At 70.2% G+C, this 230,686-nt stretch carries 198 protein-coding genes, 2 tRNA genes and 5 pseudogenes (1 of these 205 cut by a window edge); 119 read left to right on the top strand and 86 right to left on the bottom strand.

Going from position 1 to position 230,686, the window contains the following annotated elements; all coding sequences use genetic code 11:
• The 5 genes from JIX56_RS15510 to JIX56_RS15490 all read left to right on the top strand — a co-directional run.
• A protein-coding gene (locus JIX56_RS15510) for a response regulator transcription factor (protein WP_257541118.1) crosses the window boundary here: on the top strand, window positions 1-339 show its end. The gene continues 432 nt to the left of window position 1, outside the view; 339 of the gene's 771 nt are visible here — the last part of the coding sequence; the start codon falls outside the window, past its left edge; its stop codon occupies window positions 337-339.
• Between the two features lie 105 nt (window positions 340-444).
• Window positions 445-654 (top strand): hypothetical protein, encoded by a 210-nt coding sequence (locus JIX56_RS15505; protein ID WP_257550885.1) that lies wholly within the window; start codon window positions 445-447, stop codon window positions 652-654.
• Window positions 651-1,265 carry a pilus assembly protein TadG-related protein gene (locus JIX56_RS15500; protein WP_257541116.1) on the top strand — a complete coding sequence of 205 codons (615 nt, stop codon included), beginning with the start codon at window positions 651-653 and terminating at the stop codon, window positions 1,263-1,265. The genes JIX56_RS15505 and JIX56_RS15500 overlap by 4 nt, the downstream gene beginning before the upstream one ends.
• A 15-nt stretch (window positions 1,266-1,280) precedes the next feature.
• Window positions 1,281-1,880, top strand: a complete 600-nt coding sequence (locus JIX56_RS15495) for a hypothetical protein (RefSeq protein ID WP_257541115.1) — start codon at window positions 1,281-1,283, stop codon at window positions 1,878-1,880.
• Window positions 1,881-1,887: 7 nt separating this feature from the next.
• On the top strand, window positions 1,888-2,559 hold the full coding sequence (locus JIX56_RS15490) for an OmpA family protein (protein WP_257541113.1): 672 nt from the start codon (window positions 1,888-1,890) through the stop codon (window positions 2,557-2,559).
• A 425-nt stretch (window positions 2,560-2,984) separates the two neighbouring features.
• Here JIX56_RS15490 and JIX56_RS15485 read toward each other — a convergent pair whose 3' ends face one another.
• The gene (locus tag JIX56_RS15485; RefSeq protein WP_257541111.1) at window positions 2,985-3,287 is read right to left on the bottom strand and encodes a winged helix-turn-helix domain-containing protein; all 303 of its coding nucleotides are present in this window, start codon (window positions 3,285-3,287) and stop codon (window positions 2,985-2,987) included.
• A 155-nt stretch (window positions 3,288-3,442) separates the two neighbouring features.
• Between JIX56_RS15485 and JIX56_RS15480 the strand changes: the two genes are divergently transcribed.
• Together JIX56_RS15480 and JIX56_RS15475 are read left to right on the top strand one after the other, a co-directional pair.
• Window positions 3,443-3,775, top strand: coding sequence for a hypothetical protein (locus JIX56_RS15480; RefSeq protein WP_257541109.1), 333 nt, complete (start codon window positions 3,443-3,445; stop codon window positions 3,773-3,775).
• A complete protein-coding gene (locus JIX56_RS15475) occupies window positions 3,772-4,158 on the top strand; it encodes a hypothetical protein (RefSeq protein ID WP_257541107.1) in 387 nt (128 codons plus the stop codon). Before JIX56_RS15480 ends, JIX56_RS15475 begins: the two co-directional genes overlap by 4 nt.
• Before the next feature lie 193 nt (window positions 4,159-4,351).
• On the opposite strand, the gene JIX56_RS15470 is transcribed toward JIX56_RS15475, so the two are convergent.
• Window positions 4,352-4,930 carry an endonuclease domain-containing protein gene (locus JIX56_RS15470; RefSeq protein ID WP_257541105.1) on the bottom strand — a complete coding sequence of 193 codons (579 nt, stop codon included), beginning with the start codon at window positions 4,928-4,930 and terminating at the stop codon, window positions 4,352-4,354.
• A gap of 836 nt (window positions 4,931-5,766) precedes the next feature.
• Here JIX56_RS15470 and JIX56_RS15465 point away from each other — a divergent pair.
• Window positions 5,767-6,339 (top strand): dihydrofolate reductase family protein, encoded by a 573-nt coding sequence (locus tag JIX56_RS15465; RefSeq protein ID WP_257541103.1) that lies wholly within the window; start codon window positions 5,767-5,769, stop codon window positions 6,337-6,339.
• A 77-nt stretch (window positions 6,340-6,416) separates the two neighbouring features.
• On the opposite strand, the gene JIX56_RS15460 is transcribed toward JIX56_RS15465, so the two are convergent.
• The gene (locus JIX56_RS15460) at window positions 6,417-6,830 is read right to left on the bottom strand and encodes a winged helix-turn-helix transcriptional regulator (protein ID WP_257541101.1); all 414 of its coding nucleotides are present in this window, start codon (window positions 6,828-6,830) and stop codon (window positions 6,417-6,419) included.
• 85 nt (window positions 6,831-6,915) lie between these two features.
• Between JIX56_RS15460 and JIX56_RS15455 the strand changes: the two genes are divergently transcribed.
• Entirely contained in the window at window positions 6,916-7,728 is an 813-nt protein-coding gene (locus JIX56_RS15455; protein ID WP_257541099.1) for an NAD(P)H-binding protein, read from the top strand.
• A 393-nt stretch (window positions 7,729-8,121) separates the two neighbouring features.
• Here JIX56_RS15455 and JIX56_RS15445 read toward each other — a convergent pair whose 3' ends face one another.
• The 4 genes from JIX56_RS15445 to JIX56_RS15430 all read right to left on the bottom strand — a co-directional run bounded on the left by JIX56_RS15445 (window position 8,122) and on the right by JIX56_RS15430 (window position 13,271).
• On the bottom strand, window positions 8,122-9,546 hold the full coding sequence (locus JIX56_RS15445; protein ID WP_257550883.1) for an AI-2E family transporter: 1,425 nt from the start codon (window positions 9,544-9,546) through the stop codon (window positions 8,122-8,124).
• A 165-nt stretch (window positions 9,547-9,711) separates the two neighbouring features.
• Window positions 9,712-10,407, bottom strand: a complete 696-nt coding sequence (locus tag JIX56_RS15440; protein ID WP_443031824.1) for a transglycosylase SLT domain-containing protein — start codon at window positions 10,405-10,407, stop codon at window positions 9,712-9,714.
• Window positions 10,408-10,853: 446 nt separating this feature from the next.
• Window positions 10,854-12,179 (bottom strand): PhoH family protein, encoded by a 1,326-nt coding sequence (locus JIX56_RS15435; RefSeq protein WP_257541096.1) that lies wholly within the window; start codon window positions 12,177-12,179, stop codon window positions 10,854-10,856.
• Window positions 12,180-12,497: 318 nt separating this feature from the next.
• On the bottom strand, window positions 12,498-13,271 hold the full coding sequence (locus JIX56_RS15430; protein ID WP_257541094.1) for an isoprenyl transferase: 774 nt from the start codon (window positions 13,269-13,271) through the stop codon (window positions 12,498-12,500).
• A gap of 735 nt (window positions 13,272-14,006) precedes the next feature.
• Between JIX56_RS15430 and JIX56_RS15425 the strand changes: the two genes are divergently transcribed.
• Window positions 14,007-15,197, top strand: coding sequence for a winged helix DNA-binding domain-containing protein (locus tag JIX56_RS15425; protein ID WP_257541092.1), 1,191 nt, complete (start codon window positions 14,007-14,009; stop codon window positions 15,195-15,197).
• A 5-nt stretch (window positions 15,198-15,202) separates the two neighbouring features.
• On the opposite strand, the gene JIX56_RS15420 is transcribed toward JIX56_RS15425, so the two are convergent.
• The 5 genes from JIX56_RS15420 to JIX56_RS15400 all read right to left on the bottom strand — a co-directional run bounded on the left by JIX56_RS15420 (window position 15,203) and on the right by JIX56_RS15400 (window position 20,387).
• Window positions 15,203-15,982, bottom strand: coding sequence for a class I SAM-dependent methyltransferase (locus JIX56_RS15420; RefSeq protein WP_257541090.1), 780 nt, complete (start codon window positions 15,980-15,982; stop codon window positions 15,203-15,205).
• A gap of 200 nt (window positions 15,983-16,182) precedes the next feature.
• Entirely contained in the window at window positions 16,183-16,722 is a 540-nt protein-coding gene (locus tag JIX56_RS15415) for a carboxymuconolactone decarboxylase family protein (RefSeq protein WP_257541088.1), read from the bottom strand.
• Window positions 16,723-16,825: 103 nt separating this feature from the next.
• A complete protein-coding gene (locus JIX56_RS15410; protein ID WP_257541086.1) occupies window positions 16,826-19,180 on the bottom strand; it encodes an ABC transporter permease in 2,355 nt (784 codons plus the stop codon).
• Window positions 19,177-19,866, bottom strand: coding sequence for an ABC transporter ATP-binding protein (locus JIX56_RS15405; RefSeq protein WP_257541084.1), 690 nt, complete (start codon window positions 19,864-19,866; stop codon window positions 19,177-19,179). The genes JIX56_RS15410 and JIX56_RS15405 overlap by 4 nt, the downstream gene beginning before the upstream one ends.
• Window positions 19,863-20,387 carry a PadR family transcriptional regulator gene (locus JIX56_RS15400; protein ID WP_257541082.1) on the bottom strand — a complete coding sequence of 175 codons (525 nt, stop codon included), beginning with the start codon at window positions 20,385-20,387 and terminating at the stop codon, window positions 19,863-19,865. Before JIX56_RS15400 ends, JIX56_RS15405 begins: the two co-directional genes overlap by 4 nt.
• 346 nt (window positions 20,388-20,733) lie before the next feature.
• Here JIX56_RS15400 and JIX56_RS15395 point away from each other — a divergent pair, with 346 nt between their 5' ends.
• A complete protein-coding gene (locus tag JIX56_RS15395; protein ID WP_257541080.1) occupies window positions 20,734-23,112 on the top strand; it encodes a transglycosylase domain-containing protein in 2,379 nt (792 codons plus the stop codon).
• A gap of 152 nt (window positions 23,113-23,264) precedes the next feature.
• Here JIX56_RS15395 and JIX56_RS15390 read toward each other — a convergent pair whose 3' ends face one another.
• From JIX56_RS15390 to JIX56_RS15375, 4 genes are all read right to left on the bottom strand, one after another.
• The gene (locus JIX56_RS15390; RefSeq protein ID WP_257541078.1) at window positions 23,265-25,376 is read right to left on the bottom strand and encodes an ATP-binding SpoIIE family protein phosphatase; all 2,112 of its coding nucleotides are present in this window, start codon (window positions 25,374-25,376) and stop codon (window positions 23,265-23,267) included.
• 343 nt (window positions 25,377-25,719) lie between these two features.
• Window positions 25,720-26,412 (bottom strand): cytidylyl-2-hydroxypropylphosphonate hydrolase, encoded by a 693-nt coding sequence (fomD, locus tag JIX56_RS15385; protein ID WP_257541077.1) that lies wholly within the window; start codon window positions 26,410-26,412, stop codon window positions 25,720-25,722.
• 114 nt (window positions 26,413-26,526) lie between these two features.
• Window positions 26,527-27,912, bottom strand: coding sequence for a class II fumarate hydratase (locus JIX56_RS15380; RefSeq protein WP_257541075.1), 1,386 nt, complete (start codon window positions 27,910-27,912; stop codon window positions 26,527-26,529).
• 94 nt (window positions 27,913-28,006) lie between these two features.
• On the bottom strand, window positions 28,007-29,674 hold the full coding sequence (locus JIX56_RS15375; protein ID WP_257541073.1) for a fumarate hydratase: 1,668 nt from the start codon (window positions 29,672-29,674) through the stop codon (window positions 28,007-28,009).
• A gap of 202 nt (window positions 29,675-29,876) precedes the next feature.
• Here JIX56_RS15375 and JIX56_RS15370 point away from each other — a divergent pair, with 202 nt between their 5' ends.
• Both JIX56_RS15370 and JIX56_RS15365 read left to right on the top strand, forming a co-directional pair.
• Window positions 29,877-30,599, top strand: coding sequence for a DUF1707 SHOCT-like domain-containing protein (locus tag JIX56_RS15370; protein WP_257541071.1), 723 nt, complete (start codon window positions 29,877-29,879; stop codon window positions 30,597-30,599).
• Window positions 30,600-30,773: 174 nt separating this feature from the next.
• Window positions 30,774-31,151, top strand: coding sequence for a WhiB family transcriptional regulator (locus JIX56_RS15365; RefSeq protein ID WP_257541069.1), 378 nt, complete (start codon window positions 30,774-30,776; stop codon window positions 31,149-31,151).
• 168 nt (window positions 31,152-31,319) lie between these two features.
• On the opposite strand, the gene glpX is transcribed toward JIX56_RS15365, so the two are convergent.
• Entirely contained in the window at window positions 31,320-32,354 is a 1,035-nt protein-coding gene (gene glpX / locus JIX56_RS15360) for a class II fructose-bisphosphatase (protein WP_257541067.1), read from the bottom strand.
• Between the two features lie 134 nt (window positions 32,355-32,488).
• Between glpX and JIX56_RS15355 the strand changes: the two genes are divergently transcribed.
• Entirely contained in the window at window positions 32,489-32,998 is a 510-nt protein-coding gene (locus JIX56_RS15355) for a DUF4245 domain-containing protein (RefSeq protein ID WP_257550882.1), read from the top strand.
• 91 nt (window positions 32,999-33,089) lie between these two features.
• On the opposite strand, the gene JIX56_RS15350 is transcribed toward JIX56_RS15355, so the two are convergent.
• From JIX56_RS15350 to xseA, 3 genes are all read right to left on the bottom strand, one after another.
• A complete protein-coding gene (locus JIX56_RS15350) occupies window positions 33,090-33,680 on the bottom strand; it encodes a malonic semialdehyde reductase (RefSeq protein ID WP_257541065.1) in 591 nt (196 codons plus the stop codon).
• Window positions 33,681-33,803: 123 nt separating this feature from the next.
• Window positions 33,804-34,082, bottom strand: coding sequence for an exodeoxyribonuclease VII small subunit (locus JIX56_RS15345; protein WP_257541063.1), 279 nt, complete (start codon window positions 34,080-34,082; stop codon window positions 33,804-33,806).
• Between the two features lie 10 nt (window positions 34,083-34,092).
• Entirely contained in the window at window positions 34,093-35,325 is a 1,233-nt protein-coding gene (gene xseA / locus JIX56_RS15340) for an exodeoxyribonuclease VII large subunit (protein WP_257541061.1), read from the bottom strand.
• A 281-nt stretch (window positions 35,326-35,606) separates the two neighbouring features.
• Here xseA and JIX56_RS15335 point away from each other — a divergent pair, with 281 nt between their 5' ends.
• Both JIX56_RS15335 and ppgK read left to right on the top strand, forming a co-directional pair.
• Window positions 35,607-36,626 carry a 4-hydroxy-3-methylbut-2-enyl diphosphate reductase gene (locus JIX56_RS15335; protein WP_257541060.1) on the top strand — a complete coding sequence of 340 codons (1,020 nt, stop codon included), beginning with the start codon at window positions 35,607-35,609 and terminating at the stop codon, window positions 36,624-36,626.
• Between the two features lie 140 nt (window positions 36,627-36,766).
• Complete coding sequence (gene ppgK, locus JIX56_RS15330; protein WP_257541058.1) at window positions 36,767-37,510, top strand: polyphosphate--glucose phosphotransferase; 744 nt, start codon at window positions 36,767-36,769, stop codon at window positions 37,508-37,510.
• Window positions 37,511-37,672: 162 nt separating this feature from the next.
• Here the strand turns inward: ppgK and JIX56_RS15325 are convergent, their stop codons facing one another.
• On the bottom strand, window positions 37,673-38,248 hold the full coding sequence (locus JIX56_RS15325) for a DUF6542 domain-containing protein (RefSeq protein WP_306819854.1): 576 nt from the start codon (window positions 38,246-38,248) through the stop codon (window positions 37,673-37,675).
• Window positions 38,249-38,664: 416 nt separating this feature from the next.
• On the opposite strand from JIX56_RS15325, the gene ychF reads away from it, so the two are divergent.
• Window positions 38,665-39,753 carry a redox-regulated ATPase YchF gene (gene ychF, locus JIX56_RS15320; protein ID WP_257541054.1) on the top strand — a complete coding sequence of 363 codons (1,089 nt, stop codon included), beginning with the start codon at window positions 38,665-38,667 and terminating at the stop codon, window positions 39,751-39,753.
• Window positions 39,754-40,097: 344 nt separating this feature from the next.
• Here ychF and JIX56_RS15315 read toward each other — a convergent pair whose 3' ends face one another.
• The gene (locus tag JIX56_RS15315) at window positions 40,098-40,946 is read right to left on the bottom strand and encodes a metal-dependent hydrolase (protein ID WP_257550881.1); all 849 of its coding nucleotides are present in this window, start codon (window positions 40,944-40,946) and stop codon (window positions 40,098-40,100) included.
• A gap of 8 nt (window positions 40,947-40,954) precedes the next feature.
• Here JIX56_RS15315 and JIX56_RS15310 point away from each other — a divergent pair.
• From JIX56_RS15310 to JIX56_RS15300, 3 genes and pseudogenes are all read left to right on the top strand, one after another.
• Window positions 40,955-41,323: pseudogene (locus JIX56_RS15310) on the top strand (transposase family protein); the annotation flags it as partial.
• Between the two features lie 193 nt (window positions 41,324-41,516).
• Window positions 41,517-41,990 carry a nuclear transport factor 2 family protein gene (locus tag JIX56_RS15305; RefSeq protein WP_257541052.1) on the top strand — a complete coding sequence of 158 codons (474 nt, stop codon included), beginning with the start codon at window positions 41,517-41,519 and terminating at the stop codon, window positions 41,988-41,990.
• A 25-nt stretch (window positions 41,991-42,015) separates the two neighbouring features.
• A complete protein-coding gene (locus JIX56_RS15300) occupies window positions 42,016-42,564 on the top strand; it encodes a TetR/AcrR family transcriptional regulator (protein ID WP_257541051.1) in 549 nt (182 codons plus the stop codon).
• A gap of 178 nt (window positions 42,565-42,742) precedes the next feature.
• Here JIX56_RS15300 and JIX56_RS15295 read toward each other — a convergent pair whose 3' ends face one another.
• Both JIX56_RS15295 and JIX56_RS48015 read right to left on the bottom strand, forming a co-directional pair.
• A complete protein-coding gene (locus JIX56_RS15295; RefSeq protein WP_257541049.1) occupies window positions 42,743-42,865 on the bottom strand; it encodes a hypothetical protein in 123 nt (40 codons plus the stop codon).
• A 188-nt stretch (window positions 42,866-43,053) separates the two neighbouring features.
• Window positions 43,054-43,281: a TetR family transcriptional regulator gene (locus tag JIX56_RS48015; RefSeq protein ID WP_443031823.1), complete on the bottom strand. Its 228-nt coding sequence runs from the start codon at window positions 43,279-43,281 to the stop codon at window positions 43,054-43,056.
• Window positions 43,282-43,501: 220 nt separating this feature from the next.
• On the opposite strand from JIX56_RS48015, the gene JIX56_RS15285 reads away from it, so the two are divergent.
• The 5 genes and pseudogenes from JIX56_RS15285 to JIX56_RS15265 form a co-directional block, all read left to right on the top strand.
• Window positions 43,502-44,314, top strand: coding sequence for an oxidoreductase (locus tag JIX56_RS15285; protein ID WP_257550879.1), 813 nt, complete (start codon window positions 43,502-43,504; stop codon window positions 44,312-44,314).
• 66 nt (window positions 44,315-44,380) lie between these two features.
• The gene (locus tag JIX56_RS15280) at window positions 44,381-44,899 is read left to right on the top strand and encodes a nuclear transport factor 2 family protein (RefSeq protein WP_257541047.1); all 519 of its coding nucleotides are present in this window, start codon (window positions 44,381-44,383) and stop codon (window positions 44,897-44,899) included.
• Window positions 44,900-45,193: 294 nt separating this feature from the next.
• A complete protein-coding gene (locus JIX56_RS15275) occupies window positions 45,194-46,345 on the top strand; it encodes a major royal jelly family protein (protein ID WP_257541046.1) in 1,152 nt (383 codons plus the stop codon).
• 451 nt (window positions 46,346-46,796) lie between these two features.
• Window positions 46,797-47,165, top strand: coding sequence for a DUF1330 domain-containing protein (locus tag JIX56_RS15270; protein WP_257541044.1), 369 nt, complete (start codon window positions 46,797-46,799; stop codon window positions 47,163-47,165).
• Window positions 47,166-47,428: 263 nt separating this feature from the next.
• Window positions 47,429-47,593 (top strand): annotated as a pseudogene (locus JIX56_RS15265) (IS701 family transposase); the annotation flags it as partial.
• A gap of 993 nt (window positions 47,594-48,586) precedes the next feature.
• Here the strand turns inward: JIX56_RS15265 and car are convergent.
• A complete protein-coding gene (gene car, locus JIX56_RS15260) occupies window positions 48,587-52,102 on the bottom strand; it encodes a carboxylic acid reductase (protein ID WP_257541042.1) in 3,516 nt (1,171 codons plus the stop codon).
• A 658-nt stretch (window positions 52,103-52,760) separates the two neighbouring features.
• Between car and JIX56_RS15255 the strand changes: the two genes are divergently transcribed.
• On the top strand, window positions 52,761-53,387 hold the full coding sequence (locus JIX56_RS15255; RefSeq protein ID WP_257541040.1) for a TetR/AcrR family transcriptional regulator: 627 nt from the start codon (window positions 52,761-52,763) through the stop codon (window positions 53,385-53,387).
• A gap of 134 nt (window positions 53,388-53,521) precedes the next feature.
• Here the strand turns inward: JIX56_RS15255 and JIX56_RS15250 are convergent.
• The 7 genes and pseudogenes from JIX56_RS15250 to JIX56_RS15220 all read right to left on the bottom strand — a co-directional run.
• Window positions 53,522-54,021: pseudogene (locus tag JIX56_RS15250) on the bottom strand (CoA transferase subunit A); the annotation flags it as partial.
• Window positions 54,021-54,307: pseudogene (locus tag JIX56_RS15245) on the bottom strand (acyl-CoA dehydrogenase family protein); the annotation flags it as partial. The pseudogenes JIX56_RS15245 and JIX56_RS15250, both read right to left, overlap by 1 nt.
• Window positions 54,308-54,541: 234 nt before the next feature.
• Entirely contained in the window at window positions 54,542-56,734 is a 2,193-nt protein-coding gene (locus tag JIX56_RS15240) for an ATP-binding SpoIIE family protein phosphatase (protein WP_257541038.1), read from the bottom strand.
• A gap of 269 nt (window positions 56,735-57,003) precedes the next feature.
• A complete protein-coding gene (locus tag JIX56_RS15235) occupies window positions 57,004-57,402 on the bottom strand; it encodes a hypothetical protein (protein WP_257541036.1) in 399 nt (132 codons plus the stop codon).
• A 593-nt stretch (window positions 57,403-57,995) separates the two neighbouring features.
• Window positions 57,996-59,471, bottom strand: a complete 1,476-nt coding sequence (locus JIX56_RS15230; RefSeq protein WP_257541034.1) for a carboxylesterase/lipase family protein — start codon at window positions 59,469-59,471, stop codon at window positions 57,996-57,998.
• A gap of 622 nt (window positions 59,472-60,093) precedes the next feature.
• Window positions 60,094-60,927, bottom strand: coding sequence for a PIG-L family deacetylase (locus JIX56_RS15225; protein ID WP_257550878.1), 834 nt, complete (start codon window positions 60,925-60,927; stop codon window positions 60,094-60,096).
• Between the two features lie 289 nt (window positions 60,928-61,216).
• Window positions 61,217-61,858 carry a TetR/AcrR family transcriptional regulator gene (locus JIX56_RS15220; RefSeq protein ID WP_257541032.1) on the bottom strand — a complete coding sequence of 214 codons (642 nt, stop codon included), beginning with the start codon at window positions 61,856-61,858 and terminating at the stop codon, window positions 61,217-61,219.
• 316 nt (window positions 61,859-62,174) lie between these two features.
• On the opposite strand from JIX56_RS15220, the gene JIX56_RS15215 reads away from it, so the two are divergent.
• On the top strand, window positions 62,175-64,289 hold the full coding sequence (locus tag JIX56_RS15215) for an MMPL family transporter (RefSeq protein ID WP_257541031.1): 2,115 nt from the start codon (window positions 62,175-62,177) through the stop codon (window positions 64,287-64,289).
• Between the two features lie 170 nt (window positions 64,290-64,459).
• Here JIX56_RS15215 and JIX56_RS15210 read toward each other — a convergent pair whose 3' ends face one another.
• Entirely contained in the window at window positions 64,460-65,170 is a 711-nt protein-coding gene (locus JIX56_RS15210; RefSeq protein WP_257541029.1) for a MerR family transcriptional regulator, read from the bottom strand.
• Between the two features lie 278 nt (window positions 65,171-65,448).
• On the opposite strand from JIX56_RS15210, the gene JIX56_RS15205 reads away from it, so the two are divergent.
• Both JIX56_RS15205 and JIX56_RS15200 read left to right on the top strand, forming a co-directional pair.
• Window positions 65,449-66,063 carry a DUF6230 family protein gene (locus JIX56_RS15205; protein WP_257541027.1) on the top strand — a complete coding sequence of 205 codons (615 nt, stop codon included), beginning with the start codon at window positions 65,449-65,451 and terminating at the stop codon, window positions 66,061-66,063.
• Between the two features lie 118 nt (window positions 66,064-66,181).
• A complete protein-coding gene (locus JIX56_RS15200) occupies window positions 66,182-66,667 on the top strand; it encodes a DUF6114 domain-containing protein (RefSeq protein ID WP_257541025.1) in 486 nt (161 codons plus the stop codon).
• 342 nt (window positions 66,668-67,009) lie between these two features.
• Here JIX56_RS15200 and JIX56_RS15195 read toward each other — a convergent pair whose 3' ends face one another.
• A complete protein-coding gene (locus JIX56_RS15195; protein ID WP_257541023.1) occupies window positions 67,010-67,141 on the bottom strand; it encodes a hypothetical protein in 132 nt (43 codons plus the stop codon).
• Window positions 67,142-67,433: 292 nt separating this feature from the next.
• Between JIX56_RS15195 and JIX56_RS15190 the strand changes: the two genes are divergently transcribed.
• The 4 genes from JIX56_RS15190 to JIX56_RS15175 all read left to right on the top strand — a co-directional run bounded on the left by JIX56_RS15190 (window position 67,434) and on the right by JIX56_RS15175 (window position 71,290).
• Entirely contained in the window at window positions 67,434-67,877 is a 444-nt protein-coding gene (locus JIX56_RS15190) for a hypothetical protein (RefSeq protein WP_257541021.1), read from the top strand.
• Between the two features lie 185 nt (window positions 67,878-68,062).
• Window positions 68,063-68,731, top strand: a complete 669-nt coding sequence (lipB, locus tag JIX56_RS15185) for a lipoyl(octanoyl) transferase LipB (protein ID WP_257541019.1) — start codon at window positions 68,063-68,065, stop codon at window positions 68,729-68,731.
• A 457-nt stretch (window positions 68,732-69,188) separates the two neighbouring features.
• Window positions 69,189-70,487 carry an SNG1 family protein gene (locus JIX56_RS15180; RefSeq protein WP_257541017.1) on the top strand — a complete coding sequence of 433 codons (1,299 nt, stop codon included), beginning with the start codon at window positions 69,189-69,191 and terminating at the stop codon, window positions 70,485-70,487.
• Window positions 70,488-70,720: 233 nt separating this feature from the next.
• On the top strand, window positions 70,721-71,290 hold the full coding sequence (locus JIX56_RS15175; protein WP_257541015.1) for a TetR/AcrR family transcriptional regulator: 570 nt from the start codon (window positions 70,721-70,723) through the stop codon (window positions 71,288-71,290).
• Between the two features lie 87 nt (window positions 71,291-71,377).
• On the opposite strand, the pseudogene JIX56_RS15170 reads toward JIX56_RS15175, so the two are convergent.
• A pseudogene (locus tag JIX56_RS15170) lies at window positions 71,378-71,911 on the bottom strand (TetR/AcrR family transcriptional regulator).
• Window positions 71,912-72,226: 315 nt separating this feature from the next.
• Between JIX56_RS15170 and JIX56_RS15165 the strand changes: the two are divergent.
• From JIX56_RS15165 to JIX56_RS15150, 4 genes are all read left to right on the top strand, one after another.
• Window positions 72,227-73,039, top strand: coding sequence for an oxidoreductase (locus tag JIX56_RS15165; RefSeq protein WP_257550877.1), 813 nt, complete (start codon window positions 72,227-72,229; stop codon window positions 73,037-73,039).
• 68 nt (window positions 73,040-73,107) lie between these two features.
• Window positions 73,108-73,809 (top strand): SDR family oxidoreductase, encoded by a 702-nt coding sequence (locus JIX56_RS15160; protein ID WP_257541013.1) that lies wholly within the window; start codon window positions 73,108-73,110, stop codon window positions 73,807-73,809.
• Window positions 73,810-74,103: 294 nt separating this feature from the next.
• Window positions 74,104-74,256, top strand: a complete 153-nt coding sequence (locus JIX56_RS15155; protein ID WP_257541011.1) for a hypothetical protein — start codon at window positions 74,104-74,106, stop codon at window positions 74,254-74,256.
• Window positions 74,257-74,507: 251 nt separating this feature from the next.
• Complete coding sequence (locus tag JIX56_RS15150; protein ID WP_257541009.1) at window positions 74,508-75,488, top strand: NmrA family NAD(P)-binding protein; 981 nt, start codon at window positions 74,508-74,510, stop codon at window positions 75,486-75,488.
• Between the two features lie 476 nt (window positions 75,489-75,964).
• Here the strand turns inward: JIX56_RS15150 and JIX56_RS15145 are convergent, their stop codons facing one another.
• The 8 genes from JIX56_RS15145 to JIX56_RS15110 form a co-directional block, all read right to left on the bottom strand.
• The gene (locus JIX56_RS15145; protein ID WP_257541007.1) at window positions 75,965-77,335 is read right to left on the bottom strand and encodes a cytochrome P450; all 1,371 of its coding nucleotides are present in this window, start codon (window positions 77,333-77,335) and stop codon (window positions 75,965-75,967) included.
• A gap of 52 nt (window positions 77,336-77,387) precedes the next feature.
• Entirely contained in the window at window positions 77,388-78,485 is a 1,098-nt protein-coding gene (locus JIX56_RS15140; protein ID WP_257541005.1) for a terpene synthase family protein, read from the bottom strand.
• A gap of 69 nt (window positions 78,486-78,554) precedes the next feature.
• Window positions 78,555-79,301 carry a hypothetical protein gene (locus tag JIX56_RS15135; protein WP_257541003.1) on the bottom strand — a complete coding sequence of 249 codons (747 nt, stop codon included), beginning with the start codon at window positions 79,299-79,301 and terminating at the stop codon, window positions 78,555-78,557.
• A 79-nt stretch (window positions 79,302-79,380) separates the two neighbouring features.
• Window positions 79,381-83,817, bottom strand: coding sequence for an amino acid adenylation domain-containing protein (locus JIX56_RS15130; RefSeq protein ID WP_257541001.1), 4,437 nt, complete (start codon window positions 83,815-83,817; stop codon window positions 79,381-79,383).
• A gap of 301 nt (window positions 83,818-84,118) precedes the next feature.
• The gene (locus JIX56_RS15125; protein WP_257540999.1) at window positions 84,119-84,667 is read right to left on the bottom strand and encodes an EF-hand domain-containing protein; all 549 of its coding nucleotides are present in this window, start codon (window positions 84,665-84,667) and stop codon (window positions 84,119-84,121) included.
• 665 nt (window positions 84,668-85,332) lie between these two features.
• Window positions 85,333-86,364: a LacI family DNA-binding transcriptional regulator gene (locus JIX56_RS15120; RefSeq protein ID WP_257540997.1), complete on the bottom strand. Its 1,032-nt coding sequence runs from the start codon at window positions 86,362-86,364 to the stop codon at window positions 85,333-85,335.
• Window positions 86,361-88,784 carry a glycoside hydrolase family 2 protein gene (locus JIX56_RS15115; protein ID WP_257540995.1) on the bottom strand — a complete coding sequence of 808 codons (2,424 nt, stop codon included), beginning with the start codon at window positions 88,782-88,784 and terminating at the stop codon, window positions 86,361-86,363. The genes JIX56_RS15120 and JIX56_RS15115 overlap by 4 nt, the downstream gene beginning before the upstream one ends.
• A gap of 190 nt (window positions 88,785-88,974) precedes the next feature.
• Window positions 88,975-90,087 (bottom strand): threonine synthase, encoded by a 1,113-nt coding sequence (locus JIX56_RS15110; RefSeq protein WP_257540993.1) that lies wholly within the window; start codon window positions 90,085-90,087, stop codon window positions 88,975-88,977.
• Window positions 90,088-90,419: 332 nt separating this feature from the next.
• Here JIX56_RS15110 and JIX56_RS15105 point away from each other — a divergent pair, with 332 nt between their 5' ends.
• From JIX56_RS15105 to JIX56_RS15080, 6 genes are all read left to right on the top strand, one after another.
• Window positions 90,420-91,640 carry a DUF4190 domain-containing protein gene (locus JIX56_RS15105; protein ID WP_257540992.1) on the top strand — a complete coding sequence of 407 codons (1,221 nt, stop codon included), beginning with the start codon at window positions 90,420-90,422 and terminating at the stop codon, window positions 91,638-91,640.
• A 147-nt stretch (window positions 91,641-91,787) separates the two neighbouring features.
• On the top strand, window positions 91,788-92,540 hold the full coding sequence (locus tag JIX56_RS15100) for a GntR family transcriptional regulator (protein ID WP_257540990.1): 753 nt from the start codon (window positions 91,788-91,790) through the stop codon (window positions 92,538-92,540).
• A 566-nt stretch (window positions 92,541-93,106) separates the two neighbouring features.
• A complete protein-coding gene (locus JIX56_RS15095) occupies window positions 93,107-93,307 on the top strand; it encodes an SPOR domain-containing protein (RefSeq protein ID WP_055713409.1) in 201 nt (66 codons plus the stop codon).
• Window positions 93,308-93,352: 45 nt separating this feature from the next.
• The gene (locus JIX56_RS15090) at window positions 93,353-93,760 is read left to right on the top strand and encodes a (deoxy)nucleoside triphosphate pyrophosphohydrolase (protein ID WP_257540988.1); all 408 of its coding nucleotides are present in this window, start codon (window positions 93,353-93,355) and stop codon (window positions 93,758-93,760) included.
• A 469-nt stretch (window positions 93,761-94,229) separates the two neighbouring features.
• Window positions 94,230-94,637, top strand: coding sequence for an ATP-binding protein (locus JIX56_RS15085; protein WP_257540986.1), 408 nt, complete (start codon window positions 94,230-94,232; stop codon window positions 94,635-94,637).
• Between the two features lie 316 nt (window positions 94,638-94,953).
• A complete protein-coding gene (locus tag JIX56_RS15080; RefSeq protein WP_443031822.1) occupies window positions 94,954-97,764 on the top strand; it encodes a SpoIIE family protein phosphatase in 2,811 nt (936 codons plus the stop codon).
• Window positions 97,765-97,949: 185 nt separating this feature from the next.
• Here JIX56_RS15080 and JIX56_RS15075 read toward each other — a convergent pair whose 3' ends face one another.
• Complete coding sequence (locus JIX56_RS15075; protein WP_257540984.1) at window positions 97,950-100,067, bottom strand: hypothetical protein; 2,118 nt, start codon at window positions 100,065-100,067, stop codon at window positions 97,950-97,952.
• Between the two features lie 125 nt (window positions 100,068-100,192).
• On the opposite strand from JIX56_RS15075, the gene JIX56_RS15070 reads away from it, so the two are divergent.
• The 3 genes from JIX56_RS15070 (at window position 100,193) to JIX56_RS47645 (ending at window position 101,491) form a co-directional block, all read left to right on the top strand.
• Window positions 100,193-100,486 carry a hypothetical protein gene (locus JIX56_RS15070; protein ID WP_257540982.1) on the top strand — a complete coding sequence of 98 codons (294 nt, stop codon included), beginning with the start codon at window positions 100,193-100,195 and terminating at the stop codon, window positions 100,484-100,486.
• Complete coding sequence (locus JIX56_RS15065; protein WP_306819853.1) at window positions 100,483-101,169, top strand: hypothetical protein; 687 nt, start codon at window positions 100,483-100,485, stop codon at window positions 101,167-101,169. Before JIX56_RS15070 ends, JIX56_RS15065 begins: the two co-directional genes overlap by 4 nt.
• 94 nt (window positions 101,170-101,263) lie before the next feature.
• The gene (locus tag JIX56_RS47645; RefSeq protein ID WP_306819852.1) at window positions 101,264-101,491 is read left to right on the top strand and encodes a hypothetical protein; all 228 of its coding nucleotides are present in this window, start codon (window positions 101,264-101,266) and stop codon (window positions 101,489-101,491) included.
• Here the strand turns inward: JIX56_RS47645 and JIX56_RS15060 are convergent.
• Genes JIX56_RS15060 through JIX56_RS15045 form a run of 4 tightly spaced genes read right to left on the bottom strand, consistent with a single transcriptional unit; the run spans window position 101,466 to window position 105,398 of the window.
• A complete protein-coding gene (locus JIX56_RS15060; RefSeq protein ID WP_257540980.1) occupies window positions 101,466-102,242 on the bottom strand; it encodes a succinate dehydrogenase/fumarate reductase iron-sulfur subunit in 777 nt (258 codons plus the stop codon). The two genes, JIX56_RS47645 and JIX56_RS15060, sit on opposite strands and share 26 nt — an antisense overlap.
• 22 nt (window positions 102,243-102,264) lie before the next feature.
• The gene (locus tag JIX56_RS15055) at window positions 102,265-104,217 is read right to left on the bottom strand and encodes a fumarate reductase/succinate dehydrogenase flavoprotein subunit (protein WP_257540978.1); all 1,953 of its coding nucleotides are present in this window, start codon (window positions 104,215-104,217) and stop codon (window positions 102,265-102,267) included.
• Window positions 104,217-105,053, bottom strand: a complete 837-nt coding sequence (locus JIX56_RS15050) for a hypothetical protein (protein WP_257540976.1) — start codon at window positions 105,051-105,053, stop codon at window positions 104,217-104,219. Before JIX56_RS15050 ends, JIX56_RS15055 begins: the two co-directional genes overlap by 1 nt.
• Before the next feature lie 54 nt (window positions 105,054-105,107).
• Window positions 105,108-105,398, bottom strand: a complete 291-nt coding sequence (locus tag JIX56_RS15045) for a hypothetical protein (protein ID WP_257540974.1) — start codon at window positions 105,396-105,398, stop codon at window positions 105,108-105,110.
• A gap of 338 nt (window positions 105,399-105,736) precedes the next feature.
• Between JIX56_RS15045 and JIX56_RS15040 the strand changes: the two genes are divergently transcribed.
• The 10 genes from JIX56_RS15040 to JIX56_RS14995 all read left to right on the top strand — a co-directional run bounded on the left by JIX56_RS15040 (window position 105,737) and on the right by JIX56_RS14995 (window position 118,807).
• Window positions 105,737-107,953: an ABC transporter family substrate-binding protein gene (locus JIX56_RS15040; RefSeq protein ID WP_257540972.1), complete on the top strand. Its 2,217-nt coding sequence runs from the start codon at window positions 105,737-105,739 to the stop codon at window positions 107,951-107,953.
• A gap of 284 nt (window positions 107,954-108,237) precedes the next feature.
• Complete coding sequence (gene typA / locus JIX56_RS15035) at window positions 108,238-110,145, top strand: translational GTPase TypA (protein WP_257540970.1); 1,908 nt, start codon at window positions 108,238-108,240, stop codon at window positions 110,143-110,145.
• A gap of 695 nt (window positions 110,146-110,840) precedes the next feature.
• Window positions 110,841-111,881, top strand: a complete 1,041-nt coding sequence (locus JIX56_RS15030; RefSeq protein ID WP_257540969.1) for an ABC transporter permease — start codon at window positions 110,841-110,843, stop codon at window positions 111,879-111,881.
• Window positions 111,882-111,984: 103 nt separating this feature from the next.
• On the top strand, window positions 111,985-113,787 hold the full coding sequence (locus JIX56_RS15025; protein WP_257540967.1) for an ABC transporter substrate-binding protein: 1,803 nt from the start codon (window positions 111,985-111,987) through the stop codon (window positions 113,785-113,787).
• 108 nt (window positions 113,788-113,895) lie between these two features.
• The gene (locus JIX56_RS15020; protein WP_257540965.1) at window positions 113,896-114,873 is read left to right on the top strand and encodes an ABC transporter permease; all 978 of its coding nucleotides are present in this window, start codon (window positions 113,896-113,898) and stop codon (window positions 114,871-114,873) included.
• Window positions 114,874-114,883: 10 nt separating this feature from the next.
• Window positions 114,884-115,945 (top strand): ABC transporter ATP-binding protein, encoded by a 1,062-nt coding sequence (locus JIX56_RS15015; RefSeq protein ID WP_257540963.1) that lies wholly within the window; start codon window positions 114,884-114,886, stop codon window positions 115,943-115,945.
• Window positions 115,946-115,959: 14 nt separating this feature from the next.
• The gene (locus tag JIX56_RS15010; RefSeq protein ID WP_257540961.1) at window positions 115,960-117,102 is read left to right on the top strand and encodes an ABC transporter ATP-binding protein; all 1,143 of its coding nucleotides are present in this window, start codon (window positions 115,960-115,962) and stop codon (window positions 117,100-117,102) included.
• A gap of 106 nt (window positions 117,103-117,208) precedes the next feature.
• Window positions 117,209-117,871 carry an HAD-IA family hydrolase gene (locus JIX56_RS15005; RefSeq protein ID WP_257540959.1) on the top strand — a complete coding sequence of 221 codons (663 nt, stop codon included), beginning with the start codon at window positions 117,209-117,211 and terminating at the stop codon, window positions 117,869-117,871.
• Between the two features lie 114 nt (window positions 117,872-117,985).
• Entirely contained in the window at window positions 117,986-118,285 is a 300-nt protein-coding gene (locus JIX56_RS15000; RefSeq protein ID WP_257540957.1) for a hypothetical protein, read from the top strand.
• A 138-nt stretch (window positions 118,286-118,423) separates the two neighbouring features.
• The gene (locus JIX56_RS14995) at window positions 118,424-118,807 is read left to right on the top strand and encodes a VOC family protein (protein ID WP_257540955.1); all 384 of its coding nucleotides are present in this window, start codon (window positions 118,424-118,426) and stop codon (window positions 118,805-118,807) included.
• Between the two features lie 29 nt (window positions 118,808-118,836).
• On the opposite strand, the gene JIX56_RS14990 is transcribed toward JIX56_RS14995, so the two are convergent.
• Together JIX56_RS14990 and JIX56_RS14985 are read right to left on the bottom strand one after the other, a co-directional pair.
• The gene (locus tag JIX56_RS14990) at window positions 118,837-119,421 is read right to left on the bottom strand and encodes a Uma2 family endonuclease (RefSeq protein ID WP_257550875.1); all 585 of its coding nucleotides are present in this window, start codon (window positions 119,419-119,421) and stop codon (window positions 118,837-118,839) included.
• Between the two features lie 62 nt (window positions 119,422-119,483).
• Window positions 119,484-119,831, bottom strand: coding sequence for an ATP-binding protein (locus JIX56_RS14985; protein WP_257540953.1), 348 nt, complete (start codon window positions 119,829-119,831; stop codon window positions 119,484-119,486).
• Window positions 119,832-120,035: 204 nt separating this feature from the next.
• Here JIX56_RS14985 and JIX56_RS14980 point away from each other — a divergent pair, with 204 nt between their 5' ends.
• The 7 genes from JIX56_RS14980 (at window position 120,036) to JIX56_RS14950 (ending at window position 127,210) form a co-directional block, all read left to right on the top strand.
• Entirely contained in the window at window positions 120,036-120,920 is an 885-nt protein-coding gene (locus tag JIX56_RS14980) for a helix-turn-helix domain-containing protein (protein ID WP_257540952.1), read from the top strand.
• Window positions 120,921-120,947: 27 nt separating this feature from the next.
• Window positions 120,948-121,160, top strand: a complete 213-nt coding sequence (locus JIX56_RS14975; RefSeq protein ID WP_257540950.1) for a DUF397 domain-containing protein — start codon at window positions 120,948-120,950, stop codon at window positions 121,158-121,160.
• A gap of 408 nt (window positions 121,161-121,568) precedes the next feature.
• Complete coding sequence (locus tag JIX56_RS14970) at window positions 121,569-123,200, top strand: peptide ABC transporter substrate-binding protein (protein ID WP_257540948.1); 1,632 nt, start codon at window positions 121,569-121,571, stop codon at window positions 123,198-123,200.
• A gap of 6 nt (window positions 123,201-123,206) precedes the next feature.
• Window positions 123,207-124,130, top strand: coding sequence for an ABC transporter permease (locus JIX56_RS14965; protein ID WP_257540946.1), 924 nt, complete (start codon window positions 123,207-123,209; stop codon window positions 124,128-124,130).
• Window positions 124,123-125,136, top strand: a complete 1,014-nt coding sequence (locus JIX56_RS14960) for an ABC transporter permease (protein ID WP_257540944.1) — start codon at window positions 124,123-124,125, stop codon at window positions 125,134-125,136. The genes JIX56_RS14965 and JIX56_RS14960 overlap by 8 nt, the downstream gene beginning before the upstream one ends.
• A gap of 9 nt (window positions 125,137-125,145) precedes the next feature.
• Window positions 125,146-126,138, top strand: coding sequence for an ABC transporter ATP-binding protein (locus tag JIX56_RS14955; RefSeq protein ID WP_257540942.1), 993 nt, complete (start codon window positions 125,146-125,148; stop codon window positions 126,136-126,138).
• Window positions 126,122-127,210 (top strand): ABC transporter ATP-binding protein, encoded by a 1,089-nt coding sequence (locus JIX56_RS14950; RefSeq protein ID WP_257540940.1) that lies wholly within the window; start codon window positions 126,122-126,124, stop codon window positions 127,208-127,210. The genes JIX56_RS14955 and JIX56_RS14950 overlap by 17 nt, the downstream gene beginning before the upstream one ends.
• Before the next feature lie 159 nt (window positions 127,211-127,369).
• On the opposite strand, the gene JIX56_RS14945 is transcribed toward JIX56_RS14950, so the two are convergent.
• The gene (locus tag JIX56_RS14945; RefSeq protein ID WP_257540938.1) at window positions 127,370-129,487 is read right to left on the bottom strand and encodes a S9 family peptidase; all 2,118 of its coding nucleotides are present in this window, start codon (window positions 129,485-129,487) and stop codon (window positions 127,370-127,372) included.
• 226 nt (window positions 129,488-129,713) lie between these two features.
• On the opposite strand from JIX56_RS14945, the gene JIX56_RS14940 reads away from it, so the two are divergent.
• From JIX56_RS14940 to JIX56_RS14925, 4 genes are all read left to right on the top strand, one after another.
• Window positions 129,714-129,908, top strand: a complete 195-nt coding sequence (locus JIX56_RS14940; protein WP_005480627.1) for a hypothetical protein — start codon at window positions 129,714-129,716, stop codon at window positions 129,906-129,908.
• A gap of 123 nt (window positions 129,909-130,031) precedes the next feature.
• Entirely contained in the window at window positions 130,032-130,964 is a 933-nt protein-coding gene (gene mshB, locus JIX56_RS14935) for an N-acetyl-1-D-myo-inositol-2-amino-2-deoxy-alpha-D-glucopyranoside deacetylase (RefSeq protein WP_257540937.1), read from the top strand.
• A gap of 64 nt (window positions 130,965-131,028) precedes the next feature.
• Window positions 131,029-131,460 (top strand): DUF6113 family protein, encoded by a 432-nt coding sequence (locus JIX56_RS14930; RefSeq protein ID WP_257540935.1) that lies wholly within the window; start codon window positions 131,029-131,031, stop codon window positions 131,458-131,460.
• A gap of 160 nt (window positions 131,461-131,620) precedes the next feature.
• Window positions 131,621-133,768 carry a hypothetical protein gene (locus JIX56_RS14925; protein WP_257540933.1) on the top strand — a complete coding sequence of 716 codons (2,148 nt, stop codon included), beginning with the start codon at window positions 131,621-131,623 and terminating at the stop codon, window positions 133,766-133,768.
• Window positions 133,769-133,918: 150 nt separating this feature from the next.
• Here the strand turns inward: JIX56_RS14925 and JIX56_RS14920 are convergent, their stop codons facing one another.
• Window positions 133,919-134,791, bottom strand: a complete 873-nt coding sequence (locus JIX56_RS14920; protein WP_257550873.1) for a transglutaminase-like domain-containing protein — start codon at window positions 134,789-134,791, stop codon at window positions 133,919-133,921.
• Window positions 134,788-135,888, bottom strand: a complete 1,101-nt coding sequence (locus JIX56_RS14915; RefSeq protein ID WP_257540931.1) for a GNAT family N-acetyltransferase — start codon at window positions 135,886-135,888, stop codon at window positions 134,788-134,790. Before JIX56_RS14915 ends, JIX56_RS14920 begins: the two co-directional genes overlap by 4 nt.
• Before the next feature lie 140 nt (window positions 135,889-136,028).
• Here JIX56_RS14915 and fdxA point away from each other — a divergent pair, with 140 nt between their 5' ends.
• Window positions 136,029-136,346 (top strand): ferredoxin, encoded by a 318-nt coding sequence (gene fdxA / locus JIX56_RS14910; protein WP_005480604.1) that lies wholly within the window; start codon window positions 136,029-136,031, stop codon window positions 136,344-136,346.
• Between the two features lie 177 nt (window positions 136,347-136,523).
• A complete protein-coding gene (locus JIX56_RS14905) occupies window positions 136,524-137,624 on the top strand; it encodes a bifunctional succinyldiaminopimelate transaminase/glutamate-prephenate aminotransferase (protein WP_257540929.1) in 1,101 nt (366 codons plus the stop codon).
• Window positions 137,625-137,711: 87 nt separating this feature from the next.
• Here the strand turns inward: JIX56_RS14905 and JIX56_RS14900 are convergent, their stop codons facing one another.
• Window positions 137,712-138,125, bottom strand: a complete 414-nt coding sequence (locus JIX56_RS14900) for an ATP-binding protein (protein WP_257540927.1) — start codon at window positions 138,123-138,125, stop codon at window positions 137,712-137,714.
• Between the two features lie 335 nt (window positions 138,126-138,460).
• Window positions 138,461-139,471: a heavy metal transporter gene (locus JIX56_RS14895; protein WP_443031821.1), complete on the bottom strand. Its 1,011-nt coding sequence runs from the start codon at window positions 139,469-139,471 to the stop codon at window positions 138,461-138,463.
• A gap of 118 nt (window positions 139,472-139,589) precedes the next feature.
• On the opposite strand from JIX56_RS14895, the gene dapE reads away from it, so the two are divergent.
• Complete coding sequence (dapE, locus tag JIX56_RS14890; RefSeq protein WP_257540923.1) at window positions 139,590-140,669, top strand: succinyl-diaminopimelate desuccinylase; 1,080 nt, start codon at window positions 139,590-139,592, stop codon at window positions 140,667-140,669.
• A 104-nt stretch (window positions 140,670-140,773) separates the two neighbouring features.
• Entirely contained in the window at window positions 140,774-141,532 is a 759-nt protein-coding gene (locus JIX56_RS14885) for a TIGR00730 family Rossman fold protein (protein ID WP_257540921.1), read from the top strand.
• A gap of 138 nt (window positions 141,533-141,670) precedes the next feature.
• Here JIX56_RS14885 and folP read toward each other — a convergent pair whose 3' ends face one another.
• Complete coding sequence (gene folP / locus JIX56_RS14880) at window positions 141,671-142,531, bottom strand: dihydropteroate synthase (protein WP_257540920.1); 861 nt, start codon at window positions 142,529-142,531, stop codon at window positions 141,671-141,673.
• Between the two features lie 119 nt (window positions 142,532-142,650).
• On the opposite strand from folP, the gene JIX56_RS14875 reads away from it, so the two are divergent.
• Complete coding sequence (locus JIX56_RS14875; protein ID WP_257540918.1) at window positions 142,651-143,001, top strand: DivIVA domain-containing protein; 351 nt, start codon at window positions 142,651-142,653, stop codon at window positions 142,999-143,001.
• A complete protein-coding gene (locus JIX56_RS14870) occupies window positions 142,998-143,588 on the top strand; it encodes a DNA-3-methyladenine glycosylase I (RefSeq protein WP_257540916.1) in 591 nt (196 codons plus the stop codon). Before JIX56_RS14875 ends, JIX56_RS14870 begins: the two co-directional genes overlap by 4 nt.
• 55 nt (window positions 143,589-143,643) lie before the next feature.
• On the opposite strand, the gene JIX56_RS14865 is transcribed toward JIX56_RS14870, so the two are convergent.
• The gene (locus JIX56_RS14865; protein WP_257540914.1) at window positions 143,644-144,435 is read right to left on the bottom strand and encodes an enoyl-CoA hydratase/isomerase family protein; all 792 of its coding nucleotides are present in this window, start codon (window positions 144,433-144,435) and stop codon (window positions 143,644-143,646) included.
• Window positions 144,436-144,807: 372 nt separating this feature from the next.
• Between JIX56_RS14865 and JIX56_RS14860 the strand changes: the two genes are divergently transcribed.
• Complete coding sequence (locus JIX56_RS14860; RefSeq protein WP_003966491.1) at window positions 144,808-144,975, top strand: DUF3117 domain-containing protein; 168 nt, start codon at window positions 144,808-144,810, stop codon at window positions 144,973-144,975.
• A gap of 105 nt (window positions 144,976-145,080) precedes the next feature.
• Here JIX56_RS14860 and JIX56_RS14855 read toward each other — a convergent pair whose 3' ends face one another.
• Complete coding sequence (locus tag JIX56_RS14855; protein WP_306819941.1) at window positions 145,081-145,782, bottom strand: O-methyltransferase; 702 nt, start codon at window positions 145,780-145,782, stop codon at window positions 145,081-145,083.
• 263 nt (window positions 145,783-146,045) lie between these two features.
• Between JIX56_RS14855 and sigE the strand changes: the two genes are divergently transcribed.
• The 5 genes from sigE to JIX56_RS14830 all read left to right on the top strand — a co-directional run bounded on the left by sigE (window position 146,046) and on the right by JIX56_RS14830 (window position 152,590).
• The gene (sigE, locus tag JIX56_RS14850) at window positions 146,046-146,747 is read left to right on the top strand and encodes an RNA polymerase sigma factor SigE (RefSeq protein WP_257550870.1); all 702 of its coding nucleotides are present in this window, start codon (window positions 146,046-146,048) and stop codon (window positions 146,745-146,747) included.
• Window positions 146,744-147,928 (top strand): zf-HC2 domain-containing protein, encoded by a 1,185-nt coding sequence (locus JIX56_RS14845; RefSeq protein ID WP_257540912.1) that lies wholly within the window; start codon window positions 146,744-146,746, stop codon window positions 147,926-147,928. The genes sigE and JIX56_RS14845 overlap by 4 nt, the downstream gene beginning before the upstream one ends.
• A 1,102-nt stretch (window positions 147,929-149,030) precedes the next feature.
• On the top strand, window positions 149,031-150,932 hold the full coding sequence (locus JIX56_RS14840; RefSeq protein ID WP_443032038.1) for a trypsin-like peptidase domain-containing protein: 1,902 nt from the start codon (window positions 149,031-149,033) through the stop codon (window positions 150,930-150,932).
• A gap of 235 nt (window positions 150,933-151,167) precedes the next feature.
• Window positions 151,168-151,617: a sec-independent translocase gene (locus JIX56_RS14835; protein ID WP_257540909.1), complete on the top strand. Its 450-nt coding sequence runs from the start codon at window positions 151,168-151,170 to the stop codon at window positions 151,615-151,617.
• Between the two features lie 301 nt (window positions 151,618-151,918).
• Window positions 151,919-152,590 (top strand): hypothetical protein, encoded by a 672-nt coding sequence (locus JIX56_RS14830; RefSeq protein ID WP_257540907.1) that lies wholly within the window; start codon window positions 151,919-151,921, stop codon window positions 152,588-152,590.
• A 164-nt stretch (window positions 152,591-152,754) separates the two neighbouring features.
• Here JIX56_RS14830 and JIX56_RS14825 read toward each other — a convergent pair whose 3' ends face one another.
• The 3 genes from JIX56_RS14825 to JIX56_RS14815 form a co-directional block, all read right to left on the bottom strand.
• A complete protein-coding gene (locus JIX56_RS14825; protein WP_257540906.1) occupies window positions 152,755-153,888 on the bottom strand; it encodes an Mrp/NBP35 family ATP-binding protein in 1,134 nt (377 codons plus the stop codon).
• 43 nt (window positions 153,889-153,931) lie between these two features.
• Window positions 153,932-154,504 (bottom strand): DUF1003 domain-containing protein, encoded by a 573-nt coding sequence (locus JIX56_RS14820; RefSeq protein ID WP_257540904.1) that lies wholly within the window; start codon window positions 154,502-154,504, stop codon window positions 153,932-153,934.
• A 94-nt stretch (window positions 154,505-154,598) separates the two neighbouring features.
• The gene (locus JIX56_RS14815; RefSeq protein ID WP_257540902.1) at window positions 154,599-155,900 is read right to left on the bottom strand and encodes a magnesium transporter MgtE N-terminal domain-containing protein; all 1,302 of its coding nucleotides are present in this window, start codon (window positions 155,898-155,900) and stop codon (window positions 154,599-154,601) included.
• Window positions 155,901-156,112: 212 nt separating this feature from the next.
• On the opposite strand from JIX56_RS14815, the gene JIX56_RS14810 reads away from it, so the two are divergent.
• Window positions 156,113-156,835, top strand: a complete 723-nt coding sequence (locus JIX56_RS14810) for a hypothetical protein (RefSeq protein WP_443031820.1) — start codon at window positions 156,113-156,115, stop codon at window positions 156,833-156,835.
• Window positions 156,836-157,100: 265 nt separating this feature from the next.
• On the opposite strand, the gene JIX56_RS14805 is transcribed toward JIX56_RS14810, so the two are convergent.
• Together JIX56_RS14805 and JIX56_RS14800 are read right to left on the bottom strand one after the other, a co-directional pair.
• On the bottom strand, window positions 157,101-157,664 hold the full coding sequence (locus JIX56_RS14805) for a hypothetical protein (RefSeq protein WP_257540898.1): 564 nt from the start codon (window positions 157,662-157,664) through the stop codon (window positions 157,101-157,103).
• An 86-nt stretch (window positions 157,665-157,750) separates the two neighbouring features.
• Window positions 157,751-158,875, bottom strand: coding sequence for a magnesium and cobalt transport protein CorA (locus JIX56_RS14800; RefSeq protein WP_257540896.1), 1,125 nt, complete (start codon window positions 158,873-158,875; stop codon window positions 157,751-157,753).
• A gap of 589 nt (window positions 158,876-159,464) precedes the next feature.
• On the opposite strand from JIX56_RS14800, the gene JIX56_RS14795 reads away from it, so the two are divergent.
• The 4 genes from JIX56_RS14795 (at window position 159,465) to JIX56_RS14780 (ending at window position 162,763) form a co-directional block, all read left to right on the top strand.
• Window positions 159,465-160,049, top strand: a complete 585-nt coding sequence (locus JIX56_RS14795) for a suppressor of fused domain protein (protein ID WP_257540895.1) — start codon at window positions 159,465-159,467, stop codon at window positions 160,047-160,049.
• Window positions 160,050-160,292: 243 nt separating this feature from the next.
• Window positions 160,293-160,934 (top strand): DUF6758 family protein, encoded by a 642-nt coding sequence (locus JIX56_RS14790; protein WP_257540894.1) that lies wholly within the window; start codon window positions 160,293-160,295, stop codon window positions 160,932-160,934.
• 228 nt (window positions 160,935-161,162) lie between these two features.
• Complete coding sequence (locus JIX56_RS14785; protein ID WP_257540893.1) at window positions 161,163-162,023, top strand: PHP domain-containing protein; 861 nt, start codon at window positions 161,163-161,165, stop codon at window positions 162,021-162,023.
• 134 nt (window positions 162,024-162,157) lie between these two features.
• Window positions 162,158-162,763: a MarC family protein gene (locus JIX56_RS14780; RefSeq protein ID WP_257540892.1), complete on the top strand. Its 606-nt coding sequence runs from the start codon at window positions 162,158-162,160 to the stop codon at window positions 162,761-162,763.
• A 93-nt stretch (window positions 162,764-162,856) separates the two neighbouring features.
• Here JIX56_RS14780 and JIX56_RS14775 read toward each other — a convergent pair whose 3' ends face one another.
• On the bottom strand, window positions 162,857-163,009 hold the full coding sequence (locus tag JIX56_RS14775; RefSeq protein ID WP_257540891.1) for a hypothetical protein: 153 nt from the start codon (window positions 163,007-163,009) through the stop codon (window positions 162,857-162,859).
• Between the two features lie 246 nt (window positions 163,010-163,255).
• Between JIX56_RS14775 and JIX56_RS14770 the strand changes: the two genes are divergently transcribed.
• On the top strand, window positions 163,256-164,152 hold the full coding sequence (locus tag JIX56_RS14770; protein ID WP_257540890.1) for an NYN domain-containing protein: 897 nt from the start codon (window positions 163,256-163,258) through the stop codon (window positions 164,150-164,152).
• 20 nt (window positions 164,153-164,172) lie between these two features.
• Here JIX56_RS14770 and JIX56_RS14765 read toward each other — a convergent pair whose 3' ends face one another.
• Window positions 164,173-165,048, bottom strand: a complete 876-nt coding sequence (locus JIX56_RS14765) for an alpha/beta fold hydrolase (protein ID WP_257540889.1) — start codon at window positions 165,046-165,048, stop codon at window positions 164,173-164,175.
• 256 nt (window positions 165,049-165,304) lie between these two features.
• A complete protein-coding gene (locus JIX56_RS14760) occupies window positions 165,305-167,668 on the bottom strand; it encodes a DEAD/DEAH box helicase (protein WP_257540888.1) in 2,364 nt (787 codons plus the stop codon).
• A 482-nt stretch (window positions 167,669-168,150) separates the two neighbouring features.
• On the opposite strand from JIX56_RS14760, the gene JIX56_RS14755 reads away from it, so the two are divergent.
• Window positions 168,151-168,927, top strand: coding sequence for a ferritin-like domain-containing protein (locus tag JIX56_RS14755; RefSeq protein ID WP_257540887.1), 777 nt, complete (start codon window positions 168,151-168,153; stop codon window positions 168,925-168,927).
• A 126-nt stretch (window positions 168,928-169,053) separates the two neighbouring features.
• Here JIX56_RS14755 and JIX56_RS14750 read toward each other — a convergent pair whose 3' ends face one another.
• From JIX56_RS14750 to JIX56_RS14735, 4 genes are all read right to left on the bottom strand, one after another.
• Entirely contained in the window at window positions 169,054-169,326 is a 273-nt protein-coding gene (locus JIX56_RS14750; protein WP_257540886.1) for a hypothetical protein, read from the bottom strand.
• 207 nt (window positions 169,327-169,533) lie between these two features.
• The gene (locus JIX56_RS14745; RefSeq protein WP_005480533.1) at window positions 169,534-169,761 is read right to left on the bottom strand and encodes a DUF3107 domain-containing protein; all 228 of its coding nucleotides are present in this window, start codon (window positions 169,759-169,761) and stop codon (window positions 169,534-169,536) included.
• Between the two features lie 177 nt (window positions 169,762-169,938).
• Window positions 169,939-170,580, bottom strand: a complete 642-nt coding sequence (locus JIX56_RS14740) for a TetR/AcrR family transcriptional regulator (RefSeq protein WP_257540885.1) — start codon at window positions 170,578-170,580, stop codon at window positions 169,939-169,941.
• Between the two features lie 222 nt (window positions 170,581-170,802).
• On the bottom strand, window positions 170,803-171,021 hold the full coding sequence (locus tag JIX56_RS14735) for a hypothetical protein (protein WP_257540884.1): 219 nt from the start codon (window positions 171,019-171,021) through the stop codon (window positions 170,803-170,805).
• Between the two features lie 245 nt (window positions 171,022-171,266).
• Here JIX56_RS14735 and JIX56_RS14730 point away from each other — a divergent pair, with 245 nt between their 5' ends.
• The 7 genes from JIX56_RS14730 to moeZ all read left to right on the top strand — a co-directional run bounded on the left by JIX56_RS14730 (window position 171,267) and on the right by moeZ (window position 181,230).
• A complete protein-coding gene (locus JIX56_RS14730; RefSeq protein WP_257540883.1) occupies window positions 171,267-172,478 on the top strand; it encodes an alpha/beta fold hydrolase in 1,212 nt (403 codons plus the stop codon).
• A gap of 647 nt (window positions 172,479-173,125) precedes the next feature.
• Entirely contained in the window at window positions 173,126-174,277 is a 1,152-nt protein-coding gene (locus JIX56_RS48010) for a DUF3152 domain-containing protein (protein ID WP_443031819.1), read from the top strand.
• Between the two features lie 213 nt (window positions 174,278-174,490).
• The gene (locus tag JIX56_RS14720; RefSeq protein WP_257540881.1) at window positions 174,491-176,473 is read left to right on the top strand and encodes a DUF3492 domain-containing protein; all 1,983 of its coding nucleotides are present in this window, start codon (window positions 174,491-174,493) and stop codon (window positions 176,471-176,473) included.
• 443 nt (window positions 176,474-176,916) lie between these two features.
• The gene (locus JIX56_RS14715; RefSeq protein ID WP_443031818.1) at window positions 176,917-178,092 is read left to right on the top strand and encodes a hypothetical protein; all 1,176 of its coding nucleotides are present in this window, start codon (window positions 176,917-176,919) and stop codon (window positions 178,090-178,092) included.
• 199 nt (window positions 178,093-178,291) lie between these two features.
• Window positions 178,292-179,251, top strand: a complete 960-nt coding sequence (locus JIX56_RS14710) for an NAD-dependent epimerase/dehydratase family protein (RefSeq protein ID WP_257540880.1) — start codon at window positions 178,292-178,294, stop codon at window positions 179,249-179,251.
• The gene (locus JIX56_RS14705; RefSeq protein WP_257540879.1) at window positions 179,239-179,988 is read left to right on the top strand and encodes a spherulation-specific family 4 protein; all 750 of its coding nucleotides are present in this window, start codon (window positions 179,239-179,241) and stop codon (window positions 179,986-179,988) included. The genes JIX56_RS14710 and JIX56_RS14705 overlap by 13 nt, the downstream gene beginning before the upstream one ends.
• Before the next feature lie 63 nt (window positions 179,989-180,051).
• Window positions 180,052-181,230 carry an adenylyltransferase/sulfurtransferase MoeZ gene (gene moeZ / locus JIX56_RS14700; RefSeq protein ID WP_257540878.1) on the top strand — a complete coding sequence of 393 codons (1,179 nt, stop codon included), beginning with the start codon at window positions 180,052-180,054 and terminating at the stop codon, window positions 181,228-181,230.
• A gap of 86 nt (window positions 181,231-181,316) precedes the next feature.
• Here moeZ and JIX56_RS14695 read toward each other — a convergent pair whose 3' ends face one another.
• The 3 genes from JIX56_RS14695 to JIX56_RS14685 all read right to left on the bottom strand — a co-directional run bounded on the left by JIX56_RS14695 (window position 181,317) and on the right by JIX56_RS14685 (window position 187,453).
• Window positions 181,317-182,813 (bottom strand): alpha/beta hydrolase, encoded by a 1,497-nt coding sequence (locus JIX56_RS14695; protein WP_257540877.1) that lies wholly within the window; start codon window positions 182,811-182,813, stop codon window positions 181,317-181,319.
• Window positions 182,814-182,932: 119 nt separating this feature from the next.
• Window positions 182,933-184,483 (bottom strand): alpha/beta hydrolase, encoded by a 1,551-nt coding sequence (locus JIX56_RS14690; protein WP_257540876.1) that lies wholly within the window; start codon window positions 184,481-184,483, stop codon window positions 182,933-182,935.
• 168 nt (window positions 184,484-184,651) lie between these two features.
• Window positions 184,652-187,453, bottom strand: a complete 2,802-nt coding sequence (locus JIX56_RS14685; RefSeq protein WP_257540874.1) for a lysylphosphatidylglycerol synthase domain-containing protein — start codon at window positions 187,451-187,453, stop codon at window positions 184,652-184,654.
• A gap of 185 nt (window positions 187,454-187,638) precedes the next feature.
• On the opposite strand from JIX56_RS14685, the gene JIX56_RS14680 reads away from it, so the two are divergent.
• From JIX56_RS14680 to nudC, 5 genes are all read left to right on the top strand, one after another.
• A complete protein-coding gene (locus JIX56_RS14680) occupies window positions 187,639-188,004 on the top strand; it encodes an MGMT family protein (protein ID WP_306819851.1) in 366 nt (121 codons plus the stop codon).
• Between the two features lie 311 nt (window positions 188,005-188,315).
• Window positions 188,316-191,687, top strand: a complete 3,372-nt coding sequence (locus JIX56_RS14675) for an ATP-dependent helicase (protein ID WP_257540870.1) — start codon at window positions 188,316-188,318, stop codon at window positions 191,685-191,687.
• Between the two features lie 125 nt (window positions 191,688-191,812).
• Window positions 191,813-195,430 carry an ATP-dependent DNA helicase gene (locus JIX56_RS14670; RefSeq protein ID WP_257540868.1) on the top strand — a complete coding sequence of 1,206 codons (3,618 nt, stop codon included), beginning with the start codon at window positions 191,813-191,815 and terminating at the stop codon, window positions 195,428-195,430.
• 10 nt (window positions 195,431-195,440) lie between these two features.
• Window positions 195,441-196,853 carry a dipeptidase gene (locus JIX56_RS14665; RefSeq protein WP_257540866.1) on the top strand — a complete coding sequence of 471 codons (1,413 nt, stop codon included), beginning with the start codon at window positions 195,441-195,443 and terminating at the stop codon, window positions 196,851-196,853.
• 95 nt (window positions 196,854-196,948) lie between these two features.
• Window positions 196,949-197,896, top strand: a complete 948-nt coding sequence (gene nudC / locus JIX56_RS14660) for an NAD(+) diphosphatase (RefSeq protein ID WP_257540864.1) — start codon at window positions 196,949-196,951, stop codon at window positions 197,894-197,896.
• 13 nt (window positions 197,897-197,909) lie between these two features.
• Here nudC and JIX56_RS14655 read toward each other — a convergent pair whose 3' ends face one another.
• Window positions 197,910-198,152, bottom strand: a complete 243-nt coding sequence (locus JIX56_RS14655) for a mycoredoxin (protein ID WP_257540862.1) — start codon at window positions 198,150-198,152, stop codon at window positions 197,910-197,912.
• Between the two features lie 218 nt (window positions 198,153-198,370).
• Here JIX56_RS14655 and JIX56_RS14650 point away from each other — a divergent pair, with 218 nt between their 5' ends.
• The 5 genes from JIX56_RS14650 (at window position 198,371) to JIX56_RS14630 (ending at window position 202,298) form a co-directional block, all read left to right on the top strand.
• A complete protein-coding gene (locus JIX56_RS14650; protein ID WP_257540860.1) occupies window positions 198,371-200,590 on the top strand; it encodes an ATP-dependent DNA helicase UvrD2 in 2,220 nt (739 codons plus the stop codon).
• 164 nt (window positions 200,591-200,754) lie between these two features.
• Window positions 200,755-201,078, top strand: coding sequence for a hypothetical protein (locus JIX56_RS14645; RefSeq protein ID WP_257540858.1), 324 nt, complete (start codon window positions 200,755-200,757; stop codon window positions 201,076-201,078).
• A 171-nt stretch (window positions 201,079-201,249) separates the two neighbouring features.
• On the top strand, window positions 201,250-201,618 hold the full coding sequence (locus JIX56_RS14640) for a WhiB family transcriptional regulator (protein WP_030038270.1): 369 nt from the start codon (window positions 201,250-201,252) through the stop codon (window positions 201,616-201,618).
• The gene (locus JIX56_RS14635) at window positions 201,615-201,938 is read left to right on the top strand and encodes a hypothetical protein (RefSeq protein WP_257540856.1); all 324 of its coding nucleotides are present in this window, start codon (window positions 201,615-201,617) and stop codon (window positions 201,936-201,938) included. Before JIX56_RS14640 ends, JIX56_RS14635 begins: the two co-directional genes overlap by 4 nt.
• Window positions 201,939-202,088: 150 nt before the next feature.
• On the top strand, window positions 202,089-202,298 hold the full coding sequence (locus JIX56_RS14630) for a hypothetical protein (RefSeq protein WP_257540854.1): 210 nt from the start codon (window positions 202,089-202,091) through the stop codon (window positions 202,296-202,298).
• Between the two features lie 64 nt (window positions 202,299-202,362).
• Here JIX56_RS14630 and JIX56_RS14625 read toward each other — a convergent pair whose 3' ends face one another.
• Together JIX56_RS14625 and JIX56_RS14620 are read right to left on the bottom strand one after the other, a co-directional pair.
• Complete coding sequence (locus JIX56_RS14625; protein ID WP_257540852.1) at window positions 202,363-203,718, bottom strand: ABC1 kinase family protein; 1,356 nt, start codon at window positions 203,716-203,718, stop codon at window positions 202,363-202,365.
• The gene (locus JIX56_RS14620; RefSeq protein WP_257540850.1) at window positions 203,711-204,973 is read right to left on the bottom strand and encodes a TOMM precursor leader peptide-binding protein; all 1,263 of its coding nucleotides are present in this window, start codon (window positions 204,971-204,973) and stop codon (window positions 203,711-203,713) included. The genes JIX56_RS14625 and JIX56_RS14620 overlap by 8 nt, the downstream gene beginning before the upstream one ends.
• A 219-nt stretch (window positions 204,974-205,192) precedes the next feature.
• On the opposite strand from JIX56_RS14620, the gene JIX56_RS14615 reads away from it, so the two are divergent.
• From JIX56_RS14615 to JIX56_RS14600, 4 genes are all read left to right on the top strand, one after another.
• Window positions 205,193-205,789: a M48 metallopeptidase family protein gene (locus tag JIX56_RS14615; RefSeq protein WP_257540848.1), complete on the top strand. Its 597-nt coding sequence runs from the start codon at window positions 205,193-205,195 to the stop codon at window positions 205,787-205,789.
• Between the two features lie 229 nt (window positions 205,790-206,018).
• Complete coding sequence (locus tag JIX56_RS14610; RefSeq protein ID WP_257540847.1) at window positions 206,019-207,587, top strand: TerD family protein; 1,569 nt, start codon at window positions 206,019-206,021, stop codon at window positions 207,585-207,587.
• Window positions 207,588-207,595: 8 nt separating this feature from the next.
• Window positions 207,596-208,273, top strand: coding sequence for an AIM24 family protein (locus JIX56_RS14605; RefSeq protein WP_257540846.1), 678 nt, complete (start codon window positions 207,596-207,598; stop codon window positions 208,271-208,273).
• Window positions 208,274-208,300: 27 nt separating this feature from the next.
• Entirely contained in the window at window positions 208,301-209,053 is a 753-nt protein-coding gene (locus JIX56_RS14600) for an AIM24 family protein (protein WP_257540845.1), read from the top strand.
• A 133-nt stretch (window positions 209,054-209,186) separates the two neighbouring features.
• Here the strand turns inward: JIX56_RS14600 and JIX56_RS14595 are convergent, their stop codons facing one another.
• Both JIX56_RS14595 and JIX56_RS14590 read right to left on the bottom strand, forming a co-directional pair.
• Window positions 209,187-209,702, bottom strand: coding sequence for an NUDIX hydrolase (locus JIX56_RS14595; protein ID WP_257540843.1), 516 nt, complete (start codon window positions 209,700-209,702; stop codon window positions 209,187-209,189).
• Entirely contained in the window at window positions 209,699-211,147 is a 1,449-nt protein-coding gene (locus JIX56_RS14590) for a zinc-dependent metalloprotease (protein WP_257540841.1), read from the bottom strand. Before JIX56_RS14590 ends, JIX56_RS14595 begins: the two co-directional genes overlap by 4 nt.
• A 190-nt stretch (window positions 211,148-211,337) precedes the next feature.
• Here JIX56_RS14590 and JIX56_RS14585 point away from each other — a divergent pair, with 190 nt between their 5' ends.
• The 3 genes from JIX56_RS14585 (at window position 211,338) to JIX56_RS14575 (ending at window position 214,563) form a co-directional block, all read left to right on the top strand.
• Window positions 211,338-212,450 (top strand): SDR family oxidoreductase, encoded by a 1,113-nt coding sequence (locus tag JIX56_RS14585; protein WP_257540839.1) that lies wholly within the window; start codon window positions 211,338-211,340, stop codon window positions 212,448-212,450.
• A 184-nt stretch (window positions 212,451-212,634) separates the two neighbouring features.
• Window positions 212,635-213,096 (top strand): molybdenum cofactor biosynthesis protein MoaE, encoded by a 462-nt coding sequence (locus tag JIX56_RS14580; protein ID WP_257540837.1) that lies wholly within the window; start codon window positions 212,635-212,637, stop codon window positions 213,094-213,096.
• 369 nt (window positions 213,097-213,465) lie between these two features.
• Window positions 213,466-214,563: a YlbL family protein gene (locus JIX56_RS14575; protein WP_257540836.1), complete on the top strand. Its 1,098-nt coding sequence runs from the start codon at window positions 213,466-213,468 to the stop codon at window positions 214,561-214,563.
• A gap of 93 nt (window positions 214,564-214,656) precedes the next feature.
• Here JIX56_RS14575 and JIX56_RS14570 read toward each other — a convergent pair whose 3' ends face one another.
• Entirely contained in the window at window positions 214,657-215,199 is a 543-nt protein-coding gene (locus tag JIX56_RS14570) for a PPA1309 family protein (protein WP_257540834.1), read from the bottom strand.
• A 163-nt stretch (window positions 215,200-215,362) separates the two neighbouring features.
• Between JIX56_RS14570 and JIX56_RS14565 the strand changes: the two genes are divergently transcribed.
• The 4 genes from JIX56_RS14565 to JIX56_RS14550 all read left to right on the top strand — a co-directional run bounded on the left by JIX56_RS14565 (window position 215,363) and on the right by JIX56_RS14550 (window position 220,874).
• A complete protein-coding gene (locus tag JIX56_RS14565; RefSeq protein WP_257550866.1) occupies window positions 215,363-218,335 on the top strand; it encodes a UPF0182 family membrane protein in 2,973 nt (990 codons plus the stop codon).
• 44 nt (window positions 218,336-218,379) lie between these two features.
• Window positions 218,380-218,453: transfer RNA gene (locus JIX56_RS14560), tRNA-Met, on the top strand.
• 171 nt (window positions 218,454-218,624) lie between these two features.
• A complete protein-coding gene (locus tag JIX56_RS14555; protein WP_257540832.1) occupies window positions 218,625-220,685 on the top strand; it encodes a tetratricopeptide repeat protein in 2,061 nt (686 codons plus the stop codon).
• Window positions 220,686-220,800: 115 nt separating this feature from the next.
• Window positions 220,801-220,874: transfer RNA gene (locus JIX56_RS14550), tRNA-Met, on the top strand.
• Between the two features lie 133 nt (window positions 220,875-221,007).
• Here JIX56_RS14550 and JIX56_RS14545 read toward each other — a convergent pair.
• The 3 genes from JIX56_RS14545 to hisN form a co-directional block, all read right to left on the bottom strand.
• The gene (locus tag JIX56_RS14545; RefSeq protein WP_257540830.1) at window positions 221,008-221,424 is read right to left on the bottom strand and encodes a Fur family transcriptional regulator; all 417 of its coding nucleotides are present in this window, start codon (window positions 221,422-221,424) and stop codon (window positions 221,008-221,010) included.
• Between the two features lie 151 nt (window positions 221,425-221,575).
• A complete protein-coding gene (locus tag JIX56_RS14540) occupies window positions 221,576-221,968 on the bottom strand; it encodes a CBS domain-containing protein (RefSeq protein WP_257540828.1) in 393 nt (130 codons plus the stop codon).
• Between the two features lie 200 nt (window positions 221,969-222,168).
• The gene (hisN, locus tag JIX56_RS14535) at window positions 222,169-222,969 is read right to left on the bottom strand and encodes a histidinol-phosphatase (RefSeq protein ID WP_257540826.1); all 801 of its coding nucleotides are present in this window, start codon (window positions 222,967-222,969) and stop codon (window positions 222,169-222,171) included.
• A 461-nt stretch (window positions 222,970-223,430) separates the two neighbouring features.
• On the opposite strand from hisN, the gene JIX56_RS14530 reads away from it, so the two are divergent.
• The gene (locus JIX56_RS14530) at window positions 223,431-224,051 is read left to right on the top strand and encodes a TetR/AcrR family transcriptional regulator (RefSeq protein WP_257550864.1); all 621 of its coding nucleotides are present in this window, start codon (window positions 223,431-223,433) and stop codon (window positions 224,049-224,051) included.
• A 13-nt stretch (window positions 224,052-224,064) separates the two neighbouring features.
• On the opposite strand, the gene JIX56_RS14525 is transcribed toward JIX56_RS14530, so the two are convergent.
• The 4 genes from JIX56_RS14525 to JIX56_RS14510 form a co-directional block, all read right to left on the bottom strand.
• On the bottom strand, window positions 224,065-224,388 hold the full coding sequence (locus JIX56_RS14525) for a DMT family transporter (RefSeq protein ID WP_220646625.1): 324 nt from the start codon (window positions 224,386-224,388) through the stop codon (window positions 224,065-224,067).
• Window positions 224,389-224,507: 119 nt separating this feature from the next.
• Complete coding sequence (gene rsgA, locus JIX56_RS14520; RefSeq protein WP_257540824.1) at window positions 224,508-225,521, bottom strand: ribosome small subunit-dependent GTPase A; 1,014 nt, start codon at window positions 225,519-225,521, stop codon at window positions 224,508-224,510.
• A 16-nt stretch (window positions 225,522-225,537) separates the two neighbouring features.
• The gene (gene aroA, locus JIX56_RS14515; RefSeq protein ID WP_257540822.1) at window positions 225,538-226,869 is read right to left on the bottom strand and encodes a 3-phosphoshikimate 1-carboxyvinyltransferase; all 1,332 of its coding nucleotides are present in this window, start codon (window positions 226,867-226,869) and stop codon (window positions 225,538-225,540) included.
• Window positions 226,870-227,038: 169 nt separating this feature from the next.
• Window positions 227,039-227,761 (bottom strand): M50 family metallopeptidase, encoded by a 723-nt coding sequence (locus tag JIX56_RS14510; RefSeq protein ID WP_257540821.1) that lies wholly within the window; start codon window positions 227,759-227,761, stop codon window positions 227,039-227,041.
• A gap of 50 nt (window positions 227,762-227,811) precedes the next feature.
• On the opposite strand from JIX56_RS14510, the gene JIX56_RS14505 reads away from it, so the two are divergent.
• From JIX56_RS14505 to rsrA, 4 genes are all read left to right on the top strand, one after another.
• The gene (locus JIX56_RS14505; RefSeq protein ID WP_257540819.1) at window positions 227,812-228,627 is read left to right on the top strand and encodes an SOS response-associated peptidase; all 816 of its coding nucleotides are present in this window, start codon (window positions 227,812-227,814) and stop codon (window positions 228,625-228,627) included.
• A gap of 1 nt (window position 228,628) precedes the next feature.
• Entirely contained in the window at window positions 228,629-229,300 is a 672-nt protein-coding gene (locus tag JIX56_RS14500) for an alpha/beta hydrolase family protein (protein ID WP_257540817.1), read from the top strand.
• A gap of 271 nt (window positions 229,301-229,571) precedes the next feature.
• On the top strand, window positions 229,572-230,243 hold the full coding sequence (gene sigR, locus JIX56_RS14495; protein ID WP_257550862.1) for an RNA polymerase sigma factor SigR: 672 nt from the start codon (window positions 229,572-229,574) through the stop codon (window positions 230,241-230,243).
• Window positions 230,240-230,551 carry a mycothiol system anti-sigma-R factor gene (rsrA, locus tag JIX56_RS14490; protein ID WP_257540816.1) on the top strand — a complete coding sequence of 104 codons (312 nt, stop codon included), beginning with the start codon at window positions 230,240-230,242 and terminating at the stop codon, window positions 230,549-230,551. Before sigR ends, rsrA begins: the two co-directional genes overlap by 4 nt.
• Window positions 230,552-230,686: the final 135 nt, after the last annotated feature.

Here is a 230,686-nt window from a genome sequence, read left to right as displayed (position 1 = left end):
TCCTACAAACCTTCACACGAAAGTCACGACCACCCTTCGCAGCTGCAACCAGTTGTGGCACAGTCGTCAAAGGCTCGACCGGCCTATGCGGCGCCGCTCCACCGCCGCATCCTCGACCGTTCCAACCGACCGTCCTACGGCCTGAGTTCAAGGGAGGTGGAGGTGATGGACCTCATCGCATCCGGCATGAACAACCGCCAGATCGCCGCCACCTGCTTCATCAGCGAGAAGACCGTCAAGAACCACATCAACAGCATCTTCGCGAAACTGCACACCTCAACCCGCAGCGAAGCCATAGCCCACTGGCTCGGCACGACCCACGGGGGGTGGCCCCGATGACCCCGCTCACGGGGGGAAGTTGGGCCCCTGGACCCACCCGCAGTACGTGGATTCTCACGTACGGTGATCCAGTCGGTGTCGGTATCACGCGGGAGGGCAAGCGCCATGAAGGTGAAGAGTCGGTTCGGGGCGTGGAAGAGGACCGTCGTCTCCCGGATGCGGGGGAAGGAGCGGGATCAGGGAGCGGGGTTCATCGAGTATGCCGGCATCATGATCATCGTTGCGGGAATCTTCGTGATGATCGACAGCCTGGGGCTCGACGGCCTGATCTCGCAGGCGATTCTGACCGCTGTGAACAACGTCATCGGCGGTTGATCCACCAACGGTTGAGGGGCGACCGGGGATCGACCCTCCCCATCTACATCTGGCTGACGACGATTCTGCTTTTCGCAGCGTTGGCCTTCTTCGCTTTCGCCCAGGCAGCGTCCGCCCGCAATGGTGCGCAATCCGCGGCGGACGCTGCGGCGTTGGCGGCGGCGCAGGAGGCGCGGGAAGAGCTGTTGTTGGATCTCGGGGACGCCATCGAGGCAGGCGACGACTGGCTGGACTGGCTGGACTTGCCCGATGGAGCGCTCCCCGCTGATGGGGCCACCGCCGCGGCTCAGGAGCTGGCTGCCCAGAACAACTCGGCTCTGCTGGGCGGTGCCGAGCCGACCGAGGTGAACGGTAATCCAGGATTCCGGGTCGGCATCGAGACGGAATACACCGTCGGCGACTCGGTCATTCCCGGCACCGAGGATCTGACGGCCACGGCGCAGGCGGTCGCCGTCATCCAACCGCGCTGCGATTTTGACGTGACCGCGGATCCCACGAAGCCTGTGGCACTGGTCTGCGACGGCCAACCCGTGGACATCGACCCCGGAAATTTCAATCCGAACGACCTTCCCGACGCGTCCGTGATGTTCTCTGTGCGTCTGGCCGAGTGAGAGGAAGCTGTGTCCATGAAACTCCGGTACACCACAAGGGGCCGAGCGGCTCTGACCACGGTGACGATCGCCACCGGGCTGGTCCTCACGGTGGCCGGCTGCGGCGGGGGAGGGGACGACGACAAGTCCTCCGACACTGGATCGTCATCGACACCGTCCGCCAAGGACGACGGAGGCGGCGACAAGCAGGAGTCCCAGGCGCCCTCCGCCGCCTCGGCTCTGGCGGAGGTGAAGGGCGAGAACGGTCTCACACTCGTGGTCACGTCCGCCCAGAGGGACGCGGGCGGGTTCGTCACGGTCGAGGGGACGGTCACGAACAACACGGGTGCCGCTTGGGTCGCGGCGAACTGGCGTGGTGACGAGAAGGAACTGGTCAAGAACGGTGCGTCCATCGCTGGCGCCAACCTCGTCGATCAAGTGGGTAAGAAGAGGTACCTCGTCCTGCGTGACACCTCGGGCCGATGCCTCTGCACACAGTTCACCGGCGGTGTCAACGAGGGCGACACCGCGCAGTGGTTCGCCCAATTCCCCGCCCCACCCGAAGGCACCACCTCCGTAGACTTCCAAGTCGGCTCCATGCCCCCCGCCACGATCGAACTCTCCGACGGCGAGTGACGCGACGATGACCGCCCCCACCCCACGAGCCGCCACGACGGCCACCGCGGCGCTGACCGTGACCGTCGCCGTCCTCGCCGCCCTCACCCTCGCGACGCCCGCACACGCCGCGGACGACCCCAGCGAACCCCCCGGCACGGTCACCACGTCCCCACCCCCGGAGGTCGACGCGAACAGCCCGGGCCTGAAGCTCGCCCAGGGATCCACGCTCGCCCCCGCCAAGGTCCTGGACATCAAGTCGGTCGTGGAGGACCTCGGCGGCGAGGAGCGCCGGGAGGACACGAACGAGAACGTGACGTTCGCGCTCCAGGCGGAGGTCCTCTTCCCGAAGGACAGCGCGAAACTCAACCCCCAGGCCCAGTCCCGGATCCAGGCCATCGCGGAGGAGATCAAGAAGCAGAGCGCGGGCACGGTCCGCGTCTTCGGCTTCACGGACAACCTCGGCTCGTACGCCCACGGCCTGACCCTCTCCAAGAAGCGCGCCGAGGCCGTCCACGACCTCCTCGCCGCCGACCTGGGCGGCAACGTCACCTTCGAGGTACGCGGCTACAGCGAGGACTACCCCATCGCCGACAACTCCTCGGAGGAGGGCCGCAAGAAGAACCGCCGAGTGGAGGTCTCGTTCCCGAGGACCGGTGGGACGTCGAGCGACGGCGGAACGGAGAGCGAGCAGAGCTGACGCGTTGTCAACCTGCCGACGGACGACTGCCCCTGCCCGTCACACTCCCACAACGCGAACTCTGTCCCCGCAGAGCTTGTTCAAGTCGTCCGCATCAGAGGTGACGATGATGCGGGGCCCGGAATAGCCCAGAGCCGTGGCGGCCACGACGGAGTCGATCGCGTACTTGTGCCCGTGCAGATTCGCGTTCCGCACGCGGTGGCGTTCGGAGAGCGGGCGGCGTAGCCGCGAGCAGCAGTTTCCTCACCACGGCGGGATCGGGGAGTTCGTACGGGTCGCGCCGCAGTTGTCGCTCCGCCGCGACGAGCCCGGCGGGCATGGCCGCGTTACCCGTCCGCGGCGGGCTGGCTCCCGTCTCCGCCGCGCTCCTCGGTGACGTCGATGCCGTCAGAGTAAGAGGAACACCCCAGGGAGCCCGCGATCGTTCAGGCCTCCGCCCCCGCATCCGGGCCGTCGTCGCCGGTCCCTTCGTCCTCCGGGTAGGCGACGAAGGTGCCCTTGGCGGGGAGCGTTACCACGAGACCGCGCTCGCGGAGCTCGCGGATGGCGCGACGGGCGGTCAGATACGCGACTCCGTACTCCGCCCCGAGATCCCGCTCGCCGGGCAGCCGCGCTCCCGGCCTCGGATCTCCCGAGGCGATCCGGGGGGCGATGTGGTCGGCCACCTGCATATAGACGTACGCGATCTTGTTCGGGTCGATGGGCGAGTCTCCTGGGTCCACTGCCATAGCAACCACCGTAAAACAGCCCTGAGCTGCACTGATGGACATGGAGCTACGTACTGCTATGCACTGACACGCGCAGCAATGTACCTGGAAGCGCCAAAACCCCGGCGACGAGGCAACGTCCCGGGGCGTGGTCAACGCTGAGAAGGAGCGTCAACATGCTGGACTTTACAGTCCGAGCCCTGGCGTGGGTGCTGAGCATTTGCATGCCGAACCCACGCGGCCGTCACCGCGCCGAAGGCCCGTCCGTATCCCATCCCATCTCAGGTGTCACCCCGACCCTCCTCACCGACCTGATCGACGGCAGCGCCTCCCCCCTCGTACGTCCCTATCTCCTCACCCCGGACGAACGCCACCTCCAACGCGAACGCCGCCGCGCCCTCTACCTGGCCACCCTCGGCATCGACACCGGCCAGGACCACATCCCCGGCATCCCCGGCATCCCCGGCATCCCCGCCATCCCCGCCATCCGCGTGGGAGCCGCCCGATGACCGTCCACGACCACGGCCACGGCCACGAGCACGACCACCGCACCCGCCGCCGCCCGGTCCGCATGTGCGTGCACTGTCAGCAGACAACCAGCACCCCAGTCGTGGTCCACGAGGAGCACGCGGCCACCGGCCCCGGCTTCACCGTCTACGCCGGCCCGCAGTGCGCCGCGCACTACCCACCGCCGGCCGATGCCCTGGAACTCCTCGCCCCGGTCCCGAAACCGTCCCGGATGACGATCCGCGTGTACAAGGTCACGGCAGACGGCTCGACGACGCAGGACCAAGCCGAGGTCCACACCTGGACCGGCAGCCACGTCGACGCCGCCCCGCACACGGCGGCCCTTCCGCCCCGCACATGCTGGAAGTGCCGAGCGGCCGGGTAGCCCTTACCACCCCATGGGCCCGGTGCCGTCCGGCGATCCGACGGCACCGGGTCTCAGGGGCTGAGGAAGGCCGAGGCCGAGCCCGGCGCGGCACGGCCCGGCCCGCGAGGACGCGTCCGGGGTGTCGGCGGACGAGGTCGATGGGGATGTTCGGAGAGTGGGCGGCGCCCCCGGTGGCGTTGTAGACGCCATGTCACTCAAGAGCCCGCCGGATCGTCGCGATCATTGTCTCGGGCGAGTGGAACACCTCCTCCGCCGTGAACCGCAGGACCGTCCGCACCTCGGCGGACTGCTGGAGGTCGTTGAAGCGGGTGACGTCCCGCCGGTGGTCCTCGCGACGACCGTGGTACGCATACCCCTCGATCTCGACGGCGACGCCCCGTGCCCGAAACAGGAAGTCGAGGCGCAGGACGCGTCCGGCGGCGGTGACCACCCTGGCCTGTGTCTCTGGGCGCAGACCGGCGTCGTACATGCGCAGCCGCGCCACCGTCTCCGCCGGTGAGCCGGACGCCGGATCGGCGAGCGCCAGCCACCGCAGGGCTCGGACGGCGCCGCGTGACCGCTCTCCCAGAGCGGCGGTGACCCTGTCGAGGTGGGTGAGCGGTGCTCGTCGGATCCGCCGGTCGCCCACGGTGATCGTGCGGTGGGTGAGCGCGGAGTCGACGGCCACGAGCGCCTCGTCGCGGGGACAGGACAGGAGTAGGTCGGCCAGAGTGCGGTCGACGCCGGTGACCCGCAGTCCGTCGCGTAGGACCACGTCTTCGGTACGCACCGCACTGCGGTGAACTCGCACGCTCTTCCGCTTCCGCACCCTTTCCGGATCGGTGAACTCCGCCTCCACGCGAAGGAGTTCGACACCCCACAGCCAGGCCGCCGCCCGGTGACTCACCACCAACTCGGGCGCCGCGAGCTGCGTCGCGCGAAGGCGTATCCGTAGATCCGGCCGTGACCCCGGCGCAGCCCAGGCACATTCGCCGAGCGCCGTCCACCCCTCTTCCCGCAGACGCCGGAAGAGAGAGGACCGAGGCCACCCCTCCGCCACGGCCCACGACGTCAACAACAGCCCCCCGAGGGCAACTTCCCGCAATTCCCGCACCCCCCAACCCTCCCGCACCGAACCCCCCTCACGCCGAAACCTGTGGACAACCCAACACGGGGCGCGGCTGGAAGAAGGGAAGTGTCTTGTGAGTCTCAAGGGCTCGCGGGCGTGAAGGCTCTGACCTCGATGTTTGCGACGAGAGGTGAGGGAGGGTGGGACTGGGCACCCAATTGGTAGCTAAAGCTGGGGGGAGCGTGACCGCGAGACCGCGCTCACGTAGTTCGCGGGTGGCGTGGCGGGCGGTCAGGTGCGTGGCTCCGTACTCTGCGGCTGGATCGGGCTCCCAGCAGTCTGGCGCCGGGCAGGAGCTTGGCACCGGCAACGGGTTCGGCGATGTGGTCGGCCATCTGCACTCGCGTCGGAAGGCCATATCCGTGCAGTCGAGGCGCACGCGCGCGATCCTCTCCCTGACAACCGAAATGCCGCCCGAGAACACACTGCCCGAGAACACATCGCCCGAGAACCGACACCGCCCGAGTACCGACACCGGAAGCACCGGGAGCCCCGCCATGCGAAAGATCGTCCTGATGATGTCCGTGTCCCTCGACGGCTACATGGAGGGCCCCGACCACGAGCTCGACTGGCAGCTGGTCGACGACGAACTGCACACGCACTTCAACGACGTGCTCAGGGACATGGGCGCCTTCCTCGAAGGCCGCGTCGTGCACGAGATGATGGCCGCCTATTGGCCCACGGCCGACCGGGACCCCGCCACCCCCCGCCCCGTCGCCGACTTCGCCGCGATCTGGCGGACCATGCCGAAGCTCGTCTTCTCCCGGACCCTCCAGCGCGCCGAGTGGCACACGACGATCGTCCGGGACGTCGTCGTGGAGGACATCAAGGCCCTCAAGGCACAGGAAGGCGGCGACCTCGCCCTGGGCGGCGCCGAACTGGCGGCCGAGTTCATGCGCCACGACCTGGTCGACGAGTACCGGCTCTACGTCCACCCCGTACTGCTGAGAGCGGGCAAGCGGCTCTTCCCGGCGGCCGACGTCGAGACCCCGACCGGCCTACGCCTGATCGAGACCCGCACCTTCGGCAACGGCGTGGTCCTTCTCCACCATGAGCGCCCCGCCCCCTAGTGCTGCTCCGCAGAGGTTCGTGGCGGGGGTTGATCAGGCCGTTCGGAAGGTGCTGGAGCCCATTCGGTCACATTCGGTCAGCGGATTCCGGAGTCGGGATGTACGGCATCCCATTCTTGGCGTGCTCGCGCGATGACATCGCGGTGGTCGGCTGACCAATCCGCGAGGGCTTTCACCAGATGTGTGAGGCTGTGGCCCATCGTCGTGAGCTCGTACTCGACTTGCGGAGGCACTGTCGGGTGCACGGTCCGGGTGACCAGCCCGTCGCGTTCCAGCCGACGCACAGTGAGCGTCAGCATCCGCTGCGAGATCCCGGGTATGGCGCGTTGCAGTTGTCGGAAACGACGTACGCCCTGGGCCAGTTCGACCACGACCAGGACCGACCATTTGTCCCCGATCCGGTCGAGCACCTCGCGGATCCCGCAGTCCTCGTGCTCGTCGCCGCAAGTGACTACGGGTTCGGTGGTTACCCCTGTGTGCCCTACTGACATGGAAGTGCCTCCTTACGCTTCGTGAAGCAAACCCGCAGGATGATCCCGGTTACCGAAGAGAACCTACCGGAATGGGAAGACCCTGATGATCCTGGCTACGGGAGCTGCCGGCGCCTTGGGCGCGCTGATTGCCGAGCGGCTGGCGGACCGTGACGACACGGTCCTTGGAACGCGCGATCCTCAGCAGCTCCCGGCTGTGCTGCCTGTCCGCCGCATCGACTTCGACGATCACAGCACCCTCATCAGGGGCTTCGACGGTGTGGATGTGCTGGTCCTGATCTCCGCGGGCTACGGCGAGGACGACACCGTCATAGCCCGGCACGGCGCCGCCATCGACGCCGCGGAGAAGGCCGGTGTGGGGCATGTCGTCTATACGAGCCTGACCGCCGACGGCGATCACCTCCCTTACGCGCTGCCGCACCGCTGGACCGAGAGGCGGCTCCGGGAGAGCACCATGGGCTGGACGATCCTGCGCAACGGTCTCTACGCGGAGTTGCTGGCCGGGCTCGCGGCGCCGTCGGAGGACGGGCGGATTACCGCCCCGCTCGGCGAGGGCCGTCTGGCAGCCGTTGCGCGGGCGGATCTGGCCGACGCCGCGGTACGGGTGTCGGTGGAGGCACCCGTTCATGCGGGACGCGTCTATGAACTCGTCGGCGAGCAGGCCATCGGCGGCGCCGACCTGGCCCGCGCACACGGACCGCACGTCACCTATGAGCCGGAGACACTCGGCCAGGCCCGCGCGCGCATTGCCGCCTCCGGCGCCGAACTGTTCCAGGTGCCGATGCTGGTGGGTACCTACTCCGCCATCGCTGCCGGATTCATGTCCCGCACCGGTGGTGACCTGCGTCAACTCCTGGGCCGCGAACCCAGATCCCCGCTCACGGCAGTCCTCGCATAGCCCCCGGAACACAGGCCTCGCGCAGCCAGGAAAGTCCTATGTCCTGCGCAACCAAGGCGATTCCGACGGCGGTTGTGGTGGAACTTGCCGAGCCGGGGCGAGCGCGCCTTGGGCGGCCGGCCGCGTCCGTGACCGGGCAGGTCCGGCAGGTCCGGCAGGTTCTGCGGGCGGAGATCGTCTCGCGGCGGCCGACGGGCCGGCCAACGTCGCCCTCGCATGCGAGTTGAAGGTCAGCGTCAACACCGTGCGCAAGTGGCGGGGCCGGTTCGCCGCCGGTGGCCCGGCAGCTCTGCCCGATGCGAAGCGGTCTGGTCGGCCTCGTGTCTACGGCCACAGCCGCGGGTCGCCGTGGTGGCCGCAGCCACCTTCCGCGGGGCGGCACCAGCGCCCTTCTCAGCCGCCGCCGGCCTTCATCCGTGCCCGCTGGACCTCGTCCGCGTACGCCCGCAACGACCCCACCACCGTGTTCGTGACCGCGACCAGCGGCACCGCCACCACCGCGCCCCCGATCCCCGCGACCATGCCGCCCGCGGCGACCGACAGGACGACGGCCAGGGGATGCACCCGTACGGCGCGCCCGAGGATGAACGGCTGGAGGATGTGCCCCTCGATCTGCTGGACCGCGAGCACGACGACCAGCGTCATGACGGCCGCGAAGACGCCCTGCGTCACCAGCGCCACGACCACGGCCAGCGCACCCGAGACGACCGCACCCACCAGGGGGATGAAGGCGAAGAGGAAGATGAAGACGGCGAGCGGGACGGCCATCGGCACGTCCAGGAAATAGATTCCCAGGCCGATGAAGATCGCGTCGATCAGCGCCACTATCACCGTGCCGCGCACATACGCCGTCAATGTCTGCCAGGCCCGCGGCCCGGCGCCCGCCACACCCGGCCGGGCCGCCGCCGGCACCAGCTTCAGGGTCCACTGCCAGATCCGCTTGCCGTCGTACAACAGGAAGAGCGTGGAGAACATCGTCAGCAGGATGCCGGTGAGCGCCTCGACGATGACGGTCACGCCCTCCAGGCCCGCCGTGGTGATCGTGTCCGTGTTGTCGCTGATCGCCTCGCGGAGGTTCTGGGCGATGTCGTTGATCTGGTTCTCGGTGACGTGGAACGGGCTGTCGAGCAGCCAGCGCCGCAACTCGTCGATACCGTCCTGGACCTGGCCGGAGAGGTCGTCGATGTTCTCCATGACCTGCCAGGTGACGAACCAGCCGATCAGCCCCATGACGACGAAGCCGAGGACGGCGGTCAGAGCCGTGGCGAGGCCGCGCGGTACGCCGATCCGGGTCAGCCGTGCCACGGTCGGCTGGAGCAGCGCGGTGACGAGCAGCGCGGTGGTGAACGACAGCACCAGCAGCTGTACGGAGCTGATGATCCGCATCAACACCCAGACGGTGCCCGCGAGGACGAGCAGCCGCCACCCGGCCTCGGCCGCGACCCGCATGCCCCAGGGCACCGCGGACGCGGGGTCGGGGCGGGAGTAGAGCACAGGGGCGGACGTCTGGCGCCGGCCGCCTACGGGGGAGCCCGGAGAGCCGCCCCCAGCCTCGCGCCCGCTTTCGCCCCCGGTCCCGGTCCCGGTCCCGGCTTCGGGCCCAGTGGCACCCTCGGAGCCACCTGAGCCACCTGCGCCACCGGAGTCCCCTGAGCCGGCGGCGCCGTTGTCGGCGTCACGGCCGCTCCCGGCGGCGTCCCGGTCGTCGGCGGAGCGCTCGGACTCCGACTCGATCTCCGCCCGGCGGCGCTCCAACCGCTCGCCCCACCCGCTGAGTCCGGCGCCGAGCCGGCCGAGCCACCCGGGAACCCGCGCCATCATCCGTCCTCTTCCCCCGTCTTCCCTGCTGGTCACCGCTCCTCCCGGAGGCCGCGATTCCTCTCGGCGCTTCGACCGTACATGGCCGAAGCCCCCCACCAAAGGACGGTGGAGGGCTTCGGAAGGTTGAGCGGCCGGGCGGTGGGCACCCGACGACCGGCGGGCCTAGTACCAGTTGTTGGCCTGCCAGAACGACCAGGCCTCACAGGGGCTGCCGTAGCGCACTTCCATGTAGTTGAGGCCCCACTTGATCTGCGTGGCCGGGTTGGTCCGCCAGTCGGCGCCGGCGGACGCGTACTTGCCGGCGGGCAGCGCCTGGAAGAGACCGTAGGCACCCGAGGACGGGTTGACGGCCTGGTAGTTCCAGGTGGACTCGTGGTTCACGATGTTGCTGAAGCACGTCCACTGGTCGCTCGCCACGACAGCCTTCGCCATCGCCTGGATCTCGGCGACGGTGTACGAGCTCTTGACCGGGACGTCACCGAGCGAACCGGCGGCCTCGGACTTCGCCTCGGCCTCCTCCTTCGCCTTGCGCTCCTGCTCGGCCTTCTCCGCCGCCTTCTGCTTGTCGATCGCGTCCTGGGCCGCCTTCTTACGGGCGGTCTCCTCGGCGTCCTTGCGGGCGCTCGCGTCGGCGGCGATGGCCTGGGCGTCGGCCTGTGCAGTCAGGGATGCGGTCTGAACCTGGGCCTGCTGGCCCACGGGTATGTCGGCGAGCAACGTGGTGTCGTTCGCGACCGCCTCGGCGTCGTCAGTGGTCGTCTGCGCGGTGCTGCCCGAGGCGACTCCGACGACACTGCCGACTGCGGTGACCGCGGTGGCCGAGGCCACTGCGAATCCCCGGACCGAAATCCGGCTCACACGGTTTCCTTCCAGCATCGCCCGCCTCGGTGACCCTGGCGGACGCAATCGTGCCCCTGACGCTGGCCTCCCAACTGCGGGGTCACGGAGGCGCGGGCCCGGTGGGCAACTCCCTTGCGAGGAGCGCCGCGAGGTGCTCGGGCGGCATACGACAACGCTATGGAGTTGACCATGGTGTTGCTGTGGTTCCGTACCGCTGGGGATACAGGTGTGTCGTATGCGGGGCCTGACAGGAATGAGACTCTGCCGTAACCCGACGCCGCGAGGCAATTCAGTGCCACGTGTGAAAGCTCACACCTCGTTTGACACAGGGGATTCAAGGAAAGCCGCACACGCCGAGGCGCCGCCCGGCTAGGCTCATCGCCTTTGCCGGACGGCGCCAAGGAACTGAAGGAGCTGCCGGTCGGCCGAATTTGACCAAATCGGTCAAGGTCGGCCCAGGAGTGTCAGATCTGCCCGTCCTCCAGCATTTCGGTCACCAGGGCCGCGATCTGGGACCGTTCGGACCTCGTCAGCGTGACGTGGGCGAAGAGCGGATGGCCCTTCAGCTTCTCGACCACGGCGACGACACCGTCGTAGCGGCCGACGCGCAGGTTGTCGCGCTGGGCCACGTCGTGTGTCAGGACCACACGCGAGTTCGCGCCGATCCGGGACAGCACGGTCAGCAGGACGTTCCGCTCCAGCGACTGTGCCTCGTCCACGATCACGAACGCGTCGTGCAGGGAACGGCCGCGGATGTGCGTGAGCGGCAGCACCTCCAGCATCCCGCGTGCGGTGACCTCCTCGATGACCTCGCGGCTGGTGACCGCGGAGAGCGTGTCGAAGACCGCCTGCGCCCAGGGGCTCATCTTCTCGGACTCGGAACCGGGCAGATAGCCGAGCTCCTGCCCGCCCACCGCGTACAGCGGCCGGAAGACCATCACCTTCTGGTGCTGACGGCGTTCGAGCACCGCCTCCAGTCCCGCGCACAGTGCCAGCGCCGACTTTCCGGTGCCGGCCCGGCCGCCCATCGACAGGATGCCCACGTCCGGGTCGAGCAGCAGGTCCAGCGCGATGCGCTGCTCCGCGCTGCGGCCCTTGATGCCGAAGGCCTCCCGGTCGCCCCGTACGAGACGGATGTTGCCGTCGGGCGTCACCCGGCCGAGCGCGTTGCCGCGCTCCGACTGGATCGTCAGACCCGTGTGCACGGGGAGCTCGCTCGCCTCGGGGACATAGAGGGTCCCCTCCTCGAACAGGATGTCCACCTGTTCGCCCGGCAGCGTCAGCTCGGACATCCCGGTCCACCCGGAGGCGTCCGTGATGGCCAACTCCGCGCGGTACTCCTCGGCGAGGAGGCCCACGGACGACGCCTTGATCCTCAGGGGCAGGTCCTTCGACACCACCGTGACGTCGAAGCCCTCGGCCTGCAGATTGCGGGCGACCGCGAGGATGCGGGAGTCGTTGTCCCCCAGGCGGTAGCCGCTTGGCAGCACGCTGGGATCCGAGTGGTTGAGCTCGACCCTCACGGTCCCGCCGAGCTCCCCGATCGGGATGGGGGCGTCGAGGCGGCCGTGCCGGACCCGGAACTCGTCCAGCAGGCGCAGGGCCTGCCGGGCGAAGTAGCCGAGTTCGGGATGGTGCCTCTTCGCCTCCAGCTCCGTGACCACCACGATCGGAAGCACGACTTCGTGCTCGTCGAAGCGGCTCAAAGCATTCGGGTCGGCCAGCAGGACGCTGGTGTCGAGGACGTAGGTGCGCCGGTCTGGCATACGGCGCTTTGTGCTGGTCACCACGGAAGGACGTACCCCCTCGGATGAGGTCGGGGAGCGACGAGAACGATCTGGACCGGTCGTCGGCGCCGTTGCACGGGCCGGTGACCGGCCCTCCGCTGCTTCGTCCGTGCTGCTGTGACCGCACGATCGGGCTGGTGCAAAGGGCCTCCCGGGCGGACGGCCCCGAGCCGCCCGCTGAGATCCGACACCCGTGGTTCGGGCGTCGACCTGACTGGCTTATGCCCTCGAACATGCGCCACCATGCCAAGCGGTACGACGGCGCCCCGGTGAACTCCTCGTTACGTCCGTGCCGGTGGGATACCGGTGGGTTACGGAGTTTCAGCCTCCGTAACGCCGGTGTCGCGCCGCGTAGTCACGCAGGGCGCGCAGGAAGTCGACCTTCCGGAAGGCCGGCCAGAAGACGTCGCAGAAGTAGTACTCGGAGTGCGCGGTCTGCCAGAGCATGAATCCGGACAGCCGCTGCTCGCCGCTCGTACGGATCACCAGGTCCGGGTCGGGCTGGTCGCCGGTGTAGAGGTGGCTGCCGATCAGGTCGACGGAGACCTTCTCGGCGAGCTCCTCCATGGAGGTGCCCTTGTCGTGCGCGTCCTGGACCATCGACCGTACGGCGTCGGCGATCTCCTGGCGGCCGCCGTAGCCGATGGCGACGTTGACCAGTATTCCGTCGACGTCCGCGGTGGACTCCTCGGACTCCTTCAGCGCGGTCTGCAGCTGCCCGGGCAGCTGGTCGAGGGTGCCCACGTGGTGCACCCGCCAGCGGCCGTCGGCGGCGAGGGTGCGGACGACGTCCTCGATGATCCCGAAGAGGGGGACCAGTTCTTCCTGGGGGCGGCCGAAGTTGTCCGTGGAGAACAGCCAGAGGGTGACGACCTTCACGTCCGTCTCGGTGCACCAGCCGAGGAATTCCTCGATCTTGTGCGCCCCGGCCCGGTGGCCCTGCGCGGTCGTGGAGCCCGCGGCCTTCGCCCAGCGCCGGTTGCCGTCCATGATGACGCCGATGTGCTGGGGCACCTGGGCGTGGTCGAGGTGGCCCTCGACCCTGCGTGCGTAGACCCTGACCAGCAGGCCGCGCAGTGTGTCGCGCAGGTTCACGTGTTCCAGCCCCTCCGGTGCGGTGACGGTCCCCTTGGTTCGCAGAGCCTACCGGGGCTGGAGGCCAACTCCGCCAAGGGGTGTGCGGGGTCGGGGTGGGCCTGGGGCCCGGCCGTTCGTGGGCCGCTGCGGGTCTGTGGGGGCTGGTCGCGCAGTTCCCCGCGCCCCTGAGGGAGTGGGGGGTGGCCTCTTGAACGCGGCAGAGGCACCGTATCCGCGCAGAAAAAACGGGCCGGTCCGTGGGGGGGAGACGGACCGGCCCGAGGGGGGGAGTTCCACCATAACCCTTTGTGAGTGATGCTGCGTACATCGGCGTGCCACAACTACTCTCCGGAGTCGCGCGACAGCGCGGCAGTAGCTGCGGAACCGTTCATTCAGGGTGTGATCGGGGGGTGATCATGGCCGGATCGCGACGGATTCCAAGGGGAAGGGGAGGATCCTGGTGGGATTGTGGGGTTCGCGCAATCTTGTGCGACTGCCGCGACGAAGGGGTCCGGTGCCCCCGTTCGGGTGAAGCGGCGGCGGAACGCGCGCTTGACGTAGGTGTCGGCGGGGCGCACGGCGTCGCGCAGCCCCCTCCACTGCGCGATACCGTTCCGCGCAGCTTTGCTCGCGCGAATTGCCTTGGTCTGAACCTATGCGAGAGGGGCGGCGGAAGCCAAGCCGCGGGCGATAACGATGTGGAAACCGGCATGGAGGACAGGATCTGACCTCGATCCCTCCTAGCTTCGTCCCATGACCGCGAAGAGCGTGAGGGGTGCCGAGGCCATGAAGGTCACCTGGGAGCAGGCGAGTGCGCGGCGGGCGGAGCGGCAGTTCCTGGGGGCGCCCGCACCGGCCGGTACGCCGGTCGCCGAGGTGGTCGGCGCCATGCTCGGCGCCCACGCCCAGGTGCTGTCGGCGGCCGAGCTGTCGGTGGGGCTGCGGGTCGAGGGGGTCGCGCGGGCGGACGTACGGGCCGCGCTGTGGGAGGACCGGACGCTGGTGAAGACGTTCGGGCCGCGCGGCACCGTGCATCTGCTGCCCACCGCCGAGCTGCCCTTCTGGACGGCCGCGCTGACCGCGATCCCGTCCGGCGGGAGCCAGTTCGCCCCGGACGTACGGCTCACCGACGGGCAGGCGGAGCAGGTCGTGGCCGCCGTCGCCGCCGCGCTGGAGGGGACGGCGCTGACCCTCGACGAGCTGAGTGAGGAGGTCGTGGCGCGCACCGGGCCCTGGGCCGGGGACCTCGTCATGCCCGCCTTCCAGGACATGTGGCCCCGCTGGCGCCAGGTCATGCACCGCGCGGGCCAGTCCGGCGCCCTCTGCTTCGGCCCCGACCGGGGCCGCAAGGTGACGTACACCAGGCCGCCGCAATTCGAGCCCCTGCCCTCGGCGGACGCGGGTCTGACGACTCTCGTACGGCACTATCTGCGCGCCTACGGTCCGGCCTCACCGCGCCACTTCGCCAAGTGGGCGGCGGCGCCCGGGGCCTGGTCCGACCGGCTGTTCGCCTCGCTGGCCGCCTCCGGCGAGATCGAGGAGGCCGATTTCGAGGGCGAGCCGACCTGGTTGGCGGCGGGCGACACCGACTTCCCCGAGGACCCCGCGCGTGTCCTGCGGGGCGTACGGCTGCTGCCCTACTTCGACGCGTACGGCATCGCCGCGCAGCCTCGCGAGCGGCTGTTCCCCGGGGCGGCGTACGAACGGGCCCTCGCGCGCGGCCAGGCCGGCAACTACCCCCTGCTCCTCGTCGACGGAGTCGTCGCGGGCGTCTGGCACCAGCGGCGCCGGGGGCGGCGTACGACGGTCACGGTGGAACCGCTGGTCCGGCTGACCGCCGGGCAGGAGCGGGAGCTGGGGGAGTGGGCCGAACGGGTGGGAGAAGTGCTCGAAGCGGAGGCCGAGTTGGCGATCGGGAAGGTTACGGTCGGCCCGCACGCGTGAGTGCGTCACCTGGCTGTCGGCTTACGGGCCTCGAAGAGGTGGCGGGAGCTGTGGGCGACGAAGCGGCCCTCGTTCTCGATCCGCTCGTGCAGGGAGCGGAGCTGCGGGAGGTACGCGTCGACGGTGAAGCCGGGCACCATCCAGACGACCTTCTTCAGGAAGTGCACGACCGCGCCGATGTCGTGGAACTCCATCCGCAGCCGCTCGGCCCGCAGATCCACGATCTCCAGCCCGGCGGCCTCGGCGCCGGCCCGCTCGTGGTCCGGATGGCGGCCGTCGCGGGTCTCCTCCGGCAGCGGGCCGGTGAAGTGCTCGACCAGCTCGAAGACGCTGCTCGGACCGACGTGCTGGGCGAAGTACGTGCCCCCGGGCTCGAGCACCCGGGCGATCTCCGTCCAGTGGGCCTGGACCGGGTGCCTGCTGGTGACCAGGTCGAACGCCCCGTCCGCGAACGGCAGCGGCGCCTCCCCCGGACTGGCCACGACCACCACGCCCCGCGGATGCAGCAGAGCGGTCGCCTTCGCGATGTTCGGCGGCCACCCCTCCGTGGCCACGGTGACCGGCGGAAACCTTGGAGCGGAGCCGAGCACCTCCCCGCCCCCGGTCTGAATGTCCAACGCCGCCGAGGCCCGCCCCAGCCGCTCACCCATCGACCGCGCATATCCCCACGACGGCCGAGCCTCCGTGGCCCGCCCCTCGAACCACGAGAAGTCCCACCCCTCGGTGGACACGACGTCACCTTCGGCGACGAGCTCTTCGAAGGCACGGGAGCGGGGGGAGGTCATGGAGACGGATTCTCCCGAGGGAGGGAAGAGGCCCGCGACTGATTTTCCAGCCCCTAATCTCCCGGCCCCTAATCTCCCGGCCCCTAATCCTCCGGGCCCTGAAAGGCAGGGCGCAGCCCCTGCCTTTCAGGGGCGCGGGGAACTGCGCGACCAGCCACAACCGACCCGCAGCCGCCCCACGACCCCAACCTCCCGAGCTCTCACCCGGTTCCGCGGAGAACCGCTTCCGCGTCCAGCGTGACCCCCACCGCCTGGATCACCGCCGCCACCCTGAACACCTCCTGCACGATCTCCCGATCCACCCCCGCCTTGCGGAGCGCCTGCTCATGGGAGTCCAGACAGACCCCGCACGCGTTGATCGCGGACACGGCCAACGACCACACCTCGAAGTCGACCTTGTCGACCCCGGGATCCCCGAGGACGTTCATCCGCAGCCCGGCCCGCAGATTCCCGTACGCGTGGTCCGACAGCAGATGCCGCGTGCGGTGGAAGACGTTGCTCATCGCCATGACCGCGGCCGCGGTCTTCGCCGCGGTGTACGCCTCGGGCGACAGGCGCGCCCCGGCCTCCGGCGCCAGCTCGCGCAGCACCACCGCGGAGCGCGAGGCGATCGCCGTGGCCAGCACGGTGCCCCACAGCTGCTGCCCCGACAGGCCGGAGTCGCCGAGGACGGAATCCAGGTTGAGGCGGAGGTCCCTGGCGTAGTCCGGAATCGCGGACTTGAGTGCGTCGAGCGACATGGCGGTTCACTCCCGGGCGAGCGGATGACGGGGTCCAGTGTCCACGAGGAACGGCCGCGGCGCTTCGGGAAGCGCCGCGGCCGTTGAGCCCCGTGGCCAGGGCCTACTCCGTGCGGAGCCCCTCCGGGCGCATCATCCGCAGCAGCGGCGGCATGCTCAGTGCCGTGACCAGGACGACGATGCCCGCGCCGATGCCGGTCATCGACAGCACGCTCGGCCAGTCCACGACCACCTCGACGTTCGTCATCCTCAGCAGGACCGCGCCCAGGGTGAGGCCGACCGCCAAGGCGAGGGTGAGGCCCAGCGTGATCGGGATCGCCGTCTGCCACAGCACGGACAGGCCGAGCGTGCGGCGTCGGGTGCCGAAGGCGACCAGCGCCGACAGCAGCTTCCTGCGTTCGCGGAGCTGTTCCAGCTGGGAGACGAGGAGGCTCGCGCCGATGAGGACGAGTACGGCGCTCGCGCCGACCAGCAGACCGGTGCGGATGTCCGCGAACTGGTCCACCCGCATGGTCGACTGCCACTCCCAGGTCCTGATGAGCGGATCGATCGCCACGGCCGCGTTGCGCACCTCGTCGAGCGCGTTCGGAACGGTGGGATCCGTCCGTACGTAGACGGTGCTGTAGAAATCGGTCTCCGCCTTCGCGGGCAGGGCGCCCGGCGTGGCCATCAGCCCCGCCATCCCGGTCCGCAGCGCGTCGGCGCGTTCGGACACCTTCTTCACCTCGGCCGGCAGCTTCCAGGCGATCTCGGCGCCCGGCTCGTCCCCGCTGGAGGACGCGTCGAAGTACAGCGTGTTCCCGGCGGTGGCGAGCTTCGTCACGGTGGGGTCCTCCGGGGCGCCCATCATGAAGACGTCGCCGTCGCGGCACGAGGAGATCTTGGCAAGTTCGCGCAGCGCGGCGCAGTCGCCGACTGTCAACTCCGTCATCTCTTCGGGGTCCTTGGCACTGGCGGAGACCGTCGCGGCGGACAGCGCCGCGGTGGCCTCCGCGCCCTTGGCCCGCTTCAGCCTCTCGCCGGCGGCGCTCACCGAGAGGTCATGCGGCAGGACGAGCTCCATCTGCGCACGGGTGGTGTCCTTCCCCGTCGACTCGGTGAACCGGCCCTCGACTCCGGCAAACAGCATCTGCAGGGCGATCGCGCCGGCCACCGCCACCGCGATGCCGTTGACCATGCGAGCCGCCGAGCCGCTGCTCAACTGGAGCCTGCGCACGGCCAGTTGCCAGGAGACCGCACCGGAGCCCAGCCGGGCGACGAACGCCTCGACGACCCAGGGCAGCAGCGCCGTGATGCCGACGAGCAGCAGCACGACACCGCCGATCACCATGTACTCGTTGAACCCCCCGTTGTCCGACCCCTGGCCGAGCATCGGGTAGAGCATCGCGAGACCGCCGAGCGGCGGCAGCAGCCGCCACCAGAGCCTGCGCCGCGCGGGCCTGGCCGTGCGGACCACGCCGAGCGGTTCGATGACGACGCCGCGCAGCGCGAACAGGGTGACGAGGACGGAGGCCGCCGGGACGGCGAGCGCCACCAGCAGGGCGAGTCCGGGGGAGGGGTTGAGGTAGCTCGGGAAGACGCTGGTGTCGAACACCTCGACCGAACCGGCGATCTCCCTGCCGAGCAGGAAGAACACGGTGCCGAAGAGCAGCCCCAGCACGGCACCCGCGAGCGCCTCGCCCGCCGCGATCCGGCGCGTCATCCGCCCGTCGGAGCCGACCAGCCGCAGCGCCGCCAGCCTGCGGTCGCGCCGCTCGCCGCCGAACCGTACGGCCGTGGCGATGAAGACGGCGACCGGCATCAGCAGCACCACGAAGACGACCAGGGTGAGCAGCAGCAGGACCGGGTCCGTCTCCTCCTCGGGCTGCTCGATGTCGGACATCCCGAACCGGTCGATCCGGGCCACGACCGAGCCGTCGATCCGCTCGGCGAGTCCGTCGGCGCCGGCGTAGTAGGCGAGTTCGCCCGAGCCGATCAGCCCGGCCTCGCCGATGGTGCCCACGGTCTCGTACGGCAGCCGGTCGCGCAGCAGGCTTCCGGCGTCCGACTTCAGCAGTTCGGCGAGGCCGGGGGAGACGACCATCTCGCCCGGCGCGGGGAACTTCGCGAGCCCCGGCGGCAGTGGCGCGTCCACGCCCTCGGGTTCGAGCAGCCGTCCCCGGATCTCCCGGTGCTGGTACTCGGTGTCCGTGTCCGCGACGACCAGGCTCTTGTCGGTCGGCCTGGAGCCGGTCTGGTCCTCGAAGTAGCCGATCCCCTGGTCCTGCCGGGCCTCCTCCCGGGCGTCCCGCGTGGCGATCGCGTTCGGTATCGCCGCGGTGAGCAGCAGCAGCGCCACCCCGAGGCCGACGCCGACCGCGGTGAGCAGGGCGCGCACCCAGCCCTCACGGCCCCCGGTGAGGGTGAACCGGACCCCCATCGCCAGGTCCCGGTACCACTGGCGGACGACAGCGCTCATACGACGCGCTCCATGTCCCGTGACTTGCCGTCCCGTACGACGATCTCCCGGTCGGAGTACGCCGCGACCCGCGCCTCGTGCGTGACGAGGACGACGGCCGCGTTGGTGGACCGGGCGGCCTCGGTGAGCAGTTCCATCACCCGCTCGCCGTTGAGCGAGTCGAGCGCGCCGGTGGGCTCGTCCGCGAACAGCACCCGGGGGCCCGTGACCAGCGCCCGGGCGACGGCGACCCGCTGGCCCTGACCGCCGGAGACCTCCCCGGGACGCTTGCGGGCGAGGTCGTCGACCTCCAGGCGCCGCATCCAGCCGAGCGCGGTCTTCTCGGACTCCTTGCGGGAGGCGCCGTTCAGCCTGAGCGGCAGCGCCACGTTCTCCACACAGGTGAGCTCCGGCACGAGCTGCCCGAACTGGAAGACGAACCCGAACTCGCTGCGCCTCAGCGCACTGCGCTGGGCGTCGTTCATGGTGGCCATCTCACGGCCGTTGTACGTGATCGAGCCCGAGTCGGGCGGCACGATCCCGGCGAGGCAGTGCAGCAAGGTCGACTTGCCGGAGCCGGAGGGGCCCATCACCGCGACGACCTCGCCGGGGTGGATGGAGAATTCGGCACCGTCCAGCGCGTTGGTCGGACCGTACGCCTTGCGCAGATCGGTCGCGACGAGCAGGGAGCCGGCGGGGGGCGTCACCGGACCACCGCCTCGGCCAGTTTGCCCAGTCGGGCGGCGGTCAGCTCCAGCCATCGCAGATCGGCCTCCAGATGGAACAGGGCGTGGTCGCAGATCAGCTGATCGGCCAGGTCGCCCTTGCGTTTGCGGTCGGTGAGGATGCGCATCATCCGCAGGTGCTCGGAACGCTGGGTGTCGAGGATCTCGGCCGCGTTCCGGTCGGTGAGCAGGGCGAGGACGACCTTCGTATAGAGGGTCGACTGCAGATACGGCTCCGGCTTCTCGGGCGTCGCGAGCCACCGCTGGACATCGGTGATGCCCGCCTCGGTGATCGCGTACCGCTTCCGCTCGGGGCCGCCGCCGGGCTCCATGCCGTCGACCTCGACGAGGCCGTTCTTCAGCAGGCGCGACATCGTCGAGTAGACCTGGCCGTAGTGCAGCGGCCGGTCGTGACCGAACTTCTCGTCGAAGGCCCGTTTGAGGTCGTAACCGTGTCGGGGCCCGGACTCCAGGAGTCCCAGGAGGGTGTGACCGATGGACATGAGCACGACTGTACACAGGGGGTATACACCGCACGTATACATGCCGTGTATAGGTGGCCACCGGGCGTGGAGAGGCCGCAGGTCAGAGGTGATTGTCACGGTTCTGTCACTGAGACCGGCGACAACCCGGCGACAACTCGTGGGTCTGGTGGGGCAACCATCGGCCCTGTTGGAACGTCCGTTCCGGTGGGATGAGCTCTATGGGCAGGCGTCTCGCGTGCGCATTGTCACGCCGCGAGGGAGCGGACCGGCTCCCCTTTGTCACAGTGCTCGGTGTTAGCTTGCTGAGCCGACAAAGACCCGAGTGACGTATGAGACCGAGCAGAATGCGGAGCGGACCGGAGCCATGGGACGAGCGGAAGAAAGACGAGCGCGGCAGCGCGGCGGTCGCCGCGCGGCGCCCAAGCGCTCGTCCGGGGGCGGGGCGGAAGCCGGGACGACGGCGGTCATAGCGCCGCCCGAGGGCGGCGGCCGGGCGGCGGCCAGGGCCGCGGCCAAGGGCGGCGGCAAGGGTGGCGCGGGCAAGAAGAAGAGCGGCATACGCCGCTTCTTCACCTGGAAGAAGATCCTGGGCACGTTCCTCGGTCTCTGCCTGCTCGTCATGGGCGCCTTCGTCGTGCTCTACCTGATGATCGACATCCCCAAGGGAAACCCCGAGGCGACGCAGGAAAGCAACGTCTACAAGTACTCCAACGGCAAGATCCTCGCCCGCTCGGGCACGACCAACCGCGAGATCGTCGAACTCGACAAAGTCCCCAAGAAAGTCCAGCTGGCCTTCGTCGCCGCCGAGAACAAGACCTTCTACTCGGACCCCGGCGTCGACTTCAAGGGCATGACCCGCGGTCTGGTCAACACCCTCTCCGGCAAGGGCAAGCAGGGTGGCTCGACGATCACCCAGCAGTACGTCAAGAACTACTACCTGACGTCCGACCAGACGGTGACCCGCAAGCTCAACGAGCTGGTCATCTCCCTGAAGCTGGAACGCAACGAGTCCAAGGACTACATCCTCGCGGGCTACATCAACACCAGCTACTACGGCCGCGGCGCCTGGGGCATCCAGGCCGCCGCCCAGGCGTACTACGGCGTCGACGCCAACAAGCTCAGCGTCGAGCAGGGCGCCTACCTCGCCGCGCTGCTCCAGGCCCCCAGCCAGTACGACCTGTCCACGGCCACCGAGACCGGCAAGAAGCTGGTCACGAACCGCTGGAACTACGTGCTGGACAACATGGTCGAGATGAAGTGGCTGGACGCCTCGGAGCGGGAGGGCATGAAGCTCCCCAAGCCGAAGGAGCCCCAGGCCGCTCCCGACATGCAGGGCCAGAACGGCTATCTGGTCGAGGCCGCCAACAACCAGCTGGCCAAGCAACTCGTAGCCGACGGCGACGCCGCCGACTACGAGGACGCCAAGACGAAGATCGAGGCGGGCGGCTGGACCGTCACGCTGAACATCGACCCGAAGAAGCAGACCAAGCTGGAGAAGGCCGTCAAGGAACGGCTCACCAGCAAGCTCGACCCCAAGAAGCGCAAGGTCGACGCCTACATCCAGGCCGGCGCCGTATCGGTCGACCCGAAGACCGGCAAGGTCCTCGCCATGTACGGCGGCGCCGACTACGTGAAGCACTTCACGAACAACGCCACCCGCCGGGACTACCAGCCCGCCTCGACCTTCAAGCCGGTGATCCTCGCCGCCGCCGTCGACGAGGGCGCCGAGACGCAGGACGGCGACCCGATCACCGCCAACGCGATCTATGACGGTGACAGCGGGCACAAGGTCATGGACAACGGCACCGCGGTCGGCTTCAACCCGCCGAACGAGGACGACGTCGACTACGGCGACGTCACCGTGCAGACCGCCATGAACAAGTCCATCAACTCCGTCTTCGCGCAGATGGGCGTCGACGTGGGCATGGAGAAGGTCATGGAGGTCGCCGAGAAGCTCGGCATGGACACCGAGGGCATGGAGGCCGTGCCCGCCCAGACCCTGGGCTCCATGGGCGCCAGCCCGCTGGAGATGGCCGGTATCTACGCCACCCTCGACAACCACGGCAAGAAGGTCACCCCGACCCTCGTCGCCTCGGCCGAGCATCGGGACGGTGAGGTCGAGTTCCCCGAGGCGATCGGCGAGCAGGTCATCAGCCGCGAGGCCGCCGACACGGTCACCTCGGTCCTCACCGGCGTGGTCGACGACGGTACGGCCAAGACGTCCGTCCGCGACAACCCCGCCCGCGACGGCCAGCAGGTCGCCGGCAAGACGGGTACCTCCGACGAGAACCGCTCCGCGTGGTTCACCGCCTTCACCCCGAACCTCGTGACCTCAGTCGGCCTCTTCGGCGAGGACATGAGCAAGAACGGCAAGCACGTCCCGATGTACGGCGCGGCCGGCGTCGAACGTGTCAACGGCGGTGGCTTCCCCGCCCAGATCTGGGCCACCTACACCTTCGGCGTCATGGGCAAGACCACCAAGTTCGACCTGGAGACCACCCAGGGCGCCGCCGTGGAGCCCTCCGAGTCCCCGACCCCGAGCCCGACCCCGAGCCTGAGCCCGGAGACGACACCGGAAACGACCCCCGAGACGACCCCGGAGACGACACCGGAAACCACCCCGGAGACGACACCGGAGACGACCCCCGAGACGACCCCGGAGACGACACCGGAAGCCACCCCGTCCAACGACGGCGACATCGAACTACCGACGGATCCGAACGATCCACAGGCGGACGACTAGCGCCTCCAGCGCACAAGGAAGGGCGCCCGGTGTTCACCGGGCGCCCTTCGCGCCGTTAAGGGGCGCGGGGAACTGCGCGATCAGCCACGACGAACCCGCAGCCGCAGAGCACAGTCAGCCTCGAGCTCTGAACGCTCAACCCAGCGGAGCGCTCACGCCTGATTGAGCTCGAACCACACAACCTTCCCCGCACTCAACCGAGTAGCCCCCCACCGCTTCGCCAGCCGATTGACCAGGTAGAGCCCCCGGCCCCCCTCATCCGTCGCCCGAGCCTGCCGCAACCGAGGCAGCTGAGGCACGTCATCGGTCACCTCACACCGCAGCACATCGGTCCGCAGCAACCTCAAAGTGACCGGCCGAGTCGCATACCGCACCGCATTGGTGACGACCTCACTGATGAGCAGCTCGACGGAGTCGGTCAACTCCTCCAGCCCCCAGCGGGACAGCGCATGCCGGGCCAGCCGCCGCGCCCGCCCCGGAGCCATCTCCTCCGGCTCCAGGAACCAGTACGCGACATCGCTGGGAGCGATCCCATCGAACCGCGCGGCGAGCAGCGCGATGTCGTCGTCCCGGTCGCCCGGGCCGAGCATGTCGAGCACCTCGTCGCACAGCGCTTCCAGCGGCGGGGGATGGTCCGGCCCGGTCAACTGCGCGGTAGCGGCCAGCTTCTCCCGCAACTGCTCTATCCCGGTCCACACATCCCTGAGCCGGGACTCCACGAGCCCGTCGGTGTACAGCAGCAGCGTGCCCCCGGCCGGCGCGTCCAGCTCCACCGCCTCGAAGTCCACGCCACCCACACCGATCGGCGCACCCGGCGGCACCCGCAGCACCTCGGCACGCCCGCCCAGGTGCAGCAGCACCGGCGGCGGATGCCCGGCGTTGGCGATGGTGATCCGATGCGATACCGGGTCGTACACGGCGTACAGGCAGGTCGCCATACGATCCGTACCCAGCCGCTGCGCCTGCTCGTCGAGATGGTGCAGCACTTCCTGCGGCGGAAGGTCCAAGCCCGCCAACGTCTGCGCGGTGGTCCGCAGCTGCCCCATGATCGCGGCCGATGTCATCGAGTGCCCCATGACATCACCCACGACCAACGCCACCCGGCTGCCCGGCAGGGGAATCGCGTCGTACCAGTCACCGCCGACCCGCGCCGTCTCGGCGGCCGGCAGATACCGGTGCGCGAGCCGTACGCCGGTGCAGCGCGGCAGCGCCTCCGGCAGCATCGTGCGCTGCAACTCGTCGGCGATGTACGCCTCGCGGCCGTACAGCACCGCCTTGTCGATGCCGAGCGCGCTGTGCGTGGCCAGTTGGGCGGCGACCAGCAGATCGTCCTGCTCGAACGCCATCCGCTCCGGGCGGCGCAGGAAGACCGCCGCCCCGATCACCCGGCGCCGGCCGCGCAGCGGCGCGAGGATTGCCCGCTGGCCCGTCGGCACGGTCAGTTCGGCGTCCGGCCCGAGCAGTTCGGGCAGCGCGTCGTGCGCGGCGGGCGCGTCCGCGAAGACCGGCCGTACGCCCCGCAGCACCTCGGCGAGCGCCCCGCCGGGCCGTACCTCACACTGCTCGGCGGTGACGACCGCCAGGTCGACGGGCTCGGGCTGGAGCACGGGCATGAAGCCGTTGTCGGTGTCCCGCTCCTCGGGGATCCGGTCGGTGCGGCGCAGGCGCAGCACCATGGGCCCGGTGGGCCGCTCGTCGCCGACCGGCAGCGGCTCGCGCAGATACACGAGGATCGCGTCCGAGAACGTCGGCACGGTGGCCCGGCACAGACCCATCACGATCTCGTCCAGGTCGATGCCCCGGGCGATCCGCCGGGTCGCGGCGCCCACGAAGCGCAGCCGGTCGCCGTCGCGCCGCATGGGCATGGGGGCGCCCGGCGGCACTCCTTGCCCGCTGCGCCGCTCCAGACCGCCGCCGGTACCGCCAGGCCGTTCCGGCTCGCCGCCGGGCTGCGCCGGGATGGTCTCCGGCGTGGGCCGAGGGCGGTGCGGGTCGGGCTCGGTGGCCGCGGGCTGGGAGTGCTCGGAGAGCGCCGGCTGGGCGTGCTCCGAGGGGGCCTGTCCGCTCTTGGCGCACGGGGCCGCGGTGCCCGGCTCGGCCGGGGCGTCACCCGTGCGTGCCTGTGCGGGTAAGGCAGCGGCGGGCGCGGCTCCGCGCAGCGGCTCCTGGGTACGCAGGAGCGCCCCACGGGGATCCGTGGGGCCGGCGCCGCTCTGAGGGCGCTCGTGTGAGGTGGGGTGCTCCGTCACGCGTGTCGAATCCATCCGTCCGGGACTGCGCGTTGTGCGCGCAGTGCGTCCCGCAAACCCGATACTTCGTCCCGCAGAAAGGCCGATACCCGGATTACGTGTCCTGGGAACGGAATTCCCGCGTGGTCAGAGGCAGTTCCTGTGCCACACACGGTACCGGCGGACTCGCCGAACGGCAGTACTGCCCGTCCGTCAGGCCGTCTCCGGCTCATCCCGGTGTAACCCTCGTACCCCTTGATCACGTCTTGCCGCCCCTCGGTGACGTACGGTCAAGCCCTGCCCGAACTGCGGGAGTTGCCCCAGTGAACTCTTGCGGAGGACGATCCTACGGTTGCGGACCGGGGGCGCATCAAGGGTCTCATGAGGACAAGTGCGCGGGCGTACGGTCCCAGTCGTCCGGGAGAGACGGTACTCCCCAGGCCGGATTCGGGCGCCAGCGCTGCCAGCCGTCCGAGAACGGCGGGCCCCACGCGCGGATCACCTCCACCGCCGACCGCCCCGCCTCCCGCACCCGCTCGGCCGCGGAAGCGTCCATCAGGCCGTCCTGCTGAGCCTGTGCGAACTCGTCCTCGTCGAGCCAGTTCCAGGACCGGTCCGGATATACGCAGATGTCCAGGAAGTGGTCCTCGGAGTCCACACCGCCGTCCCAACGGGCCAGCGGCGTCTCCAGATTGACGTACCAGTTCTTGAAACGCCAACCCTGCTCCCAGAACAGCCACACCGACCACGGCTCGCCCGGCCGTGCCAGCTTCAGCACCCCGGTGCCGGACCAGCGGCCGAGCCGTACGCTCCGCGGCTTCTTGTACCGGGACGTGAGCGGTTCGGAGTTGAGCGAGGTGCCGTCCGCCAGCACGGGCCGTACACATTCGGTGCCGGGCGCCATCCACACGGCCAGCAGATCCTCGTCGTCGCGTACGACCGTGACGGGGCGCGCGATATGGAAGCGTTCGCCGCCGTTCTCCCGGTAGCGCCACAGGATCTGAACTCCGGGCTCCCAGAACGCCGTCGATCCGTCCGCTTCCACTCGTCTCACCACTCGGTCGTCTCCCATGCGCAGATATTAGGTGTCATGCGCATATGACGCTGCGGTACCGGTCACGGTTCACGCCTTGGCGGGAATCGGTTACCCGAGTGTCATCTGGTGAGGCCGAAACTCGCCGTAGGGTCATGGTCGCGTCATCCGCAGGACATCCAGCGCCTCGTCGAGCTGCTCCAGGGTGAGATCGCCGCGCTCCACGTACCCGCTCTCCAGGACGACCTCCCGAATGGTCTTCCGCTCGGCCAGCGCCTTCTTGGCGACCTTCGCGGCCTCCTCGTAGCCGATGTACTTGTTGAGCGGGGTGACCACCGACGGCGAGGACTCGGCGTACTCGCGGGCCCGTTCCCGGTGGGCGACGATCCCGTCCACGGTCCGGTCGGCGAGCAGCCGCGAGACGTTGGCGAGCAGCCGGACCGACTCCAGGACGTTCTTGGCGATGACCGGCAGCATGACGTTGAGCTCGAAGTTGCCGGAGGCGCCCGCCGTGGTGACCGTGACGTCGTTCCCCGTGACCTGCGCGGCGACCATGAGCACGGCCTCCGGGATCACCGGGTTGACCTTGCCGGGCATGATCGACGACCCGGGCTGGAGGTCCGGGAGGGAGATCTCCGCGAGACCGGTCCTCGGCCCCGACGCCATCCACCGCAGATCGTTGGCGATCTTGGTGAGGGACACCGCGATCGTACGGAGCTGCCCGGACGTCTCGACGATCCCGTCCCGCGCCCCCTGTGCCTCGAAGTGGTTGCGCGCCTCGGTCAGCGGCAGCCCGGTGACCCGCGCGACCTCCGCGATGACGGCGGCGGAGAACCCGGGCGGCGTGTTGATGCCGGTCCCGACGGCCGTACCGCCCAGGGGGAGTTCGGCGAGCCGGGGGAGCGAGGCCTCCAGCCGCTCGATGCCGTACCGCACCTGGGCCGCGTACCCGCCGAACTCCTGGCCGAGAGTGACCGGTGTGGCGTCCATGAGATGCGTACGACCGGACTTCACCACATCGACGAACTCCTCGGCCTTGCGCTCCAGGGCGGTCGCCAGATGCTGCAGCGCGGGGATCAGGTCGCGGGTGACGGCGGCGGTGGCGGCGATGTGGATGGACGAGGGGAAGACGTCGTTGGACGACTGCGAGGCGTTGACGTGGTCGTTCGGATGCACGTCCCGGCCGAGGCCCTCGCTCGCCAGCGTGGCGATGACCTCGTTGGTGTTCATGTTCGACGAGGTCCCGGACCCGGTCTGGAACACGTCCACGGGGAAGTGCTCGTCCCAGCGCCCCTCCGCGACCTCCGCGGCCGCGTCCTGGATCGCCTCGGCGACGTCCTTGTCGAGCACGCCCAGTTCGGCGTTCACCTTCGCTGCGGCGCCCTTGATCCGGGCCAGGGCCTCGATATGGGCGCGCTCGATCCGCTGCCCCGAGATCGGGAAGTTCTCCACGGCCCGCTGTGTCTGGGCCCGCCACCTGGCGTCCGCCGGCACTCGGACCTCGCCCATGGAGTCGTGTTCGACGCGGTAGTCAGTCATGCCCGGTACAGCGCTGCCGCGGACGGGAGTGTTCCCGTCCGCGGCAGCGTCGTACCCGTCCGGACTACGTGATGTACCCGGTTACCCCGGTCGCTTACGCCAGCCCCGGCCCCCGCACCGGAATGCTCGTGAACGTCGGTGCCGGTGCCGGGTCCTTGAAGAAGTCGTTGCCCTTGTCGTCGACGACGATGAACGCCGGGAAGTCCTCGACCTCGATCTTCCAGACGGCCTCCATGCCGAGCTCCTCGTACTCGACGACCTCGACCTTCTTGATGCAGTCCTGGGCGAGCCGGGCCGCGGGCCCGCCGATCGAGCCCAGGTAGAAGCCGCCGTGCGACCCGCACGCGTCCGTGACCTGCTGCGAGCGGTTGCCCTTCGCCAGCATCACCTTGGAACCGCCCGCCGCCTGGAACTGCTCGACGTAGGAGTCCATGCGCCCGGCCGTCGTCGGGCCGAAGGAACCGGACGCGTAGCCCTCGGGAGTCTTCGCCGGACCCGCGTAGTACACCGGGTGGTCCTTCAGGTACTGCGGCATCTCCTCGCCCGCGTCCAGCCGCTCCTTGATCTTGGCGTGCGCGATGTCACGGGCCACGACCAGCGGCCCGGAGAGCGAAAGCCGTGTCTTCACCGGGTACTTGGTCAGCTCGGCGAGGATGTCGTCCATCGGCTGGTTGAGGTCGATCTTCACGACGTCGGACGACTCGTCCAGGTGCTCGTCCGTCGTCTCCGGCAGGAACCGCGCCGGGTCGGTCTCCAGCTGCTCCAGGAACACACCCTCGGCGGTGATCTTCGCGACGGCCTGGCGGTCGGCGGAGCAGGACACGGCGATCGCGACGGGGCAGGACGCGCCGTGCCGGGGCAGCCGGACGACCCGTACGTCGTGGCAGAAGTACTTGCCGCCGAACTGCGCGCCGATCCCGATCTTCTGCGTCAGCTCGAAGACCTTCTCCTCCAGCTCCTTGTCCCGGAATCCGTGCCCGAGCGGCGACCCCTCCGCCGGGATCTCGTCCAGGTAGTGCGCGGAGGCGTACTTCGCGGTCTTCAGCGCGTACTCGGCGCTCGTGCCACCCACCACGATCGCGAGGTGGTACGGCGGACAGGCGGCCGTACCCAGCGAACGGATCTTCGCCTCCAGGAACTTCATCATGGAGGCCTCGTTCAGGACGGCCTTCGTCTCCTGGTAGAGGAACGACTTGTTGGCCGAGCCGCCGCCCTTGGCCATGAACAGGAACTTGTACGCGCCGCCGTCCGTCGCGTACAGCTCGATCTGCGCCGGGAGGTTGGAGCCGGTGTTCTTCTCCTCCCACATGGTGAGCGGAGCCATCTGCGAGTACCGCAGGTTGAGGTTCAGGTAGGCGTCGTAGATGCCGCGCGAGAGGGCCGCCTCGTCGCCGCCCTCCGTGAGCACGTTCTGCCCGCGCTTGCCCATCACGATCGCCGTACCCGTGTCCTGGCACATGGGCAGCACACCGGCGGCCGCGATGTTCGCGTTCTTCAGCAGGTCCAGGGCGACGAACTTGTCGTTGCCCGACGCCTCGGGGTCGTCGATGATCCGGCGCAGCTGGGCCAGGTGGGCCGGGCGCAGATAGTGCTGGATGTCGTGGATGGCCTCGGCGGCCAGCTTGCGCAGCGCCTCGGGCTCCACCTTGAGGAACGTGCGCCCGTCGGCCTCGAACGTGGAGACACCCTCGGAGGTCACCAGCCGGTACGGGGTGGTGTCCTCTCCCATGGGGAGCAGATCGGTGTACTCGAACTCAGGCATGTCGCCCATTCCTCACTCGACAAGGCTGTTGTCGGGCTCGCGCGCCCCTGCGGCTCACTCGCCGACGGCTGACCTCCGTTGGCAGCGGCACCAGCGTAGAACCTGCCTCCGAAGGCGGGCTTGTGAGGTAAGGCTCAGTTCGTCGTCCACGAGTTGTCCACACCCCTAGTCGCGATCTATCGCGAGTGGGTACTCTGCTGTCGTGGACCTTCAGAAGCGCCCCACCCAGGAACCGCCGTTGTCGTCTGCCGAACTGCGCGCCTCCGACGCCGACCGTGACCGCATCACCGACCTCCTGCGCGACGCCCTCGCCGAGGGCCGCCTCACCGCGGAGGAGCACTCCGAGCGCGTCGAGGGCGTGCTCGCCGCCAAGACGGTGGGCGAACTGGACGTCTTCGTACGGGACCTGCCGGCCGGTCAGGCCCGGACGGCGGGGCGGGCGTATGCGCCGCCCGTCTCCTCCGTGCCCAACCGCCCGACGCCGGGTGCCATCCCGATCGACCCCGACGACCGCCTGGTGGCCGTCTTCAGCGCCTCGATGCGCAAGGGGCGTTGGCGGGCCGGCCGCCGTATCCACGCGTACGCGATATTCGGCAGCGTCGAGATAGACCTCAGCGAGGCGCTCTTCGAGCACCGCCAGGTGATGATCAAGGCGATCTCGATCTTCGGCAGCGTCGAGATCCGCGTCCCGGAGAACGTCTCGCTGCGCGGCAGCGGGGGCGGCATCCTCGGCAACTTCGAGGTGGACGCCCTGGATTCGGGTGAGACCGACGCCCCCGTCGTCTATGTGGACGGACTGGCCGTACTCGGGAGCATCGAGGCGAAGCCCAAGCGGGGCAAGGTGATCGCCGACCTCCTCGACCGGGTGACCGACCATGTCTCCCGCAAGGTGGACGATCATTTGCGCAAACACCTGGATCGTTGACGGTTGTGAATTCGACCACGCCCGGACGCCACCCGAAAGGATCCGGTCCGGTTGTGACGACAGCGTGCTGACGCCGAATTCCAGCGGATCGGGACTCAGTGCATAGGCACGCGCACAGCGGGTAGGCCTTGCTGCATCGTCTCTCGCTCGCGAAGCCGTCGTCAGGAGTAGACCGTGCTGCATCCGCCGCATTCGTCCCTGCAGGTCGCTGCCGTGCCGCCCCAGCGGGTGCCAGTGCGCGACAGGGACCAGGACGCCCCGTGGCACACGGAGGCCGTGTGCCGGCGCGACGAGGCCGGGTTGTTCTTCGCCCCCTCCAAAGAGCCCACCGCGGCCAGGCTCTCCCGGGAGGAAGCCGCCAAGCGCGTCTGCGGCCGCTGCCCCGTCATGGTCGAGTGCCGAGAACACGCACTCCTGCAACCCGAGCCCTACGGAGTCTGGGGCGGCCTGACAGCAGCGGAACGCCGCGTGGTGCTCGCCCGAAGGCGCCGCCGAGACGTCGAGATGAAGAAGGCGGCCAGGACGAGCGGGACGATAGCGGCCGCAGGCTGACGCCGATCCGTACAGCAAAGGCGCCCTCTCCGCACAAGAGGGCGCCTTTCCCCGTGCCGACCGGGGGCTTCTGCTTTTCAGGGGCGCGGGGAACTGCGCGACAAGCCACGAACGACCTGCGGTGTGAAGACGGCCGCAGTCACCTTCCCCAAGGCGCAACCGGCGGAGCTACTTGGCCTTCTCGAAATCGATGGAGCTGTACGCCCGCAGCTTGCTCAGCCGGTGCACCGAGTCGATCCGCCGCACCGTCCCCGACTTCGACCGCATCACGATCGAGTCGGTGGTCGCGGTCTCCGACCGATACCGCACCCCACGAAGCAGCTCACCGTCGGTGATCCCCGTGGCGACGAAGAACACGTTCTCCCCGGAGACCAGGTCATCGGTCATCAGCACCCGGTCGAGGTCATGCCCCGCATCGATGGCCCGCTGCCGTTCCGCGTCGTCCTTCGGCCACAACTTGCCCTGAATCGTGCCGCCGAGGCACTTCACCGCACAGGCCGAGATGATGCCCTCGGGCGTACCGCCCACGCCGAGCAGCAGATCGACCCCCGTGCCCTCCCGCAGCGCCAGGATCGAGCCCGCGACATCCCCGTCGGAGATGAGCTTGATGCGCGCCCCGGCCTCCCGGATCTCCTTGATGATGCCCTCGTGCCGGGGCCGGTCCAGGATGACCACGGTCACATCGTCGGGCGCGGACCGCTTCGCCTTGGCGACCCGGCGGATGTTCACCGAGATCGGCGCGTCGATGTCGACGAAGTCGGCCGCCTCGGGCCCGGTGACCAGCTTGTCCATGTAGAAGACGGCCGACGGGTCGAACATCGTGCCCCGGTCGGCCGCCGCGAGCACGGCGATCGCGTTGGTCATGCCCTTGGCCGTCAGCGTCGTACCGTCGATCGGGTCCACGGCGATGTCGCACTCCGGGCCGGTGCCGTCACCGACGCGCTCGCCGTTGAAGAGCATCGGGGCCTCGTCCTTCTCGCCCTCCCCGATCACGACGACGCCGTTCATCGACACGGTGGAGACAAGGGTCCGCATGGCGCGCACGGCGGCTCCGTCCGCCCCGTTCTTGTCCCCGCGGCCGACCCAGCGGCCCGCGGCCATGGCGGCCGCCTCGGTCACCCGTACGAGCTCCAGGGCGAGGTTCCGGTCGGGGGCCTCGGAGGGGACTTCGAGTTCGGACGGCAGCTGATGATTCTCGGTCATCGGAACGCACCTTTCTGATACGACGACGGCCGGATGAGGGTTCCGCCCGACTCTATCGTCAGTTCGACAGAATGAGCAGGGGACCCCACGGATGAGCAGACCAGTGCACCTGCGACGATGAGGGCGTGGCAGGCATGAAAGGCAAGCAGACCGTTCGCGACATGGTCCTCTCCCTCGGGGTCGTCGTGCTGGCGGCATGGGTCATCTATCTCTTCATCCCGCATGACGAGACGGAGCCGGAACTCAAGCGTGTCGACTACCGCGTCGAACTGCTGACGGCGCGCCGCGCTGCTTCCTATCCGGTGGCCGCGCCCGAAGGCCTGCCCGACACCTGGAAGGCGACGTCCGTCCGCTTCCGGGGTGACGAGTCCGACCACTGGCACCTCGGGTTCCACGACCCCGACGGGCAGTACGTGGCGATCGAGCAGTCCGCCGAGAAGCCGTCGCGGTTCATCCAGGACGCCACCCAGGACGCGAAGAGGACCGAGGCCACGCAGCGGATCGGCGACGAGACCTGGACGCGGTACGAGGGCGAGCGCTACGACGCCCTGGTGGTGCGGCGCGAGGGATCCACGACCGTGATCGCCGGCACGGCGTCGTTCGACCGGCTGACGAAGATGGCCGAGGCGCTCAAGACGGAGTGACGGCGCGTGGCGTGAACGTGTGAAGGGCCCCCGGCGTGCGCCGGGGGCCCTTCACCATGGCCGGGATGAGACACCATGGCCGGGGTGAGACTCAGACCGTGGTGATGACCTCGTCGAAGGCCAGGCGCGGGGAGCGCGGGTAGGACGCGTCCTCGCCGGGCCTGCCGATGTTGACGACCATCAGCGGGGTGTGGTCGTCGTCCAGGAACTCCTTCTGGACACCGGCGAAGTCGAAGCCGGTCATCGGGCCGGCGGCCAGGCCCGCGGCGCGCACGCCGATGATGAAGTACGCGGCCTGGAGGGCGGCGTTCATACCGGCGGCGGACTCACGGGCCGCGCGCTCGGCGAAGAAGAGGTCCTTGGCCTGCGGGAACGCCGGGAACAGGGTCGGCAGCTCCTCGTGGAACTCGTTGTCCGCGGCGAGGATCGCGACCAGCGGGGCGGTGGCCGTCTTGGCCTGGTTGCCCTCGGCCATGTGGGGCACCAGACGCTCGCGGGCCTCTGCGGAGCGGACCAGGACGATGCGCAGCGGGGTCTGGTTGAAGGCGGTCGGGCCGTACTTGACCAGGTCGTAGATCGCCTGTACCTGCTCCTCGGTCACCGGCTCGTCGGTGAACGTGTTGGCGGTGTGAGCCTCGCGGAACAGCAGGTCCTGGGCGGCGGGGTCGAGAACGAGGGACATGGGACAACCTTCGTGAGGCATGCGGTTTACGTCCTCGACGCTACGCGAAGGATGTTCAAGTTTCAACCAAGGCGGGGGCTAGTGATCCGCCTCACAGGGCGCCGTCGATCGAGCGGCCGGAACTCAACCCCTCTTGTCCTCGCCGCCCCGCTCCTCGTCCTCCGCCAGCGCCGCGTCCAGCCGCGCCCGGGCCCCGTCCAGCCAGCGGCGGCAGACCTTGGCCAGCTCCTCGCCGCGCTCCCAGAGGGCGAGGGACTCCTCCAGCGTCGTACCGCCCGCCTCCAGACGGCGGACGACCTCGATCAGCTCGTCCCGCGCCTGCTCGTACCCGAGGGCGCGGTCGGCCTCCAAGGCCCCCGCCGCCTCGGTCGTCCCGCCGGCCTCGCTCACGTTGCTGGTCATGCGGCCCACCTTATGCGTCCCCTCCGACAGTCCCTGCTCCGTCGACCCGGACGACGAACTCGCCCTCGGCCACCCGCGCCCGCAACGGCTCCTCCGGCGTGACCTCGCCGGGCGCGCGGACCACATGCCCGTCGGCCCGCTGCAGTACCGCGTACCCCCGCTGGAGCGTCGCCGCGGGGGAGAGGGCCACCACGCGCGCGTGCGTGTGCGTCAACTCCGAGACGGCACGGTCCAGATGGTGACCGAGGCAGCGGCGGCCCCGGTCCAGGAGCGAGGCCACCTGGTCGGCACGCTCGTCGATCATGCGATGTGGATCCTCTATCGAGGGGCGCGCGAGGGCATGCGCGAGCCCCCGCTCCTCCCGGTCCACGAACGCCTCCACGCACCGCCGCGCGCGGTCCCGCAGCCACTGCACCCGCTCGTACTCCTCGCCCACGTCCGGCACGACCTTCTTGGCCGCGTCGGTCGGCGTGGACGCGCGCAGGTCCGCCACATAGTCCAGCAGCGGCGTGTCCGGCTCGTGGCCGATCGCCGACACGACCGGCGTACGACAGGACGCGACCGCCCGTACGAGCTGCTCGTCGGAGAACGGCAGCAGGTCCTCCACGCTGCCGCCGCCGCGCGCCACGATGATGACGTCCACGCCCTCCAGCACGTCCAGTTCCTTCACGGCCTGCACGACCTGCGGCACCGCGTGCACGCCCTGCACGGCGACATTGCGCACCTCGAAGCGGACGGCCGGCCAGCGGTGCCGTGCGTTCTCCAGCACGTCCCGCTCGGCCGCGGAGGCCCGGCCGCACACGAGCCCGATCAGCTGCGGCAGAAACGGCAGCGCCTTCTTCCGCTCGGGCGCGAACAGCCCCTCGCTCGCCAGTGACTTCTTCAACTGCTCGAGGCGCGCCAGCAGTTCACCGACACCGACCGGCTTTATCTCGGTGGCCCGCAGCGACAGCTGCCCACGCGGCGCGTACCACTCCGGCTTCGCGTGGACGACGACCCGCGCACCCTCGCTCACGACGTCCGCGATGGCGTCGAACACCTGCCGGTAGCAGGTCACACCCACGGAGATGTCGTGCGACGGGTCCCGCAGCGTAAGGAACACGACGCCCGCGCCAGGGCGCCGCGACAACTGCGTGATCTGCCCCTCGACCCACACCGCGCCGAGCCGGTCGATCCAGCCGCCGATGAGCCGGGAGACCTCGCCGACGGGGAGGGGGGATTCGGCGGACGTGTTGAGAGCCATGTGGGGAGCGTAACGGGGGGCACGGACAGGGCCGCCCAAGAGCTCGTGGGGACGGGGTGCGTTGGCGGGTGCGGGTGCGTTGTGGTTGCTCGCGCAGTTCCCCGCGCCCCTGAAAAGCAGGGGCTGCGCCCGTGCTTTTCGGCCCGCACGGGCCGTGTCTTTTTAGGGACGCGGGGAACTGCGCGACCAGCCCCCACCTACCCGCACCCGCCCACACACAGGCACCCCCCACCCCCTGACGCGCTCCCACCGGCGGAGCCCCTCGCAGGGGAACCCCTACGATGGGAGACATGACCGCTTCGCCTGGCCGCCGCCGTGTCCTCCTCGCCGCCCCGCGCGGCTACTGCGCGGGCGTCGACCGCGCCGTGATCGCCGTCGAGAAGGCCCTGGAGCAGTACGGGGCCCCGATCTACGTCCGCCACGAGATCGTCCACAACAAATACGTCGTGCAGACGCTGGAGAAGAAGGGCGCCATCTTCGTCGAGCAGACGGAGGAGGTTCCCGAGGGGAACATCGTCATGTTCTCGGCGCACGGCGTGGCCCCGACCGTCCACGACGAGGCCCAGCGCGGCAAGCTCGCCACCATCGACGCCACCTGTCCGCTGGTCACCAAGGTCCACAAGGAAGCGATCCGGTACGCGGGCGAGGACTTCGACATCCTCCTGATCGGGCACGAGGGCCACGAAGAGGTCATCGGCACGTCCGGCGAGGCGCCGGACCACATCCAGCTCGTCGACGGCCCCGAGGACGTCGCCAAGGTCGAGGTCCGCGACCCGTCCAAGATCGTCTGGCTCTCCCAGACCACGCTCTCCGTCGACGAGACCATGGAGACGGTCGGCGCGCTCAAGGAGAAGTTCCCGCTGCTCGTCTCGCCGCCCAGCGACGACATCTGCTACGCCACCCAGAACCGCCAGCTCGCCGTGAAGCAGATGGGCGCCGAGGCGGAGCTGGTCATCGTGGTCGGCTCCCGCAACTCCTCCAACTCGGTCCGCCTCGTCGAGGTCGCCAAGCTCGCCGGCTCCCGCGAGGCGTACCTCGTGGACTTCGCGAGCGAGATCGAGGAGGCCTGGCTGGAAGGCGTGGAGACCGTCGGCGTCACCTCGGGCGCCTCCGTCCCGGAGGTCCTCGTCGAGGAAGTCCTGGAGTGGCTCGCCCAGCACGGCTACGAGGACGTCGAACTGGTCAAGGCCGCCGAGGAGTCGATCACCTTCTCCCTGCCCAAGGAGCTGCGCCGCGACCTGCGCGCGGAGGCAGCCACCCTGGTCGCCGAGCGCACCGGGCAGGGCCCCGCCGGAGCCTGATGGCCCCAATCACGCGGTACGGCCCCGGAACGTGAAGGTTCCGGGGCCGTGCACGTTCGAGGACGTGAGGATTCCGGCACCCGGCGCCGGCCGGGTACCTCGCGAGCGTGACTGTCAGTCGTACGACGTAACGTAGGGCCATGCACATCTTCGGCGTGGACATCGGTGGTTCCGGGATCAAGGGCGCTCCCGTGGACCTGGACCTGGGCGACCTGGCGGACGAGCGGTACAAGGTGCTGACCCCGCACCCGTCGACGCCCGACTCGGTGGCCGACGGGGTCAAGGAGGTCGTCGACCACTTCGGCTGGACCGGCCCGGTCGGCATCACCTTCCCCGGCGTGGTCACCGGCGGTGCCACGATCCGTACGGCGGCCAACGTCGACAAGAGCTGGATCGACGTCGACGCACGCACCTTCCTCGGCGACCGGCTCGGCGGCCTGCCGGTGACCGTGGTGAACGACGCGGACGCGGCGGGCGTCGCCGAGATGCGGTTCGGCGCGGGGCGCGACCGCCAGGGCACGGTCATCATGCTCACCTTCGGCACGGGCATCGGCAGCGCCCTCTTCTGCGACGGCGTCCTCGTGCCCAACACGGAGCTGGGCCACCTGGAGCTGCACGGCCATGACGCCGAGACCCGCGCCTCCACCAAGGCCAAGGACGACGAGGAGCTGACCTGGGAGCACTGGGCCAAGCGCGTCACCAAGTACCTGGCCCATGTCGAGATGCTCTTCTCGCCCGAGCTCTTCATCATCGGCGGGGGCGTCAGTCGCAAGTCCCAGAAGTTCCTCCACCTCATCGAGGACATCAAGGCGGAGATCGTCCCGGCCCAGCTGCAGAACAACGCGGGCATCGTGGGCGCGGCGATGCGGGCGACGAAGGCCTGAGCGCTCCGCTGGAGGCCGGGTGTTGAACGCGCGGGCCGGTGGGGGCTGGTCGCGCAGTTCCCCGCGCCCCCTTGCGGGGCGCGGGACCGCGCCCCGGCTCCAGCAGGTTCGCTTCGGGGCTGGAAGGGCGGCCTCAGTGGAGAGCGGGTCGGGAGCGGCCGGCTAGGAACTCCGGGGGACCGTACGGCGGGGCTGGGCCGGAGGCCTCGGGGCCCGGGGCCCGACCGGCCGGCCCTCGTAGGGGGGCCGGGCCTGGGCGCCGGGTGGCCGGGTTTGCGCGCCAGGGGTGCGGACTTGGGCGACGCCAGGTGTCCGGACTTGACCCTGCCCGCCGATTCGCTCCCGTACCCGTTCCCTCTCCCGCTCGGCCGCTCGCTGCGCCATCAGCCGGACCTTGCGCACGGTCACGATGAGCCCGGCGACGAGGGTGCCGCCGTACAGCCAGCCCGCCTGCATGGCGAGGGCGGTGATCAAGGCCATCAGGTGCCCGCCGAGGCCGTCCTCGCCACCGGCGATCAGCGGGAGACCGGCCGCGAAGGCGATCGGTACGACGACCGGGGCGCTCGCCAGGTCGCCGCCTCGCACCCACACCGCGCTCAACGCGCTGACCAGCAGGAACAGCACCCCGTACAGGATGGGGGACGCGCCGAAGAGCAGCCGGTCGAGGCCGGCGAGCGCGAACATCGTCACCCCGCAGAACAATCCGCAGCCCAGCCCGGTGAGACGTGGGTTCGGCATCCGGCGCACGGCCCGTGAGACGCGCCGCACGGCTCGGACCGGTGGCGGTACGGGCCCGCGCGCGACCGGAGCACGGCGCGGCACGCCCACGCCGGGACCCCGGCCCCCTCTGCTCGCCTGCGGAGGAAGGGGTGTGCCGCTCAGCGGCCCGGTCCGAGGGGGGTGCGTCCTGTGCTGCTCCACTCGACCAACTTAGGTCGGTTAATGTGCCGAATGGGTTCACAGACACGCCGTTGGGCGGACGTTGGCCAAGCGTTCGATACCTCGCCGGGGCGGGCGTCGGCACGCCGTAAACTGGGGGATCGGCCAGCCCTCTGGCCGCTGGGGCACGATCCGCCGGACAGGCCTCAGGCCCCAGGCCCTGCCGCTCCAGCCCTCCGGCCGCCTGGCCCTCCTACGTACGGGAAGTCGCAAACGTGTCGCTCACGATCGGAATCGTCGGTCTGCCCAACGTCGGCAAGTCGACCCTGTTCAACGCCCTGACCAAGAACGACGTGCTGGCGGCCAACTACCCGTTCGCCACGATCGAGCCGAACGTCGGCGTCGTGGGTGTCCCGGACGAGCGCCTGGCCAAGCTGGCCGAGATCTTCGGCTCGCAGCGCGTGCTCCCCGCCACCGTCGACTTCGTCGACATCGCGGGCATCGTGCGCGGCGCCAGCGAGGGCGAGGGCCTCGGCAACAAGTTCCTCGCGAACATCCGCGAGTCGGACGCGATCTGCCAGGTCATCCGCGCCTTCCAGGACGAGAACGTCGTCCACGTCGACGGCAAGGTCTCGCCCAAGGACGACATCGAGACGATCAACACCGAGCTGATCCTCGCCGACCTCCAGACCATCGAGAAGGTCCTGCCGCGCCTGACGAAGGAGTCGCGCATCAAGAAGGACATCGCCCCGAAGGTCGCCGCAGTCGAGGCCGCCAAGGAGATCCTGGAGAAGGGCGACACCCTCTTCTCGCAGGGCATCGTGCAGGGCTCCGGCAACGAGGAGCTCCTCCACGACCTGCACCTGCTCACCACCAAGCCGTTCCTGTACGTCTTCAACGTCGACGAGGACGAGCTGACCGACGAGGACTTCAAGAACGAGCAGCGCGCCCTCGTTGCCCCCGCCGAGGCGATCTTCCTCAACGCCAAGCTGGAGCAGGACCTCGCCGAGCTGGACGACGCGGACGCGATGGAGCTGCTGGAGTCGGTCGGCGCCGAGGAGCCGGGCCTCGCGACCCTCGCCCGCGTCGGCTTCAACACCCTCGGCCTGCAGACGTACCTCACGGCCGGCCCCAAGGAATCCCGCGCCTGGACCATCAAGAAGGGCGCCACGGCCCCCGAGGCCGCCGGTGTCATCCACACCGACTTCCAGAAGGGCTTCATCAAGGCCGAGGTCATCTCCTTCGCCGACCTGGTGGAGACCGGCTCGGTCGCCGAGGCCCGCGCCAAGGGCAAGGCTCGCATGGAGGGCAAGGACTATGTGATGCAGGACGGGGATGTCGTCGAGTTCCGCTTCAATGTCTAGCCGGTGACTTAGCACCACTTCGCTGATCTGGCAAACATGCAGGTCAAGTTGGGTCTGACTCTTCGGGGTCAGGCCCCTTGATTTTTACCGTGCTGGATAGGTGCTGGATTTTCTGACCTCTCGTCACCTGTCATCACCCCTGCTCATGCCTACCGTGCTGGATCCGTGCTGGGGAGGATGAGCGCGCCCATGCTGGGGTGTGCACTGTCCAGGGTGTGGCGGTGGCGGGAACTGCATGGGCGAACGACCTCCCTACGCCAGCCGCGAGCAGCCAGTCCGCGCGGACATCGGGGCACACCGAGCGACGCCCGTCCGCTCGGACTTGCGCGTGGCCGTCCAGCGCGTCACCACCGGCCGGCGCAGGTGGCAGCCGCGCGTCGGCAGGCAACCGCCTGCTGGGTCGAGCCCTCCTGGGTCGGGTGGTATCCGGGGCGGAAGTAGCGCAGCACCGAGCGGGCGAACGCGCCCGGCGGGGGCAACAGGTCCTTGCGGGCCGCGGCCAGGTAGTCGCGGAAGCGGACCTTGACCCGGTCGTCGAGTTCGGGGTCGGCGCTCATCAGGAAGCGGACTCCGCGGATCCATAGCCGGGTCAGCACCGGAGTGGTGACGAGCATGCCGACCGCTCGGCGCCGGTACCGGGGATCGAGGTGCACCAGCAGGTCGAACGCGACCGAACGGTGTTCGACCTCCTCCGCGCCGTGCCAGCGGAACAGATCGAGCATCGCGGGATCCGCGCCGGCCTGGTCCAGGTGCCCGTTGCTGAGAATCCAGTGCCCCATGTACGCGGTGAAGTGCTCGAAGGCCGCTATGAGGGCGAGCCGTTGGAGCAGGTGCGCGTGCGTGGCGGCCGGCGTCAGCTCCGGCCGGTCTCCGAGCACCCTCCGGAAGATCCATTCGGACTGCCGGGTGTACGGAGCCGGGTCCAGCCCCTTGGTGAGCAGGTGCTCCAGGACCTCCTGGTGCGCCTCGGCGTGCATCGCTTCCTGGCCGATGAAGCCGCGTACGTCCTCGCGCAGCCGGTCATCGGTGATCAGTGGCAGTGCCTGCTCGAAGGTGCGCACGAACCAGCGTTCGAGTTCGGGGAGCATGAGGTGGAGCACATCGAAGGTGTGGGTCGCGAAGGGCTCACCCGGCAGCCAGTGCAGCGGGGTGGTGCTCCAGTCGAAGGTGACGTCCCGGGGTTGCAGCACCAGGTCGTGGTTGGGTCTCGGCGGCCCGGCCCGGATGTGCCTCGGAGATCACCGCCTGCCGTCACGAACGGCTCACCGTCAGGCTGCGGGCGGCCGGCCTCGGAGCCATCGCCGACCTGGGATTCGTCGGGCTCGACGACAGCGGCCCCGACGCCGATCCGGCGGTGATCACCGGCTACAAGGCCGCCCGGAACCGGCCGCTGACGCGCGGGCAGAAGCTGTCCAACAAGGCCCTTGCCGCAGTACGGGCGCCGGTCGAGCACGGCTTCGCCCACCTGAAGAACTGGCGCGTCCTCGGCAAGGTACGCACCGACCCGAAGTGGGCGACCGCCCTGGTGAGGGCTCTGCTGGTCCTGACGAACCGCGAAGTCTCCCGGTGACCGACGATCTTCGCCGAAGCGTGACGGGCGCCGATGGTGCCGGGTCGCCGCCCGCCGTCGAGGGGGCGTTTTCTGAACGCCATCCTCTGCGTGAACCGGACCGGGATCCCCTGGCGTCACCTCCTGCTCGACTACCCGCACAACGGCACACGGTGCGGTAGGTTATAGGTCGACCACTAATGCAGGAGGGAAGATGACAGTCCAGGAAGACGACGCCGCCCGCCGCGCCGCTGCCCAGCACGCCGTGGCCGAGCACCTGCGCCTCACAGCAGCCGGACACACCGAGGAGTGGGTGAAGCTGTTCGCCCCGGACGCGGTGCTCGAGTTCCCGTACGCGCCGGCCGGCGTGCCCCAGCGGGTAACGGGGCGAGACGCACTGTGCGCGCACATGAGCAACTTTCCCGACACCTTCGACGTGGAGTTCGTCGACCTGGTGTTCCACGAGACGGTCGATCCGAGTCTGGTGATCGCCGAATTCCGCTCGAAGGGCACGGCGCTGCCGACCGGCAAGCCGTACGAGCAGACGTGCATCTCCGTCGTCCGGACCGATGACGACGCGCGCATCACCCACTACCTGGACTACTGGAACCCGCTGGTGGCGATCGAGGCGCTCACGCCCCACGACGTGCCGTCCGACTCTGACCTCAGCGTGACGTTTGGAGGCTGAGGGGAGCCGTGTTTGACTGACGCCCATGCCTGCCGCCGGTACCAGCACGAAGAGCGACGAACGACGTCGGGCCATCATGGCCGCCGCGGTCGACTGCTTCGCGCAAAAGGGTTTCTACGGTACGACGACGCACGAGATCGCAGACTGGGTCGGCGTCTCTCAGCCGTATCTCTACCGCCTGTACCCGAACAAGGAAGCACTGTTCGCGGCGGCGGTCGACCACGTGTCCGTCGTCATGACCGAAACACTGGTCGCGCACTCGCCGGCCTCGGGTGGGGCCGGACCGGCGCCCGAGGCGGCATTGGATGCCGCACGCGGCGCCTACGCCGCGCTCGTCGCGGACCGGAACATCCTGCGTTTCCTCATGCACGCGAACTGTGCCGTCGGCGAGCCGCTGGTGGAGCAGGCCGTGCGCCGGTGCTACGCCAAGCAGGTTGACACCGTTCGGCAACTGCTGGGCGACGACGACGCCGTGCGACGCTGGTTCGGCGCCGGAATGCTGGACAACGTGGTCGCCGTGCTGGGTCTGGCCGACATCGACGAGCCGTGGGCGCACGTCCTCACCGCTCGATGACCCGACACCGGCAGTACGGCGACGACGGCCCCGAGTCCACCTCGTAGGCCAACTCGGCCGATGGAACTCGGCTTCTTCAGCCGCGGGCGAGCTTCGTCCGGGTCAGCCTCCCGGGCGGGCGTCGGGGCGACGGCCGCGACGGCCTCCGCCGCGGCCCGGTCCTGCTCGGCCGGCCGGTTCAGGACCCGGCGATCACGAGCTCCTCCCTCTCGGCCCGGACCTCCTGCAGCTGCTTGGCCAACTGCGCAGCAAGCGTGTCCAGTTCACTGCGGCGAGCCGTGATCCACTCCAGCTCCCGCATCCCCACCCTCCCACGCTCTCCCGGCGTACCGGCCCGGCCGCGGATCGTAAGAGCGGCACAGCGGTCGGCGCAGCACAAACCGAAGACCGCTCCGAACGACATGTCAGACGATCTTCGCCGTGGACACCGGCCGACGACCAGCGCGAGTAGCTCTCCCGACCCTCACACCAGATCCGTGACCAGCAACTTCACGATGCACACCACTCATTGGGCTGCCCATGGCGCGGGAGGCCGCTCGTGCCCCTCATCCTTTTGCCCACGCTCTCGAACGCCAGGCGGGCGTCTTCCGTGCTCCGCGTCAAGGCGGCGGCGATCGCCTTCTCGCCCGGGAAGAGTCGGAAGAGGTGCAGCTGCGTGACACCGGCACGCTTGGCGATCGCCTCGACAGGGGTGTCGTAGTAGCCCTTGAGCGCCAACTCGCGATCGCGGCGCGGGGATGGCGCTGTCGCGTCTCTCCTGCCTGCTCATCCGGCGCGTGCCGCCCTGCCGGCGGGCGCCGGTCAGCTCAACACGAAGCCGGTCGGTGACGCGGCCGGCATCAGTTCCGTGCTTGAGCTTGCGCATCGGAAACCGATCGGTTTACAGTGAGGCCAAGGGGAAACCGATCGGTTTCCTCAATGAGTTCGGGAGTGCATGATGACGACCAATCGACCGGTGGCCCTCGTGACGGGCGCGTCCTCCGGCATCGGCAAGCAGACCGCGCTCGCGCTGGTCGCAGCGGGTTTCGACGTGGCCGGCACGGGCCGGGACACCTCGCGGGTCGCCCCGCTCGGCGGTGTGACGTTCTTCGACCTCGACGTGGTCAGTGACAAGTCGGTCACCACGGTGGTCCAGCAGGTGATCGGGCGGTTCGGGCGGATCGACGTCCTGGTCAACAACGCCGGCATCGGCTCCATCGGTGCGGCCGAGGAGACCTCCGTCGCGCAGGCCCAGGGCGTGTTCGACATCAACGTCTTCGGGGTCATGCGCATGATCAAGGAGGTCCTGCCGCACATGCGCGCCCAGGGACGTGGGCGCATCATCAACCTCTCGTCCGTGCAGGGCTTCATCCCCGCCCCCTACATGGCCGTCTACGGCGCGTCCAAGCACGCCATCGAGGGCTACTCCCAGTCCCTGGACCACGAGGTCCGGCAGTACGGCGTCCGCTCGCTCCTCGTCGAACCCGCCTACACCAACACCGGATTCGAGGCCAACAGCGCCAAGCCCGACACCCCCCTGCAGACCTACGCCGGCCAGCGGCACGTCTTCGACCGCCTGATGGAGGAGGCGATCAAGGGCGGCGACGACCCCGCCGTGGTCGCCAAGACGATCGTCACGGCCGCGACCGACGCGAAGCCGAAACTGCGCTACGCCGCCGGTCCCATGGCCGGACGCGCACGCATGCTCCGCTTCGTTCCCGCCTGGGTCCTGGACAAGCAGATCCGCACGATGAACAAGCTCACCGGCTGACATCCCCCGCCCCGCGCACCCCGCCACCCGCAAACCCCATCGCGCCGCCGATACCGGGAGAGACCCATGTCCGAGACCCTGCACTCCGCCGCCGCTACCGTCGCGCGCTGGCGCTCCGCCGAGGAACGCGGTGACGTCGACGCCGCGGTCGCGTGCCTGAGCCCGGACGTCGTGCTCAGCTCGCCGCTCACCGACCAGTTCCGCTTCGAGGGAACTGACCAGCTGCGCGACTTCCTGACCGTGGCGTTCACGGCGGTCAAGGACGTCCGGTACCACACCCAGACCGGCGAGGGCGACACGTACGCCCTGGTCTACCGGGCACGGGTGGGGTCCCAGTCGTTCGAGGAGGTGCAGATGCTGCGGCTCGACGACCAAGCACGCATCACGGAGATCACGCTCTTCGGGCGTCCGATGCCGGCCCTCACCGCCCTGATGCACCTCATGGGTCCCGCGCTCGCTCGCCAGCAGGGCCGCCGGGGCCTTGCGACGCTCATGAGCGTCAGCACCATGCCCATTCACGCGATGGTCTCCTCGGGGGACCGCAGCATGGTCGCAAAGACCCGCCCGGCAGCCCGGCAGGCCTGAGAGCACCAGGTCCACGGGGCGTTTGACCCCGTTCCCCTTCCACGAGTGGGCCGCAGCCGCGGGCGATGTCCCCGGCGGACAGCTTCGGGTAGAAGGAACGCAGGAGGTACCTGCCGTCCAGGTGGGCTTCGGCTCGCCCTGACCACACGGGCGAAGCCGACTCCCCGAGAGCGGCCGCTGGAGGCGGCGTCCTCCACCGGCCACGGCAACGTCCCGCCGATCCCCCACACGCGCCGAGGTGACGCGGCAACTCGCCGCGCCCTCCAGCGACTTGACCCAACAGGAGACGCTCGCATGAAACGACGTACGTTCCTCACGGCAACCACCGCGTCGCTGGCCGCCACCCAACTCGCCGGACCCGCCTACGCCTCCGCCTCCGGTTCAACAGCCAGAAACTACGAGGTCGTTGCCCGCTTCTGGGGCGCGATGCCGACGGGTGTCACCCTCTCGCGCCGCGGCCGGGTCTTCGTCAACTTTCCCCGCTGGGGCGACGACGTCCCGTTCACCGTCGCCGAACTGCGGGGCGGCAAGCCGGTGGCCTACCCCGACGCCGAGGTGAACCGCGAGGACGCCTTGGACCTGGCCGGGCACTTCCAGTCGGTGCAGAGCGTCGTCGTCGATGCGGCCGACCGACTGTGGATCCTCGACACCGGAAGCCCCCTGTTCGCCGGCTCCTCCTACGGCGGTCCCAAGCTCGTGGCGGTCGACCTGCGCACCGACCGGATCGTACAGAAGATCCTCTTCCCGCCCGAGGTGGTGCCCGCGAACAGCTACCCCAACGACGTGCGCTTCGACCTGCGGCGCGGCGCCGAAGGCACGGCGTTCATCACCGACTCCGGCGGCTCCAACGGCATCATCGTGGTCGACCTCGCCACCGGCCGCTCCTGGCGGCGACTGACCGGCCACCCCTCGGCACTCCCGGACGAGCAGTTCCTTCCCGTCATCGAGGGCGAGCCCTTCATGGTCCGCCCCGCGGGCGGCGAGCCCACGCACTACGAGACCGGCTCCGACGGCATCGCCCTCAGCGCCGACGGCACGCGCCTCTACTACTGCCCGCTCTCCAGCCGCCGACTGCACAGCGTGTCCACCGACGCCCTCGCCGACCCGGACGCCACGGACGCCGAGGTGGCGGCGACGGTCGAAGACCTCGGGTTCAAGCCGATGGCCGACGGCCTGGAGAGCGACGACAAGGGGCGGCTCTACGGCGGCGACCTGGAACACAACACGATCTGGCGCAGAAGCCCGAACGGCACCTACCGGACCCTCGCCCAGGGGACCGACCTGCTCTGGGTCGACACCCTGTCCGTCGCCTCGGACCGGCACCTGTACGCCATCGCCAACCAGCTCAACCGCCTGTCACCCTTCCACGAGGGCAAGGACCTGCGCCGCAAGCCCTACCTCCTGGTCCGCCTGCCGATCGACGCCGGACCCGTCAGGCTCGCGTGACCTCTCCGGCCCGCGCCAGGCAGCCGCCTGGGCGCTGTCGCGGTGCGCACCGAACGCCGCCCCTCCGATCGGCTTGCGCGCAAAAACCGATCAGTTTACGATGAGGGAACCGATCGGTTTCTCGTCACGGCGGCGGGCGAGTTCCGAGCCCTCATTGCTTAGGGGTACGGATGGCTTCCCGCGCGACGCCGTAGGGCAACCGCCTAGTACTCCAGTGCGTTTCGTGAAAAAGGTGTACCCAACGGCACGGGAAGCGTACTCAGATTCCCGCGACCTCAGTCTTCACCCGAGCGCTGAAAGTGCGTTCTTCGCAGTCGGTCTCCGAGATGGCGCAAATCGCGACCGACGTCAACATCATCATCAACAACGATGCCAGCGTACTGCTGCCGGTGTCCCGCGCCCGCCTAGGGCAGCGAACACCAGTTTCCTGATACCGGAGAGGTTATTTGCAATGAGTGCGAATTCGCAGAAGAAGTTTTACGCCCTGAATATGTTTGACGTGACCGACGTGGAGAAGTACCTTGCGTATTTCAGTCGTTTGCCCGAAGTGGCTCCGCAATATGGCGGTCGAATGGTGGCGTTTGGCCGTTTCCGCGACAACGTAGCCGGTGACCTTGCGCCACGGCAGGTTCTGTTTCTCGTTGAATGGGAGTCCGAAGAGGCGTTCAACACCTTCCGGGACGATCCGGACTTGGTCGACTTTCATCCACTGCGGGAGAACGGGACGGCGTCCTATATCTGGCAGACGTTCGATGGTCTCGATATGAGTGACCCCGCCGACGTTTCGCTCGACGACGTGCTGGCGGTGCTCAAGCCTTAAAACCCGCATCGCTACAGAGCCGGATGAGCCGGCTGACGAGTCGTCGGCTGGCGAAAGACGCCTCCGGCAAGCGCGGATTCCATCGGAGGTTCGGCGGTCCAGTTAGCACTCCCGCCGGACTTCTGTATTTCTCCTGGTCAGCGGCCTGGCGGTGGGGAGTGTAGCGGGGGTTTGGCTTGGGTGGGACGGTCTTGGGCCGGCTGTCCCGCACCGTGTGCCCACGCCGCATGTAATGACAGCGCGGTGAGCAGTCCGTCGTCGTGATCCACGATGTACCGACGAACGCCTGGGACCTGGAACTCGAAGAACTCTTCCTGCGGACCGGAGCCCGCTTTTTCCGGGTGAAGGCCCGGCGGCGGATGCGGGACTACGTCCGCGGACTGCTCGGCCCGGTCGGCCGAAAGAACAGCTGGCAGCTCGCCGAGTACACGGAAGGGGTGGATGCGCGATGCGTGTACAGAGGGTGCTGACATCCGGGCCGACGACGGAGTCGTGGACGCTGCTGGGGGATGATCCGCGGCCGGTCGATCCGGTGGAGTCGTTCCTGGCCTACTTGGCGGCGCGAACACCGTCAAGGAGTATGCCCACGACCTGAAGGAACTGGTGGTACTACCTCGACGGCCGCGTCTCGCCGACATCGACCGTCCGCTGTTGGAGCGTCACCTCGCCCACGTCGCTTCCCAACCCGGCGGACACGGCCTGAAGAAGGGCAGGATCAGCAGCCTGAACCTGTTCTTCCAGGCCATCCGGCAGTACCGCTGGCACGACTCCCTGTCGGGCACCGCCGCGTTCTACCCCGGCGACATCCCACCGGAGCCAGCCGCCACGGCCTCACGCCGACTGGCCGGGCACGTCACGGCCCAGGTCGAATCCGAAAAAGAACCTGGACCACTGGGACAACGCCTCCGGCCGCTCGATCACGCTCATCCTCGTCCGCGGCGGGCTGCGGATCTCCAGCGTTATCTGCCTGGACTTCGACTGCCTCCTCCACGACGGCCAAGGAGCCCTCTACTTGCGGTATTTCAACACCCAGATGAAGCGCGAAGCGGCCGTCCCGATCGACGAGGAACTCGAGCAGGCCATCCGCGACCACCAGCAGCGTGTTCTTGAACGCTGGCCCAGGGTACCGGTGTCCTGTTCCCTCGACCGCACGCGAAGGCCTTGGGCAGGCTGCGGATGTCCGACAGCAGCTACGGCCAGATGCTCCGCCGCTGGCTGGCGACCTGCGACATCCGCGATGAGCACGGCTAACCCGTCCGCTTGACACTCCACCAGTGGCGACCCACCTTCGCCTGCCGACTGATCAACCGTGACGTCCCACAGGAAGTCGGTGTCCCTGGTCGGAGCGATGACCGCCGCCGGGAGTTGCTGCCGGGGAGCGTACGGCTTCGTGGCGGTCCGTCCCGGCGGCGAGGGCTGTGTCAGAGCAGGCCCAGTGCGCGCAGGTCGCTCGCGTACTTGGTGATGAGGCCGGGGGACAGGTGCGGGATGGCCCCCTTCTCGCCGATCCCGGCCTCCCGGACGGCGTGCGTGAAGCTGTCGGCGGGGACGGCCGAGCCGTGCGCCGGTTCGCCCGGCTTCGCGAAGGCGTGCAGCAGTGGCAGCACGGACTGCTGGCGTCGCTGCTCCGGTAGCGCCCGCAGGGCGGTTTCGAACGTGGTGAACCACTCGTCGTAGTCCGCGACGCGCCGGATCGTGTGGCCGTCCTGCGCCAGCCAGTCGACGAAGGTGTCCAGTGAGATCCCGTCGTCATGGGGGTTGACGACGTTGTACGTGCGATGGCCGTCCGTGTTGCGCGCGCCGAGGGTGTCGACGGCCTGAGCGACGAAGTCGACGGGCAGCCCGTCGTAGTGTGCTCGCCGCGGGCCGCCCTGGTCGTCGGTGCGGTAGAAGGACGCCGGGGCGATGCCGGTGGCCAGGATGCTGAAGAGCAGGCGGGTGAACATGTCGGGCACGTTCAGCTGCCCCGTGTGGTGGGTGTGGGCGAGGATCATGTCCGAGCGGAACACCGTCACCGGCAGGCCGTAGGTGTCATGGGCCTCGCGCAGCAGGACCTCGCCCGCCCACTTGCTGGTCGAGTAGCCGGTGGCGTAACCGTCGCCGAGCGCGCGCACCGGGCTCAGGGTGCGGATGTCGGTGGTCTCGTCGAACAGTGACGCGTCGGACTCGGTGGACACCGCGGTGGTCGACAGGTAGGTGAACGGCTTCATCCTCCCGGTGAGGGCCAGGCGGATCAGCTCGGCGGTGCCGACGACGTTGGGGCCGAACAGCTGGTCGTACGGCAGGACGTGGTTGACCAGCGCTGCCGGGTGGAGGATGAGGTCGACGTCCTCCGCCAGCCGCTCCCAGGCGTCCAGGTCCAGGCCGAGCCGTTCCTCGCCGATGTCGCCCGCGAGCACCTCCAGATGACTCGCCGCCAGTTCGCGGTAGCGGCTCAACAAGTCCGTGTCGCCGCTGGTGAAGGCGTTCCCCAGGCGGCGCCCGGCGTCTTCGGCGTCACGGCCCCGTACGATGCAGACCAGCTTGCCGCCGGTGCCGGCCAGCCGTTCCAGCCAGTCCAGGCACATGAACCGGCCCAGATAGCCGTTGGCCCCGGTCAGCAGCACGGTACGCGGGGTCTCCCGCCCGGTCGGACGCCGAAGCAGGCCGGCCTCTTGAAGCGTCTCGGCGTCGATGAACCGCTCCAGCGTGACGTCGGCGGCACGTGCCTCGGTGCTGTCGGCGCCGTGCACCGCGGCGAAGGTCGGCCGTCGCGCACCCGAGTCCCGCTCGGCCTCGATGTGGTCCGCGACGGCCCTCAGGTCGTTGCCCGAGCTGAGCAGCAGCCCGACCGGCACCTCCACCTCGAAGACGTCCCGCAGCAGCCGGGAGAAGGACAGGGCTGACAGCGAGTCGATTCCCAGGTCCGTGAAGCGCGCGCCCTCGTGCAGTTCCGCCTCCGAGCAGCCCAGCAGCGCGACGAGCCCGCGGCGGACGGCCGCGAACACCGGCTGGCCGGGTCCCGCCTCGCGCAGCGAGCGCAGCGTCTCCTCACGGCCGCCGGCCAACTCCTCGTAGAGGTCTTCGAGGCGGTCCCCGTAACGGTCCTTGAGCTGTGGCCGCAGGTTCTTGCGGATCTCCGACAGCAGGCCGTTCTCCGCGGTGAACGGTTCGGGCTCGACCAGGAAGTCACGGGGGATCTCGTACGGTTCCAGTTCGGCCTGGCGGGCGATGTGCTGGAGTGACTCGCTCAGCGACCGCTTCAGCTCGTCGGGGCTCGCGGACCGGGCGAGCGCCTCCTCGCTGGGGACGACCACGGCCAGCAGGTAGGCGCGCTCGCTGTTGCCGTAGACGTAGATCTGCCGCACCGGGCCGCTGACGAAGACGCTCTCCAGGCGGGAGAGAGCGACGAACTCGCCCTGGGACAGCTTCAGTACGTTGTTGCGGCGGTCGACGTAGACGAGCTGGTCCGGGCCGGTCTCGGCCATGATGTCGCCCGTCCGGTAGAAGCCGTCCGTGTCGAAGACCTCGGCTGTCGTCTCGGGCCGCTTGTAGTACCCGGGCGTGACGGACTCCGTCTTGATCAGCAGCTCGCCCCGGGGGTGCGGGGAGTCGGTGGTGAAGTAGCCGAGTTCCGGTACGTCGACGAGCTTGTAGTCGATCACGGGAGGCCGCTGCACACGTGAGTCGATCACCACGATGCCGCTCTCGGTGGACCCGTAGCCGTCGTGCAGGGTCAGCTCCAGACACGACTCCATGAATCGCTTCAGCTCCCGGGAGACGGGCGCGCTGGCGCTCACGACAGTGCGCACCCGGCCGCCCACGAACCGCTCCCGCAGGTCCGCCTTCACCGCCGCGTCGAGAGCTACGCGTACGGTGAACTCCGGGGCGCGGCGGACCAGTTCGCTTTGGTACTCCTGGTACAGCATGTCGCAGATCCGCGGCACCAGCAGAAGCTCGGTCGGCCGGACGAGTCCCATGTCCTCGAACAGGCTGGACATGTCGCTCTGGGCGGTGAAGTACGAGACCCCGCCCCGGCTGAGCGCGGAGTACAGGTTCACCCGGCCGACCACATGGTTCATCGGCATGTAGTTGATGCCGACGGAGGGAGTGTCGGCGGGCGTCGGCATCAGGCCCGCCCAGAACCGGTGGAGCATCCTCTCGGTGTAGATGGCGCTTTTCGGCGTGCCGGTGCTGCCGGAGGTGTAGAGCAGCAGCCGCATCGGGTCCTCGTCCGTATCCGGCCGGCACAGCGGCACCTTCGGCAGGCCGCGGCCACGGCCGGTCACCGCGGCCAGCGAGTCGACGGCAGTGAGGCCCGCCTCGGCCAGTCGCCGCCGCGCCGCTTCGAACCTCTCCCGCTCCTCGTCGACCTCCGGGTGGTGGTCGAACACCACGAGCCGCGGCTTCGAGGGACTGGAGAGCACCAACTCGACCGCGGTGTCCAGGGCTTCCATACTGGCCGCCAGGACACGCGGCCCGGTCTCCCAGACGATCGGCTCCAGCCGGGCGACCGGTGCGTTCACCGGCAACGGCACGGTCACCGCGCCCAGCCGCAGGCAGGCCAGGTCCAGCGTCGCGTAGTCGACGCTCGTGAAGCCGCAGACCGCGACGAAGTCCCCCGGCCGGACCGGGTGACCGGCGTCCCCGCGCCACTCGGCCGCGATCGCGCCTGCCCGTTCCCACAGTTCGGCGTAGGTGATCTTCGTGAACCGCGGCAGCAGCCGCAGGGAGGTCCGGCCGGTCACCGGGTCGGTCACCGCTTCCCGGGCCCTCTCACCGAGAGCCGGGCGTTCGGCGTACCCCTCCATGATCAGGGCCACGGCTCGCGCCAGACCGTCCGTGCATCCGCGTACGGCCGCGCTGACCGACTCCAGCGGGAGCATGTCGTACAGCTGCTTGTCGTTGGCGATCGAACCAACCTCAGATATCGAACCAACCTCAGATGCCGAAGACACCGGTTCTCACCGACTTTCCGTCAGGGGGGTGCGGGGGGAGGGGGTGTGGGGATTGGGGCAGCGGGCATTGCCGGACGGCATACCGGGTGCCAGGGGGTTCCGCCGGCCGGGCCGCCTCGCGGATGCAGCCCGTCGGGGCGCGCGCACATGCCGACGCGCCGGGGAGTCTCGTGTCAGGGGGCGGGCGGCACACCCTTGCCTCGGTGCCGACGCGAGGGCCAGGGTGTCCGGCGACAAGGGATGCGGGAACACCCCGTATGCCGTTTCGTCAGCCGGTCGGCGGGTGTCCCGGCTGGTGCCCTCCAGGTCCACCACGATCGTGACGCGCGCCGAGCGTGGGACGGGAGACCGAAGGGCCGCCCCCTCTACGGGCGGAGAACAGCTCCCTTACGGGCAGAGAACGGCTCCCTGGAGCGCACAGGTCTCCCGGAGTGCTCGGCGGCGACCGCGCCCGAGGCCACGTAGGACGGCAACGGCCGTCGCGCCGGGCGGACCGGATCGGCGCCACGCCGGGCGGCGTGTTCGACAACTGTGGCTGTGGGGGGAGTTGGCACCGTTTCTCCTTGGCTCGGATCTCCGTGTGCACAGCAACGATCGTAATAAAGTTACATGACTGTCAAGTAAAGTAATGGCAAGCTACTGTGAGCTGGTGCAGGACATGCCCGGAAACGAAAAGAAGAGAGCCCCGGGGGCCAAGGGCCCCGGCAGACCGCGTGACCCGTCCGTGGAGAAGGCGATCCTACGAGCAGCCGTCAATCGGTTCGTGTCGGACGGCTACTCCCGTATGACGATCGGTGACATCGCCGCAGACGCGGGCGTCACCAGGCCCACCGTCTACCGGCGTTGGGCGAACAAGCACGATCTCGTCGTGGACGCTCTGGACTTCAACTTCCAGGAGGAGCGCGAGCGCGACCCGCTCGGTCCGCTGGAGGAACTCCCGCCCGCCGATGCGCTGGGGAGGGCCCTGCGGTACGCGGTTCCGTATGCGCCCCCGGGCCGGGGAATGACGGTGATAGGGCATGTCCTGACCGAGACCGAGCACAATCCCGGTCTCCTGGAACTGGTACGGCGCCACGCGATCGGCCCCCGGATGCAGCCCCTGATCGACACACTGCGGCGGCTGCGCGAGGAGGGCGCCCTGCGTTCGGACATGGACGTGCTCGTCGTCGCGGACATGATGACCGGCAGCATCTACTCGTCCTACCTGCGCACCGGAGACCGGGACCCAGGACTCGCGGACCGGGTCGTCGCGGCCTTGTGGCCCGTCCTCGCCGACCGCTGCTGAGCTAATAGGCGTGGTGTCGTGTGCGTGAGGGGCGGTCCGGTGACGGCCAGACAGGCGTCGAGCACGACGCTGCGGTACTGGGTCTGGCGCAGGCCACGACGTAGAGCCTGCTCAAGGTGGTCAAGGTCGGTGACGGTGGTGATCGCTTCCTCCAGCACGTATTCGGTACCGCGGAACTCGCGTACCTCCTTCTTCGGGGAGGCCACGGTCACGGCGCCCTCGGCGTCGTAGCGCCAGGGCAGCCCGCCCTCGGCGACCTGGGTGCCGACGCCGGCGGGAGTAAGCAGGCGGGAATGCCGCAGCCACCGGCGCGCAGGCGTTCGGCGAGGGTGCCCTGGGGAACCAGCTCCAGCTCGATGTCGCCGGAGAGGTACTGGCGGGCGAACTCCTTGTTCTCTCCGACGTAGGAGGAGGTGGCGCGGACGATGCGTCTGGCTTCGAGGAGCACGCCCAGGCCCCGGTCGTCGACACCGCCGTTGTTCGACACGACCTTCAGATCCGTCGTGCCGCGACCGAGCATCGCCTGGATCAGTGCCGAGGGGATGCCGCAGAGCCCGAAGCCTCCGACGGCCAGTGACGATCCGTCGGGAATCGGTGCGCCCGCTTCGGCTGCCGATGTGATGACCTTGTCCATCAGCGTGCCCCCTCCAGGTCGGCGAGGCCCAGTTGCCGGGCGATGAGCAGGCGTGGGATCTCGCTGGTGCCCTCGCTTGTCTCGAGGATCTTGGCGTCGCGCCAGAAGCGGCGACGGGGTACTCGTTCATGAAGCCGTAGCCGCCGTGGACCTGAGTGGCGTCGCGGGCGTTGTCGACGGCGATCTCGGAGCTGTAGAGCTTGGCGAGTGCGGCTTCCTTCTTGAAGGGCTCGCCGGAGACCGGCTTCGAGGCGGCGTGCCGTCAGGCCGGCCGCGCGGTGTGCGCGCATGTGCCGGTCCGAAGAGCCGGGCATCGCGGAGGCCTCGATGAGCAGGAGTAGAAGGGGGCGGTTCGTCGCGGCCATGACCGTGACGTTCCCAGCTTCACTGGCCCGCTCGACCTCGCGCCTGGCCTCCTCGGCCGTGGCGGGGATTCGCTCGGGCAGCGCCGCCCGGACGTCTTCCGCCTCCAGGCCCTCCCGGACGCGCCAGGCCTCGCTCAGGGGCTCAAGCGTGCTCATCACAGGCCCAGTTCGAGGTTCCCGCCGGCTGGGAGCAGTTGTTCGGCCCAGATGACCTTTCCTTCGCGGTTGTGCCGCGTGCCCCAGTGGTGGGCGAGCGCCGCGACGAGGAGCAGGCCGCGACCGCCCTCGTCGAAGACCTGGGCACGGCGCAGGTGCGGGGCGGTGCTGCTGGCATCGGAGACCTCGCACGTCAGTGTGGACTGGAGGATCATCCGCAGCTTGATGGGGGCTTTGCCGTAGCGGATGGCGTTCGTCACCAGTTCGCTGACCATGAGTTCCGTGGTGAAGGCCATGTCTTCCAGCCTCCAGGCGGCCAGCAGGTCGGATATGAATTTGCGCGCGTCGGCGACGACGGCCGGATCGGAGGGGAGGTCCAGGGTGGCGACGTGGTCGGCGTCCAGTGCTCGGGTGCGCGCCAGGAGAAGTGCGACGTCATCGGCGGGTCGGGTGGGCAGCAGTGCGTGGAGCAGTTCGTCGCAGGTGTCCTCCAGCGAGGCCGGTGCCTGGGCGAGGATGTCAGCCAACACCGCGAGGGCGGCGTCCACGTCGCGAGTGCGGCTTTCGATGAGGCCGTCGGTGTACAGGGCCAGGAGACTGCCCTGTGGCAGTTCGAACTGGGCTGTTTCGAAGGGGAGGCCTCCCAGGCCCAGCGGCGGGCCGATCGGCAGTTCCGGGAAGTAGACCGCAGGGGAGGCCGAGCCGACTCGGCTGCCGGAGGTCAGGGGAGTGACGACGGCCGGCGGAACGTGCCCGGCGCTGGCGAGGGAACACAGGCGGGAGACCGGGTCGTACACCGCGTAGAGGCAGGTGGCGCTGATCTCGTCCGCATTCCGTTCCTCCTCACGCTGTAGGCGGATGACCACGTCATTGAGGTGGGTGAGTAGGTCGTCGGGCATCAGGTCGATGTCCGCGAAAGCCCGGACAGCCGTCCGTAGTCGGCCCATGGTGGCGGAGGCGTGCAGGCCGCGGCCGACCACGTCGCCCACGACGAGGGCGACGCGGGCTCCGGAGAGCGGTATCACGTCGTACCAGTCGCCGCCCACGCCCGCGCGGGATCCGCAGGGCAGATAGCGGCAGGCCGTCTCGACGGCCGTCTGTTCGGGTATCTGATGCTGGAGCAAGCTGCGCTGGAGGGTGAGCGCGGTGGAACGCTCGTGGGTGTAGCGACGGGCGTTGTCGATGTAGACGGCCGCTCTGGATGCGATCTCCTGGGCCAGGAGCAGATCTTCGTCGTCGAAGGGGTCCGCGGCCTGGTGGCGGAGGAACTGCGCGAGGCCCAAGGGGATTCCGCGGGCCCACAGCGGAACCAGGAGCACGGAGTGGACGCCGAGGGTCTGAAGGGCACGTCTGTGGTCCGCAGACGCCGCCAGCCATGTGGGAAGGTCCGAGGCCGTGACGCGGTGCCGCAGGGGCTGTCCGGTGGCCAGTGCGCGAGCCGGCTCCGACTCCTCGGGGTAGACCTGCGTCTGCCCTGTGCCGACTGCCGAGTCCGGGCAGCCGTCCGACACGGACTGCTGGGCGACCCGACGGACTACCGAAGGAGCGGCTGCCGGTTCCATGCCGTCTTCCTGGAACGCGGAGTCGAGTAGGTCGACGGTGACGAGATCAGCGAAATGGTCGGTACCCACATCCGCCAGTTCCTGGGCGGTGCGGACGGTGTCCAGAGTGGTACCGATCCGCGTGCTGGCCTCATTGATCATGATCAGCCGCCGCTGCAGCCAACGGTCGCGTTCCCTCTGGTACGCCGCAACAGCCCCTTCCGCGGTGCGATCGACGTACTCGAAACCCATCATGCTGAATGTGATCGTCGCCGCGTTGATCAGTTCCGGGGCTGCGGTGAGAGGGGCTGTCTCCTCAAGGAACAGACGAAGCAGACCGGCGTGGACGAGCCGATAGACGCGTAGGAGGACACTGATTTGCACCCCGTGCTCAGCGAGTCGGCAAGCGAACTCGATGCCGGCAGGTGGCGTCGTCACGTCGGCCATGTCAATGCGGTGCTCGAGAACATCCAGAACGGCGGTGACGTGTTCGGACACGGCCACTGGCGCGAGAGCGGCGATGTCCTCGTACTGCCACAGCTCGGGAAGCTCACGGCGCAGACGCTGCAGCACCGCGTCGACGAACTGGTCCGCTCGGGGCTCGAGCTCTTGCGCGAGACCGTCAAGGAAGGCACGAGTGTCGGGTCCCACACCTCAAATGTACGAGCAAACGGTGTGGCGGGCACCCGTGAGAGGGCGGGGCTGAGGGCCCGATCCTTTTTGGCGAAGCGGAGGCCGACGTTGGGTTTCGCTGACCCGCCCTGTGAGAGGTCGTCGGTGCCTTGGGCTGCTGCCTTGAGCCGGCGGAGAAGGGTGACCATCTGCCGGCCCAGGGCCTCCACCAGTGGGGACGTGGCGACACCATGACCCGGCAGACGAAGACCGCGCTCACTGGCGCGTGGAGGCGCTCTCTGTGTGGTTCAGGCATCTGACCACCGACGTCTCAGCTTCCAGCCTGGTTCGTCCCGCTCCGCATCACGCGCCGGCGATGGGCCCGCACTGGGCGTGACCAGGTACTGCCGCAGGTACAGGCCGCGGAACGTCACCGGCCCGCGGGGGCCGGGAACGCGGTCGATGTCGATTCCCGTCTTCGGGAGCCGCAGTGGTTTGAAGCCGTCGAGCAGGCGCGTGATGGAGTTCCAGAAGGCTCCGGCGCCGGTATAGGCGTCGACGAATTCCGCAGCTGCGTCGGGATCCTCGGTTGCGATGGCGGCGGCCAGTCCCGACCGTGTCGATCCGGGCGCTCTGTGGGGCTCGGCCCGTTCGGTGAAGGGCTGACGGACCGCGGCCGTCGCGCCCGGCTCCATCGCCACCGACATGACCTGCTGGTGGACCGGCTCGCCATGGTCTGACACACCGCCCCAGCGGGCACGCAGCCGGGGTCCCCGGACCCCGCTGCCTGCCTCCCGCACTGCTTCCGGTCACTCGCGCCCGCACGGCACAGCCGCAGACCACCAGGCCCCGTACCCCGACGGGGCACCCGCCCCGGAAGCCGCGGTGCTCATTGATCACAACTCGATACGCTCCCTGGCGGGCACCTCACCGGTCTTGGGCGAGTTCGGGGTCCTCACCGAGGACTGGTAGGCCCGTGATCGGGTGATCGGTGTTCCCTCGGGCTGATGGTCTGATGAGGTGCCAGTTGTCACCGGCTGTGATCTCCGGGGGCGTATCGGCTCCAGGGGGATCCGGCCTCGGCCGCGGTGCGGGTCGCAGTGGTGTCCTGGTGGCCGAGCATGCCTGCGACCACGGGCGCCGGGGGCTTGGAGGGCGAGCTGCCGCAGGGCAGCGATGCGGCTGCCGAGGGTCGGGGCACCGGCCTTGGTGATTGCGCCGTTGCCGTCGGCGGGCCGGGCTCATCCCATGACGTCGGGACTCGTTCATGGGGTGGGCCCGTGCTCGCAGGCTGTGCGGTTCAGATTTCACCGCGATCGAGAATGAGTGGCATGGTCGACCAGAACGAACATGCGTGCTCCGCCATGAAGTCGCTTACCGGACTGAGACGGCTGCCGCCCGGCTGGAGCGTCATCATGGTGTCCGTCAGCCGAGGCCAGGATGCCTGACCCTGGCCAGAGGGGCGGTGGGACTTGGTGAATTCGCCCCAGTACCTGATCACCTCGGCGGACAGTTGCCGCTGCGCCGGTGTGAAGCGGGAAGAGACATCTTCGCGGCTGTCCGGGAACCAGTAGGCCACGTCGTATCCGTGCGATGCGAGGTACTCGTAGCCTGCGGGAGTGCTCGGTGCCGGCACGTTCGGATCGTCGAACTGGTAGTAGTAGGTCCGTGTCTGCGACGCGAAGCTCTTTGCCAGAGCGACGTTCGTGCAGCCGCCCAGGCCTCGCATTCCGCTGTCGGTGATGAGGTCGCCGATCACGTAGGGGATCGCATACGCTCCGCTGTACTTGTCGGCCGGGTACGCCTTCAACACGGCATCGGTGTGGTCGGGGCCAACGAGCCGTGTGACCCAGGCCCTGTAGTCGGCAGCGGTGAATTTGGTGAAGGCCGTCCCCGCGGAGCGGCCCTCGTTCCGGGTGCTGCCGAGCAGGATCGGAACACGGTTCCAGTCACCCACTGCGATCTTCTCGTTGGCCGGCCGTGTGGCGACGGGGTTCCAGTTGCCTCCCGCCGCGGTGAGTTCGGCCGGCGTCTTCGACCGGAGGCACTCCGCCACCTTCGCCGACTCGGTGCACCCCACCTTCTTGGCCAAATCCTCCGCACGGGCAACGGCCTGACTCGGGGTGTCGACGTCGTGGAGGCAGTCGTCGCTGCTCAGGATGGCGGCACTGTACAGCCCCTTGGTCGTGTGGTCGGTGAGCAGTTGGCAGGTGTTCGTCGCCCCCGCCGACTGGGAGGCCAACGTCACCCTGGTCGGGTCGCCTCCGAACGCGGTGATGTTGCGCTGGACCCACTCAAGCGCCGCCTTGGAGTCCATGAGGCCGTAGTTGCCTGCCTGCCCCGTGGACGATTCCTCGGCAATGGCCGGATGATCCAAAAAGCCCAGGGCGCCGAGCCGATAGTTGAAGGCGACGACGATGACGCCGTTGACGGCGGCCATCCGCCCACCATCAAAGCCGTTGGCACTCCCGCCCGTGTTGCTGCCTCCATGGGCGTACACCATGACCGGCAGCGATGCGGCGTGTGCGGTGTGGGCGGGCCGATACAGATTCAGGTACAGGCAGTCTTCGGTGCCAGTGGTGCCCTGAGGGCAGATGGGAGGCGCGACGGTGCCATCGCGCACTCCCCGCCACGAGGCCGCCCGCTTCGGAGGCTCCCACCGCAAGGCGCCCCCCGGAGGCGCCGCATAGGGGATGCCCAGGAAGGCGTCGGCGTCGAGCGACGTTGCAGGGATCTGTTTGGACACCCCCCGGATGGCACCGGTCTCCGTCTTCACGACAGGTAAGGGGCGTGCTGCAGCCGAGGCCGGCGTGGCCATCAATCCGAAGGCCACGCCAGCGACAGTCACAAGGGCAGAAATGCGCCCACGAAGAGAGACAGGCATGTGCGGCTCCTCGATGTTTCTGCTTCGCGAATAGCCATGAAGCCTGCAAGCCGTGGGTGCAGGATCCCAGGGCGGAAGTGTCCAGCCGTGGGCCTACAACTCGCAGGGTTGCGCTGTGTCGGCAGTACCGACGAAGGCGGTCAGCCCGCGCCTGCCTCGCACGTCGACGATCCGTCCCGATCGGACCGACTTCGCCGAGCCGTTACGGCGTACGCGCCGGCCGGTTCACCGGAGGGGTGTCCTTCGTGCGGCCTCAACGCAGACCGAAGCTTTGCGGAGCCTGTGACCGGCGTCACCGTTTTGGTCATTGTGTGCACGGCAGGCTGGGGTCCCGGACTGGTAGGCCCGTGATCGGGTGATCGGTGTTCCCTCGGGCTGATGGTCTGATGAGGTGCCAGTTGTCACCGGCTGTGATCTCCGGGGGTGTATCGGCTCCAGGGGGATCCGGCCTTGGCCGCGGTGCGGGTCGCAGTGGTGTTGTGCTGGCCGAGCAGGGACGGCCGCCGGCCGGAGCTCAGCGCAGGCCGGCGAAGAGGTCGTTCTCGGGCAGGGGCGCGCCCGTGGTGTCGTGGACCCGGACGAACGTCTCCACGCCCATGAGCTGCGTGAACCTCTCCTTGCCCATCCGCAGGAAGAAGATGTTCTCACCCTGGCTGGCATGCGCGGCCAGCGCGTCGAACTTCTGGCCGCCGAACTCGGTGGTGTCCACCCACGTGCTGATCTCCTCGTCGGGCAGGCCGATTTCGGGCCCCTCCGCGGCCTCGGACGGATCCGGCTCCTCCCAGTCCGCGCCGAACTCGCGCATGATCTGCCCGAACTCCTTCATCATCGAGCGCGGCGCCGTCGTCCAGTACACCTTCGACGCCACCCCGGTCAGCGACAGCGCTGCCATCGTGATCCGGTTCGCCTGGATGTGATCGGGGTGGCCGTAGAACCCGTTCTCGTCGTAGGTCACGACGACATCAGGCTGGTAACGCAGCATCAGTTCGGCCAGCCGGGCGGTCGCCTCATCCACGGGCGTACTCCAGAACGATCCGGGCGCGGTGTTGGCCGGCCAGCCCATCATCCCGGAGTCGGCGTACCCGAGCAGCTCAAGATGACCGACCCCCAGGACGTCACAGCTCGCTTCGAGCTCGCCTCGACGCATCGCGGCAACGGCAGCTGGATCATGCCCTGGGTCGCCCGGCTTGGCACCCCCCGGACCGTCACCGCAGCCACCGTCGGTGCACGTGACGAGCACCGTGCGGATGCCCTCCGCCGCATAACGCGCCAGAACACCCCCTGTTCCCGTGGCCTCGTCGTCCGGGTGGGCGTGCACTGCCATCAGCGTCAACGCCCGGTCAGCCATGAAATCCATCCCCTGGTCGGTCAAGCGATCGGCGTCAGTCTGCGGCACAGCGGTACGTGACCGCCCGCAGCCCGCCGAGTCCGTCAGGTGTCCCCCGGGGATCCGACCGGCCTGGGTTCACCCGCTGCTGTCCTTCAACTGATCATTTCAGAACTGATCATTTCAGAACGGGCCCCGGCCGGATAGACCGGCCAGGGCAGCGGGGACTCATGTACCACTTCGCGGGATGCGACCCGAAAGAGTCCCACTGAACCGTACGTTCAGGCCCGGAGCGGTACCGGCTCCGGACTTACGGCACGTCCGCGAACCCCTGAACCTTCCCCTCGTTCACTCGCCACCCCGCTACCAATACCCCCAGGGCCCGCTCATAGCAGTCGGCGACCGCGAGCCCGGGCGGTTCGTTCCCCGACAGCACCAGGGACACCAGGCCATGGGCCATTCCCCAGACGGACAGCGCGATGAGCTCCGGGTCGGACTCCGAACTGAACTGCCCTGCCTGCTGTCCGCGCCGCACGGCGTCGACGAGGGGCCGGTAGGTCTCGATGGCCTCAGGCGGCCTCTCCGACTCCGACTCCGACTCGGACGGGCACTGGACGCTGCGGTCGGAGAAGAGGATCGCGTAGAGATGCGGGTTGGCGATGGCGTATTCGCGATAGACGAGCCCAAGTCGGATCACGTCGCCGACCGGGTCGTCCGTGGGACGGTTGGCTGCCAGGCGTGCGACGAAGAGCCGCGCGGCCTCCTCGTACAGGCTGCTGAGCAGACCCGCCTTGTTGCCGAACAGCGAGTAGACCGCCGTGGTCGAGGTCTTCACGTCCGCAGCGAGCTGTCGCAGGCTCAGCGCGGCAGTGCCGCGGTCGAAGACCGTGGCGGCCGCGCGGTGCAGGAGCCGGAGCCGGAGTGCTTCGTCATGTGTCTTGAGCCTGGCCATGGAGCCATCGTATGACAACACCGTTACGAATGCTTCCCCGTATCGCCTTGGCTGGTTGTCGGCCGCCCTCCCCCCGGTCAGGACCTGCCGCTTCCGGGTGGGCTGCTCTTGCATATGGGCAGGTCAGAGCATGGTATCTCGACCTCTCTCCGAATGAGAGGTGCGCGACAGTGTTGCATCGAGCAATAAAAACGCTGTTACGGTTCGTTCGGCGCCGACCTCCTGCCCGGCGCTGGCTAACGATCTAGGAGAAGTCATGTTTGAGGGGTTTGGGCGTCTGATTCACCGGAGGCGAAAGCCTCTGCTGATCCTGACTTTGCTGTTCGCCGTCCTGTCAGGGGCCTACGGTGCCGGTGTCTTCGGCTCGCTGACGCCGCTCGGTTTCCAGGACCCCGGATCCGACAGTGCTCGCGCGGCCAAGATCGCCGAGAAGGCGTTCCCACAGCGGACACCGGACGCGGTGATCGTCTACCGCGACGAGGACCGCACCGTCGACGACCCGTCGTTCCAGCAGGCGGTGGTCAAGCAGGTGGAGTCCCTGCCGAAGGCGGACGTGACCGGCTACCTGCACTACTGGCAGACCAAGATGCCGGCGCAGGTCAGCCACGACCGGCACGCCACCTACGTCGCGCTGAACCTCCACGGCAGCAGCGAGAAGGCCAAGGAGGACTCGTACAAGGCGGTCATGGACAAGATCCCGGCGCCCGGCCTTCAGACCCTGCAGGGCGGAACGGTGCCCACCGGCCATCAGGCCAGTGAGAAGATCGAACATGACCTGAGAACCGCGGAGATCATCTCGGCTCCCGTGCTCTTCCTGCTCCTGCTGGTCGTGTTCGGCAGTCTGGCCGCGTCCTTCCTTCCTCTGATCGTCGGCGTGCTCTCCATCATCGGGTCGATGGCCGTCCTGCGGACCATCGCGAACATCACCGACGTGTCCGTGTTCTCCATGAGCCTGGTCACGATCCTGGGTCTCGCGGTCGCCATCGACTACGGCCTGCTGATCGTGAGCCGCTACCGCGAGGAGCTGGAGGCCGGCTACACCGGCGAAGAGGCGATCGGGCGCACCATCGCGACGGCCGGGCGCACCGTGGTGATCTCCGGCACCACGGTCGCGGCGGCGCTGGCCGGCCTGACCCTCTTCCCGTCGACGTTCCTGAAGTCGATGTCGTACGGCGGTGTGGCCGCGGTCGTGCTGGCGGTGCTCTTCTCGCTCGTCGCGCTGCCCGCGCTGCTCGCCGTGATGGGACCGAAGGTCAACGCCTTCCCGCTACGCCGCAAGAAGGCCGCGCGCCCCGCGGCGGCGGGTGAGGGTGCCTGGTACCGGTTCGGGCACGGCCTGATGCGGCGGCGGTGGGTCGTGGTGGTGGGCGCGGTGGGCCTGCTGCTGACGCTCGCCCTGCCGTTCTCCAAGATCGAGTTCGGCTCCATCAACGCGCAGCAGCTGCGGAGCACTTCCGAGGGCCGCCAGGTCTTCGACGCCATGGAAAACGACTTCGACGGCGACGCGGTGAAGTCCATCGACTCGCTGCTCGTGCTGAAGTCCGACGGGACCTCGAAGGAGCAGGGCGCGGCGCTCCAGGCATACGCCGAGCGGCTCGGCGCCACCGAGGGCGCCACGAGCGCCCGGATCAGCGGCGTGGAGGGCACCACGGCCCGGGTGTCGGTCACCTACGACGGCAACCCCATCTCGACCCACGCGCGGGACCTGGTGAACCGGATCAAGGAAGTACCGGCGCCACCGGGCGCCCAGGCCTACATCGGCGGAGAGTCGGCGATCTACGACGACACTCTGGACGCGCTCGGCGAGACCCTGCCGTGGATGCTGCTCTACATCGCGGTGATGACGTACATCCTGCTGTTCCTCGCCTTCGGTTCGGTGCTGCTGCCGTTGAAGGCGATCGTGATGAACATGCTGTCACTGACCGCGACCTTCGGGGTGCTGGTCTGGATCTTCCAGGACGGCCATCTGAACGGCCTGCTCGGCTTCGACCCGACGGGCAACATCGAGCCCAACATGCCGATCATGCTGTTCGCGCTGATCTTCGGGCTCTCCATGGACTACGAGGTGTTCCTGGTGTCCCGGATGCGGGAGCAGTACGACAAGTCGGGTGACAGCACGGAGGCCGTGGCGACCGGGCTGCAGTCCATCGGGCGCCTGGTCGTGAGCGCCGCGGTGCTGATGTGCGTGCCGCTCGCGGCGATCGGGATGAGCGAGGTGCTGACCATCAAGCTCTTCGGCGTCGGCATGGTGTTCGCGGTCCTGGCCGACGTGCTGGTGGTGCGCGTCCTGCTGGGAACGGCCGTCATGAGACTGCTGGGCAGGGCGGCCTGGTGGGCTCCGGGCCCGCTGGCCCGCTTCTACGACCGGTTCGGCATCAAGGAGGGCGACATGCCGGCGGAAGCCGACAAGCCGGTGCTCGTCGGGGTGTGAACCTGGCCAGGGGTCTGAACCCGGTCAGGGGTGTGAACCCGGTCAGGGGTGTGAACCCGGCGAGGGGCCGAAGTGCCTTCCCCTCGAGGCACTTCGGCCCCTGTCGCGTCTTCGCCGCGCGAGCGGGGTGCCTGCGGGGCCCTGCCGTGTCCGGGCACCCCGCCGAGGGGTCACTCCGTCGGCTGCTCACCCCGCCCGCACGCACGGCGATCATGGCGACGGTGGTTCGCGTCCTCCTGGGCCAGGCGCCGTAGCAGCCGGACGACCGGCTCGAACAGCACGGTGAGGACCACCGCCCGCTCGGCGAGGGCGATGCGGTCCTCGATCCCCTCGAACTGCGCGAAGTCCAAATCGGCGGTGGAGGTGGCGAGCTGTGCGTAGGGGATGAGGTCGTCGGCCGTGTAGTCGGTGCCGAGGCGGCTCAACGCGGCGAGACTTTCGGCGAGTGCGGGGCGGTGCGGTGACGCGTCGGAGATCCGCCAGCCCATGTTCTCGATGAGAGCCTCGACCCTCGCGGCGGCTGCGCCCGCAACAGCCTCGTCGGCGGCGCTCTCCGCTCCGGGACCGTCCGCGCCGTCCGCGACGCCCTTCCCGTTCGTTTCTGCGGAGGGCACGGGCAGTGCGTGGTGGACGACGCCCAGAGTCTCGAACGCATCCAGTGGACGGTCGACGGCTTCGAGCACTTCACGGGTGCGGGCGACGGAGAGCCCCCCGAGCTGGATGAGAGAACGGATCAGACGGAGCCGCTGGATGTGCTCCTCGCCGTACTCGACCGTGGTCGGGTTCAGCGCGCGTCCCTCGGGGAGCAGCCCTTCCCGTCGGTAGTACTTGATGGTCGCCACCGCCACCCCGGACCGTCGGCTGAGCTCTGAAATCCTCATGCGCTCCCTCACGCTCAACTGTCCCACCAGTATCGCGTTACCGAGGGTTGCCCCACTGAGCTCGATAGTGCCACTATCGGGTACTCGGTAGTAACACTATCGAGCGCTTCTTCTCTGTGCCCACTTCTCCGTGCGCGTGGACGACATGCGCCCGCGGAAGCCGCCTGCACCGCCACGGCCCACACCCAGCCGCAGTTCTTCCCCCGCCCCGGGCCCGGGCCAGTCAGTTCTGGGTCCGGTCGGTCGTCTCGTACGCCTAGACAACGGAGAACCACACCATGTCCCAGCGAATCGGCAAGACCCACTGGAAGCGCTTCGCCGTCGGTGCGGTGCCGACGGTGGCCGCCACGGCGGCGGTCGCCGTCTCCATGGCCCAGGGCGCGCTGGCCGCTTCGTTCAGCATCTCCGGTTCCGACTTCCAGGTCTCGGCCGGCAAGTTGAGCGGCACCGGATTCGGCAACTACGCCACGGTGGACGTCGCCAAGAACGGCAAGCACGTGCCCGTCTCCGTGTCGTCCATCAAGAACGCGACGATCGTCGACATGTGCCAGTCCGTGCCGGTTGACCTACCCGTGCTCGGGACCTACACGATGACGCTGAAGGCGGGCGGGTCGGGCACGCCGGTCAAGGCCAAGGACCTGTACATCGACATGACCGACCTCCAGGCCAAGAAGGGCACCTTCACCAACGTCGACATCGGCGTCGCCACCGGTGCCATGACCAAGGGTCAGGTCAACCCGAAGGACGACGTCGATCCCAACGGCTATGCGCAGGAGGCGGACGCGGTCGAGATCATCGATGCCCACCAGCGGGTCTGGGCCAGTTCTGCGGGCACGTTCGAACTGTCGGGCCTGCACATGAACATCGCGGCCGGCCGCCACGACTGCTTCTGACCTCGCTCCCGCCCTCTGGTCTCCCGTGCGCGCAAGCGGCCGGCGACTGCCCAGGGGGCGGCAGTGCTCCACCGTCCTCGCGGACACCCTCACCCACTCACGACTTGGGAGCTGCCACATGACGAGTGCAGGTGCACCCGCGCACCCCCACAGCGACAGCGGCTTCGCCCGTGCTCGCCGGGACTTCCGGGCCTGGCGGCGCACCCGCCCCTTCTGGGCGGGCCTGCTGGTGCTCCTTGCCGCTGCGCCCATCATCTACTTCCCGTATTTCAACCTTTCCCTGGGCGTCCTGTCCGTGGCGATGTCCACCACTGCGGGGGCCGGGTCCCTGGTCATCGGCCTGACGCTGATCGTCCTCGGTGGACTCCTCTGGTTCCAGCCGATCATCAGGTTCTTCGCCGGCTGTGTCGCGGTGTTCCTCGGCGTGTTGTCGCTTCCCATCTCCAACTTCGGCGGTTTCTTCGTCGGCACACTGCTCGCGGCGGGGGGCGGACTCCTGGCTCTGGCGTGGGGCCCGGTGGACGGGCACCCGGAGGCCGTACCCGACGCCGCCGAGGGGCCGTCGGTCGCCGTCAGCCGGGCGGGAGGACAGGGGAGTGAGTGACCAGTCGCCCGACACCCGCGGCGAGGCCGCAGACCCCCGATTCGCTCGACCACCCAAGGGCCGGCACGCCATCCCCCGTACGTCCGCGCTGACACGCCTGCGTCTGCCTGTCGGGAGGGCACTCGCGCTGACCGCGCTGCCGACGGCCCTCATCCTGGGAGGCCAACGCCTGCCCGAGTCCGCGGACACGAGCGCCACCGCGGCGCTCTCCGTTTCCGAAGAGGGGGCAGGCGCGCCTGGTGCCAGAGGTGTCGACTGCGCCCGTCCCGACGACACCTCAGCCTCTGCGACGAACGCTCCCGCAAACCCCACCCCGTCCGCTGATCCCCACACGGCCGGCGCTCACCCGAGCGGGGAGCCCGTCACGCCGCCGTCGCACACGGACGACGAGGGAGCGGGCCCGACCCCGGCACCGACCGCCACTCCCACCCCCTCGCCCAGCGCGACCTCCGCGACAACGAGCCTTGCGGACATCCTCGGTCTTCTCTTCCACGACGACGCCGAGCAGCAAAGCCCGTCACCCGACGCGAGCCCCTCACTCCACGCGAGCCCTACACCAAGCTCGGCAACTTCGAGGCCGGAGTCCGGAGCACCGCCCGGGCCCCGGCTGTCCACCACGCCCGTATCACCTGCTCCCAGCCACCGGGCCGTCGAGCCGTCGCCCCGACCGGAGTCGTCCCAAGGAACTGCCCGCACCTGCGACATCAGCGACCTCAAGGCCCCCGAGGAACATGAGGCCGGCCGATTCTCCGCCGAGGCATGGAACATGAAGGGGAGCCGCCTCGAACTGCACGACCTCGTCTTCGGAGGCGTGGTGACCGTGGAGACAGCCGCCGGGCCCAAACGGGTGCTCAAGTTCACCGCGGCGGCGGTCACGATCCGCGACCTGAAGATGGCGGTACCCGTCGGCCCGCAGATCCAGCACATCGACGGAGCGCCAGGTTCCACCTCCACGCTCCGGGGCGACGACATCACCATGTACGTCGAAAGCCTGACAGGCACCCTCTCCCGCATCGAAAACCTTCCCGCACCACCCGTCCTCCGCCTGCACCTCACGCCGGACACCATTCCGGAGTGGCTCTACGACACGGTCGGGAAGCTCGACCTCAAGCTCCAACTCGGCCTGGACGACGCCGACATTGACCAAGCCGGACAGACAGGTGGAAAACTCGCCATCCCGGGGATCCACGGGTACGGAACGCCACGCTGAAGCCAGCCCCAAGCGGCTGCGGTTGGTCGTGGTCATGGGTGACGACACCTGACCGCGGGGCTGTGTCGCGTGCACGGTGGTCTGCTGGTGCAGCGACGAGAGCCGCGGTCGTGGTCTGTTCGTCGGGGGCGGGTTTTCGCAGGCGCGGCTCGAGGCGACGTCGCCTCGAAGACACGGGAGAGGCAATGCCGCCAGGGGAGATGGAGCGGGTCGATCTGGGTGAGGTGCCGTATGAGGTGGCGCAGGCCGACATGGCCGGTTGGGTGGCCGAGCGGAAGCAGGGGCGTACTGGGGATCGTCTGTTTCTGCTCACCCACCCTCCCGTGATCACCTACACGGCGCGGACACCGGCCGACCAACTGCCAGAACCGGCTTCACCGATCAGCCTGGTCGAAGTCGACCGGGGAGGTCACGCCACCTATCACGGGCCAGGGCAGCTGATCGGGTATCTCGTGCTGAACGTACGCGAGCTAGGACCGCGCGGCTTGATACGACGGATCGAACACGCCCTGATCCGTGCGCTGGGATCACTCGGATTCGACGCGATACGCCGGGACACACCCCGAGGCGCGGAGAGCCTGGTCGGCGTGTGGACCCCCGACCACCGCAAAATCGCCTCCATCGGCATGCGCATCAGCGGCGGCGTCACCAGCCACGGATTCGCGCTCAACGTCGACCCGGACCTCGACGTCTACACCACGTTCACGGCCTGCGCCCTGCCCGGTGTCCGGATGACCTCGTTGGCTGAACTCGCTGCCGAACTCGGCCGGCCCACGCCCACGGAGGCGCAGGTGAGGGATGCTGTAGCCGACGCCGTAACAGCCGATTTGGCGCCAACGCGCACACCCTCCTGAGTCGGGGCAGGCGCTTGCGCGGTGGCCGCCGCTCAGTTTCGAGGCCACCAGTTGGAGCCGGCAGGTCACCGGGAGCCGGTAACGGCGACTGCTGGGCGGGGCGGCCCCGATGGCAGTGTTCGGCGCGACGGACCTGGGCCGCTTGCGCGACCTGGAGCGAGCCGCTCCACTCGCGGCTCGAAGCGACCCGATGACAGGGGTGGCGTCGGCACGGGGCTTCCTGGCGCTGCTGGGATATGGGCCGCCGCCTCGACTTGGAGTTCGTAAACTGATCGGTTTACGATGGGCTTGAAACTGACCGGTTTCATCAGTCGGAGTCCCAGCGGGGGTGCTGCATCCCCGGTTTCGCCTCGACGGCCGTGTGTGCCGAGATTGAACGTTCCGGGGGCGCCGGACCGCAATGGAGCTGTCCGTCCTTCTCCGGATATGAGTGTGTTGTCCGAGACCGGAGTAAGTCATGAGTGGGATTCACCCGTTCCGCGTCCTGCGTGCCAAACCCCTGTGGATCGCCAACGGCGTCATCACGGGCGTCCTCGCGCTGCTGTTCACCGTGTTCTACGTCGGCGCCAACGTCGACCCGGTCGATCACATGAAGAATCTGCCCGTCGGTCTGGTCAACGCCGACAAGGGGGCTGATGTCGGTGGCAAGCAGGTCAACCTGGGGGCTCAGATCTCCGAGTCGATCAAGAAGTCCGCCGTGAGTGGGGACAAGATCGGCTGGAAGGTGATGGGCGAGAAGGAGATGAAGGAGGAGCTCGGCAAGGGCAAGCTGTACGGCGCGCTCTTCGTCCCCGCCGACTTCACCTCCTCCGCCACCGCACTGACCGGCACCACCACCGCCGAGACCCCGGCCCGTCCGACGCTGACGGTGCTGACCAACCAGTCCGCCGGCAGTGTGGGCTCCAGTCTGGCCCGGGCTACGACGACACAGGCGGCCGAAAGCGCCTCGCTCCAGGTGGGCAAGGAACTCACATCCCAGGGTGGGACGGGGCGGGCGAAGCTGCCCGCCGCGGCACGTGTCCTGCTGGCCGACCCGGTCGCCGTCACGGTCGAGGACGGCCATCCCCTCGACTCGCACAGCGGCCTGGGCATGACGGCGTTCTACTACGCGCTCGTCCTCGTGGTCGTCGGCATGCTCTCCGCCAACGTCATCAGCGGCCAGGTCGACCACGCCCTCGGCTACACCCACAACGACATGGGCCCGATACGCCTGCACCGCCCGCTGATCCGGGCGACCCGGGTGCAGACCCTCGCCATCAGCAGCACTCTCATGGCCGGGCTGTCCCTGCTGATGGGGAGCCTGGTCATGGTGGGCGCGGTCGGCATCATGGGGATGCATGCCGCCCATCTGCCGCTGCTGTGGCTGTACTCGGTGTGTGCCATCGCGGTCTCCGGGATCGGCGCGCTCGCCCTCCTCGCCGTCTTCGGCACGCCCGGCATGCTGGTGGTCACGCTGGTCTTCATCGGGATGGCGGTGCCGACGGCCAACGCCACCACGCCGCTTCAGGCACTGCCCGGCTTCTACCGCTTCCTCGCGGAGTTCGAACCGCTGCGGCAGATCACCGGCGGCATCCGCTCGATCCTCTACTACGACGCCCAGGCCGACGCCGGCCTGACCCGGGGCTGGGTCATGATGGCCGTCGGCCTCGCGGCAGCCGCCCTCTTCGGCCTCGGCGTGCTGGGGTGGTACGACCGCAAGGGACTCCACCGCATCCCCGCCGAGACGAAGCCCGAGAAGACCGCTGCCCCGGCGTAGCGGAAGGCGGCTCACCCAAGACGGGGCCATTACTCGGAGTCGCCCCGGTGTGCGTCGCCCCCGTGGGGACGAGAGGCGCGTGCACCATATGGGCTCGGCGGCGGTCTCTCCCCCAAGACCGTCGCCGAGCCTCTGAGCGGCCTTAAAGCGTCCGCCCTGTGGCGGGCGTCTCCCCGACACCCCATGGAAACCGATCGGTTTCTATTTCGTCCGATTCGAGTTAACCTCGCGGTATGACTACCGAAGTGAAGCCAAGTCCCCGGGAGCGGCTGCTGGAGGCGGCAGCCACGCTCACCTACCGAGACGGTGTCGGCATCGGCGTCGAGGCGCTGTGCAAGGCGGCGGGGGTGTCCAAGCGCTCCATGTACCAGCTGTTCGAGAGCAAGGACGAACTGCTGGCGGCGAGCCTGAAGGAGCGTGCCGCTGCCTTCGTGGCGAGGGCCCTGCCCCCGGCGGATGACGGCCGTTCCCCCCGCGAGCGGATCCTGTACGTCTTCGAGCGGGTGGAGTCGCAGGCGGGCGCGCCCGACTTCCAAGGCTGCCGGTACCTGGCTGTGCAGATCGAGCTCAAGGATCAGAGCCACCCCGCGAGCCGGGTGGCCCACCAGATCAAAGCCGACCTGACGGCCTTTTTCCGTTCCGAGGCCGAACGGGGTGGGGCGAGTGACCCCGACCTGCTGGCCCGGCAGCTCATCCTGGTCTTCGACGGCGCAAGCGCCCGCGCGGGAATCGGCGCCGACAATCTGACCGGGCTCATCGCGCCCACGGTGACCACCATGCTCGATGCGGCAGACATGCACTGATCCGCCGCGTCTTCGAGCAGGATCGGCGACCGAAGCGCTCTTTCGGGTTGATGCCCGACTACGGCAGCAGAAGCAGCGCGCATGGCCTCACGCCCCTGCTTCCCTGTGATCGGAGGGAAGTCCGATGGCCGTAAGAGTGTTGCCGAGCATGCCGCAAGCGAAGAACCTTGTGGTCGCGTGGACATCGGCACCCAGCGACAGGTGCACGGTTTCCCATCAGTCTCATCCAGCCGGCCCGGGCGAGCTCGCCCGTCTGTTCATCGCCCTCTGCCTCAGCGGCCGCGACGACGGCGTATCCCTGCATCTCATCAGGAGCGTTTCGGGGCGCGCCGAGATCAGCCGCGCGTACGCGCCCGCCATGGCGTCCAGGGCCTGCTCGATGCCCTCCATCCCCTCGGTCGCCCGCTCGATAGCCAGGCGGGTGTCTTCCATGCTCCGTACCAAGGCGGCGACGAAGATCGCCTTTTTGCCCGGGAAGAGCCGGAAGAGGTACGGCTGCGTGACGCCGACGCGTTTGGCGATCGCCTCGGTGGAGGTGCCGTAGTAGCCCTTGAGCGCGAACTCGGCGATCGCTGCGCGGACGACGCTTTCGCGTCTCTCCTGCGCACTGATCCTGGCCATGCCGTCATTGTGGCAGGCGCCGGTCGGTTTGCGTCTGCCCGGTAAGGCGCCTGACCGGGCGCTGGTCCGCAGGGCCCTTGTGGCGACACCGCGGAATGTCGACCGCCATGAACCGGGCTCCTGTCTGCCGCGCGTCACGAACAGCGCTCCGCCCCACCTTGGGCGAGGCGCCGCAGCAGGCGCGCAGCCCGATCGGCCTCAGCGTGTACACGGTGGCACGGCCCGGATCGGGTTGGCGCTTGAGCTTGCGCATAAAAACCGATCGGTTTACTGTGAACGGAAACTGATCAGTTTCTAACGAGTGAGGCATCCATGATGACGACGAACCGGCCGCTGGCACTCGTGACGGGTGCGTCATCCGGAATCGGGAAGGAGACCGCGCTCGCGCTGGTCGCAGCGGGGTTCGACGTGGTCGGCACCAGCCGTGACGCCTCGCGCGTCAGCCCGCTCGGCGGTGTGACGTTCATCGACCTCGACGTGGCCAGCGACGCCTCGGCCACCGCCGCGGTCCAGGAAGTGATCGAGCGGTTCGGGCGGATCGACGTCCTGGTCAACAACGCCGGCATCGGCTCGATGGGCGCGGCCGAGGAAACCTCCCTCGCGCAGGCCCAGGGTGTCTTCGACACCAACGTCTTCGGGGTCATGCGCATGGTGAACGAGGTCCTGCCGTACATGCGCGGCCAGGGGCGCGGGCGCATCATCAACCTCTCGTCCGTGGTCGGATTCGTGCCCCAGCCCTACATGGCCGTCTACGCCGCCTCCAAACATGCGGTCGAGGGCTACACCGAGTCTCTGGACCACGAGGTCCGTGACCACGGCATCCGGGCGCTTCTTGTCGAACCCGCCTACACCAGCACCGGATTCGAGACCAACAGCGCGCGGCCCGACACACCCCTGCATGCCTACGAGAAGCAGCGGCAGACCGTCGACCGCGTGATGGCAGAGGCGATCAGGGACGGCGACGACCCCGCCGTCGTCGCCAAGGCGATCGTCGCGGCAGCCACCGACGCCAAGCCGAAGCTGCGCTACGCCGCCGGCCCCACGGCCGGACGCGCACGCCTGCTCCGCTTCGTTCCCGCCTGGGCCTTCGACCGGCAGATCCGCAAGATGAACCAACTGGCCGGCTGACGCCTGCCCGCACTCACACACCCCGCTGGTAAAAAAACCGATCCGTTTTCATCTTCGTGGAGGCAGTCATGACAGCAATCAAGGGCGCCACCGTCTTCGTCACCGGAGGCAGCCGCGGCATCGGCAAGATGCTGGTCGAGGAGCTCTACGCACGCGGGGCCGGCAAGGTCTACGCCACGGCCCGTGACCCGCGCACGGTGACGCACCCCGATGCCGTTCCGCTGGCACTCGAGGCCACCGACCCGGCATCCGTGGCGGCCGCCGCCGAGCAGGCCCAGGACGTCACCATCCTGATCAACAACGCCGGCGCCTCCGTGCGCGCTTCGTACCTCAACTCCTTGATGGAGGACGTGCGCCGGGATCTGGAGACGAACTTCTACGGGCCGCTGCTGGTCACCCGGGCCTTCGTGCCGATCATCGAGCGCAACGGCGGAGGCCACATCCTCAACGCCCACTCCGCTCTGTCATGGCTGGCTGACGGCACGCCCTACGGCGCCTCCAAGGCCGCCCTGTGGTCGCAGACCAACTCCCTGCGCCTGGAGCTGCGGCCGCGCGGCATCGCGGTGACAGGGCTCCACATGGCATACGTGGACACCGACATGACCTCGGGCGTCGACGCGCCCAAGGCCGACCCCCGCGACATCGCCGTGGCCGCACTCGACGGCATCGAGGCGGGAGCGCACGAGGTGCTGGCCGACGACACCACCCGCTGGGTCAAGTCGCAGCTGTCCGCCGACCTGGAAGCCATGTACGCCCAGCTGGCGAAGTAGTAGCACGCGCCTACGCATTTGCGCGCTTGGGCACTTCAACGAGATCCGCGTGGCCTTCCGCCGCCTCCTGGCCGGGGCCTCCGGCGACAACCCGCTCGGCTGGGAGCTCCGCCCGGTTACCCGACGGTATGGGGCTCCTGGGCACCATGCCGGAGTCGCCCATCCTCCCGGCCTGGCTGACGGAGGACGACAATCCGGCGTACGTCGAGGACTTCGCCCTGCACGGCGAGCCGGCTTTCGAGGGCGCGGGATCGACGTCCCTGCGCTGTACGTGGTGGGGTGGGGGACCGCGACATGGTCACCGCCCTGCGTAGCCCGGGCGGGAGCAACCTGCTGAGCGCCGTACTGCCGGGCTGCGGCGACTGGACACAACAGGAACGTCCCGCCGAGATCAACGCCGCACTCCTCGACTTCCTCGCTCGCATCGACGGCCCGGCACCACAATGACGCTCCGCAGAATCCGCCCGGCGGGCACCGTCCGGACAGAGCACGGGGCCGCGGCCCACGCGCACGTGGCCACCAACCTCGACCGCTTCGCTTTCACCGACCGGTTCGCCATGTTCAAGAACGGCTTCCAGCGGACCGCCGTACCCACGCAGGTACTGCTTGCACCCCAAGCAGCCCATGACGGTCACCAACCGCCTCCTGGACTTCCACACCGCTGACTCACCTCAATCAGACAGACAGAGGACACACTGATGCCACAGCGCAACCCCATCCTGATCACCGGTGCCGCCGGCGCGGTCGGTGGTGTGAGCCGCACGATGGTCGACATGCTGCTCGAACAAGGGCACCCGGTGCGCGCGTTCGTGCGCCAGGACGACGAACGCGCCGATGCGCTCCGCCAGGCAGGAGCCGAGGTCTTCGTCGGCGACCTGCTCGACATCGCCGACGTGACCGCCGCGTTGAAGGGCTGCCGTCGCATCTACTTCAGCATGAGCCTGTCGCCGTACTACACCGACGCCGTCGGCCTGATGGCAGCGGCGGCGCGCGCCCAGGGCGACATCGAGGTCTTCGTCAACATCTCCGAGTACGAGCAGTCCTTCATGACGTTCGAGAGGATGACCGCGTCGGAGGAGGAACGGCGTGCCTGGCTCGGCGGACTGATCACACAGTGGTCGCCGCAGCAGCGGGCGCACTGGGTCGCCGAGCGGATGCTGGAGTGGTCCGGCCTGCCGACCGTGAACATCCGCGCGGCCATGTTCGTCGAGAACCCCCTGATGACCTGGCTGGCCCTGGGCCCGCTGGCCGAGGGTGAACTGCGCCTGCCCTTCGGCCCCCACCGGCTCGCGCCCATCGCCGGCTACGGCGTGGCGGAGCTGTGCGTGAAGATCCTGGCCGACCCGGAACCGCACATCTCGAAGTCCTACGAGCTCAACGGCCCGGAACTGAAGGACATGCACGGCTTCGCGGAGGACTTCTCGGCCGTGCTGGGACGCCCGGTCACCTACGTCCCCGTAGAGGTCGAGACCTGGAACGAGACCTACATCGACACCGCCGACGCCCTGGCCGCGGTCCCGCACACCATCGAGCATCTGAAGACCCTGACCCGGCTGATGGGCGGCGGAGGCTACCGCGGCACCACCGACCAGCTCGAAACCCTCCTCGGACGCCCCCCGAAGACCGTCCGCTGTGCCCTGGAGAACCATCCGCTCATCCAGAAGCTGGCATCCGCCTGAGCCGCTGAACGATCCGGGCCCCTCTCGCTCCCGGATTCCACCCTTTTGTGTGATGGCCCAAGGCAGGAGTGACATGCTGTCGCTGGCCCGTGAGCCTGATGCGGCCTGCGCGGAAGGCTCGCAGACTTCATACATGTGCGGGCGCTGTCGGGTACGTTTGGTGATCTTGACTCTTCTCGCACTTCGCCGTAGCGCCCGTGCTGGATCGGTGCTGGATGCGCGGGCATTTCCGCAGGTCAAAGCCTTATGGTGGAGTTCCGCTTCAACGTTTAGCGGGTGTAATACGACCACGTTGCCGATCTGGCAAACGCGCAGGTCGGAAGGGGTCCGACTCTTGGGGGTCGGGCCCCTGGTTGTGAAGCCGACGTGGCCGCCCGACCGGGTAGGAGCGGATGGCCTGCTGCATGGACTCCTGGGTGCCGACCGCTTCGACGACGGAGTGATGGACGCGAAGGGGCCTCCCCCCGGCCGGGCGGTCAGGTGGTGTGGTGGGCGTGGACGCGTAGGCGCAGGTCGCGGGGGCGGATGACGATGTCCTTCGCGAAACGGACCGGGGCGGTGGTGACGGGTTCCAGGTGCCAACGGCGGGCGAGGGCGGCGAGCGCCAGAGTGAGTTCGCCCACGCCGAGGGCGTCACCGATGCATTTGCGGGAGCCCAGGCCGAAGGGGATGAAGGAGCCGGGGACGGGTTGGCCGCTGTGCGGGGACACCCAGCGGCCGGGGTCGAACGTCTCGGGGCGGGGGTGCGCGGAGGCCAGGTGCTGGACGAGGTGTGCGCTGATGACGACGGTGTCCCCGGAGCGCAGGGGGTGCCCGCCCAGTTCGGTGTCGCGGGTGACGTTACGGGTCAGGAACCAGACGGGCGGGTAGTGGCGCAGCGCCTCGGTGACGACGCGACCGGTGAGTTCCAGGTGGGGCAGGCTGGTGTGCGACAGGGGGCCGGAGGGCAGGGCGGCTGCTTCGGCGTGGACGCCGCGTTGGAGTTCGGGGTCCTGGGCAAGGTGGTGTGCGGCCCAGGCGAGGGCGTTGCCGGTGGTCTCCATTCCGGCGATGAAGAAGGTGATGACCTGGTCGCTGATCTCCCTGTCGGACAGGGCCGGACCCTCCGTACCCGCCGACGTGAGCAGGGTCAGGAAGTCGCCGTGGTCCGTGGTTCGGGAGCGGTGTTCGGCGATGATCCGGCCCAGGATGACCCGTAGGTGCTTCTGGGCGTGGGAGTAGCGACGGTGGGCGGGCAGGGGAAGACGGGTGTACGCGGTGGGCAGCAGGGCGTGGGTGTAGATACCGGCGGTGATCGCGGCCATGTCCTCCACCATGGCGTCGACGGTGGCGGGGCCGAGGGTGCCGTCGAAGAGGGTGGCGACGATGGCGCGGGCGGTGAGGGCCTGGGCCTGGGCGGCCATGTCGACGACCTGGTCGTCCCGCCATCGCGCGACGCTGTCGGTGATCTCGTGGGCCATGAGGTCGAGGTGGGCGGGCAGCCGGTCCTTGTGGAAGGCGGGCTGGAGCAGCCGGCGCTGCCGTCGGTGGTCGGTGTGGGGGCAGCTGAGCAGGCCGTTGCCCATGACGTCGCGAATGCGGTCGTACAGCGGACCGCCCTTGTCGAAGAGGGCGTCGTCGAGGAGGACCTGCCGGGTGAGGGCCGGGTCACTGACGAGGGTCGCGGTCAGGGTGCCGAGGCGGACGCGGGCCAGCGGGCCGTGGGCGGGTGCGCGGGTGAGGAAGTCCGCCGGGTCGTTCAGGAGCCGCAGGGCGTGCCCGACCAGGGGCAGTGCGCCGGGCAGCAGGGGCGGGGCGCAGTGGGCGCGGTGGGACTGGGCGGCGACAGACGTGCGGGCGTGGGACACGGTTCTCCAGGGTGGGCTGTAGCGGGGGAACGGCGAGAGGCGCGCCCGAGGTTCAGGTCTTCCACCACCAGGCGGCCACCGGGGTGGTGAGAGGCTCGTCGAGGCGGGCGAGACCGGCGGGCCGGGTGACGACGGTGGGCATGTCGACCCGTGGGGCGATGGTCTGGCCGGGGTCGTTGGGGTCGTTGTACCGGCCGCTGGTGAGGTGCCAGTGCAGGCTCCCTGCCACCCAGTCCGTCAGGGCGCGCACATACCGGGCGAGCCGGGGGCCACTGCCGGCGACGGTGCGCTCGGCCAGGTGCTGCATGCGGCGCATGGCCCGGTCGTGCATCGACGCGGCGGCGTGCAGTGCCTGCCGCGGGGCGCAGGCATGGTGCCGGGCGAGAACGGGCACCAGGTTCATCGCCTCGGGGAAGCCGAAGTGCTGCTCGCGGAAAGCCTCCTTGTTGTAGGAGGTGATGTCGTTGTGCCAGGCGATGAGAGCGACGCTCAGATCGTGCAGGGCATGGACACGCGGGTCGTGGTACTCCTCGGCCGTCAGGACGTAGTCCTGGGCGATTTCGATGAAGGCCAGCGCGGACAGGGCGGCGCTGCTGCTCTGCCACATCATGAGGTAGTCGTCCAGGCTCGCCGACCGGGGCTCCTGCCGGATGGCGGCTTCCCAGACCAGGCCGGAGAAGTACGCGTCGACCTGGTCGGTCCACCGGTACACCTGGGCGGGGGTGCCCTGCCGGGCCAGGTCGTGCCGGATGTCCAGCAGGGACATCGCCCACTTGTCCTCGCGCATCAGCGGGGCCTGGGGGGTGTGGAGCATGCGGCTCATGCGGGCGAGGTAGGGGGCGAGGGTGTCGGGCGCGGCGCCGCCGAGTGTTTCGTCGCACAGGGCGTCGTCGAAGGCGAAGAGCCAGTTGCAGTAGTTGGTGGCGGCCTGGAGGGTGTCGGCGCGGCCGTCGGGGATGCCGAAGCCGACGAACTCCCCGACGCGGGCCCGGCGGGTGTACTCCCGGTGCGGCGCGTCCTTGAAGAGGTCGAACCGCTGCATCCAGGCGAGGCTCTCGGCGTCGACGGCGTCGGCGTGCGGGGAACGGCGAGGCGGGAAAGGGCAGTACAGAGGGGGGACCGGAAGCGGGATGTGGAGGGCGGTGGTCATCGGCACTCCTTGACGGCGGGCAGGCATACGGCGGGGCGGGCCCGTACACGCCCGCCCCGTTCGGTTCGTTCAGTGCGTGGTGACGGTCTGTACGGAGGCGGGACCGGGGACGTGGGCGCCTGTCGGGGTGGGACGCGGGGAGCGGATCATCCTCACGCAGAGGGCCAGCGCCCACAGGGCGAATCCGACGTAGGACCCGAAGCTGCCCCAGCCCCACGGGGTGAACGGGGTGTCGTCCGTGGTCAGGACGTTGAAGAAGTACGCGAAGTGCGCCACGGCCAGGACGTGGGAAGTCCAGCCCGTCCAGCGGGGCAGCGTGGTGTTCTTCAGGATCAGGCTGCCCGCGGCGTAGGAGAACAGGGCCAGGGGCAGGGACCCGGCGTAGCCGAAGGTGACGCACAGGTCGTAACTGAGGTGCAGGTAGGCGCTGTTCACCGCTGCCGGGCGCTCCGCCGCGACGGGGCCGAGGAGAAAGGCGGCGTTGGACATCATCCAGCAGATGCCGACGGACAGGGCGGAGGGGATGAGGAGTTCGGCCTGCAGCGGTGCGCGGTCGGGACCGGTGAGCCAGCGCTTGAGTCCGGCGGCGAACCAGATGAAGAGCAGGCCGAAGGCGATGTCGATCGTGTAGCCGGAGACGGAGGGGTTCTCGGCGAACCAGGTGCCGATGGCGTCCGAGGAGTCGCTCCAGTAGGGGAAAGGGCGGCTCAGAGGGTTGCGGACGAAGGGGAGGGGGACGAGGAAGAGCGCCACCATGGCGATGCCGATCCAGCCGGCCGTCCGTGCCTCGCGCCGTTCGTCGTCAGGGGTGAGCATGGGTGTGCCTTTCCGTGGAAGCGTGGGCCGTGCCCGGGTGGGGCGCGGCAGGGAGTGAAAAGTGGGTGCGGGGGCCGGGTCAGCGCGGACCGGTCACCCAGGGATCGGCGGGTACGAGGCCCTGCCAGGGGAGATCACCCGACGTGCCCAGGGCCGTGATCGCGTCGTCCACACGCCGCAGCAGGTTCTCGGCGTAGCCGGGCGGGGCGTAGGCCGGGTCGAAGATGACGGCCAGGTCCAGGGCGTCGCCGTTCTCCCGGGCCAGCAGACCGAGGTCACAGGGCAGTTGGAAGAGCTGCCCGGTGAAGGCGGCGTCGAGCTGGTCGGTGCGGTCGACGGCACAGCCGGACAGGCGCAGCCCCTGGACGGGGGGCAGGAAGTCGTAGAACACGAACTGGGAGGCGGCGAAGAGCTCCCCGATGTGGGGGTGGGCCGCTGCCAGGGTGAGCAGGGAGGCGCTGTCGTGGCGCAGGGCCTGGTGCAGGTCGTGGTCGGCGGCGTGCAGTGCCTGGCGCGCCGTCAGGCCGGGGGAGTCGGGGACGCGGTGGCGTACGGGAACGGCCTGGGCGTACAGACCGGCGGTGTGGGCGGTGCCCTCGGGCCGGGCGGCGCTGACGGCGAGCAGCAGGGTTTCGTCCTGCGCGGTGTCGGCGGCCACGGCAGCGGTGAAGACCGCGTACAGAACGCTGGCGAGGGTGAGGCGCTCGGCGCGGGCCAGGGCGCGGAAGGCCGTGGTGGCGGCGGGCGGGACACGGCGGGTACGCAGCAGCGAGTCGTGCGGAACGGTGCTCGCGGCCGGCTGGGCGGGCGGGACGAGGACGGTGGGGCGGGCGCCGGTGAGCCGCTTCGACCAGAAGGCGAGGTCCTCGGGACGAGGCTGTTCCGGTGCGTTGAGCGCACGGTAGTCGACGTCGGGCAGCAGGGGAGCGCGCCCTGCGCGGGCGCTGTCGTACAGGGTGGACAGCTGCTGTTCGACGATGTTGAGGGAGCAGCCGTCGGAGGTCAGGTGGTGCAGGCGCAGACCGAGCACGTGGTCGTGCGGTCCCGCGGCGACGAGGGTGGCGGTGAAGACATGGCCGGTGGCCGGGTCGAGGGGATCGGCGGCGTGCAGAGCGGCCAGGCGTTCCTCGGGGCTGCCGGGCGCGGCCGGGTCGATGGCGTGGTGGCGCAGGACGCCGGTGCGGGCGGGGCGGACGAGCTGGTGGATTCGGCCGGGGTCGCCGGTCAGGTGCACTTCGGTGCGCAGTGCGGGCTGACGGTGCACCAGGTGGTCGACGGCTGCCGACAGGGCGCGGGTGTCGAGGGGGCCCCGGACGCGGTAGTGGCATTCCAGGGCGAAGCGCGGTCCGTGGCTGGGCAGGCGCCCGCCCGCACGGTCGTCGTTGACCCGCAGGAACTGGTGGGTGGGGCCCGCGGCCAGCCGTACCCCGGCCGGGCCGGGGTCCAGGAGGCCGTCTTCCGACCCGGCCCGGGGGCCGGGCAGTACCGGTGGGCCGGATGTGGTGGCGGCTGCGAGGTGGGCGGCCAGGCGGGCTGGGGTGGGGTGCTCCAGGACGGTACGGGAGGGCAGTCGCAGGCCCAGTGCGTCGCCGATCTGTGCGGCGGCCCGTACCGCCGTCAGCGAGTCGCCGCCCAGTTCCACGAAGTCGTCGTCCAGGCCCACCTGGTCGAGTTCCAGGACGGAGGCCAGGACCCCGGCGACGGTCTCCTCCACGGGCAGCACCGGTGCCCGGTAGGGGGTGGCCAGACGAGGGCGGTGGGTGGAGGGCGTGGGAAGGGCGGCCCGGTCGAGCTTTCCGTTGCCGCCCGTGGGCAGCGCGGTCAAGAACACGTACCGGCTGGGTCGTTCGGGCTCGGACAGGTGGGCGTCGGCCTGACGGCGCAGCGCCGGGAGAAGGCTGTCGGACGCCTGGGCTAGGACGTGGCGGTGCAGAGGGGCGGAGAGGAGTTCCCCGTCGCCGGGGGGCTGGGGCCACCGGATGGCGGCAGGTGCACGGGTGCCGGTGCCGGTGTGGGTGTGGGTGTGGGTGTGGGTGTGGGTGTGCGTGCCAGTGTTCGAGGAAGGAGGGCCGGTGGGGAGGAACACCGCGTCGTAGGCGCCGTCGCGGTGGCCGGCCGCGCGGGACAGGCGTACCGGCCGACCCAGCTCGGCGGCCAGGTCCTCCAGGTCGCCGGGGTGGACGGCGTCGGCCTCCGCGCGGTCGGACAGCCGGCGCAGGTCGGCGGCGGTGAGCGTGCCGTGGTCGTCGGCGGCCAGGGCGTCGCGTACCGCGCAGGCGCCGGCGGTGCGGCGGTTGGGCACACGCAGCAGGCCCACCGGGCCCGCTTCGGCCGCCAGCAGGTCGCGGAGCGCGTCCATGGTGCCGGGCCAGGGGCGCCACACGTCCACCTCGACGGGGGAGGCGGGCGCCTCGGAGGTGAGCACAGCGTCGAACCGGAAGTCGTTCATCTCGTTGCGGGCGCGGCCCGTGCGCGGCCGGATCTCGGCATGAGCCGCCCCGCAGCGGGTGAACCAGCGGGGGTCGACCAGCAGGTAGGGGTCGAGGGCGACGCGGCGGCGCCACTGTGCGCGCAGGACGTCGATGCCCAGGTCGTCGGTGGCGGTCCGAAGGACCACGGAGGCGTGGAAGGCGTCCTGGAGGGTGCGGTCCTTCACATCACCGAAGACGGCCCGGCCGCCGGTCGCGGAGGCGGCCAGCGCGGCGGTCACGGTCCGGGCCAGATGATCGGCGCTGTGCAGGTAGGGCACGACGGAGTTGCACAGGACGAGGTCCATCCCGGTGTACTCGGCGGCGCCGGCCGCGTCCCCCTGCCGGAGTTCGACGTGGTGGAGCGCGCTGTCGGCCAGCCGCTCGCGCAGCGCGGCCAGGGACTCGGCGGAGGTGTCCACGGCCACGGCGCGGGACGCGGTCCCGGCGAGCCGCGTCAGGATCATGCCCGAACCGCAGCCCAGGTCCAGCACGGCGTCGGGGAGACCCCGCTCGGTGGCCAGGCGCACCGTGGCCGCGATCCACTCGTCCATCTCCGCGTCCGGCAGCGGCTTGCCGGTGTAGCTGCTGGTCCAGCCGCTGCGCTCGTCGCGGAAGTCCAGTGCGCCGAAGAGCCGGTCCCAGTCGTCGTGGAGCCGCTGGGCAGCGCTGCGCTCGTCCCATCGCGGGACCACGTGGGCGACCAGGCGGCCCTGACGGGCGCTCACCACCACATCCCGGACTCCCGGCACCTCCCCCAGCACACGGGCGACGCCGGCCGGCTCCACCCGGAAGCCGCGCACCTTCACCTGGGCGTCGGTCCGGCCCAGCAGCTCCAGCCTGCCGTGCTCGTCGAGGCGGCCGAGGTCACCGGTGCGGTACATCCGCTGCCGCGGGTCCCGTGGGTGCGTGACGAACCGGGTCGCGGTCAGCTCGGCGTCCCCGTGATACCCCTCCGCCAGACCGGCGCCGGTGACGCACACCTCGCCGGTCCCGCCGTCCGGGACGGGCTGTCCGTCCGCACCGACGACGAGGACGGGCGTGCCCGGCAGCGCCGTGCCGACCGTGACCGGGTCCCCGGGACGCAGTACGGCCGCGGTGCACCACACGGCCGCCTCGGTGGGCCCGTAGGCGTTGACGAGCTCCACGCCCGGCATCCTCCGGTGGTGCTCGGCGGCCAGCTCGCTGGGGCAGGGTTCTCCCGCGACCAGGACCTGCCGCAGATCCGGTGAGGGCCCCTCCAGGGACGGCAGCAGTGCGCTGTACAGGGAGGGGGTGAGTACGGTGTGGCTGGCCGGTCCCCGCGACAGGTGCGTGGCGAGTTCGTGGAGGGCGCGCCGCGGGTCGGGTGAGGTCAGCAGAACGTGCCCGCCCGCCAGCAGCGTCCACCAGATCCCCGGCAGGGACGCGTCGGTCGTCATCGGTGAGACGGCCGCCATGCACCGGACCGGTTCGGGGAACACGTCCGCGTAGGCCCGCATGGTGTGCGCGATCGCGCGATGGCCGACCGCGACCGGCTTGGGCCGTCCCGACGTGCCGGACGTGTGGATGATGTAGGCCACCGCCTCCGGAGGAGGACCGGACACCTCCGGGCGGCCCTCCGAACACCCGTCGACTTTCCGCCGGACCTCCCGGTCGTCCATGTCGATCCTGCTGATGCCTTCGGGCAGATGCTGCCCGGACAGCCCGAGCACCCACCGTGCGCCCACAGCGCCGATGAGGTCCCGGAGCCTGCCCGGCGGATCATCGGCGCAGACGGGCACGTGCACGGCTCCCGCCGCGAACACCGCCAGTTGCGCCACCACCGCCCTCACCCCTCGCGGGGCCGCACACACCACCGGATCGCCCGGCTCGACACCGCACGCGCGCAGATACCGGGCCCACCTGCGGGCTTCGTCGACCAGCTGCCCGTAATCCAGGCTCTCCGCAGGGTCGGACACCGCCGTTGCCCCCGGGCGCTGCGCCGCCCGAGCGCACAGGAGGTCCCACAAGGTGGCACCGGCCGGAGCGTCCGCGCGCACCGTGCTGCCCTGGCACACATCGATCATGTCCGTCACATTTCCTCCGGGAAGCAGAAAATTGCGCGCCGCATAAAAAAGGGGTGAGGGATAATTTGGGCAGGTGGAATTCGGGCAGAAAATTGATGGGCCGTGGGAATTTCTTCCCCCTGTTCGCGGCCATGCATTCCCGAGTTAATCCGCGTGCCAAACATGGGGTTCCGAGAATATCCGCAGATAAAGAGGATCGGTGATTGCGTCATAAGAAATGATCGCCCGATGCGCTGTTTTTTGGGTGCCGGTGGGTGCTCTGTGTACGGACGGAGTGAGAACACCCACCGGTCAGGTCAGATCAGGTCAGGCTGCCGAGGAAGTGGCTTCCCGCCTCGGTCAGGTCGTCGCTGAGCAGGTACTGGAGCCAGCCTTCGTGGAACTCCTCCCGGGAGATCTGGCCGTCGCCATTGGTGTCGAGGCTGTCGCATGTCGCCTGGGCCTCCTCGGCGCTGGACCCCAGGGCCTCCAGGTAGCCCTGGAAGTCGGCCGTCGGTACGAGGCCGTCGTCGTCCCCGTCGATGGCGGAGAACTCCGCGTCCAGTACCGCCCGGCAGCCCTCGACGACCTGCTCCCGCCGGCCCAGGGTGTCGGACATGGCGGATTTGAACTCCTCGCGTGTGATGACGCCGTCTCCGTCGGCGTCGGCCGCCGACGCGAGTCGCTCCCAAGCCTCCTGGTAGGCGGTGAACAGGGCGTCGGCCTTGGCGGATCCCTCGGTCATGCACCCCGCGCGGATGACGTCCTTGGCCATGCGCTCGCAGTCGGCGTATTCCAGGACGCCGTTTCCGTCGGTGTCGAGCCGGTCGAAGATGAGGTCGTACTTCCGCTCGATCGGTGCTGTGGTCATGGCAGTACTCCTTCGTGCGTTGCCGGACGACTGGGTGTCTGCTCCGGTCGGCACGGTCCTACGGGTCACCTCGCCCCCTTTGCCTCAAATGGGGGACGGAGCCATGGGCCAAGTGGGTAGAAGTGCGACGAATCCGGATGACCTGGACCGTGGCGGCCGCGTCACCGGTTACCATCACCGGCCGCCGGCGCGGGCCGGGAGCGCCGGCCGGACCGTCCATGGCTGTGCATGAACGCGTTCACGTGTGAACGCCGGGTCACGTCGCCTGGCTGATGCTCCGCGCCGCATCCCTGGCCACCTGGACGGTGCGGAAGCCTCTGCGGTAGGCCGACGGTGATGTGCGCATGATCGGACGTCTCCCTCGCGGCGCAGGGCGAGGTCTTCACCCAGTTGATCTCCGAGGACGGCTGAGGCCCCCAGAGGACCCGCACGGTCAAGGCGATCACCGAGGAGATCCCGTCGCGGCTCACCCTCGACACCCTCACCCGGCACCCGGCACCCGGCACGCGGCACCCGGCACCCGACCCCCGGCCGTCTGGTCGCCAACGACATCGGCCGTGTCAAAAGCCGACTCGCCCTGACCGGGTCCGACGGACGCCACGAGGCAGCCGGCACCCGCAAAGGTCCGGGCCCGCCGTCCGCCCCGGGCCGCCCCGGACCCGGTCCTACCTCGGCGGCGGCGCCGTCGACCCGCGCGGGGTGAGCGAGGGGGTGGCGACCTGGTGGGACGGGGGGTTCTCGTCGTCGATGACCGCGAGCAGCGTCCGGGCCACGTCGGCGCCGAACCCGTGCACGTCGTGGCTCATCGCGGACAGCGGCGGGTGGGTCAGCCGGCACAGCTGGGAGTCGTCCCAGGCGAGGAGGGAGAGGTCACGCGGAACCGAGAGGCCCAGTTCGGCGGCGACGGCGGTCCCGGCGACGGCCATGATGTCGTTGTCGTAGAGGATGGCCGTGGGCCGCTCCGCCATGAGCAGCAGCGAACGGGTGGCGCGGGCCCCCTCCTCGCCCTCGTAGCCCGTGGCGACCTGGAGGTCGTCGGCGATGCCCAGTTCCCGTGCGGTCTCGGTGAACGCCTTCGCGCGGATGGTGCTGTGGCCGAGCCCGGCGGGCCCGCCGACACGGGCGATACGGCGGTGACCGAGGGCCGCCAGATACCGTACGGCCTCCGTGGCGGCGGTGGCGTCGTCCGTCCACACCGAGGTGAAGCCGCCCGTCAGCGACGGGTGGCCGACCGCCACCGCCGGGAGTCCGATGGCCCGCAGAGCGGGCACGCGCGGGTCGTCCTCGCGGAAGTCGACCAGGATCGCTCCGCCGATCTGCCCGCCCTGCCACCACCGCTGCTGGAGCGCGATCTCCTCGTCCACGTCCCGCACCAGATGCAGGAGGAGCGAACACGACCGCTCGGCCAGCACACTCTCGACCCCGGAGATGAACTCCATGTAGAAGGGTTCGAGGCCGAGCAGCCGCGCCGGCCGGCAGATCGCGAGGCCGATGGTGTCCACCTTGGTGCCGGACGACAGGCCGCGCGCCCGGGCGTTGGGAGCCCAGCCCAGCTCCCGGGCCGCCCGGAAGATGCGGTCCCGGGTGGTCTCGGACACCCCGGGTCTGTCGTTGAAGGCGAGCGACACCGCCCCCTTCGACACGCCGGCCCGGGCCGCGACGTCCTTGATGGTGACGCGTTGGGTGGAGGCGCTCACGCCGGTTCCACGCAGAAGATCGCCGCGCGGGCCCGTCCGGCGTCGGGCTCGGGCCAGCCGCCGACCCGGATTCTGCTCTCCTCGCCGGGGAGCAGGGTGACGAGACCCGTGTCGGCCACCGCGTCGGGGTCGAGGCGGTCGGGTTGCAGAAGAAGGTCTCGTACGAGGGTGTGCGCTGTGACCACGACGTCGACTGTATCGGCGGCGCCTGCGACCGGTTCCACCCGTACGTCGAACTCGGGGCGCGGATAGGGGAACTCACGGTCCGGCACGGGGAAGTGCACGGCGCGCAGCCCGTCCACGTCCGCGACCAGGAACTCCCCGTCCACGTCCGCGACCAGGAACTCCCCGTCCCCGGTGACGCCGAGCGCGTCCACGGGCAGCGGTGTCCGTACCGCGTCCCGCGCCGCCACCTCCACGGTGAGCGGCACCTGAGCCGTCACCGTCCCGCCGGCGGTCGTCCGGCGTACGGTGACCTCGGCACGCCAGGGGGCGGCCGACTGGTTGACGAGGCCCAGTACGACGCCCTCCGGGGCGGGCTGCAGGGTGAGCAACCGGTCGGCGTACAGGCGCCGCAGCTCGTGGTGGAGCGGCTTGAGCCGGCCGTCGCCGTCGACGGCCGCCCAGGAGCTGACCGGCCAGCAGTCGTTCAACTGCCAGACGACGGTGCCCGCGCACCGCGGCCAGTGGGAGCGCCAGTGCTCGATGCCCGCGGCGACGGCCCGGGCCTGGAGCAGCTGGGTCAGATAGTGCCAGCGGTCGAAGTCGCCCTCGGGGAGCGCGAAATGGCGGGCCACCCCACGGTTGAGTTTGCCGTTGCCGTCCTCGGCCTTCTGGTGGTGCAGCATGCCGGGTGAGTCCGGGGCGAGGTCCTCCCCCGGGAGGGCGCGGCGCAGCGTGGCCAGGGCCGGCGGCGCCTGCCAGCCGAACTCGGCGACGAACCGGGGCACGCTGTCGCGGTACTCGGCGAAGTCCCGGCGGTTCCACACCTCCCAGGAGTGGTGCGTGCCGTGCGCCGGATCGTTGGGGTGGTGGTCCCAGGAACCGGACCAGGGGCTGCCCGCCGTGTACGGCCGGGTCGGGTCCAACTCGGCGACGACCCGCGGCAGCAGACCCAGGTAGTACCCCTCGCCCCAGGAGTCACCGGCGAGTTCGGGCTCCCAGCCCCAGTCGCGGAAGCCCCAGAGGTTCTCGTTGTTGCCGTTCCACAGCACCAGCGACGGGTGCGGCATGAGGCGTACGACGTTGTCCCGCGCCTCGGCCTCCACCTCGCCGCGCAGCGGCTGCTCCTCGGGGTAGGCGGAGCAGGCGAACAGGAAGTCCTGCCAGACCATCAGCCCGAGTTCGTCGCACACGTCGTAGAAGGCGTCGTCCTCGTAGATGCCGCCGCCCCAGACGCGGACGAGGTCGATGTTGGCGTCCGTGGCCTGGGTGAGGCGGTGCCGGTAGCGCTCCGGGGTGACGCGGGAGGGCAGGACGTCGTCGGGGATCCAGTTCACGCCGCGTACGAAGAGGCGTACGCCGTTGACGACGAGGGTGAAGCCGGTGCCGTGCTCGTCGGCGGAGCGGTCCAGTTCGATCGTGCGGAAGCCGATGCGGCGCCGCCAGGAGTCCAGCGTGGTGTCGCCGTCGGTGAGGGCGACCGTCAGGTCGTACAGCGGCTGTTCGCCGTGACCGCGCGGCCACCACAGCTCCGGCTCGGGAACGTCCAGGGCGAGGGTCGCCTCGTCGCCCTCGAAGGTGGTCTCGGTTTCGACGCCGGCCACCGAGGCGCGCGCGGTCAGCGGGTGTCCGGCGCCGCCGGCGGTGCGCTCCAGCGTGAGGTGGACCTCCACCCGTCCATGCGTCCCGGGGACCGTGACCGCGGGGCGGACCCGGGCGATCCGGGCGGTCGACCAGTGCTCCAGGCGGGCGGGCCGCCAGATGCCGGCGGTGACGACGGTGGGGCCCCAGTCCCAGCCGAAGCCGCACGCCATCTTGCGGATGTACTGGGACGGTTCGGGATAGACGTTGGGCCGGTCGCCGACCGTCTTCCGTACCGCCTCCGCCTCCTCGCGAGCCGGCGTGAAGCGCACGTGGAGCTCTCCGGCGCGGCCGGTGACGTCGAAGCGGTGAGCGCGGTGCATGTTGCGGGTCCGCCCGAGCTCCTCCCCGTCCAGGAGGATCTCGGCCGCGGTGTCGAGGCCGTCGAAGACCAGGTCCGTGCGCTCGTGAGCGGTCTCGGCCGTGAGCCGGGTGGTGTACGTCCAGGTCCGGTCGCCGACCCAGGCCACCTCGTGCTCGGCGGTGCCGATGAAGGGGTCCGGGATGAGCCCCGCGGCCAGCAGATCGGTGTGCACGCAGCCCGGTACCCGGGCGGGCAGCACCGCGTCCCCATGGCGCAGCCCCCACCCGTCGCTGAGCAGGGTGACGTCCTTCATGTGCGGCTCCCCTCACGTGAGGCCCAGTCGTCTCTGGGTACGGCGCACGCCAACGTAGCCGCCAGGACGAGCGGTGTAAATAAACCGGTATAGGCCCCTGCCACATGCCCTTTGGGGTCGTGATGGGGTGGCGGGCTTTACCGGTTCACCCACCAGCGGAGCAGCATGGTGAGAACCGCCCCCGCCGCCCTCACCCGTGGTTTCCCGCCACCCCCGTCTTCAGCCCCGCCCCGCACAACGGCACCACCGCCGTGCGTCCCTCGACCGCCCCCTCCCGTACGGCCGCCCAGCACGCCACGCCCGTCGACTCGACGTACAACCCGCGTGAGGCCAGGTCGCGTTGGGCATGGCGGAGCTGGTCCTCCGTCACGGTGAGGAACGTGCCGCCGGAGGCGCGGACGGCGCGCAGGATCTGGCGGGCGCGAGGCGGGTGGGGGATGGCGATGCCCTCCGCGAGGGTGGGGGACGTGGGGGTGGCTCCGACGACGTCGTCGGCGCCCTCGGCCCAGGCATGGGCCAGGGGAGCGACGGCGGCGGACTGGACGGCGTAGAGGGCGGGGCGGCGGTCGATGAGGCCCGCCGCGTGGAGTTCGGCGACGGCGAGGGCCGCGCCGAGCAGCAGCGTGCCGTTGCCGACGGGGACGACGATCACCTCGGGGAGGCGGCCGCCGAGGTCCTCCCACAGTTCGTGGACGTAGGTCTTCGTCCCGTGCAGGAAGTACGGGTTGTAGACGTGCGAGGCGTAGAAGACGCCGTCCGTGTCCGCCGCCTCGCGGGCCGCCCGGGCCGTGGCCTCACGATCGCCGTCGACGAGGTGGAGCCGCGCGCCGTGCGCGTCGATCTGCTCCAGCTTCTTGGCCGACGTACCGGCCGGGACGTACACCGTGCAGGGCAGCGCGGCCCGGGCGCAGTACGCGGCGACCGCCGTGCCCGCGTTGCCGCTGCTGTCGGCGACGACCCGCCGGGGGTCCAGCCGCAGGGCCAGCTCGGCGAGGAGCACCGCACCACGGTCCTTGAAGGAGAGCGTGGGCATCAGGAAGTCGAGCTTGGCCTGAATGCCGTCCTTGAGATCGACCAGCGGGGTCCGGCCCTCGCCCAGTGACACCGTGGGCGACGCCAGGGGGAGGCATTCCGCGTAGCGCCAGAGGGAGTTGACGCGGCCGGACAGGGACTTCAGCGGTGCCGGAGTGGGCGCGAAGTCCAGGTCCAGGGGGCCGCGGCAGGCCGGGCAGCACCAGGCGAGGGAGGCGGCGGGGACGCGCGTACCGTCCGTCGGGCAGAAGCGATCCGGCAGAGGGGTCATGAGCGAAGGGTAGTGATCTCCGGGCGCGGATCGTCGCTCCCGACGGCACGGCGTACGCGCTGAAGGCCGTACGGCAGCGGACACAGCGCGTCGCCTCGTGGCCCGCGCTTCCGGTCTCGACCTGATCATGGTTCCGGCCTCGACCTGATCACGCGGGGGGCAGGGCTCTGTGTTCCGCCCCCCTCCCCGCGTCTCGCCCTGGCGACGTCGCACGCTTACCATGCGCCCAGTCGTACGTCAGTTCCCCCTGGCTCGTTCCGCTCGGCTCGTTCCGCTCGGTTCGTCCCACTTCGTTCGTCCCACTCCGCTCGGCGCAAGGAGCACCTGTACCCGTGGCCACACCCCCGCCCTCCGGGCCCCAGCCACCTCACGGCGGTGGCCCGTTCTCGCCCCCGGGGCAGCCGCAGCCGTATGCCGTGCCCGGGCAGCAGCCGTATCCGCAGCAGGCGGGCCCCCAGCCCTGGGGTCAGGCCTGGGGACAGCCGTATCCGGCGCTGCAGCCGCCCTCGCCCGTCAACGGGCTCGCGATCGCCGCGCTCGTGCTCGGGGTGCTGTGCTTCCTGCCCGGGATCGGGCTGGTGCTGGGGATCGTCGCGCTGGTGCAGATCAGGAGGAAGGGGCAGCGCGGCAAGGGCATGGCGGTGGCCGGAATCGTGCTCTCGACGATCGGCGCGCTGCTGATGACGCTCGCGTTCACTACGGGCGGCGCGCGCGACGCGTGGGACGGCTTCCGCGACGCGGCGACCAGCGCGGGCAGCCCCTTCTCGGTGAACAAGGGCGAGTGCTTCGACACACTCAGCGGTTCCCTGGAGGACTACGCGTACGACGTCGACATCGTGCCGTGCGACGGCGAGCACGACGCCGAGGTGTTCGCCAACGTCCCCATGCCGGACGGCGAGTTCCCGGGCGACGACGCGGTCACCGGCGTGGCCGACGAGGAGTGCTACGCACGCTCCGAGTCGTACGCGATGGACACCTGGGCGTTGCCGGCCGAGGCCGACGTCTACTACTTCACACCCACGCGGCAGAGCTGGCGCTACGGGGATCGTGAGATCACCTGCATGTTCGGCAACGTGGACCCCGAGGGCAGTCTGACGGGCTCGCTGCGGCAGGACCAGACGACCCTCGACGACGACCAGTTCGCCTTCCTGGAGGCCGAGGCGATCCTGAACGACGCCTTCGAGGGGATGCCCGACGCGGAGTACGTCGAGGACGACTTGGCCGGGCACAAGGCGTGGGCGGCGGACGTGGTCCAGGCCCTGGAGCGGCAGACGCGGGCGTTGCGCGCGCACGACTGGGAGTCCTCCACCGAGCAGGCGGTCACCGACTACGCCAAGGCCCTGGACCAGGCGCGCAAGCAGTGGGCGGCGGCGAGTGAGGCGAAGGACGCCGACGCTTTCAGCGACCACTGGGACAAGGCGCACCGGTTGACCGACGGCCCGAAGGTCGTCACCGCCCGCGAGGCTCTGGGGCTGGCCACCGAGCCGCCGACGTACGACGCGGAGGACGGCGGCGAGGACAGCGGAGGGGAGGAGTTCGGCACGGAGGTATGACGGCGGCCATAGCGGGGAGAAAGTGCCTGCGTAAAGCCCTCACCGGGCCCAAGTCATCACATCGAGTGATTGTCTGGCCTTTACTTGCCTGGCCCAACCCACGGTTGCCACGCTGTTGCTGTCTGTACATCCAGAGGGGAGCGGCCAGTGACTTTCGGTGAGCAGCCGGCGTACCTGCGTGTCGCGGGTGATCTCCGCAGGAAGATCGTGAACGGTTCGCTGCCGCCGCACACCCGTCTCCCGTCCCAGGCCCGTATCCGCGAGGAGTACGGCGTCTCGGACACGGTCGCGCTGGAGGCCCGCAAGGTGCTCATGGCCGAGGGGCTGGTGGAAGGTCGCTCCGGTTCAGGCACCTATGTACGAGAGCGGCCGGTGCCGCGTCGGGTCGCCCGCTCCGGGTTCCGGCCCGCCGGCGGGGCCACACCCTTCCGTCAGGAGCAGGCCGACGCCGCCGCGCGCGGGACCTGGGACTCGCGCAGCGAGCAGGTCGAGGCGGGCCGGACGATCGCCGAGCGGCTCGCGATCCAGCCCGGCGACCGCGTGATGTGCACCAGGTACACCTTCCGGGACGCGGGGGAGGTGATGATGCTCTCCACCTCCTGGGAGCCTCTCGCCCTCACCGGCCGCACCCCCGTCATGCTCCCCGAGGAGGGCCCCCTCGGCGGCATGGGCGTCGTCGAGCGCATGGCCGCCATCGATGTCGTCGTGGACAACGTCACCGAGGAGGTCGGCGCCCGCCCCGGCCTCGCCGAGGAGTTGCTCTCCCTCGGCGGTGTCCCCGGGCATGTCGTCCTGGTCGTCCACCGCACGTACTTCGCCTCCGGCCGCCCGGTGGAGACGGCGGACGTGGTGGTCCCGGCGGACCGCTACCAAGTCGCGTACCACCTGCCGGTGAAGTGAGTACGGCGGGCGTGTGCCGTTGGCCGACGGGGTCGGCGTCCGTGTGTCGTTGGTCGAGGCGGCGGGCGCGGTCAAGTGCCGACGGGCGACGGGGCGGGCCCTGCTCGTTCCGGTGAAGTCGGCCCGGCTGCCCACCCGTTCGGGAAACCGGCTGATTGCGTGTGTACGGGACGAGGGCGCGGGCATGGGTCAAGTGGCCCTTGCCGGAGGGGAGTTGCAACCGTCGGAGCCCGGGAGGCTTGTCCGAACGTAGTTCGAATTCGGTCGTTCTTGCCGCCGGGTCGCCATGGAGTCCGGCAGCAGCTCGTTTCGTATGAATGGTGCTGGATCGCTGCTCGTTGGAGCGCTGGGGGGCGCGCGGGTAGCGATTGGCGGCGCGTTCGACGGGGTGCGCCCCCCTCATCTTGGCTGGTTGCGTACCTCTTTGTGAAAAGCCGGATTCGCTGCGTGAAGGTTAGGCGTACGCTCGGGCATATGCGGATTGCGGTTTCCTTAGGTGGCGGGGCGCGGCGGCATCCGGGGACGGGACCTGGAGGAGCCGGGGCGGGAAGGAGCGGTGGGGGTCGATGAACGACGGCACGATCACTCTTCCCTGGCTCGTCATAAGGCAGGACGACAACGGCAATCGCTATCGGGTGGGCAGGTATGCGACGCGCGCCGAGGCGCAGAAGATCGCGGACAGCCTCGACAGTCGGGGCCACAAGCAGCTCTACTGGGTCGAGCGCATCGGGCAGAACGGGCAGAACGGGCAGAGTGGGAGCAAGTGATGCACCCCGCCCGGCGCCCGTGTCCGCTCCCGTAGGCTCCCGCGCATGACCGAACCGATCGTGGTGGTGGGAGCCGCTCTGTTGAGCGAGGGGCGACTGCTCGCCGCGCGCCGCAGTGCACCGCCTGAGCTGGCCGGACGCTGGGAACTGCCCGGGGGCAAGGTGGAGCCCGGTGAGCCTCCCGAACAGGCGCTCGTGCGGGAGCTGCGCGAAGAGCTTGGTGTCGAGGCGAAGTCCGCGGAGCGGGTGCCCGGGGAGTGGGTCGTGCGGCCCGGGTATGTGCTGCGGGTCTGGATCGCGCATCTGCTGTCCGGTGAGCCTCGGCCGTTGGAAGATCATGACGAGCTGCGCTGGCTGACTGTCGATGAGGTGTGGGACGTCGACTGGCTGGACCAGGATGTGCCGGCCGTGATGGAGACGGCGCGGCTGGCTTGGGGTGACGGGAGAGGCTGAGTGTGCCTCGGGGTGGTTTCTCGCCCCCGCCGCCCTTACCCGTCCCATCCCAGGGGGCGCTGCCCCTTCGACCCCGTCCCGTCCCCGTCCCATTCCAGGGGTTGCGCCCTTCGGCCCCGTCCCCGTCCCATTCCAGGGGTTGCGCTCTTCGGCCCCGTCCCGTCCGCATTTCAGGGACGCAGCGCCCTTCGACCCCGGACCGCCCCAGGGCTGCCGCCCCCGGACCCCGCCGAGGAGTGGGATGGTCGGGTGCGGGTCGAGTGTGGCTTGTCGCGCAGTTCCCCGCGCCCCTTTGGGGGGCGGGGGTGAGTGGCTCGCTATAGAGTCGGGGCCGCTCCTGTCCTTGGCGGTGCGCCCCCTACGCCGTTCGTGCCACAGTGCGCCCTCGTGCGCGGTACTGCGGGTCGGATATCGGGTATGTGCCCATTAACCCCATGAAACCGGACAGGACCTGCTTCTGGACTGGGAAGTGATCGGCGTGACCGACAGCGGAGCCGACTGCGCCGAGTGGACCTTTCCGGCGGAGCCGGGCGCGGTGCGCGATGCTCGGACGGTGGTGCGCGGGCAACTGCGTGAGTGGGGGCTCGATGCGCTCGGGGACGTCACCGCGCTGTTGGTGAGCGAGCTGGTGACGAACGCGCTGCGGCATGCGACGGGGCCCATCGGTGTGCGGCTCGTGCGTCCCGCCGACCCCTCGGGGACTCTCCTGGTCGAGGTGTCCGACCCGTTGCCCGATCCGCCCCGCGAGCGCGCGGCCGATGTCGACGACGAGAGTGGCCGGGGTCTGCAGTTGGTTGCCTGTTCCTCGCGGGCCTGGGGTACCCGCCCCGGAGGAGCGGGCAAGACGGTCTGGTTCGAACTCGCGGTTCCCGGCTGAGCGGCCCTGCCGAGGTACGGGACGAAGGACCTGGTGCACGACCGGAGTCCACGGCGTACGGCCCGGGGGAGGGGCGGCTCCCCGGGGCGTGCGTGCGACCGACTTGTTCCAGCCAGTGGCGCTGGCTGGAGTCTTTGGTTCGAGTGGGCACCGCCTGGTTAGAAGACTTGGGAGTATGTCGCGGCCGGTCCAAAAACGATCGGGACCGTGCTGTGATCGTGAACACCGTGTTGTGCGGCGCCGTAGTGCTGGATACTGCGGGCAGCCGCCCCTGGTGACCGAAGCCGGACGCGGTGAGCTGGAGGGGACGGTTCGCGTGAGCGAGATACCAGCGAAGGCCACGGAGTCCACGGGGGCCAAGAACCCGTCGGACCGCGCGCGGCCCGACGCCGCAGACGGTTCCGGCCTGGGCGGAGCCACTCGCGACAGCGGGGCCGCACGCGACAGGACGGGCGATGGGCTGACGCGCCGTGCGCCCGGGAGTCGAGCGTCCGACAGTCGGACGTCGGGCGGTCCCGCGGCCGGGAGCCGTGCGGCGGCCGGGGTGGAAGGTGCCGCTGTCGACGCCGCGGTGGCCGCGGGTGTCATGGCCGGTCACGGGGCCGGCGACTCGATGTGGCAGACCAGCCCGCCGGGATCCATGTACGACTACATCAAGGTCGCTTCGTTCTCCATCGGCGCCGACGGACTCGTCGACCAGTGGAGCCTGCGGGCCGAGCAGTTGTTCGGCATATCGGCCGAGCGGGCCGTGGGGATGGACCCGATCGAGGCCTTCATCGACCCCGACCGGCGTGAAGAGGGCCAGCGGAAGATGGCCGAGGTCCTCGACGGCCGGGAGTGGACCGGAGTGGTCCCCTTCCGGGTGCCGGGTCCCGAGGGGGCCGAGGGACTCGCCGAGGTCTATGTGATGCCCACCACGGTGGAGGGCGGCGAACGGGCCGCCGTGTGCATCGTGGTGGACGTCCGGACACTGCGCCGGATAGAGACCGACCTTGCCGCTTCGCAGTCGATTTTCGGCCAATCCCCGTTCGGTTTCCTTCTGATTGACACCGATCTTCGGGTAAGGCGCGCCAACCATCGCATCGCCGCCCTCTACGGCGGCAACGTCGACGACCACCGCGGCCGGGGCGTCCGCGACTACCTGCAGTCCCCGGAGGCCGAGCGGGTCGAGGCGACCCTGCGGCGGGTCATGGAGACCGGCGACTCGATCACGGACATGCACGTCACGGGCTTCCTGCCCGGCTCCGAAGAGCGCCGCCACTGGTCCGTCAACCTCTACCGCGTGCACAGCGGCACCGGCCGCCCCATCGGCATCGCCTGGCTCGGCACCGACATCACGGCCCGCCGCGCCGCCGCCCGCGAAGCCGCCGCCGCCCGGCGGAACCTCGCCCTCCTCAACGAGGCCGGTTCGCGCATCGGCAACTCCCTCGACCTGGAGACCACCGCCCGCGAACTCCTCGACGTCGTCGTCCCCGGCTTCTGCGACCTCGCCACCGTCGACCTCTACCAGGGCCTCCTGGTGGGCGACGAGACCCCGCCCGGGCTCGCCGACGGCAGCGCCGAGCTGCGCCGGGTCGCCTTCGCCAGCGCCGTCTCCGACGCGCCCTTCGTCGGCGGACCCGCCCCGGTGCGTGTCGGCGCGGTCCACCACTACCCGTTCAACTCGCCCTGCGCGGACGCCCTGCGCACCGCCCGCACCCAGCAGGTGCCCGAGGAGGGCAACCTGATCCAGTCCACGCTGGCGGTGCCGATGGTCGCCCACGACACCGTCGTAGGACTGGTCCAGTTCTCCCGTACGAAGGGCAGTGAGCCGTTCGGCGAACGGGACCGGGCGCTCGCCGTGGAGCTGGCCGCGCGCGCCGCCGTCTGTATCGACAACGCGCGCCTGTACCGCCGCGAGCACGAGCGCGCCCTCATCCTGCAGCGCTCCCTGCTGCCCCCGGGCGACCCCGAGGCCTCCGGGCTCGACATCGCCTGCCGCTATCTGCCGGGCAACGCGGCCACCGAGGTCGGCGGCGACTGGTTCGACGTCATCGAACTCCCCGGCCACCGCACGGCACTCGTCGTCGGCGACGTGATGGGCCGCGGACTGCGGGCAGCGGTGGCCATGGGCGAACTCCGTACGGCCGTCCGTACGTTGGCCCTGCTGGACCTCGAACCCGCCGAGGTCCTCTCGGCGCTCGACGAGATCGCCCGCGGCCTCGGCACCTCCGGAGGTGTCCAGTCCGCCTCCCGCACCTCCTCCAGCCGGCCACGTGACAAGGACCTCGCCGAGGTCTACCTCGCGACCTGCGTGTACGCCGTCTACGACTCGGTGACCCGCCGCTGCACCTTCGCCAACGCGGGCCATCTGCCGCCGGTGTTGGTCGAGCCGGGCGAGAGCGCGCTGATGCTCGACGTGCCGCCGGGCATGCCGCTCGGTGTCGGCGGTGAGCCGTTCGAGGAGGTGGAGGTCGAACTACCCGAAGGCGCACTGTTGGCGCTCTACACGGATGGACTGGTCGAATCCCGCGATCACCCCCTCGACGAAGGCCTCCAGGCGTTCGTCGGCGCGCTGACGGACCCCGCCCAGCCGCCGACCGCGCTGCGCGCCGAGACGCCCCGGTCGCTGGAGGACGTCTGCGACCACGTCCTCAACACCCTCGACACCCACCACGGCGAGGACGACATCGCGCTGCTCATGGCACGTGTCCAGGGGCTGCCCGAGGACTCCGTCGGCGACTGGACGCTGCCGCGCGAGCCGCGCAGCGTCGGCCGCGCCCGCGAGTACGCGCGCGGGCGGCTGATGGCCTGGGATCTGGAGCCCCTCGTCGACACGGCGGAACTGCTGGTCAGCGAGCTGGTCACCAACGCCCTGCGGTACGGCGAGGGCGAGATACGGCTTCGGCTGCTGCTCGACAGAACGCTCGTCTGCGAGGTCTGGGACGCGGGTCTTGTGCAGCCCCGGCGTCGCCGGGCCCGCGACACCGACGAGGGGGGACGCGGGCTGCAGCTCGTCGGGCTGCTCTCCGCGGCGTGGGGGTCCCGTCGTACGCCGCGCGGTAAGACGGTGTGGTTCGAACTGCCGTTGCCGGGTGGTGAGCACGGGCTGACGGATCCGGCGGAGGCGTTGCTGAGCCTGTTCTAGGGGCGGGCTTTTGTATGGTGCGCTGCCTCTTCTCTTCATCTTCTCTGCTCGGCTGCGGCTCTCGGGTGGGCTGGTGATGAGGCGTCAGAGGGTGGGCGGTTTCAGTTGTTCTCGGTCTGCGGGTGGTGTGTGGCTGGTCGCGCAGTTCCCCGCGCCCCTGAGGGGCGCGCTGGTGTGGGCCGGGTCTAGAACTGGCCGCCCACTGCCCTGCGGGCGCGGGTCGCCGTTCCGCCGTAGCAGGCGGGGCCCCGCAGGTCGCCCCGTCCGCCGCCACCGGAGGCCTCGCGGAGGATGATTCCGCCCAGCAGGGCCCCGGCCAGTCCGTCGCCCACGGGACCGCCGTACGGGTTCCCGTACGCCCGCACGTCCTGCTCGGCCAGCTGCCGGGCTTCCTCGGCGAGGGCGTGGGCACGCCGGGCATGCGGGGCGTCGACGCTCCCGGCGTCGGCGGTCTCATCGGTCGCCGTCCCGGGGGAGTCCGCTTCGGCCTGTGTCAAGTGTCGTTCCGCTTCCGACAGTCGGGTTCTGGCCGTTGCCCCCACCGCGCCGCGATGCGTGGTGACGAAGTCCGTCGTGGCGGCGACGGTGCTGCGGGCCGGGAGGAGCCAGCGGCCCTGGCGGCGGAGGACGTCGAGGGGATCGTCGTACGGGCCGGTGAAGGGGGCGCCCTGTTTCGCGGCGTCGGCGGCTCGCGCCAGCTCGACGGCGAGTCGCTCCACCCCGGTCACGAACACGTCTGCCTGGTCGATCGCGCCCTCGGCGGCCCGTAGGTGTACGGCCGCGACGGCCAAGTCGCCCGGATCGGCGGCCTGGCGGGCGCGGTTCAGCTCGGTCGTGGCGAAGACCAGGCGGTCCTTGGCCTGTTCGACGTGGCCGGCGACAGGGAGGGAGGCCGCCGGGGCGTAGCCGTCGCGGAGGACGGTGAGGGTGGTGGCCGCGGTCGCCGTACGGCCGGTCAGTGCGCGGAAGCGGGCCTCCGCGCACTCCAGGGCCGGTGTGATGTCCTGTTCAAGGGCGCGGAGTTGATCGAAGGCGGGCGTCGCCGTGTCGAGCCGCCGCTGGGCCGTCGTGCACCGGGTGAGGATCTCCTCCAACAGCGCGCGCTCCTCGCCGGGCGCCAGCGCCCCCGCCTCCTCGTCCAACCGCTGCCTCGCCCGAAAGGCCCCCGTCAGCGCACCCCGCGCGTCCGCCAACGCCTCCGCGAACGGCTTGACCGCGTCCTGAGCCGCAGGCGTCTCCGCGTAGGCCTTGGACGGGTCGAGCGGAATCGGCCGCTCCGGGATCGGCCGCTCCAGGTATGGCCGCTCCGGGATCGGCCGATCCGGGTACGGCTGCTCCGGGTACGGCCGCTCCGGGTATGGCCTGGCTGGGTCAGCGTCCCGCGGCCGCCCCGCGTGCGGCGCGGCGCCGCCGTGACTCGTCGGGCGCCTCCCTGGGGAGGGCTCAGCGTCGTCGCGACGCGCCGGCCGCTCCGCGCGTGGCCCGGCGTCGCCATGGCCTGCCGGGCTCGCATTGGATGGCTCGGTGTCGTCATGGCTCGCCGGGCTCCCGGCGTGTGGCTCGGTGTCTTCGTGGCCCGGTGGCTTCTCCGTGTGGGGTTCGGTGTCTTCGTGGCCCGGTGGCCTTTCCGTGTGGGGTTCGGTGTCTTCGTGGCCCGGTGGCTTCTCCGTGTGGGGTTCGGTGTCTTCGTGGCCCAGCGGCCTTTCCGTGTGCGGCTCGGTGTCCTCGCGGCCCGGCGGCGGCCCTTCCGGGAACCGCTCGGGAGCCGTACGACCCGGCAGGGCTGCTGCGAAGCGGAGTTCCTCGGTGCTTGTGCGGACGCTGTCGTCGGTTTCGACGAGCAGGCGTTGGGCCCGGCGGTGGAGGTCGGGCAGTGGGGTGACCGGCGGTTCGAAGGTGCCGGTCGGGGGCGTGCGCAGCCGGGCGCGGCGCCTGCGTCGGACGAGTGAGTACGCGGCGACGGCGGCTGCCGTGCCGGCGGCGGCCACCGGCACGATCAGATCCACACCGGAGGCCTCGTCGTCCCCGGGCGGAACCACGGGCTGCTGCCCGCCGGTGCCCGGGACCCCGGGTCGGCCCGCGGCGACCGGACCGACGAACCGCGTGCCCGCGGCGGGGCTCAGGGACTGCGTGCCGGCAGCCAGTGGCAGTGGCAGAGGCGGGTCGCTGATCGTCGCCCCCGTCGCCGTGGGCAGCAGGAGCCAGCCCAGGGCTGCCAGGCCCCCGAACGCGGTGTGGGCCAGGCGCACGGCTATGTGCGACGTGGCGCCTCGCGCTCGGCTCTTCCTCAGACGCGACGTCACATTTGGGAGCGTATGGCCGGTGTGGCGCGGTCGCGAGTGGGGTGGGCCGGAGTGGGGGAGGCGGAGACTGGTACCGGTGGCGAGGGCATGTCATGATCGCCTCGTTCGCGAGGGGGAGGCTGGACATGCTGACGAACATCGGGATCGGCTGCCTCGCGGCGACCATGGTGGTCACCGCCGTGTTGGGGGTCGCCGCGATCCGTACGGGGTGGATGGTGCCGTGGCTGCGCCGCAGCACGCTGCGACCGGCTCTGTGGGGCTATGCGTCGCTCGCCGGCGGCGCGGGGCTCGGCCTGTGGTCCTACGGCATGACCACGTATCGCGCGGATGCGTACGGCTTGGCGGGCCTGGCTCTGCTCATCACGAACGCCGTGCTGTCGTTCCTCGCGACCCGCCCCGGCCGCGTCACCACCCCGTGACCGCCGCGTGCCGCCCCCTCACCCGTAGCGAACTGGAGCCCCTGGCCCGCGCCGCCGCCGGCCCGGCCCGCCGCCTCGGCGCGGTCTCGCGGCTGCGCGGCGGCAGCAAGAAGGGTGTGTACCGGCTCACCTTCGACGACGGCGGCACGGCGGTCGCGTACGTCTGGTCCCCGGACGAGGACTACTGGACCGGCACCGAGGGAACCGCCGCCCCCGACCCACGCGACCCCTTCTCGCACGCCTCCGGTATCGACCTGTTCACCGCCGCCCACGACCGCCTCGCCGCCATCGGGGTCCGCACCCCGCGCCTGCTCCTCGCCGACCGCACCGGCCGTCACCTCCCGGCGGACGCGGCCGTCGTGGAGGACGTACGCGGCGGGACCCCGGAGGAGGCGCTGGAGCGCGACCCGCATGAGGCGGCGGGCACCCTGGAGCGGCTGGCCGGGGCGCTGGCGACGATGCGGGGCTCCGAATCCGCACGGGGGTTCGGCAAGGTCGGCGTCGTCGACCAGGGCGGCACCTCGCACGGCACCTCCTGCGTGGACGTCGTACGGGACCGGCTCTGCGGGACATCGCGGAGGCGGCGGGCCGGGACGCCCGTATCGCTGAGGCGCGGGAGGCGCTCGACGAGCGGATGCACGCTCTCGCCTCCGCCGTCCGGCCCCGTGCGCGGCACACCCTGATCCATGGCGAGCTGGGCCCGGACCACGTCCTCGTCGGGGCCGGCGGTGAGCCGGTCCCGGTCGACATCGAGGGGCTGTTGTACTTCGGCCCGGAGTGGGAGCACGTGTTCCTGGAGCTCCGCTTCGGCCCCCACTACGCGTCCTGCGCGCCCCGGGCCTCGACGAAGACCGGCTCCGTGTCTACCGCCTGGCGATACGCCTGAGCCTGGTCGCCGACCCCCTCCGCCTCCTCGACGGCGACTTCCCGGACCGGGAGTTCATGCGGACCATCGCCGAGCACAACGTCCGGCAGGCCCTCACCCTGCTGAGGAACGCCTCCTGATCTTCGAGCCCAGCCACACCAGCGGGTCGTACTTGCGGTCGACGGCACGTTCCTTGAGGGGGATCAGCGCGTTGTCCGTGATCTTGATGCCCTCGGGGCACACCTCCGTGCAGCACTTGGTGATGTTGCAGTAGCCGAGACCGTGTTCGTCCTGGGCCGTCTTCTTGCGGTCCAGGCCGGTCTCCTCGGCCGCGTCCAGCGGGTGCATGTCCAGCTCGGCGACCCTCATGAGGAAGCGGGGGCCGGCGAAGGCCGGCTTGTTCTCCTCGTGGTCGCGGACGACATGGCAGGTGTCCTGGCACAGGAAGCACTCGATGCACTTGCGGAACTCCTGCGGGCGGTCCACGTCCTCCTGCATCATCCGGTACTCGCCCGGGCCGACATCCTCCGGCGGCACGAAGGAAGGGACCTCACGCGCCTTGGCGTAGTTGAACCCCACGTCCGTGACCAGGTCACGGATCACCGGGAAGGCCCGCAGGGGGGTGACGGTGATCGTCTCCTCCTGCTCGAACACCGACATCCGGGTCATGCACAACAGCCGGGGCCGCCCGTTGATCTCGGCGGAGCACGAACCGCACTTGCCCGCCTTGCAGTTCCAGCGGACGGCGAGATCGGGGGCCTGGGTCGCCTGGAGCCGGTGGATGATGTCGAGGACCACCTCGCCCTCGTTCACCTCGACCTTGAAGTCCTCCAGGCCGCCGCCCCGCACATCGCCCCGCCACACCTTGAAGCGGGCCTCGTAGCCGCTCATGACCGCGTCTCCTCGTAGCCGCTCACTCGTACAGCTCCTCTTCGGCGAGGTACTTGACCAGCTCCTCCTTGTCGAAGAGAGCGAGCAGGTCCGGGCGGATGGGCTCGGTGGTCTCACGGGTCAGGGCGATCTGGCCGACGACGGGGTCCATGGCCGCCGGCCCGCCCGTGGAGTCGGTGAGTCGGCACAGCAGATTGATACGACGCCACTCGCGCTCCATCGCCGGGTGGTCCTCGCGGGTGTGGCCGCCCCGCGACTCCGTACGCTCCAGCGCGGCCCGCGCCACACACTCACTCACCAGCAGCATGTTCCGCAGATCCAGGGCGAGATGCCAGCCCGGGTTGAACTGCCGGTGCCCCTCGACACCCGCCCGGCGGGCCCGCACCCGCAGATCGGCCAGCTTCTCCAGCGCCTGTTCCATCTCGCCCTCGCGGCGGATGATGCCGACCAGGTCGTTCATGGCCTGCTGGAGTTCCTGGTGGAGGGTGTACGGGTTCTCCGGCGGCTTTCCCGCCGCCTTCTCGGGCTGTCCCGGCGCCGGGCCCTCGGCGGAGAAGGGACGCAGGGCCTCGGCGGCGGCCGTGTCGACCTCGACGTCGTCCACCGGGGGACGTGCCCCGATGAGTCCCGCCGCGTGCTCGGCCGCGTGCAGCCCCGCCCGGCGGCCGAAGACCAGCAGGTCGGAGAGGGAGTTGCCGCCCAGCCGGTTGGAGCCGTGCATACCGCCGGCCACCTCACCGGCCGCGAACAGACCCGGCACGCCGCGCGCCGCCGCCGTGTCCGACTCGACCGCGATACCGCCCATCACGTAGTGACAGGTCGGCCCGACCTCCATCGCCTCCGCCGTGATGTCGACGTCCGCCAGCTCCTTGAACTGGTGATACATGGAGGGGAGGCGGCGGCGGATGACCTCGGCCGGCATCCGCGTGGACACGTCCAGGAAGACACCGCCGTGCGGGGAGCCCCGGCCCGCCTTCACCTCGGCGTTGATGGCCCGCGCCACCTCGTCACGCGGCAGCAGCTCGGGCGGGCGCCGGTTGTGGTCCGGGTCCTCGTACCAGCGGTCGCCCTCCTCCTCGGACTGCGCGTACTTCTCCTTGAAGACGTCCGGGATGTAGTCGAACATGAACCGCTTGCCCTCGGAGTTCCTGAGCACCCCGCCGTCCCCGCGCACCGACTCCGTGACGAGGATGCCCTTCACCGACGGCGGCCAGACCATGCCCGTCGGATGGAACTGCACGAACTCCATGTTCAGCAGGGGTGCGCCGGCCAGCAGCGCCAGGGCGTGCCCGTCGCCCGTGTACTCCCACGAGTTCGACGTCACCTTGAAGGACTTGCCGATGCCACCGGTGGCGATGACGACGGCGGGCGCTTCGAGGACGAAGAAACGGCCCGACTCGCGTTCGTAGCCGAAGACGCCACTCACCCGCGAGCCGTCTTTGAGGACCCTCGTGACCGTGCACTCCTGGAAGACCTTCAGCCGGGACTCGTAGTCACCGGTCTCCTTGTGGTCCTCCTGCTGGAGGGCGACGATCTTCTGTTGGAGCGTGCGGATGAGTTCGAGGCCCGTACGGTCGCCGACGTGGGCGAGGCGCGGATACTCGTGACCGCCGAAGTTGCGCTGCGAGATGCGGCCGTCCTTCGTACGGTCGAAGAGGGCGCCCCAGGTCTCCAGCTCCCACACCCGGTCGGGGGCCTCCTGGGCGTGCAGCTCCGCCATCCGCCACTGGTTGAGGAACTTGCCGCCGCGCATGGTGTCGCGGAAGTGGACCTGCCAGTTGTCACCGGCGTTGACGTTGCCCATGGCGGCCGCGATGCCGCCCTCGGCCATCACCGTGTGGGCCTTGCCGAACAGGGACTTGCAGATCACGGCCGTACGGGCGCCCCGCTCGCGGGCCTCGATCGCGGCGCGCAGTCCGGCGCCTCCGGCGCCGATCACGACGACGTCCCACTCCTGTCGTGCGACCACGGACATCAGAACAACCTCGGATCGTCGAAGGCGCCGGACGCGACCAGGTACACATAGAAGTCGGCGAGCGCCACGCTCACCAACGACGCCCAGGCGAGCAGCATGTGCTGGGCGTTGAGCCTGCCCACCCACTGCCACATCCGGTAGCGCACGGGATGCTTGGAGAAGTGCTTGAGCTTGCCGCCGACGATGTGCCGGCACGAGTGGCAGGAGAGGGTGTACGCCCAGATCAGCACGATGTTGACGAGGAAGACGAGGGTGCCGAGGCCCATGTGGCCCCACTCGTAGTTCTCGTCGCGGAAGGCCAGGACGGTGTCGTAGGTGAGGATGCCGGCGACGACCAGGGCCGCGTAGAAGAAGTACCGGTGGAGGTTCTGCAGGATCAGCGGGAAGCGGGTCTCGCCGGTGTACTTCTGGTGCGGCTCGGCCACCGCGCAGGCGGGCGGGGACGCCCAGAAGCCCCGGTAGTACGCCTTGCGGTAGTAGTAGCAGGTCAGGCGGAAGCCGAGCGGGAAGATCAGGATGATGATCGCCGGTGAGATGCCCCACCAGGCACCGAAGATCTCCCAGTTGGGGCCCGCGTGCATGGGCTCGCAGCGTTCCGCCAGACAGGGCGAGTAGAACGGCGAGACATACGGGGCCGCGTAGTAGTGCGCGTCCGCGAAGGCCCGCCACGTCGAGTACACGATGAAGGCCAGCAGACCGGCCGCCGTGGCGGCCGGGGCCAGCCACCAGCGGTCGGTCCGCAGATGCGGGGCGGTGATCGCGGCGCGCGCAGGGGTCCGCACGCCGCCGCCTTGCGGATGGGGTTCTGTTGCCGGCGGTTCCGTACCAGTGGCCAACGGGGGACTCCCGGTCGGGTTCTCGGATGCGTGGTCGGTGTGGCTTACGTCGGTTCAGGGCGCATGCCGGTCGCGGGCCCCGAGGCCCTCGTCGTCCGAGTCCGTCCACAGCGAGTCGTCGTACGGCGTGTCGGGGATCGTGACGAGTTCGGGCCGTTTGGGGGACGAGGCGCCGGAGGTCGTCTCGCGCAGCAGCGCGACGCTCTCGCGCAGATGGGCGATGTCGGCGCGGACGCGGCGCATGTCGGGCCCGCCACCGCCGATCTGCTGTTCCAGCCGTCCCACCGACCGGTAGAGGTCGTCGAGGCACCGCTGGACCGATGTCAGTTCATCTTGCACGGACATGACTTGCCCTCACTTCCGCGGATCGTGGAGGACCGAGGCGGCAACGTTCATGCGCCTGCGAGTGTTGCGCGTCACACGTTGCGCTGGGAAGGGATGTGCATCGATTGGCGGATTGCAGGCCTCCCGTGCACGCCCGTACACGCTGGGTGTGCACCGGGGTCCAGATGCGGCGCGTTGCGCCGCACGGGTGGATTTTCGCTCCCCGTCGCCGTGTCGCCGTCGGTCCGTCGGTCCTTTCCTCTTCAGTGTGTGGCCATAGATCTGATCAGCTCCATATGCACCCAAAAGTGATCATAAACCCCGTTCGCCGGCGGTGCGGCCCACCGGAGGTAGCAGAGATGTCCCACGACGGCGTCGGACTGCGCGCGGTCATGCGCTCGGTCGCCTTCCTCACCGCGGGTGCGCTCGCGGTGCCCCTGCTCACCGGGTGCGGAGAGGAGGACCCCGCGGGCAAGCCCGTCGCGGGACAGGACATCGCCCCGGCGGACCGGGACCTGCTCAAGGACGGCGGCACCCTGCGCTGGGCGGTGGACGCCGTACCGGAGACGCTGAACACGTTCCAGGCGGACGCCGACCCGGCCACGGCACGGATCGCCGGTGCCGTACTGCCGTCGATGTACCGCATCGACGCCGCCGGGCGCCCCCGGCTCAACTCGGACTACCTGGAGTCCGCGGAGGTCGTCGAACGCGAGCCCCGGCAGGTCGTGCTCTACAAGCTCCACCAGGAGGCGGTGTGGAGCGACGGCCGGGAGGTCGGCGCCGCCGACTTCGCCGCGCAGTGGCGTGCCCTGTCCGGCAAGGACTCCGCGTACTGGACGGCCAGGAACGCCGGCTACGAACGCATCCAGAAGGTCGAGCGGGGCGAGAACGACCTGGAGGTCCGGGTCACCTTCGCCCGTCCGTACGCCGACTGGAAGTCGCTGTTCTCGCCGCTGTACCCCAAGCAGGTGATGGGCACCCCCGACTCCTTCAACGACGGCGCCCGCAACAGGCTCAAGGTCACCGCCGGGCCCTTCGCGCTGAAGGAGGTCGACCGCAAGGACGGCGAGGTCACCCTCACCCGCAACCTCCGCTGGTGGGGCCGCTCGCCCAAGCTCTCCGAGCTGGTCCTGCGGGCCGTACCGCGCGACGAGCGGGTCAAGGCGCTGGCCGAGGAAAAAGTCGACCTCGCCGAGATCGACTCGGCGCAGGCCGAGCGGATCACGCAGGCCTCGCGCGACAAGAAGAAGTCGCAGGCCGCCGGTCCTCTCTCGCGGAGCGGCGGCCCCGCCCACGGCCCCGGCTCCGACCTGACGCCCGCGAAGTCGCTGCGGTCCTGGGCCGTCGCGCACGGCTCGGACGAGAAGGCCGCGGACGCGGAGGCCGGCGCCCGGCAGGAGCGGCGCCAGGCGATCGCCGAGTACACCGCCCAGCAGTCCGCCCTGCGCGGCTTCGCCGTCCGCCGGTCCCTCGAACCCGCCTTCACCCAGCTCGCCCTCAACGGCTCCGAGGGCCCCCTCGCCGACGAGCGCGTCCGCCGCGCCGTGGCCCGCGCCCTCGACCGTAAGGAGCTCGCCGCGCTCGTCCTGAAACCCCTCGGCCTGCCCGCCGTCCCCGTCGGCAGCCACCTCGCCCTCGAAGGCCAGGCCGCCTACGCCGACAACAGCGGCGCCCTCGGCGGCCAGGACACCGAGGAGGCGCGGGCCCTGCTCGCCGACGCCGGATGGGAACGGGGCGGCCCGCTCGAGAAGGACAAGAAGGCGGCCGGTGCGGAGGGGGAGAAGGGCGCCCCCGGCGCCGAGGCGGATACCGACTCGTCCGAGGACGAGGACGGGGGCGACGGCACCCCCATCGTCGGCGACGACGACAAGCCTTCCGACGCCGACGGGAAGAAGGGCGAGGAGGGCGCGCACCTCGCTCAGGACGGCAAGCAGTTCAAGCCGGGCGGCGCGCCGGGCGCGTACGCGCCGAAGGGGACGCGGGCGCCCGCCGACGCCGCGCGGGGGCCGCTCGCCAAGGACGGCAAGCCGCTGACGCTGCGGTTCGTGCTGCCGTCGGGGCCGGGTACGGAGGCGCTGCGGACCGTCGGTGAGCGGATCGCGGTGATGCTGGACCGCATCGGGATCCGGACGGAGATCTCCAAGGTCGCCGACGAGAGCTACTTCAAGGATCACATCGCGAACGGGCAGTACGACCTCGCGCTGTACTCCTGGCCGACCTCCGCCTACCCCGCCACCGACGCCCGGCCCATCTACGCCAAGCCGGTCCCCGCGGCCGACGGCTCGCTGAGCGTGGAGCAGAACTACACGCGGGTCGGCACGGACCAGGTCGACCAGCTCTTCGACCAGGCGGTGGCCAGCCTGAACGAGTCCGAGACCCGCTCCCTGATCCGCAAGGCGGACGCCCGCATCTGGGCCGCCGCCGGCTCCATCCCCCTCTACCAGCGGCCCCAGCTCGTCGCCGCCCGCACCGACCTGGCGAACGCGGGCGCCTTCGGCTTCCAGACCCCCCTCTACGAGGACATGGGCTTCCTGAAGAAGGGCGCGCGGGCGCCGGCGAACTCCACAGACGAATAGGGGATCACCCCTCGCGGGTGGCCGAGGCGGTCTGAGCCGTGCCGAACTGGGTCTGGGTCGGTCTGAGCCGTGCCGAGCTGGGTCCGGGTCGGTCTGAGCCGGGCGGAGAGTGTGCCTGAGCTGGGCATGGACCGGTCTGAGCAGGACCGGAACAGCCCGGGGAGCCCCGGCTGCCGCGGCCCCGTACCATGGGGTGAGGCCGTGGCGTGTCCAGCCCGGCAGGGTCCGCGCGACAAAAGATGTCAGCGCAGGCCGTCCTCACACTCCGGGAGAAGCGCCTCAATATGGCCACGCGCCACGACATCCGCAACGTTGCCATCGTCGCCCACGTCGACCATGGCAAGACCACTCTGGTCGACGCCATGCTCAAGCAGGCCGGTGCCTTCGCCGCGCACGCCGCCGAGTCGCTCGACGACCGCATGATGGACTCGAACGACCTGGAGCGTGAGAAGGGCATCACGATCCTCGCCAAGAACACGGCGGTGAAGTACCACCCGAAGGATGGCGGCGACGTCATCACCATCAACATCATCGACACCCCCGGCCACGCCGACTTCGGCGGCGAGGTCGAGCGCGGTCTGTCGATGGTGGACGCCGTCGTCCTGCTCGTCGACGCCTCCGAGGGCCCGCTGCCGCAGACGCGCTTCGTGCTCCGCAAGGCGCTGCAGGCACGGATGCCCGTGATCCTCTGCATCAACAAGACCGACCGCCCCGACTCCCGGATCGACGAGGTCGTCAACGAGACGTACGACCTGTTCCTGGACCTGGACGCGGACGAGGAGCAGATCGAGTTCCCGATCGTCTACGCGTGTGCGCGGGACGGGGTGGCCTCGCTGACCAAGCCGGAGGACGGCACGGTCCCGGCCGACAGCGACAGCCTGGAGCCGTTCTTCTCCACGATCCTCTCGCACGTCCCGGCCCCGGAGTACGACGAGGCCGCTCCGCTCCAGGCGCACGTCACGAACCTGGACGCCGACAACTTCCTCGGCCGTATCGCGCTGCTCCGCGTCGAGCAGGGGGAGCTGCGCAAGGGGCAGACCGTCACGTGGATCAAGCGTGACGGCACGATGTCCAACGTCCGCATCACCGAGCTGATGATGACCGAGGCACTCACCCGCAAGCCCGCCGAGGTGGCCGGCCCCGGTGACATCTGCGCCGTCGCCGGTATCACGGACATCATGATCGGCGAGACCCTCGCGGACCCCGAGAACCCGATCGCGCTGCCGCTGATCACGGTCGACGAGCCGGCGATCTCGATGACCATCGGTACGAACACCTCGCCGCTGGTCGGCCGTGGCGGCACCGGCAAGGGCGCCGACAACAAGGCCGCGGTCAAGGACCGCAAGGTCACCGCCCGTCAGGTCAAGGACCGTCTGGACCGCGAGCTGGTCGGTAACGTCAGCCTCCGCGTCCTCGACACCGAGCGTCCCGACGCCTGGGAGGTCCAGGGGCGTGGTGAGCTGGCGCTGGCCATCCTGGTCGAGCAGATGCGCCGTGAGGGCTTCGAGCTGACCATCGGCAAGCCGCAGGTCGTCACCAAGATCGTCGACGGCAAGGTCTACGAGCCGGTCGAGCGCATGACGATCGACGTCCCCGAGGAGCACATGGGCGCGGTCACGCAGCTCATGGGCGTCCGCAAGGGCCGCATGGACAACATGTCGAACCACGGCTCCGGCTGGGTCCGCATGGAGTTCGTCGTCCCGTCCCGCGGCCTCATCGGCTTCCGTACGGAGTTCCTGACGGGTACGCGTGGCACGGGCATCGCCCACTCCATCCACGAGGGCCACGAGCCGTGGTTCGGCACGCTGACGACCCGTAACAACGGCTCGCTCGTCGCCGACCGCTCCGGCGCCGTCACCGCGTTCGCGATGACGAACCTCCAGGAGCGCGGCGTGCTGTTCACCGACCCCGGCACCGAGGTGTACGAGGGCATGATCGTCGGTGAGAACTCGCGCTCCGACGACATGGACGTGAACATCACCAAGGAGAAGAAGCTCACGAACATGCGGTCGTCCTCGGCCGACTCGTTCGAGGCGATCGTCCCGCCGCGCAAGCTCTCCCTGGAGCAGTCCCTGGAGTTCTGCCGCGACGACGAGTGCGTCGAGGTGACCCCGGAGGCCGTACGCATTCGCAAGGTCAACCTGGACGCCCGCGAGCGCGCCCGCGCGGCCAGCCGGGCGAAGCACGGCTGACGGACAGGGGACTTGGTCCGGTCGTCCGCGGCTGCGGGTGGCCGGGCCAGGTCATGTCCGGGGGGCCGGGGGCGGTCGCGGCACGCCGCACGCGGAGAAGCACCAGCTGCCACCGGTGTGGCGGCACATGAGCGTGTGCCTGCTCGGCATCGATCGGGATCCGGGCCTCCTCGTCCGTACGTCGCTACGCGTGTAGACTGGGGAGCCGCAGCACGTACCGGAGTGCCAGTCGACGCTTCTGGCGAAGCGTCAAGAAGTCCCGGTTCTCCGCCTCTTGGAGGGTCGGGCTTCAGGCGTATCCGTATACAGGGGAGGTCCTGTGGGGATACTGGGTATTCCGGGAAGGGTGCGAAGGGTGTGCGAGGGAGGCTGGACTTCCGGCCGGGATCCTTCGGTTCACTGTCTGTGGGCTGTGAAGCACTGTTCGGATATCGGTGATCCAGCGATCAAGTTTCGGACATGTAAACAAAAATCGTTCCCCGTATGCCCGTTTCGCCGGTTTCCCTTACCGTCTGTCAAGCGCGCGTAGGTGTCAATCTTTGCAATTTTTGCTCAAAATATGGACGGTAGGGAGATCCCTATGCCTTCCGCCCTTGACGCGCGTTGACCGCCTTGGCGAAAGTTCCCCCAAACCACAGAACCTGCCGGTATCTGTGCTGCGCTCAACTCTCCAACCCCCCGGGGGAAGAACAGACATGACCAGTCCAACCAAGGCCGAGGGCTCCGGCTCCGCGGTCGCCTTGGACCCCGAGCTCGAGACGGCCACCGAGGTCGCCAAGGGTGAGAAGAAGCTTGAGGGTCGTTCCCCCGGCCAGTTGATGTGGCAACGCTTCAAGCGGGACCGTACGGGAGTCGTCTCCGCGTGCGTAGTGATTTTCTTCTTCGCGATCGCCGCGCTCGCGCCGGTGATCTCGAGCCTGTACGGCAAGGACCCCTACACGCTCTACGCGCAGGAGCCCGACTACCCGTTCCTGCTCGACGACTTCGCGATGCCCACCGGTTCGTTCGGCGGCATGTCGGGTGACTTCTGGTTCGGTGTCGAGCCGAAGCTGGGCCGCGACGTGTTCACGATGCTGCTGTACGGCATGCGGACCTCGCTCTACATGGCGGTCATCGTCACCCTGTTCAGCGTGATCACCGGTGTCCTCATCGGTATGGTCGGCGGCTACTTCGGGGGCCGGGTCGACTACTGGGTGGGCCGGATCACCGACTTCTTCCTCGGCTTCCCGCAGCAGCTGTTCTTCATCGCCTTCATGCCGGTGGTCACCGCGCTGTTCGTCGACCCGAGGGACGAGACGCCGACGTTTCTTCGCGCCGTGGCCATCATCCTGGTGATGTGGTTCCTCGGCTGGATGGGCCTGGCCCGTCTGGTGCGCAGCTCGGTGCTCTCGCTGCGGGAGCGCGAGTTCGTGGAGGCGGCGAAGGTCTCGGGGGCCTCGCCCTGGCGCATCGTGCGCAAGGAGATCCTGCCGAACATCGTCACCCCGATCCTGGTGCAGGGTACGTACATCCTGCCCAGCACGATCCTCTCCATCGCCTTCCTCTCGTTCGTCGGCGTCGGCTTCCCCGAGCCCACTCCTGACTGGGGCCGCATGTTCGCCGTCGGTGCCGACGTCTACGAGCAGGACCCGATGTTCATGTTCTTCCCGGGCGTGGCGATGGTGGTCTTCGTGCTCTGCTTCAACCTTCTCGGCGACTCCGTCCGGGACGCTTTCGACCCCAAGACCGGACGGTAACCGTCCATTGGTGGGTGGGGGGACTGCCGCCCCCGGTCCGGGTTCCCTCGGACCGTCAGGCAGTACTCGTGGACAACTATCGACAGGTAGGTGCATAGGCATCATGAAGCCCATCAGAAACCGCACCACGCGCGCCGTGGCCGTCGCCCTCGTGGCCGGCTCGCTGGCGCTCGCCGGCTGCGCGGACAACGGCAAGAGCAACACGAAGGACACGTCCAAGTCCAAGGACGACGCCGCCGAGCAGTCGCAGCCTGTCGCCTACGGTGACGCCGCCGCCTCCACCGGCCCGGCCGAGGAGATCAAGGGCGCCAAGCCCGGCGGTGTCATCAACGTCTACCAGCAGTCGGACATCACCCACCTGGACCCGGGGCAGATCTACGTCTCCGACGCCGGTCAGCTCGCCAACCTGATCCACCGTGGTCTGACGAACTACCAGGAGGACGAGAAGGGCAACCTGACGGTCGTCGGTGACATCGCCACCGACTCCGGCAAGTCCTCCGACGGCGGCAAGACCTGGACGTACACGCTCAAGGACGGCATCAAGGACGAGGACGGCAACGCCATCACCTCGGCCGACGTCCGCCACACCATCGAGCGTCAGTACTCCAAGGTCATCTTCGACGGCCCGACCTACGTCCAGAGCTGGCTGTCGGGCTCCGACTACCGCAAGGCACTGCCGGACGGCCCGTACAAGGGCAAGCACCTGCCGGACTCCGTCCTGGAGACCCCGGACGACAAGACGGTCGTCTTCCACTTCGACCAGCCGCGCCCGGACCTCCCGCAGGCCCTCGCCATGGCCGGTTACGCCGTCGTGCCCGAGAAGCAGGACACGAAGGAGAAGTACGACAAGGCCCCGGCCTCCCTCGGCCCGTACAAGATCTCCGAGCTCCAGCCGGGCAAGTCGCTGACCCTGGTCAAGAACGACCAGTGGGACCCGAAGACGGACTCGGTGCGCCACCAGTACGTCGACGGTTACAACTTCACCAACACCGTCGACCAGCCCAGCCAGACCAAGCGTCTGATCGCCGACCAGGGCGAGGCCAAGAACGCCATCCAGTTCACGGACTCCGTGGACCCGGCGCAGATGTCGACGGTCATCTCCAACCCGGAGACGAAGAAGCGCACGATCCAGGGCTACCAGCCCTACGTGTGGCAGCTGACCTTCAACCTCGACGCCGCCGCCGTGAAGGACAAGAAGGTCCGCGACGCGATCACCTACGCGATCCCGTCCCAGGCCATGGTCCAGGCCGACGGTGGCCGCTACGGCGGTGAGGTCGCCGGTGGTCTGATGGCGCCGACCCTGCCGGGCTATGACGCGTCGTACGACCCGTTCGGAAAGACGAAGAAGCCCAACGGTGACCTGGACAAGGCCAAGGAGCTGCTGAAGGAGGCGGGGGTCAAGGAGGGCACCAAGCTCACCTACGCCTACTCCAACACCCCGCGCGGCCAGGCCCAGCAAGTGATCATCAAGGACGCGCTGGGCAAGCTCGGCTTCGACGTCCAGGCCAAGGAGATCGACCGGGCCAGCTTCTACGAGCAGGTCGGCAAGCTGGACAACCCGTACGACATCTACATGACCGGCTGGGGCCAGGACTGGTCCTCCCCGTCCACGGTCATCACCCCGGTCTACGACGGCACCCTCGTCGCCGATGGTGGCTCGAACTACTCGCACATCAAGGACGCCAAGGTCGACGAGCTGATCAAGAAGGCTCTGACCGAGGAGCCCGAGGCCGCGGCCAAGACGTGGGAAGAGGCTCACCACCGCATCGTGGAGGAGATCAACCCGGCCGCCCCGGTCTACTACTCGAAGCAGATCCAGCTCTTCGGATCGAACATCGGTGGTGCCCGGTACAGCACGGAGTCGAGCTACATCGACATCAACGACCTGTTCCTGAAGCAGCCGTAATCCGTCAGCCCGGCTGATCCGCGGGGGTGTGCGCCAGGCGGAGCGCACCCCCGCGGTCGGTACCACCCCCTCCGACCGCCGCGTTTTCGAAGAGAGCATCCACCCGCCATGCTTCAGTTCCTCATCCGCAGGCTGATCGGCGCCGTCGTCATCATGTTCCTGATCGGCGCCTTCACGTTCTTCCTGTTCTATACGATCCCCCAAGACTTCGCGCAGCTGTCCTGCGGCAAGAACTGCTCCCCCGAGAACATCGCGGTCATCAGAGAGAACCTCGGTCTCGACAAACCCATCACCACGCAGTTCTGGGACTTCATGGTCGGCATCGTCGCCGGCCGGGACTTCCCGGTCGGGCATTGCTCCGCGCCATGCCTGGGCATGTCCTTCGACAGCGGCGAGTTCGTCTGGGACTCCATCGTCGACCGGTTCCCGCTGACGCTGTCGCTGACGCTCGGTGGCCTGGTGATCTTCCTCGTGTTCGGTCTTGGTGCGGGTCTGATCGCGGCCTGGAAGCGCGGCACCGTGGTGGACAAGGCCGTCAGCGGTGCCTCCATGCTGCTCAGCTCGTTCCAGATCTACTTCCTCGGTCCGATCGTCCTCGGCATCTTCGTCTACAGCACCGGCTGGATGGAGAACCCCAAGTACGTCCCGATCACCCAGGATCCGGTCGGCTGGTTCGTGGGCATGCTGATCCCCTGGGCCGTCATGGCCACGATCTTCACCGCCCAGTACACGCGTATGGCCCGCTCGACCATGATCGAGCAGCTGTCGGAGGAGCACGTCCGCACGGCCCGGGCCAAGGGCATGAAGCAGCGGTACGTATTCTTCCGTTACGCCTGGCGTGGTTCGCTCATCCCGATCGTCACCATCATCGGCATGGACCTGAGCGCGCTGCTGTCGGGCGCGGTGGTCACGGAGATCACCTTCGACCTGGCGGGCGTCGGCCGTCTCGCGGTCAACTCGTCGATGGACAAGGACCTGCCGCTCACGATGGGCGTCATGCTGGTCGGGGCTTTCTTCATCCTGATCCTGAACATCATCGTGGACATCGCCTACGCCTACATCGACCCGCGCGTGCGCCTCAGCTAGGAGAAATACCGTGACCACTCTGACCAAGACCGAAGGTGAGAAGGCCCCGACCGGGCCGGAGGCCTTCCTCTCGGTCCGCGACCTGCGGGTGCGGTTCTCCACCGAGGACGGCATTGTCAAGGCCGTCGACGGGCTCTCCTTCGACGTCGAGCGCGGCAAGACGCTGGGCATCGTGGGCGAGTCGGGCTCCGGCAAGTCCGTGACCAACCTGACCGTCCTCGGCCTGCACAACCCCAAGACCACCACCGTCGAGGGCGAGATCATCCTCGACGGGAAGGAACTCGTCACCGCCAAGGAGAAGGAGCTGGAGCAGCTCCGCGGCAACAAGGTGGCGATGATCTTCCAGGACCCGCTGACGGCACTCTCGCCGTACTACACGGTGGGCCGGCAGATCGCCGAGCCGTTCATGAAGCACACCGGCGCCTCCAAGAAGGAGGCTCGGCGGCGGGCGATCGAGATGCTGGCCAAGGTCGGCATCCCGCACCCGCAGACGCGGGTGGACGACTACCCGCACCAGTTCTCCGGCGGTATGCGCCAGCGCGCCATGATCGCCATGGCCCTGGTCTGCGACCCCGACCTGCTGATCGCGGACGAGCCGACCACCGCCCTCGACGTGACCGTCCAGGCGCAGATCCTCGACCTGCTCAAGGACCTCCAGCAGGAGTTCGGCTCCGCGATCATCTTCATCACCCACGACCTCGGCGTCATCTCCGACATGGCCGACGACCTGCTGGTGATGTACTCGGGCCGGGCCGTGGAGCGCGGCAGCGTCCGCGAGGTGCTGCGCGAGCCCAAGCACCCCTACACCTGGGGGCTGCTCAGCTCGATGCCCCGCCTCGGCGGCGACACCAGCCAGGCGCTCAACCCGATCCCCGGCTCCCCGCCCAGCCTGCTCAACCCGCCCACCGGCTGCCCGTTCCACCCGCGCTGCGCCTTCACCGACGAGGTGAGCGGCAACCGATGCAGCGGGGAGCGGCCGCCGCTCGGCGAGGGGCGTGCCTCTGCCTGCCACCTGACGGCGGAGCAGAAGCAGACCATCTTCATCGACAAGATCCAGCCCCGGCTGCGCTAGGGAGAACCGAGATCATGAGCGACAACCTCACCCTCCCCGCACAGCAGGGCTCCACGGACACCGCGGCCGAAACGCTGCTCAGGGTCGAGGGCCTGACGAAACACTTCCCCATCTACGGCGGCTTCCCGATCAAACGCAAGGTCGGTGCCGTCCAGGCGGTCGACGGCATCGACCTGACCGTCGGGGTCGGCGAGAGCGTCGGTCTCGTCGGGGAGTCCGGCTGCGGCAAGTCGACCACCGGGCGGCTGATCACCCGGCTGATGGAGCCCACCAGCGGGAAGATCACCTACAAGGACCAGGACATCACGCACGCCTCGCGCAGGCAGCTGGCGCCCGTGCGGTCCGAGATCCAGATGATCTTCCAGGACCCGTACTCCTCGCTGAACCCGCGGCAGACGGTCGGCACGATCATCAAGTCGCCGATGGAGGTCAACGGGATCAATCCCGAGGGCGGCCGGGAGAAGAAGGTCCGCGAACTCCTCGAACTGGTCGGCCTCAACCCCGAGCACTACAACCGCTTCCCGCACGAGTTCTCCGGCGGCCAGCGCCAGCGCATCGGTGTCGCCCGCGCGCTCGCCCTGAACCCGAAGCTGATCGTCGCGGACGAGCCGGTCTCGGCGCTGGACGTGTCGATCCAGGCGCAGGTCGTCAACCTGCTCCAGAAGGTCCAGGACGAGCTGGGCATCGCGTTCCTGTTCATCGCCCACGACCTCGCCATCGTGCGGCACTTCTCCAAGCGTGTCGCGGTCATGTACCTCGGCAAGATCGTCGAGGTCGCCGACCGGGACTCGCTCTACAACCGGCCCCGCCACCCGTACACCCACGCGCTCCTCTCGGCGGTGCCCGAGGTCGCGATCGACGACGAGGCCGAGGTGAAGGAGCGGATCCGGCTCGCCGGCGACGTGCCCTCGCCCATTGCGCCGCCGTCCGGCTGCCGCTTCCGCACCCGCTGCTGGAAGGCGCAGGACAAGTGCGCGAGCGAGGAGCCGCCGCTCGTCCAGCTCTCCGGCAACGTGGACGGCCACCTGACGGCCTGCCACTTCCCGGAGGACCCGACGACCGAGGCCCGCGCCGAGGACGTCGTCCTGGACCCGGCGCTCAAGGCGCTGGAGGACAGCGCCGCGAAGGACTCGGGCGCGACGGTCACGAAGGGCTGACCGGCCTTTTTTCGCTCGCTACAGGGCCTGCCGTGCGGCAGGCCCTGTAGCGTTTTGAGGGTCGGTGATCGGGTGATGGGGGCAACGGGTGGCAGGGGACGGGGCGTTGGCCGCCGCAGTGCTGTTCGACGTGGACGGCGTGCTGATCGACACCGCCGACGCGCACGGCCGTGTCTGGCGGGCCTGGGCGCGGGCGCGGGGGCTGGACCCCGAGGCCGTGTGGGTGGCCACGCAGGGGCGGCGGCGGGCGGACATTCTGCGGCTGGTGGCGCCGGAGCGCGATCCGGCTGAGGAGCACCGGGCTCTGGACCGGCTGATGGCGGCCGAGGAACCCGGCTTCCGCGCCTTCGACGGGGCCGCCGGGCTGCTGCGTGCCCTGCCGCCGGGCCGCTGGGCCGTCGTCACCTCCAGCCGCGCCGAGCCCACCGCCGCGCGGCTCGCCCGTACGAGGCTGGTGGTGCCCGAGGTACGGGTCTGCGCCGAGGACGTCTCCGAGGGCAAGCCGTCGCCCGAGGGCTATCGGACCGCCGCCGCCCGCCTGGGCGCCGACCCGGCCCGCTGCCTGGTCGTGGAGGACGCGCCGGCGGGCATCGCTGCGGGGCTCGCGGCCGGCTGCACGGTGTACGCGGTGGCCTCCACGCACCGGCCCGAGGAACTCCGGGACGCACACGCGTGTTTCGGGTCGTTGAGGGAGGCGGCGGGGGCGGTTCTGCGAGCGGTGGGCGGAGGAGGAGCCGGGGTCGGGGTCGGAGGGCGGAACCGGCGATGAATTCGGTGGCGGAACCGTGGTCCATGGCGGGACCCTGGCTGGGGCGCGGGCGTGGTGGCAGACGGAGCGTCGGCCCGATTTGCCGTACACGCGTCACGGAGGAGTGATCCGTCCATGCCCGAGCCCGATGACCTGCGCAGCCGCCGCCTCTCCGTACTCTCCGAGCAGTCCGCCCAGGACCTGGACTCTGCCGAGGGCATCCTCGGCCTGCTGACCGGCCGGGCGGCCGAACGCCTGCGGCTGGCCCGGGAGGAGTCCGAGCCGGACGCCGAGTCGGTAGCGCACTGGGTGGCGGAGAGCGAGCGGTACGCCGAACTGCTGCGGGGGGTACGGAAGATGACCCCCGAGGAACTGCGGCGTGTCGTCGAGCAGCTGGGGCCGGTGGCCCGGCGGTCCGTGGAGGAGGGGCGGTGACGGGGAGGGCACCGGAACGAGGCCCCGACCGCCGTCCCACGACCCCGCCCCGAACCGCGACAAACCCGATCGGACCCGGACTGTCGAATCACTGACTCCCCCACTCACCGATTCACCGACTCACAACGGAGAAGCCAGTTGAGCTCCACACACCCCACCATCCACAGCCTCACCTTCGACTGCACCGGTGACCCGTACGACCTCGGCCTCTTCTGGAGCGAACTGCTCGGCCGTCCGCTCGCCGACGACGACAAGCCCGGTGACCCGGAGGCACTGATCGCGGACCCGGCCGGTGGCCCGAGGCTGCTGTTCGTCCGGGTGCCCGAAGGCAAGGCGGCGAAGAACCGGCTCCACTTCGACCTGAAGCCGCACGGCCGCACCCGCGCCGAGGAGGTCGAGCGGGCGCTCGCGCTGGGCGCCCGGGTGATCGCGGACCACACCCGCCCCGACGGCGGCGGCTGGGTCCTTATGACCGACCCCGAGGGCAACGAATTCTGCGTGGAGCGGGGCGAGTTGGGCTGAATGGCCGCAGTAGCGACCCGGTCAGCGCGTCAGGTTGAGCTGTTTCCCGCCTTGCCGTAGCGGCGGAACGCGGCGGTCTCCACCGTCCAGGCGCCGAACGGCACCTTGTCGCCGAAGATGTACGGATCCTTGCGCGAGTAGCGTCCCTTGCACGGTTCGGAATGCACCTCGATCGTGCCCGTGCGAGGGTCGACGATCATGTAGTGGGCGATCTCCATGGCGGGGTACTCGGTGAGCTTTTCTCCGTAGTCGTTGTCAGGGTTGGACGGTGAGACGATTTCGATGACGGCCAGCACCTGAGTGGCGTCGACGGTCAGGCCTTCCTCGTCGAGCACCTCCTCCGGGATGACGACGGCGTCAGGGCGTCGCATGCGGCCGATCGACGGGTGCTCGATCTCCGGGCCGTTCTCGCAGATGTATCCCGGATGGGTGGCGGAAAGCTGCGCGTTGAGCTGATCGCGGATGCGCCGCACGGCGCCCTCGTGGCGCTTCGAGGGGCTCATCATGGCGAGGAAGGGGCCGGAGGGGCCGATCTCCACCTTCCATGACCCTTCGAGATGCTCGGCGTAGACCGTGAGCTGCTCGGCGATCGCGCGCATCTTCGCGTACTCCATGTCCCGAGAATAGCGAGTGGGTGTATGCAGCGCCTCTTGCCTGATCCATTCCTCGGGCCGTCTCACGCCTCCTCCTTCGCCACCACGCTGAACCACACCGCCTTGCCGTGCGGGTACTCCTGTACACCCCACTCATCCGCGCACGCCCCGACGATCCCGAGCCCACGCCCGGACTCGGCGTCGCTCCGATGCCGGGCCTCGCTGGGGGCGGGGCCTGTGGGTCCGTGGTCCCAGACCGAGACGGTGAGGGTCTCGGGGGTCCGCTCCACGTTCACGTAGGCGTCGGTGGGGGAGTGGCGGTACGCGTTGGTGACCAGCTCGGAGGCGAGGAGTTCGACTGTGTGCCACGCACCCGAGGCGGGTCGCGCGCAGCAGCGCGCGGAGGGCGGCTCTGACGACGGAGGCGGCACGCGGGTCGTGGGGGATGAGGAAGCCGTACGACCAGTGGGAATCGGAGAGTTCAGCGGTTTCGGGCGTGCGCATGTGGCAGCCTCCAGTTGTGTGCTTGTTGTGACTGAAGCCACACGTAAGGTAGCGATCACGGTTGCCATCTCTCAACCAACTCCACGAAAGAGTGGTTGCTGGTTACTTCGGGGCGGAGACGAGGAGGGTGAATGGGGCTCAGGGTCAACCCCACGTATCGACAGCGGAGGTTCGGATCGGAGGTTCGCGGAATCCGCGAACGCGCCGGTTTTACGGCCGCGCGTGCGGCCGAAGCGATGGGAATGAACGCCTCCCATATCAGTACGGTCGAGGCGGGTAGGACGAGCTTGTCCGCCGAGAGGCTGCGCCGTCTTGCGGCAGCGTCTGGTAGCGAAGACTCAACCTATGTGGAGGCCCTCGTATGCCTGGGGCAGGCATCGGGCAAGGGCTGGTGGACCGAGTACCGGGACCGGTTGCGCCCGTCCCTGCTGGACTTGGCGGAGCTGGAGGACGCCGCTGTGGGCATCGTCTGCTACGAGCCGATGTTCGTGCCGGGCCTGTTGCAGACCGAGGCCTACGCTCGCGCGATCCACCACAGGGGCTACGCGGACGCGACGCCCCAAAAGCACGATCTGGCTGTCGAGTTCAGGATGCGACGCCAGGCTGTACTCGCGGGCGCGCGTCCACCGCGGCTGCATGCCGTCGTGCACGAGGCGGCACTGCATGCCTCGTTGGGAGACCCTCGCATCATGCGGGAGCAGCTGCAGCGGCTGATCGAGGTCTCGCGTCTGCCGCATGTGACAGTCCAGATCCTCCCGTTCGACGGTCCGGTGCCCTTCGGCTCTTCGGTCACTCTCATAGAGCCCGTTGTCCGTCCGCTCGGTACGGTGATCGTCGCGCACATCGAGAAGTCGCTGTACCTGGGCGATGCCGAGGCTATTGCCCGGTACACGGACCTCTTCGCTAGGCTGCGGGAAGCGGCGCTCCCTCCGGTGGACGCGGGCGTACCACCTGAGGGGCACGCGGCGAAGGACTCGCTGGGGTTGATCCAGCGGCTCCTGTATCCCCTGCTCTAGGGAGTATCCGGCTTCAGGAAGGCGTGCATGGTCCAGCTCAGGTGGCAGAAGTCCAGCTACAGCGAGGGTGGCGCCGATACCTGCGTCGAGATAGCCGCCGCCCTCAACGCCAGTCGCGCCTACCTCCGCGAGAGCGCAACCCCCGAGACCGTCATAGCCGCCACGTCCGCGGCCCTGCACGCCCTTATCGGCGGAATCAAGGGCGAGACTCTCGGCCTGGCCTCGCGTCGCACAGGCTGAAGCGGCCGGCCCGACCCCCGCCGCGACGGCGGCTCGCGGGGCGCTCGGCCCCAGCCGTCGGCCAGTGGGCGCCCAGTCCCACAGCGCAAGCATGAAGACCCAGATGGCGGCCGGTCCGGGTGGGACTCTGCGGACACTTGGGCCAGACCCGGACCCGGCCCCGGACAGGGCAAGGTCCGGCGGGTGGGCGTGTGGCCGACCCCGACCGCGCCCCCGCCCCCGCCCCCGACCGCGGTGCCGCGTCAGGCCAGTGAGTGCGTACATCCGGATGGAGGCAGTCCCCCAGACGGGCCGAGTGATGTGCGCTATGTGTGCAACCGGTCGATATTGACCGGTAACGGAACAGCGCACCCGGCTGGAGCACAGCGCAGTACCGCGGACCACTGCGCACTCACGAGGAGGCACCCCATGCGTGGAGCCACGCACGCCCGATGGGCCGCATGTGCGGCGGCGGCAGCGCTCGCCGCGACCGCCTGCGGGGGCGGGGACGGCGGCGGCAGCGGTGACACCGGCGCCGTGCTCAGCTCCTCCTGGGGCGACCCGCAGAACCCGCTGGAGCCGGCCAACACCAACGAGGTGCAGGGCGGCAAGGTGCTCGACATGATCTTCCGGGGGCTGAAGCGGTACGACCCCGAGACCGGTGAGGCGAAGGACATGCTCGCCGAGGAGATCGAGACGACCGACTCGCAGAACTTCACCATCACCATCAAGGACGGCTGGACCTTCAGCAACGGCGAGAAGGTCACCGCCAAGTCCTTCGTGGACGCCTGGAACTACGGGGCGAGTCTGAAGAACAACCAGAGGAACGCGTACTTCTTCGAGTACATCGAGGGATACGACAAGACCCATCCCGCCGACGGCGGCAAGCAGACCGCGGACACGCTCAGCGGGCTGAAGGTCGTCGACGAGAACACCTTCACCGTCAAGCTGACGCAGAAGTTCTCGACCTTCCCCGACACCCTCGGCTACAACGCCTACGTCCCGCTGCCCCAGTCGTTCTTCACCGACCACGACGCCTGGCTGAGCAAGCCCGTCGGCAACGGCCCGTACGCCGTCGACTCGTACACCAAGGGCTCCCAGCTCTCCGTGAGGAAGTGGGACGACTACCCGGGTGAGGACAAGGCGCAGAACGGCGGCGTGGACCTGAAGGTCTACACCGACAACAACACCGCCTACACCGACCTGATGGCGGGCAACCTCGACCTCGTCGACGACGTCCCCGCCGCCCAGCTGAAGAACGTCGAGACCGACCTCGGTGACCGGTACATCAACACCCCGGCCGGCATCATCCAGACCCTCGCCTTCCCGTACTACGACGAGAACTGGGGCAAGGACGGGATGGAGAAGGTCCGCGAGGGGCTGTCCCGCGCGATCGACCGCGAGCAGATCACCGAGACCATCTTCCAGAAGACCCGCACCCCCGCCACCGACTGGACCTCACCCGTCCTCGGCGAGGAGGGCGGCTACAAGGACGGGCTGTGCGGTGACGCCTGCGCGTACGACCCGGACGCGGCCAAGAAGCTGATCGAGGAGGGCGGCGGACTCCCCGGCGGCCAGGTCAAGATCACGTACAACGCGGACACCGGCTCCCACAAGCAGTGGGTCGACGCCGTCTGCAACTCCATCAACAACGCCCTCGACAACGACAAGGCGTGCGTCGGCAACCCGGTCGGCACCTTCGCCGACTTCCGCAACCAGATCACCCAGCGGAAGTTGAGCGGCCCGTTCCGCGCCGGCTGGCAGATGGACTACCCGCTCGTCCAGAACTTCCTGCAGCCGCTGTACTACACCAACGCCTCCTCCAACGACGGCAAGTGGTCCAACGCTGAGTTCGACAAACTCGTCGACGAGGCCAACGCCGAGTCGGACACGGCGACGGCGGTGGAGAAGTTCCAGCAGGCCGAGGAGGTCGTCCGGGACAACATGGCCGCCATCCCGCTCTGGTACCAGAACGGCAGCGCCGGCTACTCGGATCGCCTCTCCGATGTCTCCCTGAACCCGTTCAGCGTGCCGGTGTACGACCAGATCAAGGTCAGCTGACCTCCCATGGGACGGTACGTCGTCCGGCGCCTGCTGCAGATGATCCCGGTCTTCGTCGGCGCCACCCTCCTGATCTTCCTGATGGTGAACGTGATGGGCGACCCCATCGCGGGCCTCTGCGGCGACCGGGAGTGCGATCCTGCGACGGCCGCCCAGCTGCGCCGCGAGTTCGGCCTCGACAAGCCCGTCGGGCAGCAATACCTGACCTACATGGGCAACGTCTTCACCGGCGACTTCGGCACCGCGTTCAACGGGCAGGAGGTCACCGAGCTGATGGGCTCCGCCTTCCCGGTCACCGTCCGGCTGACGATCGTCGCGATCCTCTTCGAGATCGTCATCGGCATCACCCTCGGCGTCGTCACCGGCCTGCGCCGCGGGCGGCCCGTCGACACCGGGGTGCTGCTGGTCACCCTGGTCGTCATCTCGGTCCCCACCTTCGTCACCGGTCTGCTGCTCCAACTGCTGCTCGGTGTGGAGTGGGGGTGGATCCGCCCGTCGGTCTCCTCCGACGCCGCCTTCGACGAGCTGATCGTCCCCGGGCTCGTCCTCGCCTCCGTCTCCCTCGCGTACGTCACCCGCCTGACCCGGACGTCCATCGCGGAGAACGCCCGCGCCGACTACGTCCGCACCGCCGTCGCCAAGGGCCTGCCCCGGCACCGGGTGATCCGCAAACACCTGCTGCGGAACTCCCTGATCCCCGTGGTCACCTTCATCGGCACCGACATCGGCGCCCTCATGGGCGGCGCCATCGTCACGGAGCGGATCTTCAACATCCACGGCGTCGGCTACCAGCTCTACCAGGGCATCCTCCGCCAGAACACCCAGACCGTCGTCGGCTTCGTGACCGTCCTCGTCCTGGTGTTCCTGATCGCCAACCTGCTCGTCGACCTCCTCTACGCCGTACTCGACCCGAGGATCCGCTATGCCTGAGTCGCAGCCCCCTCAGCCGCACGTCTCGGGCGGCGGGCGCGCCGCCGAGGGCGGGGCCATCGCCGCGACGGGGATGGGCGGCGCGATGGATCTGGCGACGACCGAGGGGGAGACCCTGGAGAAGCGACTGGGCGACACGGGCGACGGCGGCCCGTCCGAGAAGGCCCGCAGCCTCTGGTCGGACGCCTGGCGCGACCTGCGCCGCAACCCCGTCTTCATCATCTCGGGCCTGGTGATCCTCTTCCTGGTCGTCATCTCCCTCTGGCCGTCGCTGATCGCCTCCGGCAACCCGCTCAAGTGCGATCTGTCCAAGGCCCAGCAGGGCTCGGAATCCGGCCACCCCTTCGGCTACGACGGCCAGGGCTGCGACGTGTACACCCGTACCGTCTACGGGGCACGGATCTCCATCGCCGTCGGCGTCTGCGCCACGCTCGGCGTCGCGCTCCTCGGGTCGGTGCTCGGCGGGCTCGCCGGGTTCTTCGGCGGGCTCTGGGACTCGATCCTGTCCCGGATCACCGACGTCTTCTTCGCGATCCCGGTGGTGCTCGGCGGTCTGGTGCTGCTGTCCGTGGTGACCAACAACAGCATCTGGCCGGTGATCGGCTTCATGGTGCTGCTGGGCTGGCCGCAGATCTCCCGCATCGCCCGCGGCGCGGTCATCACCGCCAAACAGAACGACTACGTCCAGGCCGCCCGCGCCCTCGGCGCCTCCAACTCCCGCATGCTGCTGCGCCACATCACCCCGAACGCGGTCGCCCCGGTCATCGTCGTGGCCACCATCGCCCTCGGCACGTACATCGCCCTGGAGGCGACCCTGTCGTACCTCGGCGTCGGCCTGAAACCGCCCAGCGTCTCCTGGGGCATCGACATCTCCGCCGCCTCCCCCTACATCCGCAACGCCCCCCACGCCCTGCTGTGGCCCTCCGGAGCCCTGGCGATCACCGTCCTCGCGTTCATCATGCTCGGCGACGCGGTACGCGACGCCCTCGACCCGAAGCTGAGGTGAGCCGCCGTCATGCTGCTCGAAGTGCGCGATCTGCACGTGGAGTTCCGGACCCGGGACGGCGTCGCCAAGGCCGTCAACGGTGTCGAGTACGGCGTGGACGAGGGCCAGACGCTGGCCGTGCTCGGCGAGTCCGGCTCCGGCAAGTCGGTCACCGCACAGGCGATCATGGGCATCCTCGACATGCCGCCCGGGCGGATCACCGGTGGCGAGATCCTCTTCAAGGGCCAGGACCTGCTGAAGCTCAAGGAGGAGGAGCGGCGGAAGATCCGTGGCGCCGAGATGGCGATGATCTTCCAGGACGCGCTGTCGTCCCTGAACCCGGTGCTCAGCGTCGGCGACCAGCTCGGCGAGATGTTCGTCGTCCACCGGGGCCTGTCGAAGAAGGACGCCCGCGCCAAGGCCGTCGAGCTGATGGACCGCGTCCGCATCCCGGCCGCCAAGGAGCGTGTGCGGGACTATCCCCACCAGTTCTCCGGCGGCATGCGCCAACGCATCATGATCGCCATGGCGCTGGCCCTCGAACCCGCGCTGATCATCGCCGACGAGCCCACGACGGCGTTGGACGTCACCGTCCAGGCCCAGGTCATGGACCTCCTCGCCGAACTCCGGCGCGAGCTCGACATGGGCCTCATCCTCATCACCCACGACCTCGGCGTGGTCGCCGACGTCGCCGACCGCATCGCCGTGATGTACGCGGGCCGCATCGTCGAGTCCGCCCCCGTGCACGACCTCTACAAGGCCCCGGCCCACCCGTACACCCGCGGTCTCCTCGACTCGATCCCCCGGCTCGACCAGAAGGGCCGGGAGCTGTACGCCATCAAGGGCCTGCCGCCCAACCTCATGAACATCCCGCCCGGCTGCGCCTTCAACCCCCGCTGCCCGATGGCCCGCGACCTGTGCCGGACCGACGTACCCCCGCTGTACGACGTGGAGCCGTCGGACGGCATCCGGATGAGCGCCTGCCACTTCTGGAGGGAGTGCCTCGATGACCAGAACCGCTGACCCCGAGCCGATCCTGGAGGTCAGTGGACTGATCAAGCACTTCCCATTGACTCAGGGCATTCTGTTCAAGAAGCAGGTCGGCGCGGTGAAGGCCGTCGACGGCGTCGACTTCACGCTCCACACGGGCGAGACCCTCGGCATCGTCGGCGAGTCCGGCTGCGGCAAGTCCACGGTCGCCAAGATGCTGGTCAACCTGGAACGGCCGACCGCCGGCTCCATCCGCTACAAGGGCGAGGACATCACCAAGCTCTCCGGCAAGGCCCTCAAGGCCGTCCGCCGCAACATCCAGATGGTCTTCCAGGACCCGTACACCTCCCTCAACCCCCGCATGACCGTGGGCGACATCATCGGGGAGCCGTACGACATCCACCCCGAGGTCGCGCCCAAGGGCGACCGGCGGCGCAAGGTGCGGGAACTCCTCGACGTGGTCGGCCTCAACCCCGAGTACATCAACCGCTATCCGCACCAGTTCTCCGGCGGCCAGCGCCAACGCATCGGCATCGCCCGGGGGTTGGCGCTCCGCCCCGAGATCATCGTCGCCGACGAGCCCGTCTCCGCGCTCGACGTCTCCGTCCAGGCCCAGGTCATCAACCTGCTGGACCGGCTCCAGGGCGAGTTCGGACTGTCGTACGTCTTCATCGCGCACGACCTGTCGATCGTCCGGCACATCTCCGACCGGGTCGGCGTCATGTACCTCGGGCGGATCGTGGAGATCGGCCGCGACGCCGAGATCTACGATCACCCCACGCATCCCTACACCCAGGCGCTGCTCTCCGCCGTGCCCGTCCCGGACCCCGAGGCCCGCGAGCACCGGGAGCGGATCATCCTCTTCGGCGATGTGCCCTCCCCGACGAACATCCCGTCCGGGTGCCGCTTCCGCACGCGCTGCTGGAAGGCCCAGGAGCGCTGCGCGCTGGAGGTGCCCCTGCTCGCGGTCCCCGCGGAGTTCCGGCTCACGACCGGCCCGGCGGCCCATGACTCGGCCTGCCATTTCGCGGAGGAGAAGCAGGTGGTGCCGCCGGAGGAGCCGCCCGACGAACCTACGGACGATCACGCGGATGGGGCGGAATAGGCGTACAAATGCGCACCAAATGCGTTAACACGCAGGCAACTTGACTGACCCCGTTCCGATATACGGACACGCGAATCTAAAACACGTACGGCCGTGCGGGTGCCGTAAACGGGCCGGGGCTCGCCATGTAGCCCCGGCCCGTTGCCGTGCCCGCGCGTATTACCCCAGCCCCAGTGAACGCTTCAGGAAGTCCACCTGGAGCAGCAGCAGGTTCTCCGCAACCTGTTCCTGGGGGGTGATGTGGGTGACCCCGGAGAGCGGCAGGACCTCATGCGGGCGGCCGGCTGCCAGAAGGGCCGAGGACAGGCGCAGGGCGTGGGCGAAGACCACGTTGTCGTCGGCGGTGCCGTGCACGATCATCAGCGGCCGGTGCGGTTCGGCGGGGGCGGACAGACCCTCGTCGGTCACCAGGGAACTCTTCGCGTACGTCTGCGGAGTCGCCGTCGGATCGCCCAGGTACCGCTCCGTGTAGTGCGTGTCGTACAGCCGCCAGTCGGTGACCGGGGCGCCCGCGATGCCGGCGTGGAAGACGTCCGGGCGGCGCAGCACCGCGAGGGCCGCCAGCCAGCCGCCGTACGACCAGCCGCGGATCGCCACCCGGGACAGGTCCAGCGGATGCGACGCCGCGAGGCCGAGCAGCGCGTCCACCTGGTCGTCCAGGGAGAGCGTGAAGTCGCCGTCGATCTCCTTCTCCCAGGCGGGGGAGCGGCCGGGGGTACCGCGCCCGTCGGCGACGACCACCGCGAAACCCTGGTCGGCGAACCACTGCGAGGTGAGGTGCGCGTTGTGCGCGGCGAGCACCCGGGGGCCGTGCGGACCGCCGTAGGGATCCATGAGAACCGGTAGGGGTGTGTCCCCGTCGTAGTCCCTCGGCATAAGCAGGGCGCACGGTACGCGGCGTGCGCCCCCCTGTGTGAACCGCACGCGCGGGGACAGGCCGGGATCTTCCGCGTAGGACGCCACGGTTGCCACGCGCTTGCCGTCCCGCAGTACCTGCACCTGGGCGCCGTCCCTCTCCGGAACGGCCGAGACGAGGACGGTCACCCGCCCGGCGCGCACCGCCGAGTGCACGCCGGGCTCCTGCGACAGGCGCTCCACGCCCAGCTCGTTCACACGGTAGACGTGGATCTCGCCCGTCTCCGGGTCGGCGGCCGCCTCGCCGGCCGACGCCGAGACCAGCACGTCGTCGTCGGCGACGTCGAGCACCGCGCGGACGTGCAACTGCGGTCCCGTCAGCGGACGTTCACCGACCGCCAGCACCCGCGCGCCGCCCTCGTCCGCGACACGCACGAGCTGCCCCGACGGACTCCAGGAGGGCACCCCAGGGAAAAGATCAAGCCAATGTGGATCTTCGTCGGCATGCACCATCCGGGTCGCCCCGGAGTCCGGGTCCACGGCCAGGAACAGCTGGCTGAGCTGGTCCCGCGCCTGCACCAGGATCAGCGGGGCACCCGCCGCTGACCAGTGCACATGCGCCAGATACGGGTAGCGCGCCCGGTCCCACACGACCTCCGTGCGGGACCCGGAGAGGTCGACCAGGAAGAGCCGTACGTCCGCGTTGGCGGTGCCGGCCGCCGGATACGCCACCTGCTGCGGGGCCCTTTCCGGCTGCGCGGGGTCCGAGATCCACCAGCGGCGCACCGGCGTGTCGTCCACGCGTGACACGAGGAGGCGATCCGAGTCGGGCGACCACCAGAAACCACGTGAACGGCCCATCTCCTCGGCCGCGATGAACTCCGCCAGACCGTGGGTGACGTTCTCCGGGCCCTCCTCGGTGAGCGCCAGATCGTCGCCGCCCTCCGCCTCGACGACCCGCAGCGCGCCCCGGGCGACGTAGGCGACGTACCGGCCGTCGGGGGAGGGGCGCGGGTCGATCACCGGTCCGGGAACGTCCAGTTCACGTGCTGTCCCGGCCCGCAGCTCGGCCACGAAAAGCCGCCCTGACAAGGCGAAAGAGGCCAACTCCACGGCCGCGTCGGTCGCGTAGCCGACGATCCCGGCGCCGCCCTCGCGGCTGCGCTCCCGGCGTGCGCGCTCCTCGGCCGACAACTTCTCGGAGGAACCGCGCAGCAGGGCGGCCGGGTCGGCCGCGATCCGCTCGTCGCCGTCCGGGACGTCCAGCACCCACAGTTCGCCGGCCCGCTCGGTGCCGGAAGCGGACCGCAGGAACACGACGCGCGAACCGTCCGGAGCGACGGAGAAGGCCCGTGGGGCGCCGAGGGTGAAACGTTGCGTCCGGGCGTGTCGACGGGGGAAGGACTCGGGCTGGGTCGTCATGGTCCGACCATATTGGCCATGCGCCCCCTTGTGCGGCCGTGCGCCGATCGATGCGCGCGTATGGATAGTTATGATCACTACCGCTGGGTGGGTATGAACCTGCTGGCCGCTGTATGGATTTACAAATGCGTCACTCGCGTCACCGGTTGACGACGGCTCCGCCGTCGTCGTCCTGACAACTGCTTCGCTCCCCAGGTCCCAGGGAACTTTTTGGAGGTGAGCCGCCGTGGCACTCTCGATTTCGGCGGTGGTGCTGCTGGCGATCATCGTCTTCATCCTGATCAAGAAGTCAGGGCTGAAGGCACCACACGCGATCATCTGCATCCTGCTCGGCTTCTACCTCGCCTCCTCGACCATCGCGCCGACGATCAGCGAGCTGACGACCAACATCGCGGGCATGATCGGCAGCATCAAGTTCTGACACGTCCGGCCGCCGGGGTCCGCCAGGGCCTGTCGCAGCAGGTCCCGACCCCCGCGGCCCGACCGTTCCCGTGAATGCCCGCGCCCGGCACAGGTGCGGGCCGGGGCCTCGTAGGGTGGGCCCATGACGGATCTGTCCACCCGCCGACTGCTCCTGGTGCACGCGCACCCGGACGACGAGTCGATCAACAATGGCGCGACCATGGCCAGGTACGCGGCCGAGGGAGCGCGGGTGACGCTGGTGACCTGCACCCTCGGCGAGGAGGGCGAGGTCATCCCGCCCCATCTCGCCCACCTCACGCCCGACCGTGACGACGCGCTGGGCCCGCACCGGGTGGACGAGCTGGCCGAGGCCATGAAGGAGCTCGGCGTCACCGACCACCGCTTCCTCGGCGGCCCCGGACGCTACCGCGACTCCGGGATGACGGGCCTCGAGCAGAACGAGCGGCCCGGCGCCTTCTGGTCCGCCGACCTCGACGAGGCCGCCGCCCACCTGGTCAAGGTGATCCGCGAGGTACGCCCCCAGGTCCTCGTCACCTACGATCCCCACGGCGGCTACGGCCACCCCGACCACATCCAGGCCCACCGCGTCGCCATGCGCGCCGCCGACCTGACCCCCGACCCGGACTTCCGCCCCGATCTGGGCGAGCCCTGGGAGATCGACAAGGTCTACTGGAACCGGGTGCCGCGCGGTGTGCTCCTGGAGGGCTTCGGCCGGCTCCGCCGCGATCTCGCCGAACCCGGCCGGCTTCCCTTCCGGCAGGCGGCATCCGTCACGGATGTGCCCGGAGTGGTGGACGACCACATCGTCACCACCGAGATCGACGGCACCGACTTCGCGGCAGCGAAGATCGCCGCGATGCGCGCGCACGCCACCCAGATCGAGGTCGCCGAGCCGTACTTCGCCCTCTCCAACCAGCTGGCGCAGCCTCTCCTGACCACCGAGTACTACGAGTTGGTGCGCGGCAGACGTGAAGGGGGGAGCCGGGAGAGCGACTTGTTCGAGGGGATTCCCGGCATTTCTTTCGAGGAACCGCAGAACGGAACGGCCCTGTGATGCGTACGCATAGGTATGACAGACGAGTGGTGTGCTCGGGAGACTGCCGAGAGGCGGGCCGGCGATGAAACCGACGGACCGGCCCTCGGCCGGGCAAGGCAGCGCGCTGGCGCAGCCGTTGACGCTGCCCCCGCTGGGGCGGACCGCCGCCCACCTGGGGCTCTTCGTGCTGGGAGCCGTGGTCGGCCTGGCCGGCGGGCTGCTCCAAGCCGCCTGGTTCCCCGGCGGTTTGCTGCTCGCGCTGCTCGGCGCGGCGGGGCTCTTCCTGGGCGGCGCCCGGACGACGGGTGGCAGGGCGGGGGCCGTTGCGCCGGCCGCCGGCTGGATGATCTCCGTCATCCTGCTCACGTCCACCCGGCCGGAGGGAGACTTCCTGTTCGGCGCCGAAGTCGGCTCGTATCTCTTCCTGCTCGGAGGCATGGCTGTGGCTGTGATGTGCGCCACCCTTGGGTGGGGGCGGCAACCGACCGGGCCCGACGCCCGACTTGGCAAGTGACGTACCACTTCGCCGCAGTACGCAGGTGCGGGTCCCGTGATGGTTTCCCTCGCGGTCGTGGGATACGCGCCGGAAGTGGCCAGTATGGTGGTGCGCGCCGCCGAGCTGCCCGCTGAGTTGAGGTCGTGACGGGCGGCGGAGCAAACCGGGAGAACCTGCCTTGAGTCGTGAAACTGACACTTCGTCCTCCGGGGCCAATGGGCGCGGCAGCACCGCGTACCCGTCGGGGACACCGCCGTACGGCACGCCCATGGCCACCGAGGCCGGGGCCGCCGCGGGCCGGTCGGCCGCCGGCGAGCGACCGGACGGACCCAAGACCGAGACCACACTGACGACGCGGGTCCGGATCAACATCCCCGGGTCGCGCCCCATCCCGCCGGTCGTCGTCCGCAAGCCGGTCGGCGACGGCGAGGGCGCCGCGGACGACAGCGGGTCCCCGTCGGAGACCACCGGCACCACGGCCATGCCCGTGTTCACGGACACCCCGGCGCCCGCGCCGGAGCCGTCCGCGCCGGCCGACGACAAGCCCACCAGCGACTGGTTCGCGCCGCGCAGGGGCTCGGTCCCGCCGCCGAAGGGCTCGGGTGGCGGCGCCAGTAACGGAGCCGGGTTCTCCACCGGTTCGATCGGCGGCGCTGCGGGCTCCGGCGCGCCGGGCGGCCCCGGCGGCGCGGGCGGCACAGGCCCGCTGGCCGGCGGCCCCGGTAACGCGCAGCCCGGTGGCCCGCGCCCCGGCGCGAGCGCCGGCCCCCGGCCCGGCGGTACGAACGGCGCCGGCCTCCCCGGTGCCACCGGCGCCGGACCGGTCGCTCCCGGCCACGGCGGCGGCACCGGCTCCTTCGACGTGTCGGCCGCGCTGGCCGGTGCCATGCCCGAGCGCGACGACCTGCCGTACTTCTCGGACAACGGCGGCGGCTTCGGCCCCGGCGGCCAGAACGGCGGCTCCGGCCCGGCGGGCCCCACCAGCGGCCCCGTCACCGGCGACAGCCCGCTCGGCCCGCCTCTCGGCCAGGGCGGCCCCGGGGACCCCTTCGGAGGCGCCGGAGCCGACTTCTCCGCGCCCGGCGCCTACGCCCGCCCCGGCGGCGGCCTCAGCGACGACACCGCGGTGCTCACCCCGCAGCGGCCCGCCCCCGACCCGGGCACCCCCGGCTACGGCGGCCCCGGCCCTGTCGTGGACAACCCCTCCGGGCACACCCTGACCAGCGGCATTCCGGTCGTGCCCCCGGGCACCCAGGGCACGCCGTTCGGCGCGGGCGGTGCCGACGGCGCGGTGCAGCACACCCCGCCGAAGCTGCCCGACCCCGGCCCGCAGCAGAAGCCCGGCTCCGGGAAGAACGCGAAGGCGTCGAAGCCGGCCAAGAAGAAGGGCCGCAGCAAACTCGGGCTCCTCGTCGGCGGTGTGGTCGTCCTCGGCGGCGGTGTCTACGGCGCCGGTCTGCTGATGAACCACTCCGACGTCCCCAAGGGCACCACCGTCCTCGGCGTCGACATCGGCGGCGGCACCCGTGACGAGGCCGTCAACAAGCTCGACAAGGCCTTCGGCGACCGCACGAACAAGGCGCTGAAGCTCACGGTCGACGGCGACACCGTCTCCCTCCGGCCCGACCAGGCCGGACTCCAGTTCGACAAGCAGGCCACGGTCAGCGACGCCGCCGTCAGCGACTACAACCCCGTCTCGGTGATCGGCGCGCTCTTCGGCCAGAAGCGCGTCGTCGAGCCCGTCATGCCCGTCGACGAGGAGAAGCTGGAGGCCGCCCTGCGGCGCGCCGCGGGCAGCTCCGGCTCGGCGAGCGACGGCACGGTCAGGTACGAGGCGGGCAAGGCCGTCGCCGTCTACGGCAAGGCGGGTAAGGGCATCGCCGTCGACGAGTCCACCGACGCCGTCGAGGAGGCCTACCGCACCCAGGTCGAGACCGGCACCCCCACCGCCGTGAACCTCCCCACCACGACCAAGGAGCCGTCGGTCGACAAGGCCGAGGTCGACCGGTTCATGAAGGAGTTCGCGCAGCCGGCGATGTCCGACATCGTCACCGTGCAGACGGACGCCGCGCACAGCATCCCGATGAGCCCGGAGAACACCCTCTGGAAGTTCCTCACGGTCAAGACCGTCGACGGCAAGCTCGTCGACTCCTACGACGAGAAGGCCCTCAAGGAGCTCTACGGCGGAACCTTCGACGGAGTCCTCATCACCCGCGGAAACGGCGAGAAGACCCCGGTCACGGTCCAGGACGTCTATGGCGCCCTCCGCCAGGCCCTGAAGAGCAAGACGGACCGCGTGGCGGTCATCGAGACGAACCCGAGCTAGTCCCGTAGCCGTACGAGGGGGCACCCGGCACACACCGGGTGCCCCTCGTCACGGTTCCGGCCATGACTTGCGCGCCCGGAAGGGGCGCGGGGCCGCGTTCGATGTGCGGCTCCGCCGCGTGGGCGCGACCAGCCGCGCATGGGCGACCCCTCAGTTCATCCGCGCCCGAGCCGCATCCGCCTGCCTACGCACCCGCTCGGCCGCCTCCGAGTCCACCCCGGCCACCACATCCGCATACTCGTCCAACGCGGCAGCACCCCGCAGGAACTCCCCCCGCCGCACCAGCAGTCGCGCCCACTCGTACCGCAACCGCGCCGGATGCGAAGGCAGCGCCAACGACAGCTCCAGCGCCCACAACGCGACATCCGACCGCTCGGGCCGCGCGGCGGCCCACGCCCGCACGTTGTTGAGGATCCGCAGCACCACGTCCAACGGATCCGCGGGACTCAGCATCCCGGGATCCAGCGGAGCCCCCGTCGCCCCCGCCACCAACAACTCCGCATCGCTCCCGCTCAGCACCCGCCCCCCGTCGAACGGATCGACGAGCACCTGCTGCTCACGCGGCCCGAAGCCCACCACGAAGTGCCCCGGCAGCGCGACCCCGTACACGGGCGCCCCCGCCCGCCGGGCCACCTCCATCCACACCACCGACAACAGGATCGGCAGCCCCCGCCGCCGTACGAGCACCTGGTGCAGCAGCGACGACTCCAGCCGCTGATAGTCGCCGGCGGAACCGCGGAACCCGTACCGATCCCCGAGCAGCTCGGCCGTCGCGACCGCCCACGCACGGGGCCCACCGGGCCGGTACGGCATCAGCCCGGCCAGCCGGTCGAGTTCGATCTCGGCGGCGTCGATACCCGCCTCGTCCAGTTCCCCGTCGCCCGCGGCCCCCACGAGCAGACACAACATGGCCAGGTCGGGCCGCTCGGCCCGCGCCTCCTCGGCGAAAAGCCGCCGCACCTCAGCGGCCCGCTCAGGCTCGGGGGGTTGTGGGGCCGGCACGGCAGGGTGGTGCCCGCTCATGACGATCGACACGGCTCGGAACCGAAGCCGCCCCCCGATCCCGAACCGCCACCGGAGCCAGAGCCGAAGCCGCCACCGGAGCCGGAACCGCCACCGTCTCCACCACTCCCGGGCCCCCGATAGTGGTGGTACGAGTGATGCACCGCGAACCCCATCCCTCCGTACAACGCCCGCGCCGCCACGTTGTCCGTCTCCACCTGCAACCAGCCCGCCGAGGCCCCTTCGTCCAACGCCCGCTGAGCCAGCGCGGCCATCACCGTCGTAGCGAGCCCCCGCCGCCGCTGGGCGGGATCGACCTCCACGGCCGCGAAACCGGCCCAGCGCCCGTCCACCACACACCGCCCGATGGCGGCCGGCCCCGTGCCCCCGGCGCCCGGCACCGTCGCGAACCACACCGAGGGCCCGCTCCCGAGCACCTTCAGCGCGACCTCGCCGACGCCCTTGCGCTGGTAGCGGCCGAGCCACGCCTCGTCCGCCGTGCGGGACAGCTCGACCCCGGCCGCCTCCCGGTCCGCGACCGGCGCGAGCGCCCCGATCCACAGCTCGGCGGTGACCTCCCGGACCCACCCGCGCTCCGCCACCTCGGCGCACAGCAGCTCCTGGGTGCCCTCGGCGCCCGTGGCCAGCTGTATGTAGGCGGGCAGCTTCCGGGCCGCGTACCAGGCGCGTACGGCCGTCAGAGCCTCGTCGAGGGGCATACCGGGGTCGCCCAGGGGCAGCACCGAGTTGGCACGCCGGGTGAAGCCTGCGGCGGCCCGCAGCACCCACTCACCGAGCCGCTCCCGCTCGACCGGCTGCCAGGCCCGCGCGGAGACGTGCGCCAGCTCCTCGTACGAGGCGGCGGGACCACGCCGTCGGGCGGGCGCGGCGGGCACCACCTTCCCCGCGACCAGCGACGACTCCTCGATCCGCACCCGCTCCCCGTCGCGGCGGGTGATCAGCAGGACGCCGTCGTCCCATGATGTGAGAACACCAACCGTGTCAGTGAATTTCCCACTCCCGGCGGCAGCGTCGTCGACGCGCCGCACGGACACGCGTTTGCCCACGTCAGCAGCGGAGATACGGATCTCGAGCCGTCCACCGGCAGAGATTTCCACAGGTCAGTTCACCCCTCCTGTTCGGATCGTGCCCAGGAACGGAGATACTAGGTGCGGGCATCGACGACGCCGCGCTCCCGCGCGCCAGGCGGCGGAGCCTGAGGAGGCCCGCCAGCGCCCTATCGAGGAGGAACGACAGCGTGACCTACGTCATCGCGCAGCCTTGTGTCGACGTCAAGGACAAGGCGTGCATCGAGGAGTGCCCGGTCGACTGCATCTACGAGGGCCAGCGGTCCCTCTACATCCACCCGGATGAATGCGTCGACTGCGGTGCCTGCGAGCCGGTGTGCCCGGTCGAGGCGATCTTCTACGAGGACGACACCCCGGAGGAGTGGAAGGACTACTACAAGGCGAACGTCGAGTTCTTCGACGAGCTGGGCTCGCCCGGTGGTGCCAGCAAGCTCGGTCTGATCGAGCGTGACCACCCCTTCGTCGCCGCACTGCCGCCGCAGGCCTGAGAGCGACGCCGCGGGCTCGGGGCACGGCCCCTGCGGCCCGCATCCGCGCCGCCTCGGTCCCGTACGGCCCGATCACCATGATCGCCGTACGGGACCGAGGCGTTCGCCGTACGAGCGGTACGTACGCGTCCGACCCGCCGCTCGGGAACGTACGTACGAGAAAGTGAGCCAGATCCCGTGTCCGCAGTCAGCGACCGCCTCCCCACGTTTCCCTGGGACAAGCTGGAGCCGTACAAGGCGACGGCAGCCGCTCATCCCGGTGGCATCGTCGACCTCTCCGTCGGCACCCCGGTCGACCCGGTGCCCGAGCTGATCCAGAAAGCGCTGGTGGCCGCGGCGGACTCGCCGGGCTATCCGACCGTCTGGGGCACCGTCGAACTGCGCGACGCGATCACGGGCTGGTTGGAGCGCCGCCTCGGCGCCCGCGACGTCACCCACCGCCACGTCCTGCCGATCGTCGGCTCCAAGGAACTGGTCGCCTGGCTCCCCACCCAGCTGGGCCTCGGCCCCGGAGACCGGGTCGCCTACCCGCGCCTCGCCTACCCGACGTACGAGGTCGGCGCCCGCCTCGCCCGCGCCGACCACGAGGACTACGACGATCCGACGACCCTGGACCCGGCCGGCCTCAAGCTCCTCTGGCTGAACTCGCCGTCCAACCCCACCGGCAAGGTCCTCTCCAAGACCGAGCTGACCCGGATCGTCGCCTGGGCCCGCGAGCACGGCATCCTGCTCTTCTCCGACGAGTGCTATCTGGAGCTCGGCTGGGACGCCGACCCGGTCTCGGTCCTCCACCCGGACGTGAACGGCGGCTCGTACGAGGGCATCGTCGCCGTCCACTCCCTCTCCAAGCGCTCCAACCTGGCGGGCTACCGCGCGGCCTTCCTCGCCGGCGACCCGGCCGTCCTCGGCCCCCTCCTCCAGATCCGCAAGCACGGCGGAATGATGACCTCCGCCCCCACCCAGGCCGCCGTCGTCGCCGCCCTCGGGGACGACGTCCACGTCCACGAACAACGCGCCCGTTACGCGGCCCGCCGCACGGCCCTCCGTGAGGCTCTCGTCTCCCACGGCTTCCGCATCGAACACAGCGAAGCCAGCCTCTACCTCTGGGCCACCCGAGACGAATCCTGCTGGGCCACCGTCGCCCACCTCGCGGGCCTCGGCATCCTCGTAGCCCCCGGCGACTTCTACGGCCCCGCCGGCGACCACCACGTGCGCGTGGCCTTCACGGCGACGGACGAGAGGGTGGCAGCGGCAGTGGACCGCCTGCGGAAGGCGTAACCGCTGGGCTCGCTCGCCAGTGGGCCCCCTGTACAAAACCCGAAGGGGCCCGGGGAGTCTCCCCGGGCCCCTTCGACGTACGGAAGGTCAGCCGAGCGGGCTCTGCGCCGGGAGCTGCCCGGTGGGAAGCCCACCCTTCGTGGCCGTCTTGGTCGTGTCACCCAGAACGGTGCCGGCGGAGCCGGCGGCCTCCCCGGCGGCCTTCTGCGCGACGGGCGTCGTCGTCTTGACGGCCTTCCCGCCGGTCTTGCTCACGGTCGGCAGGGTCTGCTTGGCCGCCTTGGTACCGGCGTCGCTCGCGACCCCGGTGACGCTCTGCGTCGCGCCGTCCACGGTGTTACCGGCGTTCGCCCCGTCGACGGCGGACAGACCGCCGAGGTTCGGGGTGGCCGGGAGTTCGGGCGCCGCACTCGCGGAGCCGGCCGCACCGACCACGGAGGCCGCTCCCGCTGCGGTCAGCAGCGCGGCACGGGCGATCCGGCGGGTCAGGGGGAGGGACATGGTGCTCCTTTGACGGAAGGGAACGTTGAAGTGTCCGACCGTGCCCGGGAGTTGACCGTCGAGTGGATGTCGAATCGATCGTTCCGGGCTCGGACGCAGTGACTACCGCTCGAAGTCCGCGAAGGTTGCGGCGGCCCGACGTAAAGAGTTGGTAATGCGTCGCATTATCAAATGCTGATGAAAGCGGGCAAACGCCGCCCGGTCCGAAAGTCTGCTGAATCCTTACGGCCCTTTGTCCTCAAGGAATTCCGCGAGACGAGGGTGACGGGGCGAAAACCTGCGCACCCCGTCCACGCGACGCGCCGCACGTACCCCGCACGGGTGAGCCGCGAGGCCTACTGTCCAGTGACGATTCGGACCTCGGTGGTGGAGCCCGCCGCGGCGCCCGCAGTGCCCTCGACCGCCCGCCACGCGCCGGCCCGGCCCTCGGCGACCCACTCCCGGCCCGCGAACGAGACCCGCTCGACGCCCAGGCGGGAGGAGTTGGCCACGGCCCAGTGCGCCAGCTCCCAGCCGCGCTGCCGGACCCGGTTCGCGTCCCCGGCGTCCGTGAGGGGGATGGTGACGGTCCCGGCGACGGGGGAGGCGGCCGGGATCGGCGACGGGCTCGCCTGGGCGGAGGCGCCGCCCGCGGAGTTCACCACGGCCCCGGCCGCCTCGAACGCGTCGTCCTCGAAGTCCCGCACGAGAGCGCTGCGCACGGCGTCCGGGCCGCCCGCGTAGGCGGTGCCAGCGCCGGTCGTCTCCCGGCGCCCCTCACAGGTCAGCGTGGCCGCCGACCGCCCGGTCAGCGCGGCGGCGAGCAGCGTGGCGTCCGGCTCGTGCTTGGCGTACGCCTCGGGGTACCCGCTGCGCTGCACGCGCTGGGCGGCGACGGTCAGCGGCAGCGCCTCGTAGTCGTCGACCTTGACGAGGTGCTCGTAGAACTCGCCCGCCGCGTACACCGGGTCCTGGATCTGCTGCTCGGTGCCCCAGCCCTGCGACGGCCGCTGCTGGAAGAGTCCGAGCGAGTCCCGGTCGCCGTGCGCGATGTTGCGCAGACCGGACTCCTGGAGCGCGGTCGCCAGCGCGATCGTCACGGCCCGCTCGGGCAGCTCGCGCGAGGTGCCGACCGCCGAGATCGTCGCCGCGTTCGCCGCCTGCTCGGGTGTGAACTCGTACGACGTCCCGTCGTCCGCCCCCGACACCACCACGCACCGCGGTGTGCCGTTTCCCCCGGTCAGATACTGCACGGTGAGATACGCCGCGATCGCGACCAGAACGACGAACGCCGCCATGACACGCAGCACACGATGGCCGCGGCGGCGGGGGCGAGGACCTGAGGAAAAGGGGTACGGCTCGGACACGCGGTCCAAGGTACTGGAGAGTAACGGCCGCCGTGCAGGAGTTGTGAACAGTGGTCCGGAGGCGACCGGATCCGCCTGCCGGGCGGCCCCGCCCCGCAGGCGCGTTAGGGTCGGGGACATGGCCGAGACCCCCATTGACCTCACGCTGGACGCCGCGCGGCTGACGGCGCAGCTCGTCGACCTCCCCTCCGAGAGCGGCACCGAGAAGCCCCTCGCGGACGCGATCGAGACCGCCCTGCGCGCCCTGCCGCACCTCACGGTCGACCGGTACGGCAACAACATCGTCGCCCGTACGAACCTGGGCCGCGCGGAGCGCGTGATCCTGGCCGGCCACATCGACACCGTCCCCATCGCGGACAACGTCCCCTCCCGCCTCGACGGGGACGGCGTCCTGTGGGGCTGCGGCACCTGCGACATGAAGTCCGGCGTCGCGGTCCAGTTGCGGATCGCGGCCACGGTCCCGGCCCCCAACCGAGACCTGACCTTCGTCTTCTACGACAACGAAGAGGTCGCCGCGGACCTGAACGGCCTGAAGCACGTCTCCGAGGCCCACCCCGAGTGGCTGTCGGGCGACTTCGCGGTCCTGCTGGAGCCCACGAACGGCGAGGTCGAGGGCGGCTGCCAGGGCACCCTGCGGGTCCTGCTCACGACCAAGGGCGAGCGCGCCCACTCGGCCCGCGGCTGGATGGGCTCCAACGCCATCCACACGGCGGCCCCGATCCTGGCCAAGCTGGCGTCGTACGAGCCGCGCTACCCGGTGATCGACGGCCTGGAGTACCGGGAGGGCCTGAACGCGGTCGGCATCTCGGGCGGCGTGGCCGGCAACGTCATCCCCGACGCCTGCGTGGTGACGGTCAACTTCCGCTACGCGCCCGACCGTTCGGAGGAGGAGGCCATCGCCCACGTCCGCGAGGTCTTCGCCGACTGCGGGGTCGAGGAGTTCGTCGTCGACGACCACAGCCCCGGCGCACTGCCCGGCCTGTCCCACCCGGCGGCCGCGGCCTTCATCGAGGCGGTCGGCGGCACCGCCCAGCCCAAGTACGGCTGGACGGACGTCTCCCGCTTCAGCGCCCTAGGCGTCCCGGCCGTCAACTACGGCCCGGGCAACCCGCACCTGGCACACAGGCGCGACGAACGGGTGGACACGAAGAAGATCCTGGTGGGCGAGGAGCGCCTGAGGTCCTGGCTGACGGCGTGAAGTGTCCGGGGCCACGGTCCACGGCGGACACGCTCACGTCCCCCGTCCGTAACCCGCATGGATCTACGCTGAGGTGAACCACCAGCACGGCGGAGGGAGCGGACATGGCGACCGGCAACCCCGAGGGCAAGAAGCAGCCACCGGATGAGCAGCGGCTGGGGCCGGTGCTGCGCAGACGCGCCCAGGTGCAGGGAAGCACGACGGACCAGCGGCTGCTGGACGCGGGCGGCCCCTCGGACTGGGTCCACACGGACCCCTGGCGCGTCCTGCGCATCCAGTCCGAGTTCATCGAGGGTTTCGGCACACTCGCCGAACTCCCGCCCGCCATCAGCGTGTTCGGTTCCGCCCGCACGCCCGCCGACTCGCCGGAGTACGAGGCGGGCGTCCGGCTCGGCCGCGGCCTGGTGGACGCCGGCTTCGCCGTGATCACCGGCGGCGGCCCGGGCGCGATGGAGGCGGCCAACAAGGGCGCCCTCGAAGCGGGCGGCATCTCCGTCGGCCTCGGCATCGAGCTGCCCTTCGAACAGGGCCTCAACCCCTACGTCGACATCGGCCTCAACTTCCGCTACTTCTTCGTCCGGAAGATGATGTTCGTCAAGTACGCCCAGGGCTTCGTGGTCCTCCCCGGCGGCCTCGGCACCCTCGACGAACTCTTCGAGGCCCTCACCCTCGTCCAGACCCAGAAGGTCACCCGCTTCCCCATCGTCCTCTTCGGCGAGTCCTACTGGGGCGGCCTGGTCGACTGGCTCACCAACACCCTGATCGCCCAGGGCAAGGCCTCGGCAAAGGACCTGACCCTGTTCCACGTCACGGACGACGTGGACGAGGCAGTGGCCCTGGTCTCGAAGGAGGCGGGCCGCTAACTCCCGGCTCACCCCCGCGCCCCGAAAGGGGCGCGGGGAACTGCGCGAGCAACCCCGACGAACGGAAACGGGCGGGGTCAAAGGGGCGCAGCCCCTTGGGACGGGACGGGTAGGGGCGGCGGGGGCGAGAAAGAACCCCTAGGCGAGCCCCCGCCGGGCCACAGCCGGCCCCCGATAGCCCGCGATGGCCCCCACCATCTCCAACACCTGCCGAGTCTCCGCGACCTCATGCACCCGGTACACCTGAGCCCCCAGCCAGGCCGACACCGCAGTCGTCGCCAGCGTCCCCACCACCCGCTCCTTCACCGCCCTGTCCAACGTCTCCCCCACGAAGTCCTTGTTGGACAACGACACCAACACCGGCCACCCGGTCGCGACCATCTCCCCCAACCGCCGCGTCGCCTCAAGACTGTGCCGCGTGTTCTTCCCGAAGTCGTGCCCGGGATCGATCATGACGGACTCCCGAGGCACCCCGAGAGCCACCGCCCGCTCCGCCAGCCCGACGGTCACCCGGAGAATGTCGGCCATGACATCGCCGTACTCGACCCGATGCGGCCGCGTACGAGGCTCGGACTCCCCGGCATGCGTACACACCAGCCCCACCCGGTACCGCGCCGCCACCTCCGCGAGCCGGGGATCGACCCCGCCCCACGCGTCATTGAGCAGATCCGCCCCGGCCTCGCAGACGGCCTCGCCGACCTCGTGCCGCCAGGTGTCGACACTGATGATCACGTCGGGAAACCGCCGCCGCACCTCCGCGACGAATCCGACGGTCCGCCGCGCCTCCTCCGCCGCGGTCACTTCCTCCCCGGGCCCGGCCTTCACCCCGCCGATGTCGATGACGGCCGCGCCGTCGGCGATCGCCTGCTCCACGCGCGCGAGCGCCGGCTCGTCCCGGAAGGTGGCCCCCTGGTCGTAGAAGGAGTCGGGGGTCCGGTTCACGATCGCCATGATCACCGGCTCGTGCGGGCCGAATTCCCGCTTGCCCAGCCTGAGCATCCGCTGTGACCTCTCCCAGTACGTCCCGCTGATCGACCGCCTTGCCGAACCGCCTGCGACCTTAACTGTCAGACTCGCATGGCACGATCGGAGCCGAACACACTCGAGGGGACCCAGCGATGTTCATGTTCTTGTTCCTGGTCGTCGCGCTCGCCGTCGTGGTCGCCGCGGTGACGCTCGCCGTGGCGGGCGGCGGCGACAGCGCGGCACTGCCGGAGGCGGCGGGCGAGCGGCTCCAGGACCCGCTGCCGGCGGACCGCCCGGTCAACCGCGCGGACGTCGAGGCGCTCCGCTTCCCGGTCGCCCTGCGCGGCTACCGCATGGTGGACGTGGACGACGCCCTCGGCCGCCTCAGCGCCGAGATCGCCGAGCGGGACGCCCGTATCGCCGACCTGGAGTCCGCGCTCGCAGGCGCCCGCGCGGCGACCGTGACCTCGCCGCACAAGCCGGAGGAGGGCGACCACCAGTGAGCGACGGCACCGCCCTCGCCGGCCCCGACGGCGCACTCCGCTGCCCCTGGGCCCTGTCCACCGAGGACTACGTCGCGTACCACGACGAGGAGTGGGGCCGCTCGGTCCACGGCGACGACGCCCTGTACGAGCGGCTCTGCCTGGAGGCCTTCCAGTCCGGCCTCTCCTGGATCACCATTCTGCGCCGCCGTGAGGGCTTCCGTTCCGCCTTCGCCGACTTCAAGATCGCCTCGGTCGCCATGTTCACCGAAGCCGACCAGGAGCGCCTCCTCGCCGACCCGGGCATCATCCGCAACCGGGCCAAGATCGAGGCGACGATCGCCAACGCCCGCGTGCTCGCCGACTGGACCCCGGGCGAGCTGGACGAGCTGATCTGGTCGTACGCCCCGGATCCGACAACCCGCCCGGTGCCGAGGACCCTCGCCGACGTCCCGGCGGTCACCCCCGAGTCCACGGCCCTCTCCAAGGCCCTCAAGAAGCGCGGCATCCGCTTCGTGGGTCCGACGACGGCGTACGCGCTGATGCAGGCGTGCGGATTGGTGGACGATCACTTGGAGTCATGCGTGGCGAGGAACGCGCCCCATTAGGGGCGCGGGGAGCTGCGCGACCAGCCACGACGAACCGGCACTTCCGCACGAACCGTCACCGACCCAAATACTTCGGCTTCTCCTTGTTCATGAACGCCTGCACGGCGATCCCGTGGTCTTCCGAAGCCCCCGCCCGCGTCTGCAGTTCGTCCTCTTTCTCCAGCGTCTCGGCCAGCGAGTGGGAGAACCCGTACGCCACCGCCTCCTTGATCGCCGCGTACGCCACCGTGGGCCCCTCGGCCAGCGTTCGCGCCACCTGCTCGGCGGTGGTGTGCAGAGAGTCCGCCGGAACGACCCGGTTCGCGATTCCCAGCTCGTACGCCTCCTGGGCCTTGATGCTGCGCGGGAACAGCAGCAGGTCGGCGGCGCGCCCGGGCCCGATCACGCGCGGAAGGGTCCAGGAGATCCCGGAGTCGGCGGTGAGCGCGACGCCGGCGAAGGAGGTGTTGAAGGAGGCCGTGTCGGCGACCACCCGGTAGTCCGCCGCGAGCGCGAACCCCATGCCCGCGCCGGCGGCTACACCGTTCACCCCGGCCACCACGGGCTTCGCCATCCCGGTGAGGGCCTTCACCACGGGGTTGTAGTGCTCCTTGACCGTGCTCATGACCTGCCCCGAGCCCTCGGCCAGCAGCCCGATGTGCTCCTTCAGGTCCTGGCCCACACAGAACGCCCGGTCCCCGGCCGCCGTCAGCAGCACGGCCCGTACGGCGTCGTCCCCGGCCGCGCTCTCCACAGCCTCCCGCAGCGCGACCTTCGTCGCGATGTTCAACGCGTTCATCGCCTCCGGGCGGTTCAGCGTGATCGTCGCGAGTCCGTCGTGCACCTCGTAGAGCACGGTGTCGGCCATGGCGGTTCCCCTCCGGTGTCGCGGCTGAGCGTACTGGTCAGTACGTCCTCGTCACAGCACAGCATGGCGGAGTTCACGGGTGACGGCGGCGGCCGGACATGTGACCTGCGTCAAAGAATCACCAATGGCCGAGCGCCGAGCCGGGACCATGCGGTGGCGCAGTATCGCAGTCACATCGCCGAATTGGGTGGTTTTGCTCGCGCGCGTTGCCCAAGCGATGCCGACTGATGTTGGTCATCGGGTCGTGAGATGCGGGATAATGGCCTGGAAGCAATGTGTTCGATGCCGGTGTCGCGTGCCCCAGTGGGACCGCGCCTGCCCTCCAGGGCCGTCGGCTTTGGCGATGAGCTGGTTTCAGGAAGGGGTACGAGCATGGCGGCCATGAAGCCGCGGACGGGCGATGGCCCGCTCGAGGTGACCAAGGAGGGGCGGGGCATCGTCATGCGCGTTCCGCTCGAAGGCGGCGGTCGGCTCGTCGTCGAGCTGACCCCGGACGAGGCCGACGCACTGGGCGACGCCCTCAAGAAGGTCGTCGGCTGACGCGCGTAGCGACCATACCCTTTCAGCTGCCCCGGCACCGCCGCACTCGGTGGTGCCGGGGCGCTGTTGTACGGGGGGCGTGCAGGGGGGATCCGGGGGTGTCCGTCAGCGCTTGACGGCGCACAGCAGGCCGTCGCCCACCGGGAGCAGGGACGGTACGAGTTCCGGGCTCTCGCGGACCGTTCGCAGCAGCTCCCGCAGGCGTATGACCTCGGTCGGCTGGGGGTTCGAGTCCACCGTGCGCCCGCTGGCGAAGACGCCCTCGAAGGCGACCAGCCCGCCGGGTCTCAGCAGACGCAACGATTCAGCGAGGTAGTCGAGGCTCTCCAGCCGGTCACCGTCACAGAAGACCAGGTCGTACCCGGCGTCCGCGAGCCGGGGCAGTACGTCCAGGGCGTGGCCCGGGATGAAGCGCGCGCGGTTGCTGGCGAAGCCGGCGGCGCGGAACGCCTGCCGGGCGAACTGCTGGTGATCCGGCTCCGGATCCACGGTGGTCAGCACCCCGTCCGCCCGCATACCGTGCAGCAGATGGATCCCGGAGACACCGGTCCCGGTTCCGATCTCCGCCACCGCTTTCGCGTCCACGGTGGCGGCGAGCACCCGCAGCGCGGCGCCCGTGCCGGGCGACACCGAGCGCAGCCCTGCCTCTCGGGCCCGGTCGCGGGCCCAGCGCAGCGCGTCGTCCTCGGCGACAAAGGCGTCGGCGAACGCCCAGCTCGTCAGCCGGTTGCCGGTAATGACCCTCTCCTTATGTCCCCGTGGTTGCCTGGGCGTGACTGTATCCGTTGCCGTCGGGAACCTGCTGATGGGACCGGTCGTTTAAAGGGATGAGTGAGTGACGGGGGCCGCGACGGGGGCACAGGATGGTTCAGTACGACGAGCAGGCGCAGGTGCAGGTGCTGACAAAGCCATATGAGCCGCATCAGTCATATGAGCCACATCAGCGCACAACAATTTCTCGTAAAACCGCTTATCCGGAGCTAACGGGCGAGGTGGCTATGGTAGGGGCTCCACCGGACACCACCAGAGCCGACAGGGGAGGTGCGGCTGCGCCTGTGGATCGTGGAGGAGTGCTGCGGCGCTTCCTCGGATCGGCGGGCAGGCCCAAATCCGTGAACGACACCGCTGACCACAGCCACGCCGACGTCGCACAGACCGCGACCTTCACCACGGACGCGCACGCGCAGGCGTGGACTCCGCCCACCTGGGAGGAGATCGTCAGCACCCACAGCGGCCGTGTCTACCGGCTCGCCTACCGTCTGACCGGCAATCAGCACGACGCCGAGGACCTCACCCAGGAGGTCTTCGTCCGCGTCTTCCGCTCCCTGTCGACGTACACGCCCGGCACCTTCGAGGGCTGGCTGCACCGCATCACCACGAACCTCTTCCTGGACATGGTCCGGCGCAAGCAGCGCATCCGCTTCGACGCCCTCGGGGACGACGCGGCCGAGCGCCTGCCCAGCCGCGAGCCCACCCCGCAGCAGATCTTCAACGACGCGCACTTCGACGCCGACGTCCAGCAGGCGCTGGACACCCTCGCGCCCGAGTTCCGCGCCGCCGTCGTCCTCTGCGACATCGAAGGACTGTCGTACGAGGAGATCGCCGCGACCCTGGGCGTCAAGCTCGGCACGGTCCGCTCCCGGATCCACCGCGGCCGCTCCCAGCTCCGCAAGGCCCTCGCGCACCGCTCCCCGGAGGCCCGGGCCGAGCAGCGCCGCGGGTTCACGGTGCCGCGGGTGCCCGTGCTGGGAGGAGGGGGCGCGACCGCGTGAGTGGATCCCGGCCTACGCCCGCTGAGCAGCATCTGGGAGACCGTCTTTCCGCCCTCGTCGACGGAGAGCTCGGTCATGAGGCGCGCGACCGCGTCCTGGCACATCTCGCCACCTGTGCGAAGTGCAAGGTGGAGGCGGACGAGCAGCGCCGTCTGAAGAACGTCTTCGCGGAGGCCGCCCCGCCGCCTCCGTCCGAGAGCTTTCTGGCCCGTCTCCAGATGCTCCCGGCGGGCGGCGACACCGGCGGCGGCTCGCCGCTGTCCGGTGGCTTCGGAGGAAGACTCGGTGGTGCGGCCGGTGGGCCGGGCCTGCCCGTCGACCCCTCCGACTCCCGGGACTTCGCCGACTTCGGTGTCTTCGGACCCGGCAGCGACTCCTTCGGATACCTCCCGTCGGGACCACATGGCGGCGCGCTGACGCCGTCGGAGGGCCGTGGACTGCTCGGCGGCCGTGGGTTCCTCGGTGATCGAGGCTTTCTGAGCGGGCGCGGTTTCCTCGGTGACCGCGGAGCGCTGGGCGACCGGGGCTTCCTGAGCGGCGGACGCGACCTCTCCGGGGGCGCGGACACCGGCGCGGACCGGGAGGAGAGAGCCGCCCACGACAGAGGAGTCACGGGCGACCGTGGCTTTCGGATCCATGATGTGAGCCGGCAGGAGGCCGAGCGCTCGGCCTCACGCGGCATGCGCTTCGCCTTCGTGGCGGCCGGCGCGGTGTCGCTGGCCGCGATCGCCCTCGGTGGCGTGACCAGCGGGGTGCCCGTCGAGACGGCGGACGCCCGGGGCGGCTCCGGATCAGGCAGCAATGTCACACCGCTGCGGACACAGGCTTCGGGGACGGTTCCGTCCCCCGAGTCGCAGCGCCGCCGGGGAGCCGTCGGGCCGCTGCTCGGACTGGGCCAGCAGTCCACCGGGGAGGTGCCCGTCGCCCCGACGGAGATCTCCGCACCCCTGCTGCCCGGAGTCCCCGCTCCGGCCGGCCAGGACCGTCAGGCCGTACACCCGCTGACCACACCCGTGTTGGCCGGTGCCGCCGTCATGTCCCCGCTCATACGTCCGCTCACCGCCGCACCGCCGCTCCAGCTGACCGGCTGGTCGCAGGCACCCGAGCTCACGGGACCGGGCCTGCTGACGGCTCCCGACGCCGCCTCGTCCCCCACACCCACCTCGCCCGTCCTCCGCTGACCCCGAGTTCTGCGCGCCGGCCCGCGAACCTGGTTGAATCCAGAGTGGGCCGTGTCCGCTCGGGCCGGTTCCGGCCTGCGGCACTCGGCGAACGGTGGGCGGCGGGCCGGTCCTTGGGGCAGGCCCTAGGTGTGGGGAGAACATGAACGAGGGGAAGCCCACGAAGGCGAAATGGTGGAGCCGACCCCGAGCGCACGGCGCGGGGGCCGGGGCGACGGGGGACCACACCGGGGTGCCCGCGGACGTGGTCCGCGGGGGAAATGCCGAGGGCGATTTCGAGTTGGAGCGACCGACGACGGCGCCTGCCCCGGGCGGGGCCGCGGCTGACACCGACACCGACACTGACACCGACTTCGAACTGGCCCGGCCCGCCGCTGAGGCCCCACTCCGATCGGGCTCCACGGCAGATCTGGACGGCGACTTCGAGCTGGAGCGACCGGCGTCGGTGGATGCGGGGCGTAGTGGTGCGGACGAGGTCCAGGCTGCCGACGTGGGCGACGCACAAGTGGCCGGGGCGAGTTCGTCGACTTCGGGTGAGGCGACCACGCGGCTTGTGCCGGGGCAGGGCAACGGAGCGGCTGGTGGGGTGAGTTCGCCGGATTCTGGTGACGCGACCACTCGCCATGGGCTGGAGCACAGCAACGGAACAGCCGGTGAGGTGAGTTCGCCGATTTCCGATGAGGCGACCGCGGGGCTGGCGCTGGAGAAGAACGGCACGGTGCCGCCGGCGGCCAAGGCTGGTGAAACGACTCGGCCTGCGGTGCGTGAGGTGCCGGATGCCGAGGCAGGGGCCCCGGGGGCGGGGGTTTCCGAGGCGGCGGCCCAGCGTATAGGTGAGCCCGGGGTGCCGGGTTCTGCCGGTGCCGCAGCCACCGCCGTGGCCGCCACCGCTGTCACCGACGCCCAGCCGTTGGGCGAGACGGGTGCCCTGAGCGCCCCTGGAGGGCCCTCCGAGCGCCCCAAGCCGCTGCATGACCCCGATCCCTACAGCACCCCGCCGTACGGCGAGCCCGGCCCCTGGGCGCCCGCTCCACCGGTCCAGCACCCGGCGACGACTCCCGCGCACGGCACGAACGTCCAGGCGGCGACACCGGCACACGGCATGCCCACGTCGGCGGGGGCGCCGACGAACGGTGCGGCGACCTCTGAGGGGGCTCCAACGCCCGCCGGGGCTACTTCGCCTGGCGCCCTGACGCCCACCGGGGCTACTTCGCCTGGCGCCCTGACGCCCACCGGGGCAACGTCGGCCGCCGCCCCGACCCACGCGCAAGCGACCTCGGCTGCCCCCCAGCCCGCGCTGGTGACCCCGGCCAACGACACCGTCGTACCGCCGACTGCGCCTCCGCCGACGACGGCCGGCCTGTACCCGGACGCACCTCAACCGGACGCGGGCCCGCATCCGACTACGGCTCAGTCGGCGACGGCGCCGTACCCGGAGGCGCCCCAGCCTGCGGCGGCTCCCTTCCCGGAGGCGCGGCAGCCTGCGGCGGCTTCGTACCCCGGGGCCTCCCACCCCGAGGCAGCCCCCTTCCCGGAGGCGCCGCAGCCCGTGGCGGCTTCGTACCCGGAGTCCTCCCAGCCCGCCGCAGTTCCCTTCCCCGGCGCGCCCCAGCCCGCCGCAGTCCCGTACCCGGAGGCGGCTCAGCCCTCAGGGGCCTCCTACGCGTATCCGTCTCAGCCGGGGCCTGCGCCCTTCCGGGACTCGGGTGCGCCGGCTCCGTATGGGGACGGGAGGCAGCCCGCGCCGGCCGCCTATGCGGATCCGTCGCAACCGGTCTTCGCGGACGCCCCTCACGCTGCCCCGCAGGGGCCCTGGCAGAACTACGATCCGTGGGCCGGATCGGGGTCGTTGCAGCAGAACGGGGCCGGGGTGGCCGATGTGGCGCGGCGGCGTCGGCGGCGGGTGAAGGCGCTGCTGGTCGGGGCCTTGTTGATCGCCGTCGTGGCCGGAGGCATCGGCGGAGCCGTGGGCGCTTATCTGGAGCGGAACGGCGGGGTCGGCGAGGTCGAGCTGCCGCAGGCCGGCGACGGGGTGACGGGGCGGGCGCCCGACAGCGTCGCCGAGATCGCCGCCAGCGCGCTGCCCGGCGTCGTGACGCTGCATGTGAGCGGCGCGAGCGCGCAGGGCACCGGCACCGGGTTCGTGCTCGACGAGCGGGGGCACATCCTCACGAACAACCACGTCGTCGACCCCGCCGGCACGAGCGGCGACATATCGGTGACGTTCAGCGGCGGCGAGACCGCCAAGGCCACCATCGTCGGCCGGGACACCGGCTACGACCTGGCCGTCGTCAAGGTGTCCGACGTCAGCGGACTCGAGCCGTTGCCCCTCGGCAACTCGGACGAGGTCCGGGTCGGCGACCCGGTCGTCGCCATCGGCGCCCCCTTCGACCTGGCCAACACCGTCACATCCGGCATCATCAGCGCCAAGGAACGCCCCATCACGGCCGGCGGTGAGAGCGGTGACGTCAGCGACGTGTCGTACGTGGACGCGTTGCAGACCGACGCGCCGATAAACCCGGGCAACTCCGGCGGCCCGCTTCTCGACGGCAAGGGCCGGGTGATCGGCATCAACAGCGCCATCCGGTCCGCCGGCAGCGGCTCGGAGTCGGACGGCGGACAGGCGGGTTCGATCGGGCTCGGCTTCGCGATACCCATCAACCAGGGGAAGCGCGTCGCCGAGGAGCTGATCAACACGGGCAAGGCGACCCACCCGGTGATCGGTGTCACCCTCGACATGGACTACGCGGGCGACGGCGCCCGCATCGGCGACGAGGGCAGCGGCGGCGGTTCCGCGGTGACCGCCGGCGGCCCGGCCGACCGGGCGGGCATCCGCTCGGGTGACGTCATCACCGAGGTCGACGGGCAGCGCGTCCACTCCGGCGACGAGCTGATCGTCAAGGTCCGCGCCCACCGGCCCGGCGACCGCCTGGAGCTCACCCTCCAGCGGAACGGCAAGGAGCAGACGGTCACCCTGACCCTCGGCTCGTCCGGCGGCGGCTGACCGCCCGACCGCGATTCGAGACGGCCCGGCGTAGTGACAGCAACTTCACAGGAGGGGGTCCCGTACCCCCTCCTGCCAGGCAAACAGCTGAGAAAACCCGCCGCCCGGAGGTGGTCGGAAGCCGCCTGACGGTACCGGATCGACAGGATGGCCGGGTACCTTGGAGCGGGCCCGTACCACGGAAGACCTGCCGAGGCCCGAGGAACGGGACCGAGGACATCGCAAGGAGCTTCAGGTGTTCAATGACATAGGTGCGCTCGAGGTGGTGACGCTCGTCGTCCTCGCCGTGCTCGTCTTCGGTCCGGACAAGCTCCCGAAGGTGATCCAGGACATCACGCGGACCATCCGCAAGATCCGCGAGTTCTCGGACAGCGCCAAGGCGGACATCCGCAGCGAACTGGGCCCGGAGTTCAAGGACTTCGACTTCGAGGACCTCAACCCCAAGACGTTCATCCGCAAGCAGCTGGACAACGAAGAGCTGGGGCTGAAGGAGATCCGCAGCGGCTTCGACCTGAAGAAGGAGATGGCCGAGCTCACGGACGCGGTCCACGGCTCCGAGTCCTCGTCGTCGTCCTCTTCCACCGCCGGCGCCGAGTCCGGTGGTTCCTCCGGCGGAACCATCGACATGACCAAGAAGAAGCTGGAGCTGGAGGAGCGTCCGCCGTACGACATGGACGCCACCTGAGTCGTACGCCCGGCTGCCGTACGCCCGGTCGCCGTCCGCACCACCTCCGACCTGCGCTTCCGTGCCGTACGCCCGTGTGCCGCCGCGCCCCCGTACGTGATGCGTTTCATACCGTCACGCACCCTCGTACGGCCCGAACCCGCCCGTACGCCGTCCTACGCGCCGGGCGCTTTCCCTGCTGCTCGGAGAGCTGTGGCTATGCTGCCCAGTTGTTGTGCGGACCGTAAGGACAGTGAGCGACGACGCCCGAGTGGGGGGCGGGCCGCTCCGGTCCGCCGAGAGCGAGGAGGCGTCCGGGCACATGGAGACGACGAGTCGGGTAGGCGCGCAGGCGTCGGCCGCGGAGGGTGGACAACAGGTCCCCTCCGCCCGACGCACGGTCGACGGCTACCTGCTGGCGCCCTTCCCGTGGTACGGCCTCGACGAGGCCTTCACGGGACAGCGTTGGCTGATGCAGGTGGGTACGTCGGCGGAAGGTGCGGTCGAGCACGGTTCGATCGGTCACGGTGACGAGCCCTCGGTGCGCAACGAGTTCACCGCCGGGGCGGACGACGAGGTCAAGGAGCGGTTCGCGGTCGTGGTGACCGTCGCCGCGAACGACGTACGGCGCAGCGCGGACGGCACGGGTGTGCTGGAGGCCACGTCGGTCTCCTCGGCGGCCTGGCTGGCGGGCGTGGGGCTGCTGTCCTTCACCTGGCCGGGGCAGTTGGACCACTCCCTGCGGGACGACTGGCTGGACCAGCAGACCGAGACGGCGTGGGTTCTCGCGGACGACCTGGCCGGGTCGGACTGGTCGACGTTGTCCTTGCCCGTGGACGGGGTGCCCACGCCGTTCCACTACCGCGAGTCCGAGTTCGGGTGGGTACTCGCGGGGTCGACCTCGGAGGGGGTGCACGTGGGGGCGTACGGGAGAGGGATGAGCGCGTACGGGTTGGGCTTCGCCGTGATCAAGGACATCGCGGCGTACGCCTAGCCCGAGCGGCGTACGCATGGCCCGAAGGGCACCGCATCGTTGTGCTGCGGTGCCCTTCATCGCCTTAGGGGTTCAGGGTTCGTTCAGGGCTGCGGGTTCGTTGTGGGCTTGTCGCGCAGTTCCCCGCGCCCTTCAAGAGCGCGCCCCTGGCTTCGTAGGTGCCCCTAGAACTTGTTCCTCGGGGTGATTCCCAGGCTCATGCCCGACAGGCCCCTCTGACGGCCGCCCAGCTTGCCCGCGATGGCTCGCAGGGCCGCGCCGGCGGGGGAGTCGGGGTCGGAGAGGACGACGGGGCGGCCCTCGTCGCCGCCCTCGCGGAGCCGGACGTCGATGGGGATGTTGCCGAGGACCGGGACGGTGGCGCCGGTGGTGCGGGTGAGGCCGTCGGCGACGGACTGGCCGCCGCCCGTGCCGAAGACGTCGACCATCTCGTCGCAGTGCGGGCACGGGAGGCCCGACATGTTCTCGACGACGCCGACGATCTTCTGGTGGGTCTGCACGGCGATGGAGCCGGCGCGCTCGGCGACCTCGGCCGCCGCCTGCTGCGGGGTCGTGACGACGAGGATCTCGGCGTTCGGGACCAGCTGGGCCACCGAGATGGCGATGTCGCCCGTGCCCGGCGGGAGGTCGAGGAGCAGGACGTCCAGGTCGCCCCAGTAGACGTCCGAGAGGAACTGCTGGAGGGCGCGGTGGAGCATCGGGCCGCGCCAGACGACGGGGGTGTTGCCGGGGGTGAACATGCCGATCGAGATGACCTTCACACCGTGCGCGGACGGCGGCATGATCATGTTCTCGACCTGGGTGGGAAGGCCCTCGGCACCCAGCATGCGGGGCACGGAGTGGCCGTAGATGTCGGCGTCGACGACACCGACCTTGAGGCCGTCGGCCGCCATGGCCGCCGCCAGGTTCACCGTCACCGAGGACTTGCCGACGCCGCCCTTGCCGGAGGCCACGGCGTACACGCGCGTGAGCGAACCCGGCTTCGCGAACGGGACCTCGCGCTCGGCCTGGCCGCCGCGCAGCGCGGTCGCCAGCTCCTTGCGCTGCTCGTCGCTCATGACGTCGAGCTCGACGTCGACGCGGGTGACGCCCTCGACCCGCGAGACCGCGTCGGTCACCCGCTGGGTGATCGTGTCGCGCATGGGGCAGCCGGAGACCGTCAGGTACACGGCGACCGCGACCGTTCCGTCCGCACCGATGTCCACCGACTTGACCATCCCGAGCTCGGTGATGGGTCGGTTGATCTCGGGGTCGTTCACCGTCGACAGTGCTTCACGCACCGCGTCTTCCGTAGCCATAAGGACGATGGTACGGCGACTCGCGGGGCCCCCGGGAGCCCCGTCAGCGGTCGCCCATGTCACGTCCGCGCGGATGTTCCGGCGGGAATACGGTCCGCGTCTCGCGATGGCCGTCGCCGCCGTGCTCGTTCAGTTCCCTGACCAGGTCCTGGAGCTCGGAGCGCAGCCAGTCGCGGGTGGCCACCTCGCCGAGGCCGATCCGCAGCGCGGCGATCTCCCTGGTCAGATACTCGGTGTCGGCGATCGAGCGCTCGTTCTGCTTGCGGTCCTGTTCCAGGTCGACCCGGGCGCGGTCGTCCTGGCGGTTCTGCGCGAGGAGGATCAGCGGGGCGGCGTACGAGGCCTGGAGGGAGAGCATCAGGGTCAGGAAGATGAAGGGGTAGTTGTCGAAACGCAGGTCGCGCGGGGCGAACACGTTCCACACCACCCACACGATGACGACGACGGTCATCCAGACGAGGAACCGTCCGGTGCCGATGAACCGCGCGACCCGCTCCGAGAGCCGTCCGAAGGCCTCCGGGTCCCACTCGGGCAGGAACCGGGTCCGGCGCGGCAGCGGCTGATCGAGACGCGTACGCGGGCGCGCGGTGGCGCCTGAGGGCGTGCGCTCCCGCATGGGCGCCCCGGAGGGCAACGGCGTGCGCTCGCGTACGACTGCGTCGGAGTGCGCCCGCTCGCGCCCCCCTTTCCTCCCGTCACGCCCCTCGCGCTCAGGAACCATCGCCGGCCCTCTCGTCGTCGGCGTCGCCGTTGTCCTCGTACAGATGGAACTCCGTCTCCCGCCAGTCCTCGGGCAGCATGTGGTCCAGTACGTCGTCCACGGTCACCGCGCCCAGCAGCGAGCCGCTCTCGTCGACCACGGGCGCCGCGACCATGTCGTACGTCGCGAAGAACCCGGCGACGGCCCGCAGCGCGGCCTTCGGGTCCAGCGGCTGGAGATCGTCGTCGAGGATCGCGCTGACCAACGTGTACGGGGGGTCCCGCAGCAGCCGCTGGAAGTGGACCGTGCCGAGGTACTTGCCGGTCGGCGTCTCGTCCGGCGGCCGGCACACGTACACCTGGGCGGCGAGCGCGGGGGACAGATCGGGGTTGCGGACCCGGGCGAGGGCGTCGGCGACGGTCGCGTCCGGGCGCAGCACGATCGGCTCGGTGGTCATCAGGCCGCCGGCGGTCTTCTCCTCGTACGCCAGGAGCCGCCGTACGTCCGCCGCCTCCTCCGGCTGCATCAGCGTCAGCAGCCGCTCCTGTTCCTCCTCCGGCAGCTCGGCGAGCAGGTCGGCCGCGTCGTCCGGGTCCATGGCCTCCAGGACATCGGCGGCCCGCTCCTCCTTCAGCTTGCCGAGGATCTCGATCTGGTCGTCCTCGGGCAGCTCCTCCAGGACATCGGCGAGACGATCGTCGTCGAGTGCGTTGGCGACCTCGGCCCGGCGCTTGGGAGAGAGGTGGTGCAGCACGTTGGCGAGGTCGGCCGGGCGGAGCTGTTCGAAGGTGGCGAGGAGGCTCTCGGCGCCCTGCCCCTGCTCCTCCAGCGAGAACCCGGTGACCGCCGACCACTCCACGGTCAGCGTCTCGCCCTTGTGCCGCCGGAACGCCCCGCCCTTGCCCTTGCGGACGAACACCCGGTCGATCTCCCAGTCCCGGCGGGCCGGCAGCTGCTGCACCGAGATGTCGCGGACGGTCACCTCCTCGCCCGTCTCCACCAGCTGCACCCGGCGGTCGAGCAGTTCCCCGATGACGAGCCGCTCGGTGGGCCGCTGTTCGAAGCGGCGCACGTTCACGACGCCGGTGGTGATGACCTGGCCCGACTCCACGCCGGTGATCCGGGTCATGGGCAGGAAGATCCGGCGGCGCGTGGACAGTTCGACGACCAGCCCGAGCAGCCGCGGCGGCTTCCGGCCCACCCGCAGGATGACGACGAGATCGCGGACCCGGCCCACCTGGTCGCCGTTCGGGTCGAAGACGGCGACGCCGGAGAGATGGGAGACGAAGATCCGGGGCGCCGACGCCGCCATGAGCCGCCCCTTTCCTTCCTGTCGCAGGGGGATTGTCCGCCGTGGAGGGCTTCAGGCTAGCCCGTCCCGATCGGATATGCCCTGGTGAGCGGTGCGTACGGACTGGCTCCGTGGTGTGCCGGGAGCCCCGGTACTCTGCGGTACGCCTGGACTCCCCACGAAGAGGTGCATCGCCTGTGTCTGTGATTCCCCGTACCCGAAGGGCCGCACTGGTGAGCGCCGTCTGCACCCTCGTGGCGTGCGGGCCGGGGCTCACAGGGTGCAGCGAGGACCCCAACGAGGGCACGAACGGGGTCGGCAAGCTGGAGCCGGCGAAGATCCAGAGCAGGACCAAGGCGGCCGCCACGGCGGCGGACACGGTCCGGCTGTCCGGGGCCGTGGTGAGCAACGGCAAGACCTACAAGCTGGACATGCGCCTGAAGGAGGACGGCGGCACGGGTTCGGTGACGTCCGAGGGGTCCACCTTCCGGCTGCTGAAGGTCGGCGAGCACCTCTTTCTGAAGGCCGACAAGGACTTCTGGGACCACCAGGACTCCGGGAAGGACGGCGAGGACCACGAGGAGTCGGAGACGGCCGCGGCGGACAAGCTGGACGGCATGTATGTGAAGGTGCCGACCGGAGACCCCGCCTACAAGCGCTTCAGCGGCTTCACCGACAAGGACGTCCTCCTCAACAGCCTCCTCACCCTGCACGGCACGCTGTCCACCGACGGCCACCACGAGCAGTCCGGCACCCGCACCATCCGCATCACCGGCGACAAGGGCTCCGGCGGCACGCTCGACGTCTCCCTCGAAGGCACCCCCTACCCCCTCCGCCTGGTCCGCGCCGGCGACGCCGGCACCATCCTCCTCACCGACTGGGGCAAGAACTTCACCCTGGAGGAGCCGGACGAGAAGTCGGTCGTGGACTACGGCAAGCAACTACCGACGTCGTAACGCACGGCCGACGTTTCACCGCCGGCTCACCTTTTCCGCCGCCTCACCGCTCACGCAGCCCGGTCACCCGCTCCCACCACCGCGCTCTTGGCCGCCGGCCCGCCTGTTCTCCGCCGGCCACCCTCTCGGCCGGCCCGCCTGTTCTCCGCTCGCCGCTCCTCTCCGTCGGCTCCCCATTTTCCGTGGCGACGGTGATCAGCCACGACGGAGGATTCAGGCGGTGCCGGACAGGGCTGGGCCCACACGGCCAGGAACCCGGTCCTCGCTACTTCCGCTTGCGGCGCCCGAAGAGGAGCCGGGGCACGCCCGCCGGGATCGGCTGTCGGGTCGTCGCGGGAGAAGCGACCGGCGCCTCGGCCAGGTCGTCGTCGGGCAGCGGCAGGGTGGAACCCGTCGGCTCCAGGCGGAGCACCCGGCACTCGCGGGCCCAGCGGGCCGGCATCGCCTCGCCGTCGGGGGCGTTGAGGCGTTTGCCCTTGAGTTCGGCCACCGCCGCCTCCCACTCGGGGGAGTCCGGGGCCAGCTCGACGACGTGCGCGGCCCAGCTGACCAGTCGGCCGCCCTTGTCCTTGCTACGGACGGTGACGACCGCCGAGCCCCCGTCGGCCAGCCCCGGCAACGGCTGCTCGCCCGGCCCGTCACCGACCACACACACCGCGCCCTCGTGCCAGACGTGCCACAACGCGCGCGAGGGCACGACCTGCCCTCGTCCCTGGAGCGTCGACGTCGCCCCTTCACTCCGCACCCAGATGAGCCCGGACTTCTTGGTGGCCTCTTCCACGAGGGCCTGATCGAGCAGCGCGTCGGCGGACAGCGAGTCGGCGGTCATGGAGGCAGCCTAACCGGGCCCCCTCGAAGGCCCCCGATCACCGGCCCCCCTGGTTACCAGGCCCCCCGATCACCGGCCCCGCCGAGCTACAGCCACCCGTTGCGCTTGAGCGTCCGGTGGATGCCCAGACACAGCGCGACCGTGACGCCGAGGACGACCGGGTAGCCGTACTTCCAGTGCGTCTCCGGCATGTAGTCGAAGTTCATGCCGTAGACGCCACACACCATCGTCGGTACGGCGATGATGGCCGCCCAGGACGTGATCTTGCGCATGTCCTCGTTCTGGGCGACGGAGGCCTGCGCCAGGTTCGCCTGGAGGATCGAGTTGAGGAGTTCGTCGAAGCCGACGACCTGCTCCTGCACCCGGGCGAGGTGGTCGGCCACGTCACGGAAGTACTTCTGGATGTCCGGGTCGATCAGCCGCATCGGCCGCTCGCTCAGCAGCTGCATGGGCCGCACCAGCGGCAGCACCGCACGCTTGAACTCCATGACCTCGCGCTTGAGTTGGTAGATCCGGCCCGCGTCGGTACCCCGGGGCGTGCCCTTGCGCCCGGGAGAGAACACCTCCGTCTCCACCTCGTCGATGTCGTCCTGCACGGCGTCCGCGACCGCCACGTATCCGTCGACGACGTGGTCGGCGATGGCGTGCAGCACGGCCGAGGGGCCCTTGGCGAGCAACTCCGGGTCGTCCTGCAGCCGGTGACGCAGCGCCCGCAGCGAACCCTGCCCGCCGTGCCGGACGGTGATGAAGAAGTCCCGCCCGGTGAAGCACATGACCTCGCCGGACTCCACCACCTCGCTGGTGGCGGTGAGTTCGTCGTGCTCGACGTAGTGGATGGTCTTGAAGACCGTGAAGAGGGTGTCGTCGTAGCGCTCCAGCTTCGGTCGCTGGTGCGCGTGCACCGCGTCCTCCACGGCCAGCGGGTGCAGCCCGAACTCAGCGGCGATACCGGCGAATTCGGCCTCCGACGGCTCGTGCAGGCCGATCCAGACGAAGCCGCCGTCGCGGCGCACCTGACGGATCGCCTCATGCGGCGTCAGGTTCCGCTCGAACGCGACGCGCGCTCCGTCGCGGTAGACGGCGCAGTCCACGACGGCCGTCGCCGCCTCCGCCGGACGCGTGGCGTCGTACACGCCGCCGTCCTTGCGCAGCGACAGACGCGAGGGACGGGCCGGACGAACTGCGGCACGCAGGTTGTGGATCATCGACATGAGCAGGCTCCTTCGCAACGAAAGGCCGCCGACGACGGTTGGAACTACCCGGAATGGGGACGTTTTGACTGCGGATGTTTGGCACGTCCACAAAGCGGGGAGCACCGCACCGTCGCGGTGACAGCTTCGCTTGATTCAGATCAGGCGACGGCTGACCGGTGAGAGATCAGCGACTTCTGATCGGCGATTCGGATCAATCGGATCAAGACGGGAAAGAAGTGCTCTTCCGATGCGCGACGACCGGCGAGCGGCACGACGCGAGTGAGGGTGGCAGCCAGCGGAAGCGAGAGCTAACAGCTACAGCAAGAGCTACGGAACTCAGTGGTCGGAAGAGCGGGTGGTACTGCACGGTCGACTTCGGTCCATCGCAGCCCCACCTCCTCCGGCCGGTCCCTCGTAAGGGACGTTCCATACCCCATCCGGGGTTCCCCGTAGGGGAGTCAGTCTTTTCGGTGCGAGACGCGAAGGCTTGAGAGCGACGCTTCTGCGCGCTGCCCATGTGCTGTCTCGACCGGCGCCCAAGACTAACAGTCGGCTGAAGTGTCAAGGCGCCCGTTTGCCGGTTCCTGACGAGTTCTATGCTCGGCTCATGGCTGATGTTCTTCCGTTGGTGGAGGCCCGTTTGCGCACCGCGCTGGGCGAACCGGACGCGCGCGCCGCGGTCACCTTTCTCGGCACGGACCGCATCGAGGTGCTCCGTTTCACCGACGGCGACGTCGTCCGCTACGTCACGCTCGGCATGTCCGCCCAGCCGATGGCCGACCCCACCGCGGTGCTCGCCGACCCCGTCAAGGGTCCCCGCGCCGAGCTCGTCCTGTCCGTACGGCACGGCATCGCCGACACCGACAAGGTGCTCCGCCCGCTCGCCGTGCTCGCCGCGTCCCCGCAGGTCGAGGGGGTGATCGTGGCCCCCGGCGCCTCCCTCGACGTGGGCGGTCCGCTGTGGCGCGGCGCCCCCTTCACCTCCGTCCTCGTCGCCGAGTCGGGCGGCCTGGTCGAGGACCTCGAACTCGACGCGCCCGCCGATCCCGTACGTTTCCTGCCACTTCTCCCGATGACCGCGAACGAGGCCGCCTGGAAGCGGGTGCACGGCGCCCAGGCCCTCCAGGAGCGCTGGCTCACCCATGGGACGGACCTCCGGGACCCGGTCCGCAAGTCGGTCGCCCTCGACTGACCGGACCACCCCCACACGACTTCCCCTTGTGACGGACGGCACGCCATACGTGACCGGAGGGCGCTCGGCACATGGCCGAAAACCGCCGCTTCCCTTGGTCGTGTGGGTAGTTGATTCCGTTGGTCGGTCCGGTGGGCCGACCGGAGTCCGTAGTCCGGCGTTCGTGCGCGAAATGTGACGCGCACACGCCGGACGGGTGATCGTCCTTGACGCGAGGAAGCACGGGGAGGACCGTTGGGCCCTATGAGGGGCGAACCCAGTTGCCCGAAGTGTGGTGGCCGGGTCAGGGCTCCCGGCCTCTTTGCCGACTCCTGGCAGTGCGCTGTGCATGGGACGGTGCACCCGCTGCAGCCCGTGATCCCGCCCAGCGTCGAGGCGCTCAGTGTCGTGGTGCACCGTGCCAAGGTGCCGGTCTGGATGCCGTGGCCCCTGCCCGTGGGCTGGCTGTTCACGGGTGCCGCCTTCGCCGGGGACGACCGCAGCGGCGGCCGGGCCACGGCCGTGGCCTGCTCCGGCCCTGGCCCGCTCGGCGGCGTAGGAGAACTCGTCCTCATCGCGGAGGAACTCGGCGTCGGCCTCGGCTCGCGGTACGCGGGCATCGACGGGCCTGACCCCGGGCCGTATCTGAGCGTCGAGAAACCGCCGCAGGCGAAGGTGCTCGCCGCGGGGCGGCCGACGCCGCTGTGGCATGTCACCGGTACGCCGGACGACCGTGCGGTCTTCGCCGGGGAGGCGCTCGGGTTGTGGCTGTGGGCGATCGTGTGGCCCGAGCAGACCGGGTTGTTGATGTACGACGAGCTGGTGCTGACGGATCTGCGGGATGCGGGGGCGGAGGTGGAGCTGCTGCCGTGCGGGGCGCTCTCGCCGCGGATCCTTGAGCCGTAGGGCGCCTGGTGGGTTGGGGGTTCGGGTGCTTGGGCCGCTGCGGGGTGTGTGGCTGGTCGCGCAGTTCCCCGCGCCCCTGGCTCGGCTGCCCGTGGCCGGAGGATGTCCGCACCCCCTTCATGAACCCTGTAGGGGGTGCTTCCGGGTTTCGGGTGTGACAGGAGCCGGCCGGAAGGGCGTTATCCTTGAGCGTCCGCTTCCGTTTCGTCTGCGCCTGGAGTCCGAGTCGTGCGTATCGATCTGCACAGTCACTCCACGGCCTCCGACGGTACGGACACCCCGGCCGAGCTGGTGCGCAAGGCGCGGGCGACCGGGCTGGACGTCGTCGCGCTGACCGACCACGACACCACGCGCGGGCACGCCGAGGCGATCGCCGCGCTGCCGGAGGGGCTCACGCTGGTCACCGGTGCCGAGCTGTCCTGCCGGCTGGACGGTGTCAGCATGCACATGCTGGCCTATCTGTTCGACCCCGAGGAGCCCGATCTGCTCGCCGAGCGCGAGCTGGTCCGGGACGACCGGGTGCCGCGGGCCCGCGGGATGATGGCCAAGCTCAACGAACTGGGCGTGCCCGTGACCTGGGAGCAGGTCGCACGGATCGCCGGGGACGGTTCCGTGGGGCGGCCGCACGTGGCCACCGCCCTCGTCGAACTCGGCGTCGTACCGACCGTGAGCGACGCCTTCACCGAGCAGTGGCTCGCCGACGGCGGCCGCGCCTACGTGGAGAAGCACGAGACCGACCCCTTCGAGGCGATCCGGCTGATCAAGGGGGCCGGCGGCGTCGCCGTCTTCGCCCACCCCGCCGCCGTCAAGCGCGGCCGGACCGTACCGGAGTCCGCCATCGCCGAGCTGGCCGCCGCCGGGCTCGACGGTATCGAGGTCGACCACATGGAGCACGACCCGGCGACCAGGGCGCGGCTGCGCGGCCTGGCGAAGGAGCTGGGGCTCCTCACCACCGGGTCCTCGGACTACCACGGCAGCCGCAAGACCTGCGTACTCGGCGAGTACACGACCGACCCCGAGGTGTACGGGGAGATCACACGACGGGCCACCGGAGCGTTTCCCGTCCCGGGGGCCGGCGGAGCCCGCTAGCTCGCCCTCTCGTCGTACGGCACCCGGCGGCTGCCGGCTGTGCCCCACCGTTCCGCCTCGCGGAACGCTTGCCCACACGAGTTGTCAGTGGGCTGCCCTCTTTCTTTCGCTTTTCACTCTCGCAAGGCACCCCTGTGTTCGATCTCGCCGTCTTCGGCTCCCTTTTCCTCACTCTCTTTGTGATCATGGATCCCCCTGGGATCACCCCGATCTTCCTCGGGCTCACCGCCGGGCGGCCCGCCCGGACGCAGAAGCGGATGGCGTTCCAGGCCGTTTGCGTGGCCGGGGGCGTCATCACCGTCTTCGGGCTGCTGGGGCACCAGATCCTGGACTATCTGCATGTGTCCGTGCCGGCGCTGATGATCGCGGGTGGGCTGCTGCTTCTGTTGATCGCGCTGGATCTGCTGACCGGCAAGACGGACGAGCCGAAGCAGACCAAGGACGTGAACGTCGCGCTCGTGCCGCTGGGGATGCCGTTGCTGGCCGGCCCCGGTGCGATCGTGTCGGTGATCCTGGCCGTGCAGAAGGCGGACGGTGTGGCCGGTCACGTGTCCGTGTGGGCCGCGATCCTGGCGATCCATGTGGTGCTGTGGCTGACGATGCGGTACTCGCTGCTGATCATCCGGGTCATCAAGGACGGTGGCGTGGTGCTGGTGACCCGGCTCGCGGGCATGATGCTCTCCGCGATCGCCGTGCAGCAGATCATCAACGGCGTCACTCAGGTCGTGCGGGGCGGTTGAGGCGTATCGCCGGTCGGTCCGCGCCGCAGAGTCAGCAGAGCCCCGGACGGCATCGGTGCCGTACGGGGCTCTGAAGTGTGAACGACCCGCGTATTACGAGGCGGTCGCGTCGGCCGGGCGGATCCAGAGGCGCTGCCCGATGGCGGCGGCCTGCTGCACGATCCGGTTGACGGAGGCGGCGTCCACGACGGTGCTGTCCACGGGCGTGCCGTTGACGTCGTCGAGTCGCAGAATTTCGAAGCGCATGGGCTTCTCCCTTCGTCTGGTCATCCTCCTGAGGAGAACTACTGATGGTGGTTCGCGGGTCGTCGGTGCCCGTGTTCCATGAGGAGTCAACGGCATGCACGCTACAAACATTCCCTACGCTAAGGAAAATTTTCGAGAACCTAATTACTGACTGGTAAGCGGTAGGGGAGTATGTCTACCTGGAGGCGGGAAGACTGATTGGGACCGGTTGTGTTCGTAGCGTGACCACCGGGACAATGGAAGTATATGAACGACGACCTCACGGCGCTCGGCGGCCGCATCGACCGTACGAACGAGCTGCTGCACCGCATGCTCGCCGAGGTGGCGAAGACGCCCTCGACGCACGCGATCTTCGTCGATGCCGGGTATCTGTACGCGGCCGTGGGACGGCTCGTCGCGGGCACCGAGGACCGCCGCTCCTTCGACCTCGACGCCGAAGGCCTCATCGACGCGCTGATCGACAAGGCGCGCACGATCTTCGCGGACAGCCGGCTGCTGCGGGTCTACTGGTACGACGGGGCGCGCCGCCGCATCCATACGGCGGAACAGCAGTCGATCGCCGAACTGCCGGACGTCAAGGTGCGGCTGGGCAACCTCAACGCCAACAACCAGCAGAAGGGCGTCGACTCCCTCATCCGCACCGACCTGGAGTCACTGGCCCGGCATCGCGCGATCAGTGACGCGGCCCTCATCGGCGGTGACGAGGACCTGGTGTCGGCGGTCGAGGCTGCGCAGGGATACGGGGCCCGGGTCCACCTCTGGGGCATCGAGGCACCCGAGGGCCGCAACCAGGCCGATCCGCTGCTCTGGGAGGTCGACAGTCAGCGGACCTTCGACCTCGACTTCTTCAAGCCGTATGTGTCACGGCGGGCCGCTCCCTCCTACGAAGCCGCCACCGGCGCCCGGCCCACCCGCGAGGACGTCCGCTTCGTCGGCGCCCAGATCGCCGCGAAGTGGCTCGGCTCCCGTGGCCGGGAGAGCCTCCAGGAGCTTCTCCACGGCCACCCGTACCTCCCCGGCTCCGTCGACCAGGACCTGCTCGTCGAGGCGGAGGGGCTGCTCCAGTACTCGCTGCGGGGGCAGGCGGACCTGAGACGGGCACTGCGGGACGGGTTCTGGGAACATTTGCGGGCGCAGTACTAGGGGTTTGGCCACACCGCGGTTCAGCGGGCGATCCGGTCCCAGAAGCCGATCAGGGCGTCCGCCGTCGCCTTCGGCTGGTCCGTGTTGGGGGAGTGCTCGGCGTCGCGGATGATCGTGCGGTGCGCGTGCAGGCGTACGGCCATGTCGTCGAGGATCGGGATCGGCCAGGTGTCGTCGCGTTCGCCGGACAGGACGTGCTTGGGCAGGGTCACGGCGGCGAGTTCGGCGACGCGGTCGGGCTCCGCGCAGAGCTGGCGGCCCGTGGCGATGAGTTGGGCGGGGCTCGTGGCGAGCCAGCGGCGGCGCAGTTCGGCGCGGTCGTCCAGCCCCTCGTCGAGGGCGCCTGTCTGGGTCTCCTCCGGCTCCGGCGCCTCCATCGCCTGGATGGCGTCCCACACCTGCTGCATGTCCATCACGGCCAGGGCGTCCCGCAACAGCTTCACGCGCTGCTGCTGGCCGACCGAGATCTGGGCGGGGCCCGAGGACATCAGCGTGAGTGAGGCGAAGGGGGAGGCGTCCAGCAGGAGGGCGGCGCGGGAGATCTGGCCGCCGAGGGAGTGGCCCACGAGGTGCACGGGGCTGCCGTCGCTCACGGTCTCCGCCTGAGCGAGGAGGTCCCGCGCCAACTCCACCTGCGCGTACGGCGCTTCGTCGTCCACGTCACCCGGGCTCTCGTACTGCCCGCGTCCGTCCACCGCGACCGTCCGGTACCCCGCCTCCGCCAACGGCTCATGAAGTCCGATGAAGTCCTCTTTGCTCCCGGTGAACCCCGGCACCAGCAGCACGGTCCCCTTGACCGCCGTCCCCGCCTCGATCACCGCGAACTCCCCACGAGGGGTGCGCAGAAGGTGTGCACGGGCGCCGGGGGGAGGGGTGAAGGTCGAGGGACGGCTCATGGGGCGAGGGTATCGGGAGGACGGTTCCGGCGGACGGCCCGGGCTTTTAAGGGGCGCGGGGAACTGCGCGATCAACCACAACAAGCCCGCACCCGCCAACGCACAGAGCCCCCCGAGTTAGGAGGCGCTCAAGGGGGTCGAAGGGGCACAGCCCCTGGGATGGGACGGGTAGGGGCGGAGGGGGCGAAGAAACCCCTGGGAACGCCGAAGGCCCGACCCCCGAAAGGGGACCGGGCCTTCACTCGCCTGAATCGGCTCAGCCCTCCGTGGGCTCCACGGCGGCCACAGCCTTCCGCGTCCGACGACGCGGCGCCGGAGCCTCGCCCGTCTCCGCGGCGGCAGCCGGAACCGCGGCCTTCCGCGTCCGACGCGGCTTCGTGGCCTGCTCCTCCGTCGGCTGGGCCGGAACCGCGGCCTCGACCGTCGCAGCCGTCTTGCGCGTGCGGCGGCGCGGCTTCGTGGCCTCGACCGTGTCGACGGCGGCCTCGGCGGCGTCCGTCGCCTCGACGACGGCCTCCGCGGCCTTGCGCGTACGGCGACGGGGCTTGGCCGGAGCCTCGTCCGCCGACTCGGCGGTCACGGCTTCCGGAGCCTCCACCACGGCGACCGCGGCCTTGCGGGTGCGGCGGCGCGGCTTGGCCGGAGCCTCGTCCGCCGACTCGGCTTCGGTCGTGCCCTCGGCCGTGTCGAGCGCGGCTTCGGCGGTGGGCGCGGCCTCGACCACGGCCTCCGCCGCCTTGCGGGTCCGGCGGCGCGGCTTCGGCGCGGCATCCTCGGCGACAGCGTCCTCGAGCACGCTCTCGACCGCCTCCGCGGCCTTGCGAGTCCGACGGCGCGGCTTCGACGCGGTCTCCTCGGCGGCGGTCTCCTCGACCACGGCCTCGGCGGGTGCGGCAGCCTTGCGGGTGCGGCGGCGCGGCTTGGCAGGGGCCTCGGCGGCCGGCTCCGTGTCGGTCGTGCCCTCGGCCGTGTCGAGCGCGGCTTCGGCGGTGGGCGCGGCCTCGACCACGGCCTCCGCGGCCTTGCGCGTGCGGCGGCGGCGCGGCTCGGCGGCCTCCTCGACGGCCTCGGCCGACTCGGTGGGCGTGGCCGCGACGGTCTCGACCACGGCCTCGGCCCGCTCGGCGGGCGTGCTCTCGGCCGTCTCGACCGCGGCTTCCGCAGCGGGGGTCACCCCGGCGCGGGTCCGGCGGCGACGGCGTGGCGTACGGGGCTCGGACTCGGCGGAGTCGGTGACCGGCGGCTGCGCGGCCTCCGAGGGCTCTGTGACCGAGGTGGGCGCGGTGGCCTCCGGGGAGACCCCGTCGACGGTTTCGCCACCGCGCATACGGCGGCGGCGACGCGGCGCACGCGCCGGGCGCTCACGCTCGCGCTCGGCGGGCGCCGGGGCGGCGGAACGGCCGCCACGACCGCGCGGACCGCGCCCGCCCGTCTCACCGAGGTCTTCCAGTTCCTCCGCCCCGAGCCCGGCGCGCGTGCGCTCCGAGCGCGGCAGGACACCCTTGGTGCCCGCGGGGATGCTCAGTTCCTCGAAGAGGTGCGGGGAGGTGGAGTACGTCTCCGGCGGGTCGTTGAACCCCAGGTCCAGCGCCTTGTTGATGAGCTGCCAGCGCGGGATGTCGTCCCAGTCGACGAGAGTGATCGCGATGCCCTTGGCACCCGCGCGGCCCGTACGGCCGATGCGGTGCAGGTACGTCTTCTCGTCCTCGGGGGACTGGTAGTTGATGACGTGGGTGACACCCTCGACGTCGATACCGCGCGCGGCGACGTCGGTGCAGACGAGGACGTCCACCTTGCCGTTGCGGAAGGCGCGCAGAGCTTGCTCGCGCGCTCCCTGGCCGAGGTCGCCGTGGACCGCGCCGGAGGCGAAGCCGCGCTGCTGGAGCTGGTCGGCCAGATCGGCCGCCGTCCGCTTCGTACGGCAGAAGACCATCACGAGACCGCGGCCCTCGGCCTGCAGTATGCGCGCGACCAGCTCGGGCTTGTCCATGTTGTGCGCGCGGTAGATGTGCTGCTTCGTGTTCGCGACCGTCTTGCCCGCGTCGTCCGGCGCCGTGGCGCTGATGTGCGTGGGCTGCGACATGTAGCGGCGCGCGAGGCCGATGACCGCGCCCGGCATGGTGGCCGAGAACAGCATCGTCTGGCGGCGGGCCGGCAGCATGTTGATGATCTTCTCGACGTCGGGCAGGAAGCCCAGGTCGAGCATCTCGTCGGCCTCGTCCAGGACGAGCGCCTTGATGTGCTTGAGGTTGAGCTTCTTCTGGCCCGCGAGGTCCAGAAGACGGCCCGGGGTGCCGACGATCACGTCGACGCCCTTCTTGAGGGCCTCGACCTGAGGCTCGTAGGCCCGGCCGCCGTAGATGGCGAGAACGCGTACGTTACGGACCTTGCCCGCGGTCAGCAGGTCGTTGGTGACCTGTGTGCACAGCTCGCGCGTGGGGACGACGACGAGCGCCTGCGGAGCGTCGGTGAGGGCCTCGGGCTCGGCGCGGCCGGCCTCGACGTCGGCGGGGACGACGACGCGCTCGAGGAGCGGGAGGCCGAAGCCGAGCGTCTTGCCGGTGCCGGTCTTGGCCTGGCCGATGACGTCGGTGCCGGTGAGGGCGACCGGGAGCGTCATCTCCTGGATGGGGAAGGGGTTGATGATGCCGACGGCCTCCAGGGCCTCGGCCGTCTCGGGAAAGATTCCGAGATCTCGAAAAGTCGTAGTCAGGGTGCTGCCTCTTCTGTGTACGCGGTGTGAGGCGAGCGCGGGGGTCGTGTCGGACCGTGCGGGGGACGTCGGCCGCCTCACGGGCGGGCCGTGTGGCACGGGACCACTGCCGACGCTCTAGCGCTCATACCGCTGAGGGGTTCCCTCCGGACGCCGTACGCAGAGTGCCGTACGGAACAAGGAGGGCTGTCGGGTCGGAGCCGATCGGGCCACCGACCGGGCATCCTCATGCGTGCGGCCTGTCGAGATACCGTCGAGCTACGTCGACGTACCAGCAGGCGCATTACCACCATACCCCGGAATCGCGCATATGCGATGGCCGATTTGGTCACGTAGTCGTCGTCACACTGAATGACCATGCCCTTCCGCCTTGCGGGGAGCGGGCTATTGTGCGCTTCATGACCACGTCTGACAAGCCTGAGAACGCCGGCGGCACCGAGTCCGCCGACACCGCCGACACCGCCGGGGTCACCGGGATCGCCGCCCAGGACTGGGCCCGGGCCTCCGCCGACCCGCAGTACCGCGCCGCGGTCGTGGACCTGCTCGGAGCGCTGGCGTACGGAGAGATGGCGGCGTTCGAGCGGCTCGCGGAGGACGCGAAACTGGCGCCGACCCTCGCCGACAAGGCGGAGCTGGCGAAGATGGCGGCGGCCGAGTTCCACCACTTCGAGAGGCTCCGGGACCGGCTCACCGAGGTCGGTGAGGAGCCGACACGCGCCATGGAGCCCTTCGTCGACGCGCTCGACGGCTTCCACAAGCAGACCGCCCCGTCGGACTGGCTGGAGGGGCTCGTCAAGGCGTACGTCGGCGACTCGATCGCCAGTGACTTCTACCGGGAGGTCGCGGCGCACCTCGACTCGGACACGCGCGGGCTGGTGCTCGCCGTGCTCGACGACACCGGGCACGCCGGGTTCGCCGTGGAGAAGGTGCGGGCGGCGATCGACGCGGACCCGCGCGTGGGCGGGCGACTGGCGCTGTGGGCACGGCGGTTGATGGGGGAGGCGCTGTCGCAGTCGCAGCGGGTCGTCGCCGACCGGGATGCCCTGTCCACCATGTTGGTGGGGGGTGTCGCCGACGGCTTCGATCTGGCCGAGGTGGGGCGGATGTTCTCGCGGATCACCGAGGCGCACACGAAGCGGATGGCTGCGCTGGGCCTCGCGGCCTGAGCGGGGGCGCCTAGTCGCCGTGGGGTGACCTGTCGTCTGGCGGGTGCGGGTTTCGTCGTGGCTGGTCGCGCAGTTCCCCGCGCCCCTTGATGGGGCTTCGCCCCTGATCAAGGGGCGCGGCCTTTCCTACGCCGTCGCTGAGCTGCTGCGTCGAAAGCGTTCCGTCGGGCGCAGGAGCAGGGACAGGGAGGCGGCGGCGACGATCAGGGCGCCGGTGAGGATCACCAGGTAGTTCGCGGCGCCCAGTGCCGTGTGGGTGAGGAAGGCGCCGAAGAGGGCGCCGGCCGTGCCGGTCGGGAGGACCAGGGTGCGGGGCGGCAGGCGGTGCGGGAGCCGGTAGGCGGCGGTGCTGGCGAGGGCGAGCCCCAGGATCGCGGATCCGAGCGCTTCCAAGAACATGATCGGGTTCCCTCCCGCACGGCCTGGCCTGGGCAAATCGGTCGTAGCCGGTACTACCCGCGAGCCGTGGAACGCAATCATTCTCAGCGGACCAGATGTGATGACTCTGTGCGGTTCGGGTCATGGGGACCATGAGAGGCGGGCGTACGGAGGGGCCCGGTGGTTTCACGCCACCGGGCCCCTCCGTACACCTCTTGTGCCTCTTGACTACAGCGCGCTGAAGCCCACCTTGCGGACGGCCGACTCGCCGATGTCGACGTAGGCGAGACGGTCGGCCGGGATCAGGACCTTGCGGCCGTGCTCGTCCGTGAGGCTCAGCAGCGCCGACTTGCCGGTCAGCGCCTCGGCAACGGCACGCTCGACCTCCTCGGCACTCTGACCGCTCTCCAGAACGATCTCGCGGGGCGCGTGCTGCACGCCGATCTTGACCTCCACGGCTATGTCCCTCCGACGGTCAGTGAAATGCGCGGGCTTCCGCGCCGTACGCAGCACACATTAGCCCGGTGAGGGGACGTACATGTTCCGCGCGAGAACGCCAGGAGCGAACAGAGCGCGGGAACAAAACCCCGGACCAGGGCCGCATCGCGGTCATCGGTCCGGGGTTGTGCGCGCTCAGTGGTGGTCGATGCCGTGCAGGGGGAAGCCGGCGATGCCGCGCCAGGCCAGCGAGGCCAGCAGCTGGACCGCCTCCTCGCGCGGGACGCTGCGGTCGCTGTGCAGCCAGGAGCGCGCCACCACCTGGGCGAGGCCGCCCAGGCCCGAGGCGAGGAGCATCGATTCCGCGCGCGACAGGCCGGTGTCCTCGGCGATGACGTCGCGGATGGCTTCGGCGCACTCGTTGGTGACCTTGTCGACGCGCTCGCGCACGGCGGGCTCGTTCGTCAGGTCGGACTCGAAGACCAGCCGGAAGGCGCCGCCCTCGTCCTCGACGTACGCGAAGTAGGCGTCGATGGTGGCCCGGACGCGCTGCTTGTTGTCGGTCGTCGACGCGAGTGCGCCGCGTACGGCCTGGATCAGGGACTCGCAGTGCTGGTCCAGCAGGGCCAGGTAGAGGTCGAGCTTGCCGGGGAAGTGCTGGTAGAGCACCGGCTTGCTGACTCCGGCGCGTTCGGCGATGTCGTCCATCGCGGCCGAGTGGTACCCCTGGGCCACGAAGACTTCCTGGGCGGCGCCCAGCAACTGGTTACGTCGGGCTCGGCGCGGCAGGCGCGTGCCCCGCGGGCGCGCCGCCTCTGTCTGCTCGATGGCTGTCACGCCGCCTCCCAAAATCGTCCACATGCGGTGAGAGCCGCGCCGCCATCGTACTTTTCGGTAACCCGGGTGTGCGCGGTGCGAGCGCAGAATTTCACGGACCGGACGCCGGGGAAAGTGCCGCGGACCACGTCAAACGGGGGCAGGGCGGGCAGAAGGAAGCCCTTTCTCATGACCGATCGTCGCCTTTTGCCTCACCGGTCGTCGTCCCTGGTGAAAGTCGGGTTACCGGTAGTCGTCCTCGTCGATCGAGACGACGCGGGCCTGTTCCGCCAGGTCGGCCTCGTTGGCGGCGTCCCGGTTGGCGTCGGTCAGCGGCTCGTCCCGGTCCGGGGCGACGTCCGTGCGTTGCTCGGCGGCATCGGCCTCGGGGGCCTCGACGTCGTCGATCTCCACGGATTCCTCCTCGACGAAGGTGTCGGGATCGCTCGGGTCAACGGCCATCGTGGGTTCCCCTTCCTGGTGGTGGCCCTTGGTGCCGCCGGAACGTCCCTGAGGGCGGCAGGGGCCACATACGGGTGCCCTGTCTACGAGCCTAGGAGACAGCCGATCGTGGCGCTATGCGGTCCGGCGTGATCCGGCGGTGGCCGGTCCGCATTCCGGTACCCCGTGACAAGTGGCCGATATATGGCGCGATCTGTGACGGCGAACACATGAGCCACTGCGTGATCGTCTCGTAACATTGCCGCATGTCTTCGACCGAGCTGCCGTCCCTCCTGACCGCCACCGCGTCGCCGAAGGCGAGTGCCGTGCGTGTGGCGCCCGGCGAACGGCTGAGGTCGGTCCGGCTGCCGGGGATCACCCTGTCGGTGCGGTCGAGACCGCCGGCGCGCGAGGGACTGCCGCCCGCCCTGTTCGTGCACGGCCTGGGCGGTTCCTCGCAGAACTGGTCCGCGCTGATGCCGCTGCTCGACGGACTCGTGGCCGGCGAGGCACTCGATCTCCCCGGTTTCGGCGACTCGCCACCGCCGGACGACGGCAACTACTCCGTCACGGGACACGCGCGCGCGGTCATCCGTTACCTCGACTCCACCGGGCGCGGCCCCGTGCACCTCTTCGGCAACTCGCTCGGCGGCGCGATCACCACCCGCGTCGCCGCCCTGCGCCCCGACCTCGTCCGCACCCTGACCCTCGTGTCGCCCGCCCTGCCGGAGCTCCTGGTGCAGCGGACCGCCGTGCCCACCGCGATGCTCGCGCTGCCGGGCATGTCGGCGCTCTTCACCCGCTTCACCAAGGGCTGGAGCGCCGAGCAGCGCGTACGGGGCGTCACCGCGCTCTGCTACGGCGACCCCGGCCGCGTCACGGAGGAAGGCTTCCGCAACGCCGTGGAGGAGATGGAGCGGCGCCTCCGACTGCCGTACATGTGGGACGCGTTGACGCGGTCCGCCCGCGGGCTCGTGGACGCGTACACCCTGGGCGGGCAGCACTCGCTCTGGCGTCAGGCCGAGCGCGTCCTCGCCCCGACGCTCCTCGTCTACGGCCGCCGCGACCAGCTCGTCGGCTACCGCATGGCCCAGCGCGCCGTCCGTACCTTCCGTGACTCCCGCCTCGTCTCCCTGCCGGACGCGGGGCATGTGGCGATGATGGAGTACCCGGAGGCGGTCGCCTCGGCGTTCCGTGAACTGCTCGCGGACACGGGCAGGTCGAGCGGCGGGGCGGGTTCGGCGCCGCCCGGTTCGGGGTCGGCGGATTGGGAGTCGGGTGCGGATGCGCATTCGGCTTCGGTGCGTTCGGCTTCGGCTTCCGTGGGTTCCGTCTCGGCCTCGGTGGGTTCGGCTTCGGCTTCCGTCCGTGTGTCGCGTGAGGGCGGCCCGGTGCGCGGACGCGGTTCGGCTGCCGCCGACGGTGACGAATCGGCCGCGGACGGGCCTCCGACGGGCTCGCCCGGCGGGGGGAGCTGAGGCGCGGCGTGGGACGGCACAGCCGCAAGGGGCGGGCGCCGAAAGGCGACACAAGCGACATAAGGGAAACCCGGACGGCGACGTCCGCCGGGTCGGACGACCGCGGCTCGGCGGCGCCGCGAGCTTCGGGGGCCCAGGGGACTCCGGAGGGTCCGGGCGGGGGTGGGTCGGCGCCTTGGGACGCCAGGGGCGCACCGGCTCCGGCGACGGCGGCAGGAGCGCAGTCGCCGGGAGGACCTCCGCTGCCCCGCAGGTACGACGGGACTCCGGGCCGGGGGGTGCCGCGGGTCACCGGCGGTGCGCCTGGGCAAGGGGGCCCGCGTTCTCCTGACGGCACGCCGGCGCGCGGTTTTCCGCGTCTTCCTGATGGCACCCCGGCGCACGGCGTGCCCCGTTTCGCCGACGGCACGCCGGCGCACGGTTTCCCTGGCCTTCCTGACGGTACGCCGGCTCACGGGATGCCGCGTCTTCCCGACGGCACGCCCGCGCACGGCTTCCCCGGGCTTCCCGACGGCACCCCGGCCCGTGGTTTCCCCCCGAGTCGTGGTGGTCACCCGGAGCAGCGTGAAGGGGGCGGGGGCTGGGGGCAATTGGGTGGTGGTGGGCGGCAGACGGGTGCCGGACACGGCGTGGCGCACGGGGCTCCTATGGGGGCCCCGTATCGTGGGCCGGGCGAGGCGGCATCCCCCGGCGCCCCGCACGGCGTGCCTCCCGAGCGGTCCGGCCGCCGTATCCCCATTCCCCGGCAGCGGCAGGAGACCATGCCTCCCGGTGGCCCCCGCCAGGCCTATCTGGACGCCTTCGACGAGGTCGACGACGTCTTGGCACCCGGTCGGACACACCGTCTCGCGCCGGATGCCGATGCCGACGGCCAGGTCGAGGTGGCCCTCGAAGAGAAGCCGTTGCGGGGGCAGGTACCGCGAGAGACGGCGCCGCAGGAGAAGCCGCTGCGTGACGAGCCCGAGCTCGCGGAGACGGCGAAGGGCGGCAAGGGGCGGGCGTTCGCCGGGATCGCCGCCGCCGCGGTCACCACCGTGCTGGCGGTCGTCGTGGGCGGCCAGGTGGCCGGCGGGCAGGACGGCACCGCCACACAGCCGCAGGCCGCCGACGCCGGTGAGCGTGATGTGCGCGACGCCTCGCGCAGCGACAGCCGGCCCACCCAGTCCGGTCGGCCGAGCCCCAGTCCGAGCGCGACCCCGCTGTCGTACGACGAGAAGATGGGCACGAAGTACACGCTCGCCGCGGACCTCGCGGGGAACGGGAAGTTCGAGGCGGTCAGGGGCTTCGACAAGGCGCCGGGGACGGGTCGGAAATACCGCTACCGGGTCGATGTCGAGAAGGGACTCGGGCTGGACGCGGGGCTGTTCGCCGAGGCCGTGCAGAAGACCCTGAACGACGACCGGAGCTGGGCCCACAGCGGTGGCCGTACGTTCGAGCGGATCTCCTCCGGGACACCCGACTTCGTGATCACGCTGGCCAGTCCGGGCACCACCGCGATCTGGTGTGCCAAGTCGGGACTCGACACCACTGTGGACAACGTGTCCTGTGATTCGGCCGCCACGGAGCGCGTGATGATCAACGCGTACCGCTGGGCCCAGGGCTCGAAGACATACGGCGATCAGATCCACGCGTACCGGCAGATGCTGATCAACCACGAGATCGGCCACCGCCTCGGCAACCGCCATGTGACCTGCGACAAGGACGGCGAACTCGCGCCCGTCATGCAGCAGCAGAGCAAGTTCCTCACCTACGACGGGATCACGTGCAAGGCCAATCCCTGGCCGTTCCCCGGGAGTTGACGGGACTCTGCCCAGCGATCTGACGGGGCGTAGTCGATTGATCCCTTAGCGCGAGAAAACGTGTTCCGCTAGGGAAAGTTACGACCGTTCACCCCTTTTGGTGGTGCGATGGACAACCGTCCGTCGCACCACCGCCTTGTCCGCATACGTTCGTCCCGCTGCGGGCCGCCGGGTGAACGGCGGCTCCCCAAACGGGAGATCGGGGGTGCACACGTGCGCATCGGACTGCTTACGGAGGGTGGCTATCCGTATGTGAGCGGTGACGCCAGGCTCTGGTGCGACCGACTCGTACGTGGGCTGGAGCGACACGAGTTCGACATCTACGCGCTCAGCCGGACCGAGCGGCAGGAGGACGAGGGTTGGATCCCGCTGCCGCCGCAGGTCAGCCGGGTCCGTACGGCACCGCTGTGGACGGCCGAGGACGACGGGGTCGTCCATGGCCGCCGGGCCCGACGGCGCTTCGCGGAGGCATACGGCGAACTGGCGGCGGCCGTGTGTTCTGGGGGAGTCGGGGGGGTGGCCGGTGTCGCCGGGTTGCTCGGCGGGGCGGGGGCATCCGGGGCCGGTGGGACCGGAGGGGCGAACGGGGACGACGGTGCCGGGGAGGCTTCCGAGGGTGGTTCCGACGCTGAGGCGGACCGTTTCGGCAACGCGCTGTACGGGCTTGCCGAACTCGCCCGTGACGAGGGCGGACTGGTGGGCGCGCTGCGCTCGGAGGCCGCCGTGCGCACGCTTGAGCGCGCTTGTCGGGCGCCGGGCGCACTGCGAGGGGCGCGCGAGGCTCGCGTACCGGATCTGCTGACGGTCGCCTCGCACCTCGAACGCGCCCTGCGCCCTCTGTCACTCGACTGGTACGAGGACGACGGGCTCGGCTCGGTCGACCTGTGCCACGCGGCGGCGGGTGGCTCGGCCGCCCTGCCCGGGCTGCTGGCCCGTCACTTCCATGGGGTGCCGCTGCTGGTCACCGAGTACGGCGTGCCGCTGCGGGCGCACTACCTCGGGGCCTCGGGAGAGGCGCCGGTGCGCGCCCTGCTCGCGGCCTTCCACCGCCGGCTGACCGCCGAGGTCTACCGGCAGGCCGCCTGCCTCACCCCCGGCAACACCCACGCCCGGCGCTGGCAGGAGCGCTGCGGCGCCGACCGCGCCAGGATCCGGACGGTCTACCCCGGCATGGACGCCGCCCGCTTCGCGGACGTGGGCGAGTCGCCGGAGTGCGCGGATCCACACACGCTGGTGTGGGTCGGCCGCATCGAACCCGCCAAGGACCTGATCTCCCTGCTGCACGCCTTCGCCGACGTCCGTCGGGCCGAGCCCAAGGCCCGGCTCAGGATCGTCGGAGCGGCCACGGGTACCGAGGCGGCCGCCTATCTGGGCCACTGCAAGGCCCTGGCCGCACAGCTCTTCCCCGACGAGGCGGAGGGCGTCCACGCGGTCGGCGACAACCCCGTCTCCTTCGAGGAGATCGGCGATCCGGCCGTCCCCGACCTGGCCGAGGCGTATGCGGCGGGTGCCGTGGTCGTCTTGTCGAGCGTCGTCGAAGGGTTCCCCATCAGCCTGGTCGAGGCCATGTTCTGTGCCCGGCCGACGGTCTCCACCGATGTGGGCGCGGTCGTCGAGGTCATCGGCGGCACCGGGCTCGTCGTCCCACCGCGCAATCCGCGAGCGCTCGCCGAAGCGTGCGTGGCGTTGCTGCGCGAACCCGAGCGCCGTGCGCGCCTGGGCGCGGCCGCCCGCGCCCGCGCCCTCGAACTCTTCACCGTCGAGCAGAACGTCGCGGCATTTCGTGGCATCTACCTGGAGGTCGTCTCCCACGCCCCGGTACGCAAGGTCGTCCTCGACGACACCGGCGAACCACTGCCCTTCGGAGCCCCGGCCGAGGCCCATGTGCCCGGCCGCTGGACCGAGCCCCGGCTGGTGGCGGGGGGCCTGGGAGTGGCTGGGGTTGCCGGCGTGGCAGGGGGCGCGGGTATCGGCGGGCTTGTCGCCGGTCGGCCGCGTTGGGCTGCCGGCACGCCTGTGCGGGCGACGACGCCTGCCCGGGCCACGGCATCGGTGCCGGTCACGACGTCAGGACCGCCTTCGACGTCGGTCGAGGCTCCGGTGTCGGCTTCGGCTTCGGCGCCGGTCCGGCCTGCGGGGACGTCTCCGGGCGGGGCGGCCGGGGAGCCGGTCACTGCGAGGGAGGGGGCGCGATGAGCGAGTTGAAAGTGGAGGGGTTGGACCGTTCGGACGGGTTGGGCCGTTTGGCCGGGCCGGGCCGTTCGGACGGGCTGGGCGGTGTGGATGGGTTGGGCGGTGTGGATGGGTACCGCTCGGACAGGCTGGACGGGATGGACCTGGACCGTTCGGACAGGCTGGGCGGGGCGAACGGGGCGGGTGCGTCGCGCGAGCCGGGTGAATTGAGCGGGTCGGGTGGGCTGAGCGGGCCGGTTGTGCTGAGCGAGCCCGGTGCGTCGCGCGAGCCGGGTGCACCGAGCAGGCCGGATGGGCTGAGCAGGCCGGGTGCGTCGGACAGGCTGCGTGGGCTGAGTGAGCCGGGGCAGCGGGAGCTGTCGGGTGGCATCGACGCCCAGACCTCGCCCATGTCGCCACCGGGGGCCACAGAGTCGCCGGGCCTTCCCGGCCCTCGGGACGGACTGGTGTCGCCGGACCCGCTGGTGCCAGGGAGCGTCACCGCCCCGCCCGACCCCATGGCCATCCCCTGGCCGGTCGACGACGGTCACGTCGCGGCCACCCCCACACCCGCCCCCCGACGCGGTGCCGTCGACCCGGTCAAGGCCCTGATGCACCGGCACCGGGAACTCTGCGAGCGGGCGGTCGACCCGTTGGCGATCGCCGCCGGGCTGGAGGCGCACGGCGTGACCGACCGCACGGCGGCCCGCTTCCGGCACCGGGACGTGTTCTCGCTGGCCGAGGAAATGTACGCACGCGTGTCGCGTGACGGGGAGGAATCCACGGAGCGCGAGCCGGTGCCGAGTACGTCCGGCGCACGCGGCGGATGGGCCGTGCTCGCCCTGCTGCCGGGCGCCCTGTGCGCGGCAGCTGTGACGGGAGTACGGCTCACCGACGGCCAACCCCGCCTCATGGCAACCGTCCTCGGCGCCGTCGCGGTGGCGCTCGGCCTGTGCGTGGCCCTCGGTCGGGGCCCGCTGCGCACCCCATCGGGCACCACGAGCCGTACCCGCGTCTGGACCTGCTGGCTGATCGCGTACGCCCTCCTCGGCGACGGCCTCCTCGCCGCCGGCCTCGACGGCGGACCCCACGGGCTCTGGCCCCTGGCCACCGCGCCCGTACTCGCGCTCGCCCTGGCGTGCGCCCCCGCCACCTGGTGCGCCCACCTCCTCTCCGTACACGCCCGCCGCAAACTCGCCGCCAGCCGAGGCCTCGCGGAGTTCGCCGACTCCGTGAAGCCCCTGCTCCTCGGCGTGTTCGCGCTCCACCTCGGCGCCCTGGTCGCCCTGCTCGCGCTGTGCGGCGCGATCCTGGACGAGCCCGCCGGCTACGCCGGAGCCGGCGCCCTCGGCGCACTCCTGCTGCTCGCCCGCCTACTCACCGCGCACGGCTTCACCCACACCCCGGTTGTCGCCCTCCGCACGGCCGCCCTGATCGAGGCCATCGCGTTGGCCACGGTCTTCGCGAGCCGTCTGCCCGGCTGCACCTTCCTGGCCACCCCCGTCGAGACCGTCGCGTACGCCTGGGGACCCGGCGCCGTCCCGGCCCTCGTGTGTGGCGCAGCCGCGCTCGTCCTGCTTGTCCATGTCATCCGCACGCTGACCCGGGCCTCGGCCCACGCCCTGCCCTCCGGGGAGACCTGACCCGTCTCGGCCTTCGCCACAGCGGCCGCACACCGCTGTGGGAAACCCGAGCCCGACCGATACGTGGGACCTCGCTCCCGCGCATCTCCCCCGCGGGGCCGACACCGCGGGCCCACCTCATCACCCACGGCACCACCCCATAAGGAGAACGCCAGATGATCACCTCCCGAACCGGAGAGCCCGCCCCGGGAGTCGCCCGATGAGGGTCCTGCTGATCGGAGCCAACGGATATCTCGGCCGCTTCGTCGCCGAACGCCTGCTCGCCGACCCGGCCGTACAGCTCACCGCACTCGGCCGAGGCGACGACGCCGACGTACGGTTCGACCTCGCCACCGGCAGCCCCGGCGCGCTCACCCGCTTCCTGGACGCCGTCCACCCCGGAGTCGTCGTCAACTGCGCCGGAGCGACTCGCGGCGGAGCCCGCGAACTCACCCGGCACAACACCGTCGCCGTCGCCACCGTCTGCGAGGCCCTGCGCCGCAGCGGCTGCGGGGCGCGCCTGGTGCAGATCGGTTGCGGCGCCGAGTACGGTCCCAGCCAGCCGGGCTCCTCGACCGCCGAGGACGCCGTGCCCCGCCCCGGCGGCCCGTACGGGGTGAGCAAGCTCGCCGCCACCGAACTCGTCCTCGGCTCCGGACTGGACGCGGTGGTCCTGCGCGTCTTCTCGCCCGCCGGACCAGGCACCCCCGCCGGCTCCCCGCTCGGCCGCCTCGCCGAGGCCATGCGCCGCGCCATGCAGTCCGGCGACGGCGAGCTCAAACTCGCCGGCCTCGGCGTCCAGCGCGACTTCGTCGACGTACGCGATGTCGCCCGCGCCGTCCACGCCGCCTCGCTCTCCGCCGCCCAGGGCGTGATCAACATCGGCTCGGGCCGTGCCGTGCGCCTCCGCGACGCGGCGGCCGTCCTCGCCCGCGTGGCCGGCTACGGCGGCGCCCTCCACGAACTCGACGCCCCGCCCGGCCCCCTCAGGCCCACCATCGGTCACCCCCGCCCCGAACCGGACCACGTCGCCCCCGTCTCCTATCCCTACCCGGACGGCTGCGGCAGCTGGCAGCAGGCTGATGTACGCACCGCCCGTGACCGGCTCGGCTGGCGGCCACGGATCAACCTCGAGGAGTCCCTCGCCGACATCTGGATGGAGGCGGCATGCCGTATCTGACCCCCGCCCCGTCCGGCATCGCGAGCACCGGCTTAAGCCACGGCTTCGGCATCCCCGGCTATGCCCACCCCCTCGTCGCTCCCTTGGAATGGAGCGAACTCACCCGCCCCGGCACCCCGCTGCACTGGGTCGTCCTGAATGTCTCCGACGGCCCCGGCGCCCGCCCCGACCCCCACTGCCTGGGCGCCGCCGGGCGGCTGCGGAACGCGGGCGTCCGGGTCCTCGGCCACCTGGACGTGACATACGGGGCGCGCACCCTCGCCGAAACCGCCTCCGACGCACGCCGCTATCTCGACTGGTACCAGGTCGACGGCTTCCTCCTGGACCGCTGCCCCACCGAGCGCAGCGCCCTTCCCGAGATCCAGCGCACGGTCACCGTGCTCCGCGCGCTTCTCGGGGGCGGCCATATCGTCCTCGGCCACGGCGCCCACCCGTATCCCGGATATGCCGAGAGCGCCGACCAGTTGGTGACCTTCTCCGGGCCCTGGAGCGACTACCGCTGGTCGCAGGTGGCCGAGTGGACCGCCGACCATCCGCCCGAGCGCTTCTGCCACTTCGTCCACGGTGTGCCGCGCGGCCACCTCGACGAGGCGCTGCGCATCGCCCGCTGGCAGGGCGCCGCCACGTTCTACTTCACCGACCGTACGGACCGCGCCGGCTGGAGCGACCCCTGGGAGACGCTGCCCGGCTACTGGGACGACATCGTCTCGCTGGTTGGAACGGGTGTCTCGGAATGAAAAAGGGCGTGGCAGTGTTACGGGGAGAACAACTGTAGTGATTGACCGACCAACGGAGTCCCCGTGTCGCTGCCACCCCTGGTCGAGCCCGCTTCCGAGCTCACCGTAGACGAGGTCCGCAGGTACTCCCGCCACCTGATCATTCCCGACGTGGGGATGGACGGGCAGAAGCGGCTGAAGAACGCCAAGGTGCTCTGTGTGGGCGCCGGCGGCCTGGGCTCGCCGGCGCTGATGTACCTGGCCGCGGCGGGCGTCGGGACGCTCGGCATCGTGGAGTTCGACGAGGTCGACGAGTCGAACCTGCAGCGCCAGATCATCCACAGCCAGGCCGACATCGGCCGCTCCAAGGCCGAGTCCGCCCGCGACTCCGTCCTCGGCATCAACCCGTACGTGAACGTGATCCTCCACGAAGAGCGGCTCGAGGCCGAGAACGTGATGGACATCTTCCGCCAGTACGACCTGATCGTCGACGGCACGGACAACTTCGCGACCCGCTACCTGGTCAACGACGCGGCCGTGCTGCTGAACAAGCCGTACGTCTGGGGCTCGATCTACCGCTTCGACGGCCAGGCCTCCGTCTTCTGGTCCGAGCACGGCCCCTGCTACCGCTGCCTCTACCCGGAGCCCCCGCCCCCGGGCATGGTCCCCTCCTGCGCCGAGGGCGGTGTCCTCGGTGTGCTGTGCGCGTCCATCGGTTCCATCCAGGTCACCGAAGCCATCAAGCTCCTCACCGGTACGGGAGAGCCCCTGGTCGGCCGCCTGATGATCTACGACGCCCTGGAGATGCAGTACCGCCAGGTCAAGGTCCGCAAGGACCCGAACTGCGCGGTCTGCGGCGAGAACCCGACCGTCACCGAGCTCATCGACTACGAGGCCTTCTGCGGCGTCGTCTCCGAAGAGGCCCAGGAGGCGGCCGCCGGCTCGACGATCACTCCCAAGCAGCTCAAGGAGTGGATCGACGACGGCGAGAACATCGAGATCATCGACGTCCGAGAGATCAATGAGTACGAGATCGTCTCCATCCCGGGCGCCAAGCTGATCCCGAAGAACGAGTTCCTCATGGGCACCGCCCTGGAGGCCCTCCCGCAGGACAAGAAGATCGTCTTGCACTGCAAGACGGGTGTCCGCAGTGCGGAAGTCCTCGCGGTGCTGAAGTCGGCGGGCTTCGCCGACGCGGTCCACGTCGGAGGCGGCGTCATCGGCTGGGTCAACCAGATCGAGCCGGACAAGCCGGTCTACTAGAGACAGGCCTTCGTCCACTGGACACAGACCTTCCCGGAAGGGGCTCGGCACCGCGGGTGCCGAGCCCCTCTCGGCTGCCGGGCCGCCTAGGTGCAGACCTTGTCGTCCTTCGGCACCGTCCCGTCCAGTAGATACGAGTTCACCGTCGAGTCGACACAGTCGCTGCCGCTGCCGTACGCCCCATGGCCCTCGCCCTCCCAGGTGAGCACCACACCGACGCCCTCGCCCAGCTCCTCGGCCATCTTCTGCGCGCCTTCGTAAGGCGTCGCCGGGTCCCCGGTGTTGCCCACCACGAGGACGGGCTCCGCACCCGGTGCGCTGACCTCCGGTGAGTCCGTCAGGCCGGCCACCGGCCAGTCGTGGCACCAGCCCGCCGTGTCCCAGCCCAGGAACTCGCCGAAGACGGGCGAGATCTCCCGGAATTCGGGCAGCAGCTTCTTCGTCTCCTCCCGCGTCGGCCGCTGTTTCTGGTCCAGGCACGATATGACCCGTTGGGAGTGGGTCGTCGTGCCGTAGCGCCCCGAGGGGTCGCGCTCGTTGTAGCCGTCGGCGAGCGCCAGCAGTTCGGTGCCGTCGCCGTCCTCGGCCGCTTCGAGCGCGCTGGTGAGAGTGGGCCAGCTCTGTTCGCTGTAGAGCGGCAGGACGATACCGGTGGTCGCCAGAGTCTGGGTGAGCTCGCGGCCGGACGTCGTCGCCAGCGGCTCGGCGTCGATCCGCTCCAGCAGGTCCTCGATCTTCCGCGTGCCCTCTTCCGGGTCCTGGCCCGTGGACTTGAGGTAGTTGTCGAGAGCGCGCTGGAAGCCCACAGTCTGGTTTTTCGCGTGGCCCACCGTGTCGGCGGTCGGGTCGACCACGGCATCGAGGACCAGGCGTCCCACGTTCTTCGGGAACAGATGGGCGTAGACACCACCCAGTTCGGTGCCGTACGAGATGCCGAAGTAGTGCATCTTCTGGTCGCCGAGGACCTGGCGCATGAGATCCATGTCGCGGGCGGTCTCGGCGGTCGAGACGTGTGACAGCAGCTTGCCCGCTTCCTTCTCGCAGCCCGCCCCGAAGTCGGCCGCGTCCTTGAAGAAGGCGGTCTCCTCGGCCGTGTCGTCGGGGGTGGCGTCCACCGACTCGCCCGCCTGGATCTCCTTGTCGCTGCGACAGCGCACGCCCTCGCTCTCTGCGACCCCGCGCGGGTCCCAGCTCACCAGGTCGTACCGCTCGTGCAGTTCGCTGGTGAGCCCCGCGTACGAAGGCAGCATGGACACGCCGGAGCCGCCGGGCCCGCCGAAGTTGAACAGGAGTGAGCCGAGACGTTCGTCGTCGCCGGTCGCCTTGCTGCGGATCAGCGCGAGCCCGATCGTCCCGTCGTCAGGGTTCGTGTAGTCCAGCGGCACCTTCAGCGTCGCGCACTGCCAGTCGCCGCCCGGCGCCGGTCCCTCCGATGTCGCTTTGCAGCGCCCCCAGTCGAGCTTCTGGGACGCCAGTGAAGACGCCGAGGCCTTCCCATCGCCCGCCTCGTCGTCGCCGCCACTACAGCCGGCGATCAGCAGCACGGCCGCGGCCAGTGCCGCCCCCCGTGGAAATCGCGTCATGCGCACTTCCCCCCTCTCGCGATACCGTCCACCGGATGTCCCGAATGGCAGTCATGCCATGGTATGCGGACTGCCGTGAACGTCGAGATCGCCTGTGGATAACGCGCTGACCTGTGTGTTTACGAGCAGACCGTACCGGCTTTGGGTACCTTCCCCGTCAGCAGGTAGCCGTCCACGGCCGTCCGCACGCACGCATTTCCGCTGGCGTACGCACCGTGTCCCTGGCCCTTGTACGTCAGCTCGACACCGACTGCCGCCCCGAGCGCCTCCACCATCTTCCGTGCGCCCGCGTACGGCGTGGCCGGGTCGCCCGTGTTGCCGATCACGAGGATCGGCGCCGATCCCGGGGCGCGTACGTCGGGATGGTCGGCTGCGCCGTCGACGGCCCAGCCGGTGCAGCTGAGCATGGACCAGGCCAGCCATTCGCCGAAGACGGGTGAGGCCGCCCGGAAGTCGGCCAGCTTCGCCTCCACGTCCTCGCTGGTGTAGCGGGGTTTGTCGTCCGCGCAGTTGATGGAGATGTTCGCCGCCGTGAGGTTGCTGTACTCGCCGTTCTCGTTGCGCCCGTTCAGCGAGTCGGACAGCAGCATCAACAGACGGCCGTCCCCGTCGAACGCCTGCTCGAGGCCCGTCGTCAGATACGGCCAGAGGTCCTGGGAGTACAGGGCCTGGGCGATACCGGTCCTCGCCTCCGACTCGGTCAGGTCGCGGGGGAAGGCTCCGGTGATCGGCTTGCTGTCGAGGTCGCCGAGCAGCTTGGTGATCCGGTCCTCGACGTCCTGCTCGGTGTCGCCTACCGGGCAGTCCTCCGTCTTCGACACACAGTCCCGGGCGTAGTTGTCGAGCGCCAGCTGGAAGCCCTTGGCCTGTCCGAGCGAGCCCTGCTCCGCTGTCTGCGTCGGGTCGACGACCGCGTCGAACACGGCCCGTCCGACGTTCTCGGGGAACAGGTGGGCGTAGACGCCGCCGAGTTCGGTGCCGTAGGAGAAGCCGAAGTAGTGGAGCCTGTCGTCGCCGAGGACCTGGCGCATGAGGTCCATGTCACGGGCCGCATCCGTGGTGCGGACGTGCGGGAGGGCCTTGCCGGAGTTCTTCTCGCAGGCGGAGTTGAACGTCTTCGTGTTGTCGAGGTACTCCGTCCGCTCGGACGCGTCGTCCGGGGTCGCGTCCTGCTGGAAGTACTCGTCGAGTTCCTCGTCGTCCTCGCACTCGACACCCGCGCTCCGGCCGACGCCACGCGGGTCGAAACTCACCAGGTCGTAGCGGGTGCGCAGATTCGCGTAGTCCTCGCCGAACGAGGGGAGCGTCTTGACGCCCGAGAGGCCGGGGCCGCCGAAGTTGAAGACGAGCGAGCCGATGCGTCGGCTCTTGGCGCCGCTGGACTCGGCCCGGATCAGCGCGAGGGGGATCGTGTCGCCGTCTGGCTCATCCCAGTCGAGGGGGACCTTCATGGTCGCGCACTGCCAGACCTCGCCGTCCGCCAGCGGAGAAGGCGCGACGCCGCCGCCCTGGGACTCGGACGGTGCCTCGCAGGTCTCCCAGCTCAGCTTCTGGGCCGTCAGGTCCTCGTCGTCGCCCTTGGCCTCGTCGCCGCAGCCCGCCGCCGACAGGGACAGCAGGACGGCGATGGCGGTCACGGCGACGGCGCGCGTCCAGGGCGAGGTGGGCATGCACCCATCCTGGAACGGGCCGCATCGGCCCGCTCGGGGCGCGAGCCGTGCGGGTGAAAGGAAGGCATGCCTTCGCGCGCGCGTGTACCCGTTGCAGGGGGACGTTGCTTCACGCACGCGTGCACCCGCGTGTGATCGGAACGGGAGCCCACGCGCGCGTGGGCTCCTCTAGAGGGCTCCCTTTCGTGACAACTGATTGAAGGCCAGCCATCCCGGCAGCACGGGCAGCCACAGGGTCAGCAGTCGGAACAGCAGCACCGCGGGCGCGGCGACCTCCTTGGGGAGGCCGACGGCGATCAGACCGACCGTCAGAGTGGCCTCGACGGCGCCCACGCCGCCCGGGGTCGGCGCCGCGGACCCCAGCGCGTTGCCCGCGAGGAAGACGACGGCGACGCTGGCGATGCTGATCGAGACGTCCTCGTTGCCGAAGGCGCGGATCGAGGCGTCCAGGCACATCACGAAGCAGCCGGTGAGGAGCAGCATGCCGCCGATGCCGGTGACCAGTTTCTGCGGCCGCTGCAGCACGTCGAGCATGCGCGGCACGACTCCGGCGAAGAGCGACCGCACGCGCGTGACGACGAACTTGCGCAGGAACGGGATCGACGTCATCACCAGGACGAGCACCGCGACCGTCAACAGGCCCGCGATGACGGTGCGGGACGGCGACAGGGACGGCGTCTTCTCGGTGCCGGTCAGATAGCCGAACGCAAGCAGCATCAGGATGTGGCAGCCGAGCCCGAACAACTGCGAGGCACCGACACTCGCCACCGCGAGCCCCGGCCGCACCCCCGCACGCTGCAGGAAGCGTGTGTTGAGTGCCACACCGCCCACCGCGGCCGGCGCCACGATCTTCACGAACGAGCCGGCGACCTGCGCCGCGATCGTCCGCAGGAACGGCACCCGCTCCGGCACGAAGCCCAGCAGGCTCATCGCCGCCGCGACATAGCTCAGCGCGGAGAAGAACACGGCCGCTGCGACCCAGCCCCACTCGGCGTTCTCGATGAGCGGCCCGAACTCGATGTGCGTGAGCTGGGTCAGGAGGAAGTACGCGCCGATGGCGCCGGCGATGAGGCTGATCAGCGTGCGCGGCTTGACCCGCTCCAGGCGGGCCGGTTCGACCGGTGCCTGGGGCCTGATCAGCAGCACCTGGTGGCGGATCTGGGTGAGCAGGTCCTCCTCGCGGGCCTCCTCCAGGGCCTCGTCGATCGCCCGCTTCTCGGCCCGCTGCTCGGCCCGTACGGCCTTCTTGTCGGCCCTGCCGGGCTCGGTGGCCTCCTCGTGCGCCTCCGCGCGGGCCTGCTTCGCCAGCTGGGACGCCTCCAGGACCGCCTCGCGCTCGCGTTCCGCACGGTCACGGGCCAGTCGGCGCAGGGTCGCGCGCGTCGAGCGCGACAGCGCGATGGGCTGCAGCAGCGGCAGACAGTCGGCCACCGCGTCGGGGCCGAGCACGCTGACCGCCGACGCCACCGCGCGCTCGGCGCCCACCCGCAGACCCAGCGTCGTCAGCAACTGGGAGACGTCCATGCGCAGCACCAGGTCGCCGGCCGCGATCTCGCCGACCCGTAGATCGGTCAGGATCACTGTGCCGGAACGATCCACCAGAATCGCGTCGCCCACGAGCCTGCGGTGTGCGATGCGCCGTGACTGGAGTGCCTTCACCTGGTGCCAGGTGTCGGACATCAGCGCGTCGGTGACCTCGTCGTCCGCCAGGGAGTCCAGCGTCCGCCCGCCGGTGTGCTCGTAGACGAGCATCACGGCATCCGGCCCGAGTTCGGAGGTCGCGATCAACTTGGGCGCGTTGGCGCCGGCCGCGATGGCCGCGTACGCGAGGAGGGCCTCCTGCTCCAGCGCCTGGCGCAGCGACTGGAGGCTGCGGCGCGTGGTGATTCCACGTAGCGTCAACCGACGCCAGACCCGGTAGAAGAAGCCCTGCGCCTGTTGCTCCCGGTCGACCACGGTGACGTCCAGGGGTGGACCGTCCTCCAGCGTCACGTAGTACCGGCGGCCCCGGTCACCGCCCTCCGTCGTCTCGGGGATCTCCTCACGGGCCGCACTCACCGGCTTGAAGCCGACCCGCCTGAGGCCCGCCATCAGGGTCCGGCCGGTCGGACGCACGTTCGGCGAGCCGACCGCGTACAGCGTCCCGTAGGCGACGGTCCAGCCGATCAGCACCGTCAGGATGATCGAGAACGGTGTCGTGTAGCCGGTGACCAGCATCGAGAAGGCGTCCAGCAGCAGCACGATCCACAGCACGGCCCGCCAGCGCGGTCTGCGTGACATGCCGACGGCGGTCATGTACGCGATGACCGGCGCGAGATAGCCGTGCACGGGGTCGGTAAGGGCATGGATGTCGCCGGGGGAGGGCTGGGTGAGCGCCTCCTGGATCGAGTCCGGGGCGGCCCGGGCGACCCACAGGTCGGTCGCCAGCGTCACCCCGTGGGCCAGGACCGCCGCGAGCACGCCGTCGGCGATGCGCAGCCCGTCCCGCTTGATCAGCCGCTCGATCGCGAAGGCGACAGGCACCAGCAGGATCGCGATGCTCGACCCGAGGCCCGCGAGCTTGATCAGGAGATCGGGCGCCTGCCCCGTGCCCTTGCTGATGTCCTGTTCGAGCCCGGAGGTGGTGCCGTGGGCGAACGCGGCGATCGCCAGCAGGACGATGATCCCGAGGATGCCGACCGACAGCCGCATGAGGTCCGAGGGACGGTGCACGCGCGCGGGGAGCAGCGGTTCGTCGCCCTCCACCTCCTCGGCGTGGGCGTCCTCCAAGTCGTCCTCGTCCCGCTCGACCTGCGGTTTCTCGTTTTCGTACGTCTTGGGGGAGGCCTTTTCGGCCGGAGGCGGGGCGGCGCCGGAGTCCTTCTTCGAGACGTCTACGGCGCCTTTGTCGTCCCCGTCGGCGGCGTTCGGGCGCGACGAAGCGTCAGAGGTGCCCGCCGCGTCATCGGGGTGCACGCTCTGCTGCTTCATCGTCTCTTCTTGGTCTCGTATCACCAGTCACCGCCCGCACGATGGTGGCATGCCCGGTGGGCACACAGGGGCATCAGGGTGCAATGCGGGGGCGCACAGTCTGCCCGAAGACCGCCCCCGGAGCGAGGGACGCACGCGTCGGCCACCACGTCCCATTGTCGGTGGGGTGGGGCAGGATGGGGCGGATGAGCGAGGAGAGCTTTCCGGCGGACGCCCTGCCGGAGTACGCGGAGCGGGTCCTCGATGTCACCGACCTGATCCCGCCCGGTCGGGTCATGACATACGGGGACGTCGCCGAATGGCTGGGGGAGGGCGGCCCACGCCAGGTGGGCCGGGTGATGGCCCTCTACGGAGGCGCGGTTCCGTGGTGGCGGGTGGTCCGCTCCGACGGTGTCCTGCTGCCCGGCCATGAACTGAGAGCCCTGGACCACTACCGCGCGGAGGGCACGCCTCTGCGCGAGGCGAGCCGTGCCACCGGGGGCCATGCGCCGCGCGTCGACATGAGACGGGCGCGCTGGGACGGCGGCGTACGCGCGGAAGGTCACACCTGACAGCTTCCGGCATCCGGCGGACCTCGGTGCGACCCCTGGTCCGTACGGGGGAAGCGGGGCACGTCGGCGGTATGCCGTACGTTCGTGGGGCGAGGGACGCAGGTGCCATGCGAGTCGGGAGGGAAGAAGGGGAAGCCCTGCTTCCGCACCATCCGTCGGCGTAGCGTCGGCTGCACGCGTCCCTCTCACCCCGCCGCCACCGCCCTCGACGAGCGGCGGGCTTCCCACCCGTTTCCCGACCACCACCCTTCGACGGCGGCGCACCGCGTCGGCAGTGACATCTCGCACACCCACCAGGACCGGCGAACCACGTGAGCTCCTCTTCCTCCACCAGGCACCTGTCGCACACCCAGGTGCGACAGGGGAGCCGTGGCGCTTACCGACTGGTGCGTACCCCGCCGGCCCGGACGGACCCCCCTCGTCTGGACGCCGAGCAGCGCGGCGTGGTTGACCACGAGACCGGTCCTCTGCTCGTTCTCGCAGGTCCCGGTACCGGTAAGACGACCACACTCGTCGAGTCCGTGGCGGCCCGCGTAGCCCGCGGAGCGGACCCCTCGCGCGTCCTGGTCCTGACCTTCAGCCGCAAGGCGGCGGTGGAACTGCGTGACCGGATGGCCCTGCGCATGGGCGCCGCGCGCGCCCCGCAGGCCACCACCTTCCACTCGTTCTGCTACGCCCTGGTCCGCGCCCATCAGGACAGCGACCTGTTCGTCGAACCCCTGCGCCTGCTGTCCGGCCCCGAACAGGACGTGGCGGTCCGTGAACTGCTCGCGGGCCAGCCCGATCTGGAGCACCTGGGCCTCGCGCATGTGCGCTGGCCGGACGAACTGCGCGCCTGCCTCACCACGCGCGGGTTCGCCGACGAGGTCCGCGCGGTCCTCGCCCGCAGCCGCGAACTGGGCCTGGCCCCCGAGGACCTGCGGGCCTTCGCCGCGCGCATCGGCCGCCCGGACTGGCTCGCGGCCTCCGCCTTCCTCGCCGAGTACCTCGACGTCCTCGACCTGCAAGGAGTGCTCGACTACGCCGAACTCGTCCACCGCGCGGTGCTCCTCGCCGGCCGCCCCGGCGTCGCAGAGCGCCTGGCCGCGCAGTACGACGCGGTCTACGTCGACGAGTACCAGGACACCGACCCGGCGCAGGTGCGGCTGCTGAGAGCCCTCGCCGGCGGTGGCCGCACTCTGGTCGCCTTCGGCGACCCCGACCAGTCGATCTACACCTTCCGGGGCGCCGACGTGAACGGCATCCTGGAGTTCCCGGCCGCCTTCCCGCGCGCGGACGGCCGCCAGGCCCCGGTCGCCGTCCTCAGGACCTCCCGCCGCTCGGGAGCGGGCCTGCTCACCGCCACCCGTCTGCTCACCCAGCGCATGCCGCTCACCCGTCTCCCGGCGGAGAAGGTACGGGCCCACCGCGAGCTCAGGCCCGTACGGGACGGGGGCCGCGTCGAGGTCTACACGTACCCGACGTCCGGCACCGAACTGGACAACATCGCGGACGTCCTGCGCCGGGCCCACCTGGAGGACGGCGTCCCCTGGAGCGAGATGGCCGTCCTGGTGCGCGCCGGCGCCCGCACGATCCCCTCGATGCGGCGCGCCCTCACCGCCGCGGGCGTACCCCTGGAGATCGACGGCGACGACCTGCCCCTGCGCCACGAACCGGCCGTACAGCCACTGCTGACGGCGCTGCGGGCGGTGGCGCGGGCGGAGCTGGGGGACGCGACACCCGTGACCTCGGCGGAAGCAGCGGGTTCCGTGGAAGCCGGGGGACCCGAAGGGCCTACTGACGCAGCGGATCCGCAGCCCTCCTGGCTCGACACCGAGACCGCGCTCACTCTCCTCGCCTCCCCCCTCGCCGGCATGGACACCGCCGATTTGCGGCGCCTCGGCCGCGCGCTGCGCGAGGAGGAGCGGGCCGGCGGCAACCCCGTACCGCCGCCCTCGGACGAGCTGCTGGCCCGCGCGCTGGCGGAGCCGGAGCGGCTGGTGGCGCACGATCCGGCGTACGCGCGGGGCGCGCAACGCCTCGGCGCGCTGCTGAGGAAGGCCCGTGAGCGCCTCGCGGGCGGCGGTACGGCCGAGGAGGCGCTGTGGGAGCTGTGGGACGGCACTCCGTGGCCACGCCGCCTGGAGCGGGCCGCGCGGCGAGGTGGCGCGGCCGGACGCAACGCGGACCGTGACCTCGACGCCGTGTGCGCGCTGTTCGCCACGGCAGCCCGCGCGGAGGAACGCACCGGTGGCCTGGGCGCCCTCAACTTCCTGGCGGAGATCGAGGCCGAGGACATCGCCGCCGACACGCTCACCGGACGGTCCGTACGCCCCGACGCCGTGCGCCTGATGACCGCGCACCGCTCCAAGGGCCTCCAGTGGCGCCTGGTCGTCGTCGCCGGCGTCCAGGAGGGCCTGTGGCCGGACCTGCGCCGCCGCGGCTCGCTTCTGGAGGCCGACCGCATCGGCCGCGACGGTCTCGCCGAACCGCTCACCCCGGGCGCGCTGCTGGCGGAGGAACGACGACTGTTCTACGTGGGCACCACGCGCGCGCGTGAGCGCCTCGTCGTCACCGCGGTGAAGGCCCCCGCGGACGACGGCGACCAGCCCTCCCGCTTCCTGGCCGAACTCGGGGTCGAACCCAAGGACGTCACCGGCCGCCCCCGCCGCCCGTTGTCCGTGGCCGCTCTCGTCGCCGAACTGCGGGCCACGACGGTGGACCCGCGCGTGTCGGACGCCCTCCGCGAGGCCGCCGCCCTGCGCCTGGCGCGACTGGCCGCGCTGAGCGACGAGGACGGCCGCCCCCTCGTGCCGTCGGCGCACCCGTACCGCTGGTGGGGCATGTTCGAGCCCACCGAGAGCAAGGTCCCGCTCAGGAACCGTGACCAGCCCGTCGTGCTGTCCGGCAGCGCCCTCGACCAGCTCGCCAACACCTGCGCCCTGCAGTGGTTCCTGGGCCGCGAGGTGAAGGCCGACGCGCCCGCGACCGCCGCCCAGGGCTTCGGCAACGTCGTGCACGTCCTCGCCGACGAGGTCGCCTCCGGACGCACCCCCGCCGACCTCGACGTCCTCATGGAGCGCCTCGACTCCGTGTGGAACGCGCTCGCCTTCGACGCGCCCTGGAAGTCGGAGCAGGAGAAGCAGCACGCGCGCGTGGCGCTCGAACGCTTCCTGAAGTGGCATGTCATGGACCGCACGGGGCGCACCCCGGTGGCCAGCGAGCACGACTTCGACGTCACCCTCGAAGCGGGCGACTACGAGGTGCGCATCCGCGGTTCCATGGACCGCGTCGAGGCCGACACCGAGGGCCGCGCATACGTCGTCGACTTCAAGACGGGCAAGCAGCCCGTGAGTTCCGCCGAGGTGACCCGCCACCCCCAGCTCGCCGTGTACCAGCTCGCGGTCCGCGAGGGGGCCGTCGACGAGTCGTTCGGCGGCACACGCCCAGAAGCGGGCGGCGCCGAACTGGTTCAACTGCGGCAGGGCGCCCCCAAGAAGAACGGCGGCGAGGCCCTTCCCAAGGTGCAGGCGCAGGACCCCCTTGATGGTGCGGCAGGCGAGTGGGTCGGCGACCTCCTGGCCACGGCCGCGGGCAAGGTCCTGGACGAACGTTTCTCCCCGACCACGGGACAGCACTGCACACACTGCTCATTCCGGGCGTCGTGCAGTGCCCGCCCGGAAGGCCGTCACGTGGTCGAGTGACGCCGGGGGCGGACCTGGTCCCCGTCAGGAGTGACCGACAGCACCGCACGTGCTGACCAGCGCTTCTCCCTGCACGGAGGGCGATCCGGCATCCGCTGTCAGTGGCCGGCGCTAGCCTCTTTGGGGTGTCCGCCCGTATCAGTGATCCCGAGCAGCTCAAGGAGCTCCTCGGCATCCCGTTCACCCCGGAGCAGACGGCGTGCATCATCGCGCCGCCCGCCCCGCAGGTGATCGTGGCCGGAGCCGGGTCGGGCAAGACCACGGTGATGGCCGCGCGCGTGGTGTGGCTGGTCGGCACCGGACAGGTCGCCCCCGAACAGGTGCTCGGACTGACGTTCACCAACAAGGCGGCGGGCGAACTCGCCGAGCGCGTACGCAAAGCCCTGGTCAGAGCGGGGATCACCGACCCGGACGTGATCGACCCGGACAACCCGCCGGGTGAGCCGGTCATCTCCACGTACCACGCCTTCGCGGGCCGCCTCCTGACCGACCACGGCCTGCGCATCGGCCTGGAACCCACCTCCCGGCTCCTCGCCGACGCCACCCGCTACCAACTCGCCGCGCGCGTCCTGAGCGAGTCCACGGGCCCGTATCCGGCGCTCACCCGCTCCTTCCCCGACCTGGTCAGCGATCTGCTCTCCCTCGACTCCGAACTCGCCGAGCACCTCGTCCGCCCCGAGGACCTGCGCGCGTACGACGCCGAACTGCTGCGCGAACTGGAGAGTGCGAAGCTCACCAACGCGGACCTTCGCAAGATCCCCGAGGCGGCCGCCGCCCGACGGGAACTCACCGAACTGGTGGGGCGCTACCGGGCGGCCAAGCGCGAGCGAGACCTTCTCGACTTCGGCGACCAGATCGCCCTGTCCGCCGGCCTCGCCCAGCTCCCCGAGGTGGGGCGCATCCTGCGGGACGAGTTCCGGGTGGTCCTGCTCGACGAGTACCAGGACACCTCGGTCGCCCAACGCGTCCTGCTGGCGGGCCTGTTCGGCGGCGGCACCGGCCACCCCGTGACCGCGGTCGGAGATCCCTGCCAGGCCATCTACGGCTGGCGCGGAGCCTCCGTCGCCAACCTCGACGACTTCCCCGAGCACTTCGCCCACCCCGACGGCCGCCCCGCGACCCGCCAGGCGCTCAGTGAGAACCGCCGCAGCGGCGGACGCCTCCTCGACCTCGCCAACGGCCTCGCGGAGCCCCTGCGGGCCATGCACGCGGGCGTGGAGGCCCTTCGGCCCGCCCCCGGCGCCGAACGCGACGGCATGGTCCGTTGCGCCCTGCTGCCCACCCACGCCGAGGAACTCGGCTGGATCGCCGACTCGATCGCCCACCTCGTGCGCACCGGCAAGGAACCCGGCGAGATCGCGGTCCTGTGCCGCACGGCCACCGACTTCGCCGAGATCCAGGGCGCGCTCGTCGCCCGCGACATCCCCGTCGAGGTCGTCGGCCTCTCCGGACTCCTCCACCTGCCCGAGGTCGCCGATCTCGTCGCCGTCTGCGAGGTCCTCCAGGACCCCGGCGCCAATGCCTCCCTCGTCCGCCTCCTCACCGGCCCGCGCTGGCGGATCGGCCCCCGCGACCTCGCCCTCCTGGGCCGCCGCGCCAGGCTGCTCGTGTCCCACGCGCGCGTGGACGGCGACGACGACCCGGACCGCCGGCTCGCCGCAGCCGTCGAGGGCGTCGACCCGTCCGAGGTGATCTCGCTGGCGGACGCGCTGGACACGTTCCTGGAGCTGCCGCTCGAAGCCGAGGGCGTGGACGACGGGCTGCCGTTCTCACCGGACGCGCGCGTACGGTTCGCCCGACTCGCCGCCGAACTGCGCGACCTGCGCCGCTCGCTCGCCGACCCGCTCATGGACGTCCTCCACCGGGTGCTCGCCGTCACCGGCCTGGAGGTGGAACTCTCCGCGTCCCCGCACGCGCTCGCCGCCCGCCGCCGCGAGACCCTGTCCAACTTCCTGGACATCGCGGCCTCCTTCGCCGCCAACAGCGCCGGCGAGGCCGGCCTGCTCGCCTTCCTCGGATTCCTGCGTACGGCCGCCCAGTACGAGAAGGGCCTCGACAACGCCCTGCCGGGCGGTGAGAACACCGTCAAGGTGCTCACCGCCCACAAGTCCAAGGGCCTGGAGTGGGACGTCGTCGCCGTCCCCGGCCTGGTCACCGGTACCTTTCCGAGCACCCAGGGCCGAGAGAAGTGGACCGCCCAGGGCAAGGTCCTGCCGCACCGACTGCGCGGCGACGCCGACACCCTCCCCGACGTCGATGCCTGGGACTCACGGGGCCTGAAGGCCTTCCACGAGGCCATGAAGGACCACCAGCACACCGAGGAACTCCGCCTCGGCTACGTCACGTTCACCCGCCCCCGCTCGCTGCTCCTCGGCTCCGGCCACTGGTGGGGCCCCTCCCAGAAGCGCCCACGCGGACCGTCCGACTTCCTGCTCGATCTGTACGCGCACTGTGCCGCCGGATACGGCGAGATCGAGGCGTGGGCCGACGAACCCGAGGAGGACGCCGAGAACCCCGCCCTCCACGAAGCAGCCGCCGACCGCGCCTGGCCCCTGCCGCTCGACGACATGGCCCTGACACGGCGCCGCGCGGCCGCCGAGACCGTACTGGCCCACCTGGAGAGGGCCACCTCCCACGAGGACACGCACCCGGGCGCCGCCCACGCCCCGGACCCCCACTCCTACGACGACCCGGACTGGCCACCCCCGCCGGACGACGAAGAAGACCTCTACGAGGACGACGATTTCCCTGACGAGGCCTTCTACGAGGAGGACGGCTTCCCTGCGGATGTCGCCGAGGACTTCGACGAGGGGCACGACTGGGACTCCTGGTCGCCGGACCGCCCCGCACAGGCCCCCCACGCGCGCGTGCCCCACCCCGGACAGGACGAGCGGACGCCGGTCGTGCCGCACGCCCGCAGGCCCCCCGCCGCATCGTCCGGACTCACCCCGGAGGACGCCCGCACCATCGCCTCCTGGGACCGCGACCTGGACGCCCTCACCGGAGAGCTCCTGCGTGCCCGCGCGAAGGTCACCGACGTACCCCTGCCGGCGTCGCTGACCGCCTCGCAGCTGATGCGCCTGGCCGCCGATCCGGACGGCTTCGCACAGGAACTCGCGCGCCCCATGCCACGCCCGCCCCAGCCCGCGGCGCGTCGCGGCACCCGGTTCCACGCCTGGGTCGAAGCCCGCTTCGAAGAGCTGCGGCTGCCCATGCTGGAACCCGAGGAACTGCCCGGCAGCGAGGCCGAGATCGCCGACGAGCTGGACCTGGAGGCCCTCAAGGACGCCTTCGAACGCACGCCGTACGCCCACCGCACGCCGTACCGCGTCGAGGCACCCTTCCAGCTCGGCATCGCCGGACGTGTCGTACGCGGCCGTATCGACGCCGTCTACCGCGAGAGCGACGGCGACGGGACGACGACGTACGAGATCATCGACTGGAAGACCACCCGCACCCGCACCGCCGACCCGCTCCAGCTCGCGCTCTACCGGCTCGCCTGGGCCGAGCAGCAGGGCGTGCCCCTGGAGTCCGTCGGGGCGGCCTTCCTGTACGTCCGTACCGGGGACCTCGTACGCCCCGGGGATCTCCCCGACCGAGAAGCGCTGGAGCGGCTCCTCCTGGAGGAGCCCGGCGCCGACGCCCGATCGGATGCGAACACAGAGGGCCCGGAGTCGTCGGCGGACGGGCCGGGGGTGTTCACGGACGAACCGCCGGACGAGCATGTCGGTGCGGGCCGATAGGCTCGTGAGCATGAGCCAGCCCGTTGACAGCGACGTCAGCGTCGTCCGTACGTACATCGAGAACCACCGCGCCGCCTTCCTGGACGACCTCGTGGAATGGCTGCGCATCCCATCGGTGTCGGCCCAGCCCGAGCACGCGACGGACGTACGACGCGGCGCCGACTGGCTGGCCGCCAAACTCAAGGAGACCGGCTTCCCCACCGCGGAGATATGGGAGACGCCCGGTGCCCCCGCGGTCTTCGCGGAATGGCCCTCCGCGGACCCCGACGCCCCCACGGTCCTGGTCTACGGGCACCACGACGTGCAGCCCGCGGCGCGGGCCGACGGCTGGGACACCGAGCCGTTCGAGCCGGTGATCCGCGGCAACCGCCTCCACGCGCGCGGGGCGGCCGACGACAAGGGCCAGGTGTTCTTCCACACACTCGGCGTCCGCGCCCACCTCGCCACCACCGGCCGCACCGCCCCCGCCGTCCACCTGAAGATGCTGATCGAGGGCGAGGAGGAGTCCGGCTCCCCGCACTTCCGCGCCCTCGTCGAGGAGCACGCCGAGCGGCTCGCCGCCGACGTGGTGGTCGTCTCCGACACCGGTATGTGGGCCGAGGACACCCCCACCGTGTGCACCGGCATGCGCGGCCTCGCCGAGTGCGAGATCCACTTGCACGGGCCCGACCAGGACATCCACTCCGGCTCCTTCGGCGGCGCCGTACCGAACCCGGCCACCGAGGTCGCCCGCCTCGTCGCCGCCCTGCACGACGAGCACGCGCGCGTGGCGATCCCCGGCTTCTACGACGGCATCGTCGAACTCACCGACCACGAGCGCGCACTCTTCGCCGAACTGCCCTTCGACGAGCAGCGGTGGCTGTCCACGGCCAAGTCGACGGCGACGTACGGAGAAGCCGGACACACCACCCTTGAGCGCCTCTGGGCCCGCCCGACCGCCGAGGTCAACGGCATCGGCAGCGGCTACCAGGGTGCGGGCAGCAAGACGATCATCCCGTCCTCGGCCATGGTGAAGCTCTCCTTCCGCCTGGTCGCCGGTCAGGACCCGGACCACATCCAGAAGGCCGTCACCGCCTGGGCCGCCGAGCGGATCCCCGCCGGGATCCGCTACGAGATCACGTTCAGTGGGTCGACCCGCCCCTGCCTGACCCCCCTGGACCACCCGGCCCTGCGGTCGGTCGTACGGGCCATGGGCCGCGCCTTCCAGCAGCCGATCCGCTACACGCGCGAGGGCGGCTCCGGCCCCGCCGCCGACCTCCAGGAAGTCCTCGACGCGCCCGTGCTCTTCCTGGGCATCTCCGTCCCCTCCGACGGCTGGCACGGCCCCAACGAGAAGGTCGAGATCGACCTGCTCCTCAAGGGCGTCGAGACCAGTGCGTACCTCTGGGGCGAACTGGCCCAAAGCTCCCGCGAGGCACACTGAAGAAGGCCTCGCACGCCCCAGCGCATCCGCCCGCCGCACGCCCCGCCGAACCGCCCGCCCAATCAACCGTTTCACCGGGGGAGTTGGAAGCACCCGTGACCACCTGGACCGACCACACCGCCGACCGACCCATCGCGCTCACCGCCCCGAGCGGCATCGACCGGGCCGCCCACCACCGGCTCGACGAGGCCTGGCTCGCGGCGGCGTGGAGCCACCCCACGACCCGCTGCTTCGTGGTCTCCGGCGGCCAGGTCCTCATCGACGAGACCCCGGACGGCACCACCGAACTCGTCATGATCCCCTCCTTCGAGGCGCCCCTCACCGAGGCGCACCGCTACTTCCTGGGCACCGACGCCGAGGGTGTGAGCTACTTCGCACTCCAGAAGGACACGCTTCCCGGCCGCATGGACCAGTCCGCGCGCCCGGCCGGACTGCGCGAGGCGGGCATGCTGCTGTCACCGCGCGACACCGGCCTCATGGTGCACGCGGTCGGCCTGGAGAACTGGCAGCGCACCCACCGCTTCTGCTCCCGTTGCGGCGAGCGCACGGTCATCGCGGCGGCCGGGCACATCCGCCGCTGCCAGGCCTGCGGCGCCGAGCACTACCCGCGCACGGACCCTGCGGTGATCATGGCCGTCACGGACGACGAGGACCGCATCCTGCTCGGCCGCCAGGTCCACTGGCCCGAGGGCCGTTTCTCCACCCTGGCGGGCTTCGTGGAGCCCGGCGAGTCCATCGAACAGTCAGTGCGGCGCGAGGTCCACGAGGAAGTCGGTGTCACCGTCGGCCAGGTCGAGTACATCGCCAGCCAGCCGTGGCCCTTCCCCTCCAGCCTCATGCTGGGCTTCATGGCCCGTGCGACCTCGACCGCCGTGGACGTCGACGGCGACGAGATACACGAGGCCCGCTGGTTCTCCCGGGAAGAGCTGCGGGCCGCGTTCGAGTCCGGGGAGGTCCTGCCTCCCTACGGCATCTCGATCGCGGCCCGACTGATCGAACTCTGGTACGGAAAGCCCCTGCCGACGCGAGGTCACACCGGCTAGCACTCCTCCGCCGTTACGCGCCGATCTTCTGCTTGACCTGCGCCAGCGAGGGGTTCGTGAGCGTCGAACCGTCCGGGAAGAGGACGGTGGGAACCGTCTGGTTCCCGCCGTTCGCCTTCTCCACGAACGCGGCGGACTCCGGGTCATGCTCGATGTTGATCTCGTTGTACGTGATGCCCTCGCGGTCCATCTGGCTCTTCAGCCGACGGCAGTAGCCGCACCACGTGGTGCTGTACATCGTCACAGTGCCCGCCATGTTCCTGGCGCTCCTTCACGGTCCGGGGGATGCGTGGTCGCAGTGAGGGGAACGTACGCGACAGGCCCGCCATTCCCGTGGGCGGGTGGGGTCCACCACCGCGGCCGGGGCGCCCGCCGCACCGGAATGCGGGCGCGCCTGCCGCATTAGTACGACTGCGAGTGCCTGCCTGTGGACAACCGGCTCAGCCGTCTCCGGCGACCTGGCAGCATGGCCATGTGACACCAGCAACGCACTCCACCCTCTTCCCGCACGTCCCCGACTCGGCCGACGCGGTGCTCGAAGGGCTCGACCCCGAGCAGCGCGCGGTGGCGACCGCCCTGCACGGTCCGGTGTGCGTGCTGGCGGGCGCCGGCACGGGCAAGACCCGGGCGATCACCCACCGCATCGCCTATGGAGTGCGCGCCGGGATCCTTCAGCCCGCCAGTGTGCTGGCCGTCACCTTCACCAACCGCGCCGCCGGCGAGATGCGCGGACGCCTCCGCCAGCTCGGCGCCGCCGGAGTCCAGGCCCGGACGTTCCACTCGGCAGCGCTGCGCCAACTCCAGTACTTCTGGCCGAAGGCCGTCGGCGGCGGCATGCCACGCATCGTCGACCGCAAGATCCAACTCGTCGCGGACGCGGCCGCCGCCTGCCGCATCCGTCTCGATCGCAACGAACTACGGGACGCCACCGCCGAGATCGAGTGGTCCAAGGTCACCCGGACGGTCCCCGCGGACTACGCCGCCGCAACCGCCAAGCACGGCCGCGAGGCCCCCCGTGACCCGGCCGAGATCGCCCAGATCTACTCCATGTACGAGGACCTCAAACGCGAGCGCGCCGTCATCGACTTCGAGGATGTCCTCCTGCTCACGGTCGGCATCCTCCAGGACCGGCACGACATCGCCGAGCAGGTCCGCTCGCAGTACCAGCACTTCGTGGTCGACGAGTACCAGGACGTCAGCCCCCTCCAGCAGCGCCTCCTGGAACTGTGGCTCGGCGACCGGGACGACCTGTGCGTCGTGGGCGACGCCAGCCAGACGATCTATTCGTTCACCGGCGCAACTCCCGACCATCTGCTCGACTTCCGTCACCGCCATCCCGGGGCCACCGTCGTCAAGCTCGTCCGCGACTACCGTTCCACCCCGCAGGTCGTCCACCTCGCCAATGGCCTGCTCTCCCAGGCCCGCGGCCGTGCCGCCGACCATCGCCTCGAACTGATCTCCCAGCGCCCGCCGGGCCCCGAGCCCCGCTACACGGAGTACACGGACGAGCCGGCCGAGGCCGAGGGCGCCGCCCGCCGCATCCGCGACCTCATCGCCTCCGGAGTCCCCGCGAGCGAGATCGCCATCCTGTTCCGTACGAACTCCCAGTCCGAGACCTACGAGCAGGCCCTCGCGGACGCCGGAGTGCCCTACCAACTGCGCGGCGCGGAACGATTCTTCGACCGTCCCGAGGTACGCAAGGCGGGGGCCTCACTGCGAGCCGCCGCCCGCTTCGGCGGCAACGACACCCTCCTCGAAGACGCCGTCGACCTTCCCTCACAGGTACGGGCCGTGCTGTCCGGCGAGGGCTGGACCGGTGCACCGCCGGCGGGCTCCGGCGCGGTCAGGGAGCGCTGGGAGTCACTGGCGGCCCTGGTGAACCTCGCGCAGGACTTCACCGCCGCCAAGCAGGACGCCACACTCGGCGACCTGGTGGCGGAACTCGATGAACGGGCGAACGCCCAGCACGCCCCGACCGTCCAGGGCGTCACCCTCGCCTCCCTGCACTCCGCGAAGGGCCTGGAGTGGGACGTCGTCTTCCTGGTCGGTGTCGCCGAGGGCATGATGCCGATCACCTACGCGAGAACGGACGAGCAGATCGAGGAGGAGCGGCGTCTCCTGTACGTGGGCGTCACCCGCGCGCGGGAACAACTCTCCGTCTCCTGGGCCCTGTCCCGATCACCCGGCAGCCGCCCCAACCGTCGCCCCAGCCGCTTCCTGAACGGCCTGCGCCCCGGATCCACCGCCACGGCCGGCCGGACCGGAGCGGGCGGCCCCGGAGGCGTCGAACTGGGCTCGGCGGGCGGCCGACCGCGCGGCGTCGCAGGCGGCACCGAGACCGTCCCGCGCCGCACCAGCCGTACCCCGGCCCGCTGTCGGGTCTGCGGCCGCACCCTGCGGGACGCCGGTGACATGAAGCTGATGCGCTGCGAGGACTGCCCCTCCGACATGGACGAGGGCCTCTACGAGCGATTGCGCGAGTGGCGCGCGATCCAGGCGCGGCGCAGCGGCCAGCCGGACTTCTGCATCTTCACCGATCGGACGCTGATGGCCATCGCGGAAGCGGGGCCGAGTACTCCGGTTGAACTCGGTCGCATCCCCGGTGTCCGCGCCCGTAAGCTGCAGCGCTACGGCGCTGATGTTCTCGACATCTGCGCAGGTCGGGAGCCTGGGGATGGCGACGAGAGCGGCTGATACGAACTCGTCGAAAAAATAGTTTGCGCATGCCCCAGCAATCCCCATAGGTTCTTAGGCACGAGAGCAGCGGCCTTCTCGAAGGCCCTGGTTTCGTGGTGTACTTCATATCCGTCGGATTGGTTCGCGCCGGTCCCCGTAGACGCCGAGAGGAGGCGAGTCCAGTGATCAGCATCAACACCAGCTTCATCAGCACGGTCAAAATGACCGATCGCTCGGCCGTCTCCACGTGCATGCTCGGCGTCTCGAACTTGGGTACCGGTCTGTCCGCCATCAGTGGCGGCCGTCCGGCGTCCTCCGTGTCTCTGGCGGGTCTTCCCGTCCGCGAGCGCAATGAGCGACCGACCAAGGCACTGGAAGCAGCAGTAGCGGCACAGGCGCATGCCTATGCCTTTGCGGCGGCCGGTGCCGGATTCCGGAAGCAGACGACGCAGCACCACCTGATGTGGGCCTTCCGTGGGCCTGAACCCTGGAGTGATCCAGCCTGATCCGATCAGGCCGGCGCCTTCAGGGCCGCGGAACCCCATCCGGGATCCGCGGCCCTTCTGTTTGTCCCCGACCGGGGACTGCGGAGCGAAGGGGCCTCGGGACAAGAAAAGAACCCGGTACCAGCCGCCACCGGCCAACAGGCCGGAACGACCAGACGAGGAAGACGAACCGTGCAACTCGAAGCGCACGCCCCGTCCGTACCGCCTTCCGAAACGATCCCCCCGCCCGGCCTCACGGAGGACTCCACCTTGACCCCGCTCACCGCGCTCACCGCGCTCGACGACGCCATCGAGAACCTCGGCGTACCCGTCCCCTGCCGCTCCTACGACCCGGAGGTCTTCTTCGCCGAGTCGCCGGCCGATGTCGAGTACGCCAAGTCCCTCTGCCGTACCTGCCCGCTGGTCGAGGCCTGCCTCGCCGGCGCCAAGGAGCGGCGTGAGCCCTGGGGCGTCTGGGGTGGCGAGCTGTTCGTCCAGGGTGTCGTCGTTGCCCGCAAGCGGCCTCGTGGTCGCCCGCGCAAGAACCCGGTCACGGCATGAACATCACCGGAACGATCGACCGCCCCCTCACGCACGATCCCAAGAAGCAGGCCCCGATGAAGCCGTCCACGAGCGAGCCCGCCGGCTCCGTGACTCCAGACTTCACCACCACAGGCGCGAACGCCTCGCGTCAGAACAGGACCCGAGAAATGCATCTCATGCCAGAAGCCCTGGCCCGTGCGCATATGCACGAGCGCCTGCACCAGGCCGAGCAGGAACGCCGGGCCATGCGCCTGGCGGTCGCCCGCCGGATGCAGCGCCGGGCCGAGCGCGCCTCCCTGCGCGCCCGCCGTGCGCTCGCCATGGCGGTCATGCAGTAGCCGCCACGCGGCATCCGACATGAACCAGCCTGGACAGGCACATCAGAACCACCCGTAGCAGTGGCTCCCCGCGGGGGCCGGTCCGAACGGATCGGCCCCCGCGGTGCGTTGTGACCATGGATCCGTCGGCCGCGGCGATATCGTCGCCGAGTGACGAGTCTTCCCGGGGACAGCGACAACAGCGGCCCCGCCGCGGAACCCCAGACCCTCATGTGCGCCCACTGCGGGACCGCCGCCGCAGCTCCTCAGCCCCTGTGGAGCTGTTCCGTGGAGAACGGCGGACGGCGCTACTTCTGCGGGAACTGCGCCAGGGAGAACCTGCGAGCGATCGAGAGCCGACTGGACTCGGCCCGGTGGTGAGCCCTGAACGGATACCGCTGCCGCGCTGCTGATGGCCAGCGCACGGCCGCGGCCGTCCGGGCGCTCAAGCCTCCGCGGCTGTCTCGCCCTCCTCCTCTTCCACTATGAACCCCGGCAGCCACTCCTCCAGTTCGTCGCGCATGCGGACCGTCGCGCCGAGTTGGCACAGGACGCCGATGGTGCTCAGGGTCACCCGGTGGATGAGGAAGTAGGACGGGGGCAGGTTCAGCTGCTTGCCCAACTGGTGGGCGGGGGAACGGGGATCGGCTATGCGGGCGGCCTGGCTGCGCATCCAGCCGCGGGCGAAGGCGAACTCGTCCGCCCGGGCCGGTTCGATGATGGGCAGCAGATAGTCGAGCACCGCGTCAGGGTCCAGGTCTATCGACTCCTTCACAAAGCCTTCCGCGCAGAGCATCTCGTAGACCGCCTCGGCCTCACCCTCGATGGTCAGCCGCAGGGCCTCACCGATCGGGGCCGGCAGGCCGCCCGGCAGACGGTCCACCGTGCCGAAGTCGAGGACGCCGAGTCGCCAGCCGCGCTTCTCGTCCGGCAGGAGGCGGAAGTTGCCCGGATGCGGGTCTGCGTGCAGGAGGCCGGTGCGGGCCGGACCCGAGAAGAGGAAGCGGGTCAGCAGCTGGCCGGCCCGGTCGCGCTGCTCCTGAGAGCCGTCGGTGATCACCTCCGAGAGGGGGGTGCCATCCATCCACTCGGTCACCAGCACCTGCTCGCACTGGTGCACCACGGCCGGGACCACGACGTCCGGGTCGTCCGCGAACTCCTCCGCGTGCGCCTGCTGGGCCTGGGCCTCCAAGCCGTAGTCGAGCTCTTCGGAGACGCGGTCCCGCAGCTCCGCGATGAGCGGCTTGATGTCCATCCCCGGGATCAGGGGGCCCAGGAGACGGGCGAACCGGCTGAGTTGGCCGAGATCGGAGAGGAGGGCCTCGCCCGCGCCCGGGTACTGCACCTTGACGGCGACCGCACGGCCGTCGTGCCACACGGCACGGTGCACCTGGCCGATCGAGGCCGCGGCGGCCGGCTTGTCGTCGAACTCCAGGAACAGCTCCTGCCAGTCCTGTCCGATGCGCTCCTCCAACACGGAGTGCACCGTGCGGGTCGGCATCGGGGGCGCCGCGTCCTGGAGCTTCGTCAGCGCCGCGCGGTAGGGACCCGCGACCTCCTCGGGGAGCGCTGACTCGAAGACGGACAGGGCCTGCCCGAACTTCATCGCGCCGCCCTTCAGCTCGCCCAGGACCTTGAACAACTGCTCCGCCGTGCGCTGCTGGAGTTCGCGGCCCACGAGATCCGCCGACTCACCGACGATTCGCTTGCCGAGTCCCCAGGTGGCCCGGCCTGCGATGCCGAGCGGAAGCGCGGCGAGCTTGGCGGTCCGGGTGACCGCCTTCCGGGGAAGATCAGACATGCGCCCTCCAAGTCCCAGCAGGCCGTGCCGCGTGTGCCTTGCGGGACAACCTCGTTGACCGCTGATGCACCGCCATTGTCTCCCGCGCCTCCCCGTCCTTTGCGGTGTGTTCCCCGTTACGTTTCCCGACGGCACTCTGCTCAGTGGCTGAGCAGGGACATTCGGGGTGCGGCCACACCGGGCGCGGGTGCCAGTCGAACCCCGGCACGGAGACCTCCCAGCGTGCGCCGGCACTGGACGGCATCCCGCCGTCGAGGAAGGCGAGCGCATGCCCGGCGGCCAGTCCGGCGACGGTCGTGGCCAGGGCCAGATCGCAGGCCTCGACCTGGCGCGGGCGACCGGACCGCCACTGCGCGACCAGCCGCGGCCACGCTTCGTCGCGGTCGGTACGGCTCTGGTCGAGGCAGCCCGCACAGCCCGTCTCACCGGGCAGGACCAGGGGGCCGACCACTCCTGTCCCCTCCACCACACCCGCATAGAGATGGGGTGTGCCCGAGGCCATGAGCGGCTCGGCGGCCGCAGGCTTGGGGGCGTGGACGTCGACACCGTCGCGTGGGGCGAGGACCACCAGCGAGAAGCCGGGCTCCTCACGGAGGCGGTTCGTCGACACGTCCTCGGACGGGTCCGGCGGCTGCGGTCCGCGGCGGCGCCGGGGCGGGCGATCGGGTGCCGCGTGCCGAGCCGCTCGGCGCGCTGCCGCATCCCTGCGCTCGCCGATCGACTCGGCCGGCAGACCACCCGGCGTCACGTCCCACGGCTCGACCTTGCCGACATCGCGCACATCGACTTCGCCGACGCCGGCTCCCGACAGCAGGGAGGCGAGCACCGCCCCTACCCGCCCGGCGCCGCGCACCTGCACCCTCAGTGACCGGCGGGCGGCCAGACGCTTCATTGCCTCGCCCGGCTCGGGCACGACCAGGGAGAGCGTGGCGGCGTCGGGGCGCAACCGGTCCAGAACCTCGGGTTTGCCGCGCAGGTCGTCCGCGGCCGGGCCGCCGCCCGTCGCGTCGTCCAGCAGCCCGGACCGGGCCAGCCGGTCCACCAGCCCGTCCACATGACCGTCCGGCAGGCCCATGCGCCGTCCCTCGTCGCGCAGGAGCGGCAGCCCGCGTGTGCCGTCGAGCAAGGCGAGGAAGCTGCCTGTCGCCGTGTCCATCGGGCCCAGCACCATGGCGTGCGCCGGCGCCAGACCGAACTGCACGGTGTTGAGATCCCGCCAGCCGCGCCGGAGCGCGGGCTTCACCATCGGATGCATGATCGGCCCCCGTAGCCAGAAGTAAGGTCCCCGTGTGCCGACGGTGCGAGTGTCTGGTCCGCCGACGAGTGCCAGCATGCACGGACCGCGACGAAGCGTGTCGAGAGTTGTCCACAGGCGACGGCATTCCTCGTACAAATCAGGCGCTCGGAGTGCGGATCGATATCGAACCGTCCCGGAGGCGGGACTTCCCCCGTGTGCAGCGGGTAACGTCGGGGCGTGCCCGCCGACCCACTGCACCGCGCCGGAAAGCCACAGCGCAGCACGACGAGCCAGCCGCCAAGCGGCTCGGGGGCGAGCGCGATCGAGGTCCGCAGGAGCGCGAGACGGCGCAGAACGGTCTCGGCGTACCGCGAGGGCGATCGCACCGTCGTGCTCATCCCCGCTCGAATGTCCGAGGCGGAGGAGCAGCGCTGGGTGACCGTCATGCTCGACAAGCTGGCGGCGCAGGAAAGCAAACGGCTCCTCGGCGACACCGAACTGGTGGAGCGCGCCGCCCGGCTCTCGGACCAGTACTTCGGCGGTCGCGCCCGGCCCACCACGGTCCGCTGGGTCACCAACCAGAACACGCGCTGGGGCTCGTGCACCCCCGCCGAGGGCAGCATCCGCCTCTCGCACCGGCTGCAGGGCATGCCCGAGTACGTCATCGACTACGTCCTCCTCCATGAACTCGCCCATCTGCTCGTACCGGGTCATGGGCCCCGCTTCTGGCAGCTGCTGGAGGCCTATCCGCGCACCGAGCGCGCTCGCGGCTACCTCGAAGGGGTGGTGGCCGCCGACCGGCTGCCGCATCTGCCGGCCGCGCGCGACGAGTGACAGCACCGCGCGGCCGTCCAGCAGAGGGTGAGTCGCGCCCCGCGGCCTGAGGACGAGTGAGGTGAAACGGACACCTCGCGCGCGTGTGTGCGTTTGTGGAACGGGTGACCGAAGTCGCGCTTTTGTACCGTCTCTGTACCAGCCTCGTACGCCTCAGGACTTTGCGGTTAGCCTGGCGCGACGCACTCGCAGGCGCACTCACTTTCGGGATGGGGGACGGTCGTTACGCATGGCCAGGGAATTCCAACGCGGCCACAAGGCCAAGATCAGTGACCTCACCGCGGGTACGGATCTGTACGTGGGTGTACAGATCTCCGCCCCCGGACTGACCTTCGACATCAGCTGCTTCGGTCTGGACGCCGACGAACGGCTCTCGGACGATCGCTACTTCGTCTTCTTCAATCAGCCGAAGACCCCCGAGGAGTCGATCCAGCTCCTGGGGGCCCAGTCGGGTGACACGGAGTCCTTCCGCGTCACCCTCGACAAGATCCCGCCGCAGATCCAGAAGCTGTCCTTCACGGCGACGATCGACGGCGACGGGCAGATGTCGCAGATCTCCCCCGGCTACGTCCGTATCGTCGCGGGCGGCGAGGAAGTGGCCCGGTACCCGTTCGACGGCTCCGAGTTCTCCACCGAGCGCGCCGTGATGCTGGGCGACTTCTACCTGAAGGACGTCTGGCGGTTCGCGGCCGTCGGACAGGGCTTCGACGGCGGCCTCGACGCGCTGCTGAAGAACTTCGGTGGCGAGGTCGCCGAGGAGGAGCCCCCCGCCGCACCGCAGCAGCCGCAGTCCGACGCCGCGCCCGGCTTCGCCCCGCCCGCGTTCGGTGCCCCTGCCGCTCCGGCCGCCCCGGCCCCGGAACCCCCGCAGGGGTTCGCGCCCCCGGCGCCCTCACCCTCCGTGCACGCCGCGCCCACGATCGCCGCGCCCCTGAACACGCCGCCCGGCGGCACGGTCCCACCCGCACCACAGGGTGGGCCTTTCACCCCGCCCGGCGTCCCGCCCCAGGGCGGCCCCTTCACGCCTCCTGGCGCGGCTCCGCAAGGCGGCCCGTTCACGCCTCCCGGTGCCCCCGCGGCCTTCCCGGGGCAGGCGCAGCCCTTCGGCGGCGGAACACAGCTCGCGCCCGTGCCTCCGGAGGCGGGACTGCGCGTGGTCCTGACGAAGTACTCCGAGGCGCCTGTCGGGGACCGTTGGACCGAGCAGAACCCGCAGATGGTGCGCACGACGCTCACCAAGGGCGCCAACATCCTCGCCAAGCAGGGCAGCATGGTCGCCTACCAGGGCGACATCGACTTCGCCCACAAGGGTTCCGGCCTGCTCGGCAAGCTGACGGGTCAGCTCACCGGCCAGGGCATGGCCCTGATGCGCTGTTCCGGAGACGGTGAGGTGTTCCTCGCCGACGAGGGCAGCCGCCTCTTCGTCATCCGCCTGGAGAACGAGCAGCTCTACACCAGCGCGCGCGGAGTCCTCGCCTTCGACGAGGCGCTCGACACCGAGATCCGCCGTATCGAGGGCGCCGGCCTGCCCGGCGGCGGTCTGTTCAGCATGCTCTTCTCCGGCACGGGAGCGGTCGTCGTAAAAACGCGCGGCGTTCCCGTGGTCCTGCCCGTCGGCCCGGCCACCTACGTCGACGGCAACGCCGTCATCGCCTGGTCCGCCGGTGCGCAGGCCGTCACCACGACCTCGCTCAGGCTGCGCCGTTCCGGGTACGCCCGGCAGACCCAAGAGGCCGTGAACCTCCAGTTCCGCGGTGCCCCCGGCAACTTCGTCGTCGTCCAGCCCTTCGAGGTGTGAGGCAGAGCATGGACCTCCAGACACTCAACGCGCACCGCTCCACATCCACCGGCGTCCGTATGAGCGTGCACAGCTCCAAGACGCTCAAGGTCACCATGGTCACCGGTCAGGACCTCCTGGCCAAGGCCGGCTCGATGATCGCGTACGACGGCTATGTGCAGTTCGACGGTCCGCCCGCCACGTTGCGCCGCAGCGCCGAGGAGATGGTCACGGGCGAGGGCGGCAAGCTGATGCTCTGCCGGGGCGACGGGGAGCTGTACCTCGCCGACTACGGCGGTGACGTCCTCATCCTCCATCTGAACAACGAGGCGCTGTCCGTCAACGGCCCCACCCTGCTGGCCTGCGACGCCTCCCTCCAGCTCACCATCGAGCCGGTCAAGGGCCTCGCCAAGCTCTCCGGCTCCGGCCTCACCAACCTCGTGATCCGCGGCACCGGATGGGTCGCCCTGGTCAGCCGGGGCGTGCCGATCTCCCTGGACTGCGCCGAACGGGAGACCTACGTCGACCCGGACGCGCTGATCGCCTGGACCGACGGCCTCGACATGAAGGCCCGCCGCACCATCAAGGCCGGCGCGCTCATCGGCCGGGGCAGCGGAGAGGCCTTCCAGATCGGGTTCAAGGGGCAGGGCTTCGTGGTCGTCCAGCCCAGCGAGGACACCGGCGACCGTTTCAAGATCCGTGGCTGACCGGGGCTGAGAGGAGAACAGCACACCATGCACAGCACACTCTTCGCGCACATCCCGGTGAACCACACCGAGCGCTACACGCTGCAGAATCCGCAGCTGCTCAAGGCGGACGTCACCATCGGGAGCAGTCCCGTCCTGGCCCGTCAGGGCGCCATGGTGGCCTTCGAGGGGCAGGTCGAGTTCGACAGCCAGTACCGCAACCGCAGCTGGCGCAACGCCGAGCGGATGACCGGTGAGCGGCTCGAACTCATGCGCTGCAAGGGCAACGGGATCGTCTATCTCGCCAACTTCGCGCAGTACCTGCACATCATGGAGGTCGGCCGCGGCATCACCGTCGACTCCTCCGCCGTCCTCGCCTTCGACGGCTCCCTGAACGTCGGCATCGTCGCCGTGGACAGCGCCGTAGAGGTCGCCTCGGCCGGGGCGTACAACCTGGAGCTGTCCGGTGGCGGCAAGATCGTCCTGATGACGTCGGGTGAGCCACTGGCCCTCGAGGTGACCCCCGAGAAGAACATCTGCGTCGACTCGGACGCCGTCATCGCCTGGTCCACCTCGCTGCGCACACAGCTCCAGGCGCCGACCTCCACCTCCGCCGTGTGGCGGCGCAGGGGCTCCACGGGTGAGGGCTGGGAGATGCACTTCGGCGGCACCGGGCATGTCCTGGTGCAGCCGAGCGAGCTGCTGCCGCCGCAGCACCTGCGTACGTCCGGGGTGCTCGGACAGTTCGGCATGGGCTCCGGCGGACTGAGCGGAAACTCCCTCGGGGGCAGCCGCAACTGATCAGCGGGGACATGTGTAAGGGGCGTGCCGCCATTGCGGACGCCCCTTACCGCGTCTGTTCCCCCAACGGGGCCTTCCCACGGCCTGTCGGTGCCACACCGGCAGACCGCCGAGTCCACGCGAAAGAGCGAGATCAGAGCCGCGCCCGAGTGGCTTCCACCAGCCGTACGACCGACTCGTCGGCCACGGTCGCCACCTCGTCGTACGGGAACCAGCGCAGGTCGAGGGACTCGTCGCTGATCGCCTCCACGGCTCCGGCGGGCGCGAGCGCCGCGTACTGGACGTCCAGATGCCAGGCGCACGGGGTGTGGTGGCGGTCGAGGCGGACCGGGCCCCCCGGCAGGAGCGTCAGGCCCGTGATGCCGGACTCCTCCGTCGCCTCCCGGAGAGCGGAGCCCGCCAGGGTGGTGTCGTCGCGCTCGCAGTGGCCGCCCATCTGGAGCCACATGCGCAGCTTCTTGTGGAGGGTGAGCAGCACCTGTCCGCGCTCGGGGTCGATCACCAGCCCGCTCGCCGTGATGTGCCCGGCGCCGCACGCCTTCCACACGCCGTCCGGGTGAGCCGCCAGATGGTCGAGATACGCCTGGCGCAGCTCGGCCTGGTCCTCGTAGCTCTTCAGTACGAGGACCGTGTCGTCGTGCAGGCTCACTCGGTGTCGTCGTCCTTCTTCTTCAGGTCGGGCTTCTCGGTGGAGCCGCCCTTCTTCAGGTCCGGCTTCTCGGTGGAGCCGCCCGCGGCCTCGCCGAGCATCTTGTCCAGCTCGGAGAAGTCCAACTGCTCGCGGTGCACGAACCCGTCCGGGTCGTCCAGGTCGGAGGCGGTGGGCAGCATGTCCGGGTGGGCCCACAGGGCGTCGCGGCCGTCGACGCCGCGCGCGTCCGTGAGGGAGGCCCACAGGCGGGAGGCGTCGCGCAGACGGCGCGGGCGCAGCTCCAGGCCGATCAGCGTGGCGAAGGTCTGCTCGGCCGGACCGCCCGTCGCGCGACGGCGGCGCAGGGTCTCACGCAGTGCGTCCGCGGACGACAGGCGCGGCTTCGCGGCGGCGTGCACCACCGCGTCCACCCAGCCCTCCACCAGCGCAAGAGCCGTCTCCAAACGGGCCAGAGCGGCCTTCTGCTCCGGGGTGTCCTCCGGCTGGAACATGCCCTGCTGAAGCGCCTGCTGCAGCTCCTCGGGGTTCTGCGGATCGAACTGGCCGACCACGTCCTCCAGCTTGGCCGTGTCGACCTTGATCCCGCGCGCGTAGCCCTCCACGGCGCCGAACAGGTGCGAGCGCAGCCACGGGACATGAGCGAAGAGCCGCTGGTGGGCGGCCTCGCGCAGGGCCAGGTAGAGCCGCACCTCGTCCTTGCCGACGCCCAGGTCCTTGCCGAACGCATCCACATTGATCGGCAGCAGCGCGGCCTTGCCGGCCGGGCCGAGCGGCAGGCCGACGTCGGTGGAGCCGACGACCTCGCCCGCGAGCACGCCCACGGCCTGCCCGATCTGCTGGCCGAACATGGCGCCGCCCATCGACTTCATCATGCCGATCAGCGGGCCGGCCATGGCCTGCATCTCCTCCGGCAGGATGTCGCCCATGGCGCCGCCGACCCGCTCGGCCACCGGGTCGACGAGCTCCTTCCAGGCGGGCAACGTCGCCTCCACCCACTCCGCACGGCTCCACGCCACGGCGGAGCCCGCGCCGGACGGCAGGGACGTCGCGTCGTCCAGCCACAGGTCGGCCAGGCGGACGGCCTCCTCGACGGCGGTGCGCTCGGCGGGGCCGACACTCGCGTCCTTCGTGCCGTCGGCGGTCCCCTGGGAGACCGTCTGGCGGGCGATCTGCTTGGCCATGTCCCAGTTCACCGGGCCGCCCTCGTACGAGAGCATCTGGCCCAGCTGCTGGAAGGCGGCGCCCAGGTCGGTGGGGTTCATGGAACCGAACATCGCTGCGAACGGATTGTCGGCGCCGGAGCCGCCGGCCCCGGGGAACGCGAAGCCGAACGGGTTGGCCGGTCCCTGACCACCACCGCTCTGCTGGTCCTTCTTCTTGCCCTCGTCGCCGTCGTCCGGCTCCTCCGGCGGAAGGCCGAATCCGAATGGGGTGTCACTCACGGGATTCCTCGGCTGATAGGGCCATCGGATTTCTCCGACGGCACGGCTGCCCGAACACCACCCAGCGTAGACACCACGGCGGGTTAAGGCCTCGGTGCTCCGCCGACCGAAGGCCTGCGGCAGGATGGATGCCACCTGGTACGCACGCGTCACCCGCGTTCGTACTGAAGACAACCGCTGGAGACGCCCGGTGAGTTCCCCAGATCCACAGGTTCGCGCAGCGCGAAACCACTCAACCAGTCCCGCCGTACGCGGGCCCGTCGTCGCGGTCACCGGTGCAGCGTCCGGTGTCGGTGCGCTGCTCACCGAGCGGCTCGCCGAGTCCGACGAGATCCGGCAGGTCATCGCCATCGACGAGCGGCGCGGCGAGTGCGCGGCCGCCCAGTGGCACATCCTGGACGTGCGGGACCCGGCGATCGCCGAGAAGCTGCGCGGGGCGGACGTCGTGGTGCATCTCGCCGTCGACCTCGACCTGGGAACGGACTCGGCGGCACGCAGCGCGTACAACGTGCGCGGCACGCAGACCGTGCTCACGGCGGCCGCCGCGGCCGGGGTGCACCGGGTCGTGCTCTGCACCTCGGCGATGGTCTACGGGGCGCTGCCGGACAACGAGCTGCCCCTCTCGGAGGACGCAGAGTTGCGGGCGACCGCCGAGGCCACCGGGGTCGGCGACCTGCTGGAGATCGAGCGGCTCGCGCGCCGGGCGCCGCGCGCCCATCCGGGCCTCAATGTCACCGTCGTGCGCCCGGCGACCCTCATCGGGGGCACCGACACGGCTCTGACCAGGTACTTCGAGTCGCCTCGGCTGCTGGTGGTGGCCGGATCGCGGCCCGCCTGGCAGTTCTGCCATGTCGAGGATCTGTGCGGGGCGCTGGAGTACGCCGTGCTGGAGAAGGTCGACGGGGAGCTGGCCGTCGGGTGCGAGGGGTGGCTGGAGCAGGAGGAGGTCGAGGAGCTCAGCGGGATCCGGCGGATGGAGCTGCCGTCCGCGGTCGCCCTCGGGGCCGCCGCTCGGCTGCACCGGATCGGGCTGACGCCGTCGCCGGCCGGGGATCTGGCGTACACGATGTATCCGTGGGTCGTGAGCGGGAGCCGGTTGCACGACGCGGGGTGGCGGCCGCTGTGGACGAACGAGGAAGTGCTCGCGGAGCTGCTGGAGGAGGTCGCCGGGCGGCACACCGTGGCCGGGCGGCGGCTGGGGCGCAAGGATGCGACGGCCGCGGGTGCCGCGGGTGCGACGGTCGCGCTGCTGGGTACGGCGGCGTTGGTACGGCGGGCCCGGAAGGCTCGGGGCCGGCGCTGAGGGGTGCGCCCCTTGCTGGGGCTGGGCGGGGATGGGTTTCGCTCACCGGCGCTTGCCGGGTGCCTCCCCCCACTCTCGGCTTCGCTCGAGCGGGAGGTGCCCCCATCGCCCCAGCGGCACGTCTGCCCGCAGCTATGACAGGCGGATTTCAGCGTCCCGCTGCCGGGTGGGGCACGATGGAGGTATGGCAGTGAATGACGATCACCCCGGTGAGCAGGGGGCTGAGGAGCCCATCAAGCTGATCGGCGTGCGAGAGACGGCGCTTTCCCTCGACGAGGTGTTCCGGGCGGTCGGGGACGATGCGGCCGGGGGCACGGCGCTGTTCGTGGGGACCGTGCGGAATCACGACGGGGGAGCCGATGTCGATGAACTCGGCTATTCGTGTCACCCGACGGCCGAAGCGGAGATGCGGCGGATCGCGGAGAAGGTGGTTGCCGACTACCCGGTGCGGGCGCTCGCGGCCGTGCACCGGGTGGGGAAGCTGAAGGTCGGGGATCTCGCCGTGGTCGTCGCCGTGTCGTGTCCGCACCGGGGCGAGGCCTTCGAGGCGTGCCGCAAACTCATCGACGACCTGAAGCACGAAGTGCCCATCTGGAAGCACCAGAAGTTCTCCGACGGTACGGAGGAATGGGTGGGAGCTTGCTGAGCCGTGACCGGGACGCGCCCGTGTGCGTTCCGGTTGCGTAACCCGCCCCCCGACGCGAGCGTTGACGGTGTGGACGGATAATCTGCTGATCAGTCAGTTGTGGTCGCTTGAGAGGGGTTGGGAGGTCGGCATGGCGGCGCTCGCCTGGTTGCTGATTCCACTGGTGGCTGCGATCGGTGCCGGACTGTGGGGTGGCTGGGCCGGCCGGAACCGCAAGACCAGAGAGGACGGCAGCGAGCTCGCGGGTTACTCACGCTTCCGTGAGGCCATGGAGAGGTCCCACTCCGGCGGCTAGCGGCCCCTTCGCCGTCGCCCCCGGACGGGCGGCCCCGACAGTGCACTGACAGGGCTGTCCCGTACTGTCGTTCCATGCCACGCCGCACCGCGACGATGCTCGCCTCCACCCTGATGCTGATCGCGCTCCTGTGCGCGGGAGTGTTCATTCCCGTGCCCTACGCGGAGATGTCACCTGGGCCGACGGTGAACACGCTCGGGAAGCACGACGGCGAGCCGGTGCTGCAGATCTCCGGGCGCAAGACGTACGCGACGACCGGCCACCTCAACATGACCACGGTCCGGGTCACCAGTGCCGACTACAGGATGAACCTCGTCGAGGCCGTGTACGGCTGGCTGGCACACGACAACAAGGTCGTGCCGCACGACACGCTGTACCCGGACGGCAAGACCGAGGAGCAGTCGACCCAGGAGAACGCCGAGGAGTTCAGCCAGTCCCAGGAGAGCGCCAAGGTCGCCGCCCTGAAGGAGCTGGACATCCCGGTGAAGTCCTGGGTGATCGTCTCCACCGTCCTCAAGGACTCCCCGGCCGAGGGCAAGCTGCACGCCGGTGACGTGATCAAGTCCGTCGACGGCACGGCGGTCAAGGCACCCGAGGACGTCGCGAAGCTGGTCACCGAGCACAAGCCGGGCGAGGACGTCGACTTCGTCATCGTGCCCGCCAAGGCGCAGGCCGCCGCCGAGAAGGCGAACAGGACGGCGACCGAGACCGAGAAGGTCACGATCACCACGGCCAGGTCCGACGACTCGGGCGAGGAGCGGGCGATCGTCGGGATCTCCGCCGGGACCGACCACACCTTCCCGTTCACCATCGACATCAAGCTCGCCGACGTCGGCGGCCCGAGCGCCGGACTGATGTTCGCTCTCGGTATCTACGACAAGCTGACGCCGGGCAATCTGACGGGCGGCGAGTTCGTGGCCGGCACCGGCACGATCGACGACGAGGGCAAGGTCGGCCCCATCGGCGGCATCGAGATGAAGACGGTCGGCGCGCGCGACAAGGGCGCCGAGTACTTCCTGACGCCCAAGGACAACTGCGCCGCGGCCGCCAAGGACACCCCCGACGGACTCACCCTCGTCAAGGTGGACACCATCGAGGACGCCCTGGGAGCCCTGGAGGACATCCGCTCCGGCGACACCGCCGACCTGCCGAAGTGCACCACCAAGGGCTGACCGGCGAGAGCGGCGTACAGGCGTGCGTGGGGGCGCCCTCGAAAGCGGAGGGCGCCCCCATCGTCGTAGATCCGGTCGTCGTGGATCCGGAGGTCAGTCCACGAAGGTCGCGGACAGGGCCTCCGCCAGCCCCGGCACCAGTTCCGGGCCGGTGAGGACCTCCGTCGGGGTGTCCTTCTCGCGCAGGCGCAGGGCCGAGTCGCGGGAGCCGTCGCGCAGGACGGCGACCGTCATACGGACCTCCTGGCGGTCGGGGTGGGAGGCGACCCACTGGGCGAGGCGGGCCCCGTCGAGGTTCTCCGGGACGGACGCCTCGGCGGACGGCGGCAGCATCAGCCGCTCCACGGTCAGCGCGCAGCCGACCACGGCGTCGGGCCAGGCGATGGTGCCGAGGAACTCGTCCAGCGCCTTGCCGGCGGGGATCTCGTCCTGCTCGATCGGGGTGAGACCGGTGGTCGCGGACTCGTCCTGAAGACCGAGTTGGGTGGCGAGGGCGGGTTCCTGGGCCCGCAGACGCGCGGTATCCACGAGGGCGAAGAGGCGAGCGGGCTGGTCCCAGCCGAGGCCCGAGGTGTACTCGTCGATCTCGAGCACGGCCCGGGTGAGGGGGTTCGCTGCCATGGGAGTGTTGGACATGGTCACAATCCTGCCTCGTTCGTTCCCGGAAGCGGGAACCGAGTAAAGCGTGAGTAAGTTGCATAGGTGAGGCCCCTACGATCACGGGGCCCGCTGGAGGGTCCGTAGACGCGGGCCTGACGTTTCGACAGCGAACTTCGAGGTGCGCACCTTGGCTTTCCAGATGCCGGACCGCGGCGGAGGCCCGACGGGGCCGCGGATCAGAGTGGGCCGACCGTCCCGACGCGTCCGGACACTGCTCATGACGCTGGGCGTCCTTGCCGTCCTCGGCATGGCGTTCGTCATGTTCGCGGGGTTCTGGACGGACTGGCTCTGGTACCGGTCGGTGAAGTACTCGTCCGTCTTCACCACCACACTGTGGACGAAGATCGGGCTCTTCTTCGTCTTCGGGCTGCTGATGTCGGTCTCGGTCGGCTTCAACATCTGGCTGGCGCACCGGCTGCGGCCGCCGCTGAGCGCCATGTCGATGGAGCAGCAGAGCCTCGACAGGTACCGCATGGGCATCGCGCCCTACAAGAAGTGGCTGCTCCTCGGGATCACCTCCCTGGTGGGCCTCATCGCCGGCGCCTCCGCGTCCGGGCAGTGGCGCACCTGGCTGATGTGGGTCAACGGAGTGCAGTTCGGGCAGAAGGACCCCGAATTTGGTCTGGACGTCGCCTTCTACGCCTTCGACCTGCCCTGGTACCGCTTCCTGCTCGGCTTCGGCTTCGCCGCCGCCGTGCTCTCGGTGATCGCCGCCGCGCTCACGCACTATCTGTACGGCGGCCTCAGGGTCACCTCCCCGGGCGCGCGTGCCACGGCCGCGGCCACCGGGCACCTGTCGGTGCTCATCGGTATCTTCGTCGCCCTGAAGGCGGTCGCGTACTGGCTCGACCGGTACGGACTCGCGGTGAAGTCCAGTGACTTCAAGGCGACGGGCAACTGGACGGGCCTGCGGTATGTCGACGCGAACGCGTATCTGCCGGCCAAGACGATCCTGTTCTGTATCGCCGTCATCTGCGCGCTGCTGTTCTTCGCCACCATCTGGCGGCGCACCTGGCAGCTGCCGGTCATCGGCTTCGGCCTGATGGTGCTCTCGGCGATCCTCATCGGCGGGCTGTATCCGGCGATCGTCCAGAAGTTCCAGGTCCAGCCGAACGAGCAGGCCAAGGAAGCGCCGTACGTCGAGAAGAACCTGTCGGCGACCCGGCAGGCCTACGGCATCGACGGGACCGAGGTCGAGGAGTACTCGGGTGTGAGCGAGACGACGGACAAGGCCAAGCTCCGCCAGGACGCCGACACCACGGCCAGCATCCGCATGCTCGACCCGAACATCGTCTCGCCGACGTTCCAGCAGCTCCAGCAGATGAGGAACTACTACGCGTTCCCCACCAACCTGGACGTCGACCGGTACAGCGGCGAGGACGGCGCGGAGCAGGACACCGTCATCGGTCTGCGTGAGCTGAACCTCGCCGGCATCCCGAAGAACAACTGGATCAACGACCACTTCCGTTACACCCATGGTTACGGCGTGGTCGCCGCCAAGGGCACCGAGGCCACCTCCGGCGGCCGCCCGGTGTTCACCGAGTCCGACCTGCCGTCCAAGGGCGACCTTGGCCAGTACCAGCAGCGGGTCTACTACGGTGAGAAGACCACCCAGTACTCGATCGTCGGCGGTCCCCAGAAGGAGATCGACTACTCCGACGACAGCGGTGAGAAGACCACCAGCTACACGGGCAAGAGCGGGATCAACCTCTCCAACCCGGTCAACCGGGCCGCGTACGCGGTGGCGTTCAACGAGCCGCAGATCCTCTACTCCGGTGCCATCGGCGAGGGTTCGCGGATCCTGTACAACCGCACCCCCAAGGAGCGCGTCGAGGCGGTCGCCCCCTGGCTGACCATCGACGGCGACGCCTACCCGGCCGTCGTCGACGGGAAGATCCAGTGGATCGTCGACGCGTACACCACCACCAACGGCTATCCGTACGCCTCCCGCACCACCCTGGGCGACACGACGGCCGACTCGCTGACCGCGGACAACAGCCAGCGCGCGGTGGTGGCCCAGCAGAACCAGGTCAACTACATCCGCAACTCGGTGAAGGCGACCGTCGACGCGTACACGGGCGAGGTCAAGCTCTTCCAGTGGGACACCCAGGACCCGGTCCTCAAGACCTGGATGAAGGCGTTCCCGGGCACGGTGGAGCCGAAGGCGGACATCTCCGACTCGCTGCTGGCCCATCTGCGGTACCCGCAGGACCTGTTCAAGGTCCAGCGCGAGCTGCTGACCCGCTACCACGTGAAGGACGCCGAGACGTTCCTGAGCGGCAGCGAGGTGTGGCAGGTCCCGGACGACCCGACCAACACCTCGGGCAACGCGGTCCCGCCGTACTACCTGAGCATGAAGCTGCCGGGCCAGTCGGCACAGGCGTTCTCGCTGACCACGACGCTCACGCCGAACGGCCGGGACAACCTCAGCGCCTTCGTGTCGGTCAACGCCGAGGCGGGCACCAAGGACTACGGCAAGATCAGAGTCCTGAAACTGCCGACCAGCGAACCGATCGACGGACCCAAACAGGTCCAGAGCCAGTTCAACTCCGAGCAGGACATCGCCGAGACCATCAGCCTCCTCAAGAGAGGTGACTCGCAAGTCGAGTACGGCAACCTCCTGACGGTCCCGCTCGACGGCGGACTGCTCTATGTGGAGCCCGTCTATGTGCGAGGCGGCGGCCTCAAGTACCCGCTGCTGCGCAAGGTCCTGGTCACCTACGGCGGCAACACGGCCTTCGAGGACACCCTCGACGAAGCGCTCAACAAGGTGTTCGAAACCGAGGGTCCGACCACCGAGCCACCGCCGGACGACGGTGACGAGGGCACGGACGAGCCGCCGACGTCCGGTGATCCCACGGTCCAACAGGCCCTGGAGGAAGCCCAGAAGGCGTTCGACGAGGGTCAGCAGGCCCTCAAGGACGGCGACTGGGAGGCGTACGGCCGGGCTCAACAGGACCTGGAGGACGCGCTGAAGCGGGCCGAGGAGGCACAGTCCAAGGCCGACGGCGCCGGCAGCGGCGGCAGCGAGGAGGAAGGCGACCAGAGCGCCGACCCGAGCACCGCACCGAGCACCGACCCGAGCGCCGACGAGGGCTCCGGAAGCGGCTGATGCAAAGCTCCACTCCGCACCGTGGTACGGTTGCAACACAACGGCGCGGGGTGGAGCAGCTCGGTAGCTCGCTGGGCTCATAACCCAGAGGTCGCAGGTTCAAATCCTGTCCCCGCTACTGAAGTTGAAGGCCCGGATCCTCCAAAGGATCCGGGCCTTCGACGTGTTGCGGGCGCAGCTGAAGAAATCTGTGTTTGACTTGTCGCTCTGTGGGCATGTCGACAAAACGCTGTAGTGACCTCAATGGCTGCGGTATACCAGGTGTACCCAGGTTGCAGGTGGTGCGACGATGGACGTTATGGGGGACAAGGCAACTCTGTTGGAGACCGGGCGGTTTGCGCAGCCTGCCGACATTGCGCTGCCTGCCGACTTTGTGGTGCCCGCCGAGGCCGGGTCGTCGGCCGATTCCGTGCTGACCGTCGAGTCCGGGGCGGCCGTCGGCCGTGCGCTGTCGCCGGCCGAATCCGCGCAGGCCGCGGACGAGGACGAGACGGGTGACGCCGCCGAGGAGGCGCGTCAGCGGCTCGCCGCCGAGGCCGGTGACGCCGAGGCGATGAGTGTCCTCGGAGCCATGCTGCTGCGCCGCGGCGACCTCGACGGAGCCGAGCCCTATCTGCGGGGTGCCACCGCCGCCGGGGACCGCGCGGCCGCCAACAACCTGGGTGTCCTGCTGCACCAGCGTGGGTACGCCGACGAGGCCGCCAACTGGTGGCGGATCGCGGCTGTCGCCGGTTCCGCCGCGGCCGCTCACGCGCTCGGACGGCACCACCGCGAGCGCGGCGACGAACCGGCCGCCGAGTACTGGCTGCGCCAGTCCGCCGAGCAGGGGCACGCCCTCGGTGCGTACGCCCTCGCCGACCTGCTGGAGCACCGTAGTGACGCCGCCGCCGAGCAGTGGATGCGGGTCGCCGCCGAGCGCGGGCACCGCGAGGCCGCGTACCGGCTCGCGCGGACACTCGACCAGCGCGCGGAGCAGGAGGAGCGCGCGGCCGCGCGCGAGGGCCGCAGAATCGCACGCGCGGCGTTCGAGATCGGGAGCGCGAGCCGTGAGGCCGCCCGTGAGGGCCGTCCCGTCGTACGTGACGGCCGCGCCGCCGCCGTACGGGCGGGGGAGCCCGGAGCTGACAACGGTGTCGGGGCCACCGCCGCGGAGGCGGAGCAGTGGTACCGCCAGTCCGCCGCGCGTGGGCACCGGCGGGCCGCGCTGCACCTCGGGGCGATCCTGGAGCGGCGCGGGGAGCTCAAGGAGGCCGGGCGTTGGTACCTGACCTCCGCCAAGGACGGCGAGCCGCGTGCCGCGTGCGCGCTCGGGTTCCTGCTGCGGGACGCGGGCGACACCGAGAGCGCGGCTGTGTGGTGGCTAAGGGCCGCCCAGGACGGCGACGGCAACGCGGCGAACGCGCTGGGCGCGCTGCACGCCGAGCGCGGCGAGACGCAGACCGCCGAGCGGTGGTACCGGGCCGCGATGGACGCCGGTGACGTCAACGGCGCGTACAACCTCGGGCTGCTCTGCGCCGAGCAGGGGCGGACCGCGCAGGCCGAGCAGTGGTACCGGCGGGCCGCGTACGCCGGGCACCGGGAGGCGGCGAACGCGCTGGCCATCCTGTTGCTCCAGGTCGGCGACGCGTCCGGGGCCGAGCCGTGGTTCTCCAAGGCCGCGGAGGCCGGGAGCGTGGACGCCGCGTTCAACCTGGGCATCCTGTTCGCCGGGCGGGGCGACGACGTGAAGGCGCTCGTCTGGTACGAGCGGGCGGCCGCCGCCGGGCACACCGAGGCGGCGCTCCAGGTCGCCATCGCGCGGCTGCGGGACGGGGACGAGCGGGCCGCCGAGCGGCATCTGCGGTGTGCCGCCGGCGGGGGCAGCGCGGAGGCCGCGTACCGGTTGGCCGCCGTGCTCGACGCGCGCCGGCCGCCCGCGCCCGCGCACGAGCTGGGGGAACCGGTGCGGGAGAAGAACGAGTGCGAGGAGTGGTACGAGAGGGCCGCGTCCCAGGGGCATCGGCGGGCGCAGGTGCGGGTCGGGATGCTGGCCGCGGGGCGGGGTGACGTGGTCGAGGCCGCGCGGTGGTACCGGGTCGCGGCCGAGTCCGGGTCGCGGAACGGGGCGTTCAATCTGGGGCTGCTGCTCGCTCGGGAGGGGAGTGAGCCGGAGGCCGCGTTGTGGTGGGCCCGGGCCGCTGATGCGGGGCATGGGCGGGCGGCGTTGCGGCTTGCCCTCGTCTACGCGCGTCGGGGGGAGCTGGTGGAGGGGAAGCGGTGGGCCGATCGGGCCGTCGCGCTCGGGCCGGCGGAGGTTGCGGAGCGGGCGGCGCGGTTGCGGGATGCGTTGCGGGACGAGCTGTCGGCGTAGGCGTTCGTGACGGGGGTTTGCTGTGCGGGCCGGGGTTCCTTGGCGCCCGGCGGCCGGTGCTGGGGGAACGGATTTGCGCTGGTCGGTGGCGGTGACGTAGTGTTCAGTTCATCGACGCGGGGTGGAGCAGCTCGGTAGCTCGCTGGGCTCATAACCCAGAGGTCGCAGGTTCAAATCCTGTCCCCGCTACTGAAGGCCGAGGGCCCGGGACCGACAAGGTTCCGGGCCCTCGGTGTTTCGCTGCAGTGCGGTGGTGAGGGTGGTCGGCGGAAAGCCCCCGGCGGTTGGTCGCCGGGGGCTTCGTCGTGTTGGTGGGGCTGGGCTATGCCGTCGTGCAGTTCGGGCAGACGCCTCGGTAGGTGACCTCTACGTTCGAGACGGTGAAGCCGAAGCGCTCCGAGGTGGGGAGGTCGGCGAGGGGGTTGCCCGTGGGGTGGACGTCGCGGATGGTGCCGCACTGGGCGCAGACCAGGTGGTGGTGCGGGCGGTGCGCGTTGGGGTCGTACCGCTTGGCGCGCTTGTCCGTGGCGACCTCGAGCACCTCGCCGAGGGAGACCAGCTCGCCCAGGGTGTTGTAGACGGTCGCCCGGGAGATCTCGGGCAGCTTGGCGACAGCGCGCGCGTGCACCTCGTCGGCCGTCAGATGGACGTGTTCGCCGTCGAGGACCTCGGCCACGACGCGCCGCTGCGCGGTCATACGCCATCCGCGTCCGCGCAGCCGCTCCAGAAGGTCACTCATACCGGCCAGCCTAACAGCCGAGCGGAACAGATCCCGATCAGGTGTGATTTTAGAGCCTGGCTCGACTTGGATTTTATCCAAGGTGGGAATGGCTCCAGCTTGGTCGATGAAGCGGGCCGGGATCTCGTACGAGGTTCCCGGCCCGTTCGCGCTATGCCGGCACGTGCTGTCGGGCCGGGGCCCAGCAGCGGATGATGTCGCGGACCGAGACGATGCCGATGGGGGCGCCTTGGTCGAGGACGATCAGGTGGCGGAAACCGCCGTGGGCCATGGCGCGGGCCGCCTCCTCCAGGGTCCAGGACGGTGCGGCGAACACCACGTCGGTGGTGGTGTGGGCGTGGGCCCGCTCGGCGTCGGGGCTCTGGCCCAGGCCTACGGAGTTGAGGACGTCGCGTTCGGTCAGGATGCCGAGTCCGCCGGCGTCCGGGTCGAGGACCACGGCCGCGCCGATCCGGCGTGCCGACATCAGGGCGGCGGCCTGGCGGAGGGTGTGATCGGGGCCGATGGTGAGGACCACTGTGCTCATGGCGTCGCGGACGAGCATGGAGTTAGCCACCTCCTGGGGAATCCCGGTGACAGTTGGTTCAGGCCCGGCGCCGGGGCGCCTCTTGAGCACTGCACAAGTTCACAAGTGAGGGACTCTCAATGTGGCAGGTAAAGCGGAGGTCAACAAGGGGGCGTGCGTGGTCAGTTCGGGGCGCCCCGGGATCACTCGGGGGTCCCGTACGCATCGGCGGGAGCGGTTCAGTAACGCTCGTTCAGGTATCCCAGCAGTTCGTCGTGGAGCAGGCCGTTCGAGGCCGCCGCGTTGCCGCTGTGCGGGCCGGGGCGGCCGTCGAGCCCGGTGAAACTGCCGCCCGCCTCGGTGACGATGATCGCGTTGGCGGCCATGTCCCAGAGGGAGAGCTCGGGTTCGGCGCAGATGTCCACCGAGCCCTCGGCGACCATCATGTATGGCCAGAAGTCGCCGTACGCGCGGGTGCGCCATACCTCGCGGGTCAGGTCCAGGAAGCCGTCCAGGCTGCCGCGTTCCTCCCAGCCGCCGAGGGAGGAGTACGCGAAGGAGGCGTCCGAGAGCTCGGCGACGTGGGAGACGCGCAGGCGGGAGGCCGAGCTGAGGCTGCGGCCGGTGAAGGCGCCGTGGCCCTTCGCGGCCCACCAGCGGCGGCCCAGGGCGGGGGCGGAGACCACGCCGACGACGGGCTGGTAGCCGCCCTCGGCCGCCTCCATCAGGGAGATCAGGGTGGCCCAGACGGGGACGCCGCGGACGTAGTTCTTGGTGCCGTCGATCGGGTCGATGACCCAGCGGCGGGGGCCTGTGCCCTCGATGCCGTACTCCTCGCCGAGGATCGCGTCTCGGGGGCGGGCGCGCTGGAGTTGGCCGCGGATCAGTTCTTCGGCGGCCTTGTCGGCCTCGCTCACCGGGGTCATGTCCGGCTTCGTCTCGACCTTCAGGTCGAGGGCCTTGAAGCGGGCCATGGTGGTCGCGTCGGCGGCGTCCGCGAGGACGTGGGCGAAGCGGAGGTCGTCGAGGTAGTCGGCCATGTTGTGAACGGTATCTGCCGAGGTCGGTACGGGGCTACAGGGGGCCTGGGGTCGGTGGGGGTGCCCGGCGGTTGAGGCTGGGCGGGGGCAGGTGCGCAGCCCGGCGCTTACGGGGTGCCGCCTGCGCCCACCCGTGCCGCCCCAGCGGCACGACTGCCCGCAGCACGAACAGACGAGCGCCGCTCGGCGGCATGGTCGCGGGCGGTACGGGCGTGCGAGCGTCGTTCGGCGGCGTGGGTGAACATCGAGCCTGCGGCACGGATGCCCGTAGGGGGAACGTGTGTGCTGGTGGGCGGGTGCCGTTCCTGGTGGGGTGGCTGCCCTGTGCCACGTGGAGTTGGAGGGGGCCGCGCACGTTGGCTTGTGTGCGCCCCTTGGGGCCGCCGCGAACCCTTGACAGTGACTTGATGCGCGTCAAATCTGAGGGCCAGAGCCGCCCGCTCGCTCTTAGGGAGGCGATGATGCCTGCAGCGCGGGAATCCTTGTTGGACGCCGCTTACACGGCGCTGGTGCGCCGGCCGTGGTCCGCCGTGCGCATGGTGGATGTGGCGGCGGTGGCCGGAGTGTCACGTCAGACGCTGTACAACGAGTTCGGCAGCAAGGACGGGCTCGCCAGGGCCCTGGTGCGGAGGGAAGCGGACGGCTATCTGGCGGGCGTCGAACGGGCGCTGGCCACCCCGGCGGACACCCGGGACCGGCTGGCCGCGACCGCCGAGTGGACCGTGGCGGCCTCCCGGAACAACGCACTCGTTCGAGCCATGCTCACCGGCTGCTGGAGCGAGCGCCTGCCCTCCCCGACGCTCTCGGCGGTGCCCTCGTCCTCCGTGGTGCCCGCGCAGCGCCGCGCGGACGGGCCGCTGCCCGCGCCCACGGACTTCGTGGCCCTGGTGCGCGAGCGGGCCGTCGCCGTGCTGTCCGCGCCCGGCACCCCCAAGTCGGACACCGGGGAGCTGGCCCGTTCCTGTGAACTCGCCGTCCGGCTCGCCCTGTCCTGCGTGGCCGCGCCCCCGGGCGAGGGCGGGGTCACGGATCTCGTGCGGGCCGCACTGCCCCGTCAGCTCAGCCGGCCCCTCAACCAGTAGCCGGGGGTGCGAACTAGTGTGCCGAGCCCGACAGTTGCAGCCCCACTACCCCCACGATCACCAGGGTGATCGAGACGATCTTCAGGGTCGACACGACGTCCCCGAGGAAGATCATCCCGTAGATCGCGGTGCCGGCCGCGCCGATGCCCGTCCAGACGGCGTAGGCGGGGCCGACGTCGAGTTTCTTCAGGGACAGGGTCAGCAGGCCGAAGCTGCCGAGCGCGAAGACGCAGAACGCGACCGTCGGCCAGAGTCTGGTGAAGCCGTGCGAGAGCTTCAGACATACGGCGAACCCGGTCTCCAGAAGCCCCGCCACGACAACCAGCAGCCACGCCATGTCCCGTCCTCCCGTGTCCCCACGTTCCGTGACCGCTTCGGGTGATCTCATCTGGTCTGGATCCGACTTGGTGCGATTATGCACTTACCGGGTGGAGAGGGGCGCAAACAACGCGGAGGTCAGTCGCCTTCCCGCCGTTCGCGCGTCGCGAGCAGCCTGCGCAGAGAGTAAAGGCGGGCCGGGTCCGCGTGCCCGTCCGCCACCCACTGGTCCAGCGCGCAGTCCTTCTCGTCGTGACTGCACGCACGCGGACAGCCCTCCGTGCCCGGCACCAGGTCCGGGAAGGCGTTGATGACCCGGGAGGGATCGATGTGGGCCAGCCCGAACGACCGTACGCCCGGGGTGTCCACCACCCAGCCGCCGTCCGAGTCCGCCAGGGGAAGCGCGAGCGCCGAGGTCGTGGTGTGCCGGCCGCGGCCCGTCACCGCGTTCACATGGCCGGTCGAACGGCGGAGGTCCTCCGGGACCAGCGCGTTGACCAGGGTGGTCTTGCCGACACCCGAGTGGCCGACGAACGCCGTGACCTTGCCGTCGAGGTGTTCGCGTACGCGGCCGACGGCGTCGCCCGACTCCAGTTCCTGGCGGCTCGTCACCACGTGGGGGATGTCCAGGTGGCCGTACAGCTCCAGGAGTTTGTCGGGGGAGGCCAGATCCGACTTCGTCATGACCAGCAGGGGGGTGAGGCCAGCGTCGTAGGCCGCGACCAGGCAGCGGTCGATGAGGCGGGGACGGGGCTCGGGGTCGGCGAGGGCGGTGACGATGGCGAGCTGGTCGGCGTTGGCGACGACGACGCGCTCGTACGGGTCGTCGTCGTCGGCCGTGCGGCGCAGTACCGACGTACGGTCGGCGATGCGGACGATCCGGGCGAGGGTGTCCTTGTTGCCGGAGAGGTCACCGACGAGGGCGACCTGGTCGCCGACGACGGCCGCCTTGCGGCCCAGTTCGCGGGCCTTCATCGCCAGGATGACCCGGTCCTCGACGAGGCAGGTCAGCCGGCCCCGGTCGACGGTGAGGACCATGCCCTCGGCGGCGTCCTCGTGCTTCGGGCGGATGTTCGTCCGGGGACGGTTGCCCTTGCGGTTCGGGCGGCTGCGGATGTCGTCCTCGTCGGTGTGCTTGCCGTAACGGCGCATGATCCCGGTCCGCCCGTCAGTTCTTCCCGAGCATCCCGGTCCACAGGTCGGGGAAGTCCGGCAGGGTCTTGGCCGTCGTCGCCACGTTCTCGATCCGCACGCCTTCCACCGCCAGGCCGATGATCGCACCGGCCGTGGCCATGCGGTGGTCGTCGTAGGTGTGGAAGACACCGCCGTGCAGCGGGCGTGGGCGGATGTGGAGGCCGTCGGCGGTCTCGGTGATGTCGCCGCCGAGTTCGTTGATCTCCTTGGTGAGCGCGGCCAGGCGGTCCGTCTCGTGGAGGCGGAGGTGGGCGACGCCGCGCAGGGTCGAGGGGGAGTCGGCGAGGGCGGCGACGGCCGCGATGCCCGGGGTCAGCTCGCCGACCTCGCTCAGGTCCACGTCGATGCCGTGGATCGAGCCCGAACCGGTGAAGACCAGTCCGTACTCGGTCAGTTCGCAGATGCCGCCCATCTCCGTGAAGATCTCGCGGAGCTGGTCACCGGGCTGGGTGGTGCGCGCGGGCCAGTCGGGGATGACGACCTTGCCGCCGGTCACCAGGGCCGCGGCCAGGAAGGGCTGGGCGTTCGACAGATCCGGCTCGATCGTCAGGTCGCGGCCGAGCAGGGCACCCGGCGTGACCCGCCAGACGTTCGGCTCGCCGCCCGACTCGGGGGTGTCCACCTGCGCGCCGACCGAGCGCAGCATGTCGACGGTCATCCGGATGTGCGGCATGGAGGGGAGCGTCGAGCCGGTGTGGCGGACCTCGACGCCCTGGTTGAAGCGCGGGGCGGACAGCAGCAGCGCCGACACGAACTGCGAGGACGACGACGCGTCGATCGCCACCGGGCCGCCGTCCAGGGCGCCGCCGCCGTGCACGGTCAGCGGGAGCGCGCCCCTGCCGTCGTCGTCGATCCGGGCGCCGAGAACGCGCAGGGCGTCGATGACGCCGTTCAGGGGACGCTCGTACGACCGAGGGTCGCCGTCGAAGCGGATGGGGCCGTCGGCGAGGGCGGCGACCGGGGGGAGGAAGCGCATGACCGTGCCGGCGTTGCCGACGTCGACGGTGGCCGGGCCGTGCAGGCCGGTGGGCAGGACGCGCCAGGCCTCGCCGGAGCCGCCCGCGACGGAGGAGCTCGACGACACGGTCTCCTCGATACCGACGCCCATCGCGCGCAGCGCCGCCGCCATCAGGAGGGTGTCGCGGGAGCGGAGGGGGCGGCGCAGCCAGCCGGGCTCGCTCGCGAGGGCGGCGAGCACCAGGGCGCGGTTGGTGACCGACTTGGACCCCGGGACGTGGACCGTCGCGTCGACGGCTCCGCTCGCGTGGGGGGCGGGCCAGAGGGCGGGCTGTGCGTTCAGGGCCATGGGGCCACTTTAGTGGGGGTTCGCTCCGCTGGGTTGAGCCGGGGAACTCGGGTCCGCTTTTGTCTGCGCGTCCGTTTCGGCTGGTCGCGCCCACGCGGCGGAGCCGCAAAGTCGATACAGCTCCGCGCCCCTTGAGGGGCGCGCACCTTGACCCCGGCTTTGAAAGATCTCAGAGGTCCAGCAGCCAGCGGCCGCCCCCCATTAGTGCGCACAGCGACACCACGTGGAACATCAACAACCACACCGTCGGTGGTACGTGGGTCAGGCGGGAGAGCTGGTCGGCGTCGGAGTCGCCGGCTCCGCCTCGGCGGCGCTTGGCCTGGAGCTCGAAGGCCGGGCGTACGCCGCCCAGGAGGAGGAACCAGACGACCGCGTAGGCGAAGGCGGCCTGGACCTGGGGGCCGGCGAGCCAGGAGACGACCACGAACGTGGCGCCGGTCAGGACGACCGTCAGGGCACCGTAGGCGTTGCGGATCATCACGAGCATGGCGATCAGCAGGATCGTGGCCAGCCAGAGCAGCAGGGTGATGCGGCCGGTGCCCAGGAGGGCGGCGCCGCCGAGGCCGAGGAGCGGGGGAGCGGTGTAGCCGGCGGCGGCGGTGAGGATCATGCCGAGGCCGGTGGGCTTGCCGCGGCTGACCGTGAGGCCGCTCGTGTCGGAGTGCAGACGGATGCCGGTCAGGGTGCGGCCGGTGAGCAGGGCGATCAGACCGTGGCCGCCCTCGTGCGCGATGGTGATGGCGTTGCGCGAGAGCCGCCAGACGCCGTGCGGGACGATCGCCGCGAGCGCGGCGACCGCGGTGGCTATGACGACCCAGGTGTCGGGGTCGGGCTGGGTGCCGAAGACCTCGTCCCACAGGCTGGCCAGCGAGGTGGCTGCGGTGCTTTCCATGTTCTGCTGTGGCTCCTCGGGGTCGCTTCGGATCTGGCAGTGTGGCACTTATGTGCGGACGGTATGCGTCGAGTCGTAGGCCAGAGGATCTCGCAGGAATCTTTGAGATCGAGAAGTGGGAGCCGGAGGAGACCCTGGAGCCCGACTACAACGTGGCTCCCACCAAGGAGGTCTACGCGGTTCTCGACCGCCCCCTCAAGGACGCCGACGACAAGAGGCCGGTTCGCCAGCTGCGGAAGCTGAAGTGGGGTCTCGTCCCGTCCTGGTCCAAGACGCCCGAGGGCGCCGCCCGGATGATCAACGCGCGCGCGGAGACCGTGCACGAGAAGCCGTCGTACCGCCGGGCCTTCGCCACCCGGCGCTGCATCCTGCCCGCCGACGGCTACTTCGAGTGGGTCACCGGCAAGGGGGAGCGCGATCTGGAGGTCGAGGGGAAGAAGAAGCGGCCGCGCAAGCAGCCGTACTTCGTGCTCCCGGCCGACGGGTCCGTCTTCGCGATGGCCGGGCTGTACGAGTTCTGGAGGGACCGGACGCTGCCGGACGACCACCCGCAGGCCTGGTGGGCCACCTGCTCGGTGATCACCACGGAGGCCGAGTCGTCGCCGCTGGCCGTGGCCCCGGGGGACGGCCCGCACACCTTGGCCGAGATCCACCCCCGGATGCCGCTGATGCTCACACCCGACCGCTGGGACAGCTGGCTCGACCCGGCCCGCACGGACCCGGACGATCTGCGCGGGCTGCTCGAACCGCCGCCCGCCGGGCTGATGCGCGCCTACCCCGTCTCCACGGCCGTCAGCAATGTCCGCAACAACAGCCCGGAGCTGCTGAAGGAGCTGGAGGGGCCCGAGGAGGGCACACTCTTCTGATGTGACCGAGATCAACGCAGCGAAGGAAAGCGAAGAGAGCGGGGCGGCGGCGGAAGAGGTCGACACCGAGGCCGGTACGGCGCGCATCACCTGGTACGAGGCCCGGAAGGCGGCCGCGTGGGTGCTCGCCGTCGGCCATGGCGCCGGTGGCGGGATCGAGGCGCGTGATCTGCGGGCCCTCGCCGCCGTCCTTCCGGCGCACGGCGTGACCGTCGCCCTGGTGGAGCAGCCGTGGCGGGTGGCCGGGAAGAAGCTCGCGCCCGCGCCGAAGACGCTGGACACCGGCTGGCGGGGGCTGTGGCCCGCGCTGGTGAAGCCGGGGCTGCCGGTGATCGCGGGCGGGCGGAGCGCCGGGGCCCGCGTGGCCTGCCGTACGGCGACGGAGCTGGGCGCGGCGGCCGCAGTCGCGCTGAGCTTCCCGCTGCATCCGCCGGGCAAGCCGGAGAAGTCACGGGCCGGCGAGCTGCTCGGGGCCGGGGTGCCCACGCTCGTCGTCCAGGGCGGGAACGACCCGTTCGGGAAGCCGGAGGAGTTCCCGGAGGGGTCGTACGGGCTCGTGGAGGTGCCGTACGGCGATCACGGGTTCGCCGTGCCGAAGCGTGCGCCCCTCGGGCAGGAGGAGGCGCTGAAGGTGATCACCGACGGTGTCATGGAGTGGATCGCGTCACTCTGATGACGGATCGGGGCGCGGGTGGGAATGTCGTGCGGCGGACCTCTGTTGTGCCCATCAGACAGCGCGAAAACGCCGCTGACCGTTCGTACGAGAGGAAGTCCGCCGCATGGGTTCGACCTTCTGCCCGAGCCGCAGCAGCCGCGCTGACCTGGACTGGACGGTGCTGCACGCGGCCAAGAGCGGCTCCATTCGGGCGGCGGCGGGCGTGGATCGTCGTCTATCCTCCGATTCTGGTGGTACCGGTTTCGGTATCGCCCAGACGCTGGAGGAGGTGGGTCCGGTCACTGGGACCGACGCAGGGACCGAACGGGGCCAGGCGGAGCAGCCCGAGGGCACCGAGACCGCCGCGGAGCGCAACGCCCGGTTCGAGCGGGATGCCCTGGAATTCCTCGACCAGATGTACTCGGCCGCGCTGCGCATGACGCGCAACCCGGCCGACGCCGAGGACCTGGTGCAGGAGACATACGCGAAGGCGTACGCGTCGTTCCACCAGTTCCGTGAGGGCACCAACCTGAAGGCCTGGCTGTACCGCATCCTCACGAACACCTTCATCAACTCGTACCGCAAGAAGCAGCGCGAACCCCAGCGCTCCGCGGCCGAGGAGATCGAGGACTGGCAGCTGGCGCGCGCCGAGTCGCACATGTCGACCGGGCTGCGCTCCGCCGAGTCGCAGGCGCTCGATCACCTGCCCGATTCGGACGTGAAGCAGGCGCTGCAGGCGATCCCCGAGGAATTCCGCATCGCCGTCTATCTCGCCGATGTCGAGGGCTTTGCGTACAAGGAGATCGCCGACATCATGGGGACACCCATCGGTACGGTCATGTCCCGGCTGCACCGGGGCCGCCGTCAACTGCGCGGCATGCTCGAGGACTACGCACGTGACCGCGGGCTGGTCCCGGCCGGTGCCGGAGAGTCGAACGAAGCGAAAGGCTCGGGCTCATGAGCTGCGGAGAGCCGCACGAGACGGACTGCGGCGAGATCCTGGATCATCTCTACGAGTTCCTCGACCGGGAGATGCCCGACGCCGACTGCACCAAGTTCGAGCACCACTTCGAGGAGTGCTCGCCCTGTCTGGAGAAGTACGGGCTCGAACAGGCCGTCAAGAAGCTGGTCAAGCGGTGCTGCGGGTCGGACGACGTGCCCACCGATCTGCGGGCCAAGGTGATGGGCCGGATCGATCTGATCCGGTCGGGACAGGCCGTGCCCGAGCATGACGTGACGGCCTCGCCGGTCACGCCGCAGGAGACCTGAACCGGAACCCCTTCACCCGTTCCTAGGGATTCACCCGTTTCGTGCGGATTCACCCCTTCATGCGGAATTCCTGATCCCTGAGCCCGTTCCACGATCGGCCGCACGGCCGCTCCCGGAACGGGCTCAGGTCTTGAG

Origin of the sequence: Streptomyces sp. CA-210063 (genome assembly GCF_024612015.1) — a bacterium.
GTDB lineage: Bacteria > Actinomycetota > Actinomycetes > Streptomycetales > Streptomycetaceae > Streptomyces.
This window is presented reverse-complemented; position numbering and strand designations above follow the sequence as displayed.

Bases quoted from the DNA above. Each gene is read 5' to 3' on its own strand.
- JIX56_RS15505 (WP_257550885.1), top strand. From the start codon at position 445: ATGAAGGTGAAGAGTCGGTTCGGGGCGTGGAAGAGGACCGTCGTCTCC.
- JIX56_RS15495 (WP_257541115.1), top strand. From the start codon at position 1,281: ATGAAACTCCGGTACACCACAAGGGGCCGAGCGGCTCTGACCACGGTG.
- JIX56_RS15490 (WP_257541113.1), top strand. From the start codon at position 1,888: ATGACCGCCCCCACCCCACGAGCCGCCACGACGGCCACCGCGGCGCTG.
- JIX56_RS15485 (WP_257541111.1), bottom strand. From the start codon at position 3,287: ATGGCAGTGGACCCAGGAGACTCGCCCATCGACCCGAACAAGATCGCG.
- JIX56_RS15480 (WP_257541109.1), top strand. From the start codon at position 3,443: ATGCTGGACTTTACAGTCCGAGCCCTGGCGTGGGTGCTGAGCATTTGC.
- JIX56_RS15475 (WP_257541107.1), top strand. From the start codon at position 3,772: ATGACCGTCCACGACCACGGCCACGGCCACGAGCACGACCACCGCACC.
- JIX56_RS15465 (WP_257541103.1), top strand. From the start codon at position 5,767: ATGCGAAAGATCGTCCTGATGATGTCCGTGTCCCTCGACGGCTACATG.
- JIX56_RS15460 (WP_257541101.1), bottom strand. From the start codon at position 6,830: ATGTCAGTAGGGCACACAGGGGTAACCACCGAACCCGTAGTCACTTGC.
- JIX56_RS15455 (WP_257541099.1), top strand. From the start codon at position 6,916: ATGATCCTGGCTACGGGAGCTGCCGGCGCCTTGGGCGCGCTGATTGCC.
- JIX56_RS15445 (WP_257550883.1), bottom strand. From the start codon at position 9,546: ATGGCGCGGGTTCCCGGGTGGCTCGGCCGGCTCGGCGCCGGACTCAGC.
- JIX56_RS15425 (WP_257541092.1), top strand. From the start codon at position 14,007: ATGACCGCGAAGAGCGTGAGGGGTGCCGAGGCCATGAAGGTCACCTGG.
- JIX56_RS15420 (WP_257541090.1), bottom strand. From the start codon at position 15,982: ATGACCTCCCCCCGCTCCCGTGCCTTCGAAGAGCTCGTCGCCGAAGGT.
- JIX56_RS15415 (WP_257541088.1), bottom strand. From the start codon at position 16,722: ATGTCGCTCGACGCACTCAAGTCCGCGATTCCGGACTACGCCAGGGAC.
- JIX56_RS15410 (WP_257541086.1), bottom strand. From the start codon at position 19,180: ATGAGCGCTGTCGTCCGCCAGTGGTACCGGGACCTGGCGATGGGGGTC.
- JIX56_RS15400 (WP_257541082.1), bottom strand. From the start codon at position 20,387: ATGTCCATCGGTCACACCCTCCTGGGACTCCTGGAGTCCGGGCCCCGA.
- JIX56_RS15395 (WP_257541080.1), top strand. From the start codon at position 20,734: ATGGGACGAGCGGAAGAAAGACGAGCGCGGCAGCGCGGCGGTCGCCGC.
- JIX56_RS15390 (WP_257541078.1), bottom strand. From the start codon at position 25,376: ATGGATTCGACACGCGTGACGGAGCACCCCACCTCACACGAGCGCCCT.
- fomD (WP_257541077.1), bottom strand. From the start codon at position 26,412: ATGGGAGACGACCGAGTGGTGAGACGAGTGGAAGCGGACGGATCGACG.
- JIX56_RS15380 (WP_257541075.1), bottom strand. From the start codon at position 27,912: ATGACTGACTACCGCGTCGAACACGACTCCATGGGCGAGGTCCGAGTG.
- JIX56_RS15375 (WP_257541073.1), bottom strand. From the start codon at position 29,674: ATGCCTGAGTTCGAGTACACCGATCTGCTCCCCATGGGAGAGGACACC.
- glpX (WP_257541067.1), bottom strand. From the start codon at position 32,354: ATGACCGAGAATCATCAGCTGCCGTCCGAACTCGAAGTCCCCTCCGAG.
- JIX56_RS15355 (WP_257550882.1), top strand. From the start codon at position 32,489: ATGAAAGGCAAGCAGACCGTTCGCGACATGGTCCTCTCCCTCGGGGTC.
- JIX56_RS15350 (WP_257541065.1), bottom strand. From the start codon at position 33,680: ATGTCCCTCGTTCTCGACCCCGCCGCCCAGGACCTGCTGTTCCGCGAG.
- JIX56_RS15345 (WP_257541063.1), bottom strand. From the start codon at position 34,082: ATGACCAGCAACGTGAGCGAGGCCGGCGGGACGACCGAGGCGGCGGGG.
- xseA (WP_257541061.1), bottom strand. From the start codon at position 35,325: ATGGCTCTCAACACGTCCGCCGAATCCCCCCTCCCCGTCGGCGAGGTC.
- JIX56_RS15335 (WP_257541060.1), top strand. From the start codon at position 35,607: ATGGGAGACATGACCGCTTCGCCTGGCCGCCGCCGTGTCCTCCTCGCC.
- ppgK (WP_257541058.1), top strand. From the start codon at position 36,767: ATGCACATCTTCGGCGTGGACATCGGTGGTTCCGGGATCAAGGGCGCT.
- JIX56_RS15325 (WP_306819854.1), bottom strand. From the start codon at position 38,248: ATGCCGAACCCACGTCTCACCGGGCTGGGCTGCGGATTGTTCTGCGGG.
- JIX56_RS15305 (WP_257541052.1), top strand. From the start codon at position 41,517: ATGACAGTCCAGGAAGACGACGCCGCCCGCCGCGCCGCTGCCCAGCAC.
- JIX56_RS15300 (WP_257541051.1), top strand. From the start codon at position 42,016: ATGCCTGCCGCCGGTACCAGCACGAAGAGCGACGAACGACGTCGGGCC.
- JIX56_RS15295 (WP_257541049.1), bottom strand. From the start codon at position 42,865: ATGCGGGAGCTGGAGTGGATCACGGCTCGCCGCAGTGAACTGGACACG.
- JIX56_RS15285 (WP_257550879.1), top strand. From the start codon at position 43,502: ATGACGACCAATCGACCGGTGGCCCTCGTGACGGGCGCGTCCTCCGGC.
- JIX56_RS15280 (WP_257541047.1), top strand. From the start codon at position 44,381: ATGTCCGAGACCCTGCACTCCGCCGCCGCTACCGTCGCGCGCTGGCGC.
- JIX56_RS15275 (WP_257541046.1), top strand. From the start codon at position 45,194: ATGAAACGACGTACGTTCCTCACGGCAACCACCGCGTCGCTGGCCGCC.
- JIX56_RS15270 (WP_257541044.1), top strand. From the start codon at position 46,797: ATGAGTGCGAATTCGCAGAAGAAGTTTTACGCCCTGAATATGTTTGAC.
- JIX56_RS15255 (WP_257541040.1), top strand. From the start codon at position 52,761: ATGCCCGGAAACGAAAAGAAGAGAGCCCCGGGGGCCAAGGGCCCCGGC.
- JIX56_RS15235 (WP_257541036.1), bottom strand. From the start codon at position 57,402: ATGTCGGTGGCGATGGAGCCGGGCGCGACGGCCGCGGTCCGTCAGCCC.
- JIX56_RS15225 (WP_257550878.1), bottom strand. From the start codon at position 60,927: ATGGCTGACCGGGCGTTGACGCTGATGGCAGTGCACGCCCACCCGGAC.
- JIX56_RS15220 (WP_257541032.1), bottom strand. From the start codon at position 61,858: ATGGCCAGGCTCAAGACACATGACGAAGCACTCCGGCTCCGGCTCCTG.
- JIX56_RS15210 (WP_257541029.1), bottom strand. From the start codon at position 65,170: ATGAGGATTTCAGAGCTCAGCCGACGGTCCGGGGTGGCGGTGGCGACC.
- JIX56_RS15205 (WP_257541027.1), top strand. From the start codon at position 65,449: ATGTCCCAGCGAATCGGCAAGACCCACTGGAAGCGCTTCGCCGTCGGT.
- JIX56_RS15200 (WP_257541025.1), top strand. From the start codon at position 66,182: ATGACGAGTGCAGGTGCACCCGCGCACCCCCACAGCGACAGCGGCTTC.
- JIX56_RS15195 (WP_257541023.1), bottom strand. From the start codon at position 67,141: ATGTCCGCAAGGCTCGTTGTCGCGGAGGTCGCGCTGGGCGAGGGGGTG.
- JIX56_RS15190 (WP_257541021.1), top strand. From the start codon at position 67,434: ATGAAGGGGAGCCGCCTCGAACTGCACGACCTCGTCTTCGGAGGCGTG.
- lipB (WP_257541019.1), top strand. From the start codon at position 68,063: ATGCCGCCAGGGGAGATGGAGCGGGTCGATCTGGGTGAGGTGCCGTAT.
- JIX56_RS15180 (WP_257541017.1), top strand. From the start codon at position 69,189: ATGAGTGGGATTCACCCGTTCCGCGTCCTGCGTGCCAAACCCCTGTGG.
- JIX56_RS15175 (WP_257541015.1), top strand. From the start codon at position 70,721: ATGACTACCGAAGTGAAGCCAAGTCCCCGGGAGCGGCTGCTGGAGGCG.
- JIX56_RS15165 (WP_257550877.1), top strand. From the start codon at position 72,227: ATGACGACGAACCGGCCGCTGGCACTCGTGACGGGTGCGTCATCCGGA.
- JIX56_RS15160 (WP_257541013.1), top strand. From the start codon at position 73,108: ATGACAGCAATCAAGGGCGCCACCGTCTTCGTCACCGGAGGCAGCCGC.
- JIX56_RS15155 (WP_257541011.1), top strand. From the start codon at position 74,104: ATGGTCACCGCCCTGCGTAGCCCGGGCGGGAGCAACCTGCTGAGCGCC.
- JIX56_RS15150 (WP_257541009.1), top strand. From the start codon at position 74,508: ATGCCACAGCGCAACCCCATCCTGATCACCGGTGCCGCCGGCGCGGTC.
- JIX56_RS15140 (WP_257541005.1), bottom strand. From the start codon at position 78,485: ATGACCACCGCCCTCCACATCCCGCTTCCGGTCCCCCCTCTGTACTGC.
- JIX56_RS15135 (WP_257541003.1), bottom strand. From the start codon at position 79,301: ATGCTCACCCCTGACGACGAACGGCGCGAGGCACGGACGGCCGGCTGG.
- JIX56_RS15130 (WP_257541001.1), bottom strand. From the start codon at position 83,817: ATGATCGATGTGTGCCAGGGCAGCACGGTGCGCGCGGACGCTCCGGCC.
- JIX56_RS15125 (WP_257540999.1), bottom strand. From the start codon at position 84,667: ATGACCACAGCACCGATCGAGCGGAAGTACGACCTCATCTTCGACCGG.
- JIX56_RS15115 (WP_257540995.1), bottom strand. From the start codon at position 88,784: ATGAAGGACGTCACCCTGCTCAGCGACGGGTGGGGGCTGCGCCATGGG.
- JIX56_RS15110 (WP_257540993.1), bottom strand. From the start codon at position 90,087: ATGACCCCTCTGCCGGATCGCTTCTGCCCGACGGACGGTACGCGCGTC.
- JIX56_RS15095 (WP_055713409.1), top strand. From the start codon at position 93,107: ATGAACGACGGCACGATCACTCTTCCCTGGCTCGTCATAAGGCAGGAC.
- JIX56_RS15090 (WP_257540988.1), top strand. From the start codon at position 93,353: ATGACCGAACCGATCGTGGTGGTGGGAGCCGCTCTGTTGAGCGAGGGG.
- JIX56_RS15070 (WP_257540982.1), top strand. From the start codon at position 100,193: ATGCTGACGAACATCGGGATCGGCTGCCTCGCGGCGACCATGGTGGTC.
- JIX56_RS15060 (WP_257540980.1), bottom strand. From the start codon at position 102,242: ATGAGCGGCTACGAGGCCCGCTTCAAGGTGTGGCGGGGCGATGTGCGG.
- JIX56_RS15055 (WP_257540978.1), bottom strand. From the start codon at position 104,217: ATGTCCGTGGTCGCACGACAGGAGTGGGACGTCGTCGTGATCGGCGCC.
- JIX56_RS15045 (WP_257540974.1), bottom strand. From the start codon at position 105,398: ATGTCCGTGCAAGATGAACTGACATCGGTCCAGCGGTGCCTCGACGAC.
- JIX56_RS15040 (WP_257540972.1), top strand. From the start codon at position 105,737: ATGTCCCACGACGGCGTCGGACTGCGCGCGGTCATGCGCTCGGTCGCC.
- typA (WP_257540970.1), top strand. From the start codon at position 108,238: ATGGCCACGCGCCACGACATCCGCAACGTTGCCATCGTCGCCCACGTC.
- JIX56_RS15030 (WP_257540969.1), top strand. From the start codon at position 110,841: ATGACCAGTCCAACCAAGGCCGAGGGCTCCGGCTCCGCGGTCGCCTTG.
- JIX56_RS15025 (WP_257540967.1), top strand. From the start codon at position 111,985: ATGAAGCCCATCAGAAACCGCACCACGCGCGCCGTGGCCGTCGCCCTC.
- JIX56_RS15020 (WP_257540965.1), top strand. From the start codon at position 113,896: ATGCTTCAGTTCCTCATCCGCAGGCTGATCGGCGCCGTCGTCATCATG.
- JIX56_RS15010 (WP_257540961.1), top strand. From the start codon at position 115,960: ATGAGCGACAACCTCACCCTCCCCGCACAGCAGGGCTCCACGGACACC.
- JIX56_RS15000 (WP_257540957.1), top strand. From the start codon at position 117,986: ATGCCCGAGCCCGATGACCTGCGCAGCCGCCGCCTCTCCGTACTCTCC.
- JIX56_RS14990 (WP_257550875.1), bottom strand. From the start codon at position 119,421: ATGGAGTACGCGAAGATGCGCGCGATCGCCGAGCAGCTCACGGTCTAC.
- JIX56_RS14980 (WP_257540952.1), top strand. From the start codon at position 120,036: ATGGGGCTCAGGGTCAACCCCACGTATCGACAGCGGAGGTTCGGATCG.
- JIX56_RS14975 (WP_257540950.1), top strand. From the start codon at position 120,948: ATGGTCCAGCTCAGGTGGCAGAAGTCCAGCTACAGCGAGGGTGGCGCC.
- JIX56_RS14970 (WP_257540948.1), top strand. From the start codon at position 121,569: ATGCGTGGAGCCACGCACGCCCGATGGGCCGCATGTGCGGCGGCGGCA.
- JIX56_RS14965 (WP_257540946.1), top strand. From the start codon at position 123,207: ATGGGACGGTACGTCGTCCGGCGCCTGCTGCAGATGATCCCGGTCTTC.
- JIX56_RS14960 (WP_257540944.1), top strand. From the start codon at position 124,123: ATGCCTGAGTCGCAGCCCCCTCAGCCGCACGTCTCGGGCGGCGGGCGC.
- JIX56_RS14955 (WP_257540942.1), top strand. From the start codon at position 125,146: ATGCTGCTCGAAGTGCGCGATCTGCACGTGGAGTTCCGGACCCGGGAC.
- JIX56_RS14950 (WP_257540940.1), top strand. From the start codon at position 126,122: ATGACCAGAACCGCTGACCCCGAGCCGATCCTGGAGGTCAGTGGACTG.
- JIX56_RS14945 (WP_257540938.1), bottom strand. From the start codon at position 129,487: ATGACGACCCAGCCCGAGTCCTTCCCCCGTCGACACGCCCGGACGCAA.
- mshB (WP_257540937.1), top strand. From the start codon at position 130,032: ATGACGGATCTGTCCACCCGCCGACTGCTCCTGGTGCACGCGCACCCG.
- JIX56_RS14930 (WP_257540935.1), top strand. From the start codon at position 131,029: ATGAAACCGACGGACCGGCCCTCGGCCGGGCAAGGCAGCGCGCTGGCG.
- JIX56_RS14920 (WP_257550873.1), bottom strand. From the start codon at position 134,791: ATGAGCGGGCACCACCCTGCCGTGCCGGCCCCACAACCCCCCGAGCCT.
- JIX56_RS14900 (WP_257540927.1), bottom strand. From the start codon at position 138,125: ATGTCCCTCCCCCTGACCCGCCGGATCGCCCGTGCCGCGCTGCTGACC.
- dapE (WP_257540923.1), top strand. From the start codon at position 139,590: ATGGCCGAGACCCCCATTGACCTCACGCTGGACGCCGCGCGGCTGACG.
- JIX56_RS14885 (WP_257540921.1), top strand. From the start codon at position 140,774: ATGGCGACCGGCAACCCCGAGGGCAAGAAGCAGCCACCGGATGAGCAG.
- folP (WP_257540920.1), bottom strand. From the start codon at position 142,531: ATGCTCAGGCTGGGCAAGCGGGAATTCGGCCCGCACGAGCCGGTGATC.
- JIX56_RS14875 (WP_257540918.1), top strand. From the start codon at position 142,651: ATGTTCATGTTCTTGTTCCTGGTCGTCGCGCTCGCCGTCGTGGTCGCC.
- JIX56_RS14865 (WP_257540914.1), bottom strand. From the start codon at position 144,435: ATGGCCGACACCGTGCTCTACGAGGTGCACGACGGACTCGCGACGATC.
- JIX56_RS14860 (WP_003966491.1), top strand. From the start codon at position 144,808: ATGGCGGCCATGAAGCCGCGGACGGGCGATGGCCCGCTCGAGGTGACC.
- JIX56_RS14840 (WP_443032038.1), top strand. From the start codon at position 149,031: ATGCCCACGTCGGCGGGGGCGCCGACGAACGGTGCGGCGACCTCTGAG.
- JIX56_RS14830 (WP_257540907.1), top strand. From the start codon at position 151,919: ATGGAGACGACGAGTCGGGTAGGCGCGCAGGCGTCGGCCGCGGAGGGT.
- JIX56_RS14825 (WP_257540906.1), bottom strand. From the start codon at position 153,888: ATGGCTACGGAAGACGCGGTGCGTGAAGCACTGTCGACGGTGAACGAC.
- JIX56_RS14820 (WP_257540904.1), bottom strand. From the start codon at position 154,504: ATGCGGGAGCGCACGCCCTCAGGCGCCACCGCGCGCCCGCGTACGCGT.
- JIX56_RS14815 (WP_257540902.1), bottom strand. From the start codon at position 155,900: ATGGCGGCGTCGGCGCCCCGGATCTTCGTCTCCCATCTCTCCGGCGTC.
- JIX56_RS14805 (WP_257540898.1), bottom strand. From the start codon at position 157,664: ATGACCGCCGACTCGCTGTCCGCCGACGCGCTGCTCGATCAGGCCCTC.
- JIX56_RS14800 (WP_257540896.1), bottom strand. From the start codon at position 158,875: ATGTCGATGATCCACAACCTGCGTGCCGCAGTTCGTCCGGCCCGTCCC.
- JIX56_RS14795 (WP_257540895.1), top strand. From the start codon at position 159,465: ATGGCTGATGTTCTTCCGTTGGTGGAGGCCCGTTTGCGCACCGCGCTG.
- JIX56_RS14790 (WP_257540894.1), top strand. From the start codon at position 160,293: ATGAGGGGCGAACCCAGTTGCCCGAAGTGTGGTGGCCGGGTCAGGGCT.
- JIX56_RS14775 (WP_257540891.1), bottom strand. From the start codon at position 163,009: ATGCGCTTCGAAATTCTGCGACTCGACGACGTCAACGGCACGCCCGTG.
- JIX56_RS14770 (WP_257540890.1), top strand. From the start codon at position 163,256: ATGAACGACGACCTCACGGCGCTCGGCGGCCGCATCGACCGTACGAAC.
- JIX56_RS14765 (WP_257540889.1), bottom strand. From the start codon at position 165,048: ATGAGCCGTCCCTCGACCTTCACCCCTCCCCCCGGCGCCCGTGCACAC.
- JIX56_RS14760 (WP_257540888.1), bottom strand. From the start codon at position 167,668: ATGACGCTCCCGGTCGCCCTCACCGGCACCGACGTCATCGGCCAGGCC.
- JIX56_RS14750 (WP_257540886.1), bottom strand. From the start codon at position 169,326: ATGTTCTTGGAAGCGCTCGGATCCGCGATCCTGGGGCTCGCCCTCGCC.
- JIX56_RS14735 (WP_257540884.1), bottom strand. From the start codon at position 171,021: ATGGCCGTTGACCCGAGCGATCCCGACACCTTCGTCGAGGAGGAATCC.
- JIX56_RS14730 (WP_257540883.1), top strand. From the start codon at position 171,267: ATGTCTTCGACCGAGCTGCCGTCCCTCCTGACCGCCACCGCGTCGCCG.
- JIX56_RS48010 (WP_443031819.1), top strand. From the start codon at position 173,126: ATGGGGGCCCCGTATCGTGGGCCGGGCGAGGCGGCATCCCCCGGCGCC.
- JIX56_RS14710 (WP_257540880.1), top strand. From the start codon at position 178,292: ATGAGGGTCCTGCTGATCGGAGCCAACGGATATCTCGGCCGCTTCGTC.
- JIX56_RS14705 (WP_257540879.1), top strand. From the start codon at position 179,239: ATGCCGTATCTGACCCCCGCCCCGTCCGGCATCGCGAGCACCGGCTTA.
- JIX56_RS14695 (WP_257540877.1), bottom strand. From the start codon at position 182,813: ATGACGCGATTTCCACGGGGGGCGGCACTGGCCGCGGCCGTGCTGCTG.
- JIX56_RS14690 (WP_257540876.1), bottom strand. From the start codon at position 184,483: ATGCCCACCTCGCCCTGGACGCGCGCCGTCGCCGTGACCGCCATCGCC.
- JIX56_RS14685 (WP_257540874.1), bottom strand. From the start codon at position 187,453: ATGAAGCAGCAGAGCGTGCACCCCGATGACGCGGCGGGCACCTCTGAC.
- JIX56_RS14680 (WP_306819851.1), top strand. From the start codon at position 187,639: ATGAGCGAGGAGAGCTTTCCGGCGGACGCCCTGCCGGAGTACGCGGAG.
- JIX56_RS14665 (WP_257540866.1), top strand. From the start codon at position 195,441: ATGAGCCAGCCCGTTGACAGCGACGTCAGCGTCGTCCGTACGTACATC.
- JIX56_RS14655 (WP_257540862.1), bottom strand. From the start codon at position 198,152: ATGGCGGGCACTGTGACGATGTACAGCACCACGTGGTGCGGCTACTGC.
- JIX56_RS14635 (WP_257540856.1), top strand. From the start codon at position 201,615: ATGAACATCACCGGAACGATCGACCGCCCCCTCACGCACGATCCCAAG.
- JIX56_RS14625 (WP_257540852.1), bottom strand. From the start codon at position 203,718: ATGTCTGATCTTCCCCGGAAGGCGGTCACCCGGACCGCCAAGCTCGCC.
- JIX56_RS14620 (WP_257540850.1), bottom strand. From the start codon at position 204,973: ATGCATCCGATGGTGAAGCCCGCGCTCCGGCGCGGCTGGCGGGATCTC.
- JIX56_RS14610 (WP_257540847.1), top strand. From the start codon at position 206,019: ATGGCCAGGGAATTCCAACGCGGCCACAAGGCCAAGATCAGTGACCTC.
- JIX56_RS14605 (WP_257540846.1), top strand. From the start codon at position 207,596: ATGGACCTCCAGACACTCAACGCGCACCGCTCCACATCCACCGGCGTC.
- JIX56_RS14600 (WP_257540845.1), top strand. From the start codon at position 208,301: ATGCACAGCACACTCTTCGCGCACATCCCGGTGAACCACACCGAGCGC.
- JIX56_RS14580 (WP_257540837.1), top strand. From the start codon at position 212,635: ATGGCAGTGAATGACGATCACCCCGGTGAGCAGGGGGCTGAGGAGCCC.
- JIX56_RS14575 (WP_257540836.1), top strand. From the start codon at position 213,466: ATGCCACGCCGCACCGCGACGATGCTCGCCTCCACCCTGATGCTGATC.
- JIX56_RS14570 (WP_257540834.1), bottom strand. From the start codon at position 215,199: ATGTCCAACACTCCCATGGCAGCGAACCCCCTCACCCGGGCCGTGCTC.
- JIX56_RS14565 (WP_257550866.1), top strand. From the start codon at position 215,363: ATGCCGGACCGCGGCGGAGGCCCGACGGGGCCGCGGATCAGAGTGGGC.
- JIX56_RS14555 (WP_257540832.1), top strand. From the start codon at position 218,625: ATGGACGTTATGGGGGACAAGGCAACTCTGTTGGAGACCGGGCGGTTT.
- JIX56_RS14545 (WP_257540830.1), bottom strand. From the start codon at position 221,424: ATGAGTGACCTTCTGGAGCGGCTGCGCGGACGCGGATGGCGTATGACC.
- JIX56_RS14540 (WP_257540828.1), bottom strand. From the start codon at position 221,968: ATGCTCGTCCGCGACGCCATGAGCACAGTGGTCCTCACCATCGGCCCC.
- hisN (WP_257540826.1), bottom strand. From the start codon at position 222,969: ATGGCCGACTACCTCGACGACCTCCGCTTCGCCCACGTCCTCGCGGAC.
- JIX56_RS14530 (WP_257550864.1), top strand. From the start codon at position 223,431: ATGCCTGCAGCGCGGGAATCCTTGTTGGACGCCGCTTACACGGCGCTG.
- JIX56_RS14525 (WP_220646625.1), bottom strand. From the start codon at position 224,388: ATGGCGTGGCTGCTGGTTGTCGTGGCGGGGCTTCTGGAGACCGGGTTC.
- rsgA (WP_257540824.1), bottom strand. From the start codon at position 225,521: ATGCGCCGTTACGGCAAGCACACCGACGAGGACGACATCCGCAGCCGC.
- aroA (WP_257540822.1), bottom strand. From the start codon at position 226,869: ATGGCCCTGAACGCACAGCCCGCCCTCTGGCCCGCCCCCCACGCGAGC.
- JIX56_RS14510 (WP_257540821.1), bottom strand. From the start codon at position 227,761: ATGGAAAGCACCGCAGCCACCTCGCTGGCCAGCCTGTGGGACGAGGTC.
- JIX56_RS14505 (WP_257540819.1), top strand. From the start codon at position 227,812: ATGTGCGGACGGTATGCGTCGAGTCGTAGGCCAGAGGATCTCGCAGGA.
- rsrA (WP_257540816.1), top strand. From the start codon at position 230,240: ATGAGCTGCGGAGAGCCGCACGAGACGGACTGCGGCGAGATCCTGGAT.